Annotated in this window: 210 protein-coding genes, 1 tRNA gene and 1 riboswitch (1 of these 212 only partly in view); of the genes, 122 read left to right on the top strand and 89 right to left on the bottom strand. The window is 63.3% G+C overall.

What is annotated here, in order from left to right; all coding sequences use genetic code 11:
* Positions 1 to 137 precede the first annotated feature (137 nt).
* Positions 138 to 908: a VOC family protein gene (locus ACR9WD_RS14285; protein WP_434922282.1), complete on the top strand. Its 771-nt coding sequence runs from the start codon at positions 138 to 140 to the stop codon at positions 906 to 908.
* Positions 909 to 918: 10 nt separating this feature from the next.
* On the opposite strand, the gene ACR9WD_RS14280 is transcribed toward ACR9WD_RS14285, so the two are convergent.
* Positions 919 to 1,731 (bottom strand): GNAT family N-acetyltransferase, encoded by an 813-nt coding sequence (locus tag ACR9WD_RS14280; protein WP_434922281.1) that lies wholly within the window; start codon positions 1,729 to 1,731, stop codon positions 919 to 921.
* An 86-nt stretch (positions 1,732 to 1,817) separates the two neighbouring features.
* On the opposite strand from ACR9WD_RS14280, the gene fdhD reads away from it, so the two are divergent.
* From fdhD to ACR9WD_RS14265, 3 genes are all read left to right on the top strand, one after another.
* Positions 1,818 to 2,645: a formate dehydrogenase accessory sulfurtransferase FdhD gene (gene fdhD / locus ACR9WD_RS14275; protein ID WP_121867422.1), complete on the top strand. Its 828-nt coding sequence runs from the start codon at positions 1,818 to 1,820 to the stop codon at positions 2,643 to 2,645.
* 58 nt (positions 2,646 to 2,703) lie between these two features.
* On the top strand, positions 2,704 to 5,025 hold the full coding sequence (locus ACR9WD_RS14270) for an FdhF/YdeP family oxidoreductase (protein ID WP_434922280.1): 2,322 nt from the start codon (positions 2,704 to 2,706) through the stop codon (positions 5,023 to 5,025).
* Between the two features lie 157 nt (positions 5,026 to 5,182).
* On the top strand, positions 5,183 to 6,664 hold the full coding sequence (locus ACR9WD_RS14265) for a nucleobase:cation symporter-2 family protein (protein ID WP_434922279.1): 1,482 nt from the start codon (positions 5,183 to 5,185) through the stop codon (positions 6,662 to 6,664).
* A gap of 70 nt (positions 6,665 to 6,734) precedes the next feature.
* On the opposite strand, the gene ACR9WD_RS14260 is transcribed toward ACR9WD_RS14265, so the two are convergent.
* Positions 6,735 to 7,625 (bottom strand): SPFH domain-containing protein, encoded by an 891-nt coding sequence (locus tag ACR9WD_RS14260; protein ID WP_073706866.1) that lies wholly within the window; start codon positions 7,623 to 7,625, stop codon positions 6,735 to 6,737.
* A 134-nt stretch (positions 7,626 to 7,759) separates the two neighbouring features.
* On the opposite strand from ACR9WD_RS14260, the gene ACR9WD_RS14255 reads away from it, so the two are divergent.
* On the top strand, positions 7,760 to 8,749 hold the full coding sequence (locus tag ACR9WD_RS14255; protein WP_434922278.1) for an aldo/keto reductase: 990 nt from the start codon (positions 7,760 to 7,762) through the stop codon (positions 8,747 to 8,749).
* 22 nt (positions 8,750 to 8,771) lie between these two features.
* On the opposite strand, the gene nirB is transcribed toward ACR9WD_RS14255, so the two are convergent.
* Positions 8,772 to 11,387, bottom strand: coding sequence for a nitrite reductase large subunit NirB (gene nirB / locus ACR9WD_RS14250; RefSeq protein ID WP_434922277.1), 2,616 nt, complete (start codon positions 11,385 to 11,387; stop codon positions 8,772 to 8,774).
* 358 nt (positions 11,388 to 11,745) lie between these two features.
* On the opposite strand from nirB, the gene nirD reads away from it, so the two are divergent.
* A complete protein-coding gene (gene nirD / locus ACR9WD_RS14245; RefSeq protein ID WP_038993203.1) occupies positions 11,746 to 12,123 on the top strand; it encodes a nitrite reductase small subunit NirD in 378 nt (125 codons plus the stop codon).
* A 459-nt stretch (positions 12,124 to 12,582) separates the two neighbouring features.
* Entirely contained in the window at positions 12,583 to 13,125 is a 543-nt protein-coding gene (locus ACR9WD_RS14240; RefSeq protein ID WP_190264028.1) for a dihydrofolate reductase family protein, read from the top strand.
* Positions 13,126 to 13,165: 40 nt separating this feature from the next.
* On the opposite strand, the gene ACR9WD_RS14235 is transcribed toward ACR9WD_RS14240, so the two are convergent.
* The 4 genes from ACR9WD_RS14235 to ACR9WD_RS14220 are packed head-to-tail and all read right to left on the bottom strand — an operon-like array spanning position 13,166 to position 18,426.
* Entirely contained in the window at positions 13,166 to 14,656 is a 1,491-nt protein-coding gene (locus tag ACR9WD_RS14235) for an FAD-dependent oxidoreductase (protein ID WP_434922276.1), read from the bottom strand.
* Positions 14,653 to 16,788 carry a molybdopterin oxidoreductase family protein gene (locus ACR9WD_RS14230; protein ID WP_434922275.1) on the bottom strand — a complete coding sequence of 712 codons (2,136 nt, stop codon included), beginning with the start codon at positions 16,786 to 16,788 and terminating at the stop codon, positions 14,653 to 14,655. The genes ACR9WD_RS14235 and ACR9WD_RS14230 overlap by 4 nt, the downstream gene beginning before the upstream one ends.
* A 1-nt stretch (position 16,789) precedes the next feature.
* Positions 16,790 to 18,166: an MFS transporter gene (locus tag ACR9WD_RS14225; RefSeq protein ID WP_423299240.1), complete on the bottom strand. Its 1,377-nt coding sequence runs from the start codon at positions 18,164 to 18,166 to the stop codon at positions 16,790 to 16,792.
* 17 nt (positions 18,167 to 18,183) lie between these two features.
* Positions 18,184 to 18,426 carry a hypothetical protein gene (locus ACR9WD_RS14220; RefSeq protein ID WP_434922274.1) on the bottom strand — a complete coding sequence of 81 codons (243 nt, stop codon included), beginning with the start codon at positions 18,424 to 18,426 and terminating at the stop codon, positions 18,184 to 18,186.
* 330 nt (positions 18,427 to 18,756) lie between these two features.
* On the opposite strand from ACR9WD_RS14220, the gene ACR9WD_RS14215 reads away from it, so the two are divergent.
* The 4 genes from ACR9WD_RS14215 (at position 18,757) to ACR9WD_RS14200 (ending at position 24,305) form a co-directional block, all read left to right on the top strand.
* On the top strand, positions 18,757 to 20,259 hold the full coding sequence (locus ACR9WD_RS14215) for a xanthine dehydrogenase small subunit (RefSeq protein WP_423299239.1): 1,503 nt from the start codon (positions 18,757 to 18,759) through the stop codon (positions 20,257 to 20,259).
* Entirely contained in the window at positions 20,256 to 22,589 is a 2,334-nt protein-coding gene (gene xdhB, locus ACR9WD_RS14210; protein WP_434922273.1) for a xanthine dehydrogenase molybdopterin binding subunit, read from the top strand. The genes ACR9WD_RS14215 and xdhB overlap by 4 nt, the downstream gene beginning before the upstream one ends.
* 2 nt (positions 22,590 to 22,591) lie before the next feature.
* Positions 22,592 to 23,464 carry a xanthine dehydrogenase accessory protein XdhC gene (gene xdhC / locus ACR9WD_RS14205; RefSeq protein ID WP_434922272.1) on the top strand — a complete coding sequence of 291 codons (873 nt, stop codon included), beginning with the start codon at positions 22,592 to 22,594 and terminating at the stop codon, positions 23,462 to 23,464.
* Between the two features lie 91 nt (positions 23,465 to 23,555).
* Positions 23,556 to 24,305, top strand: coding sequence for a hypothetical protein (locus ACR9WD_RS14200; protein ID WP_434922271.1), 750 nt, complete (start codon positions 23,556 to 23,558; stop codon positions 24,303 to 24,305).
* A gap of 54 nt (positions 24,306 to 24,359) precedes the next feature.
* Here the strand turns inward: ACR9WD_RS14200 and ACR9WD_RS14195 are convergent, their stop codons facing one another.
* A complete protein-coding gene (locus ACR9WD_RS14195) occupies positions 24,360 to 28,814 on the bottom strand; it encodes an FtsK/SpoIIIE domain-containing protein (RefSeq protein WP_434922270.1) in 4,455 nt (1,484 codons plus the stop codon).
* Positions 28,811 to 29,857, bottom strand: coding sequence for an RDD family protein (locus tag ACR9WD_RS14190; protein WP_121867406.1), 1,047 nt, complete (start codon positions 29,855 to 29,857; stop codon positions 28,811 to 28,813). The genes ACR9WD_RS14195 and ACR9WD_RS14190 overlap by 4 nt, the downstream gene beginning before the upstream one ends.
* A gap of 144 nt (positions 29,858 to 30,001) precedes the next feature.
* On the opposite strand from ACR9WD_RS14190, the gene ACR9WD_RS14185 reads away from it, so the two are divergent.
* The 7 genes from ACR9WD_RS14185 to ACR9WD_RS14155 all read left to right on the top strand — a co-directional run bounded on the left by ACR9WD_RS14185 (position 30,002) and on the right by ACR9WD_RS14155 (position 34,678).
* Positions 30,002 to 30,289, top strand: a complete 288-nt coding sequence (locus ACR9WD_RS14185) for a WXG100 family type VII secretion target (RefSeq protein ID WP_038993214.1) — start codon at positions 30,002 to 30,004, stop codon at positions 30,287 to 30,289.
* A gap of 118 nt (positions 30,290 to 30,407) precedes the next feature.
* Positions 30,408 to 30,731 (top strand): hypothetical protein, encoded by a 324-nt coding sequence (locus ACR9WD_RS14180; protein WP_073707728.1) that lies wholly within the window; start codon positions 30,408 to 30,410, stop codon positions 30,729 to 30,731.
* A gap of 123 nt (positions 30,732 to 30,854) precedes the next feature.
* Entirely contained in the window at positions 30,855 to 32,195 is a 1,341-nt protein-coding gene (locus ACR9WD_RS14175) for a hypothetical protein (RefSeq protein WP_073707729.1), read from the top strand.
* Positions 32,196 to 32,200: 5 nt separating this feature from the next.
* Entirely contained in the window at positions 32,201 to 32,857 is a 657-nt protein-coding gene (locus ACR9WD_RS14170) for a hypothetical protein (protein ID WP_143181140.1), read from the top strand.
* On the top strand, positions 32,854 to 33,420 hold the full coding sequence (locus tag ACR9WD_RS14165; protein WP_162989353.1) for a hypothetical protein: 567 nt from the start codon (positions 32,854 to 32,856) through the stop codon (positions 33,418 to 33,420). Before ACR9WD_RS14170 ends, ACR9WD_RS14165 begins: the two co-directional genes overlap by 4 nt.
* A gap of 32 nt (positions 33,421 to 33,452) precedes the next feature.
* Positions 33,453 to 34,055: a hypothetical protein gene (locus tag ACR9WD_RS14160; RefSeq protein WP_190264018.1), complete on the top strand. Its 603-nt coding sequence runs from the start codon at positions 33,453 to 33,455 to the stop codon at positions 34,053 to 34,055.
* A gap of 32 nt (positions 34,056 to 34,087) precedes the next feature.
* The gene (locus ACR9WD_RS14155; protein ID WP_434922269.1) at positions 34,088 to 34,678 is read left to right on the top strand and encodes a hypothetical protein; all 591 of its coding nucleotides are present in this window, start codon (positions 34,088 to 34,090) and stop codon (positions 34,676 to 34,678) included.
* Between the two features lie 28 nt (positions 34,679 to 34,706).
* On the opposite strand, the gene ACR9WD_RS14150 is transcribed toward ACR9WD_RS14155, so the two are convergent.
* The gene (locus tag ACR9WD_RS14150; RefSeq protein WP_190264016.1) at positions 34,707 to 36,074 is read right to left on the bottom strand and encodes an FAD-binding oxidoreductase; all 1,368 of its coding nucleotides are present in this window, start codon (positions 36,072 to 36,074) and stop codon (positions 34,707 to 34,709) included.
* 108 nt (positions 36,075 to 36,182) lie between these two features.
* Here ACR9WD_RS14150 and ACR9WD_RS14145 point away from each other — a divergent pair, with 108 nt between their 5' ends.
* On the top strand, positions 36,183 to 36,866 hold the full coding sequence (locus ACR9WD_RS14145) for a GntR family transcriptional regulator (protein ID WP_434922268.1): 684 nt from the start codon (positions 36,183 to 36,185) through the stop codon (positions 36,864 to 36,866).
* Positions 36,867 to 36,953: 87 nt separating this feature from the next.
* Here ACR9WD_RS14145 and purB read toward each other — a convergent pair whose 3' ends face one another.
* A complete protein-coding gene (gene purB, locus ACR9WD_RS14140) occupies positions 36,954 to 38,363 on the bottom strand; it encodes an adenylosuccinate lyase (protein WP_066141859.1) in 1,410 nt (469 codons plus the stop codon).
* Here purB and ACR9WD_RS14135 point away from each other — a divergent pair.
* Positions 38,344 to 38,775, top strand: coding sequence for a hypothetical protein (locus tag ACR9WD_RS14135; protein ID WP_162989351.1), 432 nt, complete (start codon positions 38,344 to 38,346; stop codon positions 38,773 to 38,775). The two genes, purB and ACR9WD_RS14135, sit on opposite strands and share 20 nt — an antisense overlap.
* Positions 38,776 to 38,777: 2 nt before the next feature.
* On the top strand, positions 38,778 to 40,127 hold the full coding sequence (locus ACR9WD_RS14130) for a hypothetical protein (protein WP_434922267.1): 1,350 nt from the start codon (positions 38,778 to 38,780) through the stop codon (positions 40,125 to 40,127).
* Between the two features lie 162 nt (positions 40,128 to 40,289).
* Here ACR9WD_RS14130 and ACR9WD_RS14125 read toward each other — a convergent pair whose 3' ends face one another.
* Positions 40,290 to 40,676 (bottom strand): phage holin family protein, encoded by a 387-nt coding sequence (locus tag ACR9WD_RS14125; RefSeq protein WP_073707738.1) that lies wholly within the window; start codon positions 40,674 to 40,676, stop codon positions 40,290 to 40,292.
* Between the two features lie 82 nt (positions 40,677 to 40,758).
* Here ACR9WD_RS14125 and ACR9WD_RS14120 point away from each other — a divergent pair, with 82 nt between their 5' ends.
* The 8 genes from ACR9WD_RS14120 to ACR9WD_RS14085 all read left to right on the top strand — a co-directional run bounded on the left by ACR9WD_RS14120 (position 40,759) and on the right by ACR9WD_RS14085 (position 51,193).
* Positions 40,759 to 41,868 carry a histidinol-phosphate transaminase gene (locus ACR9WD_RS14120; protein WP_423299228.1) on the top strand — a complete coding sequence of 370 codons (1,110 nt, stop codon included), beginning with the start codon at positions 40,759 to 40,761 and terminating at the stop codon, positions 41,866 to 41,868.
* 127 nt (positions 41,869 to 41,995) lie between these two features.
* Positions 41,996 to 43,138: a pyruvate dehydrogenase (acetyl-transferring) E1 component subunit alpha gene (pdhA, locus tag ACR9WD_RS14115; protein WP_038993236.1), complete on the top strand. Its 1,143-nt coding sequence runs from the start codon at positions 41,996 to 41,998 to the stop codon at positions 43,136 to 43,138.
* Positions 43,139 to 44,116 (top strand): alpha-ketoacid dehydrogenase subunit beta, encoded by a 978-nt coding sequence (locus ACR9WD_RS14110; protein ID WP_038993237.1) that lies wholly within the window; start codon positions 43,139 to 43,141, stop codon positions 44,114 to 44,116. It abuts the gene before it with no gap.
* A 20-nt stretch (positions 44,117 to 44,136) separates the two neighbouring features.
* Positions 44,137 to 45,552 (top strand): dihydrolipoamide acetyltransferase family protein, encoded by a 1,416-nt coding sequence (locus tag ACR9WD_RS14105; protein WP_149597368.1) that lies wholly within the window; start codon positions 44,137 to 44,139, stop codon positions 45,550 to 45,552.
* Positions 45,553 to 45,685: 133 nt separating this feature from the next.
* Positions 45,686 to 46,126, top strand: coding sequence for a carboxymuconolactone decarboxylase family protein (locus ACR9WD_RS14100; protein WP_038993240.1), 441 nt, complete (start codon positions 45,686 to 45,688; stop codon positions 46,124 to 46,126).
* A 29-nt stretch (positions 46,127 to 46,155) separates the two neighbouring features.
* A complete protein-coding gene (locus ACR9WD_RS14095) occupies positions 46,156 to 47,052 on the top strand; it encodes a sigma-70 family RNA polymerase sigma factor (protein ID WP_285674304.1) in 897 nt (298 codons plus the stop codon).
* A 59-nt stretch (positions 47,053 to 47,111) separates the two neighbouring features.
* Positions 47,112 to 48,620 carry a hypothetical protein gene (locus ACR9WD_RS14090; protein WP_434922266.1) on the top strand — a complete coding sequence of 503 codons (1,509 nt, stop codon included), beginning with the start codon at positions 47,112 to 47,114 and terminating at the stop codon, positions 48,618 to 48,620.
* Complete coding sequence (locus ACR9WD_RS14085) at positions 48,620 to 51,193, top strand: hypothetical protein (RefSeq protein ID WP_434922265.1); 2,574 nt, start codon at positions 48,620 to 48,622, stop codon at positions 51,191 to 51,193. Before ACR9WD_RS14090 ends, ACR9WD_RS14085 begins: the two co-directional genes overlap by 1 nt.
* 34 nt (positions 51,194 to 51,227) lie before the next feature.
* On the opposite strand, the gene ACR9WD_RS14080 is transcribed toward ACR9WD_RS14085, so the two are convergent.
* The gene (locus ACR9WD_RS14080; protein ID WP_434922264.1) at positions 51,228 to 53,237 is read right to left on the bottom strand and encodes a S9 family peptidase; all 2,010 of its coding nucleotides are present in this window, start codon (positions 53,235 to 53,237) and stop codon (positions 51,228 to 51,230) included.
* Positions 53,238 to 53,491: 254 nt separating this feature from the next.
* Between ACR9WD_RS14080 and ACR9WD_RS14075 the strand changes: the two genes are divergently transcribed.
* The 3 genes from ACR9WD_RS14075 to ACR9WD_RS14065 all read left to right on the top strand — a co-directional run bounded on the left by ACR9WD_RS14075 (position 53,492) and on the right by ACR9WD_RS14065 (position 56,177).
* The gene (locus ACR9WD_RS14075; protein ID WP_434922263.1) at positions 53,492 to 54,268 is read left to right on the top strand and encodes a hypothetical protein; all 777 of its coding nucleotides are present in this window, start codon (positions 53,492 to 53,494) and stop codon (positions 54,266 to 54,268) included.
* Between the two features lie 325 nt (positions 54,269 to 54,593).
* Positions 54,594 to 55,940 carry a TRAP transporter large permease subunit gene (locus tag ACR9WD_RS14070; RefSeq protein WP_073707747.1) on the top strand — a complete coding sequence of 449 codons (1,347 nt, stop codon included), beginning with the start codon at positions 54,594 to 54,596 and terminating at the stop codon, positions 55,938 to 55,940.
* 9 nt (positions 55,941 to 55,949) lie between these two features.
* Positions 55,950 to 56,177: a hypothetical protein gene (locus ACR9WD_RS14065; RefSeq protein ID WP_066141823.1), complete on the top strand. Its 228-nt coding sequence runs from the start codon at positions 55,950 to 55,952 to the stop codon at positions 56,175 to 56,177.
* On the opposite strand, the gene ACR9WD_RS14060 is transcribed toward ACR9WD_RS14065, so the two are convergent.
* Positions 56,174 to 56,899, bottom strand: coding sequence for a GntR family transcriptional regulator (locus tag ACR9WD_RS14060; RefSeq protein WP_434922262.1), 726 nt, complete (start codon positions 56,897 to 56,899; stop codon positions 56,174 to 56,176). The two genes, ACR9WD_RS14065 and ACR9WD_RS14060, sit on opposite strands and share 4 nt — an antisense overlap.
* A gap of 108 nt (positions 56,900 to 57,007) precedes the next feature.
* On the opposite strand from ACR9WD_RS14060, the gene ACR9WD_RS14055 reads away from it, so the two are divergent.
* Positions 57,008 to 59,920 (top strand): FAD-binding and (Fe-S)-binding domain-containing protein, encoded by a 2,913-nt coding sequence (locus ACR9WD_RS14055; protein ID WP_246857068.1) that lies wholly within the window; start codon positions 57,008 to 57,010, stop codon positions 59,918 to 59,920.
* 71 nt (positions 59,921 to 59,991) lie between these two features.
* Here the strand turns inward: ACR9WD_RS14055 and ACR9WD_RS14050 are convergent, their stop codons facing one another.
* The 8 genes from ACR9WD_RS14050 to ACR9WD_RS14015 form a co-directional block, all read right to left on the bottom strand.
* Positions 59,992 to 61,470, bottom strand: a complete 1,479-nt coding sequence (locus ACR9WD_RS14050) for an amino acid permease (RefSeq protein ID WP_121867388.1) — start codon at positions 61,468 to 61,470, stop codon at positions 59,992 to 59,994.
* A 14-nt stretch (positions 61,471 to 61,484) separates the two neighbouring features.
* Positions 61,485 to 62,900 (bottom strand): aspartate ammonia-lyase, encoded by a 1,416-nt coding sequence (locus ACR9WD_RS14045; RefSeq protein WP_434922261.1) that lies wholly within the window; start codon positions 62,898 to 62,900, stop codon positions 61,485 to 61,487.
* A 47-nt stretch (positions 62,901 to 62,947) separates the two neighbouring features.
* Positions 62,948 to 63,943 carry an asparaginase gene (locus ACR9WD_RS14040; protein WP_246857067.1) on the bottom strand — a complete coding sequence of 332 codons (996 nt, stop codon included), beginning with the start codon at positions 63,941 to 63,943 and terminating at the stop codon, positions 62,948 to 62,950.
* Positions 63,940 to 64,644: a FadR/GntR family transcriptional regulator gene (locus tag ACR9WD_RS14035; RefSeq protein ID WP_285674284.1), complete on the bottom strand. Its 705-nt coding sequence runs from the start codon at positions 64,642 to 64,644 to the stop codon at positions 63,940 to 63,942. The genes ACR9WD_RS14040 and ACR9WD_RS14035 overlap by 4 nt, the downstream gene beginning before the upstream one ends.
* 68 nt (positions 64,645 to 64,712) lie before the next feature.
* Positions 64,713 to 65,741, bottom strand: a complete 1,029-nt coding sequence (locus ACR9WD_RS14030) for a TIGR03086 family metal-binding protein (protein ID WP_434923214.1) — start codon at positions 65,739 to 65,741, stop codon at positions 64,713 to 64,715.
* Positions 65,742 to 65,789: 48 nt separating this feature from the next.
* Positions 65,790 to 66,206 carry an SRPBCC family protein gene (locus ACR9WD_RS14025; protein WP_434922260.1) on the bottom strand — a complete coding sequence of 139 codons (417 nt, stop codon included), beginning with the start codon at positions 66,204 to 66,206 and terminating at the stop codon, positions 65,790 to 65,792.
* Positions 66,203 to 66,550 (bottom strand): ArsR/SmtB family transcription factor, encoded by a 348-nt coding sequence (locus ACR9WD_RS14020; protein WP_174787676.1) that lies wholly within the window; start codon positions 66,548 to 66,550, stop codon positions 66,203 to 66,205. The genes ACR9WD_RS14025 and ACR9WD_RS14020 overlap by 4 nt, the downstream gene beginning before the upstream one ends.
* A 106-nt stretch (positions 66,551 to 66,656) precedes the next feature.
* The gene (locus ACR9WD_RS14015; protein ID WP_141357319.1) at positions 66,657 to 67,607 is read right to left on the bottom strand and encodes a beta-ketoacyl-ACP synthase III; all 951 of its coding nucleotides are present in this window, start codon (positions 67,605 to 67,607) and stop codon (positions 66,657 to 66,659) included.
* Positions 67,608 to 67,857: 250 nt separating this feature from the next.
* Between ACR9WD_RS14015 and ACR9WD_RS14010 the strand changes: the two genes are divergently transcribed.
* Positions 67,858 to 68,688, top strand: a complete 831-nt coding sequence (locus tag ACR9WD_RS14010) for a metallophosphoesterase family protein (protein WP_285674273.1) — start codon at positions 67,858 to 67,860, stop codon at positions 68,686 to 68,688.
* A 64-nt stretch (positions 68,689 to 68,752) separates the two neighbouring features.
* A complete protein-coding gene (locus tag ACR9WD_RS14005; protein ID WP_149597358.1) occupies positions 68,753 to 69,313 on the top strand; it encodes a histidine phosphatase family protein in 561 nt (186 codons plus the stop codon).
* 138 nt (positions 69,314 to 69,451) lie between these two features.
* On the opposite strand, the gene ACR9WD_RS14000 is transcribed toward ACR9WD_RS14005, so the two are convergent.
* The 4 genes from ACR9WD_RS14000 to ACR9WD_RS13985 all read right to left on the bottom strand — a co-directional run bounded on the left by ACR9WD_RS14000 (position 69,452) and on the right by ACR9WD_RS13985 (position 72,594).
* A complete protein-coding gene (locus ACR9WD_RS14000; RefSeq protein ID WP_434922259.1) occupies positions 69,452 to 70,621 on the bottom strand; it encodes an acetyl-CoA C-acyltransferase in 1,170 nt (389 codons plus the stop codon).
* Positions 70,618 to 71,268: a CoA transferase subunit B gene (locus tag ACR9WD_RS13995; protein WP_038993255.1), complete on the bottom strand. Its 651-nt coding sequence runs from the start codon at positions 71,266 to 71,268 to the stop codon at positions 70,618 to 70,620. The genes ACR9WD_RS14000 and ACR9WD_RS13995 overlap by 4 nt, the downstream gene beginning before the upstream one ends.
* 2 nt (positions 71,269 to 71,270) lie before the next feature.
* On the bottom strand, positions 71,271 to 71,975 hold the full coding sequence (locus ACR9WD_RS13990) for a CoA transferase subunit A (protein ID WP_038993256.1): 705 nt from the start codon (positions 71,973 to 71,975) through the stop codon (positions 71,271 to 71,273).
* 163 nt (positions 71,976 to 72,138) lie between these two features.
* Complete coding sequence (locus ACR9WD_RS13985; RefSeq protein WP_121867382.1) at positions 72,139 to 72,594, bottom strand: VOC family protein; 456 nt, start codon at positions 72,592 to 72,594, stop codon at positions 72,139 to 72,141.
* Positions 72,595 to 72,698: 104 nt separating this feature from the next.
* Here ACR9WD_RS13985 and ACR9WD_RS13980 point away from each other — a divergent pair, with 104 nt between their 5' ends.
* Positions 72,699 to 73,487: an IclR family transcriptional regulator gene (locus ACR9WD_RS13980; RefSeq protein ID WP_066141779.1), complete on the top strand. Its 789-nt coding sequence runs from the start codon at positions 72,699 to 72,701 to the stop codon at positions 73,485 to 73,487.
* A 108-nt stretch (positions 73,488 to 73,595) separates the two neighbouring features.
* Entirely contained in the window at positions 73,596 to 74,696 is a 1,101-nt protein-coding gene (locus tag ACR9WD_RS13975) for an alanine racemase (protein ID WP_066141776.1), read from the top strand.
* Here the strand turns inward: ACR9WD_RS13975 and ACR9WD_RS13970 are convergent.
* Positions 74,693 to 76,447 carry an NERD domain-containing protein gene (locus ACR9WD_RS13970; protein ID WP_434922258.1) on the bottom strand — a complete coding sequence of 585 codons (1,755 nt, stop codon included), beginning with the start codon at positions 76,445 to 76,447 and terminating at the stop codon, positions 74,693 to 74,695. The two genes, ACR9WD_RS13975 and ACR9WD_RS13970, sit on opposite strands and share 4 nt — an antisense overlap.
* Before the next feature lie 72 nt (positions 76,448 to 76,519).
* Between ACR9WD_RS13970 and ACR9WD_RS13965 the strand changes: the two genes are divergently transcribed.
* The 3 genes from ACR9WD_RS13965 (at position 76,520) to ACR9WD_RS13955 (ending at position 78,884) form a co-directional block, all read left to right on the top strand.
* Positions 76,520 to 78,208 (top strand): long-chain-fatty-acid--CoA ligase, encoded by a 1,689-nt coding sequence (locus tag ACR9WD_RS13965; protein WP_141357305.1) that lies wholly within the window; start codon positions 76,520 to 76,522, stop codon positions 78,206 to 78,208.
* 105 nt (positions 78,209 to 78,313) lie between these two features.
* Positions 78,314 to 78,595: a type II toxin-antitoxin system RelE/ParE family toxin gene (locus tag ACR9WD_RS13960; RefSeq protein WP_038993261.1), complete on the top strand. Its 282-nt coding sequence runs from the start codon at positions 78,314 to 78,316 to the stop codon at positions 78,593 to 78,595.
* Entirely contained in the window at positions 78,570 to 78,884 is a 315-nt protein-coding gene (locus tag ACR9WD_RS13955) for a HigA family addiction module antitoxin (protein WP_038993262.1), read from the top strand. Before ACR9WD_RS13960 ends, ACR9WD_RS13955 begins: the two co-directional genes overlap by 26 nt.
* A gap of 535 nt (positions 78,885 to 79,419) precedes the next feature.
* Here the strand turns inward: ACR9WD_RS13955 and ACR9WD_RS13950 are convergent.
* Positions 79,420 to 79,689 carry a type II toxin-antitoxin system prevent-host-death family antitoxin gene (locus tag ACR9WD_RS13950; RefSeq protein ID WP_434922257.1) on the bottom strand — a complete coding sequence of 90 codons (270 nt, stop codon included), beginning with the start codon at positions 79,687 to 79,689 and terminating at the stop codon, positions 79,420 to 79,422.
* A 35-nt stretch (positions 79,690 to 79,724) separates the two neighbouring features.
* On the opposite strand from ACR9WD_RS13950, the gene ACR9WD_RS13945 reads away from it, so the two are divergent.
* Positions 79,725 to 80,345 carry a M23 family metallopeptidase gene (locus ACR9WD_RS13945; protein ID WP_434922256.1) on the top strand — a complete coding sequence of 207 codons (621 nt, stop codon included), beginning with the start codon at positions 79,725 to 79,727 and terminating at the stop codon, positions 80,343 to 80,345.
* Between the two features lie 205 nt (positions 80,346 to 80,550).
* On the opposite strand, the gene ACR9WD_RS13940 is transcribed toward ACR9WD_RS13945, so the two are convergent.
* The 5 genes from ACR9WD_RS13940 to ACR9WD_RS13920 all read right to left on the bottom strand — a co-directional run bounded on the left by ACR9WD_RS13940 (position 80,551) and on the right by ACR9WD_RS13920 (position 86,280).
* Complete coding sequence (locus ACR9WD_RS13940) at positions 80,551 to 82,146, bottom strand: dipeptide ABC transporter ATP-binding protein (RefSeq protein WP_434922255.1); 1,596 nt, start codon at positions 82,144 to 82,146, stop codon at positions 80,551 to 80,553.
* The gene (locus ACR9WD_RS13935; protein WP_434922254.1) at positions 82,143 to 82,940 is read right to left on the bottom strand and encodes an ABC transporter permease; all 798 of its coding nucleotides are present in this window, start codon (positions 82,938 to 82,940) and stop codon (positions 82,143 to 82,145) included. The genes ACR9WD_RS13940 and ACR9WD_RS13935 overlap by 4 nt, the downstream gene beginning before the upstream one ends.
* The gene (locus tag ACR9WD_RS13930) at positions 82,937 to 83,869 is read right to left on the bottom strand and encodes an ABC transporter permease (RefSeq protein ID WP_434922253.1); all 933 of its coding nucleotides are present in this window, start codon (positions 83,867 to 83,869) and stop codon (positions 82,937 to 82,939) included. The genes ACR9WD_RS13935 and ACR9WD_RS13930 overlap by 4 nt, the downstream gene beginning before the upstream one ends.
* 6 nt (positions 83,870 to 83,875) lie before the next feature.
* Entirely contained in the window at positions 83,876 to 85,540 is a 1,665-nt protein-coding gene (locus tag ACR9WD_RS13925) for an ABC transporter substrate-binding protein (RefSeq protein WP_434922252.1), read from the bottom strand.
* A gap of 131 nt (positions 85,541 to 85,671) precedes the next feature.
* On the bottom strand, positions 85,672 to 86,280 hold the full coding sequence (locus ACR9WD_RS13920) for an NAD(P)-dependent oxidoreductase (RefSeq protein ID WP_434922251.1): 609 nt from the start codon (positions 86,278 to 86,280) through the stop codon (positions 85,672 to 85,674).
* Positions 86,281 to 86,364: 84 nt separating this feature from the next.
* Between ACR9WD_RS13920 and ACR9WD_RS13915 the strand changes: the two genes are divergently transcribed.
* Positions 86,365 to 86,733 (top strand): winged helix-turn-helix transcriptional regulator, encoded by a 369-nt coding sequence (locus ACR9WD_RS13915; RefSeq protein ID WP_038993270.1) that lies wholly within the window; start codon positions 86,365 to 86,367, stop codon positions 86,731 to 86,733.
* Here ACR9WD_RS13915 and ACR9WD_RS13910 read toward each other — a convergent pair.
* Positions 86,730 to 87,239, bottom strand: coding sequence for a GNAT family N-acetyltransferase (locus tag ACR9WD_RS13910; RefSeq protein ID WP_434922250.1), 510 nt, complete (start codon positions 87,237 to 87,239; stop codon positions 86,730 to 86,732). The two genes, ACR9WD_RS13915 and ACR9WD_RS13910, sit on opposite strands and share 4 nt — an antisense overlap.
* 118 nt (positions 87,240 to 87,357) lie before the next feature.
* On the opposite strand from ACR9WD_RS13910, the gene ACR9WD_RS13905 reads away from it, so the two are divergent.
* Positions 87,358 to 88,494: an acyl-CoA dehydrogenase family protein gene (locus ACR9WD_RS13905; protein WP_073707773.1), complete on the top strand. Its 1,137-nt coding sequence runs from the start codon at positions 87,358 to 87,360 to the stop codon at positions 88,492 to 88,494.
* A 13-nt stretch (positions 88,495 to 88,507) separates the two neighbouring features.
* Here ACR9WD_RS13905 and ACR9WD_RS13900 read toward each other — a convergent pair whose 3' ends face one another.
* A complete protein-coding gene (locus ACR9WD_RS13900) occupies positions 88,508 to 89,212 on the bottom strand; it encodes an NUDIX hydrolase (protein WP_052254047.1) in 705 nt (234 codons plus the stop codon).
* A gap of 248 nt (positions 89,213 to 89,460) precedes the next feature.
* Between ACR9WD_RS13900 and ACR9WD_RS13895 the strand changes: the two genes are divergently transcribed.
* Both ACR9WD_RS13895 and ACR9WD_RS13890 read left to right on the top strand, forming a co-directional pair.
* Entirely contained in the window at positions 89,461 to 90,231 is a 771-nt protein-coding gene (locus tag ACR9WD_RS13895) for a 3-hydroxybutyrate dehydrogenase (protein WP_038993273.1), read from the top strand.
* 64 nt (positions 90,232 to 90,295) lie between these two features.
* Positions 90,296 to 91,228, top strand: a complete 933-nt coding sequence (locus tag ACR9WD_RS13890; RefSeq protein ID WP_434922249.1) for a LysR family transcriptional regulator — start codon at positions 90,296 to 90,298, stop codon at positions 91,226 to 91,228.
* A 70-nt stretch (positions 91,229 to 91,298) separates the two neighbouring features.
* Here ACR9WD_RS13890 and ACR9WD_RS13885 read toward each other — a convergent pair whose 3' ends face one another.
* Positions 91,299 to 92,639 (bottom strand): MFS transporter, encoded by a 1,341-nt coding sequence (locus tag ACR9WD_RS13885; protein ID WP_073707775.1) that lies wholly within the window; start codon positions 92,637 to 92,639, stop codon positions 91,299 to 91,301.
* A 152-nt stretch (positions 92,640 to 92,791) separates the two neighbouring features.
* Here ACR9WD_RS13885 and ACR9WD_RS13880 point away from each other — a divergent pair, with 152 nt between their 5' ends.
* From ACR9WD_RS13880 to ACR9WD_RS13870, 3 genes are read left to right on the top strand one after another with little or no spacing between them, the layout of a single operon-like run.
* Complete coding sequence (locus tag ACR9WD_RS13880; RefSeq protein WP_073707776.1) at positions 92,792 to 93,664, top strand: shikimate dehydrogenase; 873 nt, start codon at positions 92,792 to 92,794, stop codon at positions 93,662 to 93,664.
* Complete coding sequence (locus ACR9WD_RS13875) at positions 93,664 to 95,514, top strand: bifunctional sugar phosphate isomerase/epimerase/4-hydroxyphenylpyruvate dioxygenase family protein (RefSeq protein ID WP_434922248.1); 1,851 nt, start codon at positions 93,664 to 93,666, stop codon at positions 95,512 to 95,514. The genes ACR9WD_RS13880 and ACR9WD_RS13875 overlap by 1 nt, the downstream gene beginning before the upstream one ends.
* A 19-nt stretch (positions 95,515 to 95,533) precedes the next feature.
* Positions 95,534 to 96,304: an IclR family transcriptional regulator domain-containing protein gene (locus ACR9WD_RS13870; RefSeq protein ID WP_073707778.1), complete on the top strand. Its 771-nt coding sequence runs from the start codon at positions 95,534 to 95,536 to the stop codon at positions 96,302 to 96,304.
* Between the two features lie 108 nt (positions 96,305 to 96,412).
* On the opposite strand, the gene ACR9WD_RS13865 is transcribed toward ACR9WD_RS13870, so the two are convergent.
* The 4 genes from ACR9WD_RS13865 to ACR9WD_RS13850 form a co-directional block, all read right to left on the bottom strand.
* Positions 96,413 to 97,363, bottom strand: coding sequence for an intradiol ring-cleavage dioxygenase (locus ACR9WD_RS13865; protein WP_434922247.1), 951 nt, complete (start codon positions 97,361 to 97,363; stop codon positions 96,413 to 96,415).
* A 114-nt stretch (positions 97,364 to 97,477) separates the two neighbouring features.
* Positions 97,478 to 98,719, bottom strand: a complete 1,242-nt coding sequence (locus ACR9WD_RS13860; RefSeq protein WP_434922246.1) for a PLP-dependent aminotransferase family protein — start codon at positions 98,717 to 98,719, stop codon at positions 97,478 to 97,480.
* 152 nt (positions 98,720 to 98,871) lie between these two features.
* Complete coding sequence (locus ACR9WD_RS13855; RefSeq protein WP_434922245.1) at positions 98,872 to 99,729, bottom strand: hypothetical protein; 858 nt, start codon at positions 99,727 to 99,729, stop codon at positions 98,872 to 98,874.
* Positions 99,726 to 100,115, bottom strand: coding sequence for a helix-turn-helix domain-containing protein (locus ACR9WD_RS13850; protein ID WP_066141726.1), 390 nt, complete (start codon positions 100,113 to 100,115; stop codon positions 99,726 to 99,728). Before ACR9WD_RS13850 ends, ACR9WD_RS13855 begins: the two co-directional genes overlap by 4 nt.
* A gap of 380 nt (positions 100,116 to 100,495) precedes the next feature.
* Here ACR9WD_RS13850 and ACR9WD_RS13845 point away from each other — a divergent pair, with 380 nt between their 5' ends.
* Both ACR9WD_RS13845 and ACR9WD_RS13840 read left to right on the top strand, forming a co-directional pair.
* Positions 100,496 to 101,671 (top strand): NAD(P)-dependent malic enzyme, encoded by a 1,176-nt coding sequence (locus tag ACR9WD_RS13845; RefSeq protein ID WP_434922244.1) that lies wholly within the window; start codon positions 100,496 to 100,498, stop codon positions 101,669 to 101,671.
* Positions 101,672 to 101,838: 167 nt separating this feature from the next.
* Positions 101,839 to 102,303, top strand: a complete 465-nt coding sequence (locus ACR9WD_RS13840) for a DUF4262 domain-containing protein (RefSeq protein WP_158024706.1) — start codon at positions 101,839 to 101,841, stop codon at positions 102,301 to 102,303.
* A gap of 217 nt (positions 102,304 to 102,520) precedes the next feature.
* On the opposite strand, the gene ACR9WD_RS13835 is transcribed toward ACR9WD_RS13840, so the two are convergent.
* Positions 102,521 to 104,002 (bottom strand): amino acid permease, encoded by a 1,482-nt coding sequence (locus tag ACR9WD_RS13835; protein WP_434922243.1) that lies wholly within the window; start codon positions 104,000 to 104,002, stop codon positions 102,521 to 102,523.
* A gap of 608 nt (positions 104,003 to 104,610) precedes the next feature.
* Between ACR9WD_RS13835 and ACR9WD_RS13830 the strand changes: the two genes are divergently transcribed.
* On the top strand, positions 104,611 to 105,456 hold the full coding sequence (locus ACR9WD_RS13830) for an HpcH/HpaI aldolase/citrate lyase family protein (protein WP_038993294.1): 846 nt from the start codon (positions 104,611 to 104,613) through the stop codon (positions 105,454 to 105,456).
* 86 nt (positions 105,457 to 105,542) lie between these two features.
* Here the strand turns inward: ACR9WD_RS13830 and ACR9WD_RS13825 are convergent, their stop codons facing one another.
* The 4 genes from ACR9WD_RS13825 to ACR9WD_RS13810 form a co-directional block, all read right to left on the bottom strand.
* A complete protein-coding gene (locus ACR9WD_RS13825; RefSeq protein ID WP_434922242.1) occupies positions 105,543 to 107,033 on the bottom strand; it encodes an alanine/glycine:cation symporter family protein in 1,491 nt (496 codons plus the stop codon).
* A 228-nt stretch (positions 107,034 to 107,261) separates the two neighbouring features.
* A complete protein-coding gene (ykgO, locus tag ACR9WD_RS13820; protein ID WP_073707785.1) occupies positions 107,262 to 107,384 on the bottom strand; it encodes a type B 50S ribosomal protein L36 in 123 nt (40 codons plus the stop codon).
* Positions 107,374 to 108,435, bottom strand: coding sequence for a GTP-binding protein (locus tag ACR9WD_RS13815; RefSeq protein WP_434922241.1), 1,062 nt, complete (start codon positions 108,433 to 108,435; stop codon positions 107,374 to 107,376). The genes ykgO and ACR9WD_RS13815 overlap by 11 nt, the downstream gene beginning before the upstream one ends.
* Positions 108,436 to 108,544: 109 nt before the next feature.
* Positions 108,545 to 109,402: a fumarylacetoacetate hydrolase family protein gene (locus ACR9WD_RS13810; protein WP_434922240.1), complete on the bottom strand. Its 858-nt coding sequence runs from the start codon at positions 109,400 to 109,402 to the stop codon at positions 108,545 to 108,547.
* Positions 109,403 to 109,621: 219 nt separating this feature from the next.
* Here ACR9WD_RS13810 and ACR9WD_RS13805 point away from each other — a divergent pair, with 219 nt between their 5' ends.
* From ACR9WD_RS13805 to ACR9WD_RS13790, 4 genes are read left to right on the top strand one after another with little or no spacing between them, the layout of a single operon-like run.
* The gene (locus tag ACR9WD_RS13805) at positions 109,622 to 110,263 is read left to right on the top strand and encodes an ABC transporter permease (protein WP_434922239.1); all 642 of its coding nucleotides are present in this window, start codon (positions 109,622 to 109,624) and stop codon (positions 110,261 to 110,263) included.
* Between the two features lie 52 nt (positions 110,264 to 110,315).
* Positions 110,316 to 111,518, top strand: coding sequence for an ABC transporter ATP-binding protein (locus ACR9WD_RS13800; RefSeq protein ID WP_052254082.1), 1,203 nt, complete (start codon positions 110,316 to 110,318; stop codon positions 111,516 to 111,518).
* A complete protein-coding gene (locus tag ACR9WD_RS13795; RefSeq protein ID WP_038993301.1) occupies positions 111,515 to 112,243 on the top strand; it encodes an ABC transporter permease in 729 nt (242 codons plus the stop codon). The genes ACR9WD_RS13800 and ACR9WD_RS13795 overlap by 4 nt, the downstream gene beginning before the upstream one ends.
* Complete coding sequence (locus tag ACR9WD_RS13790) at positions 112,240 to 113,217, top strand: glycine betaine ABC transporter substrate-binding protein (RefSeq protein ID WP_038993303.1); 978 nt, start codon at positions 112,240 to 112,242, stop codon at positions 113,215 to 113,217. Before ACR9WD_RS13795 ends, ACR9WD_RS13790 begins: the two co-directional genes overlap by 4 nt.
* Positions 113,218 to 113,366: 149 nt before the next feature.
* On the opposite strand, the gene ACR9WD_RS13785 is transcribed toward ACR9WD_RS13790, so the two are convergent.
* On the bottom strand, positions 113,367 to 113,525 hold the full coding sequence (locus tag ACR9WD_RS13785) for a hypothetical protein (protein ID WP_158024707.1): 159 nt from the start codon (positions 113,523 to 113,525) through the stop codon (positions 113,367 to 113,369).
* Positions 113,526 to 113,747: 222 nt separating this feature from the next.
* On the opposite strand from ACR9WD_RS13785, the gene ACR9WD_RS13780 reads away from it, so the two are divergent.
* Positions 113,748 to 114,296: a YceI family protein gene (locus ACR9WD_RS13780; RefSeq protein WP_121867356.1), complete on the top strand. Its 549-nt coding sequence runs from the start codon at positions 113,748 to 113,750 to the stop codon at positions 114,294 to 114,296.
* A gap of 111 nt (positions 114,297 to 114,407) precedes the next feature.
* Here the strand turns inward: ACR9WD_RS13780 and ACR9WD_RS13775 are convergent, their stop codons facing one another.
* From ACR9WD_RS13775 to ACR9WD_RS13765, 3 genes are all read right to left on the bottom strand, one after another.
* The gene (locus ACR9WD_RS13775; protein WP_141357255.1) at positions 114,408 to 114,851 is read right to left on the bottom strand and encodes a DUF4190 domain-containing protein; all 444 of its coding nucleotides are present in this window, start codon (positions 114,849 to 114,851) and stop codon (positions 114,408 to 114,410) included.
* 125 nt (positions 114,852 to 114,976) lie between these two features.
* The gene (locus tag ACR9WD_RS13770; RefSeq protein ID WP_434922238.1) at positions 114,977 to 116,095 is read right to left on the bottom strand and encodes an MFS transporter; all 1,119 of its coding nucleotides are present in this window, start codon (positions 116,093 to 116,095) and stop codon (positions 114,977 to 114,979) included.
* 162 nt (positions 116,096 to 116,257) lie between these two features.
* Positions 116,258 to 118,171: an FAD-dependent monooxygenase gene (locus ACR9WD_RS13765; protein WP_434922237.1), complete on the bottom strand. Its 1,914-nt coding sequence runs from the start codon at positions 118,169 to 118,171 to the stop codon at positions 116,258 to 116,260.
* A 170-nt stretch (positions 118,172 to 118,341) separates the two neighbouring features.
* Here ACR9WD_RS13765 and ACR9WD_RS13760 point away from each other — a divergent pair, with 170 nt between their 5' ends.
* On the top strand, positions 118,342 to 119,136 hold the full coding sequence (locus ACR9WD_RS13760) for an IclR family transcriptional regulator (RefSeq protein WP_121867353.1): 795 nt from the start codon (positions 118,342 to 118,344) through the stop codon (positions 119,134 to 119,136).
* Positions 119,137 to 119,229: 93 nt separating this feature from the next.
* Here ACR9WD_RS13760 and ACR9WD_RS13755 read toward each other — a convergent pair whose 3' ends face one another.
* From ACR9WD_RS13755 to ACR9WD_RS13745, 3 genes are read right to left on the bottom strand one after another with little or no spacing between them, the layout of a single operon-like run.
* The gene (locus ACR9WD_RS13755; protein WP_285674188.1) at positions 119,230 to 119,862 is read right to left on the bottom strand and encodes a LutC/YkgG family protein; all 633 of its coding nucleotides are present in this window, start codon (positions 119,860 to 119,862) and stop codon (positions 119,230 to 119,232) included.
* Positions 119,859 to 121,310, bottom strand: a complete 1,452-nt coding sequence (locus ACR9WD_RS13750; RefSeq protein WP_434923213.1) for a LutB/LldF family L-lactate oxidation iron-sulfur protein — start codon at positions 121,308 to 121,310, stop codon at positions 119,859 to 119,861. The genes ACR9WD_RS13755 and ACR9WD_RS13750 overlap by 4 nt, the downstream gene beginning before the upstream one ends.
* Before the next feature lie 17 nt (positions 121,311 to 121,327).
* The gene (locus ACR9WD_RS13745; RefSeq protein WP_073707794.1) at positions 121,328 to 122,092 is read right to left on the bottom strand and encodes a (Fe-S)-binding protein; all 765 of its coding nucleotides are present in this window, start codon (positions 122,090 to 122,092) and stop codon (positions 121,328 to 121,330) included.
* Positions 122,093 to 122,238: 146 nt separating this feature from the next.
* Between ACR9WD_RS13745 and ACR9WD_RS13740 the strand changes: the two genes are divergently transcribed.
* Together ACR9WD_RS13740 and ACR9WD_RS13735 are read left to right on the top strand one after the other, a co-directional pair.
* Positions 122,239 to 123,915: an L-lactate permease gene (locus tag ACR9WD_RS13740; protein ID WP_434922236.1), complete on the top strand. Its 1,677-nt coding sequence runs from the start codon at positions 122,239 to 122,241 to the stop codon at positions 123,913 to 123,915.
* Between the two features lie 30 nt (positions 123,916 to 123,945).
* Entirely contained in the window at positions 123,946 to 124,647 is a 702-nt protein-coding gene (locus ACR9WD_RS13735) for a FadR/GntR family transcriptional regulator (protein WP_434922235.1), read from the top strand.
* Positions 124,648 to 124,737: 90 nt separating this feature from the next.
* Here the strand turns inward: ACR9WD_RS13735 and ACR9WD_RS13730 are convergent, their stop codons facing one another.
* Positions 124,738 to 125,283 carry an OsmC family protein gene (locus ACR9WD_RS13730; protein ID WP_434922234.1) on the bottom strand — a complete coding sequence of 182 codons (546 nt, stop codon included), beginning with the start codon at positions 125,281 to 125,283 and terminating at the stop codon, positions 124,738 to 124,740.
* 31 nt (positions 125,284 to 125,314) lie between these two features.
* A riboswitch (SAM riboswitch) is annotated at positions 125,315 to 125,436 on the bottom strand.
* A 140-nt stretch (positions 125,437 to 125,576) separates the two neighbouring features.
* On the opposite strand from ACR9WD_RS13730, the gene ACR9WD_RS13725 reads away from it, so the two are divergent.
* Positions 125,577 to 128,792: a DEAD/DEAH box helicase gene (locus ACR9WD_RS13725; protein ID WP_434922233.1), complete on the top strand. Its 3,216-nt coding sequence runs from the start codon at positions 125,577 to 125,579 to the stop codon at positions 128,790 to 128,792.
* Between the two features lie 63 nt (positions 128,793 to 128,855).
* On the opposite strand, the gene ACR9WD_RS13720 is transcribed toward ACR9WD_RS13725, so the two are convergent.
* Positions 128,856 to 129,299: a MarR family winged helix-turn-helix transcriptional regulator gene (locus ACR9WD_RS13720; protein ID WP_434922232.1), complete on the bottom strand. Its 444-nt coding sequence runs from the start codon at positions 129,297 to 129,299 to the stop codon at positions 128,856 to 128,858.
* 248 nt (positions 129,300 to 129,547) lie between these two features.
* Here ACR9WD_RS13720 and ACR9WD_RS13715 point away from each other — a divergent pair, with 248 nt between their 5' ends.
* Both ACR9WD_RS13715 and ACR9WD_RS13710 read left to right on the top strand, forming a co-directional pair.
* On the top strand, positions 129,548 to 130,345 hold the full coding sequence (locus ACR9WD_RS13715) for a dioxygenase family protein (RefSeq protein WP_434922231.1): 798 nt from the start codon (positions 129,548 to 129,550) through the stop codon (positions 130,343 to 130,345).
* 370 nt (positions 130,346 to 130,715) lie between these two features.
* Entirely contained in the window at positions 130,716 to 132,503 is a 1,788-nt protein-coding gene (locus ACR9WD_RS13710; RefSeq protein ID WP_434922230.1) for an L-lactate permease, read from the top strand.
* A 95-nt stretch (positions 132,504 to 132,598) separates the two neighbouring features.
* Here the strand turns inward: ACR9WD_RS13710 and ACR9WD_RS13705 are convergent, their stop codons facing one another.
* On the bottom strand, positions 132,599 to 134,542 hold the full coding sequence (locus tag ACR9WD_RS13705; RefSeq protein WP_434922229.1) for a S8 family peptidase: 1,944 nt from the start codon (positions 134,540 to 134,542) through the stop codon (positions 132,599 to 132,601).
* Positions 134,543 to 135,161: 619 nt separating this feature from the next.
* On the opposite strand from ACR9WD_RS13705, the gene ACR9WD_RS13700 reads away from it, so the two are divergent.
* The 8 genes from ACR9WD_RS13700 (at position 135,162) to ACR9WD_RS13665 (ending at position 141,061) form a co-directional block, all read left to right on the top strand.
* Positions 135,162 to 136,079 carry an N-acetylglucosamine kinase gene (locus ACR9WD_RS13700; RefSeq protein WP_434922228.1) on the top strand — a complete coding sequence of 306 codons (918 nt, stop codon included), beginning with the start codon at positions 135,162 to 135,164 and terminating at the stop codon, positions 136,077 to 136,079.
* A 96-nt stretch (positions 136,080 to 136,175) separates the two neighbouring features.
* Positions 136,176 to 136,493 carry a bifunctional 3-phenylpropionate/cinnamic acid dioxygenase ferredoxin subunit gene (locus tag ACR9WD_RS13695; RefSeq protein WP_038993327.1) on the top strand — a complete coding sequence of 106 codons (318 nt, stop codon included), beginning with the start codon at positions 136,176 to 136,178 and terminating at the stop codon, positions 136,491 to 136,493.
* Positions 136,494 to 137,627 carry an NAD(P)/FAD-dependent oxidoreductase gene (locus tag ACR9WD_RS13690; protein WP_434922227.1) on the top strand — a complete coding sequence of 378 codons (1,134 nt, stop codon included), beginning with the start codon at positions 136,494 to 136,496 and terminating at the stop codon, positions 137,625 to 137,627.
* A gap of 7 nt (positions 137,628 to 137,634) precedes the next feature.
* Positions 137,635 to 138,891, top strand: coding sequence for an MFS transporter (locus ACR9WD_RS13685; protein WP_073707818.1), 1,257 nt, complete (start codon positions 137,635 to 137,637; stop codon positions 138,889 to 138,891).
* 152 nt (positions 138,892 to 139,043) lie between these two features.
* On the top strand, positions 139,044 to 139,532 hold the full coding sequence (locus ACR9WD_RS13680) for an Lrp/AsnC family transcriptional regulator (protein WP_052254055.1): 489 nt from the start codon (positions 139,044 to 139,046) through the stop codon (positions 139,530 to 139,532).
* A 199-nt stretch (positions 139,533 to 139,731) separates the two neighbouring features.
* Positions 139,732 to 139,977, top strand: coding sequence for a hypothetical protein (locus ACR9WD_RS13675; protein ID WP_073707819.1), 246 nt, complete (start codon positions 139,732 to 139,734; stop codon positions 139,975 to 139,977).
* A gap of 359 nt (positions 139,978 to 140,336) precedes the next feature.
* Entirely contained in the window at positions 140,337 to 140,708 is a 372-nt protein-coding gene (locus tag ACR9WD_RS13670; RefSeq protein ID WP_073707820.1) for a hypothetical protein, read from the top strand.
* A 164-nt stretch (positions 140,709 to 140,872) separates the two neighbouring features.
* Complete coding sequence (locus ACR9WD_RS13665; RefSeq protein WP_038993331.1) at positions 140,873 to 141,061, top strand: hypothetical protein; 189 nt, start codon at positions 140,873 to 140,875, stop codon at positions 141,059 to 141,061.
* Here ACR9WD_RS13665 and ACR9WD_RS13660 read toward each other — a convergent pair.
* Together ACR9WD_RS13660 and ACR9WD_RS13655 are read right to left on the bottom strand one after the other, a co-directional pair.
* The gene (locus ACR9WD_RS13660) at positions 141,058 to 141,267 is read right to left on the bottom strand and encodes a hypothetical protein (RefSeq protein ID WP_083586954.1); all 210 of its coding nucleotides are present in this window, start codon (positions 141,265 to 141,267) and stop codon (positions 141,058 to 141,060) included. The two genes, ACR9WD_RS13665 and ACR9WD_RS13660, sit on opposite strands and share 4 nt — an antisense overlap.
* Before the next feature lie 2 nt (positions 141,268 to 141,269).
* Positions 141,270 to 141,917 (bottom strand): TetR/AcrR family transcriptional regulator, encoded by a 648-nt coding sequence (locus ACR9WD_RS13655; protein ID WP_038993333.1) that lies wholly within the window; start codon positions 141,915 to 141,917, stop codon positions 141,270 to 141,272.
* A gap of 105 nt (positions 141,918 to 142,022) precedes the next feature.
* Here ACR9WD_RS13655 and ACR9WD_RS13650 point away from each other — a divergent pair, with 105 nt between their 5' ends.
* The 3 genes from ACR9WD_RS13650 (at position 142,023) to ACR9WD_RS13640 (ending at position 146,003) form a co-directional block, all read left to right on the top strand.
* Positions 142,023 to 143,450: a flavin monoamine oxidase family protein gene (locus ACR9WD_RS13650; protein ID WP_434922226.1), complete on the top strand. Its 1,428-nt coding sequence runs from the start codon at positions 142,023 to 142,025 to the stop codon at positions 143,448 to 143,450.
* Positions 143,451 to 143,453: 3 nt separating this feature from the next.
* Positions 143,454 to 144,326 (top strand): universal stress protein, encoded by an 873-nt coding sequence (locus ACR9WD_RS13645; RefSeq protein ID WP_073707823.1) that lies wholly within the window; start codon positions 143,454 to 143,456, stop codon positions 144,324 to 144,326.
* 153 nt (positions 144,327 to 144,479) lie between these two features.
* A complete protein-coding gene (locus tag ACR9WD_RS13640; RefSeq protein WP_434922225.1) occupies positions 144,480 to 146,003 on the top strand; it encodes an APC family permease in 1,524 nt (507 codons plus the stop codon).
* A gap of 123 nt (positions 146,004 to 146,126) precedes the next feature.
* Here ACR9WD_RS13640 and ACR9WD_RS13635 read toward each other — a convergent pair whose 3' ends face one another.
* Entirely contained in the window at positions 146,127 to 146,375 is a 249-nt protein-coding gene (locus ACR9WD_RS13635; RefSeq protein WP_073707825.1) for a hypothetical protein, read from the bottom strand.
* 168 nt (positions 146,376 to 146,543) lie between these two features.
* On the opposite strand from ACR9WD_RS13635, the gene ACR9WD_RS13630 reads away from it, so the two are divergent.
* Together ACR9WD_RS13630 and ACR9WD_RS13625 are read left to right on the top strand one after the other, a co-directional pair.
* Complete coding sequence (locus ACR9WD_RS13630) at positions 146,544 to 146,948, top strand: low molecular weight phosphatase family protein (RefSeq protein WP_038993337.1); 405 nt, start codon at positions 146,544 to 146,546, stop codon at positions 146,946 to 146,948.
* Between the two features lie 53 nt (positions 146,949 to 147,001).
* A complete protein-coding gene (locus ACR9WD_RS13625) occupies positions 147,002 to 148,156 on the top strand; it encodes an MFS transporter (protein WP_254589584.1) in 1,155 nt (384 codons plus the stop codon).
* A gap of 74 nt (positions 148,157 to 148,230) precedes the next feature.
* Here the strand turns inward: ACR9WD_RS13625 and ACR9WD_RS13620 are convergent, their stop codons facing one another.
* A complete protein-coding gene (locus ACR9WD_RS13620; protein ID WP_073707827.1) occupies positions 148,231 to 148,713 on the bottom strand; it encodes an Lrp/AsnC family transcriptional regulator in 483 nt (160 codons plus the stop codon).
* Positions 148,714 to 148,940: 227 nt separating this feature from the next.
* Between ACR9WD_RS13620 and ACR9WD_RS13615 the strand changes: the two genes are divergently transcribed.
* Positions 148,941 to 149,147: a helix-turn-helix domain-containing protein gene (locus ACR9WD_RS13615; RefSeq protein WP_038993340.1), complete on the top strand. Its 207-nt coding sequence runs from the start codon at positions 148,941 to 148,943 to the stop codon at positions 149,145 to 149,147.
* A 47-nt stretch (positions 149,148 to 149,194) separates the two neighbouring features.
* Here the strand turns inward: ACR9WD_RS13615 and ACR9WD_RS13610 are convergent, their stop codons facing one another.
* Positions 149,195 to 149,986 (bottom strand): MerR family transcriptional regulator, encoded by a 792-nt coding sequence (locus ACR9WD_RS13610; protein ID WP_285674109.1) that lies wholly within the window; start codon positions 149,984 to 149,986, stop codon positions 149,195 to 149,197.
* A 548-nt stretch (positions 149,987 to 150,534) separates the two neighbouring features.
* Between ACR9WD_RS13610 and ACR9WD_RS13605 the strand changes: the two genes are divergently transcribed.
* The 8 genes from ACR9WD_RS13605 (at position 150,535) to ACR9WD_RS13570 (ending at position 158,721) form a co-directional block, all read left to right on the top strand.
* Positions 150,535 to 151,299, top strand: coding sequence for a hypothetical protein (locus tag ACR9WD_RS13605; RefSeq protein ID WP_434922224.1), 765 nt, complete (start codon positions 150,535 to 150,537; stop codon positions 151,297 to 151,299).
* Positions 151,300 to 151,811: 512 nt separating this feature from the next.
* Complete coding sequence (locus ACR9WD_RS13600) at positions 151,812 to 152,159, top strand: cupin domain-containing protein (protein WP_143181148.1); 348 nt, start codon at positions 151,812 to 151,814, stop codon at positions 152,157 to 152,159.
* Between the two features lie 70 nt (positions 152,160 to 152,229).
* Positions 152,230 to 152,883: a peptidyl-tRNA hydrolase gene (locus tag ACR9WD_RS13595; RefSeq protein WP_073707831.1), complete on the top strand. Its 654-nt coding sequence runs from the start codon at positions 152,230 to 152,232 to the stop codon at positions 152,881 to 152,883.
* A 145-nt stretch (positions 152,884 to 153,028) separates the two neighbouring features.
* A complete protein-coding gene (locus tag ACR9WD_RS13590; RefSeq protein WP_434922223.1) occupies positions 153,029 to 154,984 on the top strand; it encodes an SH3 domain-containing protein in 1,956 nt (651 codons plus the stop codon).
* Between the two features lie 78 nt (positions 154,985 to 155,062).
* Positions 155,063 to 156,028: a formimidoylglutamase gene (hutG, locus tag ACR9WD_RS13585; protein WP_190263941.1), complete on the top strand. Its 966-nt coding sequence runs from the start codon at positions 155,063 to 155,065 to the stop codon at positions 156,026 to 156,028.
* 112 nt (positions 156,029 to 156,140) lie between these two features.
* A complete protein-coding gene (locus ACR9WD_RS13580) occupies positions 156,141 to 157,097 on the top strand; it encodes a metal ABC transporter substrate-binding protein (protein ID WP_073707834.1) in 957 nt (318 codons plus the stop codon).
* Positions 157,094 to 157,849, top strand: a complete 756-nt coding sequence (locus ACR9WD_RS13575) for a metal ABC transporter ATP-binding protein (RefSeq protein ID WP_066141569.1) — start codon at positions 157,094 to 157,096, stop codon at positions 157,847 to 157,849. The genes ACR9WD_RS13580 and ACR9WD_RS13575 overlap by 4 nt, the downstream gene beginning before the upstream one ends.
* Entirely contained in the window at positions 157,846 to 158,721 is an 876-nt protein-coding gene (locus tag ACR9WD_RS13570; protein WP_190263939.1) for a metal ABC transporter permease, read from the top strand. Before ACR9WD_RS13575 ends, ACR9WD_RS13570 begins: the two co-directional genes overlap by 4 nt.
* Positions 158,722 to 158,818: 97 nt before the next feature.
* Here the strand turns inward: ACR9WD_RS13570 and ACR9WD_RS13565 are convergent, their stop codons facing one another.
* Together ACR9WD_RS13565 and ACR9WD_RS13560 are read right to left on the bottom strand one after the other, a co-directional pair.
* A complete protein-coding gene (locus tag ACR9WD_RS13565; RefSeq protein WP_434922222.1) occupies positions 158,819 to 159,781 on the bottom strand; it encodes an HNH endonuclease family protein in 963 nt (320 codons plus the stop codon).
* A gap of 193 nt (positions 159,782 to 159,974) precedes the next feature.
* Complete coding sequence (locus ACR9WD_RS13560; protein WP_149597303.1) at positions 159,975 to 160,655, bottom strand: metal-dependent transcriptional regulator; 681 nt, start codon at positions 160,653 to 160,655, stop codon at positions 159,975 to 159,977.
* Between the two features lie 239 nt (positions 160,656 to 160,894).
* Here ACR9WD_RS13560 and ACR9WD_RS13555 point away from each other — a divergent pair, with 239 nt between their 5' ends.
* The 7 genes from ACR9WD_RS13555 (at position 160,895) to ACR9WD_RS13525 (ending at position 167,743) form a co-directional block, all read left to right on the top strand.
* Positions 160,895 to 161,929 carry a LacI family DNA-binding transcriptional regulator gene (locus tag ACR9WD_RS13555; RefSeq protein ID WP_066141561.1) on the top strand — a complete coding sequence of 345 codons (1,035 nt, stop codon included), beginning with the start codon at positions 160,895 to 160,897 and terminating at the stop codon, positions 161,927 to 161,929.
* A gap of 21 nt (positions 161,930 to 161,950) precedes the next feature.
* Entirely contained in the window at positions 161,951 to 163,465 is a 1,515-nt protein-coding gene (locus ACR9WD_RS13550; RefSeq protein ID WP_434922221.1) for a sugar ABC transporter ATP-binding protein, read from the top strand.
* Complete coding sequence (locus ACR9WD_RS13545; protein WP_038990903.1) at positions 163,465 to 164,433, top strand: ABC transporter permease; 969 nt, start codon at positions 163,465 to 163,467, stop codon at positions 164,431 to 164,433. Before ACR9WD_RS13550 ends, ACR9WD_RS13545 begins: the two co-directional genes overlap by 1 nt.
* A 51-nt stretch (positions 164,434 to 164,484) precedes the next feature.
* Entirely contained in the window at positions 164,485 to 165,420 is a 936-nt protein-coding gene (locus ACR9WD_RS13540) for a substrate-binding domain-containing protein (protein ID WP_066141556.1), read from the top strand.
* A 76-nt stretch (positions 165,421 to 165,496) separates the two neighbouring features.
* Entirely contained in the window at positions 165,497 to 166,420 is a 924-nt protein-coding gene (locus ACR9WD_RS13535) for a ribokinase (RefSeq protein WP_073707839.1), read from the top strand.
* A gap of 36 nt (positions 166,421 to 166,456) precedes the next feature.
* Positions 166,457 to 166,840 (top strand): D-ribose pyranase, encoded by a 384-nt coding sequence (rbsD, locus tag ACR9WD_RS13530; protein WP_038990905.1) that lies wholly within the window; start codon positions 166,457 to 166,459, stop codon positions 166,838 to 166,840.
* A gap of 78 nt (positions 166,841 to 166,918) precedes the next feature.
* Positions 166,919 to 167,743, top strand: a complete 825-nt coding sequence (locus ACR9WD_RS13525; RefSeq protein WP_073707840.1) for an oxygenase MpaB family protein — start codon at positions 166,919 to 166,921, stop codon at positions 167,741 to 167,743.
* On the opposite strand, the gene ACR9WD_RS13520 is transcribed toward ACR9WD_RS13525, so the two are convergent.
* Entirely contained in the window at positions 167,732 to 168,217 is a 486-nt protein-coding gene (locus tag ACR9WD_RS13520) for a DUF6328 family protein (protein ID WP_038990906.1), read from the bottom strand. The two genes, ACR9WD_RS13525 and ACR9WD_RS13520, sit on opposite strands and share 12 nt — an antisense overlap.
* Positions 168,218 to 168,385: 168 nt before the next feature.
* Here ACR9WD_RS13520 and ACR9WD_RS13515 point away from each other — a divergent pair, with 168 nt between their 5' ends.
* Both ACR9WD_RS13515 and ACR9WD_RS13510 read left to right on the top strand, forming a co-directional pair.
* Positions 168,386 to 168,751 carry a hypothetical protein gene (locus ACR9WD_RS13515; protein WP_143181149.1) on the top strand — a complete coding sequence of 122 codons (366 nt, stop codon included), beginning with the start codon at positions 168,386 to 168,388 and terminating at the stop codon, positions 168,749 to 168,751.
* 53 nt (positions 168,752 to 168,804) lie between these two features.
* Entirely contained in the window at positions 168,805 to 171,258 is a 2,454-nt protein-coding gene (locus tag ACR9WD_RS13510; RefSeq protein ID WP_073707842.1) for an excinuclease ABC subunit UvrA, read from the top strand.
* 7 nt (positions 171,259 to 171,265) lie between these two features.
* Here ACR9WD_RS13510 and panD read toward each other — a convergent pair whose 3' ends face one another.
* The 4 genes from panD to ACR9WD_RS13490 form a co-directional block, all read right to left on the bottom strand.
* On the bottom strand, positions 171,266 to 171,688 hold the full coding sequence (gene panD / locus ACR9WD_RS13505; protein ID WP_073707843.1) for an aspartate 1-decarboxylase: 423 nt from the start codon (positions 171,686 to 171,688) through the stop codon (positions 171,266 to 171,268).
* Between the two features lie 110 nt (positions 171,689 to 171,798).
* Complete coding sequence (hutH, locus tag ACR9WD_RS13500) at positions 171,799 to 173,340, bottom strand: histidine ammonia-lyase (protein ID WP_073707844.1); 1,542 nt, start codon at positions 173,338 to 173,340, stop codon at positions 171,799 to 171,801.
* Between the two features lie 179 nt (positions 173,341 to 173,519).
* Complete coding sequence (locus ACR9WD_RS13495; RefSeq protein WP_038990911.1) at positions 173,520 to 174,071, bottom strand: DUF3060 domain-containing protein; 552 nt, start codon at positions 174,069 to 174,071, stop codon at positions 173,520 to 173,522.
* A gap of 419 nt (positions 174,072 to 174,490) precedes the next feature.
* Entirely contained in the window at positions 174,491 to 174,730 is a 240-nt protein-coding gene (locus ACR9WD_RS13490) for a hypothetical protein (protein WP_434922220.1), read from the bottom strand.
* 381 nt (positions 174,731 to 175,111) lie between these two features.
* Between ACR9WD_RS13490 and ACR9WD_RS13485 the strand changes: the two genes are divergently transcribed.
* Positions 175,112 to 175,621 (top strand): Dps family protein, encoded by a 510-nt coding sequence (locus tag ACR9WD_RS13485; RefSeq protein WP_038990915.1) that lies wholly within the window; start codon positions 175,112 to 175,114, stop codon positions 175,619 to 175,621.
* 82 nt (positions 175,622 to 175,703) lie between these two features.
* Here ACR9WD_RS13485 and hutU read toward each other — a convergent pair whose 3' ends face one another.
* Both hutU and ACR9WD_RS13475 read right to left on the bottom strand, forming a co-directional pair.
* Positions 175,704 to 177,380: a urocanate hydratase gene (hutU, locus tag ACR9WD_RS13480; protein ID WP_038990917.1), complete on the bottom strand. Its 1,677-nt coding sequence runs from the start codon at positions 177,378 to 177,380 to the stop codon at positions 175,704 to 175,706.
* A gap of 139 nt (positions 177,381 to 177,519) precedes the next feature.
* Positions 177,520 to 178,725 carry an ROK family transcriptional regulator gene (locus ACR9WD_RS13475; RefSeq protein ID WP_073707846.1) on the bottom strand — a complete coding sequence of 402 codons (1,206 nt, stop codon included), beginning with the start codon at positions 178,723 to 178,725 and terminating at the stop codon, positions 177,520 to 177,522.
* Between the two features lie 158 nt (positions 178,726 to 178,883).
* Between ACR9WD_RS13475 and ACR9WD_RS13470 the strand changes: the two genes are divergently transcribed.
* The 7 genes from ACR9WD_RS13470 to ACR9WD_RS13440 all read left to right on the top strand — a co-directional run bounded on the left by ACR9WD_RS13470 (position 178,884) and on the right by ACR9WD_RS13440 (position 186,209).
* Positions 178,884 to 179,624, top strand: a complete 741-nt coding sequence (locus ACR9WD_RS13470; RefSeq protein WP_073707847.1) for a sugar phosphate isomerase/epimerase family protein — start codon at positions 178,884 to 178,886, stop codon at positions 179,622 to 179,624.
* 5 nt (positions 179,625 to 179,629) lie between these two features.
* Positions 179,630 to 180,742: a Gfo/Idh/MocA family protein gene (locus ACR9WD_RS13465; RefSeq protein ID WP_073707873.1), complete on the top strand. Its 1,113-nt coding sequence runs from the start codon at positions 179,630 to 179,632 to the stop codon at positions 180,740 to 180,742.
* Positions 180,743 to 180,786: 44 nt separating this feature from the next.
* On the top strand, positions 180,787 to 182,139 hold the full coding sequence (locus ACR9WD_RS13460) for an ABC transporter substrate-binding protein (RefSeq protein WP_434922219.1): 1,353 nt from the start codon (positions 180,787 to 180,789) through the stop codon (positions 182,137 to 182,139).
* Positions 182,140 to 182,235: 96 nt separating this feature from the next.
* Positions 182,236 to 183,228 (top strand): carbohydrate ABC transporter permease, encoded by a 993-nt coding sequence (locus tag ACR9WD_RS13455; protein ID WP_121867309.1) that lies wholly within the window; start codon positions 182,236 to 182,238, stop codon positions 183,226 to 183,228.
* A complete protein-coding gene (locus ACR9WD_RS13450; RefSeq protein WP_434922218.1) occupies positions 183,221 to 184,060 on the top strand; it encodes a carbohydrate ABC transporter permease in 840 nt (279 codons plus the stop codon). The genes ACR9WD_RS13455 and ACR9WD_RS13450 overlap by 8 nt, the downstream gene beginning before the upstream one ends.
* Positions 184,061 to 184,078: 18 nt before the next feature.
* Positions 184,079 to 185,185: a Gfo/Idh/MocA family protein gene (locus ACR9WD_RS13445; protein WP_434922217.1), complete on the top strand. Its 1,107-nt coding sequence runs from the start codon at positions 184,079 to 184,081 to the stop codon at positions 185,183 to 185,185.
* 13 nt (positions 185,186 to 185,198) lie between these two features.
* A complete protein-coding gene (locus ACR9WD_RS13440) occupies positions 185,199 to 186,209 on the top strand; it encodes a sugar phosphate isomerase/epimerase family protein (protein WP_121867308.1) in 1,011 nt (336 codons plus the stop codon).
* A gap of 7 nt (positions 186,210 to 186,216) precedes the next feature.
* On the opposite strand, the gene ACR9WD_RS13435 is transcribed toward ACR9WD_RS13440, so the two are convergent.
* The 4 genes from ACR9WD_RS13435 to cobA form a co-directional block, all read right to left on the bottom strand.
* A complete protein-coding gene (locus ACR9WD_RS13435; protein WP_073707852.1) occupies positions 186,217 to 186,990 on the bottom strand; it encodes an IclR family transcriptional regulator in 774 nt (257 codons plus the stop codon).
* A 204-nt stretch (positions 186,991 to 187,194) separates the two neighbouring features.
* The gene (locus ACR9WD_RS13430; protein ID WP_073707853.1) at positions 187,195 to 188,103 is read right to left on the bottom strand and encodes a carbohydrate kinase family protein; all 909 of its coding nucleotides are present in this window, start codon (positions 188,101 to 188,103) and stop codon (positions 187,195 to 187,197) included.
* Between the two features lie 46 nt (positions 188,104 to 188,149).
* Positions 188,150 to 189,250 (bottom strand): uroporphyrinogen-III synthase, encoded by a 1,101-nt coding sequence (locus ACR9WD_RS13425; protein ID WP_073707854.1) that lies wholly within the window; start codon positions 189,248 to 189,250, stop codon positions 188,150 to 188,152.
* The gene (gene cobA / locus ACR9WD_RS13420) at positions 189,250 to 190,236 is read right to left on the bottom strand and encodes a uroporphyrinogen-III C-methyltransferase (RefSeq protein WP_434922216.1); all 987 of its coding nucleotides are present in this window, start codon (positions 190,234 to 190,236) and stop codon (positions 189,250 to 189,252) included. Before cobA ends, ACR9WD_RS13425 begins: the two co-directional genes overlap by 1 nt.
* Before the next feature lie 290 nt (positions 190,237 to 190,526).
* On the opposite strand from cobA, the gene ACR9WD_RS13415 reads away from it, so the two are divergent.
* Complete coding sequence (locus tag ACR9WD_RS13415; protein ID WP_073707855.1) at positions 190,527 to 191,201, top strand: alpha-ketoglutarate-dependent dioxygenase AlkB family protein; 675 nt, start codon at positions 190,527 to 190,529, stop codon at positions 191,199 to 191,201.
* Here the strand turns inward: ACR9WD_RS13415 and ACR9WD_RS13410 are convergent.
* Positions 191,198 to 192,139, bottom strand: a complete 942-nt coding sequence (locus ACR9WD_RS13410; RefSeq protein ID WP_434922215.1) for an endonuclease/exonuclease/phosphatase family protein — start codon at positions 192,137 to 192,139, stop codon at positions 191,198 to 191,200. The two genes, ACR9WD_RS13415 and ACR9WD_RS13410, sit on opposite strands and share 4 nt — an antisense overlap.
* A gap of 145 nt (positions 192,140 to 192,284) precedes the next feature.
* Here ACR9WD_RS13410 and ACR9WD_RS13405 point away from each other — a divergent pair, with 145 nt between their 5' ends.
* A complete protein-coding gene (locus ACR9WD_RS13405; protein ID WP_121867305.1) occupies positions 192,285 to 193,511 on the top strand; it encodes an MFS transporter in 1,227 nt (408 codons plus the stop codon).
* A 9-nt stretch (positions 193,512 to 193,520) separates the two neighbouring features.
* Here the strand turns inward: ACR9WD_RS13405 and ACR9WD_RS13400 are convergent, their stop codons facing one another.
* The gene (locus tag ACR9WD_RS13400) at positions 193,521 to 193,946 is read right to left on the bottom strand and encodes a VOC family protein (protein ID WP_073707876.1); all 426 of its coding nucleotides are present in this window, start codon (positions 193,944 to 193,946) and stop codon (positions 193,521 to 193,523) included.
* Positions 193,947 to 194,135: 189 nt separating this feature from the next.
* Between ACR9WD_RS13400 and ACR9WD_RS13395 the strand changes: the two genes are divergently transcribed.
* Positions 194,136 to 194,211 (top strand) — tRNA-Ala (locus ACR9WD_RS13395).
* Between the two features lie 129 nt (positions 194,212 to 194,340).
* The gene (locus ACR9WD_RS13390; protein WP_038991773.1) at positions 194,341 to 194,913 is read left to right on the top strand and encodes a dihydrofolate reductase family protein; all 573 of its coding nucleotides are present in this window, start codon (positions 194,341 to 194,343) and stop codon (positions 194,911 to 194,913) included.
* A gap of 16 nt (positions 194,914 to 194,929) precedes the next feature.
* On the opposite strand, the gene ACR9WD_RS13385 is transcribed toward ACR9WD_RS13390, so the two are convergent.
* The 9 genes from ACR9WD_RS13385 to ACR9WD_RS13345 all read right to left on the bottom strand — a co-directional run bounded on the left by ACR9WD_RS13385 (position 194,930) and on the right by ACR9WD_RS13345 (position 203,613).
* Entirely contained in the window at positions 194,930 to 195,517 is a 588-nt protein-coding gene (locus tag ACR9WD_RS13385) for an NADPH-dependent FMN reductase (RefSeq protein ID WP_434922214.1), read from the bottom strand.
* A gap of 57 nt (positions 195,518 to 195,574) precedes the next feature.
* The gene (locus tag ACR9WD_RS13380; protein WP_434922213.1) at positions 195,575 to 195,991 is read right to left on the bottom strand and encodes a cupin domain-containing protein; all 417 of its coding nucleotides are present in this window, start codon (positions 195,989 to 195,991) and stop codon (positions 195,575 to 195,577) included.
* 2 nt (positions 195,992 to 195,993) lie between these two features.
* Positions 195,994 to 196,767 (bottom strand): IclR family transcriptional regulator, encoded by a 774-nt coding sequence (locus ACR9WD_RS13375; RefSeq protein ID WP_121867302.1) that lies wholly within the window; start codon positions 196,765 to 196,767, stop codon positions 195,994 to 195,996.
* A gap of 31 nt (positions 196,768 to 196,798) precedes the next feature.
* Positions 196,799 to 198,151 carry an MFS transporter gene (locus ACR9WD_RS13370; protein ID WP_084083831.1) on the bottom strand — a complete coding sequence of 451 codons (1,353 nt, stop codon included), beginning with the start codon at positions 198,149 to 198,151 and terminating at the stop codon, positions 196,799 to 196,801.
* Between the two features lie 194 nt (positions 198,152 to 198,345).
* Complete coding sequence (locus tag ACR9WD_RS13365) at positions 198,346 to 199,599, bottom strand: aminopeptidase P family protein (protein WP_038991777.1); 1,254 nt, start codon at positions 199,597 to 199,599, stop codon at positions 198,346 to 198,348.
* A 295-nt stretch (positions 199,600 to 199,894) separates the two neighbouring features.
* Positions 199,895 to 201,622: a BCCT family transporter gene (locus ACR9WD_RS13360; RefSeq protein ID WP_434922212.1), complete on the bottom strand. Its 1,728-nt coding sequence runs from the start codon at positions 201,620 to 201,622 to the stop codon at positions 199,895 to 199,897.
* Position 201,623: 1 nt separating this feature from the next.
* A complete protein-coding gene (locus ACR9WD_RS13355; protein WP_066141492.1) occupies positions 201,624 to 202,418 on the bottom strand; it encodes a creatininase in 795 nt (264 codons plus the stop codon).
* Positions 202,419 to 202,600: 182 nt separating this feature from the next.
* Positions 202,601 to 203,065: a nucleoside deaminase gene (locus tag ACR9WD_RS13350; protein WP_434922211.1), complete on the bottom strand. Its 465-nt coding sequence runs from the start codon at positions 203,063 to 203,065 to the stop codon at positions 202,601 to 202,603.
* A gap of 83 nt (positions 203,066 to 203,148) precedes the next feature.
* The gene (locus ACR9WD_RS13345) at positions 203,149 to 203,613 is read right to left on the bottom strand and encodes a hypothetical protein (RefSeq protein WP_434922210.1); all 465 of its coding nucleotides are present in this window, start codon (positions 203,611 to 203,613) and stop codon (positions 203,149 to 203,151) included.
* 40 nt (positions 203,614 to 203,653) lie between these two features.
* Here ACR9WD_RS13345 and ACR9WD_RS13340 point away from each other — a divergent pair, with 40 nt between their 5' ends.
* From ACR9WD_RS13340 to ACR9WD_RS13330, 3 genes are all read left to right on the top strand, one after another.
* Complete coding sequence (locus tag ACR9WD_RS13340) at positions 203,654 to 204,079, top strand: PucR family transcriptional regulator ligand-binding domain-containing protein (RefSeq protein WP_158024709.1); 426 nt, start codon at positions 203,654 to 203,656, stop codon at positions 204,077 to 204,079.
* A 596-nt stretch (positions 204,080 to 204,675) separates the two neighbouring features.
* Positions 204,676 to 204,819 (top strand): hypothetical protein, encoded by a 144-nt coding sequence (locus ACR9WD_RS13335; RefSeq protein WP_158024710.1) that lies wholly within the window; start codon positions 204,676 to 204,678, stop codon positions 204,817 to 204,819.
* A 21-nt stretch (positions 204,820 to 204,840) separates the two neighbouring features.
* Positions 204,841 to 205,068: a helix-turn-helix domain-containing protein gene (locus ACR9WD_RS13330; RefSeq protein WP_073707866.1), complete on the top strand. Its 228-nt coding sequence runs from the start codon at positions 204,841 to 204,843 to the stop codon at positions 205,066 to 205,068.
* Here the strand turns inward: ACR9WD_RS13330 and ACR9WD_RS13325 are convergent.
* Positions 205,065 to 205,724, bottom strand: a complete 660-nt coding sequence (locus ACR9WD_RS13325; RefSeq protein ID WP_434922209.1) for a GntR family transcriptional regulator — start codon at positions 205,722 to 205,724, stop codon at positions 205,065 to 205,067. The genes ACR9WD_RS13330 and ACR9WD_RS13325 overlap by 4 nt on opposite strands.
* A gap of 150 nt (positions 205,725 to 205,874) precedes the next feature.
* Here ACR9WD_RS13325 and glyA point away from each other — a divergent pair, with 150 nt between their 5' ends.
* From glyA to purU, 6 genes are all read left to right on the top strand, one after another.
* The gene (gene glyA, locus ACR9WD_RS13320; RefSeq protein ID WP_434922208.1) at positions 205,875 to 207,191 is read left to right on the top strand and encodes a serine hydroxymethyltransferase; all 1,317 of its coding nucleotides are present in this window, start codon (positions 205,875 to 205,877) and stop codon (positions 207,189 to 207,191) included.
* Between the two features lie 2 nt (positions 207,192 to 207,193).
* Positions 207,194 to 208,411 (top strand): sarcosine oxidase subunit beta family protein, encoded by a 1,218-nt coding sequence (locus tag ACR9WD_RS13315; RefSeq protein ID WP_434922207.1) that lies wholly within the window; start codon positions 207,194 to 207,196, stop codon positions 208,409 to 208,411.
* 11 nt (positions 208,412 to 208,422) lie between these two features.
* Entirely contained in the window at positions 208,423 to 208,722 is a 300-nt protein-coding gene (locus ACR9WD_RS13310; RefSeq protein ID WP_434922206.1) for a sarcosine oxidase subunit delta, read from the top strand.
* Positions 208,719 to 211,616: a sarcosine oxidase subunit alpha family protein gene (locus tag ACR9WD_RS13305; RefSeq protein WP_434922205.1), complete on the top strand. Its 2,898-nt coding sequence runs from the start codon at positions 208,719 to 208,721 to the stop codon at positions 211,614 to 211,616. The genes ACR9WD_RS13310 and ACR9WD_RS13305 overlap by 4 nt, the downstream gene beginning before the upstream one ends.
* The gene (locus ACR9WD_RS13300) at positions 211,609 to 212,217 is read left to right on the top strand and encodes a sarcosine oxidase subunit gamma (RefSeq protein ID WP_434922204.1); all 609 of its coding nucleotides are present in this window, start codon (positions 211,609 to 211,611) and stop codon (positions 212,215 to 212,217) included. The genes ACR9WD_RS13305 and ACR9WD_RS13300 overlap by 8 nt, the downstream gene beginning before the upstream one ends.
* 174 nt (positions 212,218 to 212,391) lie before the next feature.
* Positions 212,392 to 213,252 carry a formyltetrahydrofolate deformylase gene (gene purU, locus ACR9WD_RS13295; RefSeq protein WP_434922203.1) on the top strand — a complete coding sequence of 287 codons (861 nt, stop codon included), beginning with the start codon at positions 212,392 to 212,394 and terminating at the stop codon, positions 213,250 to 213,252.
* Here the strand turns inward: purU and ACR9WD_RS13290 are convergent.
* Both ACR9WD_RS13290 and ACR9WD_RS13285 read right to left on the bottom strand, forming a co-directional pair.
* A complete protein-coding gene (locus ACR9WD_RS13290; protein WP_038991591.1) occupies positions 213,249 to 213,482 on the bottom strand; it encodes a hypothetical protein in 234 nt (77 codons plus the stop codon). The two genes, purU and ACR9WD_RS13290, sit on opposite strands and share 4 nt — an antisense overlap.
* Before the next feature lie 4 nt (positions 213,483 to 213,486).
* A complete protein-coding gene (locus ACR9WD_RS13285; RefSeq protein WP_434922202.1) occupies positions 213,487 to 214,668 on the bottom strand; it encodes a S8 family serine peptidase in 1,182 nt (393 codons plus the stop codon).
* Between the two features lie 257 nt (positions 214,669 to 214,925).
* On the opposite strand from ACR9WD_RS13285, the gene ACR9WD_RS13280 reads away from it, so the two are divergent.
* From ACR9WD_RS13280 to ACR9WD_RS13270, 3 genes are all read left to right on the top strand, one after another.
* Entirely contained in the window at positions 214,926 to 216,809 is a 1,884-nt protein-coding gene (locus tag ACR9WD_RS13280) for a BCCT family transporter (protein ID WP_434922201.1), read from the top strand.
* Between the two features lie 120 nt (positions 216,810 to 216,929).
* The gene (locus ACR9WD_RS13275; protein WP_434922200.1) at positions 216,930 to 218,141 is read left to right on the top strand and encodes an NAD(P)/FAD-dependent oxidoreductase; all 1,212 of its coding nucleotides are present in this window, start codon (positions 216,930 to 216,932) and stop codon (positions 218,139 to 218,141) included.
* Between the two features lie 45 nt (positions 218,142 to 218,186).
* Entirely contained in the window at positions 218,187 to 218,636 is a 450-nt protein-coding gene (locus ACR9WD_RS13270; protein WP_204722894.1) for a universal stress protein, read from the top strand.
* Here ACR9WD_RS13270 and ACR9WD_RS13265 read toward each other — a convergent pair.
* Positions 218,633 to 218,986, bottom strand: coding sequence for a CHY zinc finger protein (locus tag ACR9WD_RS13265; protein ID WP_434922199.1), 354 nt, complete (start codon positions 218,984 to 218,986; stop codon positions 218,633 to 218,635). The two genes, ACR9WD_RS13270 and ACR9WD_RS13265, sit on opposite strands and share 4 nt — an antisense overlap.
* A gap of 171 nt (positions 218,987 to 219,157) precedes the next feature.
* Between ACR9WD_RS13265 and ACR9WD_RS13260 the strand changes: the two genes are divergently transcribed.
* A complete protein-coding gene (locus ACR9WD_RS13260) occupies positions 219,158 to 220,537 on the top strand; it encodes an MFS transporter (protein WP_434922198.1) in 1,380 nt (459 codons plus the stop codon).
* 192 nt (positions 220,538 to 220,729) lie between these two features.
* Positions 220,730 to 221,272 (top strand): hypothetical protein, encoded by a 543-nt coding sequence (locus ACR9WD_RS13255; RefSeq protein WP_434922197.1) that lies wholly within the window; start codon positions 220,730 to 220,732, stop codon positions 221,270 to 221,272.
* Here the strand turns inward: ACR9WD_RS13255 and ACR9WD_RS13250 are convergent.
* Positions 221,269 to 222,198: a LysR family transcriptional regulator gene (locus ACR9WD_RS13250; protein WP_434922196.1), complete on the bottom strand. Its 930-nt coding sequence runs from the start codon at positions 222,196 to 222,198 to the stop codon at positions 221,269 to 221,271. The genes ACR9WD_RS13255 and ACR9WD_RS13250 overlap by 4 nt on opposite strands.
* 140 nt (positions 222,199 to 222,338) lie before the next feature.
* On the opposite strand from ACR9WD_RS13250, the gene mmsB reads away from it, so the two are divergent.
* The 3 genes in view from mmsB to ACR9WD_RS13235 are tightly spaced (at most 9 nt apart) and all read left to right on the top strand, a layout consistent with a single transcriptional unit that may run on beyond the window.
* Positions 222,339 to 223,283: a 3-hydroxyisobutyrate dehydrogenase gene (mmsB, locus tag ACR9WD_RS13245; protein ID WP_434922195.1), complete on the top strand. Its 945-nt coding sequence runs from the start codon at positions 222,339 to 222,341 to the stop codon at positions 223,281 to 223,283.
* Positions 223,284 to 223,285: 2 nt separating this feature from the next.
* A complete protein-coding gene (locus tag ACR9WD_RS13240; RefSeq protein ID WP_434922194.1) occupies positions 223,286 to 224,404 on the top strand; it encodes an alcohol dehydrogenase catalytic domain-containing protein in 1,119 nt (372 codons plus the stop codon).
* Between the two features lie 9 nt (positions 224,405 to 224,413).
* Positions 224,414 to 224,550 carry the start of an ROK family transcriptional regulator gene (locus tag ACR9WD_RS13235; protein ID WP_423299146.1) on the top strand. 928 nt of this gene lie beyond the right edge of the window, so only the first 137 of its 1,065 coding nucleotides appear in the window; its start codon is at positions 224,414 to 224,416; its stop codon lies off the right edge, out of view.

Genomic DNA, 224,550 nt, shown 5'->3' with positions numbered 1-224,550 from the left:
CAATGAAACCGCGGTTCATCGCAAGGCATCCAGTTCCGTAATATCTTGGGTGGCAGCAAATTTTCCGTTGCTGATCTGAACGAAAAAGACATAGACTCAGGCCAAGCGAGCTGGATGTATTGTGGAATGGGGAAGCGATGCTGGCACCAAGGGATCCACGAGCCGAACCCTGCTGGGTCGATCTGCTCACCAGCGACATGGAAGGCTCCGCCCAGTTCTATGCGCAGCTATTCGGATGGGAAATGCGCCGGAACGCGCCAGATACGGACGAAGGATATGCCGAGGTCTATCTCAACGGGTCGATGGTCACCGACTTCATTGCCAATGACCCGGACTCCGAGGTTCCGGACTGCTGGACCACCTACCTGAATGTCACCGATGTGCACGCTGCCGCCTACGCCACCAAGCTGCACGGCGGCAAGGTCTATCTCAAGCCCATCGAGGTTCCCGGACAGGGAACCATGGCCATCATCGGGGATCCAGCCGGCACCGGCGTTGGACTCTTCCAAGCCTTCGCGCCAGCGGGAACGGCCACGAGCCGTGCACCGGGCACACGGATCTGGAATGAACTGCACACCAAGCACTTCGAGCCGGTGGCCCGCTTCTACCGCGAGGCCCTGGGCTGGAACTTGTCCCCGGTCTCGGACACGGACGAGTTCCGCTACCACACCTATGGCCAAGGACCCGAGGCGGTGGCGGGCATCTTCGACATTTCCGGCTACCCGGACTCGAAGTCCGGCTGGCGCGCCTACTTCGCGGTGGCGGACACCGATGAAACCGTGGCGCTCGCCGACCGGCTCGGCGGCACGGTTATCCATGAACCGCATGACTCCTACTTCGGCCGCATGGCAGTGCTCGGCGATGTCACCGGAGCCGAATTCGCGGTCATCTGCCCGCCGAAAGGCTAGCTGGAAGCGGCTAGCTTCCGGTTGCCGCGCGCTTCCAAATGTAAGGGGTCGTGGTGGAAACCTTCACCAGGCCCTGGCGTTCAAGGATCGGACGGGAATACTCTGTGCTGTCGCTGTGCACGTACTTGCAGCCCATGGCGATCGCGCTGCGTGCCCGGGCATCAACCAGGGCCCGGTAGACACCTCGTCCGCGGTATTCAGGCAGCACGCCGCCTCCCCAGAGGCCTGCGAATTCGGTGCCGGCCACCGGCTCCAGACGGCCCGCACCCGCCATTCGCCCCTCCAGCCAGGCGACCCATAGCTCCATGCCGTCATTGCGTCCCATGCGTGAAATCAGGGCTTGGACGGTGGCTGGGTCGTAGGGTTCGCCGAAGGCCTGGTCGACCATGCGGCACATTTCCTCAATTTCTTCTGCAGCGCTCACACGCCGCAGTTCCAGCCCAGCCGGACCGGGGTCGCTACTGAGCAATGCCTGCAGCGGTCCGATCATGATTGATTCGCCCTCCTCGGCATTGAATCCCAATGCTTGCAAGCGCTCGGGCAGGCCGGGTGCATGGTCGTGTCCGCGGGTCTTGAATTCCACCTCGGTGATCCGCGGCTGCGCCGCGAAATGCTCCAGTGCTGCTCCAGCCAGCTGGACCAAGGTTTGCGGTTCTTTTCCGCTGAAGTGCGGATAGGTGATGAAACCGCGCCCATTGGCGTAGGTGGCCAAGCGCAGCGGACCGAGCCGGGTAATGGACTGGGCACCTGGCGTCTCGGCCTCGGTGCGCAGCTGCTGATCGTAGAGCCTGAGGAAGCGGTCGCGTTCGGTATCCATCTGCATAGTTTACGGCCAGGGCCCTTCCGCTTTGCCTCCTCTGGCCAAGGGTGCCACACTCAGGGGAGAAGGGCAGCAGGCAGGAGAAGCACATGGGCCGCAAGATCGCGCGCCGCCGCATCGTCAGGGCAACGCTGGAGGGTTCGCGCGTCCGCGAGGAGAAGCTGGCCGGCGAGGAGCCGCTGGAGATCCGCTTCGGCCACACCTCCTACACCACCTCCATGCGCACGCCGGGCCACGACTTCGACATGGTCACCGGCTTCCTGGTGGGCGAGGGCATCATTTCCGCCCCCGAGCACTTGGCCTCCCTGCGCTATTGCGCCGGCACCGACGAAGCGGGCAACCAGACCTACAACGTCATCGAGGTGCAGCTGGGTCCGGGAGCAAAGCATCCCGATCTGCTGGCCGCCCGCAATGTGGTCACCAGTTCCGCCTGCGGGATCTGCGGGACCAATTCCATCGACGAGGTGCGCAAGAAAGCCGCCTTCGCGCCGGCTCCGGACGCCGGGCAGGTGGAGCTGGAAACCCTGCTGGGCCTGCCCGACACCCTGCGCGAATCGCAGCAGCTGTTCTCCGCCACCGGGGGAGTGCACGCGGCCGGGTTGTTCTCCGCCTCCGGGGAGCTGCTGATCCTGCGCGAGGACGTAGGGCGTCATAATGCGGTGGACAAGGTCATCGGGGCTGCCCTGCGCGAGGGGTTGCTGCCGCTGGGTGACGCCGTGCTGCAGGTTTCCGGACGCGCCTCCTTCGAGCTGGTGCAGAAGGCCGCGATGGCCGGAATCCCGGTGCTGGCGGCGGTCAGCGCGCCCTCGTCGCTGGCCGCGGATTTGGCCGAGGAATCAGGCCTGACGCTCGCCGCGTTCTCCCGCGGACGCAGCGTGAATATTTATACACATGCGCATCGGGTGATCACAGCGTAGCCTTGTAATATGTGAGCTGGATATCAGTTCCGCGCGCGCCACCAACCAGGAGGGTCTCATGCATCGCTCGGCACCCAAGAAAGACATCAATGAAGATGAGCTGAAGGTCAGCGAACCAAAGCACGCCGCCGCCGGCCTCAAAGCCGTGATGGTGTCCATGGAGCGCGGCTTCGCCGAAGCCGGCCCGTCGCGCACCCTTCGCTCGATGCTGCGCGTCAACCAGCACGACGGTTTCGACTGCCCGGGCTGCGCCTGGCCCGAATCCATCACCGGCAAGCGCAAGCCCGCCGAATTCTGCGAGAACGGCGCCAAGGCCATCGCCGAGGAAGCCAGCGCCCGCACCGTCACCCCGGAATGGTTCGCGCAGCACTCCATCGAGGACTTGCGCGACAAGACCGAATACTGGCTGGGCTCGCAGGGCCGGATCACCACCCCGATGATCATCCGCGAAGGGGACACCCACTACTCGCCGATCAGCTGGGCCGAGGCCTTCTCGACCATTGGCGCGCACGTCAATGCGACCACCCCGGACAAGTGCGTGTTCTACACCTCCGGGCGCACCGCGAACGAGACCGCGTTCATGTACCAGCTGCTGGCCCGCAGCCTGGGCACCAACAACCTGCCCGACTGCTCGAACATGTGCCACGAGTCCTCCGGAACGGCGCTGAACCCGACCATCGGCATCGGCAAGGGCACCGTGTCGCTGGAAGACTTCGAGCATACGGATCTGATCTTCGTGGTGGGGCAGAACCCCGGCACCAACCACCCGCGCATGCTCTCCGCGCTGGCCGACGCGCGCAAGCGCGGCGCCCGCGTGGTCGCGGTGAACCCGCTGCCGGAAGCCGGCTTCTTCGGCTTCAAGGACCCGCAGACCGTGGGCGGCATGCTGGGCAAGGCGGACCCGATTTCCAGCGACTTCCTGCAGATCAAGGTCGGCGGCGACCTGGCCCTGTTCCAGGCCTTCGGCCACCTGCTGCTGGAAGAAGAGAAGAAGCACCCGGGCACGGTGGTGGACCACGAGTTCATCGCCGCGGTGACCGACGGCTTCGAAGCCTACAAGGACGCGCGCGCCACCTTGGACTGGGACGCCACGGAAAAGGCCACCGGCCTGACCCGCACCCAGATCACCGAGATCGCAATGCTGCTGGCCAAGTCCAAGGCCACCATCATCTGCTGGGCGCTGGGGTTGACCCAGCAGCCGCACTCCGTGCCGACGCTGAAGGAAATCATCAACCTGCTGCTGCTCCAGGGAAACTTCGGCAAGCCCGGCGCCGGCGCCTGCCCGGTGCGCGGTCACTCGAATGTGCAGGGCGACCGCACCATGGGCATCTGGGAAAAGCCCACCGAGCAGCTGCTCACCGCCTTGGACGCCGAATTCGGCATCGAATCCCCGCGCGCCCACGGCTACGATTCCACCGAAGCGCTGCACGCCTTCGAAAAGGACGAGGTGGATGTGTTCGTGTCCATGGGCGGCAATTTCGCCCTGGCCAATTCGGACACCGAAGCCCTGGAAGCCGGCATGCAGCGCGCCAAGCTGACCGTGCACATTTCCACCAAGCCCAACCGCTCGCATGTGGTGCACGGCAAGACCTCGCTGATCCTGCCGACCCTGGGCCGCACCGACAAGGACGACAAGCACCCCACCGGTGCGCAGTTCCTTTCCGTGGAGGACTCCATGTCGGTGATCAAATCCACCCGTGGCCGGCTCACCCCGGTCTCGGAGCACCTGCTGGCCGAACCGGTGATCGTCGCGCGCATGGCCCAGGCCATCCTGGGGGATCACCACCCGGTGAACTGGCGGGCGATGGCCGAGGACTACGACGTGATTCGCGACCACATCGAACGCGTGCTGCCCGGCTTCGAGGACTTCAACCGCCGGGTGCGCGACAAGAACGGTTTCGTGCTGCCCAATCCGCCACGGGATACCCGCTCCTTCGCCACCGACATCGGCAAGGGCCGCTTCACTGTTTCGGAATTCGAAGCCCTGGAAGCGCCCGAGGGCCACCTGATCCTGCAGACCATGCGCAGCCACGACCAGTACAACACCACGTTCTACGGGCTGGACGACCGCTACCGCGGCATCAAGGACGGGCGCCGGGTCATCCTGATCAACCCGGAGGATCTGGCGGCGACCGGCTTCCAGGACCGCGACCTGGTCGATGTCATCTCGGTCTTCCGCGGGACCGAGCGCCGCGCCAACCGCTTCCGCTTGGTGTCCTACCCGACGGCCAAGGGCTGCGTGGCGGCCTACTACCCGGAAGCCAACGCGCTGGTGCACCGCGATCTGGTGGCCCGCGAATCCAATACGCCGGGCTTCAAGGCGATGATGGTGCGCTTCGTCGAGCACACCCAGCAGCCCGGGCGCACGCTGGATAGCTGAACCAGAGGAACGCTAAGCGCTTGACGTAAGGCACCTCGCAGCCATTCGGGCCTTGCCGGTTGTCCATCGGGCGCCCCGGTACGGGAGAATTGACGGCGGGGCGCATCCGAACGCATGGGATGCGCCATTCCGCAGTCCACCGAAGAGGAAATTCCCCATGAGTGCTGCCCGCAGCCAAGCCGCTGAGAGCATCAGACCAGAAGACGAACGCCTGCCTGCCCATAAAACCGTGGCCTACGGTTTCCAGCATGTGCTGACCATGTACGGCGGCATCATCGCACCGCCGCTGGTGATGGGTGGCGCCGCGGGCATGGACACAGCCGAAATGGGTGTGCTCGTTGCCAGCTGCCTGTTCATCGGCGGCCTGGCCACCATCCTGCAAACCCTGGGCGTGCCGTTCTTCGGCGCCCAGCTGCCGCTGGTCCAGGGCACGTCCTTCTCCGGCGTGGCTACCATGATCGCCATCCTCAACGGCGGGGGAGGCATGCCGGCAGTATTCGGCGCGGTGCTTGCCTCTGGCGCCATCGGCATCATCATCGCCCCGTTCTTCGCCAAGCTGCTGCGCTTCTTCCCGCCGGTGGTCACCGGCGTGGTGATCACGATTATCGGCGTCTCGCTCTTCCCGGTCACCGCCGACTGGGCCATGGGCGGTGCCAGTGCCGGGGACTCCTACGGCTCGCTGAAGAATATCGCCCTGGCCGCTATCACCCTGCTGATCCTGCTGGCCTTGTCCAAGTCCGGCGTCCCGGCGCTTTCGCGCCTGTCGATCCTGCTGTCCATCGCGCTGGGCACGCTGGTGGCAGTGTTCCTGGGCATGGCTGATTTCTCCCAGGTGCTCACCGGCGACATCTTCGCGGTTCCCACGCCCTTCGCCTTCGGCGCACCGGTCTTCGAAATCGGTGCCATCATCTCGATGATGATCGTCATCCTGGTGACCTACACCGAAACCACCGCGGACATGCTGGCGGTGGCCGAGGTGACCGGTTCCAAGGTGGATTCGCGGCGTATCGCCAACGGCCTGCGCGCTGACATGCTCTCCTCCACGGTCGCCCCGGTCTTCAACACCTTCACCCAGTCGGCCTTCGCGCAGAATGTGGGCCTGGTGGCGATTACCGGTGTGAAGAGCCGCTTCGTGGTGGCCGCCGGCGGCGGCATCCTGGTGGTCCTTGGCCTGCTGCCGGTGCTCGGCCGCGTGGTCGCCTCGATCCCTGCCCCGGTGCTGGGTGGTGCCGGCGTGGTGCTGTTCGGCTCGGTGGCAGCGGCAGGCATCCGCACCTTGGCCAAGGCCAAGGATGACAACATGAACATGCTGATCATCGCGACCTCGCTGGCCTTCGGCTGCATCCCGATGGTCAAGCCTGATTTCTACGCCGAATTCCCTGCCTGGGTCGGCACCATCTTCCAGTCCAGCATCTCCTCGGCCACCATCATGGCCGTGCTGCTGAACATCATCTTCAATGAGCTGAACTGGGGCAAGCAGGAAACCTCGTTGCGCACCGTCTACAAGTACCAGCTGGCCGGCCTCGAAGACGGCGACCGCCTGATCGATGGGAAGCTGTACGACTCGAAGGGCCTGGAAATCCAGGTCATCTCGGAGCAGCCGGGCCACGCCGGCGACCGGCCGATGCCGCAAGGCTAGCGGCAGCGCCCATCACCAAAAGCCAAACGCCCCTGTTCAATGAACTGAGGCGTATTGGACGTGAGTGGCTTTACTGGCTGGAGTCCTTCTGCTTGTCACCGGTCATGGTGATCGGCTGGACGCCGGAATTGGGGAAGCAGCCGATGGGGCTCTGGCCGGACTCGGCCACGATATCCAGGCATTTGGATGTCAAGGTCTCCGGGGTCAGCGAGCGTTCCAGGATCTTGTTGGCTTCGGCTTCGGCCTCGCTGGTCTGTTTGCGCTGCTGGGCCACGCGGGTCTTGGCGGTTTCCGCCTGCAGCTCGTTAATGCGGTTCTGCGTCGGCTCATCGAAATTGATGATCGGCAAGGTGACCGAGCGAATCTCGATCTGGGTCTTGACCTTGGCCTGCATCTTTTCCTGCACCGACTTCGCCAGTCCTTCCAGATCCTGGCCGCCGCTGGCGGGTTCGCCGTATTCCAGCGGATCGTAGGTGGCCATGACCTCGTTCAGCGCGGCACGGAAGTTGCGGTCGACCAAATTGGACTGGATGCCCTCGAAGGTGCGGTAATCCAGGAAAACATCCATGGCATCATCGGTCTTCAGCTGCCACTGGATGGACGCATCCACATCGGCGCGGCCGTTGTTGCCCAGCCGGACCGGGATGGCACTGTCGGCTGAGTAGACATCGTTCTGCACCGACCCATCCAGCTTTTCGACCTTTTCCCATGGCCACTTCAGATGGAAGCCGTTGCTCACCACGGAGGTCGGCTTGCCCAGCGCGACCTTCACGCCGACGGTGCGTGGCTGCACGATGGTGGTGGACATGATGGCCAGCACGATCAGTGACACGATGAAAACGGTGATTCCGGTGAAGCGGGTGGCGGCACGATTCTTGTTTTCCGGTTTCATGGCATTTCCGGCAAGCAAGACAAGCAATCCTGCGATGGCGCAAAGGACGGTAATGATGGTGGGGAACATGATCTCCTCGATGACGTGATGGTATTCAATATTCTATCGTTTAGATAATTGAGAACCGTTTTGGACACGGCAACGCGGCGAAGGAGATTTTGCCATCCCCAGGAAAACAGGTTGCGGGAACTAGAATCGTAGACATGCAACAACGAGAACTTGGACGTACCCACCGCAACGTATCGGCCATTGGCCTGGGCACCTGGCAGCTTGGCGCCGACTGGGGCTCGGTGGATGAAGCCGACGCGCTGGCCGTGCTCGATGCCGCCTACGAAGCCGGGGTGAACTTCTTCGACACCGCCGATGTCTACGGTGATGGCCGCAGCGAGCAGCTGATCGGCACCTGGCTGAAGGCCAATCCGGATGCGGGCGTCACCGTAGCCACCAAGATGGGCCGCCGTGTCGAGCAGCTGCCTGAGAACTACACCATGGACGCCTTCCGCGCATGGAACGACCGTTCCCGCAAGAACTTGGGCGTGGACACCCTGGACCTGGTCCAGCTGCACTGCCCGCCGACCCCGGTGTACTCGACCGATGCGATCTATGATGCCCTGGACACCATGGTGGACGAGGGACGCATGGCCAACTACGGCGTTTCGGTGGAAACCGTGGACGAGGCGCTCACCGCGATGGCCCGCCCGAACATCGCCACCGTGCAGATCATCATTAATGCCTTCCGGCACAAGCCGCTGGAAACCGTCCTGCCGGCAGCGCGCGAGGCAGGGGTGGGCATCATCGCCCGCGTGCCGCTGGCCAGCGGACTGCTGACCAACCGCTACACGCTGCAGACCGAGTTCGCCAAGGATGACCACCGCAACTTCAACCGCGACGGCTCCTCCTTCGACGTCGGCGAGACCTTCTCCGGCGTGGACTACGCCACCGGGCTTGAAGCCGCTAGCGAGTTCGCCAAGCTGGCGGCTGCCGAGGCGCCCGAGGCAACCAGCGCGCAGGTGGCTTTGGCCTGGCTGGCAGCCCAGGACGGGGTGAGCACCATCATCCCCGGCGCCCGCAACGCGCAGCAGGCCCGCGCCAACGCGGCGGCCGGTTCGCTGCAGATCTCCGAGGGTTTCACCGCCTCGGTCCGCGATCTCTACGACGCCAAGCTGCGCGAGCAGATCCACCCACGCTGGTAGCAGCGCGGGTGGGAAACAGCTCCTAGTTTCGCGGCGCCCCGACGGGAATGCTGGCACCTAGTGCCACCGGCTCGGCGGGGCGCTGCTGCCCCCGCTCCGTAATGTATTCCAGCGCGGTATCCGGAGCCGCGGTGTTCACGAAGGAGCGGAAGCGCTTGAGCTTCACCGGGTCGGCCAGGGTCGCCGCCCACTCGTCCTCGTAGTTTGCCACATGGGCTTCCATGGCAGCTTCCAGCTCTTCGGCCAGGCCCAGCGAATCCTCGATCACCACCTGCTTGGCGCGCTCCAGACCGCCATCCAGGTCCTGGAGCCAATGCGCGGTCCGCTGCAGCTTGTCCGCGGTGCGGATGTAGTACATCAGGTAGCGGTCGATGTACTTGAACAGCGTCTGCTCATCCAGGCCGCCGGCGAGCAGCTGGGCGTGTGCCGGGTTGGCACCGCCATTGCCGCCCACATACAGGTTCCAGCCATCTGTGGTGGCGATGACGCCGATATCCTTGGCGCGGGCCTCGGCGCATTCGCGGGCGCAGCCGGAGACGCCCATCTTCAGCTTGTGCGGTGCGCGCAGGCCGCGGTAGCGCAGCTCCATCTCGATGCCCAGCGCGGTGGAATCGAGCATGCCGTACCGGCACCAGGAGGAACCCACGCAGGTCTTCACATTGCGCAGCGACTTTCCGTAGGCCTGTCCGGATTCGAAACCGGCATCCACCAGCTCGCGCCAGATCTCCGGCAGCTGCTCCAGCCGGGCGCCGAACATGTCGATGCGCAGGCCGCCGGTGAGCTTCGTGTACAAGCCGTACTTCTGCGCCACCGCCGCAATCACGCCTAGCTTTTCCGGGGTGATCTCCCCGCCCGGGATGCGCGGGACCACCGAGTAAGTGCCGTCCTTCTGCATATTTGCCAGCACGCGGTCGTTGGTGTCCTGGGCGCCGGCAAGTCCTGCGTCCATCGGGTGCACGCTGGTCTGCGAGGAGAGAATGTTGGCGATGACCGGCTTGCAGATATCGCAACCCTTGCCGGTGCCGAAACGCTCCATCACCTCGCCGAAGGCCTGCAACCCGGCCACACGGATGGCTTCGTAGAGTTCCGGGCGGGAGAAGGAAATATGCTCGCACAGGGCGGTGGATACTTCCGCACCGTCCTTGAGCATCTGCGCTTCCATGACCTTCTTGAGCATCGGAACGCAGGAGCCGCACTGGGTGCCGGCACGGGTGCACCCCTTCAGCCCGGAAACGGTGGTCACCGGAGCCTCGCCCTCGAAACAGCCGCAACCGGAGACGGCATCGCGGATGGTGCCAGCAGTAACCGAATTGCAGGAGCACAGCGTCGCGTCATCGGGCAGTTCGCCCTCCGGCGCCTCGCCGCCCAGTGCGCTGAGGTATGCGCCTGGTTCGCCGGGCAGTTCCCGGCCGAGCAGCGGACGCAATGACTGGTACGGGGTGGCATCTCCCACGAAGATGCCGCCGAGCAGGGTCTTGGCGTCGGATGACACCACGAGCTTCTGGTACAGGCCACGCGGGGCATCCGCGTAGACCACTTCCAATGCACCCTCGGCTCGGGCGAAGCCGTCGCCGAAGCTGGCAACGTCCACCCCGGAGAGCTTGAGCTTGGTGGCAGTGTCGAAGCCGGCGAATTCGGCCTCGCCGCCGGCCAACTGCTCGGCCACGATTTCAGCCATGGCGTTGGCCGGCGCGACCAGGCCGATGCAGAATCCCTCGTAGTTCGCGACCTCTCCAATGGCCCAGATGTGCTCGATATCCGTGGCGCAATGCGAATCGATGACCACGCCGCCGCGCGGACCCATGCCGAAGCGGGGCGCTTCGCTGCCGGACTCGTCCAGGGCCGCGTTGTAGTTGCGGATCAGCTCATCGCGGGGTCGCACGCCGATCGACACGATGACCATGTCGGCTTCGATCACGCGTTCATCTGCCATCAGCACTCCGGTAACTACTCGGCTGCCGGAGTCCTGGCTGGTCAGGATCTCCTGCGGGAAGACCCCGTTGTGGACGGTGAAACCTGTCTGCTCAATGAGCCGGCCCATGGCTTGGCCAGCACCTTCATCCAGCTGGGTGCCCATCAGCCACTTGCCGCCGTCAATGACGACAGCTTCGGCGCCCAGCGCCTGGGCACCTGCGGCGGCTTCCAATCCAAGCAGCCCGCCGCCGATGGTGGCCACCACCGGGGCGCGGCCGAGCGTGGTTGAAAGCTCCTTGACCTTCTCGGCGATGGACCAGACATCTTCCAGCGTGCGATAGACGAACGTGTGCTCGTTGCCGGCGATGGGCAAGGTGGCAGCGTTGGATCCGGTGGCGAGCACCAATTCGTCATATGCGAAGCTGCGTCCATCGGCGGTGGCGACCGTGCGCTGTGTGCTGTCGATAGCCACGGCCTTGGCGTTGGTTTCCAAGGTGACATGCTCAGCTTCCCAGAGCTTCGGATCGCCGAGGGTGAGATCCACCCCGGGGTTGGTCAACGCTTGGGAGAGGGCCACGCGGTCATAGGGTAGGTGGGTTTCCTCGGTCAGTACCGTGATGTGCAGATCTTGCGGTGCGCGGCTGGCCAAGGCTTCGGTGAAGCGGTGGGCCGCGGGGCCGCCGCCGATGACCAGGATGTTGCGTGCAGTGTGTGTTGTACCCATGATCTATTTCGACTTTCGCTGGGAAACGGTGAGTTTCAGGTTGATGAGACCACTGTAGAAAGCGCGTTTTGCGCGGCAATTACCCTTGTGTTTCGGCCGGCGCAATTCTCTCCACCATGGATCGACGTCCTGGTGAAGGAGCTGAAACATGAACGAATCATTTGGCCGGGAATTCGATTCAGCCAAGGAAAGGGAACAGCGGAAATCGGCGGAATGACGGGAGGATTTTCGATTCACGGCGATTGAAATTGCTGTTAGCGATGCTTTACCGACCAGCAATCGCGTTGGGCATAGGGCGAAACATGCGGATTCTAAGCTCGATTCATCAGCGAAAACCAACCACGAAGGACTGGGAATCATGAGCACGCAAATCGCAGAAGACACCCGTGAAGCTACTCTGAGCTTGGCTCCGCTGTGCCGCAGCGCAGAGCTGGAGCGCGGGTGGGGAGAAGCGCTCTGGCACGAGACCACGCAGCTGGCCCTGTTCCGCACCGAAGAAGACGCCTTCTACGCCACCTCGCATCATTGCCCGACCAGCGGCGCGAAGGTCATGGCCCGTGGAATTCTGGGTGACACAGTCGTCGATGGTGCTTCAGTGGCCACGGTAGCCTGCCCGCTGCACAAGGAAGTGTACAGGCTGGATACGGGCGAATGCCTGAACGCCGACTCGCTGCCGCTGCCGGTGCAACGGCTCATGGAAATCGAGGGACAGCTGTGGATGGAGCAGATCAAATGAGCATCAAATCAGAGTGCATCCTGAACGTCGAGCATTCGGCCTGGCAAGGCTGGTTCGAAATCCTCGACGAGACGGAATCGCTTGCAACCAACTAGCTCCAGCAAATGCAATGTCCAGCAGAGACGCCAAGAAACACGACAACTCGCATCATCAAGACGCAGGGACAAAAGCCAACGGCTTTTGTCCCTGCGTCGTTTTGCGGCGTGCCTCTGGGCATGGAACACCCAGTGCAGGCCTCAATGCCACCGTCATTAACCAAGCGAGGTAACCGCTGATTCCGATGATCGGTGACAGCCGGTTGGGGGACCAGTGTTGGTGGCATCAGGTCTGAGAAGGTCCAGTAAAGGCTAGCCAGCGTGTCAGCGGTTGTTCTAGGGTGGCGCCTGGCATGGTCGTCGGCGTTGGCTTTCTTGACTGCTTTCATTGACAGCCGTACCCCTGGTGAAAAGGAACGAAGCTATGGCCACTGTGATTATCCATGCGACCATCACCCTCGATGGGTTTCTCGCGGATGCTGAGGGTGGGGTGGACTGGATGTTTGGTCGTCCCTCCGCCCCCGAAGATGATGGGGTCGTTGCCTTGGTCATGGAGAAGATCGGAGCCATTGTCGGCGGTGCGAATCGGACGCAAACGATCGAGGAGGGCGAAATCCCTTATGGAGGGATGCTTCAGGTCCCGGTATACCTGATGACTCATACAGCCGCTGAGCCGGTGGTACGCGACGGCATCACCTACACCTTCGTTGTTGATGACGTTGCCGGCGCAGTGGAATCAGCCAAGCAGGATGCCAAAGGCGGTTTTGTCAGCTTGCTGGGCGGGAAAATATCGCGGCAGTGCCTTGCCCTGGGATTGGTCGACGAGCTGCACCTGGATATTGCCCCGGTATTGCTTGGCAGCGGCATATCCCTGTTCGAAGGTTTGGGGCAGCATATCGAGCTGGAACGCATTCAGACCTCGGCCTTCGCCAGTGAAGTGCATCTGGTGTACCGGGTGCTTCACTGAGCGGTTCTGTGCCGCTAGGAGCCGACTGCCATCATTGCTATTACGCCACGGCGGGAGCCTTGGCCAGCAATTCTTCGATCTTCGCTTTGCATCCTCCGCATCCGGTGCCCGCGCGGCAGCTGTCACCCACCTGCGTGACGGTGGTGCATCCGGCGTTCACCGCGTGGGCCACCTGGCCGTAGGTGGCGCCAGAACAACGGCAGAGCTGGTCTTCATCGCTGGGGATTGCAGAGACCTGTTCAGTCGCCGGATCATCCAAGCGCAACAGGGCCGAACGGTCTTCAGGCAACGCGGTGCCCCGTTCATAGGCAAGCACAAGCTCGGCACTGGTTTGCGGTAAACCCATGGCCAGGAACCCGGTGACGGCATCCTTGCGGGTGACGATCTTCAGATAGCGTCCGCGCGCAGGATCCGCATAGACGGTTGCCTGCAGGTCCGGTTCATCCCAATAGCCGGCGCTGATGTCGCCGGCCGCGGTCAGCTCGATGCCCTGGCCCTTGAGCATCAGCACGTCGGAGGCGGAGAAATCCGGCGCAGGAAGCGGTTCGGCAGCTCCCGAACCAACCTGCTGCGAAAAGTACTGGGACAACCATGCGGCCTGGGCCCACCCCGGGGCCAACAACCCGACCGGCGGTTGCCCGGCAACTTCGGCGCAGTCACCCACGGCAAAAATTCGTTGCTCGGTGTCGGCGCAGAGGAATTCGTCGGTCTTGATGCCACGGCCTACGGTCAAACCGCAGCCGGTGGCTAGCTCGGTTCTCGCCCGCACACCGGTGGAAATGAGCAGGGCGTCAGCTTGGACCAGTCCGTGGGTGGAGGTCATCAGCCCGGCGAATTCTTGCTCATCCTTTTGAATGCCAGTGGCCTTCACTCCGGAGATCACCTCGACGCCGGCGTCGCGCAGATTCCGTGCCAGCAGCGCCCCGCCGTCTGCGTCCACGACCCGTCCCAAGGGTGCTGGGCCATGGTGCACCAGCACCGGTTGCGCCCCCGTAGTGGCAATGGCCAAGGCGGCTTCGATACCCAGTACACCGCCACCCAGAACTGCAATGCGCCGGCCGGGACCGAGCGATTCCCGCAGCTGATGGGCATCATCCACCGTGCGCAGGGCGAAGACCCCGGCAGGCAGGGAAGTTTCCGCATGCGGATCGAAGTTCAGGCCGTTGAGCGTCGGGACTACAGCCCGGGCACCGGTGGCGAAGACCAGACGGTCATAGGAAATATGGCCAGCGTCCTGCAGATGGACTCGGCGCCGCGAACGGTCGATGCCGGTGGCCCGCACACCCAAGCGCACCTCGACTCCGGCATCTGCCAGCCGTTGGGGATCCACCATGCCCAGATGCTCGAGCTCGGCGGCGCCCACGGCCAGCTCAGCGAGCAGCACGCGGTTGTAGGCCAGATGTTCTTCGGCGCTGATGATGGTGATGGCGCATTGGCCGGCCGCCGCGGCCGGGAGCAGCCCCTCGACGAGGGATGCGGCGACGGGGCCGAAGCCGATGATGACGATGCGTTGCGGGCGATGCTCGGTCATTGTTCCTCTTCCACAGCGTTCAGCGAAACATGGGCGTGCTTGAATTCAGGCATCCTGCTGTGCGGGTCAACCTTGGCCTCGGTCAGCAGGTTCGCGGTCCCCGCCCCCGGGTAGTGGAACGGCAGGAAGACCGTGTCCAGCCGGGCATCAGCGGTCAGCAGGGCTCGGGCGGTCACCTCACCGCGTTCATTGCTGATCACGACCTTCTGTCCCTGGACAATCCGGTGCGCCAAGGCGGTTGCCGGATGGATTTCAAGCATTGGTTCTGGTGCGGCGTGGGCCAGCTCGAAAACTCGGCGGGTCTGCGCGCCGGACTGGTAGTGCTCCAGCAGCCGGCCAGTCACCAGGGATACGGCAGAGCTGTCCTTCTTCGGTGCAGGCTGGAAAGCCACCGGAAACAGTACCGCACGCCGATCTGCGTGGGCAAAGCCGTCAAGGAACAGGCGCGGGGTGCCATTGCGGATGCCGGGTTCGGCCGTCACCTCGGTGCCTGCAGGGCAGGGCCAATAAATGGCGGCACCGGCATCGAGGTCTTCCCAGCTCACCCCCGAGTAATCCGCCAAGCCGCCGGCTGACGCTTCTTTGAGTTCTTCGAAGACTTCCCGTGGGGCGGGGGAGAAGCGGCCGGGAGCGTCCAGCCGCTGGGCGAGCTGGGATAGGATCCACAGTTCGCTGCGCGCATTTCCCGGTGCTTCCAAGGCGGCGCGGCGGCGCAGGATCCGGCCCTCCAAGTTGGTCATGCTGCCTTCCTCTTCGGCCCATTGCAGCACCGGCAGCACCAGGTCTGCCTGGGCTGCAGTTTCCGATAGGAAGAAGTCGCAGACCACGAGGAAATCGAGGCTGGCCAGTGCCCGGCTCACCTTCGAGGCATCGGGTGCGGAGATCACCGGGTTGGCCCCGTGGATCATCATCATGCGCGGACCGGTTGGGGTGTCCAGCGCTTCGAGCAGCTCAACGGCAGGTAGCCCGGGACCGGGGATGATTTCGGGTTCCACGCCCCAGACTCGGGCCACCTGTGCACGGTGTTCCGGGTCGGTGATCTTGCGGTAGCCGGGAAGCTGGTCGCATTTCTGCCCGTGCTCCCGGCCGCCCTGCCCATTGCCCTGGCCGGTGATGGTGCCGTAGCCGCCGGCCATAGTTCCGGGGAGGCCGAGCAGCAAGGCGAGGTTGATCGCGGCGGTGACCGTATCGGTGCCGTTGGCGTGCTGTTCGATGCCCCGGCCGGTGAGGATGTAGACGGGCTTGCCGCCGGCCTTGGCTTCGCTGGCCGCCTGCGCCAGGGCACGGGCGGTACGCCGGATCTGCTCGGCGGGAACGCCGGTGACCTGGGCCGTCCGCTCCGGCCACCAGCTGGCCAGTGATGCTTTCACTGCGTCGAAACCATTGGTGCGGGCTGCCAGATAACCGGTGTCGGCCAAGGACTCGGCCACCAGCACGTGGGCCAGGCCCAGCAGCAGCGGCAGGTCGGTGGCCGGGGTGGGCTGCAAATGCCAGCCGGCATTTTCTTCGCAGAGCTTGGCGGTTGCCGAACGCCGCGGATCAACCACCACCAGCCCGCCGTTCTCACGCGCCCCGGCCAAATGCCGGACAAAAGGCGGCATCGTGTCGGCGACGTTGGAACCGAGCATCAGGATCATCCCCGCCTCATCCAGATCCGCCAGCGGGAACGGCAAACCGCGGTCCAGGCCAAAGGCGCGGTTGGTGCCCGCGGCAGCCGAGGACATGCAGAACCGGCCGTTATAGTCGATGCGCGACGTGCCCAGGGCCAGCCGCGCGAACTTGCCCAGCTGGTAGGCCTTTTCGTTGGTCAGCGATCCGGAACCGAAAACCGCTAGCGCATCAGCACCGGATTCGGCACGGATGCTCCGCGCTTTGTCGGCCACCAGATCCAATGCCTGCTCCCAGCCGATCGGTGCAAGCCTGCCATCGGCTTGGCGCAGCAGCGGCGTCTGCAGGCGCTCGGGATGATCCAGCAGTGTCGCGGCGCTATATCCCTTCCGGCATAACGCCCCGCCGTTGGTTTCGAAGTCCCGGCCCTTCAAGCTCACTGGTTCCGAGGCCTCGGCCTGCGTGCTGGGTTCTAGGGTGATGCCGCACTGCAGGGCGCAGTAGGGGCAATGCGTGGCGGTCATCCTAGACTCCGTGCTTCGCGAAGCGGGTGCCGGGTCGCGCATAGGTGAACCATGCGGTGGCCATGAGCAGCAGGTAGGCGGCGATGAAGATGATGAATGCCGTCGTGTAGGCTCCCGTCGTGGAAACGGACAGGCCCAAGGCCTGGGGAATCAGGAAACCGCCGTAGGCGCCGATAGCCGAGATCAATCCGAGCGCGGCGGCCGCCTTGCGGGAAGAATCCACTTGTCCGGCCTGCTGTCCCTGGCCGCTCAGGGCAAACACTGCCGGGATCATGCGATAGGTCGAGCCATTGCCGATGCCGCTTGCGGTAAAGAGCAGCAAGAACAAGGCGAGGAAGACCCAGAAGTTCGCCCGGGGCAGGCTGAGCACCAGCGCGGCAGTAATCAGGGCCATGGCCGCAAAGGTGGCCACGGTGATGCGTGCGCCGCCGAGCTTGTCGGCGATCTTGCCGCCGTACGGGCGGGCCAGCGATGCGACCAGCGGGCCGAGGAAGGCCAAGGTGATGGTGGCGGTGCCCAGCGGCAAGGCGGCGTATTCCGGGAAGGTGTCAACGATCAGCTTGGGGAAGACTGCCGAGAATCCAATGAAGGAGCCGAATGTCCCCACATACAGCGCCGAAATGATCCACAGGTGCTTTTCCCTCAGGCAGGCTACCGCGCCACGGATATCCGAGCGTGCCGATGACAGATTGTGCATGTACTTCCAGGCACCCCACGCGGAGAGCAGAATCAGCGGGATCCAGAGCAACCCAGCCAGCGGGAGCTGCAGCGCCCCGGCGGCGAACACCGTGACAATGACCGGCACGAGCAGCTGGGCGACGGCCGCGCCGAGGTTGCCGCCGGCAGCGTTCAGCCCCAGCGCCCAGCCCTTGCGGGCGGCCGGGTAGAAGTAGGTGATATTTGCCATCGAGGAGGCAAAGTTGCCGCCGCCGAAGCCGGTCAGCGCTGCGAGGCTGAGCATGACCCAGAACGGCGTGGACGCATCGGCCAGCGCGAGCGTTATGCCGCCGGCAGGAATCAGCAGGAGCAATGCGGAAATCACTGTCCAATTGCGTCCGCCGAACCGGGCGACCATGAACGTGTAGGGGATGCGCAGGGTCGCTCCGACAAGGCTTGGGATGGAGATCAGCCAGAACAGTTCGGTGGTGCTGTAGTTGAATCCGGCGGCCGGGAGATAGACCACGATGATGGCGAAAAGCTGCCATACGCTGAAACCGAGGAACTCGGCGAAGATGGACCACCTGAGGTTTTGGCTGGCTACCGCTGATCCTGTGTGCTTCCAGAAGGCAGGATCCTCCGGGGTCCAATTGCTGACCCAGCGTCCCGGCTGGATGTCCAGTGCCTGCGATGTGCCAGGTGCTTCTAGCTGTGCGCTCACGCTACCCGATCCCTTCTCTAGCGTTTGATGCTTCTAAGCTTTTCAAATCGGTATTTCACCGAGGTGCTCATGTTGTTGCGCCGAAGGGAACTTAATTTCACCTGGGAGATCGGGGAGTCGATAGGCGGCTGTAACGTGTTGGAAACCAGGCTGTGACCCGAGCAGATCCGCGAGATCAACTCCAAGCGGTTCTCCAGCGCCATGCCGGCGTTACACACATCGAATACGAAGCCGATGGCCAGTTCAGTTGCCACCGACATCGGTGCTGGGCTACCTGGAATACCTCGCCGGAGAGCCCAAGGCACCCCTACTGGCCTGAGCCGATACGGGCTATAGTAAGGATCCATCGAGGTGGGCTGGCTCACTTCGACGGGTTGGATGCATGTAGAAAATCCGAATTCTGGAGGGCAATCATGGGCGGATGCCTCGCCTGGTCCGAGGGCCAGATCGCGCACGGAGACTGATCGCGCCGCAGCATGCGGCGGCACCTTGCCGAGCCTTGAATCCCCGGCAGGGAGCCAGATCCCGACCATCATCCAATTCATACATGGTGCGTCCGGCGATACCCGGGCGCAGGAGGTGTCAGCGGCATGAGCGCCGAGGCAACGCAAGAGACAAAGTGCCTGGTTACCGTCAACGGGACGGTCCGGGAATTCGACGGACCGCCCCATGCCAACGCGCTGGATTTCCTGCGCGGGCAGCGGTTGATCGGATGCAAGGAAGGCTGCGCCGAAGGCGAATGCGGCGCCTGCTCCATCCTGGTCGCCCGCGGCGACGGGGAGGGCAGCAGGTGGACCGCGGTCAACGCCTGCCTGCTGCCGGCCGCCTCGCTTGACGGCCAGGAAGTGATCACCGCCGAGGGGCTGGGCAGCGTCGCGGACCTGCATCCGGTACAAGCAGAGATGGCCAATCGCGGAGGATCCCAGTGCGGATATTGCACTCCAGGATTCATCTGCTCCATGGCCGCGGAATACTACCGCCCCGAGCGCACCGCCAGCCCCGCAGTCAGTGCGGAGGCCAGCGGCGAGCACGAGTGCGGACCCAATGGCTTCGACCTGCACGCACTGTCGGGCAATCTCTGCCGCTGCACCGGATACCGTCCGATCCGCGACGCCGCCTACGCGCTGCGCGAGCCCGGGAGCGATGATCCTCTGGCTGCCCGGGTGCGGCGTGGCGCCCCCGACCCGGTAGCCACCGACATCCAGCGCGCCGACACCCCCACCGGGGAAGTCGGCCGTTACCGCCGGGCCACCGACCTGGACCAGACCCTGCAGATCCTGGCCGCCGAACCTGGCACCGTACTGGTGGCCGGGGCCACGGACTGGGGCGTGGAAGTCAACATCAAGGGTGCTCGCGCCCGGTCGGTGCTGGCCATCGACCGGCTGCCCGAGCTGCGCCAGATCCACTGGGGCGAGCAGTTCCTGGAACTGGGCGCAGCCTGCACGCTCAGCGAGCTGGAACGCCAGCTCGCCGGGCGCGTTCCGCTTTTGGGCAAGCTCTTCGGGCAGTTCGCTTCCCGGCTGATCCGCAATAGCGCCACCCTGGGCGGAAACCTGGGCACCGGCTCGCCCATTGGCGACACCCCGCCGGCGCTGCTGGCCCTGGAAGCGCAACTGGTGCTCTCCAGCATCAGGGGCAACCGGGTAGTGGCGCTCGCCGAGTACTTCACCGGCTATCGGCAGACCGTGCGGGAGCCGGGGGAGATGATCACCGCGATCCGCATACCGCTGCCGCTGGCCGAACTGACCAGCTTCCAGAAGATCTCCAAGCGTCGCTTCGACGACATCTCATCGGTGGCCGTCGGCTACGCGGTCACGGTGGAAGACGGCGTGATCTCCAAGGCGCGGATCGGGTTGGGCGGCGTGGCAGCAACCCCGCTGCGCGCCAAGGCTACCGAAGAGATGCTGGAAGGAAAGGAATGGACCCTGGATACCATCCGGGCTGCCGCAAGCATCATGGGCGAGGAAGGCACCCCGATGGATGACCACCGGGCCAGCGCCAGCTACCGCAAGGCCATGCTGGCCTCTTCGCTGGAACGGTTCTACGCCGAGCAGCTGTCTCGCTCGGGTGCAGGGCAGGAGCAGAACTCATGAGCCAGCTATCCCAACGCCCCGATAACGCAGTGGTCGGCCAGCGCCACCGCCACGAATCCGCCGCCGCGCACGTCACCGGTACCGCACTGTATACCGATGACCTAGCGCAGCGCCTGGCCGGGGTGCTGCATGCCTACCCGGTGCAGTCCACCTGCGCCCACGCGAAAATCCTGGGCCTGGATGCCAGTGCGGCGCTTCAAGTGCCCGGAGTCGTCCGGGTGATTACCGCGGCAGATATTCCCGGAGTCAATGACCAGGGCGCCAAGCATGACGAGCCGCTGCTGCCGGTGGACGAGGTGATGTTCTTCGGGCAACCCGTAGCATGGGTCTTGGGCGAAGACCTGGAAGCGGCGAAGGCCGGAGCCAAGGCGGTGAACGTCGACTATGAGCAGCTGGATTCTCTGATCACCATCAAGGAGGCCATCGCGGCCGGCAGCTTCCACGGCATCCAGCCCGAGATCGCCAAGGGGGACCCGGAGGCAGGCTTCGCGCAGTCGGCCCATGTCTTCGACGGAGAATTCGAATTCTCCGGACAGGAGCACTTCTACCTGGAAACGCAGAACTCGCTGGCCTCGGTGGATGAGAGCGGACAGATCATGATCCATTGCTCCACCCAGCATCCCACCGAAACCCAGGACATTGTCTCGCATGTGCTGGGCATCAGCGCCCATGAGGTGACCGTGCAAGTGCTGCGCATGGGTGGCGGATTCGGCGGCAAGGAAATGCAGCCCCACGGCTATGCCGCGCTGGCGGCCCTGGGTGCGGTGCTCACCGGGCGTCCGGTGCGGGTGCGGCTGGACCGCACCCTGGACATGACCATGACCGGCAAGCGCCACGGTTTCCATGCCACCTGGAAAATAGGCTTCGACGAGCAGGGCAGGATCCTCGCCCTGCAGGCCCAACTGACAGCTGACGGCGGGTGGAGCCTGGATCTGTCCGAACCGGTGCTGACCCGCGCCATGTGCCATATCGACAATTCGTATTGGATCCCGAACATCAAGGTTTCCGGACGCATCGCCAAATGCCATAAGACCTCGCAAACAGCGTTCCGCGGCTTCGGCGGTCCGCAGGGAATGCTGGTCATGGAAGACATCCTCGGCCGGGTGGCTCCGCAGCTGGGATTGGATCCCAAGGAACTGCGCCGGCGCAACTTCTACACAGAAGGGCAGGACACCCCGTATTACCAGCCGGTGAGGCATCCCGATCGGCTTGAAGCCGCCTGGAACCAAGTGCTCGACTCGGCAGGCATCGCCGCACGCGAACAACAAATTGCGCAGTTCAACGCCACCCATGAGCACGCCAAAAGGGGATTGGCCTTGACCCCGGTGAAATTCGGAATCTCCTTCAACCTCACCGCCTTCAACCAGGGCGGGGCCCTCGTTCTGGTGTACAAGGACGGTTCGGTACTGGTCAACCACGGCGGTACCGAGATGGGCCAGGGCCTGCACACCAAGATGCTGCAGGTGGCCGCCACCGCGCTGGGCGTGCCGCTGTCCATGGTGCGCAACGCGCCAACGCGCACCGACAAGGTGCCCAACACCTCGGCCACCGCGGCCAGCTCGGGCAGCGACTTGAACGGCGGGGCGGTCAAGGATGCCTGCGAGCAGATCCGGGACCGGCTGGCGCAGGTGGCCGCCGGCATGCTCGGCGTTCCAGCACAGGACGTCCGCTTCGGCGGCGGCCGGGTCACCGCGCTGGGCAAGGGCGAAACCCTGGAATGGACGGACGTGGTCAAGACCGCGTACTTCCAACGGATCCAGCTCTCAGCTTCCGGTTTCTACCGCACCGAGGGGCTGCATTGGGACCTGTCGCGGATGACCGGCAGCCCGTTCAAGTACTTCGCCTACGGGGTGGCGGCCAGCGAGGTGGAAGTCAGCCGCTTTGACGGCTCCTACGTGCTGCGCCGCGTGGATATCGTCCATGACGTCGGGGACTCCCTGTCGCCGCTGGTGGATCTGGGGCAGATCGAAGGCGGATTCGTGCAGGGCACCGGCTGGCTGACCTTGGAGGACCTGCGCTGGGACACCTCCGATGGGCCGGGCCGGGGTCGGGTCGCCACCCAGGCCGCGAGCACGTACAAGATCCCGAGCTTCTCCGAGATGCCCGAGATCTTCAACGTCAGCCTGCTACAGAAAGCGCATGAGGAAGGCGCGGTCTACGGTTCCAAGGCTGTGGGGGAGCCTCCGCTGATGCTCGCCTTCTCGGTGCGCGAGGCGATCCGGCAGGCAGTGGCCGCATTTGGGCCCGCCGGCCGCTCCGTGCAGCTGGTGTCCCCGGCAACACCGGAAGCGGTGTTCTGGGCGATCGAATCGGTGCGGGAGGGGCAGTAGCCATGCTCTCGTGGATTGAAGCGGTCACCGCGCTGCGCAATGAGCGGCGGCCGGGCGTGCTGGCAACCGTCACCGCGGTGCGCGGGCATGCCCCGCGCGAGCCGGGCGCAAAGATGGTGATCTCCAGCCAGGAAATCTTCGGGACCATTGGCGGGGGCAACCTGGAGATGGCGGTGATGGAACGGGCCCGCCAGATGATCGCCGTGGGCGAGGGCCAGCCGCAGAGCATCAGCATGAAGCTCAGCGACAAGGCTCCAGCCAAGTTCGGCCGCCAATGCTGCGGCGGCGAAGTCACGGTGCTGCTGGAGCCGCTGCCGGTTGTTGCCACGGTGGCGATCTTCGGGGTGGGCAATGTGGGCATGGAATTGGCCCGCATCCTCTCCCGCCATGACCTGGAATTGCATCTGGTGGATTCGCGCCCGGAATTCCTGGAGGAACTTCCCGTGCTTGAACCCAGCGTGGCGCAGATCCAACCGGCGGTGGCGGTGCTCGGGGAGCAGGTGCTCAGCGCCCTGCCCGACGGTGCCCACGTGCTGATCATGACCCATGATCACGCCGAGGATTTCCACCTGTGCGATGCCGCCCTGCGCCACCCGGGCTTGGGGTCGATCGGGCTGATCGGGTCCAGCGCCAAGTGGGCGCGTTTCCAGAAGAATCTGGGCGCCAGCGGCTTCAGCGATCGGCAGATCGCCGCGATCCAGTGCCCCATCGGGATTGAGCAGGTGCGCGGCAAGCAGCCGGCGGTGATTGCCGTGTCCGTGGCTGCCGAGCTGCTGGCGCGCATCACGGATGCCGCGAAGCAGCCGGTGCCCGACGCAGAACCCGCGCAGAACCCAGAGCCTGCGCGGAGCGAAGCGAAGATGAGAATAGTCTAATGCGGGGAACAAGGAGCACTGCTGGGGAGTTTAATGATGTGAGAGCGGTGCCCCAGCGCACCGCGCCCGCAAAGCCTAGGAGGCCGATTTCATGTCCATGTTCGACAAGCTGCTGCGCAAGGGCAAGCAAATGGCTGGCCAGTATGTCCGGGAACAGCTCAGCCAGCGCAGCTCCAGCAGCGATCAGCGCGGTTATGATCGCGACCAGCGCGGCTACCAGCAGAACACTTCCGGCTACCAGAAGCCTTACCAGCAGCAGCGCCAGGACTACGGCAACCGCGGCTACAGCAATCCGCAGGCTTCAGCCCCTTCGCGCGAAGACCAGGCGGCGATCGAGAAGTACCGCTACATGCTGCGCACCGCTCCGCCGCAGGATATGGAACGCGCTCATGCCGAAGCCTTCGCCCGGCTGACCCCGCAGCAGCGAGAACTGCTGCACCACGAGCTGAACGAGCAGCTGCCGCCGGCAGAACGCCCGAGGACCCAGGATCCGCGGGACCTGGCCCGCTCGGCAACCCGAGCGGAAATCTCGCGTCCCGGATTCATGGACAAGCTCCTGGGCTCCGGCGGCAAGGGCCGCGGTCTGGGCATGGCTGCCGGGGCGGCCGGCGGCCTGGGCGTTGGCCTGCTCGGCGGCGTGGCAGGCGCGTTCATCGGCACCGCCATTGCCGGGCCGCTGCTTGACGGCTTTGCCGGCATTGGCGAAGAATTCGGTTCCATGGCCGATGGCCTGGGCGAAACCGTGGCCGGTGCCGGGGAACAGCTCGGCGGCCAGGCCGAGGGCATGTTCGGCGACTTCCTCGGCGGAGCCGGCGGAGACTTCGGCGACTTCGAGTTCTAGCCCCAGCACAGCGAAGCCGGCAGCAACTGCACGTTGCTGCCGGCTTTTTCGCGCCTACTGCTCCACGAGCGGAAGGTGCACCAGGGTGCGTTGTCCGTTTTGCACCATGAAACCGCGGCCCGGCGGGAATTCGTGGCGCTTGACCCGCGGGAACGGCACCTTGAACAGCGAGTCCCCGTCGTAGGCGTCGGGCTTGAGCGCGATGCCGTGGCGGTTGGACTTCAGCTCGCCGAGCAGCCCGAAGCTGGAGGAGAACGAGTTGATATCCCCATCGGCAATCAGGAAATGATCCGAGCGGTTGATGGCCTTGAGCAGTTCCTTCATCGGACGCTCCGCATCCGAATCGGCGAACTCGGTGAAGTTCTCCACGACAAACACCATCTTGCCCGGCATGGAATCATCCGAGACCAGATCCAGCATGTCCTTGGCGAACTGCCGGGTCTCGGCCGGGCCCGAAGCGGTGCCATTCCACTGCCGCCAGCCGCGCAGCTCGGCGCGCCGGCCGCCGAGGTGGAAGAACTGGGTGGCCGGGTTGGCGCGTTCCAGCGCGGTGACCATGGCGCGCATCGCGTTGGTTTTCCCGCTCTGCGGCGGCCCGGCGACGACGAAGGTGCCGATGGGCTCGAAGCCGCACGGACCCAGTGTGGTGTCGGACAGGCCGATGGCCGGCAGCCCGTTGACCGTGTCGGGCAGCGACGCCGCCGCGAATTCCTGGGGCAGGGTTTCGACCCCGGCCGCCTGCGGGGCACCGGAAGCCGTGAGCTCCTGGGCCCAGCTGGTGGTCAGCGCGGTTTGCTCGGCCACGTTGGCGGTGCCGCCAAGCACCGCAATCTGCGCCTCGTGGCCCTTGATGATGGCCCGGCCGGGCACGCTGCGCTCATTGAGCACATCCTTGGCCACGCCCAGCACGTTGTACGCCTGCTCGTCGGCCATGCGCAGCACCACGCGCTGGGTGATGTTCGCGCTGATCGCGGTGGGCACCGCGCCGAAGCGGTCAGCGGTGGCCACCACGTGGATGCCCAGCGGGCGGCCCTCGCCGACGATGCGCATGAACACCTGGTAGAACTCGCCGCGGCCGTGGCCCAGTTCCCAGTCGTTGCGGAACTGGCCGAAACCGTCGATCAGCAGGAAGATGCGCGGTTCGGACAGGTTGCCGGTCACCTGGCGGTACTCGCTCAGCGAAGCGGCATTCGCGTCCGCGTACCGGGCCGAACGCTCATCGAGGTGCTCGGCCAGGATGCGGAAGACGCGCTGGATGCGCTCCACATCATCGCCTCCGATCACCGCGCCGAGATGCGGCAGCGGTTCAAGCGAGCGCAGCGAGCTGGTCCCGAAGTCCAGCGCGTACACCGCCGCAGTGCCGGCCGCCGGGTTGGCTCCCGCGGCGATCGCGATGCTGCGCAGCGCCGCGGACTTGCCGGCGCCGGAGGTGCCGTAGACCAGCAGGTGGCCGTCGGTGTCGGGTTCGAACCAGGCGGTTTCCTGGGCCTGGTGCTCGGGGATGTCGGCCAGCGCCAGCGGGATCCGGCTGTCCGAATCCGGGGCGAGCTCGCGCAAATCCACGGTGGCCGAGAGGTCATCGAGCCATGGCCGGCGCGGGGCCGGGATCCCGGCGCCGTTCGAGGCGGCGATGAAGCTGGAGACCAGGCGCTTCTGGTCGTTCGGGCCGTTGTTCTCCTCGATGTCCGGCGAGCCGGATTCGGGCTGCTCCCAGACGCGCGCCCCGCCGAAGCGCAGGTCCTCCACGCGCACTTCGGCGGCTTCGGGCTCGTCGGTGGTCCAGCCGCCGGCGTACCCGGACTGGAAGGGCACCAGCCGGCCCGGGCCGGTCTTGGCGATGCCGCGCCCGGGCAGCGACGGGTCGAATCCGGCGGCGATCGGGTCCTCCACCACGTCGTTCGAGTCCGCGGCATCGGCCATGCGCAACGCCACGCGCAGGTTGGTGTTGGCGCGCAAATTGTCCTTGATCACGCCCGCAGGGCGCTGGGTGGCCAAGATCAGGTGGATGCCCAGGGAGCGGCCGCGCTGGGCAATGTCCACCACGCCGTCCACGAATTCCGGAACCTCTCCGGCCAGGGCGGCGAACTCGTCGACCACCAGCACCAGGGCCGGCGGGGTTTCCGGGTCCTGGCGCTTTTCCAGTTCCAGCAGGTCCTTGGCCTTCTTGCGGTGGAAGAGCTTCTCGCGGTGGTGCAGCTCGGCGCGCAGGCTGGTCAGCGCGCGGCGGACCAGATGCGGGGAGAGGTCGGTGACCAGCCCGACGCAGTGCGGCAGCTCCACGCAGTCGGCGAAGGCGGAGCCGCCCTTGTAGTCCACGAACAGGAAGGTCACCCGGTCGGGGCTGTATTCGGCGGCCATTGCCAGCACCCAGGCCTGCAGGAATTCGGATTTGCCCGAGCCGGTGGTGCCGCCCACCAGGGCGTGCGGGCCCTGGGTGCGCAGATCCAGGCTCATCGCATCCGGGGTGCCCTGGCCGATGAAGGCGCGCAGCGTCCCGGCGCGCTTCAGCCGCGGCCGGGGGCCGGTGGCGGCGCGGTCGATCACCGAGTTGTTCTGCTTCCAGCGTTCGAGCACCGCATCCGGGGATTCAGCCAGGTCCGGGCCGAGGATGCGCAGCAGCGACACCGAATCCGGGATGTCCGAGGAATCCGGGACCAGCGAGCTGGAGTCCACGATCGGGGCCAGACGGCGGGCGAAGTGCTCGGCATGCTCGCGCGAGACCCCTTCCACCGACACCTTGACCGCTTCCTCGCCGGCACGCACCCAGCCCACGCGGGCATCATCCAGGCCGTCGGTGACGTCCACGAAGGTGCGGCAGGCGGCGGGCAGCGACTGCACGGTGGGGGCCACGAAGATCGTGTAGATGCCCACGGCTGGCCCGCGCTCGATGATCTGCGAAAGCCGGGCGCGGTCCACCGGGGCGTCGTTGGTCACGAAGAGCACCAGCGAAAGGTCCTTGGCGGTCGGCACGCCGGTGGACTGCTCGCCGGCTTCCCTGCCCAGCTCCATGGAGGTGTGCCGGGTGGACAGCGGGCCCAGCCGGTAGGCGGACGGGTCGTTGCGCCGGGCGATGAGCTCTTCGAGCGCGTTGACCAGCACGGTGCCGGAGGTCTGCGTATCGGCCAGCGCCACCTGGGCCAGCGGGGAGCGCGGGCCGGTGGTGTGCGGCAGCCATTTGAACCATTCAAGGTCCTCGGTCCAGGCCGGGTCGATGATCGCGGCGGTGCACAGGTCATTGGGCGCGTGCAGGCCGAATAGCTGCACCGCCAGCGCGCGCAGCGCATCGGCGGATTGCAGCCGCGGCCCGGCAATGCCGATGGCGCCGGCCGAGGGCAGCAGCTCGATGATCGGCACATCCTCGATCATCCGGTATTGCGCGGTGAGCTCGTCGACCCGTTCCACATATTCCTGCATCCCGGTCCGGTCGGCCAGCTCGGCGACGGTGGTGCGGCTGCGCGCGGTTCCCGAGCCCAGCCGCAGCGAGAGGAAGTTCCAGTGCTCCGGGCGACGGGTCCACAGCAGCGGGCCCAGCGATTCGGCCTGCTCGAAGACGGTCGCGGTGGCGGGGGCCTCGCTGCGCCGGTGCGCGCGTTCGGCTTCCTCCCCGGCCAGCAGGCTATCTTCCAGCGCCTCGAATTGCCGTTCGAAGGTCTCGATTTCCAGGCGCAGCTTGTTGTTGCTCTGGGTGCGCTGGCCGATCAGGTTGCCCAGCATCATCAGCGGCGAGATCAGCACCACGATCAGCGACAGCGCGCGTTGGGTGAGCGAGAAAATTGTCAGGCCCATGATCAGCGGAGCGAAGATCATCGGCCAGGGGAAGAGCTTGGGGCTGGCTTCCTGCGGGATCGCCGGGCGCGGCAGTTCCTCGCCGGGGTAGCGGACCTCCACCCGCGGGGAACGGTTGAAGAGGATCGAGCCGCCCTTCTCATAGACCGGGGAATGGCCGGTGGCGGTCCCGGGCAGCAGCTCGAAGAAGACCTCGGTAGCACCCAGGGTGATCAGCTGGCCGGGGATCACCGCGACGCGCTGGGCCAGCCCGCCATCGACCAGGATGCCGTTGGCGGAGTTCAGGTCCACCAGCTCGATCTTGCTTCCCACCTCGATGCGCGCATGCCGGGTGGAGACCATGCGGTCGTTGAGCACCACGGTGGCTTTCTCCGAACGCCCCACATAGGAGGTGCCGGCGGGCAGCGCGAAGGCCATGCCCGCATCCGGGCCGTTGGCCACGCGCAGCACCGCTGCCGCCGAGCCTCCCGAGACGAAGGCATCGGTGGTCGGCACGACCTCGATGCTGAAGCCCGAACCCAGTTCGGCCTCGGCCAGCGGGGTGTGCGGATCGAGCTGCACCGGTGCGGTGCCAGCGGCGGTGGCCAGCAGCGTGGGATGCTCGGGAACCTGCTCCCCGGCCAGGGCGCGGGCTGCATCTCCCACGGTGGCGGTGGCATCGCAGGTCAACACCACGTCGATGGTGCTGGTGTCCGGTCGCCTGAGTGTGGCCTTGATTTTCACTTCGCGGTCTCCTGGAAGGTAATGCGGAAGGTACGGCTGCCTATCTGGACGACATCCCCGTCATTCAGATGCAGGCGGACATTGGGTGGTGCATTGCGCGGGGCGCGGGAGGCGGCGGTGACCTGCGTGCCGTTGCTGGAACCCAGATCCATGATCCAGGCATTCGCCCCGTCGCAGCCGAAGGCCAGGTGCGTTTTGGACAGCAGCCGTTCCGGGTCCTTCAGCGCGACCAGCAGCTCATTGCCGGACTCTTCCGTGGCCTGGGGCGCACGCCCGATCAGCCCGGATTCGGGAACGGGGAGATAGGACCCGTCGTCAAAGGCGAAGGCCGCGCGGCGGACGGTTCCCGTCTGCGGCGCAGCTGGCGAATGCCAATCGCTGTTCTGCGCTCCGATGATGCCCGCGGTGGATCGGGGACGCGCGGGCACTGCGGCGTCATCGTATATGTCGTCTTCGGCGGACGTGCCCAGCGATGGCAGATGCTCGGAAATGTCCCGGTCCGGGCGGGAGAGCAGGTATTCGGTGCGGGCCAGCGCCCGCGAGTTGGTCGGATCCAGGCCCTTGCGGATATCAACCACGTAGGTTTGGGCGATCTTGTCCAGCCAGCTGCGGCGGTGGTCCCGGTCGAAGAGGCAGGAGAGCAGCATCAGCAGCGGGCCGATGACCGGGATCAGATGGCTGAGCAGGAAGACGAACGAGGCAAGGAGGATACGGCCGAAACCCGGGGCGGCGAATGGATCCAGCCGGGTGGCGCGCAGGCGCATCGCGGCCTTGCCGGGCGAGGAGCCCTTCCGGCTGTTCATCATGAGCAGGACCACCAGGTAGACCAGCAGCAGCAGTGCGCTGACCCCGGACAGGACCAGCGGGACCGTGGAGTAGTGCCCGGTCACCAGGAAAATGATGTATCCGATGCCTGCGGGCAGCAGCGCTGCCAGCGAAACGGCGTAGTCGATGAGGTAGGACCAGATCCGCAGGCGTGCTTCGGCTGGATGCATTCCGAGCATGGAGGATCTGGCGAGTGCTGCTGCTGAAACTACGTCCATGGGATCTTTCTACTTCAGTTCGTTGCCGGCTTGCCACGGGGAGTTCTCCCCATTGAGAGCAGGTCGGCTGCCACACTAGTCTAGTCTGTGGACGAAAAAAGTGGCCCGGCAGCCGGGCCAGTCGACAAGTTGAGGAGCATTGTTGTGACTGATTTCAAGGCTAATTATGGCGAAATGGAAGCCATGGCATCGAAGCTTGACACCGGGCGCGAGGACTTGGACGGCGTGCTTGAGCAGCTGCAGTCCGGCGTGGACAAGCTGCTCGGCGAGGACTTCACCACTGAGCACGCTTCGGGCCAGTTCGGCGAAGGCTACAAGGACTTGAACGACGGCTTGAAGACCGCGTTCGATGGCATCAACGACATGGCCACCGCGCTGCGCGACATGATGACCCAGATCCAGGACACCGACCGCGGCATGGCCGGCCAGTAGCCGGACGCAATTTTCCGGCTGATGTGGTCGCCTCGTTATTCACGGGGCGACCACATTTCTGATCATGCTGCGTGCATGAGTCGAAGTGGACGTTTGGATTTTAAGGAGTCGTTGCCCCGTGGCCGATGAGATATACCTGGCTCGCCTTGACGAGATCGTGACCAACCTGCACACCGGCATCCAGGAATTCAAGGATGCCTCCGACATCGCCAAGGGCATCGCCGAATCCGTAGGCTCGCCCATGGGAAAATCCGATCTCAAGGATCGCGTCAGGGACTTCGAGAATGACTGGAACAAGAACCGCGGTGAGCTCGTGGATAATCTCACAACCGTTCATGATCATTTGAAGGACATCAAGGAGGGGTTCGAAAAGTGGGACGAGGACACCATGAAAGCTTTCCTGAACTCCGCAGCTGATGATCAACCCAAACCCAAGAAGTAGACGGGAATTGCATCGAGAATGAGCTTGCAGTCACCATATACCCAGATCACCCTCCAGCTCATTGAGGGGGACGCCGGTAGCCTCCTGACAAGCGGACAATCCCTCATAGAATCGGGCAAACGGATGGACGTCTCCGCCAACCGCCTGGAAGCGATCAGCGAGGGAACTGGCGACCTGAAGTCAGACGCGGTGGACAAGGTTCGCGAGGCTGCGGGTGAGGTGTTCCCGGATCTGCGCAAGGCCGCAGACCGCTACCGCCTCACTGGCACGGCGCTCGAGAAGTATGCCAAGAAACTAGATAATGTCCAGAACTCGATGAATGGCGAATCGACCCCGCGGGGCGGCGCGGACTGGTACCCGTCCATGAGCTCCTTGATCAACGCCATCGAAGAAGCCAACCAAACGGCTGAGAACAAGAGGGACGCCGAGGAGACCGCACAAGATTCCGTGGATGATGCCGACGGAGGGCTCTTCGGCATTGGCGAGGGCACCGATGAGGAAAAAGAGCAGGCAGCCAGTGACCTGACCACGGCTACCACGGCGCGTGAGGAGGCCGAATCCAAACTCAACAAGCTCTGGGGCAAGTTCGATGGCCGAGTTTCCTACTGGGAAGACGCCTTCGACGATGCGGTGTCCGATATCGAGAAAGCGTTCGAGATCGCTGACAACCAGGACAAATGGTACGACCACCTGGCTGATGCGCTGAGCATTGCCGGCTTGGTCCTGTTCGTTGTTGCGATTGTGGCGACCGGGCCGTTGGCCCTTGTAGCAGCCGCTCTGGCCTTGGTTGTCGGGATCGCGGCGCTGGGCATCGAGATATACAAAATGGCTATCGGCGACGGCGATTGGACATCATTGATCATCGCGGCAGTCTCGATTATCCCCTTTGGCAAGGCTGGGGGCGCGCTTTTCAAGTTCGCCAAGACGCCAATCAAGTCACTTGTCAACGGCTTTGGCAAAGCCAAGGGGCTACCCAAGGCCATCAAGAACTTGAGCTTCAAGGATTTGAAGGGCTTCGCCATGCCCTTCTCGAAGGCCAAGGGGATCGTGCGCAACTCGGTCGGCGATGCCCTCCCGGTGGCCTACAAGAAGCCGACGGGAAGCACATGGAACAAGGTCAAGACAAGCTTCTCGAATTCTTGGAGTGAGATGGTGCACCCGTACCGGCAGTGGCAAGCCGGCCGGGAATTCATCGAGGGCTACCAGCACAAATTCCAGAACCGCCAGTTCACCGAACGATTCACGGAAAACATACTTGTGGGTTACAAGGACTCGCGGAACTATGTGCTTGCAGATTACATCGTCGAGAATTCGAAAATTGCCGGTCCGGAAGCTATTGAATGGGCCACGAAAGTCCGCGGAGGTCGCGACGAAGCATTGCTCACCGGTACTGTTGATTTCTTGGGTGGCACCTTCTTCACCGTTTACGGAACAGGCCAAACGGCCAAGAACATGACGGTGTAACGTTCATGAAGCATCCGGAGCAGGCTCGAGGAAAGGACACGATGACTGGACCGACGCCCAAGAACAATCGCGGAATCGGATATGGAATGCTCTATCCCAAAGGCTGGCGTGAGTATCCAGTTACCGTGGAGGGTGAAGCGCAGCTGGCCAAGGTCGCGACTGACAAAGCCAAGAAGCTAGGTCGGGCCGATATCGTCCTGCTCATTCGCCGGAGCGTCCACGACACGTTCGAACGATTGCGCCGGCAGGGGGCGATTTCGACCGTCGTGCCCACTGAGACCATCAGCGAGAATTCGGTCATTCCGTCGTCCTTGATCATCACACCGGTGCGTGCCAATGCAGGCACGAGTCTGGCGGCGGCAGTGGCCAGGGCGGCAATGGGGCAGCACGTCGCTACCGAGGAGATTGACGGAGCGCAATGGTTCCACTGGCTTGGTGCCGAAAAAAGGCATGAAGATGGCCAATTCGTGCAGGCGGAAGTGAATTTTGTTGTGCCGCGGCCTCGACAGGACGGCTCCATTGACCCGGCACCCGAGGTTGGCCTGCGCATCATCTACACCTATGGATTCCTCGAATCCCAACGCGGCTCGGAGGAGATCGAGTTGCTGCGAGACCTTGGCTACGGAATTATCGGCACGTTCAAGTGGGTGGGGCTCGAATGACAAACTACACGGTGGAGCCGAATCTGGCTGATTGGATTCCCCTTCCCGGGGTGTTCCCGAACGAAACGTGGCAAACTCCTGAAGAGTGGGCGTCCTCGATCGCGGAAGCCGCGATCAAGGACGACGAGGAAACCCGAGGGCTGTTCAGGAAGTACGCAATCGATGTTATCCAGCATCGGAATGACCAAGCGGATCATTCATTCTGGTTTGCTCCCGAAGATGGCAGCAACATGGGCGTGGCAACCTTGAATGTCTATGTCGACGAACCCGGCATGACACTTGAAGAGGTCGTCGCACCGCCTTATGAGTCGTTGTCCCGCCAGCAACTCGATTCGGTCGCCTCGGAAACTTTCGGCGAGATCATCCAGTCGTTCACAACTTTCTCCACCGAGCAGATCGTCCCCGGCGAACCGGCGCGGTCGGTGGTGGGGCATATCAGGATGGCAGGACGGGCAGGGCACGGACTCTTCGTGCTCAATGCCTTCGATTCGGACACGGTGACATTGGCATTCATGGTGGATCCAATGGTGGAGTTGCTCGAATCGATCACCATCACCTCATGACCGCAGACCTGCCACCTACCGAAAGCCGATTAGTGAAATTCATCAGTACCCCGCAACTGCATGCCAAACGCCTGAAGCGCGGAATCATCCTGACCGTGCTGGGCCTTGCCTCGGCCGCCGCAGGATTCTGGATCCTGGGCCAGAACATCCGAGTGGGCGAGAGCAGCATTGCCACCAATTGGCTGAACTACGGCCTGATCGTGATCGCCGCGGCGTTGCTGACCTTCGGCATCGTGGGCATTGCCACCGGCCGGCAGGGCACTCGCCGCAGCGCCGGCGATGATTCGATCGACGTAATCGTCACCGAGCAGGGCCTGGTGACCCGTGGCGGCCGGGAGGTGCCGTGGTCGAATATCGGCCGCGCCGAGATCATCCGCTACATCAACGACTCGATGGTGCCGCTGCTTTGGGATTACTCGGTGCTCAACCGTGTGGTGCGGATCAGCCTGCTGGACAACTCCGAGGTCGATCCGACGTCTCCCGGAGTGCGCGGGCGCGCGCCAATGCATTATCTGGAGATCGACCTGCGGCGTTATCCGATGGCCGAATACCAGGAGCACCTCGATGCACTGGTCGCCACGCTCAAGGAGCGCCGCTTCCACACCAAGGAACGGTTCAAGCACAAGCAGTTCTGAATGGGACCCGACGACGTCAGGAACGCACACTCATGGCCCACGGCCGCACTCGGCGCAAACTGCCCAAGCACTTCATCACCGCCAAGGCCCACCATTGGCCGCGGGTGCAACGCAGTTCCCAGCTGCTGATGATGGCCTGGATCCTACTGCCGCTGGGGCTGTATCTCGTGGCCAACGACCTGCCCGAGACCTCCGTCCGGCGTGCGCAACTCATGGCGAGCTGGACGCCGACGTTCTTCGGTGCCATTTTGCTGCTCTTCGGTGCCTGGGGCGTGGGGACCGCGGTGCTGGCCATGCGCCGCAAGGGTGTCGATGCCATCGATGCGAAGATCCGTGCGTCCGGGCTCATCCTGCGCGGCGGGCGAAAGGTGGCCTGGGAAGAAATCGGCTCGGTGACCGCGATCAGCTTCCAGAACGATGCCAAGGTGCAGGTGCTCTGGGACCGGGCCGAACTGCACCGCCGGCTGGAGGTGCAGTTGAAGCAGCCGGAAACCGGGACGCTGCGCATCGACCTGGTGCGCTATCCGGCTGTGGACTACCTCGGGCTCTATGAGTCGCTGCTGGACGAGTTCGAGCGCCAGCGCATCCCGGTGAAGCACCGGAAGAAGTGGATGCAAGCCTAGCCGGAGGGACTGGTCCCCGCCCTGCTCGCTACAGCGAGCGCCCCGGAGTGAGGATTCCTGCCGGATCCAGCGCGGCCTTGACCGCCAGCTGCGCCGCACGGGTCGGCTCGTCCAGCTGCCAGGACAGCTCGTGCTGCTTGACCTTGCCGATGCCGTGCTCCCCGGTGATGGTGCCGCCCAGCGCGAGGGCCAGCCGGGTGATCTCATCGATGACCTTTTCGGCGGCCGCATGGCCTTCGGGGGTGTCCTCCGCGTCTACGGTCGGGTGCAGGTTGCCGTCCCCGGCGTGCGCCACCACGGAGATCATCCGCCCGGTGCGCTGCGCGATCTCGTCGATCCCGCGGAACACCGCGGCCAGCTCGCCCACCGGAACCCCCACATCGCAGGAGACCCGCAGCCCGTGGGCGCTGAGCGCCGGATTGGCCAGCCGCCGCGCTTCCAGCAGCGAATCGCCCTCGCCGATCACGACGTCCGCTGCGCCGAAGCCGCGGCACAGCGCGGCGACCGACTGCGCGGCCTGCAGCGCATGGCGGCCGGTGAACTGGCCGATCAGCAGCGCCTGCCCGTCCACCGGCAGCCCGGAAGGGTGGAAGGCCTCGATGACCTGGACGCTGTGCGCGTCGAGCAGTTCGAGCACCTCCGGAAGGTACTCGCCGTTGACAATTGCCGTGACCGCGCGGCCGGCGTCCTCGACGGTGCGGAATCCTGCGCGGAAGGTCTGCGCGGCGCCCTCGGGCACCGGCTTGAGCCGCACCGTGGCCTCGGTGATGACCCCGAGGGTGCCCTCCGATCCGACGAACAGGCTGGTCAGGTCCAGGCCGACGACGTTCTTCCGGGTGCGTGCCCCGGTGTGCACGACGCGGCCATCGGCCAGCACCACGGTCAGTGCCGCGACCGAGTCGCGGGTGACCCCGTGGTTCAGGCAGCGCAGCCCTCCGGCATTGGTGGCGATGTTGCCGCCCACGGTGGAGATCCGCGCACTGGCAGGATCTGGCGGGAAGAACAGGCCGTGTCCCCGAGCCGCCTCGTCGAGGTCCGAGTTGATGACCCCGGCCTGCACCACGGCCAGGCGGTTCACCGCGTCGATGTCAACGATCCGGTTCAGCCGTTCCAGGCTGATGACCAGCCCGCCCGGGTAGCCCGCCGCACCGCCGGAGAGCCCGGTCCCAGCCCCGCGCACCGAGACCGTCACGCCGTGGCGGTGCGCCCAGGCCAGCGCCTGCGAGACTTCGTCGGTGGATTCGGGGAAGACGGCCGCTGCCGGGCGCCCCTCGGGCTGGTAGCGCGACTGGTCGCGGGCCACGCGGTCCAATTCATCCGCTGCGGTGCTCAGCCGGGGACCGAAGACGGCGGCCAGTTCATCGAGCGGCAGCGTCGGTGCTGCGTGCTGGGTCATGGGTGCTCCTTTGCATGCGCGGTCCGGCAGGGGAGCCGCTGGGTGATTCCCGTTACACACTTTATATTATAAAATCTGAGGGTCAACCCGCGAGTGAAAGCAGGAACCATGACGGCAAGCCAAGCGCAAGCGGAAAGCAAGCGCGGCCGGAGCAAGGCCGATCTGGCCTACGACTATTTGCGCGAACAGGTGCTGGACGGCGCGCTGGCACCGCGCCAGCGGGTGCTGGCCGGGCCTATTGCCGCACACCTTGAGATCAGCGCCGTGCCGGTGCGCGAGGCAATCCACCGGCTGGCCGCCGAGGGCCTGCTGCAGATCGAGCGCAACGTCGGCGCGCGGGTCGCCGAACTCGACGAGCGCGCCTACCGCGAGGGCATGGAGGCGCTGGCGGTGCTCGACGGGTCGGCTACAGCGCTGGCCGCGCTGGCAGTGGGTGGCGCCGCGCTTGATCGGGCGGAACAGATCAATGAGCAGCTCGCAGGTCTGTTGGGGGACTTCGACCCGGCCGAATACACCCGGCTGAACACCAAGTTCCACGCGGTGCTGCATGCCGGGTGCCCGAACGCGCGGCTGCGAGAGCTGGTCGAGGCAGAATGGCGCAAGTTCTCCGCACTGCATGCGGCGGAGCGTGCGGTGGATGCGGAGCGGGCGCACGCCGCTGTGGATGAGCACCGCGAACTGCTGCGGCTGATCCGCGACGGCGCGCCCGCGGCCCGCATCGAACAGGCCGTCCGCGACCACGTGCTGTCCTCGTTGCATGCGCGCACCGGATTCGTCAGCCAGCTGCGCTAACGCCGTAGCCCGGTGGCTGTTCCTTAACTGGAAAGCCGGGCCCGGTACGTCGAACTCGACGTACCGGGCCCGGCTTGTGCCGTACGGCTACTTCTTCAGGTGGTCCACCAGCTGCGAAGCGATGCCATTGTAGGTGCCCGGGGTCAGGGACTGCAGGCGGGCTTCAGCATCGGCCGACAGGCCCAGCTCGCCAACGAATTCCTTCAGGCGGGCTGCATCCACGCGGTGGCCGCGGGTCAGGTCCTTCAGGCGCTCGTACGGGTTGTCCATGCCCTCGACACCGGCGATGGCCTCGGCGCGCATGACCATCTGGATGGCCTCGGCGAGGACCTCCCAGTTGTGGTCCAGATCCTCGGCCAGCACGGCCTCGGCAACATCCAGGCGGTCAAGGCCCTTGGCGACGTTGGAGATCGCCAGCACCGAGTGTCCGATGGCGGTGCCGATGTTGCGCTGCGAGGAGGAGTCGGTGAGGTCGCGCTGCCAGCGGCTGGTGACCAGGGTGGAACCCAGGGTGTTCAGCAGGCCGTTGGAGATCTCCAGGTTCGCTTCTGCATTCTCGAAGCGGATGGGGTTGACCTTGTGCGGCATGGTCGAGGAGCCGGTGGCACCTGCCACTGGGATCTGCGCGAAGTAGCCGATGGAGATGTAGCTCCAGACATCGGTGCACAGGTTGTGCAGGATGCTGTTGAAGCGGGCGATGTCTGCGTAGACCTCTGCCTGCCAGTCGTGGGATTCGATCTGGGTGGTCAGCGGGTTCCAGGTCAGGCCCAGGTGCTCGACGAAGTCCTTGGCAACCTTCTGCCAGTCGGCAGTTGGAACCGAAGCATAGTGGGCCGCGTAGGTGCCGGTGGCACCATTGATCTTGCCCAGGTACTCGGTCTTCTCGACACGGTCCAGCTGGCGGGTCAGGCGCCATGCCAGCACTGCCAGTTCCTTGCCCAGGGTAGTCGGGGTGGCTGGCTGGCCGTGGGTGCGCGAGAGCATCGGCACGTCGCGGGAATCCTCGGCCATCTTGGACAGCTGGGCCACCAGGTCGCGGGCTGCTGGAAGCCATACCTGCTGCACGCCGCCCTGGACGCCCAGCGCGTAGGACAGGTTGTTGATGTCCTCGGAGGTGCAGCCGAAATGCACCAGCGGCTTGAGGTTGCCGATGCCAATTGCTTCCAGGCGGTTGGCGATGTAGTACTCCACTGCCTTAACGTCGTGAACGGTGACAGCTTCGATCTCTGCCAGTTCCTTCACCGAGTCAGCATTGAAATCGGTGACGATCTTGCGCAGTGCCGCCTTCTGGTCCGCAGTAAGCGGGGAGGTGCCTGGAAGAACGGAGTTGTCGGTCAAATGGATCAGCCATTCAACTTCGACGTGAACGCGGTCGCGGTTCAAAGCCGCTTCGGAAAGGTAGTCGACCAGTGGTGCCACGGCGCTGCGGTAGCGTCCGTCGAGGGCAGTCAAAGCCAGTGGTTCATTAGCAAGGGAAGTGCGCGCAATCTCAGCCATGCTCATATTCTTCCATCCCCGGCGCTACATCACATCTTTTACACCGTTCCTGTTTCCACAACTGGGCCCAAATCCTGCTGGCACCGAATCGCGGCTGTCCATGATGGTGGACAAATTCTCAAGGATGCGGAGCAGGAAAATGATGTTTCAAGCGACGCTGCTGACGGTGGCGAGCCAACTCGATGACGCACGGAAAACCACTCAATTCGCCATCGCGCAGTTGGGGTCAATCCATTCATTGACTTGGAATTCCAAGGCAGGCAAGGCGTTTTTGGAGAATGTCGACGAGCTGAGCCGCCGGCTGGAAATGCTCAACAGCGAGCTGGGCGACGCGGAGGAGTACGTAGGGGTAGCCATGCGGGAGATCCAGAACCTCGAAGCACAAATCATGAACCAGCGAATGGCCTCGTAGCCATGGGATATGAAGTCAATTACAACTCGCTGGATTACGCCGAGGCAGGGGAGATCTGCCAGCGGGTTGCCAACGATATCGATGGCATATCCGAGGTACTGCTCAAAGCCGCGCAGGCAGCTGATAGCTGCCAGCGCGACCTGGATCTGCAGTGCATGGTGTCAGGCATCGGTGCCAGGGGGTATAACGTCGGGCTGTTGGGCGACTTGATCAGGGACGCCTATCAGCAGTCCAGAGAGGGGCAAATTACAGCGTTCGATCTGACCGCAAAAGTCTCCGAAGCCATGCGGAACTATGAAGTTGCCGAGTCCGCTGCTGAACGGATGGTGCTAGCCAGCACGGGAGCCGTGCTGGTGGGAGACTTCATTTCCGAGACCCGCGACAACGGCTGGCGTCCGCCTCTGGAAAGCATGGAAATGTTCCTGCGCTTGATGTTTTCGTACCTGCCGCGCTGGCCCTTTGGATCGAACCTGACGCTGACCGAGCAGATCGAAGGTGCAGCCAAGGATCTGTCGGGCTTTATCCGGCGGCTGGGAGCAGATCGCAATACCGAAATACAGCTCACTGGGCAGGATCCAACGCAAACGGTTGAAGTCGATGGAAAGATGCAAAGCTATTTCCAGTTGCACCAAATGCTGGAAGGCGAAGGGACGGAGAATAACGGGAAGATCATGATCGTGAAGGCTGATGAGGATACGTACATTGCGATCTTCCCGGGTACACAGAATGACTCAGAAGTTCCTTCGCCTTTTGGCCCGGAAGGCATCGCCGACGGGTTCGGGGTGGAATCCGAGAACTTCGCGAAACCGCTTGATGAGGCACTGGAGATCAGCGGAGCGAAAGAGGGCGATGAGCTCATCCTCTCCGGGTATTCGCAAGGGGGCATTCATGTGGCCCAGCTGTCGAAGAACAAGTTCTTGAAGCACAAGTACAAGCTGAATAAAGTCCTGACCCTTGGATCGCCCATCGGCACGATTGACCTGCCAGAAGACGTACGCAGCCTGTCGGTTGAAGACCAGAAGGATATGGTGCCGGGTACCGATGGTGGGCCCAACCCCGGCAAGGGGGAGCATTACACGACCACCTTCCCGGGCCCGCGGGAGCACATGGAGGACATCTTGCCCGACGATGGCATCTTTGGCGCTCCGCATAACCTCAAGAATTACGGTGACCACCTTCTGGAACTCGATGAGAATCCGAAGCGGGAAATCAGGGAGCACCTGGAGAAGTACTACCTCCCCGAACCACTGGTGAAAATCCGCATGTTCAAGCTGGAGCGGAAGCCGAAAGAACCTCGGCCCATCACGGAAGAGGAGAAGCGTCGGCTCAAGCATGTGGCGCCGCCCCATTAAGATGCCCAAAGCTGCAGCGCGCTATCCAAGGCCAGTATCTTCCGACGCCACAGTAAAAGGCAGCGGAAACGGGGAGATGGCCGGGCCGGCCAATTGGGAACTAACCAAAGAAGACGGCACCTGCCGGTTGCCGTCTTCTTTTAGCCGTGAGCGGTAGTCCGCTTAGTCGCGATCGCTCTTGACGAATAGTCCGAGGACCGCCGAGACAATGGAGATGATGATCGTGCCGGCGATGGCATCCCACCAGAACTGCTCGATGACCAGTTCGATGGGCGTGAAGGTCGTCAGCCATGACGTCAGCAAGAGCATCAGGGCATTGATCACGATTGTGAACAGGCCCAGGGTGAGGCAGGTGATCGGCAAGGAGAAAAGCTTGACGATTGGACGGACCAAGGCGTTGACCAAGCCGAAGATGACTGCAACGACCAGATAGGCGATGACCGTGCTCATGGTGCCTTCGCCTGCCGCGACGATCTTGAGACCGGGCACCACCCAAACGGCGGCGGCGAGGGCAAGCGCATTGACGATGACTCGAATCAGAAAGCTCATGGCTTAACTTTGGCACAGAAATCTGGGATTCGGATGAACCTCGGATATCGCTAAACCCATAGTGAGGACTACGCTTTGAGGTATGACTGAGAACCCGGTGACCCAAGATCAGGTGCAGCCACGCTCTGTAGTTGCACGTTTGCCAAAATACGCTGCGGGCAAGCCGCCTGCTCCAGTTGAAGGCGTCCAAGCTTACAAGCTGTCATCGAACGAGATTCCCTTTGGCCCGTTGGACGCTGTGCATCAGGCAGTCGTCGAGCAGGACAGCCTGAATCGCTACCCAGACCCGCTATCGACCAAGCTTCGCATGGCCCTCGCCGATTATTTGGACGTGCCGGCTGAAGATATCGTGACCGGCGCCGGTTCCCTCGGCGCGCTGGTGCAAATCCTGAATACCTTCGCGGGCCAGAACGAGGACGGCATCCAGGATGAAGTCATCTATGCGTGGCGTTCCTTCGAGGCCTACCCGATTCTCGTGCAGACCGCCGGTGCGCTGCCGGTGGAGATTCCACTGCTGGAAGATGGGCGCCACGACCTGGAATCCATGATCGCCGCGGTGAACGAGAACACCTCAGTGATCTTGCTGTGCACCCCGAATAACCCGACCGGACCGGTACTCACCCAGGCCGAGGTCGATGATTTCCTGGCACGCGTTCCGAAGAACGTGCTGGTGGTCCTGGATGAGGCCTACATCGAGTTCGTCCGTGATGAGAAATCGGTGGATGGCATTCACACCTACAACGAGAACGAAAATGTCGTTCTGCTGCGCACCTTCTCGAAGGCCCACGGCCTGGCGAATCTCCGGGTCGGCTACTCGGTGGCCCATCCGCAGATCACCGAGAACATCCGCGTGGTCGCCACCCCGTTTGCCGTCTCCAGCGTGGCTGAGGATGCCGCGGTCGCTTCGCTGGCTAATATCGACCTGGTGCTTGAGCGTGTCGAGGGGCTGGTGGCCGAACGCGAACGAGTGGCGACGGCCTTGGCCGAGATGGGCTGGAAGATTCCTTCCACCCAGGCGAACTTCGTCTGGCTGCCGCTGGGAGAAAAGACCGGCCAGTTTGTCGAGCGGGCCAACGCCGTGGCGTTGTCTGTGCGCGGCTTCTCGAACGAGGGAGTGCGGGTCTCCATCGGCGAAGTTGAGGCAAACGATCGCTTTATTGAACTGTGCAAGGAATCACTCGACCTGGCATAGGGGTAACGGGCGCTGATTTCTCGCGTTTTAGCGGTCAAAGCCTATAGGCTTAGGAACTGGACAAGCCGTATATGTCCCATGCGGAATGTATTCCGCGTGGGGCATATTTATGACCGAAGGATGATAAATGACGCGAGCTGCGACCGAGGCGACGGAGCCGGATCTGATTCAGATCCTGACTCCGGACGGCCAGCGTCAGTCCCATGAAACGTACGATGCGTATCTGGGCGACGTTGATGATGACATGCTTCGCGGTTTCTACCGCGACATGGCATTGACGCGTCGATTCGACCAAGAGGCCACAGCTTTGCAGCGCCAGGGGCAGTTGTGCCTCTGGGTCCCGCTGCGCGGGCAGGAAGCGGCGCAGATCGGTTCCGGCCGCGCCACCCGCCGAAGCGACTACATCTTCCCCACCTACCGCGAGCACGGCGTAGCGCTGACCCGTGACGTCTCCTTCTCGGAAATGCTGCGCTTGTTCCGCGGCATCTCCGGCGGCGGCTGGGATCCCCGGGAAAACAACTTCCACATGTACACCATGGTGCTGGCCGCGCAGATGCCGCATGCCGCCGGCTACGGCATGGCGTTGAACATGGAGCAGCGCGGATGGGATGAAGCCCGCCGTGCCAAGGAAGGCAATGCTGTTGTCGCCTACTTCGGCGATGGCTCCTCCACCGAGGGCGAAACCCACGAATCCATGGTCTTCGCCAGCTCCTTCAATGCACCGGTGGTCTACTTCTGCCAGAACAACCAGTGGGCGATCTCCGTGCCTTTCGAGGTCCAGTCCAAGGTGCCTCTGGTCAACCGAGCCGCTGGCTACGGCATGCCCGGAGTCCGCGTCGACGGCAACGACGTGCTGGCAGTCTTGGCCGTCACCCGCTGGGCGCTGGAACACGCACGCAGCGGCAAGGGGCCGGTCCTCATCGAAGCCGTAACCTACCGTCTCGGAGCGCACACCACCGCCGATGATCCGACCAAATACCGCATGAGCGAAGAAGAAGCCCAGTGGGCTCCGAAGGATCCGCTGATTCGCCTGGAAACCTACCTGCGCGATAACAACCTGGTTGATGACACCTTCTTCGAGCAGCTGTCCGCCGACGCCGACGCAATGGCTGCCAAGGTCCGCGAAGACGCCATGGCCTTCCCAGTCCCGCCGCTGGCCAAATCGTTCGAGCAGGTCTACGCCGAAGCGCATCCGCTGATCCAGGAAGAACTGGCCTGGCATCTGGAATACGAAGCAGGATTCGCCGATGCGGCTGAGGGAGAGCACTAAATGACCACCACGATGACCCTGGCCAAGGCCATTACCAGCGGCCTGGACAAGGTGCTGGAAACCAACGACAAGTCCTTGCTGATGGGCGAGGACATCGGACGCCTTGGCGGCGTATACCGGATTACCGACGGGCTGATCGACAAGTACGGCGAGCACCGCGTCATCGACTCGCCGCTGGGCGAGGCAGGCATCGTCGGCACCGCCGTGGGCATGGCCCTGCGCGGCTTCAGCCCGCTGGTGGAAATCCAGTTCGACGGCTTCGTCTTCCCTGCCTTCAGCCAGATCACCACCCAGCTGGCCAAGATGCACGCCCGCTCCGAAGGCCGGCTGACCACTCCGGTGGTCATCCGCATCCCGTACGGCGGCGGCATTGGCTCCATCGAGCACCACTCCGAATCCCCGGAAGCGCTGTTCGCCCACACCGCTGGCCTTCGCATCATCACTCCGTCCAACGCGCATGACGCCTACTGGATGATCCAGCAGGCAGCCAGCTGCCAAGATCCGGTGATCTTCTTCGAGCCCAAGCGCCGCTACTGGCTCAAGGGGGAAGTGGACACTGGGACCCCGGCCCTGGATGCGTTCAAGGCGCAGGTGGTCCGTCCGGGCACCGACGCGACCATCGTGGCCTACGGCCCGCTGGTGCCGATCGCCCTGGCCGCCGCGGATGCCGCGTTGGAAGACGGACGCTCCATCGAGGTCATCGACCTGCGTTCGCTCTCGCCGATCGACTTCGACACCATCACCGAATCGGTGCAGAAGACCGGACGGCTGATTGTCACCCACGAAGCGCCGACCTTCGGCGGCCTGGGTGGCGAAATCGCCGCCCGCATCACCGAGCGCGCCTTCCTCTCGCTGGAAGCCCCGGTGCTGCGCGTGGGCGGATTCCACATGCCGTACCCGATTTCCAAGGTGGAATCCCAGTACCTGCCGGATATCGACAAGTTGCTTGAAGCCCTCGACCGGTCCTTCGCTTACTGAGCGGAATCCAAGGAGTAGAAATGACAGTCTTTAATCTCCCCGATGTGGGCGAAGGGTTGACCGAAGCGGATATCGCTTCCTGGAAGGTCAAAGTAGGGGACACCGTTGAGGTCAACCAGATCTTCGTCGAGATCGAAACCGCCAAGTCGCTGGTCGAGCTGCCCTGCCCCTTCGCCGGGGTGGTCACCGCATTGCACGCGGATGAAGGCGACACCGTGCTGGTGGACAACCCGCTGATCACCATCGACGAGGAAGGCGGCAAGCCGGCCCCGACCGGCACCCCGGAACCAGCCGAGGCGCTGGCCACCGCGGCGCCGCAGGCCAGCGAGGAACCCGGCCCTCTGGTCGGTTCGGGCCCGACCGCTGATTCCTCTGTGCGCCGCAAGCGCACCAGCCGCCCCGCACCTTCGGCAGCCGGTGCCCGCACCGCAGCGGTCCGTGCCTCCGGCTCCGCTTTGGCCGAGACCATCTCGCGCCGCGCGCAGTCCCTGGGTACCGCCGTGACCCGCGAAGTGGATCGCCGCAAGCCGGCGATGGCGAACTTCGTGGACCGCGTGCTGGCCAAGCCGCCGGTACGCCGGCTGGCCAAGGAGCTGGGAATCGACATCAACGATGTGGTGGGCACCGGCACCCAGGGCGAAATTACCCGCGAAGATGTCAACAGCTACCAGGCCCAGCGCGAAGCCGAGCACGCGGCGGCGCCAACCTACTGGGCCCATGGCCAGCTGGCCGACGCCCGCATCGAACGCACTCCGGTGCGCGGCGTGCGCAAAGCCACGGCCAAGGCCATGGTGGACTCCGCGTTCACCGCACCGCATGTCTCGATCTTCGTGGACGTGGATGCCAGCCGCACCATGGAATACGTGGCACGGCTGAAGAAGTCCCGCGACTTCGAAGGCATCAAGGTCTCGCCTCTGCTGGTGCTGGCCCGGGCTGTGATCTGGGCTGCCGCCCGCAACCCTTCGGTAAACGCCAGCTGGGTGGAAACCGAGAACGGCGCGGAGATCCACCAGAAGCGCTTCATGAACCTGGGCATCGCCGCAGCCACCCCGCGCGGCCTGCTGGTGCCGAATATCAAGGACGCGCAGAACCTGAACATGAAGGAACTGGCCATCGCGCTGAACGAGCTGGCCACGACCGCGCGTGCCGGCAAGACCCGACCGGAAGACATGCGCGACGGTTCGCTGAGCATCACCAATATCGGTGCGCTGGGCATCGACACCGGCACCCCGATCATCAACCCGGGCGAGGTGGCCATCGTCGCCTTCGGCACGATCCGCCAGAAGCCGTGGGTTGTCGATGGCGAAGTGGTTCCGCGCTGGATCACCACCCTGGGCGGATCCTTCGACCACCGCGTGGTTGACGGCGATCTCTCGGCCCGCTTCATGGCCGATGTGGCATCAATTCTGCAGGAACCAGCCATGCTGCTGGACTGAGCTGCGGATAACAGCACCCCGGAGAGAACTTCTGAAAAAAGTTCTCTCCGGGGTGTCACAGTTTAAGCTCCGGTTTCGACGTACTTTTGAAGGGCAGGAACCTGCCTGGAAATCGAATGACAGGAGACACGCCATGCGCATGAATTTGAGCAAAACGCACAAGAAGGGGTACGCCGCCGTACTGGGACTGGAAGCCTACGCCAGCCAGTCGGTGCCCAAGGAGCTCTACGAGCTGGTGAAGCTGCGCGCTTCGATCCTCAATGGCTGCTCCTTCTGCACCGATATGCACTCCCACGATGCCATGGAGATGGGCATGTCCACCGCGAAACTCTTTGCCGTGGCCGCCTACAACGATTCCCCGCTGTTCACCGACGCCGAGCGCGCTGCCCTGCGGCTGACCGATGCGGTGACCCGGCTTGATCCTGCCACCGGGGTCAGCGACGAAGTCTGGGACGCGGCCGCTGACGAGTTCAGCGAGGAAGAAATCGGCAACTTGATCCTGGCGATCGCCACCATCAATGTCTGGAACCGCATTGCCATCCCGACCCAGCTCGAACCGCCAGTGCGCGACTAGTGCCGGGAAGCGCAGGTAGAATCTGGCGCGTGGAGCAACCAACGGAATCTGCAGCGCTGGCGCAGTGGGACGCCGAGAAGCGCCGATTGACCGTCCTGGCCTACAACATGCTCGGCGTGTGGGCGCAGGCCGAAGACGTGGTCAGCGAAGTGGCCGAGCAGCTGCTCAAGCTCACCCCGGCAGCCACCGAACAGGTGCGGAACTGGCCGGCGTTCCTCACCTCGCTTGCCACGCGCCGGGCGATTGACGTCCTGCGCTCGGCTCAGCGCCAGCGGACCGAATATGTCGGGGAATGGCTGCCCGAGCCGGTAGGGCAGCTGGCGCTTCCCGAAGATGAGGCCCTGACTGGATCCATGCTTCGCCTCGGCGTGCTCTTCCTTCTCGAAGAGCTCTCGCCCCAGGCGCGGGCCGCCTACGTGTTGCACCATGCCCTGGGCTACAAGGCGGCGGAGATTGCCGAGGTGCTGGAGGCCTCGCCGGCCGCGGTCAGGCAGCTGCTGAGCCGGGCCGGCAAGAAACTGGGGCACGCCGAAGCACCCAGCAGGGAAGCAAGCGAAATATCCTCATTGCTGTCGAAGGTCGTGGCAGCCATACGCCATGGCGACGCCGAGGAACTGGTCCAGTTGCTGGCCAAGGATGCGGTGCTCTACTCCGACGGCGGAGGCAAGGCCCGGGCCGCGTTGAACCCGGTGCTTGGCGCGCAGCGCATTGCCCGCTTCCTGGTTGGCGTTGAGCGGAAAAATCCAGGGCGAAGCGTCTTTTTGGGAGAATTGAATCAGGCGCCTGCACTGCTTTTCAAGCTGGCGGGCCGGCAGGACGTGGTGGCGATCGAGGTGGCCGCAGGACACATTCAAACTATCTTGCTGGTGTCCAACCCGGACAAACTTTCCCACGCCAGCGCGCAGTGGAGCATTCTGGACGGGTAGCGGATGACTGTTCCACGTGGAGCGGAGTTGTTCAAATCCTTGTTGATACAGTAGTTTCCATGAATCGACCCCGCAGCTTCGGTCCGTTGGCACTGGGCAGGATCCAGTGCGCATGCCTGCTGGCTGCCGCCGTTGTGCTCAGCCTCGGCACCGCCACCGTCCCAGCCCACGCGTCTGCCGCGGCCACGGAATCCGATGCACCGGCACCGGTGTACCCCTCGGCGACACCCAGCGATGGCGCCGAAGACGAGGGCACGGTCCTCATCCCGTCGGTGACATCCCAGGAAGGCAACTTCTACCTTGCGGTGACCGACGCGGCGCTCGACGACGTGGATTCGGAAAGAATCATGGACCAGGTCCGGCAGGCCGTGGGCGAGCAGGATGCGAAGATCCTGCTCGGGGTGGACCAGGAACCGAACAACCTCAAGGGAGCCGCGCAGCTGGTGCGCGGGATGCTGATGTTCGGGGACAGCGACGCGCTCAGCGATGACTGGCTGGAGAACGGAAAGACCCTGGGCTACGTGGGCAAAGGGTGGATTGCCGTCGGGGTGATGCTGCCAGAGGACCCCGCCGATGAGGTCGAGGTCTTCGTGGATCCGGGGCGCGATATCAGCGAAACGGACCCCGGGTCCAGCCAGAAGATCATGGCAGCCGGCGACGAGGCATTTAGGGCGGGGGACTACACCGCAGGCATCACCGAGGTCGCGCTGGCCACGACCCAGCAGCTGCAGGCGCCGCCGGACCGGACGCTGTCCAAGGTGATCGCCGTGGTCGTGCTCGCTGTGGCAATCGTCTTCATGCTCGCCTGGGCGTGGCTTGCCAAGCGCCGCAAGGCCAAGAAGGCTGCGGCTGCCGAACGCCTCAAGCAGGCCGAACTGCTCGAATCGCGGATCCAGCAAGCCAACCGCTACCTCGGCCGCAAACCGATGCCCGACTTGGGCCTGCCGGAACAGGGCCGCTTGGCCGAGGCGATGGCGGAACTGGAAAAGCAGCGTTCCGGCACCCAGCATGGTGCCCAGCACGCACAGGACCTGGATCCGGGAATCGCCGTCCAGGAGCAGGTCTCCGAAAAGCAACTGGCAGTTCTGCGCCACCGCGAACGCGAACTCTCGCTGCTGCGCGGCGCGGTCCAGCTGGCCCACGACTTCGCAGGACGGCCACGGGATTCTCGCGAATCCTGGGCATCGATTTTCGAATACCACCGTGAGCGGCTGGAAGACCTGGCGCTGTTCCTCGATCTTCCCGGTGCAGGGCAGCTGGGCTGCGCCCAGGCCGCGCGCACCGTGATCATCACCCATACCGATGAGCTGCAGCTGCTGCGAACCCGGGTGGGCCGGCGGAACACCGGAGCCCAGGATGCTCCGGGCATTCTGGACCGGCTTTGGGAGTTGCGCGACGAGCTCGATGGCGTGCTGCGCGATGCGCTGGCGCAAGCCGGGCAGGCGCGGCTCAAGGTTCCGCAGGGGCTGGGTGAGCGGATGGCAGGCAGGCAACCGGCTGACGCTGCGCTGGAAAATGATCCCATTGCGCTGCTCAGGAATTTCCTGCCGGGAAGCGAGGCCCGCTGATGCCTGCCCGTTTGATGCATGATTCCACCGGACGGCGCTTGCGCCGCCCCTTCCACTGGACCGCCATCGCTGCCATTTTCATGGCTTTGGTGACCACGGCCCTGGGCGTGCGCGCCGTGCTTGCGGTGCAGGCAGCCAACGTCCCTGCACCCTATGAGGTCACGGTAGTGGTCCAGGGGGAGAACGGCTTCAACATCACCCAGCAGACGGTGGACGCCGAGCTGGCCCGGCACCCGGTGCGGGCCACGGCCCCGCTGGAACTGGTCATTGCCGACCGCTGGCTAACGGGCGATGAACTGCTGCGCGGGGAAGTGCACGAAAACCAGATCATCGTTTCGACCAAGATGGACAACCGGGATTCCGGGCAAAGCGAGGCCGAGCAGCGCTTCTCAGGGGTGGGTGTGGACCGGAATCTGGTCGCCTCCGACGACGCGCATGACGACCTGCGCTTCGATATCGAGAATGCCTTCATCAAGAACATCTCGGTAGGCCATGGCCCCAAGGCTGCGGTGGCCGCCGCGCATACCGCCGCCGTGCTGCTGGATGATTCGCCCAGCAACTCGGCGATCTTCTGGTTCGCCGTAGTGGGCGCCAGCGCCATGCTCACCGCCGCGCTGCTGGCCAGCGCCCTACGCTTCCGCTCCCGGTGGGCTTCCCGGCACCGGCGGCTGGCCGCGGCCCAGCGCAAGCTGGCCCGCGTGGTCCTGGATCTCGAAGCGTTGGAAGCCACCTACCAGGCAGCTGATCCGGGGCACCGCCCGGCCGGCTTCACCAAGGCCTGGCGGCAGCTCGAAGCGCTCTCCCTTGATGCCGCCCGGCGCGAGGACCCTCTGGTGCGCCTGATCTTCGACCGCGCCGCCTGCCTGGACAAGAAGACCGGTCAGCAGCTGGCCGCTTTCGAAGCCGATGCGCGCACGCTGACCGAACTGGCAGATTCCCTGATGGGCGCCGGCTCGGTGCATGCCCACCTGGCTGGCACCGGATCCACGTTCGACAAGCTCAGCGCCCCGATCAACGATGCCGCCACGGCGCTGCTGATCCGGCTGGAAACGGCCCCCGGCACCATGGTTGCCGGCAAGGACCTGGAGGATTTCCGCGGCGCCTTGGGCGAACTGCTCAACGCCGCCCACGGCGACACCGGCCAGCGCACGGCCGTAGAGCGCTGGGCCGACGCCGAAAAGCAGCTGGCCAAGCTTGCCGCGAAGATCTCGACCCGGTTGCGCCGTTATCCGCGGGGCCAGAAGCAGGAGGTGCCGCCGATTGGTGCCCAGCACAATGAGCTGCGCGCCAGCCTGGGGCTGCCGCCGGTCACCAAGCAGAGCGCTTTGCAGCAGATCGCCACGGCGAATGCGCTGGCCCGCGGGGTGCTCGGCGACACGCTGCAGACCGACCAGGCTGCCGGAGGGGCATCGGGCGAACCTGCTGGCTGGCAGCGCATGCTGGCCCGGCTCGCCAGCACCCGCAAGGCAGCTGGTGATGAACCGCCGAAGCTGCGCCGGGCGTGGAAGTTTGGACTGCTTGCGGCCCTGCTGGTGGGCAGCCTGATCGCCTCGGGGCTCATTGTCTCCTCGATAGCCAACGAACCCGAACGCACCTATGAGGGGTCCGGCCGGGGAATGGAACTTGAAATCGATGACCAGGGCCAGCTGGTTGACGAGTCAGAGATCCGCCGGTACATGGAGGAAGACTTCGAGACCACACAGCGGATTCTGGTCGCGGTGCGCGATGCGGAGGCCTACCTGGATCTCAACGAGGTCGAAGGCTATGACTTCCGCGAATCGACACCGCAGAGCGTGCGCTCGGCGATCTTGCGGATCAAGGACGAATATTCTGATCGCGCTGATCCTGCCAACGGGGAGCTTCCCGAGGACTTGACGATCATTCCGCTGCTGATCACGGATGAAGGCAAGGGCATCATGCCCGGGCTGATTTCCGGTGCGGTCATTAGCGGTACCGCCTCGTGGGGAACGACCGGCGGGTGGGAGCACGGAAGCATCTACGAGTCGAACTATCCGGCGATGGAAGCGGCCGGTGCGGCCGAGGACTTCGCCGTGGTGCTCAAGCGGGCCGGCTATGAGCAGCCGGACTACAACACCACCTTGCTGTACTGGATGCTCGTGTTCATGCTGTTCTTCACGGTAATCAACGTTCTCCAGGTGATCCAGTACCTGCTCGGGGCCAGCACGCAGCTGACCCGGTTCTCCCGAGGTTCGCGGTCGGTGCAGCAATCACGCCGGCAGCTGGAGCAGCTGGCCATGGGCCTGGAGGATTCGCAGATCAATGCGGTGGCAGTGCTCGGTGCAAGCGAGGCGGGGACTGCCGACGAGGCAGGCCAGCGCTTGTTCGAGCGCGCCCTGATGATGGCGTGGCGCGAGGCCGAGGAATTGTCCTCGATGACCTTGGGACAGCGCCTGCAGGCCGGCTATGCCCAGCGTGCGGCGCATCTGGCCCAGCTGGTGGCGTTGCTGGGCGAACGCGATGCCGATGTGGCGCGGCGGGCCAAGGCGCTGGTGCTGGCCAGCCGCGGTGCCGGCGGGGATGCGCCGGCGGAAGTCCAGCTGCCGGGACGGTAGTGCTTCCGCCCCGGCAGCCGGATCCTGCTCGGACTCAGCCCAGCAGCTCGGGCAGTTCCTGCGCCTCGTTGCCCAGCACCTTCTGGGAGAGGAACTCGGTGACGACCTGGTACCAGATCTTGGCGTGCTGCGGGGTGAGGATCCAGTGGTTCTCATCCGGGAAGTAGAGGAACTGGTGCTCGGTGCTGCCGTCTTCCTTTTGCGGCAGCCCCGAATCGGCCAGCAGCTCGTACCACAGGCGCAGGCCCTCGCCGATGGGCACCCGGTAGTCCTTGTCGCCGTGGATGACCAGCATCGGGGTGACGATGCTGCCCACCGAATGATGCGGCGAGTTCAGCTCGCGCATTTCCGGGCTCATCTCGCGGGTCCAGTAGAACGCTGCGTCGGTGGTCTTGCCGAAGCCTTCCAGTGCCCACAGGCTGGCGTGCGTGACGATGGCCTTGAAGCGGTCGGTGTGCCCTGCCACCCAGTTGGCCATGTAGCCGCCGAAGGAGCCGCCCATCGCGGCGGTGCGGGTTTCATCGATGTCAGCGCGCGCCTCGGCGGCATCGGTGATGGCCAGCAGATCCGTGTACGGCTCCTGGCCCCAGCGGCCCCAGCCGCGCTGGATGAACGCCTGGCCGTAGCCGGTGGACAGGGCGGGATCCGGCAGCAGCACCGCATAGCCTTGGGCTACCAGCAGCCATGGGCTCCAGCGCCAGCTCCAGGCGTTCCACGAGCCAAGCGGTCCGCCGTGGATCCACAGCAGCAGCGGCGCCTTGTTGGTGGCAGAAGCTGATTCCGGCAGGGCCAGCCAGGCGCGGACGCTCGATCCGTCTTCGGCCGTGGTCGTCACCTCGGTGAGCGTGCCCGGCAAGGCCGGGCGGACAACCGGGGAGCGCAGCTCGGTCAAGGCGGCGAATTCGCCCGGCTCCAGGTCGCCGGTGTGCGCCAGGTCGATGGCTACCGGTTCGGCCGGGTGCAGGTAGCTGGAGCGCAACGCGTAGGCGGTGCGCGAGTCGCTGCTGATGACCACGTCGGTGAACGCTCCGTCTTCGGTGAGCCGGGTGATCTTGTCGTTGTACAAGCTCAGGTGGAAGACCGGGGCATGGCCGTTGTCGTCCGCGACCAGCAGCAGCGAGCGTCCATTGGGAACCCACTGCAGGTCGCTGACCCAGCGGTCCCAGCCGGCGGCGATCCGATGGGTGGCGCCGTCGGCCAGGTCCATCAGCCACAGCTCGAAGACCGGGGCGGTTTCGGCGGTGGAACGCTCCCAACGTGCATAGGCCAGCTGGGTGGAGTCCGGGCTGATCTTGCCCAGCGTGTATTCGTACGTGTCGTCGGGGGCGAGCAGCATTTCGTGGGCGCCGGTGTGCAGGTCGATGCGCATCAATCCCGGGGCCGAGGAGGCCCGGCCTTCGGGAACCTGCCATTCGGTGATCAGGAAGGCCCCGTTGGCAGCGACATCGTAGTAGGTATCCTCCAGGTTCGCGCCGATGCCCGGGGTGAGATCGGTGAGCTGGGTGCCGCTGGTGTCCTGGGGGTCCGGCAGGGAGCCGGTGTAGAAGTGCGGGGTGGACGGGCCCAGGTCTTCGTCCCAGAAGCGCACCGGGTAGCCGGTGTGCAGGATTGCCGAGACCTTCTTGTCCTTGCGGCCGGTGCGCAGTGCCGCTTCGGCCTCCAGGTCCTTGGCGCGGCTGAAGGCCGAGGTGCGCAGCACGATGCTCTGCGGTGACTGCTTGCAGATCCGCAAGGACTGCACCCCGGCCGGGTGGGAGATCACCGAGCGGGCTTCGCCTCCTGCCACCGGAAGGATCCATCCTTCGGCCTTGGCGTCTTCCTTGGATGAGCGCTTGGACACGAAGAGCAGGTCGCCGTTGGCGGTGAACTGCGGCTGCGATTCGCCGTGCTCGCCGAAGGTCAGCCGGCGTGCCGGTTCCTGGCCTTTGGGGTCCAGCGACCAGAGGGCGCTTTCGTATTTCGTCTCATCCTCGGACAGGGTGCTGAGGGTGGTGACGAGCTTCGTGCCGTCGGGGGAGAGCGCCAGGCCGCTGAGCCGGCCCATGCCGATAAAAGAATCTAAATTATGAAATGAATGCTTAGAGTGTTCCACTTCACATATCTTGCCACTGTTCGCGGCCGGGCACTACCGAATATCGAAAATTACGCGGCATCGGAACGAAAGGCCGGTGCAACTTGCAACCAAGGAGTTATGGCACAGTTATTGGAAAAACCTGCAAGGCCGTGGAGGATGGGTTCCATGGGGGAGCTCGCGATGTCAGCTGCATGACCGGATAATCGATCAAGGAGTTGGAAAAGATGAACCGTTCCAGAACCCGTCTTGGGGCGCTCCCGATGATGTGCGCGGCAGCGCTGATGCTGGCTGCCTGCCAGGGAGCCGAGCCGGAACCGGCCGAAAGCCAGAGCGCAGGACCAAGCGGAACGTCGCCATCGGCAACTGCCAGCGCGCCGACCGCTTCCAGTCCCGAATCCAGCCCAACGCAAAGCACCGCAAGCCCGGATGCGCCAAGCTCGGCGGCGCCAGAGCTGAGCCAGGTGCATGAAGTGCATGGCATCCGCTTCTTTACCCCGGAACAGTGGACTGCCGCCGGGGATGACTGCGACGGCGAATGCACCGAATGGGACGAATGGGAGATCAAGGACGCGCAAGGCAAGCACGTGCTGACCCTGATCCCCACCACGGCAACCTCTCCGGATGGAGACATGGCGCTGTATGAACGGGAGCTGCTTGATCGCAAGGAACTTGAAAATCCCGGAGCGGATACCGGATTCCGCCCGACGAGCCTGATTGCCGAGTTCTGGGAATCGACGGACCAGGAAGACGGCGAGAAGGATTCAGGATTCGACATTGCCCTGATCGATGACGAAGAGCTCGGCAAGCGCGATGAGAACCCGGACCTGAACTTCTTCAGGATCGGCGAGCAGTCACCGATGATGTGGGTTGAAGAGGATTATCTGGAAGACCATGGTGTTCCTGACGACCCGACGAAGCAGCAAGCGCAGCAGTTCCTGGGCACCGGGCAATACGAGTTGGTGCGCGACATCTTGCTCAGCGTGGAACCTGCCGTCGGCTAGCCAAGCCGGAACATAGGAAAGGCAACAGAAATCAGGCAATCGCCCTGGCTTCTGTTGCCTTTCTTCACGCCTCAAAAAACTGCATTCCGCGCAAGGGCGCGAAAGTGGTGCAGATGCTGAAGGCCGAGGAAACGGGCAGGAGAAATTGCCGCTGAGCAGCGAAGCTGCAGGGTGCACTGGAAGCCTCTTGGCCACGACAAGCAGGCTTGGCTGTGCCGTTCGAGCGATGTAACCAAAGCCCAAAAATACTCCTCTGTCACATTGTGTGGCCTGTAACATGCTACTGTGTGTAGGCACACAAAGTCATAACGTGAAAGGTGCACACATGGGCGTGCTGGCACTGGGCGTATTCATCGCCGTGACAGTCATAGTTAACGTCGTACTGAAACGGCGTATTTCAGAGGCGCTTGTACTAGCGCTGATAGCTTGTTCGCTGGTCGGCGGCGCGGATGCGCTGAACCTGTTGAGCGCAGCCGTAGTTGACGGCTTCCAATCAGACGTGACCTTCGCGGGCATGGCCTTTGTGTTCATGGGAGTGATCGTCTCGGCGACAGGCCTGATCGAGCGCCTGATCCATATCCTGAATTCGATGTTCGGGCGCGTTCGCGGTGGATCGGCCTACGTCTCGACCCTGGGCTCGGCCGCAATCGGGCTGGTGGCAGGATCTACCGCAGGCAACACGGCGACGGTCGGCTCGGTAACCATTCCGTGGATGAAGGAAAACGGCTGGTCGTCCAATCGCGCCGCAACGCTGGTAGCGGGAAACTCCGGCTTGGGCGTCGCGCTCCCGCCGAACAGCACCATGTTCATCCTCTTGGCCATGCCGGCCGCCGCTGGAATTTCTGCTGGCGACGTATATGTTGCACTGGCCATTGGCGGTGCTTATTGCGTGCTCTACCGCATGATCCTGGTGTTCACTTGGGCTCGTGCCGACGGCATTCCCGTAGCGAATCGGGAGGGCATGGCGACGTTAGGGCAAGCGCTGCGCGAAGGATGGCGCTCGCTACTGATCTTCCTTGGCATCGCGATCCCTGTTGCACTGACCTTCGGTCCGCTGTTTGAATTCCTGTCCCGCCCGGAGTTGGTGGGCAAGGACTCGATGGGCTCGATCTCCATCATTGTTTGGGTTCCGATTCTCATCTCGGCGATCGCATTGATCGAGGGCCGAAAGCGGATCTTCGCGCCGGATTCGAAGTTCAAGGTGATCCTGAATCGCGAGCTGCCGCAGTTCGCCACTGTTGGTGTTTCGCTGTTCGCTGCGCTGAGCGCTTCGAACATCATGGAAGCGCTGGGCGTCGGTCCGCAGCTTTCGGATTTCCTGGGTTCGCTGGATATGCCAAAGGCGGCGATTGTCGCAATCGTCTGTGTCATGGCCGTTGTCGTAGCCACCCCGCTGTCCTCGACGGCAACCGCCGCGGCCGTGGGTGCGCCGGCAGTGATGGCGTTGACCAGCGTGGGTATCGATCCAGTCATCGCCGTGGTGACGGTCCTGTTGTGCACCTCGACAGAGGGTTCTTCTCCACCGGTCGGTGCGCCGATCTATCTGGCTGCCGGCTTTGCCGAAACCAATCCAACCAAGATGTTCATGCCATTGCTGGGCTATTTCGTGCTGCCAATGATCGTCATTGCCTGGCTTGTCGGCATGGGCTGGCTGCCGATTCCGATTTCGTAGGAGAAAAACATGCGACTCATGAAAATACTATTCCTGGTCTTCTTGGCGCTGTTCATGATCGGCGGCACTGCAATCGTCGGTACCCAGCTGGCCGGTGTGCTGTCACTGAATGGTGATCTGGTCAGCGGAGCCAAGCAGATCCTGTATCCGTGGACCTTCAGTTTTGCGACCGCGTGCGCACTGTGCGCCTTCGTGCTGCAGTATTCAAAGGAATACAAGGAAGACGAGCAGGACTAGTAGCCAGCTGTCAGTTCAGTCCACAAGTTTTCAGGGTCAAGGTCCAAGCCTTGGCCCTGAACTGCTTGTACAAGCAGTAGCTTTCCTGTCGCGACCAGGTGCTGGCGCATGGCAAGCGCAGCCGCCGGGGCATTGCCGCTGGAGATGGCGGTGATGATCGGTTCATGCTCGGCCATGATGTCACCCAGGGTGCGCTGCTTGCCTGCGGTGGAAACACCAAGCAGCCGCGTTGCGACACGAAGGCGGTTCACGATGTTGCGCCCGCGGTTCGACTGCGCGACCTCAAGGATGAAGTCGTGCAGCTGCTGGTCCAGATCGAAGAACTCTTCGGTCAGATCCGCTTCGGCGCATCGGGCCAAGCCGGCTACGATGTCATTGAGCCGCGCCGCGATCTGCGGGGTGCAGGACTGCGCGGCCCTGAATGCGGCGGGAACCTCCAGCGCCAGCCTGAGCGAGAAAATTTCTGCGACATCCTTTGGCTGGGTTGGAATGATGCGGAAGCCGCGATTACGAGCAAATTCAACCAAGCCGGCTTCCTCCAGGCGCAACAAGCCATCGCGCACCGGTGAGCGGGATATCTTCAGGCGATCAGCCAGCTGGTAGACGCTGTAGAGGGTGTCGGTCTTCAATTCCCCAGAAATGACAGCTGAACGGACGTAGTCCATCACTTGTTCGGTCAATGTGCGCCCATGTTGGGCGGGGACTTGGAGATCGGAGGTCATGAACTGATTCTCTCATTGAAATCTCCTGCGGAGTTTTCACGTAATCAAGAAACTAAACAGTATGTAACATGTTACTCTGGTGGGACGAATCAACGAGAGGCGCTCACCATGTCAGCTCAGTCGAGCATCCAGACCCTGACCCCTGAGGCAATTGAGATGCGGGAACGGCTACGGACCGATCTGACGACTCGGGCTGCATATATTTCCGATGCCTCGATTTTCCGCCGGGTGCCGCAGGCTGTACTTGAAGTGCGCAGTGAGGCCGACATCGCCTTGGGCATCGAGTATGCCAAGGCCGAAGGCCTTTCGATCACGTCGCGAGGTGGAGGCACCTCGGTTGCGGGCAATGCCATCGGCGAAGGTCTGGTGCTGGACACCTCCCGCTATTTCAATAAGATCCTCGACATCGATCCCGAGGCGAAGACCGCGCGCATCCAGCCTGGGGTCATCTGCGACCAGCTGCGTGATGCTGCTGCGCAATACGGGCTGACCTACGGTCCGGATCCGTCGACCCATAGCCGCTGCACCGTAGGCGGCATGGTGGCCAACAACGCCTGCGGATCGCACTCGCTGGCGTGGGGCACCGCCGCGGACAACGTTGTGTCCATGAAGATCATGCTCGGCGACGGATCCGTGGTCGAGGTCAATGCCGACGGAACCAACAGCGATGAGCTTGACGGAAAGCTCAAGGCGCTGCGCGATGCGAACCTCAAGGAACTGCGCACAGAACTGGGCCGCTTCGCGCGCCAGGTCTCGGGCTACGGCATGCACTATCTGCTCCCGGAAAACGGGTTCAATGTCGCCAAGGCGCTGGCTGGGTCCGAAGGCACCCTCGGGGTGATCACCGAGCTGGTGGTGCGCCTTGTCGAGAAGCCGAAGCATACTGCGCTGGCAGTCCTGGCTTTTGAAACTGTTTTCGATGCCGCGGCCGCGGCAGCATCCCTGCGCCGTCCCGGTCTTGCCACTGCGGAAGGCATGGGCGGAGATCTGCTCGATGCGCTGCGCAGCCGCCCCGGTCAGCAGAGTGCCGGATCCAATCTGCCTGGCATGGGTGCCGCCAACCGCGGTGGCGTCGCCAAGGCCGGCGGCTGGCTCTTCTGCGAGACAGCCGGGCAAACCATCGAACAAGCACGAAGCATCGCCGATGAGCTGGTGCAGTCAGCGTATGATGCAGCGGCCGGGGCCGCGATCGATGCCGTGGTCGTTACGGACCATGCCGAGGCCCGCACGCTGTGGAAGATCCGCGAAGCCTCCGCCGGTATTGTCACCCGCCTGCCAGATGGCGGCGAGGCCTGGCCGTCCTGGGAAGATTCAGCCGTACCGCCGGAGAATCTTGCCGGATACCTGCGCGATCTGTACGCGCTCATGGACGCCCATGGACTGCGCGGCATCCCCTTCGGGCACTTCGGCGAGGGTTGCGTCCACGTGCGCATCTCCTTCGACTTGGGCACCAATGAAGGCGTGGCGATCTTCCGCCAGTTCATGGAACAGGCCGCCGACACCGTGGCCAAGCATGGCGGCTCCCTGTCCGGCGAACACGGGGACGGCCGGGCCCGCTCGGAATTGCTCACCCGCATGTACAGCTCGAAGATGATGAAGGCATTCGCCAGCTTCAAGGCGGCCTTTGACCCCGAGGGCCTGTTCAACCCCGGGGTATTGGTCAATCCGGAACGCATCGATGAGTCGCTGCGTCCCGGACCCGGGCAGCGCAGCTTCGAGCTGACGCCGGTTCATGCGCTCTCGCGCGACAAGGGTTCCTTGGTCAACGCGGTCAACCGCTGCGTGGGCGTAGGCCTGTGCCGTTCGGACGAGGGGGCCATGTGCCCGTCCTTCCAGGGCACCCATGACGAGGTCAACTCCACGCGCGGCCGTGCCCGGGTGCTTTCCGAGATGTTCCGCGGCACCACCTTGCCCGATGCCTACAAGTCCGAAGAGGTGAAGGACGCCCTGGACCTCTGTCTGTCCTGCAAGGCCTGCGCTTCCGAATGCCCGGTCAATGTGGATATGGCGACCTACAAGTCGGAGTTCCTGCACAAGTTCTACGAGGGTCGCATCCGCCCGATGGCGCACTACACCATGGGGTGGCTACCCAAGCTAACCCACTGGATGCACAAGGTGCCAGGTGCGGCATCCTTGGCCAACACGGTGCTGCGCATCGACGCGGTGCAACGGCTTGTCAAGAAGGTTGGCGGCATTGAACCGACACGCAAGATGATCACGTTCTCGGGCGAATCGCTGCAGCGCTGGGCGGCCAAGCGGAAGGAAACAGAAGCCGAATCGCCGCAGGGCACCGTGGTGCTCTGGCCAGATTCCTTCAATAACCACCTGGATACCGGGCCGGGCCAGGCGGCAGTCGAAGTGCTCGAAACCCTCGGCTACCGGGTAATCATTCCCGAAGGATTCGTCTGCTGCGGTTTGACCTGGCACTCAACCGGCCAGCTGGATACCGCGCGCAAGGTCATCAAGCACACCTTGGACGTCATGGAACCCCTGGTCAAGGCAGGCTACCCGGTGATCGGCCTAGAACCGTCATGCACGGTTATGCTCGGCCACGAAATCACCGAGCTGGTTCCCGAGGACCCGCGCGCGGCTGCGCTGTCGGCAGCCGTCGTGCCGTTCGCGGATCTGATCGCCAAGCACGTTCCGGCCGATGGCAAGCCCAGCGCCGGCTGGCCCTTCGAACAGCTGAATGTCGGCGCGGTGTCGCAGGTCCACTGCCATGAGCGTTCGCAGGGCGACCATGGCTCGTCCTCGGCCGTGCTGCGCAGCATCGGCATTGACGAGCGCGAAATCGAAACCGGTTGCTGCGGCTTGGCCGGCAACTGGGGATTCGAACCCGGACATGCGGAACTATCCCGCTCGCTGGGCGAACGCGAGCTCTTCCCGGCCATCCGCAATCGTGCGCAGGACGATGTGGTGCTCGCCGACGGATTCTCCTGCCGCACGCAGATCGCCGAGGGCACAGAGGCCCGCGGAATGCACCTGGCGCAGGTGCTGCTCAAGGCCAAGATCACCGGCTAGACAGGCTCGGAACGCAGAAAACCGGCCCGGAAGCAGCGCGATGCTGCATCCAGGCCGGTTCTGCGATCCTGCTACGGCTGGTTGGCCGGCTGCTCGTTGCGCAACCGAGCCTCGGCGATCTCGTTGATCCGTCCGCGGCACAGGTACCAGCCGCCGATGATCAGCGGGATGATGATCACCAGCGAGGCAATGGTCCAGGTGCCCACCGGATTGTCGAAGGCCATCATCACCAGCACCAGGGCAAGGAAGCCCAGGGTGACCCAGCCGGAAACCGGGGCGAATGGCATCCGGAAGCTCGGGCGATCCTGCTCCCCGCGCTTGGCCGACTTCATCAGGGCGATCTGGCACAGCACGATCATCGCCCAGGAGGCAATGATGCCGATGGCAGCGAAGTTCAGCACGATCTCGAAGGCCTTGGCCGGGACCACGGCGTTGAGCACGACGCCGAGCACTGCCACCACGGCGGTGATCACGATGCCGCCATAGGGCACCCCTGCCTTGTTCATCCGTCCGGCGAATTTCGGTGCCGACCCGTTCAACGACATGGAGCGCATGATGCGCCCGGTGGAGTAGAGCCCGGCGTTCAGCGAGGACAGCGCCGCGGTGAGCACCACCAGGTTCATCACCACGTCCATGCCCTGCACGCCGATGGATCCGAAGAAGGTCACGAACGGCGATTCCCCGGCGCTGTAGGCCGAGTAGGGCAGCAGCAGCGAGAGCAGCACCAGCGAGCCGACGTAGAACACGGCGATGCGGATGATCACGGTATTGATCGCCTTCGGCATGACCTTTTCCGGGTTTGCCGTTTCGCCTGCGGCGGTGCCGATCAGCTCGATGGATGCGTAGGAGAAGACCACGCCCTGCATCAGCACCAGCACCGGCAGCAGGCCGTTGGGCAGCAGCCCCCCATTAGCGGCCAGCAGCGAGAAACCGACCTCATGCCCGTCCAGCGGCGTGCCGAAGATGACGAAGTAGCAGCCGACAACCAGGAAGGCCACCAGAGCCACGACCTTGACCAGCGCGAACCAGAATTCCATCTCGCCGAAGGCCTTGACGGAGATCAGGTTCATGGTGAGCACCACGGCCAGCGCCACCAGCGCCCAGAGCCACTGCGGCACCGAGCTGATCCACCCCACGTATTTGCCGAAGAAGCCCATGTACAGGGCGACCGCGGTGATGTCCACGATGGCCGTCATCACCCAGTTCAGCCAGTACAGCCAGCCGGTGGCGAAGGCCGCCTTCTCGCCGTAGAACTCGCGGGCGTAGGAGACGAAGGAGCCGGTCGACGGACGGTGCATGACCAGTTCGCCCAGCGCCCGCAGGATCAGGAAGGCGAAGAAGCCGCAGACCGCGTAGCTGATCACGATGCCCGGGCCAGCCGCCTCCAGGCGCCCTCCGGCGCCCATGAACAAGCCGGTGCCAATCGCTCCGCCAATGGCGATCATCTGCATCTGCCGGGAGGACAGGCCCTTGTGGTAATCGTTGTCGCCGGCAGTCAGCGCGGCATCGGGGACGTGCGCCGCGGTGGCGTGCGGGGTGGAATTATCCATAGGATTCCTTGGATCTAGTCGGTGAGGTTGGCGAGCCGCTCGGGGGAGAGCAGCTCATTGAGGTCTTCGGCTGAAAGCAGGCCGCGTTCGAGCACCAGTTCGGCCACGCCGCGTCCGGTGTGCAGCGCTTCGAGCGCCACCGAGGTGGACGCCGCATAGCCCAGGCGCGGGTTCAACGCGGTGACCAGGCCGATGGAGTTCTCCACTTCGCGGCGCAGCGACTGCTCGTCCACGGTGATCCCGTCGATGCACTTGCGTGCCAGTGTCAGGCAGCCGTTGGCCAGGTGCTTGAGCGAGAGCCCGATCGAGTGGGCGATGACCGGCTCGAAGGCGTTCAGCTGCAGCTGCCCGCCCTCGGCGGCCATGGTCACGGTCAAATCGTGGCCCACCACCTGGTAGGCGATCTGGCTGACCACTTCCGGGATCACCGGGTTGACCTTGCCGGGCATGATCGAGGAGCCGGACTGCACGGCCGGCAGCTGCAGGTCGTTCAGGCCAGCGCGGGGTCCGGAGGAAAGCAGGCGCAGGTCGTTGCAGATCTTGGAGATCTTCAGCGCCACTCGCTTGAGCACGCCCGAGAGGTGCACGAAGGCGCCCACATCGCTGGTGGCCTCGATCAGATCCGGGCTGGTAGTCAGCGGCAGGCCGGTCAGCTCGCGCAGGTGGCGGCAGGCGGCCTCGGCGTAGCCGGCCGGGGCGTTCAGCCCGGTGCCGATGGCTGTGGCGCCGAGGTTGATCTCGGTGACCAGCGACAGCGATTCCTCCAGCCGTGCCCGGTCCTCGCCCAGGGTCACGGCCCAGCCGCGGAACTCCTGGCCTACGGTCATCGGCACGGCATCCTGCAGCTGGGTGCGGCCCATCTTCACCACGGTGCGGAATTCTGCGGCCTTGGCATTGCAGGAATCCTGCAGCACCTCGATGGCCGCCAGCAACGGCTGGGTGGCGAAGTGGGTGGCGATGTTCACTGCGGTCGGGTAGGCGTCGTTGGTGGACTGCGACAGGTTCACATGGTCGTTCGGGTGCAGGCGCTGGTACTCGCCCTTTGCATGGCCGAGGATCTCCAGCGCCAGGTTGGCGATGACCTCATTGGCGTTCATGTTGGTGCTGGTGCCAGCCCCGCCCTGGATCGGGTCGATGATGAACTGGTCATGCAGCTCGCCGGCGGCGATGCGCTCGCAGGCTGAGTCGATGGCCGCGGCGCGCTGGGCGTCGAGCAGGCCGAGCTCGTGGTTGGCCCGGGCGGCAGCCTGCTTCACGCGCGCCAATGCGCGGATCAGGTGCGGGTTGCCGGACAGCGTGGTGCCGGTGATGTCGAAGTTCTCCTTGGCGCGCAGGGTGTGCACGCCCCAATAGGCTTCCGCCGGGATCTCGCGGTCGCCGATCAGGTCATGCTCGGTGCGGTACTCGCCGCTGAGCAAGGTTTCAGGCATGGTGGATTCTTCTCCAGTGTTCATTGAATGGGTGGGAACGGGAAACTTCACAGTGCGGCCAGCAGGCCTACGGGCTGTCCGCCGCCGAGGGCCGGGCTGGTGGCCAGCGGCTCAAGGGCCAGAGCCGCTTCGGAGCCAAGGTGCTCGGCGAGCAGCTTGGCGGTGATCGGCATTCGGGCGCGGTCCGAGCCATCGGCGATCTTCACGGCCAGCGCGCTGCCATCGGGCAGGCCCACGGCCTGGATGCCTTCGAAGCCGTCCTTGGCCACGGCGCCGGGCAGCACGCGCATCAGCTCGGTGACATCGCGGCCCTCGCCTGCCACCAGTTCCGGGTAGCCGGACATGGCCGCGGCCACGCGGTGCTCGGCGGTGCCTTCGGCGGCGCTGGCCAGCTTGCCGAAGGCGCGGGCCAGTCCGGCCAGGCTCATCCGGTATACCGGGGTGCCGCAGCCGTCGGCGCTCACCCCGCTGATCTCTTCGCCGGCCAGCTCCTCGACGATGTCCTGCAGCAGATCCAGCAGGCGCTGGTCATTCAGGTAGTCTGCGGTGTCCCAGCCCTTGAGCTGGCATAGGGCGGCCAGTGCCGCGTGCTTGCCCGAGCAGTTCTGCGCCAGCTGGGTCGCCTTGCCGCCGGCGGCCAGGTGGCGCTGGCGCTCGGCGGCGCCGTAGGGCAGGTCGGTGGAGTTGCGCAGCGCGTGCTCGTCCAGCCCGGCCGCTGCCAGCGTCGAGGCGGCAACCTGCTGGTGGCGTTCTGCTCCGGAGTGGCTGGCCGAGGCCAGGGCCAGCTGCTGGTCATCGAGCTGCAGCCCGGCGCGCAGCATTCCCACGGCGAACAGCGGCTTCAGCGCCGAGCGCGGGTAGAACACGGCCTGGGCATCGCCGCGGCTGGCGGCGATGGAGCCGGAGGCATCCAGCAGCACTGCCGAGCCGTAGTGGATGGACTCGACGGCGTCACCGCGGGTGGCGATGACCAGCGGTTCGTGCTGGGGCAGTGCCTGATTGGCCAGCGATGCGCGCAGGGTCTGGGGATCGGCGGGGGTCACTTCTTGCTCCTGACTATGGTGGATACTGCGTGCTGCACTGCGTTGAGGTGCTTTGCCATGGCAGCGGTTGCGGCTTGCTCATCCTGTGCTGCGATGGCCTGGTAGATCTCCTGGTGCTCCGTGTTCGAGGGCGCGCGGCGGCCGGCGACCAGGTTCACGGTCTCGGACTGGCGGGCCATGGCCTCGCGGATGTCGGCGACCACCTTGGTGAACACCGAATTGCCGCTGGCCTGCGCGATTGCCGCATGGAAGGCGGCATCCAGCTCCACCCAGGCGGCCGGGTCGTCTTCCTGCTCCATGGCCTCGATCAGGCCGCTGATCCGCTCCAGATCCTCGGCGGTGCGCCGGGTGGCGGCGAAGGTGGCGGCCGGGATCTCGATATGCGGGCGGGCCTCGTGCAGGTCATCGGAGGAGAAGCTGCCCAGCTTCAGCTCGCGGGTGGGCCGGTGGGAGACCACGAAGGTGCCGCGGCCGGTTTCGGTGCGGGTCAGCCCCAAGGCCGCGCAGGAGCGCAGGGCTTCGCGGATGACCGAACGGCTCACGCCGTAGTCGGCCGCGAGGGCTGCTTCGGATCCGAGTTTCGCGCCGATGGCGATTTCCCGGGCTTCAATGGCTAGGCGGAGTGCATGGAAGACGCCTTCGGCAGCGGATCGGCGTTCGATCGGCTGTTGTCCGGGTGTCCAGCTGTCTGACAGGTTCACGTGTACCAGTGTGCGACTGTGAGCCACTTAACGTCAAGTCGAGTTTTTGGTGACTGGGAACACTCAAGTCAGCGACGGAGTGCAGGAATGGAGCGCAGGAGAAAAACATCTGCATCCCCGGCCTGGCTGAGCGTTGTCCTGCCTCCAGGACGCGCTTGAGCATCCGCAGATCGGCGGTCTTCGCCCGGCGCATCATCGGGGGCCATCAGCGGTGCCAGCAGCTTGCTGAATCCCGAGGGCCGCCCGTCATTGCGCAGGTGCACCCGGGGGCTGGCGCCATCCACCGCCTTAAAGCGGTAGCTGGTGCGCATCGGGAACGGTCCTTGCGCGGTGGCCATGACCAGCAGCCGGTTGGGCACGTACTCCTTGACCTCGTAGGTGTAGGACAGGATCCGGCCCAGGAAGCGGGCTTCGAAAGCGGCACGCGCTCCGATGCCGAAGCTGCCCTCATCGAGCCGGCGCGCGGTGCTGATGTTCCGGTACCACGCCGGGGCGTTGAGCGGATCCATCGTGGAGCCGGCCACCTCGTGCAGCGGCCGGCGGATCACGATGCTGGTGGCGGCATCAACCATCGGTGCCGCTCGGGCGCCGGCCGGCACGCGGCCGGTGAAGGCGATCAGCCGTTCCAGGCTGCCGGCGGATTCGGCGATGGCAGTCTCGGGACCGAAAGAGCCCGAAGCGCGCTGCTGTTCGCCAACCGTGGCCCGCGCCAGCTCCAGGACGTACTCGGCCAGGCCCGGATCCACGTCGAATTCCTGGCTCGTGGCCTGGGCGAAATCCCAGCCGTGGACCATGGATTCGAGGTTCAGGATGCCGGACAGGACGCTGGCCGGAACCTCTGCGAAGCCCAGATCGAGCGTGCCCTCCAGCCCACGTGCGGAGAAGGACTCCAGGGCCGCCTGCGCGAGCTGGGCAATGCGCGGTTCCGGTGCCAGCGACGGGTCATCTGCTTGTTCAGAGCCCATCGCCTTGCAAGCCAGTGCGAGGTTGCCGGCCAAGTGGTCCACGAGCTGGCTGACGTTGAACTCCGTGCAGGGGGTTGGGCGCTGCAGGTCCTTTTCCTGAAGGTGGTGCAGCACCAGCTGCAGCGCGGCCAGGGAGGCCTCGGCCGCGGTGATGGCATCTGCGGGTTCCGGCGTGGCGTTTCATTCATCGGGGACGGCATGGCCGATTTTCGCGAAGGGCACCAGGCGGTCCAGGAAGTGGTTCCAGCCCTCGGCATGGCCGGAGGGCTGCCCGGCCTCCCGGCCTTCGTGGCGCAGGGTGAGCGCGGTGCCTTCCGCATGCGCTTCCATGGTGATGTAGAGGGCGGAATCACCGGGAGGCACCGCGTCGGAGCATTCCCAGCCCCAGCTGAGCACCAGCCGGCGGCCTGGCTCGATTTCGGTGACTGTGCCTGCGGCATGGAGGCCGGGGCCCATGGTGAATCGGTAGCTGCCACCGACCCTCAGGTCCATGCGGCAGGCGACAGTTTGCCAGTGGCGCAGGCGTTCGGGATCGGTGACCAGGGTGAAGGCGGTGTCCGGGTTGACAGGGAGGATGACGGTTCTCTCGGAGCTCATGGCTGTTCTCCTGGGTGTGCCATCGGGGAAGCGGTGGGCTGCCCGCCGGCGGCCAGCTGGCTGGCCTCGGCTGCAAGCAGATCCAATTCGGTATTCCAGAACGACTCGATTTCTTTCTTGAGCCGGGCGATGCCTGCACGGGTGAGCGAATAGTAGCGCTGGCGCCCGTCCTTCCGGGCGTCGAGCAAACCGGCTTCGATCAACAGCAGCAAGTGTTGGGAGATTGCGGACCTGCTGACCGGAAAATGCCTGGCCAGCTCCGTCACCGTTCGTTCACCGGAGCCGAGCAGCTGTACCAGGCGCTTGCGCGTCGGTTCAGCGGCGACCTCCAGCACTTCGAGCATGTGCAATGCGCTAGCCGTTGCTACGCATTGCATAAGGTCTGCCGGGAAATTAACCGCAAAAGGCGCACGGGCAGATTGCCGGTGCGCCTTTCGCGAAGAAGGAAGCCTAGGGAATGGTGATGATCTGGCCTGCGTAGGCCAGGCCGCCGCCGAAGGCGAACAGCAGCGCCTTGGATCCCGAAGGCAGCGGCTCATCCGAAGCCATCAGCTTGGACAGCGCCAGCGGCACCGAAGCAGCCGAGGTGTTGCCGGAGTAGACCACGTCGGTGGCCACACGCGCATTCGGGGCGCCGATCTTCTCAGCCAGCGGCTCGATAATGCGCAGGTTGGCCTGGTGCAGGACGATGGCATCCAGCTCTTCCGGCTTCATGCCCGCACGCTCGATAATCTGCGAAGCGATCTTCGGCAGCTGGGTCACGGTCCAGCGGTAGACGCTCTGGCCGTTCTGCGCGAACTTCATGTCGTTCTCGGCCTCGATGCGCACGGCATCGGACAGCGACGGGACCGAACCCCAGACGACTGGCGAAATGCCATTGTCTTCCGAAGCGGTGATCACGAAGGCGCCAGCGCCATCGGCGGTGAGCACGCAGGTGGTGCGATCGGTGAAGTCGGTGTAATCGGTGAGCATTTCGGAGCCGATAACCAGAGCGTTGGTGGCGGTGCCTGCCGCGATAGCACCTTGGGCGATGCCCACTGCATGGGCGAAGCCAGAGCAGGCCACATTGACATCCATGGTGGCAGGGCCCTGCTCCATGTTCAGTGCATCGGCAACACGGGCCGCCATATTCGGCGAGCGGTCGGTGGCGGTGCAGGTCGCGACAACAATCAAATCGATATCTGCTGCCTTGATGTCTGCCGAATTGCCGAAAGCCATCTCTGCGGCCTTGATGGCCATGGAGTCGACGGTTTCAACACCGGTGCCCCAGCGGCGTTCCTCGATGCCGACGCGGCGGGTAATCCACTCGTCGCTGGTTTCCACCAGCTTTTCCAGCTCGGTATTCGGGACGATGCGCTCTGGCTGGAAGTGGCCAAAGGCGACGACTTTGCTGCCGGTCATGGATATAGCTCCTCGGTGGATTCAAAACTTCTCTCTTCAAGGTTAGTCGTTTTGAATGCTACTCGCTGTTCATATGCGCCAGAAAGCATGTAATACGGGGTTTTCCCTGTCTTGGATAGCCCATTTGTCCGGTAATCGAGGAACCTTGATTCTTCAGGACTTCATATGGCGTCGGCGCCCTGTTCACCTGCTGGCCAGACCTCCGGCGTTCAATGGGATGAAATGCAGCAGCCGCACGGGAGGGAAGAAGATGGAGCCTCTGACGATCATCCAATTGAGCGACACCCACCTGCAACCCGAAGGGCAGCTGCTTCACGGGACCATTGATTCGTGGCAGCGCACCGAGCAGGCGCTGGAAGCGGTCGCGTACCTGGAGCCGGATGCCATCGTGGTGACCGGCGATATCGCCGACCGCGGTTCGCCCATCCATGAGCGGGCCGCCGAGCTGTTCAACCGGACGCAGCGTGTACTGGATTGCCCGGTCATCAGCGTGCCGGGCAACCATGACCCGTTGGGAACGGTGGGGGAATCCTTCAACACCAGGCGCCTGTCCACCGGTCCCCGTCCAGCCGACACGGTGCACGAGGTCCACGGGCTTCGAATCATCGGCCTGGACAGCGGGGGATTCCAACTGGCCCAGGGGAACCTTGAATGCGAGCAGCTCGATTGGCTTTCCATGCTCCTGGCGGCGCCAGCACCGCGCGGATCCCTGCTGCTGTTGCACCATCCTCCGGTGGAGGCCACCAATGAGGCCCGTGCCGGACGTGGACTGCAGAACCCCATGGAGCTGGCGGCCATTACCGCCGGTAGCGATATCCGTGCAATCCTTTGCGGCCACTACCACCAGGCGTCCACCAGCCAGCTGGTGAACACCCCGGTGTTCATGGCTCCTGCAGTGTCCTACAACATGAATCCATTCGCCCCGACCCAGATCGTTGCCGAGCCAGCGGCGGCATTCAACGTCATCAATGTCGGGGCAAAAACAGTGGACGCGTTCGCTGCGTCCAGCGACCAGTGCTCTGCGCTGAACGAAAGCCCGGCGCTGCCCGCGCCAGTCAAGAGTTCGCAGACCAGCAACTGACTCGGAGAACAGAACTGAGCACCGGGCGCGTGTCGCTGCGGTGCAAGCCAGAAAGAAGAAGACGATGAGTGCACAGAAACTAGTACTGATCCGCCACGGACAGACCGAATGGAACAAAGCAGGACGACTGCATGGACGCAGCGACCTGCCGATGAACGACACGGGCATCCGCCAAGCCCAGCAGCTCGCCGCCGAGCTGGCACCTCAGGGACCGTGGGATGCAGTGTATTCCTCCCCGCTGTTCCGTGCCCGCCAAACCGCGCAGATCATTGCCAACAGCATGGGCATCCGCGCCCTGCACGAGAACCCGGAACTGATGGAGCAGGACTTCGGCAATCTGGAAGGCACCCTGGTTGCCAATGGTGCCGATGAGCAGCGCCAGCTGCTGGTGGGCACCGGCGAAACCGAAGAGCACCTGGTGGGCCGTGCAGTGAACGCGTTGTTCAAGATCTGCCATCAGCATCCGGGACAGAATGTCCTGGTAGTCAGCCACAGCGCCTTGATCTGCTCGGTGATTGCCGCGCTCACCGCAGAAAGCAACCCGCGGATGGCCAATGGAACCTATGTCGAACTGGACCCGCAGCTGCTGATCAACCACGTATCGCGTGAGCCGCTCTGGCATTAGAAACAAAGCGCAAGGCACAGCATCGAAACATCAAGCGGTCAGCTCGAGAATTCTTGCTCTTGATCCACTGGGACAACGAAAAAGCCGGTGCGGCCTGATCCCAGCAGGACCTGGCCGCACCGGCTTGTTAGCAGGTGGCTACAGCGAGCGCAGGACCAATGCGGTGCCCTGGCCGCCGCCGCCGCAGATGCCGATGGCACCCAGCGAACCGGCAGGCAGTTCATGCAGCTGACGGGCCAGGGTGCCTACGATTCGTGCACCGGAAGCACCGATCGGGTGGCCCAGGGCGATGGCACCGCCATGCGGGTTCACGATGGAGGCATCCAGGCCGAGCGCCTTGGTGGACTGCACCGACACGGCAGCGAAGGCCTCGTTGATTTCCACCGCCTTCAGATCCTTCGCTTCGGCACCTGCCTTTCGCAGGGCTGCGCTGATTGCGTTGGATGGCTGCTCGTGCAGGGTACGGTCCGGACCGGCAACAAAAGCATGAGAGAGGATTTCCGCCAGCGGCTTCAGACCCAGTCGCTCAACGGCCGCGTCGCTGGCCAGCACCACTGCCGCGGCGCCATCGGTGATCTGCGAGGAGTTGCCTGCGGTGATGGTGCCTTCCTTGGCGAAGGCAGGGCGCAGCTTGCCCAGGGACTCCACTGTGGTGTCTGCGCGGACGCCGTCATCTTCGCTGATGGTGGTGTCGCCACGACGGCTGGAAAAGGTGAAAGGCGCAATCTCGCCGGCTGCGAAATCGCGGGAAGCGGCAGCGCGCTGGTGGGAAGCGGCCGAAACCGTATCCTGGGCCTCGCGGGTCATCGACAGCTTGGCGTTGTGCTCCTCGGTGGAAGCACCCATCGAACGCTTCTCGGCGGCATCGGTCAGGCCGTCGTATTCCAGGGTGTCGATCATTTCGATGGCACCGTACTTGGCGCCGGCACGGGCGCGCTGCACGTGCGGAGCCAGCGACATCGATTCCTGGCCGATGGCCAGGACGACATCAGCTTCGCCGCTGTTGATCAAGCGGGCACCTGCCACCACTGCTTCGGCACCCGAAAGGCACACCGCATTCACCGCAATGGCCGGAACATCCAGTGGAACACCGGCGCCCACAGCGGACTGGCGGGCCGGATTCTGGCCAGCGCCGCCCTGCAGCACCTGGCCGACGACGACCTGCTGCACCTCGCTGGGTGCTACTCCGGCGCCTTCCAGTGCCGCCTTGGCGGCGTGCGCGCCCAGCTCGGTGGCGGGAACCGCGGCGAAAACGCCATTGAACTTCACGAACGGGGTGCGGGCGTAGCCCACGATCTTTGCGGTCATGCTTTCAGATCCTCCACAATATCCACGGCAAATTCCGCTGCCGTGATTTCCTTGATGCTTTCCACGCTTTCCCCCGGGGCTACTGCACGCAGGGTCAAGCTCGAGTTCTCTATATCAAACACTGCTCGATCGGTGATGATGCGGTTGACCACGCCGACTCCGGTCAGCGGCAGGTCGCATTTCTCCACGATCTTCGATGTTCCGTCCTTGGCCACGTGGTCGGTCAAGACGATCACGCGCGGGGTGCCAGCGACCAGATCCATGGCGCCGCCCATGCCCTTGACCAGCTTGCCCGGGATGGTCCAGTTGGCCAGATCGCCGTTGGCGGCCACCTGCAGGGCTCCGAGGATCGCGGTCTGGACGTGGCCGCCGCGGATCATGCCGAAGGAAGTCGCCGAATCGAAGAAGCTGCCGCCGGGCAGGATCGTCACGGTCTGCTTTCCGGCATTGATCAAATCAGCGTCTTCTTCGCCTTCATAGGGGAAGGGGCCCATGCCCAGCAGGCCGTTCTCGCTCTGCAGCTTGACCGATACGCCGTCCGGCAGGTTATTGGCCACCATGGTGGGGATGCCAATGCCCAGGTTCACGTACTGGCCATCTGTCAGCTCGCTGGCGGCGATGGCCGCCATTTCATCTCGAGTCCACATGTTCAGGCCTCCTCTCGGCTGCGCACGGTGCGCTGTTCAATGTCCTTGACCTCATCGGCCTGGACCAGGGTCTGCACGAAAATTCCCGGGGTTTCCACCAATGACGGGTCCAGGTAGTCATCGAGGATTTCTTCGGCCTCGGCGAAGGTGTGCCGGCCGGACATGGCGGCCAGCGGGTTGAAGTTCTTCGAGGTCATCCGATAGCGCAGGTTGCCTTCCGCATCCGCCTGGTGCGCCTTGACCAGGGCGATGTCGGCGAAGATGCCGCGTTCCAGGATCGCCGGCTTGCCATTGAATTCCATGACTTCCTTGCCTTCGGCAATCGGCGTTCCCACGCCGGTTGGCGTGAAGAACGCGGGGATGCCGACACCGCCAGCACGCAGGCGCTCGGCCAAGGTGCCTTGCGGGCAGAATTCAACTTCCAGATCTCCATCAAGGAACTGCTGGGCGAACAGCTTGTTCTCCCCGACGTAGGAGGCCAGGACCTTGGAAACCTGCTTGTTTTCCAACAGGACGCCCAGCCCCTTGCCATCCACGCCCATGTTGTTTGAAACGATCGTCAGGTTGGTTGCTTTCGAGTCCCGCAACGCGGTGATCAGCCGGTTTGGGATGCCGGATAGGCCGAATCCGCCTACTGCGATGGTCATGCCATCCTTGACGACGGCAGCCAAAGCAGCGGCTGCGTCATCCTGAAACTTCGTTGTCATCGATTCCTCCATGTGTCCACTATGTGGAGCTCGGATCTGCTTAGTCCCTAACGTACGTAGTCGCAGGTGAGCATGCAACAGGCCCGGAGATTTGCCGGTGAATTGGTCGGATGGTGAGGAGAAGTGGACACCCTGTCCATATCATGGACGCGTATGACGGGAGCTAGACGATGTCGAACTCGTTGCCTTCGATATCGAGCATGCAAATGGCGAAATGGCCCATCTCGGGCATGTCGTGAACGGTCTGGACCGTTGCCCCCAAACCGACTAGGCGCTCTGCCTCGTCGGTGATGATCTGCCGGCGCTGCTCGAAGCGGACACCGCGGCCGCCGCTGACCAGCAAATCCAGATGCAGGCGGTTCTTGACGTGCTTGGCTTCCGGCACCTGCTGGAACCAAATCCGGGGACCACCACCGTGCGGATCGACCAGAGACTCCGGAGCGTCGCCGGCGCCGGGCGGCAATTCATCCTCGGGCACACCCATCGACCGCCAGTAGGCGCGCCAGGTCGGATGCCCATCAGGAGCGGGCTCGGGAACGTAGCGCAGCGCCTCGGTCCAGAACCGGACCATCGCTTGCGGCTCAGCGCAGTCGATGACGATCTGCCATGTCTTTTCCATGTGCCAAATTATCCGCCGATCGGCCCCACTGCAACAGGGGTGCGGCGACAAAGTATGAAGCCGAAATTTACCAGGCCCGAACCCCCATCGTCCATAATGTGGTCATGAGCAATTCCCCGGCTGGAACCCAGGTCGTCGGACGGCTGGCCGCCGTGCTGCGCGCCGTGAGCACCTCCATGCCCGAGGGCATCACCACGACGCAGGCCGCCCGGAGCACCGCGTTGGCCCGTCCCACCGTGCACCGGCTGCTCAGTGCGCTGGCCACCGAAGGATTCTGCGACCACGATAACCGCACCGGCCGCTGGCTGCTGGGCCCCGAGCTCTACCTCATGGGCGCGGTGGCAGCCGAACGCTACGACATCAGCGAACTAGCCCGCGAACACGTGGCAGCGCTCGCTGAGGCCACCGGAGAAAGCGCGTTCCTCTCGGCCCGCCGCGGGGACGAAACCGTGTGCCTGCTGCGCCAGGACGGGGCCTTCCCGATCCGCTCCTTCGTCCTGTATGAAGGCCGGCGCTTCCCGCTCGGTGTCGCCTCGGCCGGCATCGCCATTCTTGCGTTCCTGCCCGAGCAGGGGATCGAACGCTACCTGCGCAACGCCGACCTGGAGCCGGAATACGGGCCGGCACATTCGCGCGACGAGCTGCGCAAGAAGGTCGCCGAAACCCGCCAGCTGGGCTATTCGGTCAACCCCGGACTGATCGTCGAGGGGAGCTGGGGCATGGGCGCTGCAGTTTTCGACAACTCCGGGCAGCCCGCCTGGGCGCTGAGCCTGACCGGAATCCACACCCGCTTTGAAGAAGGCCGCCGTCAGGAACTGGGCAACCTCTTGCTGCACCACGCCCATGAGCTGTCCACCAAGCTGTCCAGCCGGCCAGGCACGCTGCCGCGCTAGTTCTTCCTTCCCCTATACAAAGCTTCCTGCGGTAGTCTTTCAGATCGGCGGGAATGCAATTCCACAGGTTCCCAGCGACGCAGTACACGTGCAAGAAGGACAGAAAATTTGGGCATTATCCCGGCCGGCATCAACACCCCGCAGATCATCGTTGACGTAGCGAAGCTCCAGCAGAACATCGACCGGGTGGCCCATCGGGTGGCAAGCCAAGGGCTGAAACTGCGCCCGCATGCCAAGACCCATAAGATGCATGAGATCGCCGAACGCCAGATGAATGCCGGTGCCGCCGGACTCACCGTGGCCACCGTGGGCGAAGCCCTCGCCTTCGCGTTGCACGGGGTCGCCAAGATCTTCATCGCCTACCCGCTGTGGGTCAATGAATCCCAGGCAGAGCGGATCATGGAGCTGATGCGGCGGGCCAAACTGAGCATCGGCACTGACTCGGTCGAAGCCGTCCAGCAGATGGCCAAGATGCTGGGGGAGAAGGCCTCCAAGGTCAAGCTCATCATCGAGATCGACAGCGGCCATCACCGAAGCGGCACCAGCCCGCAAGGCGCAGTCGAGATTGCCGAGGCCGCCCGTGCTTTGGGAATGCGCGTGCACGGGATCTTCACCTTCCCCGGCCACAGCTACTCGCCGGATGGCATTGACGCGGCCTTGAACGATGAGCACAAGGCCTTGGCCGAGGCGGCTTTCCTGCTGCGCGAGGCAGGGCATAAGATCAAGCGGATCAGTGGCGGCTCCACCCCGACGGCGGAACTCAGCGACAACTCGGTGCTGACCGAGGTGCGTCCCGGGGTCTATGTCTTTGGCGATGCGCAGCAGTTCGAGCTGGGGCGCGTGCGCTGGGAGGACATTTCGCTTTCTGTCGCATCTACCGTGATCAGCCGGCATGAAGGCGATGCGCAGATTCCCCGGCGCATTGTGCTGGACGCCGGCAGCAAGATGCTCGGCGCAGACCGCCCGGCTTGGGCTACCGGCTACGGGCGCATCGCCGAATGCCCGGAAGCCCGGATCAGTGCGCTGTCCGAGCACCATGCCACCGTGCTGTGGCCCGAAGACCAGCCGCTGCCGGCCCATGGCCAGCAGCTGCAGGTCATCCCCAACCACGTTTGCGTCGCAGTGAACCTGGTTGATACCGTGCTGGCCGTGCATGAGGACGGCACGAGCGAGGAATGGGATGTAGCGGCCCGCGGGCTGAATTTCTAGCTGCTCACAGTGTCGGCCGACGGCCACCAATCCAGCGCCGCGTCCAGGGAAATTTGCCGATTCGCGCCACTGGCCTCATCGATGAGTTCCTTCTCGCCGACAACCACCAGCAGGCTGCGTGCCCGGGAAAAGCCGACGTAGAGCTGCTCGGTAGCGCGCTGCATGTCCTTGAAGCCGTTGACGCAGAGGATCACCACGCTGCGCTCCAGCCCCTTGAAGCCGAGCACATGGCCATAGAATTCCTCCTCATCCCGGTGGAAGGCAGGCCAGTATTCGCTGTCGATCGTTCCGTTCTCGAAGTGGTCCTGGTGAATGGGGTGGCGCCGGTTCGTGGTCAGCAACGCGATCTGGTTGTTCGCCCACCCCTCGTCGAGCAAGGCGTCAACGCAATCGGAAGCGACATCCACGGCGTCTTCCGTTGCGCAATTGACGTAGCGGACAGCGTAGCCCTCGCCGCCGCGAAGCTTTGAGTGGTTGCCGATGATCTGCTTGAACGTATCGGCGATCCGGCGTGTATTGCGCAGATTGTCGTCGACGTGGATCGGAACCAGCGGCATGCCATCTCCGGAGAACTGCCCATCCCAGCGCTGGTACACATCCTGGCGGTCATCCATGAAGGCGTAGACGTCGCCGTTGGCCGGATCCTTGGTGCAGGCCAGAAGCGCTTCCCACCAGCTGCCGGCGAAGTCCTGGGCTTCGTCAACAATCACCGCATCAAGCTTCTCTTCTTCGGGCAGGGTCCGGCTCAATGCGAGCAGATGCTGCGGCAATTCCACCTCGAAGTATTCTTGGCCGGTCCCATCGGGAACACCGAGCTTCCGGGCGTACTCGTGGAATTCGCCAACGTGCACCGGCTTGTTCTGCCGCCAGGTTCCCACCTCGGACTGCAGGTAGAGCCCCAGGCCCTTGTTGTAGCAGAACAGGCCGACCCGCTTGTCCTCCTTGGCAAGTTCCTTGGCCTTCTTCAACGCCATCCAGGTCTTGCCGCTTCCGGCGCCGCCAAGGAACTGCACACGATTCAAGGAGCGGGTGCAGGAGAGCAGGATGGACTGGCGGGTGGTGAGCGTTTCCTGGATGTCCTCGTTGGACATCGCCTGGGCGTAATCGACCTCGGCCGGTGTCGCCCCCAGCGGACCGGTGTCCCCATTCAAATGCCTGACCATGCGCTCGGCGAACTCCGGAGCGAGCGTGGAGGAACCGGTACCGCGCTCTTCGATGGCTTGGTGCAGGTGCTCGACGAGGTGCTCGACCTGGCCCCGGTCAATCACCAGATCACGTGGAAGGCCCACCGATGAATAGCCGGCCGGCCAATCGGTGTAGGGGAAGCAGACGAGATCAGCGATGCGGCTGGTGAAGCGGCTGCCCATATGCTTGCCCAGCAGTTCGCGCAGCGCATGGGATGCGCTTTGCACCTGGGCCATGGGGCTTTCCTTCAATGGATGCTTGTCCTTGGCCCCGGACTGGTACCAGGTGCCGTTCTCCACGCTGATCAGCCCGCCCTTGACCTCGATGACTGCAACGCCGACTCCGGGCAAGAGCACCAGCAGATCAATTTCGTGTTCTGCCCGCTGATGGCGCAGCTGCACTGAATGGAACAGCAATGCGTCATCCGGCAAGTCGCGGCGCAGAATCTCCCACACCTTCTGCTCGGCGGCAGTTTTGCTGGTGAATTCCGGTTCTTGCGGATAGCAGCGCACCATCATGGCCTCCTCATCTCCTACCGGCAGTCTATCCAGTGACGCAGGCAACATGGGCGCAGCGTTTCTCCGCGTGCCGCCGGTGCGAAATCGCGCCAAGGGAAGCAACAAGGCATGATTGGAGATATGGAAAATAGTGCTGCGCCCGCATGGGTGGCGAATTACCAGCCCGGAGTCCCTGCCGAAATCGAGTTGCCCACCGAACCGCTCAGCCGCATGTTCGAGCGCTCGGTTCGCGAAGCCGGCCAAAGCCCGGCCACCGAGTTCTTCGGCCGCCGCACCAGCTACGCCGATCTGGGGGACCAGGTCGCCAAGGCCGCCGAAGGCCTGCGCAAGCTCGGCGTGCGTGCCGGGGACCGCGTGGCACTGGTCCTGCCCAACTGCCCGCAGCACGTGGTGGCTTTCTACGCGATCCTGCGCCTTGGCGCCGTCGTGGTGGAGCACAACCCGCTGTACACCTCGCGCGAACTGCGCCACCAGTTCGAAGACCACCAGGCGCGCATTGTGATTGCCTGGGACAAGGTCGTGGCCAACCTCCAGGAATTCCCCAAGGACGTGCAGCTCGATTCGATCGTCTCGGTTAACCTGCTCGAAGCCTTCCCTGCCATCAAGCGCCTGGCGCTGAACCTTCCGGTGAAGAAGCTGCGCGAAACCAAGGCCTCGCTCACCGCCCGCACCTCGGGCACCGTGGCTTGGAAGGAGCTGCTCTCCGGGTCGGCACTGGATGAAAGCCACCCGCATCCGGAAGTCAACGACCTGGCGGTCATCCAGTACACCTCGGGCACCACCGGGCACCCCAAGGGCGCCATGCTCACCCACTTCAATCTGTACTCCAACGCCCTGCAGGGCGAGGCCTGGATGCTCGGTGCCAAGGAGCGCGAGGAAATCCTCTATGCGATCCTGCCGATGTTCCATGCCTTCGGCATGACCCTGTACCTGACCTTCGGCGTGAAGAAGCAGGGCCTGCTGGTGCTCTTCCCGAAATTCGACCCGGAGATGATCCTGGACGCGTGGAAGAAATCCCCGGCCACCGTGTACTGCGCGGTGCCGCCCATCTACGAACGCACCGCACTGGCCGCCAAGGAACGCGGGATGTCGCTGAAGAGTGCCAAGTACTGCATCTCCGGGGCAATGAATCTGCCGGACCACGTGGTGGAGCTATGGGAATCGATGTCCGGCGGCCTGCTGGTGGAAGGCTACGGGATGACCGAGTCCTCCCCGGTGGCACTGGGCAACCCGTTCCACCCGAGCCGCCGCACCGGCACCATCGGCGTGCCCTTCCCCTCGACGCTGATGAAGGTCGTCGATGTGGAGGATCCCTCCCGCGAAGTGGCCCAGGGCGAGCCGGGCGAATTGCTGGTCAAGGGCCCGCAGGTGTTCCAGGGCTACTGGAACAACCCGGAGGAGACTGCCAAGGCCATGACCGGGGACGGCTGGTTGCGTTCGGGCGATGTGGTCACCGTGGACGAGGACGGCTTCGCCCAGGTGGTGGACCGCGCCAAGGAACTGATCATCACCGGCGGCTTCAATGTTTCACCGACCGAGGTGGAGATCGCGCTGCGCCAGCATGCCGATGTTGCCGATGCCGCAGTCTTCGGCAAGCCATTGGCCCGTGGCGGCGAAATGGTGGTTGCCGCGGTGCAGCTCGAAGAAGGCGCCGGGCTGAACGAGGACGCGTTGCGCGCCCACTGCCGCGAGCTGCTGGCCGCCTACAAGGTGCCCAAGCGCATCGTGCAGATCGACGAGATGCCGCGTTCGCTGCTGGGCAAGATCCTGCGCAAGCAGGTCAAGGACCAGATGTCGGACCTGGTCTAGGGACTCAGAGCCTACGGGTAGTCGTGAGTGGCGGGAGCGCGGTTGAGTTCTGGTTTAACGTATAGCGTTATTGACGCATCGCGTTAAGCGTGGCATGCTGTAGGTGTGATCAGATCCTTCGCCGACAAGGCGACTGAGCGACTTTGGCATCGCGATAAGGTGCCGTCGGTCGATCCCCGTGTCCAGAAGGCAGCCATTCGAAAGCTGACGCAGATCCATGCCGCTCGATTCCTCGACTCGCTGCGCGTGCCACCTGGCAACCGGTTGGAGTCGCTGAAAGGCGACCGTGTGGGGCAGCACAGCATCCGGGTCAACGATCAGTGGCGAATCTGTTTCAGCTGGACAGAAGGAGGTGCCGAGAATGTCGAACTCGTCGACTACCACTGAGAAGTGGGATCCCGTTCATCCAGGTGAGGTTCTCATGGAGGACTTCATCGAAGGGTTCGGGATCACCCAGAACAAGCTGGCTGTATCTATCGGCGTGCCGCCACGCCGCATCAATGAGATCGTGCACGGCAAGCGTGCGATCACTGCTGACACGGCGTTGCGCCTTGGGCGCTACTTCGGGATCGACCCACAGTTCTGGCTCAACCTGCAGGCGCACTATGAGCTGGAGCTAGCCCGGGACCGGGTGTCTGAGCAGATCGAGGCGATCACACCTCTAGCCGTCGCCTGACCAGTACAGGATTCGTTGTTCGGCGCGACCGGCAGGCGCCTGAGGACGTTGCGAAGTTGCTCGCCACGGTCCCCGAGTGATTCGCGCGGCCGGATTCCAACGAGGATTGCATCGAGGCAGCTCACTCCAAGGAGACGTGGGCTATACGAAGCAGTGAGGGGACGGTCGTCGGCGTCACGCTGATCGATCGCCACTTTCCGCGTGTCGCTGAAGTGCATCTCACTGTCGTCATCGGGGCTGCTGAAGGCGGGTTTTGCCGAGGGCCGAGTGCTTGCCCCTCGCGAATTGAAGTCGTTGGTGCCCACCGTGAAGTGAACTGTCCAAGTCCCGTACTATAAGGTCCCAATCGGTGCCTTTGGCCTCCACGCTGGGGCTCGAGTGCGTGAGATCTACATTGGGATCGAAGAGGAACCATCGCCGCTCATCGATTGACCTTTCGACGGTGCCCGCGCCTGAGGATCAACACAACCAGTTCATCGTCCACGACGTCATGAACGACTCGGTAGTCACCGGTTCCGATGCGATACGCCACGAATCAGTGGCCGACCTCGGCGGCCAGATCCTCGTGGGAGATGGGTTCGGTCTCTTGGCGCGCGGCCGCCGCGACACGAATGTCGGCTTGATCTTCCAACGCCTGGAGCGCGCGATCGCAGAACTCCGGAGATACGACGACTGCGCGTCGACCAGCCCCGCGGGAGGTGATCACGACAGGCTCACGCTGTGCTGTGGCGATGAGATCGGCCTGGCGGTTGCGGACGTCGGCGAGGGCTACGGAAATCATGAACCCATGGTAGATCTTGTACAAGAAGGCAACATGGGTTTTGGCTTACAGGGGTTGTTATGAGCGGCGGCAATGCGGTGCACCTGCACTATCCCTTCACCGGGCTCTGGCTGGTCCAGAACAGCCCGGCGGACCGGGTGCCCAGCCACGGAACAACCCTGTTCGCCTCATCCTACGCCATCGACTTCGTCCAGGTCGATGAGCAGGGAGGGTCCGCGCCAGTGACCGCCAGGACCTGGTTAGGCACAGAGGAGCCAACGAGCTTTTTCGGTTTCGGGGTGCCCATTCTGGCGCCGTGCGCCGGGACCGTGATCGCGGCGGATGCCTCGATGCCCGACCATCGCGCCCGACGCGGGCTGGCATCAGTTGGCTATGCGCTGACACAACGCCAGCGGCTTGCCCACGGGTGGCAGGCGCTCGCCGGGAACCACGTGATGATCCAAACCGGTGCAGCGGTCGTTGCGCTATGCCACCTGGAACAGGGAAGCCTCGAAGTTGGCGTCGGAGACCACGTCGCGCTCGGGGATCTCATTGCCGCATGCGGCAACTCCGGCAACAGCACCGAACCGCATGTTCATGTGCAGGCTATCGACAGGCTGCCTGTGCACGCAGCCGAGGCGGTGCCGATGCTTTTCGACGGCCAGCTGCCGCGCAACGGCAAGATTCTGGAAATTCCTTGACGGCCCAAGGGCCGTCAAGCCAAGTATGGATGCCAGCATACTTAGCACGGGAGTCTAATGTGTGAAACACATTATCCAGTTCCAGAGATGTTTCGATTCGCAGCAGAACAAGCACACAACACATACTCGCACTGATGGTGTTGGTGTGTGACTAGCTCCAGTAACACGAATGACCCAAGCGATACTGGGACGCGGTTAGAGGCGCTCAGCGCAACCGCGGCATCGCCGAGAGCAGCAGCTTCGTGTACTCCTGCTGCGGAGCTGCGAAGACCTGGGCTGTCGCACCCTGCTCGATGATCTTGCCCTGATGCATTACCGCGACGTTATCGCTCATATGCTCGATGACCGATAAATCGTGGCTGATGAACAGGTAGCTGGTCCCGGTCTCGACCTGGATCCTATCCAGCAGATCCAGCACGGTGGCCTGGATGGAAGCATCCAAGGCGGAGACCGGCTCGTCGAGGACCAGCACCGATGGCTTCGGTGCCAGCGCACGGGCAATGGACAGGCGCTGGCGCTGCCCGCCGGAGAGCTCGCGCGGATTGCGGTCCAGCAAACCAGGGGATAATTCAACCTGTTCCAGTAGTTCGGCGACCGGGACCCGGTATTCGGCAGCGCGCTTGGACTTGCCCCGGCTCAGCGCATCGGCCAGCAGCTGGCCCACGGAATAGCGCGGGTCGAAGGATCCCAGCGGGTTCTGGTAGATCGCGCCCATCTGCTCGCGCAGCTTCCGGCGCTGCGGCTCATGGACCGGGGCGAAGCGTTCGCCGAGCAGCTCGACGGTGCCGGCATCCGGTGGCTGCAAGCCCAGGACCATGCGGGCAGTGGTGGTCTTGCCCGATCCGGATTCGCCAACGATGCCCAGGGTCTTGCCGCGGGGCACCTCGAAGCTGGCCGACTCGACAGCCGCATGCTTGCCGAAGCTCTTCGACAGCCCGTTGGCCGACAGCGCGCTGGAAGCCGACGCGGGATCTTTCTGCATCGGTGCGGCCAAAGGCCTGCTGGCTGCCGACAAGGGGGCGAAGCGCGGCACGCCCGAGGGCACGGCGCGCAGCAGCTGCCGGGTGTACTCGTGCTGCGGGTTGCCCAGGATCTGCGCGGCGACTCCGGCCTCGACAATCTCGCCTTGGCGCATCACCGCGATGTCATCGGCCAGGTGGGCGACCTGGGCCAGGTCGTGGCTGATCATCAGCACGCCGCGGCCCTGCTCCTTCAGCTCGCGCAGCTGCGCGAGAACCAAGGCGGTCAGCGCCGAGTCCAGCGCGGTGGTGGCCTCATCGGCGATGACCACCTGCGGGTTGCCGGCCAGGGCCTGGGCAATCAGCGCGCGCTGGCGCATGCCGCCGGAAAGCTCGGTGGAACGCTGCCTGGCGCGGCGTTCAGGTTCGGGCATGCGCACGGACTCAAGCACCTGGATGACCCGCTGCTGCCGCTCGGCCCGGGGCAGCTTGCCGTGGGCCTTGAGCGCGTCGCCGATTTCCCGTCCCACTGGACGCAGCGGATCCAGCGCCATCAGCGCATCCTGCAGGATCATCGAGACGGAATTGCCGCGGATCTGCTGCCAGCTGCGCTCGGACAGCGACAGGGCATCCTGCCCGCAGACTTCCAGCGCGTCCGCGGTCGCGGTGCCGCCGGAGAGTCCCAGCAGGCTGCGTGCGGTCACGGATTTGCCGGAGCCGGATTCGCCCACCAGGGCCAGGCAGCGTCCGGCTCGGACGGTGAAGGAAACGTTCTTCACCGCCACGGTGGAACCGAAGCTGACCGACAGGTTCCTGGTGGTGATCAATGCTTGCCCGTTCATGCGGTCCTGGCCTTTCCGCCCAGCGCGCGGCCGATCAGGGTGGCGCCGGCGGCCACGAAAACAATTGCCAGACCGGGGAACAGGCTCATCCACCAGGCCAGGTGCAGGTAGGTGCGCCCGGCCGAGAGCATGGCGCCCCATTCAGGGGCTGGAGGCGGGGTGCCCAAGCCCAGGAACGACAGCGCCGCGGCCCAGATGACCGCCTGGCCAATCCCGAGGGTCACCAGTGCCAGCAGGGGCTTCAGGGCGTTGGGGACCAGGTGGTTGCGCACGCGCAGCCAGGTGCCGCGGCCCAGCACGGTGGCCGCTTCCAGCATTTCGGAGCTCTTCAGCGTGCGGATCTGGCTGCGCACCAGCCGGGCATAGCCCGGTGCGGTGGACAGGCCCACCGCGACGATGGCCGGTCCGACGCCGGGACCGGTGAAGGCGATGATCAGCAGTGCCATCAGCAGGGAAGGAATCGCATACAGCGCTTCGAGCACGCGCAGGATGATCTCATCGAGCCAGCGCGGGGACAGCGCCGCGACGGTGCCCAAGACTATGGCCAGACCCATGCCCAGCGCGGTGGCGGCCAAGCCGATGGCCAGCGAGTCGCGGGCGCCGTGGATGACGCGGGTATAGATGTCGCGGCCGGATTCGTCGGTGCCGAAGAAGTGCGTGGTGCCGGGTTTCTGGAATGCCTCGGCCGGGTTGACGGCCAACGGGTCGCCCGGGGCCAGCACCGAAGGGGCAAGAGCGATCAGCGCCCACAGGGCGATGAAGGCGATGCTGAGGATCTTCGCGGTGCGGCTCATGAGCTCGCTCCTGCCGGGTCGATGGCCCGTTCAAGGCCTTCGGTGATGGCCATGACCACGATGTACACCAGTGCGGAGAACAAGGCGATGCCGGTGACCATGGGAATGTCGCGCGCCAGCACCGCAGAGAGCAGCGAGCGGCCCAGGCCCGGGCGGGCGAAGACCGCTTCGACCACCACTGCCCCGGAGAGCAGCGAGGAGAATGCCCAGCCGGTCAGGCCCAGTGCTGGCAAGGCGGCATGGCGCAGGCCATGGCGCCAGAAGACTGCCAGCCGGCTCTCGCCGCGGGCCCGGGCGGCCAGCGCGAACTGGCTTGACATGGCGTCGGAAAGCGAATCGCGCATCAGCTGGGTGAGGAATCCGGCCAGCGGCAAGGCCAGGGTCAGCACCGGAAGGACCAGGCCCTGGGTCGTGCCGTTGTCCACCGCCGGCAGCCAGCCGAGCATCGAGGAGAAGAGCATGATCAGCACCGCGCCAAGCCAGAAGTGCGGCACCGCGGCGGCAATGATTTCCACGATATTCCCCACCCAGGCGCCCACCCGGTTGGCGCGCATGGCCAGGGCGGCGAAGCACAGGGACAGCACCCACGCGGCGGCCAGGGCGAGCAGCGCCAGCCAGAGGGTGTTGGGCAGGACCTCGCCCATGATGCCGATCACCGGCTGCTTGAGCGAATAGGAGGTTCCGAAATCGCAGGTGGCCAGCTTGCCCAGGTACATCAGGTACTGGGCGATGAGCGGCCGGTCCAGTCCATACTCGGCGCGGGCAGCGGCCAGCGCTTCGGCCGAGGCCTGGGAGCCGGGGCCGCCCATGATTGCTTCGGCCGGGTCGCCGGGGATCAGCCGGATGGCGATGAAGATGGCGGTGGCGACCAGCCACAGCACCACCAGCGCGCCGCCGATCTTGCGCCCGGCCCAAGCAATCGTGCCCACCGGTTGCTACTCGGTGACAAAGGTGTCGTAGTAGATCGGCGAGGACACGGCGGTGGTGGCGCCGACTCCGTGCACGTTCTTGCCGTAGAGGAAGTGGTTCTGCTGGTCGTAGAGCGGCAGCACGTAGTAACCCTCGAGCACCAGCTTCTGCGCCTGCTCGTACAGCGAAGCGCGTAGCGCCTCGTCATTGGTCTGCTCGGCCTCGGCCAGGATCCCATCCAGCTTCTCGTTCTTCACCTGCGCGTTGTTGGCAAAGTAGCCCGATGGCGCAGGCACGGTCGAATTGGAGTGGTAGAGGATGCGCAGCACCGACGGGCCGACCTTGGTGTACGGAGCGGAGACCAAGTCGTATTCGTGCTTGGCCAGGGCGCCGTACCAGCTGGAGAGGTCCAGCAGCTGGATCTTCACCTCGAAGCCCACGGCCTTGGCCTGGGCCTGGAACTGCTCGAACAGCGACTGCTCGGCGGGAACCGACTGGTTGGTGGAGACCGGGAAGTCCAGGGACAGGCGCTTGCCGTCCTTCACGCGGTAGCCTTCGGCGTCGCGCTCGGTCCAGCCAGCTTCGTCGAGCAGCTCATTGGCCTTGGCCGCATCGGTGCCGAACAGCGACTCGTCGGAGTAGCCCAGCGGCTCCACGGAAGAAAGCAGCGAGTAGCTGCGCTGCGCGGTGCCGAAGTAGAGGGCGCTGATGCCGGAGTTGGCATCCACGGCGCGGATGAACGCTTCGCGCACGCGCTGGTCATCGAATGGCGCCTTGGAGCTGTTCAGCTCGATGCGGTTGGAAGCGCCCGGGCGCGGTGCATCCAGGTGGCCCAGCGAGTTGTCCTTCGTCGCGGTGGCAATGGTGTCCGGCTGCGCGTTGTCGATCACGTCGACCTCGCCGGACTGCAATGCGGCGTAGCGGGTGGCGGCCTCCGGGATGAAGCGCCAGGTGATGCCATCCAGATAGGCCTTGTCATCGGCACGCGCCGTGTCGCCCACCGGCAGCACGTAGTCGTCGTTGCGGACCAGGTTCACTGCCTTCTGGTGCTCCCAGGATTCGACCTTGAACGGGCCGGTGCCTACCGGGGAGGCGCAGTTGGTGGCCTGGTCGCGTTCCAGCGCCTTGGGGGATTCGATGGCGGTCCACGGCATGGACAGCGATTCGAGCAGCGCGTTATCCGGGGAGGAGAGCGTCAGCTTGGCGGTGAGCTCATCAACAATTTCGATGTCCACTACCTTGCCCACAGCCAGGTAGCCGGTGGAGGAGGCGGTATTCGGATCCTTCAGGTGCTGGATATTGGCCTTGATGGCCTCGGCGGTGAGCTTGGTGCCGTCGGTGAAGGTGATGCCGTCGCGCAGGGTGATGGTGCGGGTCAGGCCGTCCTCGGACACTTCGGTGCTTTCGGCAAGCCACGGGATGATCTTCCCGTCCGCATCCTTGGTGAACAGGGATTCGAGGTACTGGCTGGCCACCAGGGCCTGCGGGTAGTTGCCGCCCACATGCGGGTCCAGGCAGGACGGCTCGGCATCCCCCGACGCGTAGACCAGGGTGCCGCCGGCTACCGGCTTCACATTCTCTTCGGTGGAATCGGATCCGGCTCCAGCCGAGCAGCTGGCCAGCAGAGATCCAATGAGCGGGAGCGCGATAGCGCAGCCGAGGATCCGGGATGCGCGCGAGTTTCGTTGCATGGGGAAGTGCTTACCTCGATGAACTAGTGGTGATGACCAAACCAACTCTAGTCATCCGGAACGCATTCGTCAGATCGGAGCGTCCCGCTCCGATCTGGCGAATGGCGGGCAGCGGCAGTCTGCGAAGCGGACTACTTTTCGCTGGCTACGGTCATGCGGCGGTTCTCGTGGACCGGGGTTTCGATCTCATCGAGGATCGCTACGGCGAAGTCCTGGGAGGAAACGAAGTCGCCAGCCGGCGAATCGGTGCCCAGGGTGTAGCTGCCGGTGCGGCGCGCTGGCATGATGACCGGGGCCGGGGCCACGACGGTCCAGGTGATGCCGGACACCGAGGTGAACATGTCGTAGACCTCGGCGCTGGTGGTGGCCTCGGCCTTGTATTCCTCGGGGAATCCCGGGGTGTCGACCAGGCGCACGCCCTCGACTTTGGTGGCGCCGGCGCCGCCGACCACGACCAGGCGGGCCGGAACAAGGGTTTCGGTGATCTGTTCGAAGGCATCCAGGTATTCCTGGTGGTCGCCGCCGGTGCGCGATGGCGGCACGGCGATGACGATTACGTCGTTGCCCTTGCCCAGATCGCGGTAGGCCGCGCCGTCGCCCAGCTCGGCTGCCACTGCGGTGGTGCCCTCGACCTCCTTGCCCGAACGGGTGACCGAGGTGACCTCATGGCCGCGGGAAATGGCTTCGGCAACAACTTCCGAGCCGACCATGCCGGTCGCTCCGTATACTGCAATCTTCATGGTGTTCTCTTTCTTTGAGGGAATTGGCTTCGACACAATGGTATCCTTTAGATACCGACTACTACAACGAAACTAGGTTTCCTCATGGATAGCCATGAACCCTTCGACGTGTTCATGCAGGAATGCCCGTCACGTGAAATTATGCAGCGTCTAGGCGATAAATGGACACCGCTGGTGCTTCTGGCGCTGGCGGGCGGACCGCAACGTTTCTCTGCGTTACGCGAACGCATCGGAGCTGTCACGCCCAAGGTACTCACCAATACCCTGCGCAATCTGGAGCGCGACGGGCTGGTGCAGCGCACCGTGTTCGCCCAGGTGCCGGTGCGGGTGGACTATGAGCTGACCGATTTGGGCCAGGGGATCCTGGAACCCATGGAAATCCTGCGCCTGTGGTCAGAGGAGCATGTGCCTAAGGTGCTCGCCGCCCGCGAGCGGTTTGACGCGCGCGGCTAACGCCCAGGCGACGTGGCCGGTTCCAGGGGCAGGAACATGAAGTGCAGGCCCACCAGCCCCTTGGCTGGATGATTGAAGGCTCCCGGGATGGTGCCCAGGATCGTGAAGCCCAGCGATTGCCACAGGTGCACTGCCGCCTCATTGGTTTCGACAACTGCGTTGAATTGGATGCCGTGGTAGTTTTCCTGCCGGGCCCACTCGATCACGTAGCGGCCCAGCGCTCGCCCCACGCCGCGGCTGCGGGCTTCCGGGTCGACCAGGAATGAAGCGGTGGCGATATGGGATCCAGCTCCGGGCTTGTTCGGGCCCATCTTCGCTGAACCGATGATCCTGCCCTCATCCACGGCGACCGCCGTTTGGCCTGGCGGCTCTTCCATCCACCACGGACGGGCTTCCGCAAGGGACTGGCCCTGCGGGAAAGCGTACGTTTGCCCTTCATCCATGATCTTGCGGTAGAAGCCGTAGATCTCAGGCCAATCCTCGGCGGTGCTAGTGCGGATCTGCATGCGGGTGAGCCCAACTTTTCGAAATGGATGCTTCGGAATTCAACTGATACGCCCCAAGTGTATCTTGCGTCACATAGACTGAGGTCAAAGACGCAAGGTGCAGGCAAAGGAGCCGGTGTTGTTTGAAGTAAGCGATGACCAGAAGTCGTTGATCGAGATGGTTCATGATTTCGCCGAGACCAGGATTGCTCCCAACGCCCTGAAGTGGGACCAGGAACAGCACTTCCCGGTGGATGTGCTGGCCGAGGCCGGCCAGCTGGGCATGGGCGGCATCTATGTTTCGGAAGACCATGGCGGATCGGGCCTGACCCGCAGCGACGCTGTGCTGGTCTTCGAGGAACTGGCCAAGGCCGATCCGACATTGGCCGCCTATATTTCCATCCACAACATGGTGGTGTGGATGGTGGACACCTTCGGCAATGACGAGCAGCGTGCCGCCTGGCTGCCATCGATGACCACGATGGAAGACCTCGGCTCCTACTGCCTGACCGAGCCGGGCGTCGGCTCCGACGCGGCGGCCCTGTCGACCCGGGCCCGCCGGGACGGGGACGAATATGTGCTCAGCGGGGTCAAGCAGTTCATCTCCGGCGCTGGCAGCTCGGCGCTCTACATCGTCATGGCCCGCACCGCCGATACCGGTTCGCGCGGCATCAGCGCCTTCCTGGTCCCTGGAGATGCCGAGGGCCTGAGCTTCGGGCCGAACGAGAAGAAGATGGGCTGGAAGGCGCAGCCCACCCGCCAGGTGATCATGGAAGGCGTGCGCATCCCCGCCGGCAATCTGCTGGGCACCGAAGGGCAGGGATTCTCCATGGCCATGCAGGCGCTGAACGGCGGACGGCTGAACATCGGTGCCTGCTCGCTGGGCGGCGGGCAGAGCGCGCTGGAGAAGTCGGCGCTGTACCTCAAGGAACGCCAGGCCTTCGGCGGGCCGCTGACCAGGCAGGAGGCCCTGGTCTTCAAGCTGGCCGAGATGGACATGGAACTGGAAGCCGCCCGCTCGCTGCTACGCCGTGCCGCGGCCGCCCTGGACGCCAAGAGCCCGGACCGGGTGCGGTTGTGCGCGATGGCCAAGAAGATGGCCTCGGATGCCGGCTTCAATGCCGCCAACAACGCGATCCAGCTGCACGGCGGCTACGGCTACCTGGCTGACTACGGGATGGAGAAGATCGCCCGGGACCTGCGCGTGCACCAGATCCTGGAAGGCACCAACGAGATCATGTCGCTGATCGTCGGGCGCTCGCTGCTGGAATCCTGAGCCAGGGCGGCGGCTAGCCTCTGGGTTGCCGCTCCGAGTCCCGCACCGGGTGTGACGACTGCGAATCCTCGGGATTCGGGTGGACTGGGGAAATCACCGGCTTGCTGGACATGATCTGCTCGATGCTGCCCAGCTCCATCGCATCCAGCAAGGTGCGCTGGGTGGGACGCATCATTTTGACCTCGCCGCGCTCAAGCGCAGCGAACAGCGCTTCGGGGCTGGTCCACTTGGAAATCACCGCTTCGGTGGTCTGGTGGATCGGTTCCTGGCCTGCGCGCAATGCAGCGACGAAGAAATAGGTGTCGAACCGCCGCGGGAATCCGGCTGGGGTGACCCAGTTGGCCCATGGGTGCAGTTGGCCAGGATCCAGCAGCAGGCCGGTTTCCTCGAAGACTTCGCGCCGGGCTGCGAAGAGGACCTCGCCGGCCAGGTGCGGCGCGCGTTCCCGGCCTTCGGCAAGGACCGAGGTGTGCGCCCAACGCTGGACGTGATCGCTGAGCACTGCCGGATCCATTTCGGCCTCGTCTGCCGCCTGTCCGTCCTGGAGATCAACTCGTCCGCCGGGATAGACCACCATGCCTGCCGCGAAGTCCATCGTGTTCACGCGGTGCTGGACGAATACTTCGAATCCGGCGGCTGCCTCGCGCAGCAGCAGAACGCTGGCTGCCTTGCGGATGGGGACCTCAGCGGGGGTCGGAGGTATCGGGGAAGTCGTCATTGCTTACCGTGTCCTTGGCTCGTGGATTGCGAAATAGCCTTTGAATGCCAGCTTAGCTTCTGGCGCACAGCCAACGCAGATCCAACGGTAATCACTGTGCAAGCCTGCACATTTGCCTGCGGAATCTGCACAGCCAATGCCGTTGACCGGTGTCCTTGCCGGAGCTTACGTTGAAACGAAGGGCGGTGCACGCAATTGCGGCCAGCGCACCGGGACGATCCAGTGGAGCTAAGCAGAGGATGGGCCACATGGCTGAAGAGAACAGGCAGGGTCCTGAAGGGCTGGCCGGGCGCCGGGCCTTGGTTACCGGTGGCGCGTCGGGCATCGGCTTGGCCAGCGCGACGGCATTGGCCCGCGCCGGTGCGGATGTGACCATTGCCGATGTGGACGAGCAGGCGGCCGGGCAAGCGGCGAGGGCACTTGGCGGGAAGGCGTGGGCCGTGGATCTCTCGGATACCAAATCCTTGGAAGAGCTCAGCCTGGATATCGACATCCTGGTCAACAATGCCGGCGTGCAGAGGGTGGCCCCGATCCATGAATTTGATCCCGAAGCCTGGAGGCTGATCCACCGGCTCATGCTGGAATCTCCCTTCCTGCTGATCCGTGCGGCATTGCCGGGCATGCGCGAGCGCGGCTTCGGACGCATCATCAATATTTCATCCATCCACGGCCTGCGGGCCAGCGCTTTCAAGAGCGCCTACGTGGCGGCCAAGCACGGGCTGGAAGGGCTGTCGAAGGCCACGGCGCTGGAAGGAGCGGACTTCGGGATCACCAGCAACTCCATCAACCCCGGGTATGTGCGCACGCCGCTGGTCCAGAAGCAGATTGCCGATCAGGCCAAGGTCCACGGCATCGAAGAATCCGAGGTGGTGCAGAAAATCATGCTGACCGAGGCGGCGATCAAGCGGATGGTGGAACCCGAAGAGGTGGCGTCCCTGGTGGCTTGGCTGTGCGCTGATGCGGCGGGCATGGTCACCGGAGCGTCCTACGCCATGGACGGTGGATGGAGCGCGAGGTGACGGCGACGCCATCGGCAGGCGGCCAGTCCGTCCTATCGAGCTGCCGCAGGCATATGATCGTGATATGGAAAGCGATTCGCCCTCATCGACAAGCCTGTCCCATTGGCTGCAGATTTCCTCGCTGGAACTGCTGGTGGGCATTGCCGACCACGGCAGCCTGAGTGCCGGGGCCCGGGCGGCCGGCATGGCGCAGCCCAATGCCTCGCGCGCCTTGAAAACCCTGGAACGCCGCTTGGGATATTCGCTGGTCACCCGTAAGACCACCGGCTCCACGCTGACCGCCGAGGGCGTGCTCACCGTGCAATGGGCCCGGGAAGCGCTGGCCAGCTTGGAAGCCTTGGCCGCCGGCGCCAGGTCGCTGGCCGATGCAGGGGGATCCGAGCTGCAGTTCGGGGCGAGCATGACGGTGGCCGAATACTTGGCCCCGCAGTGGATCGGCCGGCTGCACCAGGTGCTGCCGCAGATCACGCCGCGCATGCTGATCATGAATTCGCAGGATGTCATCCGTGCTGTGCAGCAAGGCGAGGTAGGCCTCGGCTTCGTGGAAACCCCGCATATACCGCTGGGGCTCAAGAGCAAACCGGTGTTCCGCGACGAGATGCTGATTGTGGTCGCGCCCGGGCATGAATGGGCGCTGCGCGAGCAGCCGCTGACCTTGCACGAGCTGCAGAGCACGCCGCTGATCGAGCGCGAGGAAGGCTCGGGCACCCGCGCGTTCCTGGACTATATCGCCCATGCCCAGCGGCCCAAGCCGGTGGCCGAATTCAACAGCAATGCGACCATCTGCCAGTGCGCGGCCGGCGGCATGGGCCCGGCGGTGCTCAGCCAATTGGCCGTGGAAAGCCAGCTGGCGGCCGGAACCCTGGTGGAAATTGCCTTTGACGGCCCCGCCCTGCTGCGCGAGCTGCACGCCATCTGGCCGGCGGCGCAGGTGCTGGGCCGCACCGAGCAGACGCTGCTGCAGATCGCCGCGGATCACGAGTCCCACTCCGCCTGAAGCAGGAAACCGGGCAGCTGCAACTGCAGCTGCCCGGTTTCGGCTGGGGCCTGTGGCTGGGTCTTGCCCCCTAGCTGGAGACCTTTTCGACCTTGCTGCCCAGCTCCGTGGTGGGCACCCGGTAGGTTTCGCGCGCGGTCATTGCCGCCACGGAGGCGATCAGCGAGATCGCCGCGGTGAAGATGCTGATCTGCACCCACCCATTGGCTTCCAGTCCGCCCAGGGCGGCGACGATGGACGGGGCGAACCCTGCCATCAAGAAGCCGATCTGGGTGCCGATGGCCAGGCCGGAGAAGCGGACCTGGGAAGAGAACATCTCGGCGTAGAAGCTCGGCCAGACCGCATTGGCCGCGGCATAGGCGCAGGAGAAGACCAGCACCGAGAGGCCGAACTGCGCCAGCGCGTTATCCGTTTCCATGGAGCGCAGGTAGAACGGCATGAAGGCCGCGGAGCCCAGTGCGCCGTAGATGAATACCGGCTTGCGCCCGATCTTGTCCGCCAGCATGCCGAACAGCGGCTGGGTGAACAGCGCGCCGATGTTGCCGGCTACCACCAGCCATAGGGTGATGGACTCGTCCATGTTGCCGATCGTCTTGCCGTAGGAGATGGCCAGCGTGCCGTAGACGGTGGACACCGCGGCGATGAAGGCGCAGAGGATGACGCGCAGCACGTCCTTCCAGTGGAACTTCAGCAGCACTGCCAGCGGGAGCTTGGCGATCTCGTTGTTCTTCTTGGCTTCCTCGAATTCCGGGGTTTCGTGCAGCGAGCGGCGGATGAAGAAGGTGACGATCACGACGAGGGCAGAGAGCCAGAACGGGATGCGCCAGCCGATGCCGTACTTGATCTCATCGGGCAGGGCGACCACCGGGATGAAGATCAGCGCGGCCAGGATCTGCCCGCCCTGGGTGCCGGTCAGCGTCCAGGAGGTGAAGAAGCTGCGGCGGTGGTCCGGCGCATGCTCCAGCGACATGGAGGAGGCCCCGGCCTGCTCGCCGGCAGCCGACAGGCCCTGGCACAGGCGGGCGAAGACCAGCAGGATCGGGGACAGCCAGCCGACCTGGTCGAAGGTGGGCAGGCAGCCGATCAGGAAGGTGGAGGCGCCCATCAGGATCAGCGTGAACATCAGCACCTTCTGCCGGCCGACGCGGTCGCCGAAGTGCCCGACGAAGATGGCGCCGATGGGGCGTGCCACATAGGCGAAGCCGAAGGTCGCCAGCGACATCACCGCTGCGTTGGTGGAAGTATCCGGGAAGAAGATATGCGGGAAAATGAGCGCGGCGGCGGAGCCGAAGATGAAGAAGTCGTAGTATTCAACGGCGCTTCCCATGAAACTGGCGACGGCCGCCTTGACTGGAGTGCGCTTGGGGCTTCCGGTGCCGTCGGGCGCCGTTGCCTGGTGTGCAGCTTGCATCGGGATACTCCCTGATCGAGTGGTTTGGAGGGGAACTCGTCCTAAGTGTGCGCATTCCGTACACTTGTTCGGAATGTGTTCATTGGTTTACAGTAGATGCAAATCACAAACAGGGCAAGACCTGATGCCAATTTTGAAGGGCAGCGACGAAAATGAGTACACCCAGCGAGTCGTTCCTGGTGGGACTGATCGGCGAGGGCGTGATGCCTTCGCTCACGCCTCCCATGCACGAGCATGAAGCCGACGCGCAATCCCTGCGCTACCTGTACCGGCCGATCGACCTCGCGGTGCTGCAACGGCCCGGGCAGGATGTCGGGACGCTGCTGGCCGCCGGAGCCGAGCTGGGCTACAACGCCTTCAACATCACCCACCCCTGCAAGCAGCTGGTGCTCGAGCACCTCGACGGGATCTCGGACAGCGCGCGGAAGATCGGCGCGGTGAATACCGTTCTCATCGAGGACGGCAAGTTCTACGGGCACAACACCGACGCCTCCGGCTTCGCCCGCGCCCTGGCCACCGGGCTGCCCGGAGCCAACCTGGCCAAAGTGCTGCAGCTGGGAGCCGGCGGCGCCGGAGCCGCCGTGGCCTACGCCCTGCTGGACTCGGGCACCACCGAGCTGCACATCGTGGATTTGGACGCGGAGCGGGTCGAGCACCGCGTGGCCGAGCTGCGCAGCCACTTCCCGCAGGCGCAGATCTTCGCCGCGACCCCGGATGAGGTGCCGGGCCTGCTGCCTGGCAAGGACGGGCTGCTCAACGCCACCCCGATCGGCATGCACCACCACCCGGGCCTGCCGCTGGATATCGCGGCGCTGACTGCGCATCACTGGGTGGCCGACTGCATCTACCGCCCGGTGGACACCGAGCTGATCACCGCCGCCCGCGCGTTGGGCTGCCAGGTCCTGGACGGCGGGCACATGGCCGTGGGCCAGGCGGTGGACGCTTTCGAAATCATTACCGGAATCAAGCCGGATGCCGCGCGGATGCGCGCCCACCTGCTGGCCATGCTGGAAGAAGGACGCTGATGCGCACATCAATCGCCACCGTATGCCTGTCAGGAACACTGGAAGAGAAGATGCTGGCTTGCTCCAAGGCCGGATTCGACGGGATCGAGATCTTTGAGCAGGACCTGCTGGTCAGCCCGATGTCCCCGGAAGAAGTCAGGGCCATGGCCGACCGGCTGGGGCTGGGCCTGGACTTGTTCCAGCCCTTCCGCGACTTCGAGGGCGTCACCGAAGCGCAGCTGCAGGCCAACCTGCATCGCGCCGAAGCCAAGTTCCAGCTGATGAACCAGCTGGGCATGGACCTGGTGCTGCTGTGCTCCAACGTCGCCACCGCCACCATCGATAATGATGAGCTGTTCATCGCGCAGCTGCGCCAGCTGGCCGAGCTGGCCGCCGGCTACGGCGTGCGCATCGCCTACGAGGCGCTGGCCTGGGGCAAGTACGTGAACACCTACCAGCATTCCTGGCGCATCGTGCAGGGTGTGGACCGGCCGAACTTCGGGCTGTGCCTGGACAGCTTCCACATTCTCTCGCGCGGGGATGACCCGGCGCAGATCGCGCAGATCCCCGGCGAGAAGATCTTCTTCGTGCAGCTGGCCGACGCTCCGGTACTGTCCATGGACATCCTCTCCTGGTCGCGGCATTACCGGCTCTTCCCAGGCCAGGGCGGTTTCGCGCTGGATGAGTTCATGCTCCACCTGGTCCGATCCGGCTATGCAGGCATTGTCTCCCTGGAGATCTTCAATGACGTCTTCCGCCAGTCCAATGTCGAGCGGACCGCAATCGACGGACTGCGCTCGCTGAAGTGGCTGCAGTCCCAGACCACCGGGCTGCTGGCCGGCAGCGGGCAGCACTCGGCCCTGGAGCTGGAGGCGCTGCCCGGGGCCCAGGAAGCCACGGCCTTCGACTTCGCCGAGATCCGCACCGAGGACCCGGAGCGCGTGGCAGGGATGCTGGCGCAGCTGGGCTTTGCCTTCAAGGGCCAGCACCGGCGCAAGCCGGTGCAGCTGTGGGCTTCGGGCGAGGCCCGGATCATCATCAACTCCCAGCGCAGCCGCGGCGTCGAAGCGGCGGTCTCCGGCTTCGGCGTGCAGGTTCCTGATCCGGGCGCTGGGGGCGCACGCGGCACGTCGCTGCTGGCCACCAAGGTCCCGCGCCAGCAGACGCACCACGAGCAGGAGCTGCCCGGCTTCCTGGCCCCGGATGAAACCGAGGTCTTCTTCAGCTCCCCAGCTAATACGCGCAACTGGGAACGCGAATTCCTGGACGCCGGCGAGGCCGCGCCGGAAACCGGGACCCCTGCGGTCACCGGTATCGACCACATCAACCTGGCCCAGCCTTGGCAGTGCTTCGATGAATCGGTGCTGTTCTACAGCAGCGTGCTCAACCTGGAAATGATGCCGGGCACCGAGGTGCCCAGCCCCATGGGGCTGGTGCGTTCCCAGGTGCTGCGCACCGCCGACTCCTGCGTCCGGCTGGCCTTGAACATCGTGCCGCAGGGGCTGGAAAAAGCCATCGAGCGCCATCACGAGTACCCGGAGCATGTGGCCCTGCGCACCGGCGACATCGTTCAGCTGGCGCGTTCCGCCCGTGCCCGGGGGATGGAATTCCTGCCGGTGCCGGCCAACTACTACGAGGATCTGGCCGCCCGCTTCGAGCTGGACGGGCAGCTGCTGGCTACGCTCAAGGAGCTGAATCTGCTCTATGACCGGGATGAGCAGGGCGAGTTCCTGCATTTCTACACCAAGACGCTCGGGAACATGTTCTTCGAGGTGGTTGAGCGCCGCGCTGGCTACGATGGGTACGGGGCGCCCAATGCGCCGGTCCGGCTGGCTGCGCAATTCGAGAGCAACCGCTGGAGCAGGAACTAGGAACACGGGGGACCGTCGAGTGGAACAGCGGCCGGATTATTTCGTTAAATCCACCGAAAAGACCTTGGCCGTGCTGCTGGCATTCAATGCCGGCGCCACCGAGCTGACGGTCTCCCAGGTCGCGGCCGCTACGGACCAGACCCGGGCCTCGGCCCGGCGGTTCCTGCTCACCCTGGCAGATCTCGGGTACCTGGAAGCGCAGGGCAGCACCTTCCGGCAGACCCCGCGGGTGCTGGACATCGGAGCTTCCTACCTCTCCGGGCTCACGCTGCCCCAGGCGGCCACCGCCCACCTGCAATCGCTGGCGCACGAACTGGAGGAGACCTCGTCCCTGTGCGTGCTCGAAGGCCAGGACATCCTCTATGTGGAACGCGTCGCCGCGCCGCGCCTGCATTTGATGAACGTGTCCATCGGCAACCGGCTGCCGGCCTGGGCGACCTCGATGGGACGCGTGCTGATCGCGCAGCTGGCCGAGGCCGAGCAGGAATCCTTCCTGGAGCGCGTGCAGCTCCAGCGGTACACCGAGCATACGGTGGCGGACCTGGATGCGTTGCGCAGGGAACTGGACACGGTGCGCGAGCAGGGCTGGTCCCTGGTCAACCAGGAACTCGACGAGGGGTTGCGCGGTCTGGCCGTGCCGGTCTACCGCAAGAACCAGCTGCTAGGGGCGCTGAACATCTCGGTCCAGGCCGGGCGCAACAACCCCGAGGCCATCAAGCAGATCCTGCTGCCCAAGCTGCGCGAAGCCGCCACGGCGATCGCAGACGACTTCGGCGGCCGGCTGGCCTGAGCATCCCTCCGGTTCAGCCGCCGCGGCGACGGGAGCACCGTCACCGCTACGGCCAAGCTGGCAGGCACACCGTGGCGCTGCACCACGATGGGGTGCGGCCCACGACCGCTACGAGCCGGACGGTGCCGGAGCTGTCGGGGCGTTGCCCGGCCGCTGCCCATCAGGCATTGCCGGGGCGTTGCCGGGAGGCATGCCTCCCGGAGCCCCGCCACCGGCAGGTTCGGTGTTCGTATCCACATTGACCGTGAGGCTGACGGTGTAGCCGGAGCCGGTGTTCCCAGCGACGGTTGCCAGTTGGGCGGCTCCCGAATCCTCGCCAAAGACATTGTCCGAGTCCAGGCCCACCCCCTGCATATTCTTCACCGACTGCTCGTAGCCGGTGGTTGCGTACACCGCGGTGCAGGTCTCCTGCGGCAAGGCGACCTGCGAGGTGGCGATCGCTGTGGTGTGATCGGTGATCGAATCGGTATCCGGGTACACCTCGAAGTGGATGTGCGGCCAGCGTCCGGCATAGCATGCCGGGAAGATGCTGGTGTAGCGTACGATGCCGTCGGCATCGGCCACCTGGACCCCGCGCAGGTAGTTCTCATCTTCCAGTCCGCTGGAGTACATGGAGTATTCCCCGGACCGGTCGCAGTGCCACACGTACACTGCCACACCGGCGAAGGGCTGGTTGTTATTGGCCATGTCCACGATCTTCAGCTCAAGGGTCATTTCGATGCCCTCGGCCGTGGTGGTGCTGGTGCCGAAGCTGGAACGGATGTCGCTGCGGACGATTCCGCTTTGCTCCAGCACGTCCGGACCATTGGACCCGTCGCCCGGGTAGGGGCCGGCCGTCTCGTCAGGGATCTCCGCAGCGGTGGAGGACGAAGCGGTGCCCTTGCTGCCGGTGGGGGAGCAGGCGGCCAGGGCGAACGCGAGCGTGCCCACGCCCACACCGGCCAGAACCTTGCGCCGCTCGATCAGGGTGCCGACGTCGAAGGACAGCCCCTGGTCCTCGAGATCTTCTTCGGGCCTCGGCAGCGGCCGGTTTCCGAACCAGCGCGGTGGGGGATTCATGGTGCACTCCTTGAGCCAGGTGAAATGGGGCTGTTTGCCGTGTTCACTACCGTATGCAGACGGATCATGGCCCAGCACAGGAGGCACTGTGGGTATTCTGAGAAGGGTTGGCCGCTAGCCTTGGTTGGAGGCGATGGCCTGCTCAAGCAGCAGCGAAAGCCGGCGCACGCCCTCGGCGATGGTTTCCTCGTCGACCGAGCAGAACGCCAAGCGCAGCTTGTTGCTGGCCTCGCCAGAGGGGCTGAAAGCGGCCCCAGGAATGAAGATGACCCCTGCCTTCACGCCCTGCTGGAGCAGCGCGTAGGTGTCGATGCCTTCGGGCAGGGTCAGCCAGATGAAGAATCCGCCTTCCGGATGGGTGTGGGTGACTCCAGCGGGCAGGTACTTGGCCAAGGCGGCGAGCATCGCATCGCGGCGCGAACGGTACAGGTCGTTGTACTTGGTGATCTGCCCCTTCCAGTCATGCTCGTTGAGGTAGGCGCTGATGATCATCTGGTTCAGGGTCGGCGGGCACAGGGCTACCGCTTCGCCGGCGAGATAGAATCGGCGGAACAGGTGGGTAGGCACCGCGGCCCAGCCGATGCGCAGGCCCGGTGCGAAGATCTTGGAGAAGGAACCCATGTAGATCACGTTCTCCGGATCCAGGCTGCGCAGCGTGGGCGCCGGGGTGCCCTCGTAGCGCAGCATCCCGTACGGATTGTCTTCCAGGATCAGGATGCCTGCCTCGCGGCAAATCTCCACGATTTCCTGGCGGCGCTCGGCAGCCAGCGTGATGCCCGAAGGGTTGTTGAAGTTCGGGATGGTGTAGAGGAACTTGATGCGCTCGCCGGCCGCGCGCAATTCGGCGATGCGCTCGCGCAAAGCGTCAGGAATCAGGCCGTTCTCGTCGGTGCCCACCGGGCGGGCGGTCACCTGGTAGGCCTCGAAGGTGTTCAGCGCGCCGACGTAGGTCGGGTCTTCGCAGAGCACCGTGTCTCCGGGATTGCAGAACACCTTGCATGCCATGTCCTGCGCTGACTGGGAGCCGTTGGTGACCACGACATCCTCGATGCCCACGTTCGTGATGCCCTCGGCCGCCATGACGTCGATGATCTGCGCACGCAGTTCGGGGGTGCCCAGGCCCGAGCCGTACTGCAGTGCTTCGGGGCCCTGCTCGACGATGATGCGCTGGGCCATCTCGCCAATCTTTTCCAGCGGGAGCAGCTGCAGGAAGGGGTTGCCTCCGGCCAGGGATACCAGCGAAGGGTCCAGCGACAGCTCGAACACGTCGCGCACCGCAGACTGCTTGATTCCCGCCGCGCGCTCGGAAAGCAGGGACTCGTGCAAAGTGGTCAGCGATTGTGATGCGGTGGTCATGGTTCTCCTCGGCCGGGGCTCCCGCTGGCGGGGAGCGTGATTCCTGCGCTGGGTGCGGCACAAGAATTGTTTTCAAATAGAATACTTTGGTATTCCAGCAGGAAATTCAGGGCTTGGCAAGACCTGGGCATCCAGCAACGCGATTCCGTGCCTCAGCGCGAGGCATGGCGCTCCTCGATGGCCAGCTGGGCCAGCGCCGCGTTCACACGAGTGCGGAGTTTCTCCGCAAGATTCCGCGGCTTGCTCCCCGCCAGCCAGCACTGCCTGGCCAAGTGGGCCAGCAGCTCGACGCAGTCCGCAGAAGCACGGAAATATCCGGACCGGGACAGGGCGATGGCAGCATCGATGATCAGCAATGACGCATCCAGTGCGCTATCGGCGGCTTGCGTGGCGCGCTGCCCGCTGGGTGCGTGGCGTTCGCGCATCACCAGCTCGCGGATCTCCGTGAGCTTTTCGGGAATGGAAACCACCGCGCGGTGCGCCCGGTTCTGCACCCCCATGAGCTGCAACGGCCTGATGGCGGCCAGCAGCATGCCGACCATGGCGAAGGCCGACAGGCCCGCAACACCGAGCTTGGCCAGCAGAATTCCTGCGGCGATGGCCAACCCTGCCACCCCGAGAACGATGAGGAAGATCGCCAGGCTGCCAAAACGCGGCTTTTTCGGTTCCGGGCGAAGCGCACGGGTCCTGGTGAGCCGGTCGAGGCTCGCGCGGATTTCGGGCAGGTCGGGAACGCCCAACCTGCCTTGTGAGATCCGCTGGGCGTCGCGCCACGCCTGGGTGCGCCGGCGGCTGCGCAGGACCTGGAAGATTTGCCACCCGGCTAGCAGGGGAAGGGCGAGCGTGAAAAAGAGCAGCGCCGCGGTGCCAAGGGTGATGTCGCCGGACTGGTGCATGCCGTAGGCGCCCATCCAGGCGAACAGGGAATACCCGGGAAGGCGGATCAGCAGGCGATCCCACCAGGCGACTTCCTGCGGAGCGCTGGCGGATGAACCGGCCGGCTTGCTCATTTTCCGGTTTCGCCTCGCGAATCCAGCCATGCCTGGATGGCGCTCGGGCGGATGCGGCGATGCGTGCCGCGGTATTCCACCGGGATGATCCCGGAATCGGCCAGCTTGCGCAGGTAGCTGTTGGAGATGCCTGCCATCTGGGCCGCCTGGGAAGTATTGAGCAGCAACTCGGGCGTGCCGATGCTGACCGACTCGCCATCGGCGAAGCGCGACAGCACCTCGATCAGCGCCTGATGGGCTTCCTTGGGCAGCTGCAGGGCAGTGCCGTTGACGAATACTGTCGTGTCATTCGACTCGTCCAACGCACGGCGCAATCGTACCGTGGTCTTCTCATCCAACGCTTCGAAAGTGCGGACCCTGCCTAGTGCTGAAGTCGGTGATGCCATGGCCCCAATTTTGCCCGAGATGCTCCTGAACCGCACCTCATGACGCTGGGTCTCGGCAACGTGCGGCGCTTGAATTGTGACGCGCATACGACGAAAGGGGGTTGAATTGCGCCAAACGGTTCCCGTATGGTGGAAAACGTAGGTCTAAAGAAAGTACTGACCAGCCATCTTCCGGCACACCATGACGGATCCTTCAGCCTCACCCGGCGTAGCCCAATTGGGAATTGTGTACATGGAAGCCTGACGCCCTCCTTAATTGCCTGTGGGTCACGCTCCGTTGCGGTCGGATGAATGGTCATGCGCGTTCCTACGCTCTGCCACCAATTTCGTGGGTACTGCGTTTTCGTCAATCAGAACTTTCTTGAAAGAAGAGCTATTCAATGTCTGTTGAATCCACCAAAGACCTGTCCACCATCACCGATGCAGAAGTTTTCGACGCCCACCTCGGCGGCAAGCTTTCCGTCTCCTCGCAGATGCCGCTGAATACCAAGCGCGACCTGTCCATCGCCTACACCCCGGGTGTCGCAAAGGTGTCCCAAGCCATTGCCGATGATCCAGCCAAGCACGCCACCCACACCTGGGCCTCCCGCCTGGTCGCTGTGGTTTCCGATGGCACCGCGGTGCTGGGCCTGGGCGACATTGGGGCCGCCGCTTCGCTTCCGGTCATGGAAGGCAAGAGCGCGCTGTTCAAGGAATTCGGCGGACTGGATTCCATTCCGCTGGTGCTGGACACCACCGATGTGGACGAAATCGTCGAGACCGTCATCCGCCTGCGTCCGAGCTTCGGCGCAGTGAACCTGGAAGACATCTCCGCTCCGCGCTGCTTCGAAATCGAAAAGCGCCTGATCGAGGCCCTGGACATCCCGGTCATGCATGATGACCAGCACGGCACCGCCGTCGTGGTGCTGGCAGCGCTGATCGGTGCGGCCCGCCAGACCAACCGCGACATCAGCTCGCTGAAGGTTGTCATCTCCGGCGCAGGTTCGGCCGGCGTCGCCGTCACCAACCTGCTGCTTTCGGCCGGCGTGGATGATGTCATCGTGCTCGACTCGCGCGGCACCATCCACCGCGAACGCGACGACCTGAACCCGGTCAAGGCCGACCTGGCGGCGCGCACCAACCGCGAAGATGTCATGGGCGGCTTGGCCGAGGCCCTGGATGGCGCCGACGTCGTGGTAGGCCTTTCCTCGTCGACCTTTGCTGAGTCTGCGGTGACGAAGATGAACAAGGACGCCATCATCTTCGCGCTGTCCAACCCGACCCCGGAGATCATGCCGGATGTCGCCGCGAAGTATGCAGCGGTCGTAGCCACCGGACGCAGCGACTTCCCGAACCAGATCAACAACGTGCTGGCCTTCCCAGGTATCTTCCGCGGAGCCCTCGACTCGGGCGCCAAGAAGATCACCGAAGGCATGAAGGTCGCGGCGGCCCACGCCATTGCCAACCTGGTCGGCGATGACCTGGCTCCGGGCTACATCATTCCTTCGGCAACCGACGATCGCGTAATGCCTGCCGTGGCTGCGGCTGTGGCTGCGGAAGCCGAAAAGAACCAGTAGATATTTCACGCGAAAAGCTGCCTGCAACCTACCGTTGCAGGCAGTTTTTTTGTGCCCGGCACCCCTGGATGCGTTGGGCGAAGTTATCCACAATCGCGAAAGATTCTGCTGCGGGTGATGAATGAGCGCAAAACTGGATGGAACCGAATCATTCCAGGAGGGACACCATGCTAGAACCTACAGACTTCCGCCTCACTGTGCGCAGCTCATTGCCCGACACGGTCCTGCTCAGCCTCGTCGCTGCCTATGAAACAGAGGAGAAAGGCTATGCCATCGTGCTCTGCGGTTCAGCCAAGCACCAGCAGGCAATTGGGTACACGCTGGGCTTGACCACGATTGGGCATCCTGAAATCACCAGTGTTGGGGGAGACGGGGATGATGTTTTCGCCTTGCTCTCCCATGTTGCAGAGCAAGTCGTTGATCACGGGCAGGTCTTTTCGGAAGGCCAGCACAGTACGTCTTTGTTCAGCAAGCTCACCTTCAAGGAGTCTTCGGCCGCATTGCCTGAGCTTCCCATCTCGCGTCTGATTATTGGTAAGGCCCCAGTTTCGAGGCTCCAGTGCATGATGCCGTTGGACTTCGTCAATATCCAGCCGCAGACGCTGTCCGCGGATCTACGCCGCGTCGCTTGATCTGGAGCAAGAGTCCGCGAGGTGCATATCTGGGCGCGAGATGAGCTTTTTGTTGTGCTGGGTCGGACTTGCTAATGCTTGAATTGCACAGAAGGCCTGAATTGGATGGTCCGTCCGGCCCTCATGCGGCGCATGCTGGACGGTACCGGCAGATGCCCGAGGGTTTCGAGCCTCAGTACTGGAGCGCAATTCGTCGTAGGAAATTCTTGCGGAGCATCTAGCTTTCCCGGTAAATCGCCGCTGCCTCGTTTTCAGCGAGAACTTTTGTCTGATGCGCTGCACGCAGCGCCTGGTGGCTATCGGACTTGCGCACCTTGAGGTAGGACAGTCCAACGACGAGGAACCACAGCGGAGTAGCCAGCAACGCGGCGCGCGTATCAGCCTGCGTGGTCAATGCCCACAGGATGAAGACGAAGAAGGCGAGCACCATGTATGGGGCTCCCATCCCGCCGGGAACTTTGAACTTCGAGGCATCATGCAGGTGCGGGCGACGCTTGCGGAAGGCCAAATAGCTGATCAGGATCATTGACCAGACGAACATGAAGCACAACGCAGACACCGTGGTGACCAACGTGAACGCCTGGGCCACCGAGTCGCCCGCGTACAGCAGGACCACGGCGGCAAGCAGGAACATGCAGGAGAACAGCAACGCATTGCGCGGTACCTGCGTGGTCGACAGCTTGCTGAACTTCTTCGGAGCATCTCCATCTTGGGACAGGGCGTACAGCATGCGGGAGGTGGAGTAGATTCCGGAATTGGCGCTGGAAGCCGCCGCCGTCAGGACAACGAAATTAACCAGACCCGCAGCCGCAGCCAAGCCGGCCATCGAGAACATGCCGACGAATGGCGATTCATCAGCGGAGAACTTGTACCAGGGAGTGACGGCCATCAGGACGGTCAACGCACCGACGTAGAACAGGATCACGCGCAGCGGAATGGAGTTGATCGCCTTGGGCAGATTCTTCTCAGGGTCCTTGGTCTCGGCCGCTGCAGTGCCAACCAATTCAATGCCAACGAACGCGAAAACAGCGATCTGGAAGCCAGCGACAAAGCCCATGAAACCGGTGGGGAACATGCCGCCGTGCGCCCAGAGGTGGACGAAGGACGCGGTGTCTCCCTCTGATGAGCTGAAACCGGTGGCGATCATGGCCAGTCCGCAGACAATCAAGGCCAGGATGGCGACGATTTTCACCAACGAGAACCAGAACTCGGTCTCGCCGAAGGCCTTGACAGTTGGCAGATTCAATCCGGCCAATAGCAGGATGCAGCACAGCGCAGGAAGCCACAACGGGATCTCGGACCACCAGTAGGCGACGTACTGGGCGATGGCGACTACGTCGGCAATGCCGGTGACAACCCAGCAGAACCAGTAGGTCCAGCCGGTGAAGAAGGCGGCCCAAGGCCCCAGCAGGTCTCCGGCAAAATCTGCGAAAGTCTTGTAGTTCAAGTTGCTGAGCAGGATTTCGCCCATGGCGCGCATGACGAAGAAGAGCATGAAGCCGATGATCATGTACACGAAGATGACCGATGGTCCGGCTGCCGAGATGGTCTTGCCGGAGCCCATGAACAAGCCGGTGCCAACTGCTCCGGAGATCGCCATGAGCTGGATATGCCTGCTGGACAGGCCGCGCTCAAGTTTCGTTCCGGAGGAATCGGTTTTCAGTTGCGTGGAATCGTTCGCCACGGCTGCACCTTTCATGAGCAGATCCCTTCGGTTTTTCGAAGGAGACGGCCCGCTGGGAGGAAGGACTAGACCGCAGAACGAGGTTATCGCAGATGCATTGACCGACTATATTTGGCCGTCAACGCAGAGCGCGAGCAGGCTTAACAGTTGTGAAATTCGTTATATGCACCTGGGTCAAAGGATGCTGCAAGCTGCTTCGCACAATAGCTGGGGGAGCAGGCCTGGCCCTTGGGAGCGATTAATCGAAGTGGCCAGTCGCAAAGCTGGCAGGAATGGGCAAGGAAGAAAACCAATCGAATATCCATGAAGGAATTTCTCCGGTTCCGGCGAATGGAATTAGCGTGATGCGCTTGATTAGCTGATTCAGAATTATCGGTGATCATTTCCAGCTTTGTGCACGTTGCCGTCGGATATCGGAAACGGCAGATCCAGTAAAAGGGGAACATCAGGATCACCACGAAATCCAGGCGCACTTTTCGCTGCAGAACAGCCAGGCTGGCGCACAGGAGCATCACGAAACCCGGTTGCTCTTGCGTTGTATTTCAAGGCAACCGGTTCACTTGAAGCAAATACTGTACATGGCCAGTGGAAGCTATGCGTGGCAAGTGAGTAGTGTAGGACTTATGGCATTCCGAAATCGTCGAGCTGCGGCTCTTCCTGCAAAATTGTCCCGTTCCTGGCTCTTGGTCAATGCTGCCAAGGAGGAAACTTTCGCCCCTTCACTAGCATGTGAAGCGGACTCGGTGATTTTCGATATGGAAGCTGCCGTTCCTGATGATCAGAAGATCCAGGCTCGCGACAACGTGGTACGCGCCCTGTCCAATGGCATGACTGCCTGGGTGCGCGTCAACGGCATTGACACCGATTTCTGGGCCGACGACCTTGCCGCATTGTCCGGCGCCCCCGGCCTGCGCGGAATCATGCTGGCCATGACCGAGCAGCCTGAACAAGTGACCTACAGCGCGATGCGCCTGCGCGCGGGCACACCGGTACTGGCCTTGATCGAAACCGCCTTGGGCATCGAGAATGCAACGAAGATCGCTTCGGCTCCGGGCACCTTCCGCCTGGCATTCGGCATCAACGACTTCCGCAAGGACACCGGCATCTCCGATGAGCCGATGGCCCTGGCCTACGCACGCGGCCGCCTGGTGATCGCTTCGCGTGTCGGCAAGCTGCCCGGCCCAATCGACGGGCCACCGCCAGCAGGTGCCGACGCGGCCAAGGTGACCGAGGAAACCCGCGTTACCGCTTCCATGGGCATGACCGGCAAGCTGTCCCTGTCCGTTGACCACGTTGATGGCATCAACGCCGCACTGGCACCAAGCGAAGACGAACTGTCCTGGGCCATGGAACTGCTCGAAGCGCATGCCGCGGGAGCATCGGTGGGCGACGGCTCGTACCTGCCTCGCTTGGCCCGTGCCCAGAAGATTGCCGACCTGGCCGACTCCTACGGCTTGTGGAACGCCTAAGGTACTAACCTTCTTCCAACAGCAAAGGACCCGTCCGGCGTCTGGATTCAACCAGATGCCGGACGGGTCCTTTTCGCTAGCTGCGCCTATGCCTCGTGGGCACCGCGGTTGCGCGAGGAGCCCACTACGTCGCCGGCCTTCCACTCGGCCCAGCCGGGACGATCGAGCATGAAGTCCTCGATCTGCGCCTTGCTCGCTTCCAGCTTCGGGTCATGCTTGAGGTACCAGCGGGTTTCGCGTGCCACCATGCCCGACAGGATCAGCAGGCCGATCAGGTTCGGCAGGGCCATCAGGCCGTTCATCATGTCCGAGAAGTTCCACACTGCGGTAAGCTCGGTGGTGCAGCCTACGTAGACGACCAGCGAGAACACGACGCGGAACGGCATGACCAGCTTGCGGCCGAACAGGCGCTCGATGTTGCGCTCGCCGTAGTAGCTCCAGCCCAGGATGGTGGAGAAGGCGAACATGACCAGACCGATGGTCACGATCCAGTGGCCCCACTCGCCTGGCAGGCCGTGGGCGAAGGCCTGTCCGGTCATCAGCGCGGCGGAGATCTGCTCGCCGGTGGCCTCGTCGATCAGGTTCCAGGTGCCGGTGGTGATGATGACCAGGCCGGTGCAGGTGACCACGATGATGGTGTCGATGAAGGTCTGGGTCATGGAGACCAGGCCCTGGCGAACAGGGTGGGTGGTCTGCGCCGACGCAGCGGCGATGGCGGCCGAGCCCATGCCGGACTCGTTGGAGAAGATGCCGCGGGCAACACCGTACTGGATGGCGATGATGATGGCCGAGCCGGTGAAGCCGCCCACAGCGGAGGTGCCGGTGAAGGCATCGGTGAAGATGGTAGCGAAAGCTGCAGGGATGCCACCGACGTTGGCGACCAGGATGTAGATCGCTGCGGCCACGTAGAAGACGATCATCACCGGAACGAAGCCAGCGGTCACACGGCCGATGGACTTGATGCCGCCAACCAGCACCGCGATGGACAGCACGGTCAGGACCACGCCGGTGACCCATGGGGCCACGCTGAAGGAGTTCTCCAGGTTCAGGGCGATGGAGTTGCCCTGGGTCATGTTGCCGATGCCGAAGCAGGCCAGGGTGGCGGCGATGGCGAAGAACAATGCCAGGAACTTGCCGAAGGGTCCCTTGATGCCGCGTTCGAGGTAGTACTGCGGACCGCCGGACTTTTCGCCGGCGGCGTCAGTGCCGCGGTAGCGCACGCCGAGGTAGGCCTCGGTGTACTTCGAGGCCATGCCGAGCAGGCCGGTGACCCACATCCAGAACAGGGCGCCCGGGCCGCCGATGCCGATGGCCGTGGCCACGCCGACAATGTTGCCGGTACCGACGGTAGCGGCCAGCGCGGTGGTCAGTGCCTGGAACTGCGAGATGTCGCCCTCGGCATCAGCGTCCTTGCGCTTGAGCAGGCCAAGGCGCAGTGCGGCGGCGAGCTTGAAGAACTGCAGGCCTCCCAAGCGGATGGTCAGGTACAGGCCGGTGCCCAGAAGCAGCGGGATGAGGACAAACGGTCCCCAAATGACGGAAGAGATATCCCCGAAGAGAGTGCCCAAAGCGTCCATGGATTCAATATCCTTATGTGCGAGTGACTGATGATGAAGAGTCTCAGGCGAGAAGCCGATTCCCTTATGTGAGTGCCATCATATGGCACTCGGGAGAGGTGTGTCACAAAGCGCGCTGGTTCGGGTCATGTCCAGTTCATTAACTTATTTTCACCAATGGATCAGCTGTTTGGGCCGAAAAGGCTCCGCCGGCATCCACTGCGGTGGATGCCGGCAAGCTGCGGGGCTTCAGCCCTGCCGCGCTTTCATGCGCGGATTCTTCTTGTTGATCACGAAGACGCGGCCGCGTCGTCTGACCACTTGCGATCCCGGTGCCTTCTTCAGTGCACGGATGGAATTCCTAACTTTCATGCCATTCACCTCCCTCGTGATTTGCGGAGTTGAACAGCCCCTTGAGCTCTTCCTCGGTGACCTGGCACTGCTCGAAAACCGTTTCAATCTGCGAAGCTTCATGCTCGGATCCGTAGAGCAGCAATTCTGAAACGGCGATATGCGAATGCCAGGCCCCGGTGTTCTCCATCCAGATGCGCGGACCGGCTCCGCCGATGGCAACGCGCTCGCTCAGCGCGCTGGCTACCCAGAGGACGCCGCGGATGCAGGTGCAGGACTCAGCCAAGGACGGCAGGGCTTGGCGGAAGCGCTCGGGGTGGAGCGGACGTTCCGCGTGCAGGCGGATCGGCGCACTGCTGGCATCAAGGGGTGTTCGCGGCAGATGCCCGGCGCTGGTGCGCTGGCGTGCCGCGGCGGGGTGGAAGGATCCGAGTTCCCCTTCGTGCACGCAGATTTGCGCATGCGGCGCCATCTGCCGTGCCAGGCCGAGACCGGCTTCGTAGCGGATGCCGCCAGCACGCCGCGGACCTGCAGCATCCTCCAGCAGCTGGGCTTCCAGGCCTTCAACCGGAATGAGCGTATCTGCCTGCATCAGTTCGGTGAAGAAGAACTCTCCGGCAGTCCGCGCATCGTGCTCCATGGCGTTGAATCCCGATTCCCAGAGGGTATGCCGATCCCACATCTGGTTTTCCAATTCGGCTGGATCCAAGGCCAGCGCGATGCTGCCGATCTGCAGATCCAGTGGTTCGAGTTGTGTTTCGAGCATCTGGAGCACCGAGGCGCTATGCCAGGTGGAAGGCAGCCCCAAGACCATGGTGGTTTCGGAATCCTGGGGTGCCAGGCGCCTGATGGTCGGCAGGATCTCGAATTTCGTGGCACAGCCAATGCAGGGATGCTCAAGCACTGCTTCAGCGCGTTCGGCGGTCGCCGATCCAAAGACATGGCGCACCAGCCGATTGCCATCGACGAAGTCATAGCGCAGGAAGATGGCATCGCGGTGGTGGCGTCGCAGGTGCTCCAAGCCGGTGTCGCGGCTGGAGGTGTCAAGTGCGGAGAGGACAATGAGGTTCACGCATCACAGCTTATATGAGAATGAGACTCAATAACAAAAAGAAAAGCGGTGCTTAACGACCAGTGGCCTGCCCGCCGATGCGGACAGGCCCCGAGAACCAGCGGGAATATCAGTGCTGCGGCGCGTGGAAAACTACCGTCGAGGTACCCAGACCCTCAATCGAGGTCTCCAACGCGTCGCCGTGCTTGAGCCACGGGTGGCGCCCATTCTCGTCCCGGCGACCCAAGGCGACACCGGAGGGCGTGCCAGTGAGGATGACGTCGCCCGGCCGCAATTCATTGAACGTCGAAAGGTAGGAAACCAACTCATCCGCCGAGAAAATCAGGTCATCGATCTGCTCGTCCTGCACCACCGCGCCATTGACCTTGCTGCTGATGCGCGCCGAAGGATTCAGCTCATCAGGGGTCACGAGCCAAGGACCCAGGGGAGTGGAGTGGTCCCAGATTTTGCCCTGCAGCCATTCCTGGGTACGGCCCTGATAGCCGCGCATCGACACGTCGCTGGACACCGCATAGCCAGCAATATGCGCTGGCGCATCTTCTTGGCTGATGCGACGGCCAGGCTTGCCGATAATAATGGCCAGCTCTGCTTCGTAGTCCACTCGATGGTCTTCAACGGGAATTTCAATCGAGTCATTGGCACCGCAGAGGGTGGAGGCGAACTTCGCGAAGACCGTCGGATACTTCGGCAGCTCTTCGCCGACCTCGGCCGCGTGGGTCTTGTAGTTCAAACCGATGCAGTAGATTTTCTCCGGCTTGGGAATCAGCGGAGCGTAGTCGGCTTCGCCTTCGGCAATGGAATCGCCCACCAGGGCCCGGGCAATGACTTCCTGCTGGACGGCTTCCTCAAGCCGCAGGAAACGCTGCACCGAATCGAGGTTGTCCAAATAATAGGCACGGCCATCTTCAATGACAGCCGCGGTGGTATGGCCTGGTTCGCTGGCGAGGCGGAGCGTGGCAAGTTTCATGAATCTATCTCACTACATTTCTCGCTGAAAGTGCACCATATTTCGTACCCGTCAGGAGATTCCCATCCGTGCTGAATACGGCCAAGCCAGAGCTGTGTTATCGAAACGTGGCTTGGTCAGGCTACGGCAACCCGGCTAAACTCAGGGCAAGCTCGGGTCCCAGTGACCAGTCCTGAAACAAAGATCTAGATACAAAACTAAAGTGAAGCAGGTTTTAATGTGGGTGACTTTATTGGCGAGAGATCTCGCCATATCCTCTTCGCCTCCTGGCAGCATTTCTCGCTCGTCGCGCAGTGCCTGATCCTGGCGACAATTATTTCTGTCCTTATTGCCGTACTGGTTTACCGCAATAAGTCCTTATGCGGTTTGGCCAACGGCATTAGCGCCATCGGCCTGACCATTCCATCCTTCGCCTTGATCGGTTTGCTCATTGTTCCCGTTGGCTTCGGCGTCACGCCGGCCGTCATCGTGGTGACGTTCTTCGCGGCCTTGCCGATTCTGCGAAATGCGATCGTAGGCCTGAACAACATCGAGCCAACCATTATCGAATCGGCACGCGGCATCGGCATGAGCCGGCTGAAGACGCTGGTCGCCGTTGAAATACCGATGGCGTGGCCGGTGATCCTCACGGGCATACGCATTTCTGCCCAGATGGTGATGGGCGTTGCCGCAGTGGTCTCCTACGCCCTGGGCCCAGGCCTTGGCGGATTCATCTTCCAGGGACTGTCGCGTCTAGGCGGCGCGAACTCCCTGGAATCCGTGGTTACCGGCGTCGTTGGCGTCGTTATCCTGGCGCTCATTCTTGACTTGATTTTGCTCGGCATCGGCCGACTGACTACCCCGCGAGGTATCCGTGTCTGATAATAAGATTTCCGAAAACGCCGTGGCCCAGAATGTCACCGGCGCTTCGATCATGCTCGAAGAAGTAACCAAGACGTATCCGGGGCAGAAGAAGTCGGCCGTCGGCGGCCTGACCCTCGAGATCCCCGCAGGATCCATCGTGATGTTCGTCGGGCCATCCGGCTGCGGCAAGACGACCACGCTGAAGATGATCAACCGGCTGATCGAGCCGACCAGCGGCAAGATTGTCATTGACGGCGAAGATGTCACCAGCATGAACGGCGACGAGTTGCGCCGCCGCATCGGCTACGTGATCCAGGCCGGCGGCCTGTTCCCGCACATGACCGTGGCCGCAAATATCGCCATGGTGCCGAAGATGCTGGGCTGGCCCAAGGAGAAGATTGCCGCCCGCGTGGACGAGCTGCTGGAGCTGGTCTCGCTGGACCCGGACCTGTACCGGAACCGTTTCCCCAAGGAACTCTCAGGCGGCCAGCAGCAGCGCGTGGGCGTGGCCCGTGCGCTGGCAGCGGATCCTCCGGTGTTGCTGATGGATGAGCCATTTGGTGCGGTCGACCCGATTACCCGCCAGCGCCTGCAGGATGAGCTGCTCAATATCCAGTCCGAGGTCCAGAAGACCATCGTGTGCGTGACCCACGACTTCGATGAAGCGGTGAAGCTCGGCGACTGGATAGCGATCTTCAACGAAGGCGCGCAACTGGAGCAATACGATTCCCCGGAACGGATCCTGGCCAATCCGGCCAGCGAGTTCGTGGAGAACTTCATTGGCTCGGGTGCGGGCCTCAAGCAGCTGACCCTGACGCGGGTGAACGAAGTGGAGCTGGAAGACGCGCTGACCACCACCCCGGGCAAGAACGCTTCGGATGTGCTCTCGCAGCTGCAGGGTGCCGGACGCAAATACGCTGTGGTGCTTGATTCGCGCGGACGTCCGCTGCGCCGGCTTGACCGCAGGCAGCTGTCGCGTGCCCAGATCATCGAGGGGACCTACGACGAGAACATGCCGGTAGTCGGCGAGCAGGCAACCTTGAATGACGCATTGGACACCATGCTGGTGGCCAGTTCCGAGTCGGCCCTGGTGACCGGGCGCCGTGATGTGCTCACCGGTGTCATTACCGTGCAGACCGTCATGGAGGCGATCGCCGCCGCCAACAATGCCGAGGATGCTGACCATGAAGCTCCGGTAGGCCTGAATTCTGGTGCCATCAATGTCGTGGACATCGACGGTGCCGCCGCCGGGCAGGGTGGTGAATCGGCATGAGATCCGAAACCCGCAGCTTGATTTGGCAAATCGCCGGAATCGCAGCTGCTTTTGCCATCCTGATGGGTTGGCTGGTGACAGCCGATCTGACCGAGACCGAACGGCAAACGCTGGATCCGGCAACAATTTGGGGGTATACCCTCGACCACCTGAAGATCACGGTCATCGCGGCGGTCATCGTCCTGCTTATCGCCATCCCGCTGGGCGTGCTGCTGACCCGTCCGGGACTGCGCAAGGCCGCCCCGGCGGTACGCGCCATAGCCAATTTCGGCCAGGCGGCACCCGCCATCGGCGTTATCGTGCTCTTGGCGTTCTGGCTGGGATTCGGCCCGAAAACCGCAATCATCTCGCTGGTGATCTACGCGATCCTCCCGGTGCTCTCAAACACCATTGTCGGCCTGCAGCAAGTTGATGCGCGCCTGGTGGAAGCCGGACGGGGAATCGGCATGAGCCAGATGGCGGTGCTGTTCAAGGTTGAACTGCCGTTGGCCGTCCCGGTGATGCTTTCGGGCATCCGCACCGCACTGGTGCTGCTGGTCGGCACCGCGACGCTGGCCACCTTCATCAACGGCGGCGGGCTGGGCATCCTGATCACCACGGGTGTGAACCTGAATCTGAATGTGGTGCTGATCGCCGGTTCGCTGCTCGTGGCCTTGCTGGCCTTGACGGTTGACTGGCTTGGCCGCGTCGTCGAACAGGTGGCCCGACCGAGAGGACTTTCGTGAACCGCAAACTGAAATTCGCTGTCCTGTCCATGGCCGCGCTGATCGGACTGACCGGCTGCGGGCTGAGCCCCTCGACCGGCACTGTGCCCCCAGCCGGCCCGGCCGAGATCAAGCCGCTGGTCGACAATGCTGCAAGCACGTCCGTGACCGTGACATCCAAGGCGTTTACCGAGCAGCTGCTGCTGGGCAAGATCACCGTGATCGCACTCGAAGCCGCTGGGTATGATGTCACCGACCTGACCAATGTTCCCGGGTCCCAGCCGGCGCGCCAGCTGCTGCTTTCCGGCGACGCGAGCGTGCTCTGGGAGTACACCGGTACCGCCTGGCTGACGTATTTGGGCCATGAGAAGCCTGTCGTGGGCGAGGAGGAGCAGTGGCAGGCGGTGCATGATGAGGATGTTGCCAACGGAATCGTCTGGGGGAACCCGGCTCCGTTGAATAACACCTATGCGTTGGCGATGAACGAGGAAACGACCAAGCGGCTGGGGATTACCAAGCTTTCCGAGCTGCAGAAGCTGGATCCCGACGAACTGACGTTCTGCGTCGACCCGGAATTCAACTCCCGCCGCGACGGTCTGACACCGATGCTGGAGCATTACGGCATCGACCGCGGCTCTGAGGTGAGCGAGGACAATATCGGTTTGTACGATGTTGGTGCCATCTACCAGGCGACCGCTAATGGCGCGTGCAACTTCGGCGAAGTCTTCACCACTGACGGACGCATCAAGGCGTTGAACCTGACCGTCCTGGAAGATGACCGGAAGTATTTCCCGAGCTACAACGCTGCCCCGGCTTTCAACGGAGAATTCCTTGACGAGCACCCGGAGATCCAACAGATCATGGACCAGATCGCTCCATTGCTGACCGATCAGGTCTTGATGGAGCTGAATTACCAGGTCGATGTCGTTGGACGTGAACCAGCCGATGTTGCCTTCGAATGGATGGTTGGAGAGGGCCTGGTCTCCGAACCCTGATCCCGGCAACGCAAATTGCAGGCAATAAATACTGGATCCCCGGCATCTCGATGCCGGGGATCCAGTTTAATGTTGCCGAGGATTCACTGGGGATTGGTTCCGCTCCGATGGTTTTGCTTGCAGGATGGAGATAGGTGGATGCCCTCTGCCTACGGCTGATCACGGGTGCCGAGCTCGCCGTCGACTTCATCGGCGATTTCGGTGCTGGCAGCGGTAGTGATGGATTCTTCCTGCCAAATTTCCTCTAGCTCTGCAGATAGCTCGGCTTCCTCTTGGACATGATTGGGGTCTGGGTTATTTGCGTTCATGGCCTCAGTCTAGCCATCAACGTGCAGGAGTAAAGGGGTGATTGAAAAATAATTTCATCGGAAACTTTCCTAGTCAGATTCGAAAAATGAACCTTACGGCGATCCGGTTTGAACTTTTCTTGCGAAAAGTGGTTGACGCTTCAACTTCATTAGTGTCATACTGGTATCAGCAAAACAAATTGAGGCGTCAACTACTTGGCGGCCCGACGAAAGGATGTAGACATGACTGCAACTGCACTGACCACCGGAACCTGGAACCTCGACGCATCGCACTCCGAGATCGGCTTCTCGGTTCGCCACGCAGGCATCTCCAAGGTGCGCGGCAGCTTCACCGAGTTCGATGCAACCCTGACCACCGGCGAGACCCTGGCCGACTCTTCGGTTGAGGCAACCGTCCAGATCGCATCGGTCAACACCAAGGATGCCAACCGCGACGCTCACCTGAAGGGCGAGGACTTCTTCAACGCTGAGCAGTTCCCAACCATGACCTTCAAGTCCACCGCAGTCAAGGGCGACGCCGGAGAGTTTGTTCTCGTTGGCGACCTGACCATCCGCGGCGTGAGCAAGGAAGTTGAATTCGAAGCTGAGCTCGGCGGCGAAGCTGTTGACGCCTTCGGTGCAACCCGCGTTGGCTTCTTCGCATCGACCACCATTTCCCGCAAGGAATTCGGCATCACCTGGAACGCAGCACTGGAAGCCGGTGGCGTTCTGGTCAGCGACAAGGTCAAGATCGAAATCGACGCTTCGTTCGTACTGCCAACCGCAGAGTAATAGTTTCCCGAAAGCCGTCATGGGGATGACGGCGTAAGGGCCGATACCGGAAAGCCCCGGCTCACGAAAGTGAGACGGGGCTTTGCCGTTAAGAGCGTAATTGCGAGGTGCCTAGAACTCGCTGAATGAAGGTTCCATGGAAAAGGCGAGCAAGCCGAGGAACATGAAAGCGAAATACGCAACCCAAAGGATGCCGAAAATGGTGCCGATCCAGCCGGTCACCTTGCCGACCGTGGCTGCCGTGTTGAATTCCCTCTCGGCTTTGTTGGCTTTGGAAATAGCAATCGGCCCAAGAATCACGCCTGCAACGAAAAGGGACAAGATGCCAAGAATCATCGAAGTCTGCGCCAACTGGGCGCCTTCGAAATGGGCTGCAGGCGGATAGCCGAAGTTGCCCGGGGGATATGGGCCCGGCTGGCCGTGAGCCTGCTGGTTGTAGTACGGCTGCTGAGGCACCCCATTGAGCTCGTAGTAGCCAGGTTGCTGGTACTGCTGGTTCTGCCCCTGCTGTCCCGAAGAATAAGGGTTTCTCGGTTCTTCGCTTGGACTGGTCATGACAACCTGCTTTCCGTTCGTGAAGCTCATGCGCCTAGTTCAAGATTCTCTCATGCAGATGGCCAAAGCGTCTGAGCAATAGGAACTTTCCGCAACGAAATGAAGGCTCGAACCTGCCAGGATGCCTAGCTTGCAGGATGCTTTCGGCGCCAGAGCGCATGGGTGCCGGTCGCCAACGCCACGAGCAGCAGGCTGAATGCCAACCCGAAGCCGAAGATCTGGCCGTAGCCGCCATGCTGCGCCAGATCCGCGGTGAGGTAGGTCGCCGCAGAAGCTCCGGCAAACAGGGCAAAGACGAAGAGCGAAACGGTGGTGGCCCTCGCGTCTGGCGAGATATCGGTTGCCCAGCCCTGCATGGACGAGTGCATGATGGCATTCGTGGCGCCCAGCAGGAATGCCGTGACGGTGTACGAGGCAGGGTATGGTGCGAATGCTGAGGGGAGGAACGCCGCGCAAAGCACCAGTCCGCCAGCGCCGATAAGCCACGTTCGGCTGAAACGTGCCACCAATCGGCGCATCAAGCGCGCGCCCAAGATGACTCCCACAGCGAAAGCGCAGCCCAGCGCTCCGGCCAGGCCGATGGAGACACCTGATTCCTGCAAGGCCGGGACAATATAGGTCAGCAAGCCCATCAGCAGGCCGCCTTCGAGGAAGATGATGCCGTAGAGGGCCAAATTCATTGGACGCAACGCGGCACGGAAATTGAACCCGGACCGGGAACGCTCCGGCTCCGCGGACTTCCGCAGGGAATACAGGGCAGCAATGCAACCGAGTGCAGGCAAGAAGAACACCAGCCGCCAATTGGCATAGGACGCCAATGCTCCCGAAGCCAACGTCGCCAAGGTCGTGCCCAGCGAGGAATAGACCTGCAGATCGGAAAGGCCCCGGGCGCGTTCTACACCGGTGCGGGTATCGCCCAACAGCGTCAAAAGGGTCGGGTACAGCGCTCCGAACATGAGTCCGGAGATGGAGCGGGCAATGAGCAGCGGCAGGTAGTTGGTGAACAGGATGCTTGCGATTGCGGCCAGTGCGGCTCCGATGAGCGCAGCACGCAACACCGCCAAGCGCCCGAAGCGATCACTGAGCATGCCCCAGATCGGCTGGCCAATGGCATAGAACAAGGCATAGGACGCTACCAGTTGGACCGCTTGCGCGAAGCTGAGCGAGGTGCCGACCGACAAAGCGACCAGCATCGGCGGGGTGCCATAGCGGTCGAAGAAGGAGAGGAAGCCTATGAAGCGCAAAGCAGAATCGGGAACGCCATGTGCCCGAGACTGGAGGTCCTGATCTTGCCGCATTCCGGCCTTTCGCATCTATTTCTTCTGCTTACCTACCCATGTAAGCAGAGCGCGCCCTGCACAACTGCCATTCACGACAGTGGTGCAGGGCACAAGACGAGCCGCACGTCAGGCAGTCACCACGGTTCCGGCCATGAATCGGGCGAAGAACTCCGTCAGAGCCGAGGTGCCGTCCAAGGGCAGCACCATGGAGACGTACTGGTCCGGGCGAACGACCACCAGTGCCCCGGTGGCACGGTCGATGCCGCGAACCTCGTAGATTTCCTCCCCGCCGTCAACCAGCTGCGAGGCAAAGGCCTTTTCATAGTCGCGCAGGCCGTACTTGCCCTTGGCCGGAACCAGCAGCGCCGGCAGATCCGCAACGGTGGTCTCGGTGTGCGAACCCTGGTGCACGCTGCGCAGGTCGAACTCCGCGTCGACATCTGCGCCGGCAGGCGTGAACCGCCGCAGCGGCGAGTTCGGGTCCTGCGCCAGGAACTGGATCAGGGCATCGTAGTTCGGCGAGGCACCTTTGGCATCGCGGTCCGCGAAGGCGTACAGGCGCCACCGTCCATCTGCTTGGGCGGTGTGGCCCAAGCCGATGCGCTGCGCATCGGCAATGCGCGTGACATCCGAAGAGTGGAAGCGCTCGCCGACGGGGAAGCCGGCAGCCAGATGCTGGTGCTCGGTGCCTCCAGTGAGCAGCGAGGGCGTGTAGCGGGTGCCGAAGCCGGCGGTGAACTGGCCGCCGCGCTGGAATTGCTCCTGGATCTGGTCTGGATCCAGCCCGCCTGCTTCGGGCTTGCTGGGATCCTTGGGCGCGGTGGACATGGTCTTGGACCAGTGGGTGTCGAAATCGATCAGTTCCTGGGCGATGGCCTGGCGTTCTTCGGAGTAGGTGCGCAGCAGCGGGCTGTGGGCGCGGCCCTGCAGCACGGCTGCCAGTTTCCAGCCGAGATTGAAAGTGTCCTGCATGGAAACATTCATGCCCTGGCCGGCCTTGGCCGAGTGGGTGTGGCAGGCATCCCCGGCGATGAAAATGCGCGGTGACGCATCAGGGGCCGCATTGGCATCCAGGTCATCGAAACGGGCGGCCACGCGCTGGCCGACTTCATAGACTGACCACCATGCGATTTCCTTCACGTCCAGCGAGTAGGGGTGGATGATCCGCTGCGCGGTGGCAATCAGCTGGTCCGAGGTGAAGCGGCTGCGCGCCTCGCGGTCTTCTGGGTCCAGGTCTCCCATGTCCACGTACATGCGGACCATGTATCCGCCCTCGCGTGGGATCAACAGGATGTTACCGCCATCGGCGGACTGGATGGCTGCCTTGAAGCGGATGTCCGGGAAGTCGGTGGTGGCCAGGATATCCATGACGCCCCACGCATGGTTGCGGGCATCGCCTTCGAGCTTGATGCCCAGGGACCGGCGCACAGCGGACCGGGCACCATCGGTGCCCACCACGTACTTGGCCTGGATCTGCTGCTCTTCGCCGTTGCGCCGGACGGTGGCCGCCACAGGATAGTCCCCGTCATTGGTGTTTTCCACGGAGATCAGCTCTACTCCATAGTAGGGAGCTGTACGGCTTGGGCTCTTGGAGGCCTTGTCGAAGAGGAAATCCTGGAGGCGGGCCTGGTTCACGATCAGGTGCGGGTATTCGCTCAGGCCTTCGGCAACGTCCTTGACCCGGCTATTGCGCGTGATCTGCGAACGGTCTTTGGCATCAGGGCCCCAGAAGACGGTCTCGTTCACGCTGTAGCCTTCGCGCAGCAGGCGGTCTGCCAGGCCGAAGGCGTTGAACATTTCCACCGTGCGGCAGGCGACGCCATCGGCGTGGCCCATCGGGAGCGGTTCGCCATTCTTCTCGATGACCAGGGTGTGCAGGTCGCCGAACTCGGCGAGCTGCGCAGTCAAGATGGCCCCGGCCGGACCGGTTCCGGCGATGAGCACATCAACCTGAGTGGGGAGTACCTCCGGGTCGTGCTCGCGCTGCGCTGGCTGGATATCGGGGCTTCCGGTGCGGAAGCCATTGAGGTAGTACTGCATGTTCGGCCTTTGCAGGTTGACAGCGCCGTGATGCCGCTGTGGAAAGGTAAAAGGATTGCCTTGAGGCTATTGCTTTCCCGCGATCTCAGGCCATGTTGTTCTGCAGAGCAGAATCCTGGGCCATGCTGCGCACTTCGGAGCGGGCCGCATGCAGCGCGTAAGCTCGGAGCATGCAGTTCAAGAGATACCGCCGGAAGCGGCCGTCCTATCCCATTGCCTCGGTGGATAATGCCTTGGCACTGCTTGAGTTGCTGCGCGATTTCGGCACCCTGCGCCTGAGTGATGCGGCGCTGGAATTGGGCATCTCGCGCTCCACGGCCCACCGGCTGCTGGCCATGCTGGTGTACCGCGGTTTTGCCGACCAGGATGCCGCTCATCGATACATTCCCGGCCCGGCCTTGGGCGTGGCTCCGGCGGGAATGAGCTGGACGGCAGAGCTGCGTCGCCGCGTGCATCCGCACCTGCAGGCACTGAGCGATGAGCTGGACGAGACCGTGAACCTGATGGTCCGCGCGGGCACGCAAGTGCGCTTCCTGGCCACCGTACAAGGCTCGCGCGCCGTGCGTGTGGGGGACCGGCAAGGCGAGGTGATGCCGGCGCATTCCGCCTCGGCTGGGAAGGCCATGCTCGCCCAGCTGGGTCTCCCAGCGGTCAAGGACCTGTACCTTCTCGAATCGAGGATCAACGGCACCGACTTCCCGCAGTCCTGGTTTGCCGGTTTCGAGCAGGAGCTTATTACGGCCAACCGGCGGGGCTTTGCCGTGAACTTGGAAGAGACCGAAGTCGGCGCCAACGCATTGGGCGTGGCCATCCGGGACGGGGCCGGCGAGGTGGTCGCGGGACTGAGCGTTTCCATCCCGCCGGTGCGCTTCCGCCAGATGTTCGAGGCTGGGCTGCCCTCGGCGGTCTTCGCGGCGCGTGAGCGCATTGAAGCCGGCTTGGAAGATTTCATTGCCGGGCAGTAACCGGCAATGGCAGCTGGAAGGCATTAAAAACTCGCGGCCGGTTCCCTGGAGGTTTAGGAGGGGAACCGGCCGCGATAGCTTGGTGAGCTGGCCTTAGAGGCCGCGGACCATCAGGACGTCCAGCGTACGCGGGCCGTGCACACCCTCGACGCGCTCGAGCTCGATATCACTGGTGGCCGATGGACCGGAGATCCAGGTCTGCGGACGGGTGATCGTCAGCCGAGGCATGGCTTCCGGAAGCAGGCGCACGATCGAGGAAACCGGCACGATGCACACATGGTGATCTGGCACCAGCGAGATCGCGCGGCGTCCCTGGTTCGGCTCGCCATCAAGGATGATGGTGCCCGACTCGGCAACCGACACTGCCGAGGAAGTGACCACGGCGCTGGTTTCATCCAGCTCGGCGATGCCCAGGCGTGCGCCCGGGGCATCCACGCGCTGCGCAATGCTCTCGCCCAGCGCGGAGAGCCAACTGCTGTCCAGTCCGTGCGGGTAGACGACGCTGGAGGCGCCGGCCAGCTTGGCGGCCACGAATTCCGGGATCTGCGCGGCGTCGATGACGTCCACTCCGGCCTTGTAATCCACCAGGCGGTCGACCAGCAGCTCGATGAGCTCGGCTTCGCCCATGTCCGAGGTCTTGCGGTATTCGCGTGGAACTTCGGGCGCGACGGGCGCATCGGCTAGCGCCGAGCGGATCCGCCCGAGGATTTCGTCTTTTGCGCTCACTTGGACTCCTTTTCGTCGCTCCACCAGTCGCGGAAGGACTTGCTTGGCGGGGCTGGAATGTCGCGGCTGGCGGTCCAGCCTGCGGCGATGCCCGGAAGCTTCTTGATCTTCTTGTCCTTGCCGGACACCAGCCGGCCCAGCGGCAGGGCCTTCTCTAGCAGGCCAATGTTCTTGCCCTTGCCCAGTGCCCAGGAGCCGCCCTTCATCAGCAGATCAATTTGGGTAGGGATCTTGTGCTTGTCGCGGTTGGCATCCACATCGTCGCCGCGCAGGTGCACGAGGATTTCAGGGATGTTGATCTTCACCGGGCAGGCGTCGTAGCAGGCGCCGCACAGCGAGGACGCGTACGGCAGGGAGCCGTTTTCCTCGACCTCGATGCCGGTCAGCAGCGGGGAGAGGATCGCGCCGATCGGGCCCGGGTAGGTGGAGCCGTAGGCGTGGCCGCCGGTGCGCTCGTAGACCGGGCACACGTTCATGCAGGCTGAGCAGCGGATGCAGTTCAGTGCGGTGCGGCCGAAACGGTCGGCCAGGGCCCGGGTGCGGCCATTGTCCAGCAGCACGATGTGCACGTTCTGCGGGCCGTCGTCTTCGCTGACCCCGGTCCACAGCGAGGTGTAGGGGTTCATGCGCTCGCCGGTGGAGGAGCGCGGCAGCAGCTGCATGAAGACCTCGATGTCTTCCCAGTGGGGGAGGACTTTCTCGATGCCCATGACGGTGATCAGGGTTTCCGGCAGGGTCAGGCACATTCGGCCGTTGCCCTCGGATTCCACGACGCCCAGGGTTCCGGTGTCGGCCAGCGCGAAGTTCGCGCCGGAGATGGCGACCTTGGCGGCGAGGAACTTCTTGCGCAGGTGCTTGCGCGCGGCCTCGGCCAGTTTGGCCGGCTCATCGGTCAGGTTCGGATCCACCACCGGCATTTGGCTCAGGAAGATGTCGCGCACCTCGGTGCGGTTCTTGTGGATGGCCGGAACCAGGATGTGGCTTGGCTTGTCGTTGCCCAGCTGGACGATCAGCTCGGCGAGGTCGGTTTCGAACGCGTCGATGCCCTCGGTTTCCAGGTGCTCGTTCAGGCCGATTTCCTGGGTGGCCATGGACTTGACCTTGACTACCTCATTCGAGCCGGTGGCCTTGACCAGCTCGGTGACGATCTTGTTGGCTTCGGCCGCGTCACGGGCCCAGTGGACGACGCCGCCGCGGGCGGTGAAGTTCTTCTCGAACTCCTCCAGCCGCTCTTCGAGGTTGGCCATCGTCAGGTTCTTGATGGCGCTGCCGGCGTCGCGCAGCTCTTCCCAATCAGGGAGCTCGCCGACGACGTTCAGCCGCTTGTCGCGAATGGTGTGGGTGGCGTGGCGCAGGTTCTTGCGCATCTGGGTGTTGCCCAGTTCGCGGTGCGCCGCCTTGGGGAATGGCTCGGTCTCGAACAGGTTGCCCTGCCCGCCGGCAGGCATGCCGAGGAATACCTGGGTCACAGTGACACCGTCTCTTCCATGGTGCTGGCCAGGATATCGGCCAGGTGCAGGGTCTTTGGCTTGGCTCCGGTGCGCGAAAGGCCGCCGCCGATGTGCATCAGGCAGGAGGCGTCGCCGCCTGCGCAGGCCGAAGCGCCGGTGGAGCAGATGTTCTTCATCTTGTCTTCGAGCATCGCCGAGGAAACATCGGAGTTCTTGATCGCGAAGGTGCCGCCGAAGCCGCAGCACTGGTCGGCTTCCGGAAGCTCGTTGACGGTGATGCCGCCAACGGTCTTGAGCAGATCCAGCTGGCGGTCGCCGAGCTTCAGCGAACGCATGCCGTGGCAGGAAGGGTGGTAGGTGATGGTCTGCGGGAAGTAGCTGCCCAGCTGCTCTGCCGCGTTGGTGATGCCCAGGACATCCACCAGCAACTGGCTCAGCTCATAGGTGCGCTTGCCGACGGCAACTGCGCGGTCCTTCAGCTCGGGCTTGCCCAGGCGCTCGGCCAGGTACGGGTGCTGGTGCTTGACCGAAGCGACGCAGGAACCCGAGGGGGCGACCGCGACATCATAGTCTTCGGTGTCGAAGGCATTAATGTGGTTTTCGACGACGGGCAGCGCTTCAGGCATATATCCGGAATTCATATGCATTTGCCCACAGCAGGCTTGCGCCTTGGGGAAAATGACTTCATGGCCCAAGCGTTCCAGGATTTTCACGGTCGACTTGGCTGTTTCCGGATACATAGCATCCACAATGCACGTGGCAAAGAGAGCAATTCGCATAATAAATGACTCTTTCAGGGTGTGGTCAGACCATACTATGCGAGGTTCTTCGAAATAGTCAAGACTTGTTGTGATAGCTCTCACCTTGTACTCTAGGTGGTCGGACCACATATGGTCAGACCATCTCGAGTAAGGACGCCCACACCGTGTTTACACCCACGACAGACCCCATTGCGGGGAGCATCGCGCTATCGGCGCTGGTTGCACTCATCCCGCTGCTCACATTCTTCGTGCTCCTCGCGATCATCAAGGTCAAGGCCCACTGGGCCGGCCTGGGGTCGCTGGCTGTAGCGATCATCGTCGCGATCTTCGGCTGGCACATGCCCGTCGGGCTCGCGTTGAACTCCGGGGTCATGGGCATGGTGTTCGGTGCCTTCCCGATTGTCTGGATCGTCGTGATGGCGATCTTCCTCTACCAGGTGACCGTCAAATCCGGCCGCTTCGAGGACCTGCGCAGGGTCTTCGACGTCATCGGCGGCGGCGATGTGCGCATCCAGGCCGTGCTGATTGCTTTCTGCTTCGGCGGCCTGCTTGAGGCGTTGGCAGGCTTCGGCGCACCTGTGGCGATTACCGCCACCATGCTGCTGGCATTGGGCCTGTCCCCGCTGCGCGCTGCCTGCGCCGTGCTGATCGCCAACACCGCCCCGGTAGCCTTCGGCGCCGTGGCCATTCCGATTACCACCGCAGGCGCGCTGACCGGCATCCCGGCTGCCGACATCGGCGCCATCGTCGGCCACCAGTCCCCGCTGTTGGCACTGTTCGTCCCGTCGATCCTGGTGCTGATCCTCGATGGCTGGCGCGGCATGCGCCAGACCCTGCCGGCAACGCTGACCATCGGCATTTCCTTCGGTGTCGCGCAGTGGCTGTGCTCCACCTACTTCTCCTACGAGCTGACCGATATCGTCGCCTCGCTGATCGGCCTGGCCGCGGCAGTGATCCTGCTTCGCTTCTGGACCCCGAAGGGCGCCGACGAAGCACGCCAGCGCGTACTGACCGCTGAAGCCGCTGCGCTTCCGCACGAAGGCAACACCAAGCTGCACGCAGGCAACACCTGGATGGCTCTGTTCCCATACCTGCTGGTCATCGTCATCTTCGGCGTGGCCAAGCTGTGGAAGCTGGGCGTCGACATTCCTGCATGGCTGGCAAGCACCGACATCAAGTTCGGCTGGCCGGGCCTGGATGGCAAGATCCTGAACGCCGAAGGCGAAGCGGTCACCTCCACCGTCTACAACTTCCAGTGGCTGTCTTCCCCGGGCACCCTGCTGCTGATCACCGGCCTGATCGTGGCCCTGGTCTACTCGTTGAATGACGGCAATGGCGAATACAAGATGACCTTCGCCGAGGGTGCTGCCGAAATCGGCAAGACCATCTACAACATGCGCTTCGCGGCACTGACCATCCTGTCGGTCCTCGGCCTGGCCTACGTGATGAACCTGTCCGGCCAGACCATCACCATCGGCACCTGGCTGGCGGGAACCGGCGCGTTCTTCGCCTTCCTCTCGCCAATCCTGGGCTGGATCGGCACCGCAGTGACCGGCTCGGACACCTCGGCCAACGCGCTGTTCGCTAAGCTGCAGCAGACCGCTGGCGTCAATGCCGGCATCGATCCGAGCCTGCTGGTTGCCGCCAACACCTCCGGCGGCGTGGTCGGCAAGCTGATCTCCCCGCAGAACCTGGCCATCGCCGCCACCTCGGTGAAGATGGAAGGCCAGGAATCGGTGATCCTGAAGAAGGTCGCCGGTTGGTCCGTAGGCATGCTGCTGGTGCTGTGCTGCTTGGTTTACCTGCAGTCCACCCCGGTGCTGTCCTGGATGCTGCCATAGTCTTGACCGGCTAAAATAGATCCGATGTCAATGAACCCAGCTCCGCGTGCGTACCAGATCGTTCTCCAGGCAATTGAAGAAGATCTGCGCACAGAGAAGCTATCCGTAGGCGACCAGCTTCCCGGCGAGCGTGCGCTCGCGGAGCGGCATGGGATTTCGCGGGCTTCGGTCCGCGATGCCATCCGCATCCTTGATGTGATGGGCATTATTAAGACGTCTACCGGCTCCGGGCCCAACTCCGGAGCGGTGATCATCTCCAACCCTTCGGCCGGCATTTCGCAGGCCTTGCGGCTGCACTTGGCGGCCAAGGGCATCAACGTCCGCGAGATCGTCGAGTCGCGCATTCTGCTGGAAACCTGGGCCGCGCAAATGAATCCCCGCGACCCGGTCTACGCCCAGCAGGTGATCGACCGCACCGCGGTGCTGATCATGCGCATGGACGACCCGCAGCTTTCCCGCGAGTCCTTCCACCGCATCGATGCCGAGTTCCATGTGCTCCTGGCCTCCATGGCCGGCAACGCCGTGGTGGAATCGATGATGGAATCGCTGCGCAACTCGATCAGCGACTACGTCTCCGACTCAGTGCCCAGCGACGAGGCCTGGCAGCCGGTGGTGCGCGTGCTGCGCCGCCAGCACAAGGCCATCCACCACGCCTTTGCGACGAATCAGCGCGAACGGGCAGCCCAGCTGCTCGAAGAGCACATTAACTGGTTCTACTCGCAGACGCGGTAGGGATAAGCAAGAGTTCAGCATGCGCATGGCGCCCCGGATAACGGTTCGGAATTTTTCCGATCCGGCCCCGGGGCGCCATTGCCGCATCTGCTAGCTGGCGATGCTCACCGCAGTGGTCACCGGTACCGGGTTGGCGAACAGATCCAGTACCGGGCAGTGGGCATCCACTGCCTGGCGCAGTTCTTCATAGCGTTCGGCCGATTCGGGGCCGGTGATCTGGATGTCCAGTTCCACCGACGAGAAGCCCGGGCGGATGGACTTGTCAATGCCGAAGAGGCCACGGACATCGAGGTGGCCGTTGGCCTGGATCTTCACCTCGTCCACCTGGATGCCGAGGTTTTGCGCGTACAAGCGGTAGACCACAACCTGGCAGGAGATCAGCGCGCCGAGCGCATATTCCACCGGGCTTGCCGCGACATCATTGCCACCCAGGGCAGCTGGTTCGTCGACCTGGAAAGTGTGCTTCCCGGAGACAACGTTGCTGGCTACCGAATCGAAACCCTCGCCCTCGACGGTAAAGGTCAATTTGGCGCTTTGCGGGGCCGCCGAGATGCGTTCGCCCCAGCCCTTGCCTGCTTCCTGCAGGCGCTGTGCGCGGTCTTCGGATACGGTCAGGGTAGATGCTGCATTAGACATGAGGAGTTAATCCCCTTTCTGGCGCAAGGGGCGCCATCGCTTACGCACCTTGGCGTTCAAGATGCGTCGAATCTTCACCTGGGGCACCCCGCACAATGACGCAGGAGGGTTGCCATCCACTCAGCCAGGGCTCAAAGAGCGGAACTCGTGATTCTGTGGTTCTTTTCTATCGGTTGCGGTGCCAGCGCGTAAAGGGCAGGGGTAACTTTTCGTCATCGGGCAACTTGTCTGGCTGCTCGCTAAGATGGGATCGAGCTCTCGGGCGCCCACTGCACGAACAATGAACGGCGAGTATGGAATTCCAGCTGACACTTTCTGCGGCCCAGACCTTGGTGACCGAATCCGAATACAATCTGGGCCAGTTCCTGTGCGATTCGGGAAAAGTGGAGATCGTCCACCGGGACATGAAGCCGGGATATTCCCGCATTTCCGCAATGGTGCTGCGCGAATCGGTGATGGCCGAGCTGCAAATCAACCGCGGCAATATCAGTTTCACCAGCTTCTGCAGCAAGCATCCGGGCGTTCAATCCTGCGAGGATGTCGCCGCCTTGCTCATTGAAGTCACTACCGAAGAGGACCAGGGCTTCTTCGTCTCCGACTCCGGGGTGGACCCTTTCGCATGGAAACGCAATAGCAAGCCGCAGTGGGAGCGGACCCTTGACCGCCTGCTTCCGGTAATTTCTGATGAGCCGCCGATCGCCGAGGAGCCGCTGGGGTTGATCCTGAAAGTGGTCAGCGAACCCCGCTACGGCGGCGAGGACGCGCTGACCTTGCAGGCGCGGCCGGCCCGCCGGGGCACCAAGAGCCCCTGGGTCCAGACCGGAGTCAGCTGGCGCAATGTCGCCTTCGATGCGCGCTTCTCCAAGAAGCAGCGCCGAGCGGTCATTGAATTGGACCGGCTGCGCGAACACGTAGAACAGAATACCTACCGGCATTCGTGGGATCCCAAGGACTGGATCTCGCTGATGGATCTGCCGGGCCAGGACTTGATGGACGCCTTCGAGGCCCTGCGCGAAGCCGGAGTGCAGATCGTCAACGGGGGATCCGCTGCCAAACTCCCGGTGGAGTTCAGCGAGCAACCGGCCATGGCCCACGTGGATGTGCGACGCACTGAGCAGGGCCTGCGCATGGAAGGCAAGCTGCGCGGGCCGGGTGCAGAGCGCCACCACCTCCTGCCGATCGGCACGCCGCCGACCCTGCTGGCCTACGCCTCCAGCCCTTTGCCGAAAGCCAAGGAACTCGGCTTGGCGCAGTTCGCTGAACCGGTCACGAAGGAACTGGCGGCATTCATCGACTCCGGTGCGCACATCGTTCCGGATGGAGCCATCGAGCTTTTCGAGACCCAGCATCTGGACCGATTGCGCGTGATGGCGCCGCTGAAGAGCGAAGATGGCAGCTACCGCATCCCGGTTCCCGCGCGCCCCAGCCTCAAGCTGTCCTTGGAAAGCATCCAAACCCCGCTGACCGTGCGCTATTCCTGGGAGTACTCCACCAAGGGACCTCGCCAGCATGCCGTGGAAAAGGAAATTGCCGCTTCGGTGCAGGACAAGCTCGGCGAGCTGGGTTCGCTGGGGCAACTGACCTCATCAGGAATTTTCCCTCCGAAGAAATTCAGCACCTCTGAGTCCATCGACTTCCTGGTCCACGCACTGCCGCTGTTGGAAGAGCATCCCGATGTCATCATCGAGGAGCAGAATCGGCTGCCGAAGTACCGGATCAGCGATGCCCCGGCGACGGTCAGCGTCGAAGCGGGTGAAAGCACGGGGGACTGGTTCGACCTGTCCGTGGAAGTGCTCCTGGGCGAGATCAAAGTGCCGTTCGCGCTGCTGCTCGAAGCCCTGACCAAGCAAGATGAATACCTCATCCTCGATGACCTGACGGTGATACCGATTGATGGTGCGGACTTTGCCCAGCTGCGCCAACTGATCTCCGAAGCCGGGGAGCTGGGCACCGTGCAGGGCGATACGATTCGCATCCACAAGTTGAGCATCGACTGGTGGCAGGAACTGGTGGATCTTGGAATTATCGAAGCCCAGCACAACCAGTGGCTGCAGACCATGAAGGCATTGCAAAGCGGCGAAGAGATAAAGCCGGTTGCGCTATCGGGAAGCTTCAATGCCGAATTGCGCCCCTACCAGAGCCATGGGCTGTCCTGGCTGGACTTCTTGCGCACCCACGGCCTTGGCGGAGTCCTCGCCGACGACATGGGTCTGGGCAAAACTGTCCAGCTGCTGGCTTGCCTGGAACAGGCACGCGTCGAGGATCCTGCACAGAAGTTCCTGGTGCTTGCCCCTACCTCGGTGGTGGGCAACTGGATCAATGAGGCGCAGCGTTTTGCCCCGCACATGAGCGTCACCGGCATCACCTCGACAGCGAAGAAGAACGGCGAGGGCTTGGCCGCGCAGATCGGCGATGCCCAGTTGGTGGTGACCAGCTACACGATCTTCCGCTTGGCCTATGAGGATTTTGAGGCCGCCGGTTTCAACGTGATGATCATGGACGAGGCCCAGCAGCTGAAGAACCATGCCTCCAAAGGCTACAAGCAGGCCCGGCAGCTGCCGGTGCCGTGCAAATTCGTGGTCACGGGCACGCCCATGGAGAACAACCTCATGGAACTGTGGGCGTTGGTCTCGCTGGCAGCCCCTGGCCTGCTGGGTGGTGCGAAGTCCTTCAAGGACAACTACCAGAAGCCAATCGCCGACGGGGACCAAGAGCGGATGGAACGCTTGAAGAACCGTCTGCGACCATTCGTGCTGCGCCGCACCAAGGAGCAGGTCGTTCCCGAGCTGCCGGCAAAGACCGAACAGGTCCTGGAAGTCGAGCTGGAGCCAGGGCACCGGAAAGCCTATGACCGCCGCTTCCAGCGCGTGCGGCAAGAAGTGCTGGGCCTGGTTGGCGATGTCGATTCGAATCGCTTCCGGATTCTCCAGTCGCTGACCTTGCTGCGCCAGCTGGCTTTGGATCCCTCGCTGGTAGGCGAAGGCAATGCGCCCAGCGCGAAGCTGGAAATGCTGCGCGAGCTCATGGGGGATGCGGTTTCCGAAGGACACAAGATCCTGGTCTTCAGCCAATTCACCAGCTTCCTGTCCAGGGCACGCGACGTCGCCGAGGAATTGGGCATTGAGCACGGTTACCTTGACGGCTCCACCAGTGGACCGCGGCGCAAGGAACTGATTGACGGTTTCAGCGAGGGGGATTTCCCGGTCTTCTTCATCTCGCTGAAGTCCGGAGGATTCGGCATCAACCTCACCTCAGCGGACTATTGCATCCTGCTTGACCCGTGGTGGAACCCCCAGGCTGAAGCACAGGCGATTGACCGTGCCCATCGCATCGGGCAGACCCGGCCCGTCTATGTGTATCGTTTGGTAGCCAAGGACACCATCGAATCCAAGGTGCTCGCGCTGCAGGCCAAGAAGACGCAGCTGTTCAACGATGTCTTGGGCGACACTGCCGAGGGCGCTCAGAGCGCCGCGCTGAATGCCGATGATTTCTTGGCACTGATGGATTGATGCGCAAAAAGCTGAAGCTTTGGAAACTAGATGGTTTCCAAAGCTTCAGCTGCTTGTGGGGCATTAGAGTATCTCGTCAAAGCTGTGGTTGAGGCGATGCAGGAGATCTCCGAAGTTCTTCAGTTCGGATGCTTCCCATTCCTTGAGCTGGCGGCGCAGTTCCTCACGCAACGTGTTGCCGCTCGAACGCCATTTTTCCTTGGCAGTATCTGTTGCCGAGACCAGCTGGGCCCGGCCATCGGCAGGATCCTGGGTACGAGTGACGAGGTCCAAGGACTCAAGGTGCTGCACGAGGCGCGAAATGGTTGCCTTGTCCAAGCGCAGCTTCTCTGCGAGCGCCCCCTGCTGCTGCGCCTCATCGCGGATGACCACTGCAAGCAAGCGGTACCCCGGGTCCTGCAGATCCGGGTGGATGATCTTGGCACGACGGATCAGCATTTGGCGGGCACGCAATAAGATGGCGGTGAATTCTTCTTCGACCGTCTGCATCAATTCTTCTTCTTGCATAGAAACCATTCTAAAGTTCAACGGCCAATAAGTCTGATATTGGACTCCGTAGCCGTACTAATCCGAAGCGTGAAACGAAAAGGGACACAGTAGCTGAACGTCATTTAGTGCCCGGAAAAGACTAGGTTGGGAAAATCGTCTGCGATTGTCGTTCTCCTGGGGGCGATCGTGGATTCAGTAACCTTGCCAGTAGCGGGGACCGAAAAATAAAGCTTGACGCTTCAACTAATGATTGCTAGCTTTGAATCATGACTCAGCGATCCGACACCCCTCCCGTCTTGTTCCTTAGCCATGGCGCGCCTCCATTGGCCGACGATCAGCGCTGGACCGGCGAACTAGCCGCATGGTCGGGCGCTTTCGAGAAGCCCAAAGATATTCTGATGATCTCAGCGCACTGGGAAAATGCGCCCGTGACACTGAGCGCCACCCACCAGAAGAATGAGCTGGTCTACGACTTCTGGGGTTTCCCGCAGAACTACTACGACGTGCGTTACGACGCCCCGATGGCACCTGAGCTGGCGAATGAAGTCGAACGTCTCACTTCGGCCTACGGCCACCACGTGGAACGCGATGAGACCCGCGGCTTGGACCATGGAGCCTACGTGCCACTGAAGGAAATGTTCCCGGAAGCCGATATCCCGGTGGTGCAGATGTCCATGCCAACACTGGATCCCTCGGGGCTTTTCGATTTGGGCAAGTCCTTGGCCCCCCTGCGGGATCGGGGTACCCTGATCGTCGGCTCCGGATTCACCACGCACAACCTCAAGTGGTTCAACCCGGCCGGTGGAGCTGATGCGGCCCCTCCTTCGGCCTCCAGCGAGTTCGACCACTGGGCAGAAGAAGCCATGGCCCGCGGCGACGTGGACTCCATCCTCGACTTCCTGCACAAGGCCCCGGCAGCGCGCGAAGCGCATCCGCGTTCGGAGCATTGGGCTCCGCTGTATGTTGCTCTGGGGGCTGCTTACGCCTCGGGCGGCATCGACGCCAAGACCGCAATTGACGGTTTCTGGTATGGCCTGTCCAAGCGCTCCTGGACCTTGAGCTAATCGCTGCATGAAGCTTGACCGGCAGGAAGTGCGGCACCGCAAGGTGCCGCACTTCCTGCATTTAAACAGCTCCATAGAGGTGAAAAGGCATGCGGGCTGGTGGAAATCTTAGAAATTTTCCGGCGCCGGCTCGCGGGGGACCTGGACCAGAAGAACAAGGTCAACCCAAGTCGCTGTCTGGATAAATAGCCCGTGAATATGTTCTGCATCCGCGGTTTTCGTGACGAGGCTCACCAAAGTGACGTGTTTCACGTTATGCTCTTATGGTCAGACCATAGTGGTCTGACCATATATGGGTCATCTTGCTGCAACGATCGAGTCCACGCGTGGGTGGATTTCTGCGCGAGTATGGTCAGAAAGGACCATGGATATGGACAACTTAGGTGTGCTCGCACTGTTGGCACTGGCACCGATCCTTGTGGTGGGCATTCTTCTCGCCGGGCTCCGTTGGCCCGCAAAATACGCCATGCCCGTTGGATACGTCGTTGCGGTAGTAGTCGCGCTTTGGGTGTGGAAAATGGACTTCAACGGGGTGCTCGCAGCGTCCATTGAAGGCCTGGTTATCGCATCAACCATGCTGTATATCGTCTTCGGCGCATTGCTCTTGCTCGCGACCCTGACTGTCGGTGGCGCGATGAACACCATCCGGGCGGGCTTCAATAACATTTCGGCTGACCGACGGGTGCAGGCCATCATCATCGGCTGGCTCTTTGGCAGCTTCATCGAAGGCGCATCCGGATTCGGCACTCCAGCTGCGGTGATTGCACCGCTGCTGCTCGCTTTGGGTTTCCCAGCGATGGCTGCGGTCATGGTTGGCCTGATCATCCAGAGCACCCCGGTCAGCTTCGGTGCTGTGGGCACCCCGATTCTGATCGGTGTGAACCAGGGGCTTGGCGGCGATCCTGCTGTGGCCGAACGCATCAACGTCCTCGGATTGACCATGCCCGAATTCATCAGCAGCATCGGTTTCCAAGTTGCATTCATGCACGGCATTATAGGCCTGCTGATCCCGTTGATCATGGTCTGCATGCTCACTGGATTCTTCGGGCCGGAACGCCGCTTCAGCGACGGCTTGAAAATCTGGCCATTCGCTATCTACGCTTCACTGGCCTTCACCGTGCCTTCGGTTCTGACCGCACGCTTCCTCGGCCCGGAGTTCCCGTCGCTGTTCGGTGCGCTGGTTGGCCTGGCACTGGTGATGTTCACGTCCAGCCGCGGCTTCCTGATGCCGAAGGAGATCTTCGACTTCGGACCACGAGCCAGCTGGAACGAGCGTTGGAACGGCAAGCTCGATCCGGAAAACGCCGTAGACAACACCGTTACCATCAGCATGAAGAGCGCCTGGGCACCGTACATCCTGATGGGCGTGCTGCTAGTGCTGACCCGTGTGATTCCGGAAGTGAAGACCTTCCTGACAGGACTCCAGATTCCGGTTGCCGACATCCTCGGCACGGGAATCACCACTTCGATCCAGCCGTTCTACCTGCCTGGATTCATGCTGATCTTGGCCTCCTGTCTGGCCTTCGCCATGCACAAGATGAACGGCGCGCAGATCGCCCGTGCCTTCAAGGTTTCGGCAGCGCAGTTGTGGGGCACCGCGGTAGCGCTGCTCTTCGCAGTGCCCCTGGTGCGTATCCTGATCCAGTCCGGCCCCGAGCTGAATAACTCTGGTCTGGCCAGTATCCCGGTGACGCTGGCCGAGGGCGCCGCGGCGGTTTCTGGTGGCGTGTGGCCGCTGATCGCGCCGTGGATTGGCGCCTTGGGTGCATTCGTCGCCGGGTCCAACACCATCTCCAACCTGACCTTCTCGCAGTTCCAGTTCTCCACCGGTGCGCAAATCGGTGTTGCTCCAGAATCGATTGTGGCAGCCCAGGCGGTTGGCGGGGCCGGTGGCAACCCCATCTCGATTCACAACATCGTGGCTGCATCGGCAACTGTGGGATTGCTGGGCCGCGAAGGCGACCTGCTGCGCAAGACCATTTTGGTAACCAGCTACTACTGCCTGGCCGGCGGCGTCATCGCGTACCTGTTCGTCTACGGCATTGGCCTGAATCCCGGAACAGTCATGCTGGTGCTCCTCCTGCTGGCGTTGGCCGGCATCGGGGCATGGATGCTCAAGCGTGATTCGGTTGCAAGTCGAGCAGTCGATCTGCGCTAGGCACCGCAAATGAGCTAGAAAGCGAAGAACAGTGGGGCGCCGGATGATTCCGACGCCCCACTGCACTTAATTGGTAACCAGATGGAGATTCAGGGCTAGCTGATGGCTACCGAAGCATCATCGATGCGGAACAGCGTGGCCTGCGAGCTGTCTTCCACGCCCTTGAAGCGCAGGGTGACGGTTTCACCCAGGAAGTTGCTCAGGTCAACGGTCTGCAGTTCGTAGTTTGAGCTGGCATCCAGGTTGGACCAGGTTCCCATGTTGTAGGTTCCGTATCCGTCCAGGACCTGGACGGTCAGCTTGTCATACTGGCTGTACGCAGTGGTTTCGTTGGTCAGCACATGCAGGTAGAACTCCAGCTGCGCAGCGGAAGCATCTGCTGGGATGGTGATCTTCTGGTCCAAGGTGTAGGTGTTGGAATTGCCCCAGCCATTCAGGCCGGCCAATCCGTTGCCGGAGCGGGCTGCCGAGCCGGACTCGAAGGTGTCCGCGCGGTTGGCGGTCCAGTATTCCGAGCCATTCTCGAAGCCGGCGTTCTTCAGCAGGTTGCCGCTAGGCTCCGGATCCGGAGTTGGGTCGGTGCCTTCCATGGCGCTCATGATCTTGGCAGCATCCACCAGGCCGGCACCGCAACCGATGCTGCAACCGCCTGGCATCGCGCGGGTGCCTTGCTTCAATGCGGTTTCCACTGCGGCCGGGGACATCGACGGGTCGACCGACTTCATCAGCGCGACCATGCCCGCTACGTGCGGGGTGGCCATGGACGTGCCCTGGTAGAAGGTGTAGCCCTGGCTGGACGGGGTGGTGGTGCCGGTGTTGATCGTGGACAGCACGCCCTGGCCAGCGTAGCGGGTGTCGCCGCCTGGCGCGGTGACATCAATGGCCGAGCCGTAGTTCGTGTAGTACGACGGAGCGCCCGATGGGTTGCTTGCCGCTACGGTAATGACGTTCTCGCAGTTGGCCGGGCGGGAATTCGAAGCGTTCTGGCTTTCGTTGCCGGCGGCAACAACCACCGACGTGCCACGGGACACCGCCGAGTTGATGGCTGCCTGGTAGGTGGAGCCGCACGCGCCGCCACCGCCAAGCGACATGTTGATGGTGTCAGCCGGAGTCGGGTTATTCGGAACGCCTGGGACCGAACCGCCAGAGGCCCAGATGATGGCATCGGCGATGTCGGAGAGGCTGCCGCCGCACTTGGCCAGGACGCGCACAGGCTGGATCTTGGCATCCGGAGCAACACCAGCCACGCCGCTGGAGTTGTTGGTGACCGCGGCTACGGTGCCGGCCACGTGGGTGCCGTGCCAGGAGGAGCTGCCCGAGTAGCTGCCGCCGCATTCACCGGCGGCGTACCAGTCGCCCTCATCCTGCGGGTTGGCGTCCCGGCCGTTGCCGTCGCGGGCCGACGCGGAGCTGGAGACGAAGTCGTAGCCGGAAATGACGTTGGCATTCAGGTCGGAATGCGAGGTGATGCCGGTATCCAGGACAGCGACGATGCTGCCTTCGCCGGTGGCGACGTCCCACGCCGACGGCAAGCGCATGCCGTTGGTGCCGCTGTAGTGCCACTGCTCGCTGTAGCGGGTGTCGTTGGGAGTCATGGAGATCTTCATGATGGCATCTGGTTCCACCGATTCCACGAGGCCGGACTGCGCGATATCGGCCATGAACTCCTTGGCACTATCGCCCTTGAGTTTCTTGTCGGCCTTCACCACGAAGCTGCCGGTGGCCATGGCGCGCATTTCCTTGACGGACACGCCGGCTGCCTTGGCTGCTTTGCCCCAGGCCTTGGCGCGGGAGGACTTGCCCGCTTCCTTGGCTGATGCCTTGTAGGTGACGATGAACTTGTCGTAGGCTTCGCCTGATTCAACCGAACCGATCTTGACCTTGTTGTCTGCGCTGGCTTTGGGGAGGGACTTTTCAGCGGGAATCGGAACGGGGGAGGCGGTGGCCGGCAAGGCGCCAATGCCGAAGCCGCTCATGCCTATCACTACGGCCGCCGAGACGGCCAGGGTCCTCCGAAGAGGGGTGGAAAAACGTGCCATTGATGTTCTCCTTATTGGGGTTTTTGGGCGCACAAAAGTCGGTGATCAATCGATGTGGTGTGTGCCGGTAGGAGCGTAACTGCTCTCCAACTCCTAAAGGAAGTACTTCTCAAATAAATCTTTTATATTTGCACATGTACTAAAAAGGTGTTTCACATATTTTTAGGGCTTGATCCGGACGAAAACGCGGATCTGCAAAATGAACGGATGTTATTTGGCCAGTGGAGTGGGAAAAATTTTCAGATCCGATCTGACTAAGACATACACGTGATGCGATATCTGGTTCGGAATTATTTATTCATGGCATTCAAAGGCGGTTCCAGATGGATTTCCTCGGTTCGAGAATCATCCGATGATGCTTAAGCGGGTGTGACTAAAAGCCTAATTCATTGAATAATCTGTCTTTAGGGCAGGCGCGGTATAGAACGGGTGCCCTCCAGCTGTTGCCGGCAGGCGATCATGGACTAGTGGAACGTTCAGCCGATGTGGGGTGGAATCCAGACGCCTTGCGTGAAGGCCGCATCATGCGAGCAAAATGATTTGTCGCGGAGCTACGGTGGTTGCAGACGACGTAGGCTGAAGCTGATGGCTAAGGGAGAGGGAATCGATGGTCCAAGGCGTGTTGGCAGTAGACGGCGGGCAGACTGGTATCAAGATCCGCTTCGAACACCGCGGCGAGATCAAAGATCTGCGCTTTCCCGGCGTGCAAACCAGCGAACCGGTCCTGCCGCAACTGGCGCGGGTCATCAACCAGGCGATAGCGGAGAACCCCAGGGCATTCACGACCATCAGTGTCGGCACTACCGGTCTGGTGAAAGCCGAACACGACGCACGGCAGCTCTTCGAACTCATTGGGACTGCAGGTATTACCGAGATTGCGCTGGCGCATGATTCGGTGACCAGCTATCTCGGAGCATTGGGCGACCGCCAAGGCGCGGTCGTTGCGGCCGGAACGGGCGTTGTCACCCTAGCGGTAGGCCCATGCTCGGTAGCGCGCATCGATGGATGGGGCTACATCATGGGGGATGCCGGTAGCGGCTATTGGATTGGCCAGCAGGGCATGAGTGCCGCCATGCGGGGCTTTGACGGCCGTGGCCCAGCCACCGCGCTGACCGAGGAGCTCGCACAGCTCTGGCCGGACCTGACCGAGGCATATATCGACCTGCAGGCCATGCCCGACAAAGTAGCCACCGTAGCCGCCTTTGCGAAGAATGTTGCCCAGCTGGCGGCCACCGATGAAATCGCTGCCGGGATCTGTGCGCGGGCAGGAGAGGAATTGGCAGCCTCAGCCGCAGCGGCATTGCGCCGCGCGGGGTTGGAACAGGACGCCGGATCACTTCCGGTGGCGGCCATCGGGGGAGTGCTCGCCGGGGAATACGTCAGGAACAGCTTCGAGCAGCAGCTGCAGCTGCTCATCCCGGCTGCACGCGTCCAGGACTCGACGGGCAATGGGCTGGATGGGGCCCAAGGTCTGGCGCTCTTGCCGGAGGACCACCCATTGCATCAGCTCGTATCGCGCTTTCGTGCGCAACAGTAAGTCGTGGACAGCGGTGAATACGGGCCATCAAATAGGTGCTGGCAAACAATAAGTGACAAGATTAGCTCAGAACCTAGTGATTATTAAGGAGTCATCGTGAGTTTCCGAGTTGGTCCCGTAGATCTTGTCCCAGAAGGCGAATCGCTGCTGGTTGAAGCCAAAGACAGCGGCGCAAGCGAAGACATCGCGATCTTCCACGCCGAAGACGGCAACTTCTATGCCCTGCAGGATGAATGCACGCACGAAGTCGCGTCGCTCTCCGATGGCTGGATCGAAGACTGCACGGTGGAGTGCCCATTGCACTCATCGAGCTTCGACTTGAAGACCGGCAAGGTGCTGTGCATGCCAGCTACCGTAGATGCCCGGACCTACACGGTGAACGTTGTGGATGGCTTCTTGGAGCTTGAAGTCTAAATGCCTTCCGTGCACATCATCGGGGGCGGGGTCGCAGGATACGCTCTGGCCCGCCACCTGGTGCAGCAGAACTACTCCGGATCCATCAAGATCAGCGATGCCCAGGGCCTGCCGTACGACCGCCCGCCATTGAGCAAGTCCCTGCAGGCAGAACCCTTCGCGCCGGTGTCCTGGTACCAGGACAATAATGTCGGGCTGATCCAGGAAGAGGTGGAGCGCCTGCAGCTGCCTCAGGCGGCCGATGACTGGATGGTGCTGGCGACCGGCACCCGGCCCAAGGCATTGGAGATCCCCGGCGGGCACCACGCGCGCAGCCTGCACAGCGCGGCCGACGCGGCCTGGATCTCCGAGGTCCTGGAATCCGGGATGTTCGGCCAGAGAGTGCTGGTCATCGGAGCGGGACTGGTCGGGGCCGAATTCGCTTCCACCGCCAAGATGCTCGGAGCGCAGGTCACCTTGGTTTCCAACTCCAACGCGCCGCTGGCCCATGTGCTGGGTCAGGAGCTTGCCGAACAGCTGCACGCAGACCATGCCAACCACGGCATCACCACCGTGACCGGTGCGGTCACGGAGCTCGGTCCGAACCATGCCCTGGTCAACGGCCAGCGCCATGAGGCAGAGCTGATCGTGGCGGCCATCGGAGTCGAACCTGAAACCGCGCTCGCCGAGCAGCTGGGCCTGGAGGTGGATGACGGGATCCTGGTGGATGCGCAGCAGCGGTCGCTCAGCTGCCCGCAGGTGCTGGCCATCGGCGACGCCGCCCGGGAAGAAAACCAGCCGCGCACCGTGCATTGGGAAGCCGCGATGGAAGATGCAGCCCAGGCGGCGGCGACGATCATGGGCACTGCCGCTGTGCAGCGATCGGTACCGTGGTTCTGGAGCGACCGCCACGAAATGCACGTGGAAACGGTCGGCGACTTCAGCCAGGCCGCCAGCACCGTGACCCGCCTGAACCGGCGAGGCAAGATCCAGATGGTCTTCGGTCTCGATGCCAATGGCTCATTGGTGTCAGCCTCGATGATCGATGGAGGCCTGATGGCCAAGGCGGTGAAACGGCTGATCGCCAAGTCAGCCACCCCAAGCATTGAACAATTGAAGGACCCAACCGTGGGTCCGCGCGAGTTAGGCCGGTAGGAAACTTATGAGTGCAGCCGAACCGATGGACGTTCCCGCGGCCCTGCGGACGCCCATCAAACGAGTTGGCCCCGGCTGGATCGCCGCGGTGGTCATTGTCCACATCGGCATCAATGTCGGCTTCTTCGCACCGATCCAGGTGCTGCTCGGCTTGCACGCCGAACAGCTGGACGCCAGCCAGAAGAATGCGATTCTTTCGCTGGTCACCGGTGTCGGCGCGGCCGTCTCGCTGGTAGCCAACCCGCTGTTCGGCGCCCTGAGCGACCGCAGCACCTCGAAATTCGGGCGGCGCATTCCGTGGGTGTTCTTCGGAACAATCTGCGCTGCACTGGCCCTGCTGCTGATGTCGACGGCGCACACCGTCAGCACGCTGGTCATCGGCTGGGCGCTGATGCAAGCGGCCGGCAATGCAGCATTGGCAGCCATCTTCGCGGCCATCCCGGACAAGGTGCCGGTGGAGCAGCGCGGCATGGTTGGCGGGCTGGTGGCCCTAGGCCAAACCTGCGGTTCGCTGATCGGTGCAGTGATCGGCATGGTCGCTGCCAGCAATCTGGTCTTCGGCTACGCGATTGTCGCAACCGCCGTGGCGCTTTGCTCCATCCCTTTCGTGCTGATGCGCCAAGACGTCGCGCTGCCCAAGGGCGCGCTGGAGCCGCTGAAGCCGCTGGAATTCCTGCGCAGCTTCTGGATCAACCCGGTCAAGCACAGCGATTTCGGCTGGGCCTGGCTGACCCGCTTCCTGCTGTATCTGGGCTGCCAGCTCTGCCTGGTCTACCTGCTGTTCTTCCTGCAGGACGCCATCAAGCATCCGGAGCCGGCTCAGGGAGTGCTGGTGCTGACGGCGATCTACGCCTTCTGCGTCATCTTCTCCTCGGTGATTTCCGGCAAGCTGTCGGACAAGGATGGCAAGCGCAAGAAATACGTCATCCTCTCCTCGGTGATCGTGGCCGCCGCGGCAGGCGTGCTCACCTTCGCTACCTCGTTCACCACCGCCATCATCGCCGCAGTGCTCCTGGGCATCGGCTTCGGCGCGTATCTGGCGGTGGACTTCGCGCTGCTGACCCAGGTTTTGCCGAATGCCGATTCTCGCGGCAAGGACCTGGGCATGATCAACATTGCCAACTCCCTGCCTCAGGTGGTCGCGCCGCTGATCGCCTGGCTGACGGTGACCTGGTTTGGCGGCTACCCGACCCTGTTCCTGTGCTCGGTGGTGATCAGCCTCCTCGGCGCCGTGCTGGTACGCCAGATCAAGAGCGTTCCGTAAATCCTGGGCCAACCAGCTTGCGGCATCGTGCAGCCCACCGGCAAGGAAGCTGCGCGTCGCCGGGAACTGGTGGGGAAAAGCGCCAAGGGGCGCCATCCGAGGTCGTATGATGAATCCAGCGATCCGCAATAACGAGGAGCAGGTGCGGCCGAATGCCACTGAACGAACCAGGACGGGAAAGCCGTGCGACGCAGCTTGACGGCATTGACCGCAAGTTGCTGGCGCTGCTGGCGAAGAACTCGCGGCGGACCAACAACTCCCTGGCCGAAGAGCTGGGCATCGCGCCGTCGACCTGCCTGGCGCGCTTGAACGCCTTGCGTGATTCGGGAGTCATCTCGCGCTTCACCATTGAAGTGGACCCGGCGGTGCTGGGCCGCGAATTGGAAGCGCTGATCTTCGTGAAGATCCGGCCCGGAGCCCGTCACCTGATGTCGAACTTCGCCAATGACATGCGAAGCAAGCCCGGGGTGCGGCAACTGTTCTTCCTCGGTGGTGCCGACGACTTCGTCCTGCACGTTGCGGTGCGCAACTCCTCGGACGTGCGCCAGTTCGTGCTCGACAACCTTTCTGCGAATCCCGCAGTCGCGACGACGCAGACCTCGCTGGTGTTCGAACACGGACACGGCAGCGGAGAGTTCTGACCCGCATTCTTGCCGTTTCTCGACCGTTCGATGTTCGCAGGAGCGGTCTGCCTCACGGCATTGCTCGAAGAAACATGCTAAACTTGATGTTCTTCTCTTAGCATGGCTGCGGCCCGTTGGCTGCTGGGGACCGGTTCTCCAGCACGGCAGTGGAACCTGCCGCAGCTGCGACTGAATGAATGGGGAGGTTGAGAAGTCCATGAATTTTGACGCAACTCTGATCACCGCAGTGGTGACGTTGATTGTTCTGGCCGTTGCAACTGCTGTGCTGGTCATCCGGTACAAGCGCACTCATCAGGCGGAAATCCGCCAGGCGCTGATTGCCAAGGCCCGCAAGCGCGGCGTTGCCTCGCCGGAAGACCTGTCGAACCACGACCTGGCATTGCAGATCCGCGCAGCGAAGCGCCAGCGCAAGCAGGACGGCAAGGATCTGAAGACCGCATAGGGTTTGGCCCTTTGCGCTGATCGTGCCGAGCCCCAGTCCACTTTTGGACTGGGGCTCTGCCGTGCCGCCAACCATTTCACGCGCTGGTCTGCGCATTTATCGACGACGAATAATCCATGAAATGTCATCAGTCGCAATTCCCTGTGACCTACGAAATACCAGCCAATAACTAACCCGGAACAATTATTGGAAACTATGCTCCCCGTCACCAGAAAAGTCGATTTAGCCCCAGAATCATGCGGATTGCATCACAAGGTCGTGTGGGCTTCTGAACAAACCACTTCTCAATAGATAAATGGTCGGAAATGATGGATATGACTGGAAATGCGCAAAATGATAATTCTTTAGGAGCAGCAGCAATGGCCTCGATCCCACTCGGTGAAGACATCCTCTTGGCACGCCACGGCGCCAACATCGTCAAGCTTCGCCAGGATCGCAAGAACCGCATGACTGTTGCCTATTTGCGCAGCGGGGCAATCGACACTGCCTCGAATCTGCTCACCGCTCCGGTTCCCGCATTGACCCCGGCAGCCAGCTTCACCGAAGGCGCAGCTCGCTACCTGAACGATGAAGCCGAGATCAGCCGCGGCGAGGTCCGTTCGCTGGTCAAGATCTCCCTGGGCTTTTCTGCCCTGATGGGCGTCGTGTTCGGCGGCCTGGTCCTGGCGTTGTACAAGGTCGGCGGCAACGAAGCGCTCCAGTCGCTGAGCTACATGAGCGCTGTACAGTAGCTTTCCCAAGCATTTTCAGAAGACGGGATCCCGGGGCAACTCGGGGTCCCGTTTTTCGTGCGTCCCCGATTGGCATCGGTTCTGCCTTGGGACTTGCGGCAAGTCTCGTATTTCTGGCCTTGCGGGCATAGGATGGCGGCAACCGACAAGGATGGGAGCAGGCCATGCGTTTTGTTTTGGAAGTCAACTTCGATACCGAGAACATGCAGCTCAAACCGTTGGAAGAGCTGCAGAAGATTCTGCGGGACTGGTCGACGAACATCACGATGTATCCGATCGTTGCCGGCGCCCAGGAGGACGTCTACGACTCCGACAACGAGCAAGTAGGGGAGTGGGCCATCCTCGACGACTAGTTCCGTCGCTTGGAGAACCGCCCGATGGCGTAGCCTGCCGCCAAGGTGATCAGCAGGATCAGCCACAACGGCGCGGCGGTGTGGAAGAGGAAGAATTCCACGCGCACATAGGTCAGGTTCTGCAGGATGAAGACCAGTGCAATAGCCACCAGTGCAATGGAAGCCCACTGCTTGCCGGTGATCCGCGGCTTCGGCTCTTTATCCATGATCAGCTTCCGTTGGCCAGCAGGCCGGATACCAGAGCCGCGAGCCCGCGCTGGAACGAATCATCGCTGGTATCGAGCTTCGAGCGGCGTTGCGCCGCCACGGCCCTGGTGAAATGCGGAGTCAGATCCTGGTGGTTGCTGGTATCGAAAATGTCATGGGGCGCGGCGGTGTCCATGGCCGAGCCGAAAATGAACGACTCCAGTGCGACAATCGTCGGCACGATCTCGTTCTCCGCCATGCCGAAGTCCGCCAGTGCTTCGGCCACGCGCTCGTACATGCCCAGGGTGCGCGGTGAATCGGTGACCGGCAGAACCGCAATGACCGGGATCAACGGAATGTGCCGGGCGAAGACGTTGCGGTAGCTCGTAGCCCACTTCAGCAGCGCTTCCTTGATGCCCGCCTCATCGAAGACCGACGTGTCGATATCGGCCATGACCCATTCCTGGATCCACTGCAGCAGGTCGTGCTTCGAATCGACGTGGTTGTAGAGCGCCGAGGGCGAGACGCCGAGGGACTTTGCCAGCCGCTGCATGGTCAGCGACTCGTAGCCGTCCCCGGAAACCAGTTCCAGCGCATGCTCGGTGATGCGCTCCCGGTTCAGCACCGCCTTGCGTGGGCGCCCGGCTCGTCTCGCTTCCGTTTCGCTCATGCGGACCTCTTCCTGACGTGGGGTGCTTCACAACTGGATGTTCGTACCCTATGCTATATGACAGGTAAATGAACCATATTCATTTAATTGTGCAAGGGAGCGATCATGGAACATCTCGAACGCGACGTCGTCGTCATCGGTGCGGGACCCTCGGGGCTGACAGCGGCCTATGAGTTGAGCAAGGCAGGCAAGTCCGTTGCCGTGCTCGAAGCCCGCGACCGCGTGGGCGGCCGCACCTGGACCGAGCAGATGGACGGGGCGACCATCGAAATCGGCGGCCAGTGGATCAGCCCCGACCAGACCGGACTCTACTCGCTGATCAACGAGCTGGGCATCGAGACCTTCGAACGCTACAAGGCCGGCAAGAGCGTCTACCTCACCGAGGACGGCGAACGGATCGCCTACGAAGGGGAGGACTTCCCGGTAGCCGCCAGCACCGTAGCCGAAATGGACAAGCTGGTAGCGCTGATGAACGAACTGGCCGCTGGCATGGATCCGGACAGGCCATGGGAGCACCCGCAGGCCGAAGAACTGGACAAGATCTCCTTCCACCACTTCCTGCGCCAGCACTCCGCCGACGAACTGGCCTGCAACAACGTGGGACTGTTCATCGCCGGGGGCATGCTCACCAAGCCGGCGCACACCTTCTCCGCGCTGCAGGCGGTGCTCATGGCGTCCTCGGCCGGCTCCTTCGACAACCTGGTCGACGAGGACTTCATCCTGGACCGGCGCATCGTGGGCACCATGCAGGGCGTCTCCAAGACCCTGGCCGAAAAGCTGGGCGAGGACATCGTCTTCCTGGGCAACCCGGTGCTCAAGCTCGAATGGTTCGACGGCGGCGTGGTGGCCCACGGAAGCAGCGTAACCGTCTCGGCCAAGAAGGCCGTGCTGGCGGTGCCGCCGAACCTGTACTCGCGCATCTCCTACGTTCCGGCGCTGCCGCGCAAGCAGCAGGTCACCCACCAGCACCAGTCCATGGGCCTGGTGATCAAGGTGCACGCCGTCTACGGCACCCCGTTCTGGCGCGAAGAAGGGCTCTCCGGCACCTGCTTCGGCCCGGCCAACCTGGTCCAGGAAATCTACGACAACACCTACATCGGCGAGGAAACCGGCACCCTGGTCGGCTTCATCTCGGATCTGAAGGCCGACGCCATGTGGGAACTGGACGAGCAGCAGCGCCGCGCGGAGATCCTCAAGTCCATGGCCGGCTACTTGGGGGAGAAGGCCCTGGATCCCAAGGTCTTCTACCTCTCGGACTTCGCCGCCGAGGAATGGACCCGCGGAGCCTACGCCACCAGCTACGATTTGGGCGGCCTGCACCGCTTCGGCCCGGCGCAGAACGAGAATGTCGGACCGATCTACTTCTCCTCCTCCGACCTGGCCGGCGAAGGGTTCCAGCACGTGGACGGCGCGGTGCGCATGGGCCGGCGCTCGGCCGCACGCATCATTGCCGCACTGGACGGCACCGATTACGACCAGAGCTATGACGGGGTGGCCACGCTGACCGCTGCCAAGGAAGAGGCGAACGCCTAAGCCATGAAATTGCTTGTAGGCTACACCGCTGACCAGCGCGGTGCCGAAGCCATCGAACTGGCCAGCGCCCTGGTGGCTGGCACCCGCGATGCATCCTTGAAGATCGCCATCGTGCTGCCAGCCTCCACCCCGTTCAATGCGGTCTACCCCGGCGGGGATCATGGATTCTCCACCATCCTCTCCGCCCAGGTGGACCGCTGGGCGGCCGAAGCCCTGGCCCTGGTGCCGGAGGGCATCGCCGCCTCGGCGGTAGCCCGCTCGGTGCCCTCGGTGGCCGAGGGGCTCATCGCCCTGGGCGAGGAATTCGGGGCTCACGGGATTGTGCTGGGCGGGCGCAAGCGCCACCGCGCCGGCTTCTTCAGCCCCGGGGCGATTGCCAACGCGCTGCTGCATTCATCGCCGATGGCAGTATTCATGTCCTCGCCGGCGTCGTTGGCCACGCTGCGCGCGGCCAACGGGAAGATCACCCGGCTGACCGCCTTCGTCGGGGACCGGCCCGGCGCACGCGAGGTCATCGGCCTCTCGGCGCGGATCGCCGCCGCCTGCGCTTTGCCGCTGCGCGTGGCCACGCTCATCTCCCAGGCGGAGCTGGCCAACTCCGAGCAAGAGCTGGGCGACCACCTGGCCAAGACCCGCAGCTATCTGGAGGAACTGACCGAGTCCCTGGGCCTGGATGCGGCCATCGAGGTGGTCTCCGGGCAGGGACTGGATGAAGCCACGGCCCAGCTGTCCTGGCAGGACGGGGACCTGGCGCTGCTCGGTTCCGCCCGGCTGGCCGCTCCGCGCCGTCTATTCATCGGGCCCAAGGCCCAGCGGATACTCGGCCAGCTCAACGTGCCCATCGGCGTCATCCCGACCCTTGATGCGGCCCGCTAGGAAACACCGCAAAAATCCTGCACCACCCCTTATATTCCCCGGACGCCTGCCGCGAAACTGCGCGGACGGCGCCTCACTGACCCCTGACGGAAGGTGGCTCGGTACTTGTAGCCGACGCACGCACACCCCGCTGAAAGTTTGAAGGTAACCACCATGTCGCAAGACCTGAGGCAGGCATCGCCGCCTGCACGCTCCGAGAGCGGACTGCACGAAAAAGGACTGCCCAAGGGCACCGTGGGCGTTCTGGGACTTGTCGTTATCGGCATCTCCTGCATCGCCCCGGCCTACACCCTCACCGCGGGGCTCGGCGCCACCGTGGCCGAAGTCGGCACCAGCCTGCCGGCGATCCTGCTGGCCGGCTTCCTGCCGATGCTGCTGGTGGCCCTGGGCTACCGCGAGCTGAACAGCGCCATGCCGGATTCGGGCACCTCCTTCACCTGGGCGACACGTGCCTTCGGGCCGATGATCGGCTGGATGGGCGGCTGGGGCCTGATCGCCGCGACGGTGATTGTGCTCTCCAATCTGGCGGCCGTGGCCGTGGACTTCTTCTACATCCTCCTTGCCCAGCTCACCGGGCAGGATTGGATTGCCGAGCTGACCACGAACTTGTGGATCAACATTCCCACCACGCTGGTGTTCATTGCGGTGGCCGCCTGGATTTCCTATCGGGGCATGAACGCCACCAAGGTCTTCCAGTACGTGCTGGTCGGGTTCCAGGTCGCGGTGCTGCTGCTCTTTGCCATCATGGCGCTGACCTCCAGCCAGCCCAATGATCCGACGCCGATTACCTGGCAGATGTTCAACCCCGCCGGCATCGATACCTTCTCGGCCTTCGCCGCGGGCATCTCGCTGTCCATCTTCGTCTTCTGGGGCTGGGATGTCACGCTGACCATGAACGAGGAAACCACCGATCCGAAGAAGGTTCCCGGACGCGGTGCCACCTGGACAGTGCTGGTGATCATCGCGCTATACCTGGCCGTGTCGCTCGGGGTGATCTACTGGGCCGGCGTAGGCACCACCGGTTTGGGCGCGGGCAACCCGGAGAACCAGGAATCGATTTTCGCTGTGCTTTCCGGTCCGGTCATGGGCCCGCTGGCCATGCTGATGTCCCTGGCCATCTTGTCTTCCTCGGCTGCCTCGCTGCAGTCCACCATGGTCTCGCCGGCGCGCACCTTGCTGGCTATGGGCTACTACGAGGCGCTGCCCTCCAGTTTCGCGAAGATCTCCGCGCGCTTCATGTCCCCGTCGGTAGCGACCTTCGCTGCCGCCGCGGCAGCTGCCGGCTTCTATGTGATCACCCGGCTGCTTTCGGAGAACGCGCTATGGGATACCATCACCGCACTGGGCCTGATGATCTGCTTCTACTACGGGCTTACCGCGTTGGCCTGCGTCTGGTACTTCCGCGGTGAGCTGTTCGATAATGCCCGGAATTTCTTCTGCAAGTTCTTGGCGCCGTTGATCGGCGGCATCGTGCTGCTGGTGATGTTCTTTGCCACTGCCATTGAATCCATGAATCCGGAGTACGGCTCGGGCTCCGAAATCGGGGGAGTAGGCATGGTGTTCATCCTCGGGGTTGGCGTGCTGCTGCTCGGCGTGGCCATCATGCTGTGGATGCGCCTGCGCAACCCTGCATTCTTCAGGGGTGAAACCATCAGGACCCGCAAGCTGCTGAAGTAGCACAAGAGCCGCAAACCCAATGGCCCGCCCATGAGCAGATCATGGGCCGGTCATTGGGGTTGCTGCTTGAGGGCAGCAAACTACCGCAGTTCTAGGTTCCGCGAGCTCAGGCCAGCAACGGGACTAGACGTTGGATTTGGCCCCGGCCATGTGCAGGGCTACTCCGATGGCTGCCAGCACGGCGCCAAACGGGGTGAGCGCGTTACTGATCAATGCGTTAATGAAACTCAGCGGGACGCTGGCCAATAGGGTTCCGCCATAGCCGGAATTCAGGCCCCACGACATCAAGGCCGGAATGAAGCTGCTGAGGAGAACACCAATCAGCATCACGACTACGCCGGTGACAATGATCTTCTTATGCGCTGCGAGCACCTTTTCCTCCTGTTGCCGTGGGCTGAGTAGTCATAACCGTAGCCACATCCACAGCTTTTAGCCATAGCGGCAGGACAACGATCTTGCGTAATGGGGCGCGGCACGGCACATTTCGCAACCTTTCCGTTGAAAGGCCACCAACCTGCGGGTCAATGGTTCAATAGGTTCATGGCTAACTCGGTACTTTTCATCTGCTCCCGCAATGCCGGCAAATCGCAAATGGCCGCCGCATTGATGGACTACATTTCTGAGGGGAAGGTGACCAGCTACTCGGCTGGAACCAACCCAGGTTCGGGCATCAACCAGGAAGCGGTTGAATCGCTCTCGCAGGCCGGCGCCGACATGTCCCAGGGCACGCCCAAGGCCATTGATCCGCGCGTTGTCGAGCAAGTCGACCGCGTGGTGATCCTTGGAACCGACGCGAATCCGCAATTCGATCCGTCGATTAAGACCGAACGCTGGGTCACCTATGAACCCAGCGAAGACGGCATCACCGGTGCGGAACGGATGAACATGATCCGCGATGAGATCGCCGACCGCGTGCGTGAACTGTTCCACGAGCTGGAGCGGTAGAAATTACTGTTCTCGATGCTGCCCGTAAGACGACTCCGTGGTGGCTTCCCGGCGTGTGCCTGGTGCTTACCGGATGGTGCGCCAACCAGTACGTTTCGCTGATCAGCTGGTATCAGCAATTCCGCGAACTCAGCGAGTTCGAGGCGATGCTGGTCATGGGCAGCTACCTGGCAGGCATGATCCCTGCCTTGGCATTCGGCGGCCCCTGGGCCGACAAATACGGACGCAAGCCTTTCTCGCTGCTCGCCCTGGCCTGCTCGATTCTGGGATCCTTCGGGCTCATGGTCGGATCGCTTCACGAGTCCGGCCTCTATGCGGGCCGCATCTTCACCGGCTTCGGCATGGGCTTGGCCATGGTCGCCATCACCAGCTGGGTGAAATTGCTCAGTCCCGGCGCCGCCGGTGCAACGCGCGCCGCGCTGTGCACATCGCTTGGATTCGCCCTTGGCCCGGTCATTTCAGGGGCCATCGTCGGAGCCAGCGGCAGCCCGGAACTGGCATATATCGTTCATGCCGCCACTGCTTTTGCCTGGCTGCTGCTGATGTTCACAACCCGTGAAGCTCCTGCGCTTGAACCAGCAGGGCGCAGTTCGCGGGGTGAAGCGACAACCCCGGCAAACCTCCAGCGGTTCTACCGTGTTGTCCTGCCCGCAGCCCCATGGGTCTTCGGCATGGCAGCGACAGGCTTTGCGGTAGTCCCCGCGCTGAGCAGTGGTGCGGGCGAGTCCAGCCTGTTCTACACCACCTTGGCTGTCGCGGTCACCATGGGCATGGGCACAGTGATCCAGCCATTCGTCAAGAGATTCAACGACCTGGGCAAGATCAGGCTGATCATGGCTGGGCTGGCTACCTCGCTGGCGGCGCTGCTGTTGATGATCGCCGTGTCGCTCAGCGGTTCAGAAATCCTGGGAATCATTGCCTTCGCCGTGGCCGGTTCTGCCAATGGCATCTTGCTGGTTGCCGGGCTGAGCCAGGTCCTGGATCTTGCCGGCAGCGCGGACGTTGGCAAGCTCACCGGCAGGTTCTACATGTGCTGTTTCATCGGTTTCACTTTCCCGACATTCTTTGCACTCTGGCGGACGGTCGCGCACCCGGCGTTATTCATCTCGATGCTTGCTGTGCTCTGCGTGCTGTCAATGCTGCAGGTGCTCCGCTCGGCGAAATACCTGCCCGCTGCCAAGCTCCAGGAAGTGCCATCCAGCTCATAAAAACAAACGCCGTTGCCGGCGACCTTTCGGTGCCGGCAACGGGATTGGCGATTCTGCCCGTTACTCGCTTGGATTCAGTCCTTGCTCAGCTTCTTGAGCAGCTCGGTGGTGCGGAACGGGATGACATCGCGCAGGATCATCGAGGTCGAAGTGCGGGTTATGCCCGGGCACAAGCGGATCTCTTCGCTAACACGGTAGAGGTCATCCGGGTCGGTCGCGGCCACGCGAATCAAGAGGTCGGTATCGCCGGCAGGAGCGACGCACTCGAGAACTTCAGGGATCTGGCGCAGCGCGGCGATGGCCTCATTCAAGCTGGCCTGGTTCAACTCGGCGCTCACGAAAGCGCTGACGCCTCGGCCCATGGCCGCTGGAAGGATTCGCGAGGTGTTCGGACGCAGGGCGCCTGAATGGGCCAGACGTTCCAAACGGGTCTGCACGGTGCCGCGGGCAAGTCCCAGCTGCTGGGCCAGCATCATGATGGGCACGCGCGGATCTGCATCGAGTGCCGTAAGGATACGCCGGTCGGTTTCATCGAGCTGATACGTATCCGAATTCATGTGGTGGTCTCCTGGGACAGGTTGTGTTGCGCGTGCATAGGTGCCAACCTAGATTTTAGTCAAAATGACCAGTGGATCCCAAATGTGTTGCGCGGATTGGCTGATATTGTTGCGCGCGACTCGGCTACTGCGGCCACTAGGGCGAATGGCCGGGCGGAATGCCATCCTTTATCCACAAATTCAGCAGGCTGGGATCAAATGGACGCTAATCACAGTAACCTGTTGATATGAGGTTTTTGCGGTTGGAAGACGTGGCAGAGGAACTGAATGTGAAGCTGCCGCAGGTTCGGGCTCTCGTGAAAAGTGGCGAGCTGCCGGCCATCCAAATAGGCGGGCGCGGCATGTGGCGCGTGGAACGCGTCGCCTTGGAGAACTATATCCAGGAGCGGTACGCGCAGGCCCGCGAGGATATTGCGAACGAAACCCATAGCTGACAGCGCTGGCCGCGGCTGTTCCCGAGCGCATCGGAAACAGCCACGGGCTAGTCGAGCTGGATAGTGCGTTCGGCAAAAATCTGCAACGCATCGCGAACGAGTTCGGCATATCCGCCGTAGTTCTTTGCAAACCGCGGATCAGCCACATACATCTCGCCGAGATTGCAGATATATGCCTTGCGCTGGGCCGGATCACCGGAATCCAGCGGGGTGCCCTTGGCGCTCTGAAGCCAGCGCACATGGCGAGCGGCTAGTTCCTGGGCTTCGACGCTGTCTGCTGGGACGGAATTCTTGCCTGCCTCGATCCAGGCCTGGTTTATGATTTTGACCTCTTCCATGAATGCGCTTTGCTCGTCTCCTGATTTGGAGCGCCACCAGCGATTAGATGTTTCGTAGGCGTCGGCGCCCCAGCGTGCGGATACCTCGTGCTTGTACTGCTCGTTGAAGCCGTCAAAGCTCTTTTCCGGTTCCATTGTTCCTCCTGTAATTAGTGTTGAAATGCTGTGATCCAGGGCCGCGATTTGCCGGTCCAGCGCCTCACGTTGCCTGTGGAGCTGTTCCTTGTGGGTGCGCAGCGCGGCTAATTCAGTGCGTTGCTCGTCCAGGATTTCAGCGATGGTTTCCAGCTTCATGCCCAACTGCTTCAGCAAGAGAATCCGCTGGAGCCGCACCAGCTGCCTGTCGGTATAGAAGCGATACCCGTTGGCGGCCACGTGATCAGGTTCCAGCAAGCCGATCTGGTCGTAGTGCCGCAAAGTGCGGCTGCTGACTCCAGCGGATTTCGAGACCTGTGCGATCGAGTGGTGGACTTGTTTCCGACGGCCAGTTGAATCGTTCATGGCTACCACGCTACTGGTTGACGTTACGTCAAGGTCAAGTGCTTTGCTGGCAGGTTCAAACTGATTTTTGTGATTCAGCTCTCACGGCGAATTGGCGAATAATCGCGATATATTTCTTGTCCAGTTGATCATATTGACTAATTGCATTCTTGCCTATTGCACACGGTGATCTATGTGTTGTTCACTGAAAGTAGAGAAAGTTGAACGGGTTACCGCCGAATTCAACGAAGACCGCCTGATGACGTAAACCACCTGCATTTACGCAATCCAGGAGCAGTGGCCACCCACGCCAAGGCACGGTGAAAGCAGTAGTCCAGATGGCTCGTGGGCATTCCAGTTGGGTGGAATGCGCACGGGCCATCTGGCGTTCCCGGCACAGTTCCCGGTGCGGGAGTCTGCTGTCTGGAGCAACTTGGGGGAAACGCCTGCCGGCATTCGCGATGCTCCGCGCTGGCTCTGGAACAATGAGCGCGTAGGAACACTGAGGAGTAAGAGTGGGTTCAATGAGACGCATCTGGCACAACTGGTGGATGCAATTGGTCGCTGGATTGCTGATCACTGCGATCGTTGTGTTGCCGTGGTTGTGGATTGGGGAAGAAGACCGGTCGATTCTCCCGCATGCCAGCGACGACGCCCAAGGGCTGTTGGTAGTTTTCTCCGTCATAACCCTCTGGGGCAGCTGGTTTGCCCGGCGCATTGGGTATGGGCGTACAGCGTTCACTGTCGTGACAGCCGTGGGCATGATCCTGGGGCTTTTGGGTCTCGGATTCCAAGGCCTTCTCGCAGTGGAGCCCGGGCTCTTGGGCGGGAAACTGTCCTCAGCATCCATCCGGCATCTTTGGGTATTCGGGGGCCTGCTGCTGATCAGCCAAGCCTGGTACTTCCTGGCTACTAAATTGCGGCTGCCCGTAGCGGTGCTGTTTTATGCGACGCTAACGGTGGGTGTGAGCTATTGGCTGCAGATCATCGCTTCGCTCGTTGCCGGCGCCCAGTCCTACTATGTCTACCTCTGGTATGCCGGGCCGCTGCTCCTCGGCCTCATTTTGGGCTTCGTCGGATTCTTGAGAATCATGAACCTGCTGATGTGGGTCTTCGCGCTGGCGATCCAATGGGTCATGCCGGCCGTTGTGGAAAGCACCGCTCGAGTTATCGAATCGAAGGCAACAGGCTGGGATTCTATTGGCTCCTTTTGGAAAGAATTCACCGGGAGCGTTCTGGATGTTCCGTGGCAGACTCCTCTTCTGGTCAGTTTGGCCACTGCCATGCTGACCAGCGTCGTGCTGCTGATCGTGCGCAAAGTTCGGCGACGCTAGGAGGCTCCCGGCAAACGACGATGCGGTCGCTGAGTAATTGGGTGTTGCGATCCCTCGGAAGTGGCAAGCATGTGTGTTCTATGACGGGAATACTGAAATACTGACGCTAGCGAAGTCTCGAAATTTGCTACGCATGCCAGGAGCAACGCCGAGGCATGATGCGCGCCTGACACTGCAGTTACCTTGGCAGGAGAGAGCCCGACGGCAGCTTCCAAGGCCAAGACGAGAATCTCTAGACTGCGAACCAAAGTGAGCGACTCTGCAATGCGAGAAGGTGAAGCAGCGTCTTGATTCGAGCGTGGATCTTGGCAGGAACCCGGCACGCCGTGGGCCTTGAATGAGTGTCACTGCGTCGAGATCAATACGTTGCTTCTATTGGCGGCTGTCGACACGACGGGCAGCAACGCAAAGGGCGATAGGAATCAAGCGGCAGTTGGCTCCCGGATCGAAAAAGGAGCATGCTGGTAGTTAATTCGACGTGGATTCAATCACACCGAAAGACGGGAATTGCCTTGACTGAAAATATTATGGGCGGAGAATTCGAGCTGATTTCGTTGTCAGCTGCGGGCAATGCCGAACGCAATCCAATCAAGCCAGGAAAGTATTCGGCCAAGAGAATTTTTGCCGGCGAGAAAGCACAGGTTACGGAAATAGCTTTCGACTCAAATGTTGAGCTGAAAGAGCACGTAGCGCGCACCCCGATCATCGTTTCTGTAATTGAAGGGGAAATCGAGTTCACGGTGGAGGGATGCAATTACCCGTTGGCTGTTGGGGGTAGCATCTTCGTTGAAGCCAACGTCCTTCACGCGGTGTACGCCCAGATCCCGGCGCGCATTACGGTGACCTTCCTCAGCGCATAGTAGTTAGAGTTGCAAGCTGAAGCTTTGCAGTCCGAAAATTCGGTTCTCTCATTCGCCATAGAATAAAACCATGACTGAACTGCGCGATCGTGACCCCGGGGAATTGGTACAGCCCATCATCCTGCGAATCGACAAGGAGGATCCGTCGAGCGAGGATGAGGGCCTCTCGGCGGTGGCCCGCGCAGCCGTGATTGCCTACCTGCAAGATCCGCAGAACCCGGATTGGCAGCAGTGGGCTTCACAGGCATTCGCCAAGTCGGTGCGCCGGGCCAATCCCAAGATGTTCGCCAAGGTGCTGGAGATGTTCCCCGAGCAAATGGTCAGCGAAGTGGGCAAGGCGCAAGCTGTCGGCCTGCCCCCATTGCCGGCCGCCGACTTGCCGAAGCTGATCGCCAAGCTCCAGGTCTCCGGCACGCAGTTGCCAAAGGCCGATGAAGTCCTGGACGCGAAGATCAACATCGTGCTGAACAAGTCCTTGGAGATGTCCACCGGAAAGGCTGCCGCGCAGGCAGCACACGCGCTGTTCGCATGGCTGACCGAGGCCCCCGCCGAATCTGTCGAAGCGTGGCTGCAATCCCATGCACCGGTAGGCATCAGGCACCTGCCACGCAAGGACTTCGAGCAATTGTCTCGGCAGGCTGCCGGGCCTGTCATCCAGGACGCCGGACGAACCGAAATCGAGCCGGGTTCCGTGACTGCTTTCGTCATGTCCAAGGCGAGCTAGCTTCTTCGGATCACGGCAGGGCGAAATCGCCATTGCTGTGTCATTATTTTCTTGGCGATCGCAATATCGCCGCCCACAGCGGAATGCCTTGGACTTCTGCTGACCGCAGGAATCGGCAGTTTGCCCTTGCTCGAAAGCACCCACATTGAAATATACGAATCGCGTCCTGGGCCTGCTGCTGGCCCTGCTCCTGGCCTTTGGCACCGCAGCTGGCGCCAGCGCATCAATGCAGGCTCCAGCCGGTGTCGCCCAGCTTGCTGCGGCTCCGGCGGCAGTCGCCAAGCAGACCACCGCCAACTTGAATCTGCGCAAATCGCCATCGGTCCACTCCGCGTCGCTGCTGGTCATTCCCAAGGGCGCCAAGGTTCTCGTCTCCGGGGGTTCTTCCGGCTGGGTGCAAGCAACCTACAAGAAGAAGTCCGGCTGGGTCTCGGCCAAGTACCTGACCTCGCCCGCAGCGCCGGCCAAGCCCAAGAGCTCAGCCACCCGCTATCTGCTTTCCTTCCAGCCGGTCCGCAAGAAGGCAACGTCCGTCTCTCCGGCCCTGGCCGGAGCCATGCGCAAAGCCAAGGTGCAGCGTCTGGGCGCAACTGGCTCCTGGAGCCGGATCAAGATCGGCAAGGTCACCGGTTTCGTGCCAACAAGCCAGCTGTCCAGCTCACTGCCGGCACCCGTGCACCGGTATTCAAAAAGCGCCCAGGTCCTGCGGAAGTCCACCTCGGCCAAAGCGGCACGCGTGGCAAGTGTTCCGGCGGGAGCCAAAGTCGAGTGGCTGCGCACCTCAGGCTCGTGGAGCTATGTAGTTACCGCCGGGAAACGCGGATGGCTCCCTGCCAAGCAACTGTCTACCCAGCCTGTAGCAACCCAAAAGACGATAGGGAACCGTTGGCTGCTCAGCAGCAGCGTCCTGCGCCGATCGAATCACAGCTCCTCGGCTTCCCTCGGACGCCTCGCGCAGGGCGAGAAAGTCGGCTTGTACACAACCAGAGGTTCCTGGTCCCAGATCAAGTCCACCCGTGGCATCGGCTGGGTGCCAACCGCCATCCTGTCCAGCACCGCCTATAAGCCTGCCGACCCAGCACCACGCTGGATTCTGTCCAGCACCGCCGTGCGCGCCAGCGCTTCGGGAACGTCCAGGTCCTTTGGAACGGTAGCCGCCGGATCCACGCTCACCCTGCACGGAACATCGAACGGCTGGGCTAGGGTGAAAACCTCCAAGACGACTGGGTGGGTTCCATCCAGCGCATTGGTGGCCAAGGCCTACACGCCGCTGAAGGCTGCCAAGCGCTGGACAACTTCCAATGTGCACCTTCGCTCCGGGTACTCCACCGGCTATAAATCGCTGGCGGTTATCTCCAAGGGGCAGCAGGTCAGCATCCTGGGTACGGCCAACGGTTGGGCACGCGTATCCACGACGAAGGGCACCGGATGGATCAGCAATGGCTATCTGGCTACCAGCAAGCCCCAGGCGCCGCGACCGGCACCGGCCCCGACCACCGAATACCGCTGGACCACGGCCAACGTCAATCTGCGGGCCGGCTCGGGAGTCAGCCACCGGAGCAAAGCCGTGCTGCCAGCCGGGCAGAAGGTCACCTTCATGCGCAGCGATGCCGGCTGGGCCGAAGTTTCCGCGCCTCAAGGACGCGGTTGGGTCAGAGAAACCTACCTCTCCAAGAGCCAGCCGGGCGTCTTGCAGCCTGATGCGCAACGGGTCATTGCCGCGCTGAAGGGGAGAACCGGCGATACCGTCAGCGCCATCCACACCATTCGAAGCGGTTCGTCCGGGCATAGCTCCGGAAAGGCCGTGGACCTGATGATCCGCGATTACAAGAACCGGGCGCGCGTCGCCCAAGGCGATAAATTGGCCCAGTTCCTGCTGGATAACCGCATCCAGCTGGGGATCTATTACCTGATCTGGCAGGACCGGATCTGGCTTCCCACCACTGGCTGGACCCCGTATTCCGATTCCGGGAAGTACGGAAACCAGTTCACCGGCAACTGGAATGACACCACCCGGCACATGGATCACATCCATGTTGAGGTCTACGGCAATGCGGCCACGAAAGGGCCGCTGGACTACCGCGCGCTGAGTGCCCGATAAACGTCTTCTGTCCGGTGTTTCAGACGGAGAACCGCAGAAGGCATGGCGCGCTCGGGGTGCATCTGGTCAGCTGGAAGCATGGAGAATTTCGAGCCGCAGCTGGCGGTTGACCGGGCACCTGCTATCTGGATTGGACGCAATGACGGCACCGGCGAGCAGCATTTGAGATGGCACCAGCAGGTGAACCGCCAGCCTGCTGGCACCCCCAATGGGCGGCGGCCTGCTGCGTTGCTCGGTTTCGCATCTGATGCGGGCGTGCTGCGCAACGAGGGCCGGGTTGGTGCCGCTCAGGGTCCGCAGGCGCTGCGCGCCGCCCTGGGCTCGCTGGCCATTCACGAGCCGCGCCCGCTGGTGGATGCTGGCGATATCGAGGTGCTTGGTGACGAGCTCGAATCGGGGCAGGAGCGACTGGCGCAGTCGGTGAGCGCATTGCTCGCTGGAGAAATGCTGCCAGTGGTGCTCGGCGGCGGCCACGAAACGGCCTATGGTTCATTCACCGGTCTGTTCAAGCACTTCAGGGACGAGCCGGAAACCCGGTTGGGCATCTTGAACCTGGACGCGCATTTCGATTTGCGCAGCGCACCGCGCCGGACCAGCGGCACGCCGTTCTTGGACATCGCCCGGGATCTGCAGGCCGAAGGGCGCGATTTCAACTACGCGGTAGTGGGAATCAGCAAGCCGAGCAACACACCGGTGCTCTTCGAACGGGCTCGCAGCTTGGGCGTGCGCTACCTGCTTGACGAGCAGTGCACGGCAGGTCAATTACCTGCCGTCCTGGGATTCGTCGAGGACTTCCTGGCGGGCATCGACAAGCTGTATCTGACCATCGATCTCGATGTGCTGCCTGCGTCGGTGGCTCCGGGGGTCAGTGCCCCTGCCGGTTTCGGGGTGCCCCTGGAAGTGATACACGGGCTTTGCGCAATGCTGGCGGGCAGCGGCAAATTGGCATTGATTGACGTGGTGGAGCTGAACCCGGGATTGGATATTGACGGGCGTACCGCACGCACTGCCGCCCGTCTTGTCAATACCCTGCTGGGGGTCTGAGACAGCACCCACAGCGAAATCTGCCGACGCGAATTTGCAATGTTCGACCCATCAAACATTATGATTGAGGGGGGCGAACTAATCGCCAGTGCGAGAATCGGAATGGTGTGCAATGGTGCAAACGGCGAAACGTCGATCAGGCGCGGGGCAACGTGTGGGGCTGCTGGCCGCCGTCCTAGCCTGCCTGCTCGCCCTCGCTGGTTGCGCGTCCAAGCCCAGCACTGAGCCCGCAGCCAGCCCGGACGACCGGCCGGTGGTGCTGACAACCTTCACGGTCTTGCAGGACATCGCCCAGAACGTCGCGGGCGAGCATTTGCGCGTTGAATCAATTACCCGACTTGGCGCAGAGATCCACGGATACGAGCCGACACCGGATGACTTGCGCCGCGCCTCCCATGCAGACCTCATCCTCGATAACGGCTTGAACCTCGAAGCCTGGTTCCAGCAATTCGTCGAAGACAATGACGCCCCGCACGTAACCGCCAGCCGGGGGATTGAGCCGATCGATATCGTCCAGGAAGAAGGGGCCGGAAAGCCCAACCCGCATGCCTGGATGAGCCCGCTGAACGTCAAGATCTATGTAGAGCGCATCGCTGAGGCCTTCAGCGAACTGGATCCGGCCAATGCATCCAGCTATCGGGAGAACGCCAGGGCCTACCAGGCCAAGCTTCAAGACGTGCATGACGAGCTCGAGGCGGCGCTGGAGGAAATCCCCCAACGCCAGCGTGTGCTGGTGACCTGCGAGGGAGCCTTCAGCTACCTGGCGCGCGATGCCAGCATGGCCGAAAAGTACCTGTGGGCGGTCAACGCGGAATCGCAGGCCACGCCGCGCAAGGTCGCCGCGGCCATCGACTATGTCAGGGGCAACGATGTTCCCGCGGTCTTCTGCGAATCCACGGTCTCCGATGCAGCCATGCAACGAGTCGTGGAATCCACCGATGCCGTCTACGGCGGAACTCTCTATGTTGACTCGCTCTCCGAACCTGGCGGTCCGGTGCCCAGCTACCTGGACCTGATCACGCATGACACCAGAACCATTGCCCGTGCTTTGAAAGGCGAAACACCATGAATGCGAAGCAAAGCACCGCCCTGGCCATCGACGTAACGGGCGCAACCGTCCACTACGGCCCCGTGCTGGCCCTGGACCACGCCTCATTGCAGCTGGGCCGCGGACGGGTCTGCGGACTGGTCGGGATGAACGGCTCGGGCAAGTCGACACTGTTCAAGACCATCATGGGGCAGATCAAGCCAGACACCGGCAGCGTGCGCATCAACGGCACCGACCCGCTGCAGGCACGGAAAAGCGGCCAGTTGGCCTATGTGCCGCAGAGCGAGGCCGTGGATTGGAGCTTCCCGATCTCGGTGCGCGAGGTCGTGATGACCGGACGCTACGGGCAGATGGGATGGACCCGGCGAGCCAAGAAGAAGGACCACGCCGCCGTGGACGAGGCCCTCGAACGGGTGGAGCTGGCCAACTTCGCCGATCGGCAGATCGGCCAGCTCTCCGGAGGCCAGAAGAAACGCGCATTCGTGGCCCGATGCATCGCCCAGGGCGCCAGCATCATGCTGCTCGATGAGCCTTTTGCCGGCGTGGACAAGCGCAGCGAAGCGACCATCACCAAGCTCTTGAGAGAGGTAGCCGATGACGGCGGCAGCGTGCTGATCTCCACCCATGACCTGCATGCGCTGCCGGAACTGGCCGATGAAGCGGTGCTGCTGATGCGCAAGGTCCTGATGCACGGAGATCCGGACGTGGTGCTGCAAGCGGAGAACCTGGCCCTGGCCTTTGGCCTGGATCCCATGAAACGAGGCGGGAAATGAACCTCATTGAATTGCTGGCCGAGCCCTTGGGCTACACCTTCATGGTGCGCGCCCTGCTGGTGACCATCATCGCCGCTGCCCTGTGCGCGGTGCTGTCCTGCTGGCTGGTGCTCATCGGCTGGTCGCTGATGGGCGACGCGGTCTCGCATGCCGTCTTGCCCGGGGTAGTGCTGGCCTACATCGCCGGCGCTCCCTTTGCCCTGGGCGCCCTGGTCTTCGGATTCCTCGCGGTGGCATTGATCGGGGGAGTGCGCGACACGACGAAGCTGAAGGAAGATGCGGCCATCGGCATCGTCTTCACCACGCTCTTCTCCATCGGGCTGGTGCTGATCTCGGTCACCCCGAGCCATGTGGATCTGAACCACATCATCTTCGGCAATCTGCTGGGTGTCTCGGCCAGCGACCTGTGGCAGGTAGTGCTGCTTGGCGCGATCACCTTCGCCATCCTGGTGCTCAAGCGCAAGGACTTCACGCTCTATGCCTTCGACCAGACGCACGCGCATGCCTTGGGAATGAGCCCGCGGCTGATCGGTGCCGTGCTCTTGGGGCTGTTGGCCATGACCTCAGTGGTGGCGCTGCAGGCTGTCGGCGTCATCCTGGTCGTCGCCATGCTGATCATTCCCGGCGCCACAGCCTACCTGCTGACCGACCGCTTCGGGAAGATGCTGGTGATCGCACCGGTCCTGGCAACCTGCGCCGGAATCCTGGGCGTCTACGTGAGCTATTACCTCGATGCATCAACCGGTGGAATGGTGGTGCTGGCCCAGGCAATGATCTTCGCAATCGCCTATCTTTTCAGCCCGAAGCAGGGACTCATCGCCACCCGCCTGGCCCGCAAGGGGCGGCGCAAAGCGCTGGCCGCCCGAGTGTAGGCGAACTGCAGAAGGCCCCACGGGCGGGAAAGGATCCGCCCGTGGGGCCGCACTGGCTGGTGGATCAGCAGACTAGACGAGAACCTGAAATCGGTCGCTAGACTCGCCAGCGCAGCTTGCCGTTGGCATCGGTTTTGCAGGTGTAGTACTTGCCGGCCTTGGACTTGCCGCGCTTACCCTGATCCGCCTTCTTGCAGTAGGCGCCCGGATGCACGGTGCCCTTGACCACCGAAGGCGCCTTCTTCACGTCCTTCTTCGGCGAAGCCTTGGGCTTGGAACCGGCTGGCTTGATCGGGGTGACCTTTGCGGCCTTCTGGTTGCGGCACGTCTTCAGCACCTTGGCCATCGCATTCTTTTCCGCCTTGGTCACCGACAGCGCGTACTTCTTCTTGACGCTGATCTGGGTTGCCACGTACTGGCACCGGAAGGACTTGTTCTTCGGGAGCCACTCGGCGGTGTTCTTGTCGCCCTTCTGGCGATTGGCTGAGGCGCTGGACGCCATCAAGTTCAGCGGGTCATTGGCCAGGGCCTGGCGCTGGGTCTGCGACAGTTTCTGGCCGCCGGAAATCCACGCGTTCTTCAGGGAAACCACATGGTCGATGTCGACGCTGCCTGACTTGACCTTCCAATTGATCTTCTTGCCGGTGTAGCTGTCATGCAACGTGCCCGAAGCTACGGTGCACTTCTTGCGGTCCTTGAACTTCACCTTGGACATGTCCCGGGACAAGGTGTCCTGGCGCTCGTCGCACTTGTCCTTGTCGAAGTCCTTCCAGCCATTGCCGAATTTCTTGTTCCGGTTGTATCCGGTGGCTGCTGCCTTGCCCTTCACCGGCAAGGTCGCCAGCATTGCGGTGGCTTTGGGACCATTGAGCTTCGCCCCGGGCTTGACCTTCTTGCTGCTGGTGGCAACCCGTTCCACCTGCAACGGCTGGTCTGTTGCCAACAGGTTGTCGGCCTGTGCGAGCTGATTGATCTGAAGTGCAGAAGGATCTGCCGGTGCGCTGCATCCAGCAAGCACCAATATTGCAGCGCAGAGCGCAGCGAAAAGTTTTTTAGGCAAGGCGGAGTCTTTCAAATGAAACGCGAAGTGATGGATGGCCAAGGATGCCGCAATGCACCCCCATGTAAAACTTGTACATTGCAGTATCCCGGGCTAGTCAACACTGTAATCCATGAAACGGACAAATTATCTGTTGGCGTTGAAAGGTGACGACGCCGCCAGTTCAATGAGCCGAGGGCATGGAACGGAAAGGCTATTCGGAGGAACGCGAGACCCACACCGCGGCAGCCGCACGCGAGCCCAAGCGCAAGGTTTCCCCAGTCGCGCAGACCTGGACATTCACCGTCTCGGAGAACTGCTCGCCGGGCGTTACCTGCAGCTGCGCGCCGACAACGATCCGGTGATCGGAGAAATACTGCAGCAGCTGCGAATCATCATCGGCAATGCGCTCGACCTCCACCCGGGCGTCATCGACGGCTTCGCCCAAGTTGAAAGCCTGGGGAATGGAAATGCGGCCTTCGGCGGTCGGGATGGGGTCGCCATGCGGATCGCGGGTGGGATGCTCCAGCAGGCTGTCGATGCGTTCGATCATGAAGTCGGATACGGCATGTTCCAGGCTCTCGGCCTCGTCATGCACCTGGTCCCAGCGGTAGCCAAGCATTTGCACCAGGAATGTTTCGATCAGGCGGTGGCGGCGGACCATGGTCAGCGCATACTCGCGTCCCAGCTTGGTGAGCGTCACGGCTCCATAGGGCGCATGGTCGAGCAGGCCTTGCTGGCGCAATTTGCTCAAGGCGCCGGACACCGTGGAGAGCTTCATTCCCGATTTGCTGGCAATGATGCTCGCGGTGACCGGATCACTGGACCACTCGGTGAGGCCGAAAATGATCTTGAGGTAATTCTGCGCGCTATCTGAAAGCTGGTTGACCGACACAAGAACCATCTTAGCGACCGCTGCGCCTGCTGGCTCGACGTGACTTTGGTTATGGGACGTTTGGCCTTGAACTCCCGAGGCAACTTAAAGCAACTAGTCACCAGCCCGAAAAAATATAGTCGCTGGGTAGGGATTATTGATAGGCAAGCGCAGTGTATTGACTTAATTTTCTTTGTGCGGAAAACTGTGTAATCGATTCCATGGAATCGATTACACAATAAGCAAAGGGGCTTATCGCCATGAACGCTGTCACCATCAAAGATGTGGCGCTTGCAGCCGGAGTTTCCTCCGCTACTGCCTCGCGCGTTCTCTCAGGCCACCCCGCCACTTCGGCCGCTTCCCGGGAAAAGGTGGCAGCCGTCGCCAAGGAACTGGGATTCGTTCCCAACGCCCAGGCCCGCTCCCTGCGCTCCACCAAAACCGACACCATCGCGCTGCTGATCTCCGATGTGCGCAACCCCTACTTCTCCGATCTTGCCCACGCTGTCGAGCAGCAGGCGCACGCCGCGGGAATGATGACCTTCATCGGCAACGCCAACGAAGACACCGAGCAGCAGGACCAATTTCTCGCAGCGATGCTCTCGCGCCGCGTCGACGGGCTGATTGTCGTGCCCCAGGGCCTCGACGAAGACGCCGACCGGCCCAGCCCGATGATGCAGCGCATCATCGCCTCGGGAACCCCGCTGGTCTTCGTGGACCGGACCCTTCCAGAGCAGCGCATCCCCTCGATCACCGCCTCCAGCACCGGCGCCCTGGAAGAAGCCATCGCGCAGCTCAAGCTCCTGGGCCACACCAGCATCGCCTTCCTCGGCGGCCCGGACCACGCCTCCACCGCCCGCGAACGCCACAGTGCCTTCGATTCGGCGATGGCGGCCAACGGCCTGAGCATTAATCCCGCCCTGCATTTTGCCGGCGACTTCCGTGCCGCCTCCGGTGCGGACGGCGCCCGCTGGCTGCTGGAGCATGAACTGCAGCCCACCGCGGTGGTCATCGCTGATGCGCCGATGGCGATTGGCGCGCTGACCGTGTGGCGCGAAGCCGGCATCCGGATCGGAAAGCAGCTCTCGGTGATCTCCTTCGACGAGGTGGATGCGATGCTCATGCACGATCCGCCGATTGCCACGATCAGCCACGACCTGACCAGCATGGGCCGCGCCGCGGTCACTGCGCTGCAGGAAGTGATGGCCGGCAAGAGCCCGGAGCCGCAAGAATTCATCAGCCGATTCACCGCGCGTGAGTCGCTGGCCCCAACGCAAGCAGCCACCGGCGCATAGGTGAGGATGGAAGGAACGAGAATGGGTAATGACGCTCTGCTGGTCCTGGACAAGGTCTGCAAGTCCTTCGGCCCGGTACAGGTGATCGACGAGGTCACCGTCGAGGTGCACGCGGGCAAGGTCTCCGTGCTGCTCGGCGAGAACGGCGCAGGCAAGTCCACGCTGATCAAGATGATCGCCGGCGTGCACGAGCCGGATGCCGGCCGGATCCTGATGGACGGCAAGGCCGTGAAGATCCCCAACACCAAGGCCTCCGAAGCCCTGGGCATCGCTACCATCCACCAGGAACTGAATCTGGTGCCGTCGATGACCATTGCCGAGAACATCACCCTGGGCCGCGTGCCGCGCAAGTTCGGCATCATCAACCGCCGCGCCATGCGCCAGATCGCCCGCGACGCGATGGACAAGCTCGGGCTGAAGCTGGATGTGGATACGCCGGTGGGCGAGCTGGGCCTGGCCCAGCAGCAGCTGGTGGAAATCGCCAAGGCCCTGAGCCTGGACGCCCGCGTGCTGATCCTCGACGAGCCCACCGCGGCCTTGACCAAATCTGAAATTGCGCACCTGTTCTCGGTGGTCAACACGTTGAAGGCGCAGGGAGTCGGCATGGTGTTCATCAGCCACCACCTCGATGAGATCGCCGAAATCGGCGACTTCGTGAACGTTTTGCGCGATGGCAAGTTCATCGCCACCGTCCCGGCCGACACCGAGGAGAACGAACTGGTCAGGCTCATGGTCGGCCGCGACATCGACGCCCAGTTCCCGCGCGTGGCCACCGAGCCGGGAGAGCAGCCGCTGCTGAGCGTGAAGAACCTGTCCGACGGCATGCTCAAGGACATCTCGCTGGAGGTCCGCCCCGGCGAAGTAGTGGCCCTGGCCGGCCTGATGGGTGCCGGGCGCACCGAGCTGATCCGCGCGATCGCCGGAGCGGACAAGTACTCCAGCGGCAGCGTGGCGGTGAACGGCAAGAAGCTGGCCAGCTTCGACGTCGCGGCAGCCACCCGCGCCGGCATCGGCCATGTGCCCGAGGACCGCAAGACCCAGGGCCTGGTGCTGGATGCCTCGGTGGCCGAGAACATCGGCTACGCCACGATGGCTTCCACCGCCAAGAGCGGCCTGGTCGACCGCAAGGGCCAGAAAGCCCGCGCGCAGCAGGTCGCCGAACGCCTGCGCATCCGCATGGGCAGCATCGACCAGCCCATCCGCTCGCTCTCGGGCGGCAACCAGCAGAAGGCGGTCTTCGGCCGCTGGTTCACCGCAGGAGCCAAGGTGCTGCTGCTCGACGAGCCGACCCGCGGCGTGGACGTGGGCGCGAAGGTCGAAATCTATGAACTGATCAATGAGATCACCGCCTCCGGAGGCTGCGTCTTGATGGCCTCCAGCGAACTGCCCGAAGTGCTGGGCATGTCCGACCGCGTCCTGGTCATGAGCCAGGGACGCATCGCCGGGGAACTGGCTACCGAAGAAGCCACCCAGGACGCCATCATGTCCCTGGCCGTCAGCAATGTGCACCGCGAAGAAGAAATGGGAACCAAGTAATGAGCAGCGTAGCTACAGCCCCGAAGAAGGGGTTCGACTTCAAGGCATTCCTTGCCAATAACGGAGCCTTGGTGGGCCTGGTCATCCTGTGCCTGGCCCTGTTCATCGCCACCCCGCGCTTCTTGACCGGGCCGAACCTGCTGAACATCGGGATCCAGGTCTCCACCATCGCGGTGATGGCCTTCGGCATGACCTTCGTGATCGTCGCTGCCGGCATCGACCTGTCCGTCGGCTCTGTGGCCGCGCTCTCGGCGATGGGCTCCTCCTACGCGATCACCACCGCCGGGCTGCCCGACGGGCTGTCGATCCCGATCGGCCTGGCCGTGGGCGCGCTGTGCGGCTGGGTCACCGGCGCGATGAGCGCCTACGGCAAGCTGCCCACCTTCATCGCCTCGCTGGCGATGCTCACCGTGGTGCGCGGGCTGACCCTGGTGATCTCCGACGGCCGTCCGATCTCCACCAGCTCCTCGGTATCCTGGTTGGGCGATGACCTCGGCCCGATCCCGATGCCGATCGTGATCCTCGTGGTCTCCGGCCTGCTTGCAGCCTTCGTGCTCAACCGCACCGTCATCGGCAAGAACGCCTTCGCAGTGGGCGGCAACACCGAAGCCGCGCGCCTCTCCGGCATCCCGGTCAAGCGCGTGCTGGTCACCGTATTCGTGATTTCCGGCGTGTTCGCCGCGCTGTCGGGCATGATCCTGGCCGGACGCCTGGACTCGGCCCAGCCGACCCTGGCCTCCGGCTACGAGCTGGATGCCATCGCCGCAGTGGTGATTGGCGGCGCCTCGCTCTCCGGCGGCGTCGGCCGCATCTCCGGCACGCTGATCGGTGCGCTGGTGCTGGCAGTGATCCGCAACGGCCTGAACCTGCTCTCGGTCTCCGCGTTCTGGCAGCAGGTAGTCATCGGCGCCGTGATCGCGATCGCCGTCGGCTTCGACGTGCTGCGCCGCAAGAACGTCAAGCACTAGATTTTCCACCCCGAACCCAATAATCCAACAGCAGTTCAAAGGAGAACCCCCATGAAGAACATCGTGCGCAAGACCGCAGCCGTCACCGTCGGCCTGGCCCTGGTGCTGGGCACCGCCGCCTGCAACCGCGGCGCCGAAGCCGAAGCCGGCTCGGCCACCTTGGCAGTGTCCACCCTGAACAACCCGTTCTTCGTCGACCTGCGCGATGGCGCCGAAGCCGAGGCCGAAGCCCAGGGCATCGACCTGTCGGTGGTCGACGCGCAGAACGACTCCGCAACCCAGGCCAACCAGCTGGCCACCGCCGCAACCAACGGTTCCGCCGGCCTGATCATCAACGCCGTGGACACCGAAACCGCCGAAGCCGGCCTGGCCCCGGTTGTCGAGGCCGGCCTGCCAATCGTTGCCGTGGACCGCGCCGTAGGCGACACCAAGATCGCTTCCTTCGTGGCGTCGGACAACGTGGCCGGCGGCGAGCAGGCAGCCAAGGCGCTGGCCGAGTCGCTGGACGGCAAGGGCAAGATCATCGTGCTCGAAGGCGTTCCCGGCGCTTCGGCAACCAACGAGCGCGGCGAAGGGTTCGACAAGGGCCTGGCCGAGTACAAGGACATCGAGGTCGTCTCCTCGCAGACCGCCAACTTCGACCGTGCCGAAGCCCTGGACGTGGTCACCAACCTGATGCAGGCCAACCCGGATGCCACCGGCATCCTGGCGATGAACGACGAAATGGCTTTGGGCGCCATCCAGGCGCTGGGCGACAAGGCCGGCAAGGACGTCAAGGTAGTCGGGTTCGACGGCACCGAAGATGGCTTCAAGGCCGTCGAGGACGGCACCCTGGTTGCCACCATCGCGCAGAACCCTGCCGAGCTGGGCAAGCAGTCGGTGCAGATCCTGGCCAAGGCCATCAAGGGTGAGGAAGTCGAAGCCAACGTGCAGGTTGCCGTTGACACCGTCGACGAGAAGAACATCGCCGAGTACGCAGGCGAGTAATCTGCTTTCATAGCAGGAATCAAGCAGGACACCGGCACCCATCGGCCGCCGGGCAACGAGAACCAGGGGAATAACCATGCAGCAGCACATCCAGGTCACCATTGTGGGCTCAAGCAACGTGGACATCACCGCGTTGATGGCCCGCCTGCCCGGACCGGGAGAAACCGTGCTGGCAGATTCCTACCAGCTCTCGCCCGGCGGCAAAGGTGCCAACCAGGCGCTGGCCGCGGCCCTGGCCGGCGCCACCACCGAATTCATCGGCGCGGTCGGCAACGACTCGCACGCCGGCATCGCTTTGGGACAGCTTGAGGAAGCCGGCGTCAAGCTGGATCGCGTCACCCGCGCCAGCGAGCCGACCGGCGTCGCCATCATCCAGGTGGACTCCGCTGCGGAGAACTCCATCGCCGTGGTCTCCGGAGCCAACTCGACGGTCACCGGTGAGGCAGTGCAGGCCGCCGGGAGCATCGAGGGCATCCTGGTGCTGCAGGGGGAAATCCCTGCCTCGGGCATCAAGGCAGCCATGGATGCCGCCACCGACCGCATCGTGCTCAACCTGGCGCCGGTGATCGAATTGGACCGCGAGTACCTGCTCAAGGCCAACCCGCTGGTGGTCAACGAGCATGAGGCAGAGGCAGTGCTGCAGCAGCTGAACCCGAACCGGAAGATGAAGTTCGAAAACCATTATGAGCGCCTCGCCGGGATGCTGGTGGACGAGGGCATCGACAGCGTGGTGATCACCCTCGGCGCCAACGGCTGCCTGGTCGCCGACCGCGCCCCCTTGGAAAACGGCGGAGCGCAGGTTCGCGCGCTGCCCGCGGTAAAGGTCAAGGCCGTGGACACCACCGGTGCCGGCGACGCGTTCACCGGTGCGCTGGCCGCCCGCCTGGCCAATGGGGACGACTTGGCGCAGGCAGCGGAATTCGCCGGCAAGTTCGCGGCCCTGACGGTGCAGGCCCACGGAGCCCAGGCTTCCTACCCGCGTTCCCTGCAGAACCTCTAAGCCCCCTTATTCGAGCAAGACCTTAAGGAAGCCTCTGTGCTGAAATCCGAAATTCTCAACGCTCCGCTGCTGGCCGCCTTGGCCACCTGCGGGCACACTGACACCGTGGTGATCGCTGACTGCGGACTGCCGCTTCCACACGGCCCGCAGGTCATCGACCTGGCCCTGGTCCAGGGGGTGCTCAGCTTCGAGCAGGTGCTCGATGTCCTGTCCCGCAACCTGGTGATCGAGAACAGCACCTTGGCATCTGAAGCAGAGAATGGCCCCGTGCAGGAACTGTGCCGCACCAAGGGCCTGGATCCACAGTTCATCTCCCATGAAGAGCTCAAGGCACAGCTGCCCCAGGCCAAGGTCATCGTGCGCACCGGCGAGGCGACCCCGTACGCCAACGTGATCCTGCACTGCGGTGTAGCTTTCTGACCAGCCAGCCGTGAGCCGGTGCCCGCCGCAAGTGCGGGCGCCGGCTTTCGCGTCCCAGCGGCTGCCTAGAATGGGATTATGGAGCACAGGAACCAGTCCGGAGAAAATGGCGAGCTGTTTTCCCGGATCGCGCCGGAAGCCGGGCTGCTGCTCGGAGCCGGCCGCGCCATTCTGCTCCAGCTGGCCCACCCGCAGATCGGACGGGCTATTGCCGAGCACTCGGGCTTCGCGGCCAACCCGCTGAGCCGCCTGGTCCATACCCTCGGGTACATCTATGCGCTGAGCAACGGCACGGCAGCACAGCAGCGAACCATCATCGATTACGTCAACGCGGCGCATCGGCCCGTGCGCGGAACGCGCTCGAACGGCATGCCCGCCTATTCAGCGCTGGATCCCAAGCTGCAATTGTGGGTAGCGGCCACGCTCTATGATTCGGCACGGACCATTGCCGGCCAGATCCTGGAAGAAAGCAAGAACGAGCAGGAAGAGCTCTACTCGCAGTACGCGCGGCTCGGCGATGCCTTGCAGATGCCGGGAGATTACTGGCCCAGGAACCTGAGCCGATTCGATGAATACTTTGCGCAGAACCTCGCCACGCTGCACGTCACCGAGCAGACCCGGGCGCTGGCCCGCGAGCTTTTCGAAGCCCTCAACGCTCCGTGGTGGATCCGGATGGGCATGCCGCTGATGCGGGATGTGACCATCGCGCAGCTGCCGGCCTCGGTGCGCGAGGACTTCGGCTATCGCCTCACCGGTACGGCCGCGAAGCGCAACGCCCGGGTGATCGCTGTTGCCAGGGTGGCCACGCGGATTCTGCCGCGGTTCATCCGGCATGCCCCGATGCGCCTGGTCTTGCGACGGGTCGAGAAAATGGCCCGTGCCGGCGGAAACTCACGTCCCTGACTTGTCCTGTGCATGGTCCGGGATCAGGATTCGTGGCAGCGCCAAGAGCAGGAACAAGGCCACCAGGATCAGCGGCCCGCCGACCCACGCCCCGATCTGCCAGCCGAAAAGAACTTGCAGCACAAACCAGACGCAGCCCGAGACCAGCAGTCCCACGCCAATGCCCACGATCTTGACGATGACATGTCCCAGGTTGACCGTCTGCTGCTTCAGCCGCTGGCCGAAGAAATAGCGGTGCACTGCCACGGGCGTGATCAGCAGCAGAATCAGCAAGGTGGCAGCGACCAGCAGGATGATGTAGACGATTTCGTCGGTGCGGCTGAGCATCTCGAATCGTGCCTGGAACGGCAGCACCACGAGGAAAGCTGCAAGGATCTGCACACCGGTTTGCATTACGCGCATCTCCTGCAGCAGCTCATTCCATTGCCGGTGCGGTGCGCCATCGCTGGTATCGGGGTGGGAACGCCCGGTCATAACTGTTCTCCTTGGCCTCAATCCGTCGGCTGGCTGAACCTGCCGACCCAAAATGACTATGCCAAGCAAAGCCGTTGCGGGCAAGAGGCTTTTAATCCACCGAGCCAAACTGTAGGCCGCGGCCAGTACATTGGGGAGCCCAGCCAGACTTGAACATTGGAGGACAAGATGGAAATCGAGAGCTCCGCTGGGAGCAGTTTCGACGTGTGGTCGATGCCCAGCCGCGGCTTGGCCTGGTGCGATTGCGGCAAAGGCCATGAACTCACGGAAAGCATCGTGTACCGGGCCTTCGGTGAAGCCGGATACGAACCAAGCAGGCCGCTGACGCACGAGCAGCTGGTCGACCTGATTGCCCAGGTGTGGCACTACTCGGAAGTCTGCCGGTTCTTCCACTTGGCAGTCGAGCAGGCGGCAACGCGCATCCATGGCAAAGTCGATGCGTACTACCCGCTGGATCACAGCATCGACATCGTTGGGTTATTCTCGAAAATCTGGCAAGGCTGCCCGGATGCGGCCTGCCAGGCCGAAGGGTGAGCCAGCGGCCGGCGAATTGAGCCGAGCGTGCACGGGCGCATAGTGTGGGGAAGATGAACAGCTTTGCATCCTCCCGGGCCCCTGCCGAGCACGACGGATTCATCCATGTGCGGGGCGCCAATGAGAACAACCTGGACAATGTCGAGGTGCGTATCCCGCGCGATGCCATTGTCGCCTTCACCGGGGTTTCCGGTTCCGGGAAATCCTCCCTGGCCTTCGGCACGATCTTCGCCGAATCCCAGCGCCGGTTCCTGGAGTCCGTGGCGCCCTACGCCCGAAGGCTCATCGCCCAGGGGCACACGCCCAAGGTGGAATTCATCTCCGGACTTCCACCGGCCGTGGCCCTGCAGCAACGGCGTGGCTCCGCCAGTTCGCGGTCCACGGTCGGAACCCTGACCACGCTGTCCAACTCGGTGCGCATGCTGTTCTCGCGCGCCGGCGACTACCCCGACGGGGCAGCACGCCTGGATTCGGACGCCTTTTCCACCAACACCGCAGCGGGTGCCTGCACGCACTGCCACGGTGCGGGGACGGTGCATTCGGTCAGCGAGGCCTCGCTGGTTCCAGATCCCTCACTGAGCATCAGGGACGGGGCAATTGCCGCCTGGCCGGGGGCCTGGCAGGGAAAGAACTTGCGGGACATCACCACGCACCTTGGCTACGACATCGACGTCCCGTTCCAGCAGCTGCCCGCTGAGGCACGGCAGTGGCTGCTGTTCACCGAGGAACAGCCCGTAGTGGAAGTGACCCCGGAACGCGACCGCGTGGCCAAACCCTACAAGGGACGGTTCTGGAGCGCCGAACGCTATGTCCGGCACACGGTCGCAACATCTAAAAGCGAAAACTTGCGCACCAAGGCGCTGGCGTTCATGCATTCGCAGGATTGCCCGGAATGCTCGGGGACGGGCTTCCGCCCCGACGCCCTGCAGGTCACCTTTGGCGGCCTGGATATTGCGCAATTCAACCGCAAGCCGCTCAGTTCGCTGGCGGGGCTCTTGCGCCCCTTCGCAGCCGAGGCCGGGACTGAAGCGCAGGCCGAAGTAGTGAGCACCATCAGCGCCGACCTGCTGGGCAGGGTCGAAGTGCTGGTGGAGCTCGGGCTGGGCTACCTGAGCCTGGACCGTGGCACGCCGACGCTGTCGCCGGGGGAGATGCAGCGCTTGCGTATTGCCACCCAGCTGCGCGCAGGCTTGTTCGGCGTCATCTACGTGCTCGATGAGCCATCCGCAGGGCTGCACCCGGCCGATGTGCAGCCGCTGATCGAGGTGCTCGATGCGCTCAAGGCCGAAGGCAACTCGGTGTTCGTGGTGGAGCACAACATGGATGTGGTCAGCCGTGCGCAGTGGATTGTCGACGTCGGGCCGGGTGCGGGCAGCAACGGCGGGCAGGTGCTCTACAGCGGAGAAGTCGCCGGCCTGTCCGAAATCGAAGCATCCGTGACCCGGCGTTTCCTGGATCCGGGGCCGGCGCCGCGGCGCGAGCAGCGTGAACCCGGTGGATGGGTGCGCCTTCGCGGAGTGGAACTGCACAACCTTGCGGGAGTGGATGCGGCGTTCCCGCTGGGAGTCTTCTGTTCGGTCACCGGTGTGTCCGGCTCCGGAAAGTCCAGCCTGGTCTGCGGGGCCCTGGCCCAGGCTGCGGGCGGCCCAGTGGCCGAAGCGGAAGAGCTTGAGGTGGCAACGGAACGCGCGGTGATCGCCGAGGTGACCGGGGCACAGCAGCTCAGCCGGGTGGTGCTGATGGACCAGAAACCCATCGGACGCACCCCGAGATCCAATGTCGCCACCTACACGGGCCTGTTCGATGCGGTCCGCAAGGCGTTTTCCGAACTGCCGCTGTCCAGGGAACGCGGCTACAGTGCTGGCCGGTTCTCCTTCAATGTCGCCGGCGGACGCTGCGAAACCTGCCAAGGCGAAGGCTATCTGGAAATCGAGTTGCTCTTCCTGCCCGGGACCTATGGGCCATGCCCCGAATGCCACGGAGCCCGGTACAACGAGCAGACCCTTGAGGTCGAGTACCGGGGCAAGAACATTGCCCAGATCCTTGAGCTGGATGTGAGCGAAGCCGAGGAATTCCTCTCCGGGATTCCTGCGGCGGCGCGGGCGCTGGCTACCCTGCGCGAAGTCGGCCTCGGCTACCTGCAGCTAGGCCAGCCAGCTACCGAAATGTCAGGTGGCGAGGCCCAGCGCATCAAGCTGGCCACTGAGCTGCAGCGGCAGCGCCGTGGGCACACGCTCTACCTGCTCGATGAACCGACCACCGGTTTGCACCCTGCCGACGTGCAGCTGCTGGTATCGCAGCTGCAGCAGCTCGTCGACCAAGGCAACACCGTTATCGTGGTGGAGCACCAGATGGATGTGGTGGCCGCCAGCGACTGGGTGATTGACATGGGACCTGCCGGCGGAGATGGCGGCGGGCGCATTGTTGCCGAGGGGACCCCGACGCAGGTGGCGCACAACAAGGCCAGCCGGACTGCGCAATATCTTGCGCGCCGGCTGGCCTTGTGAAGCTGGATTACTTGCTGTTCAGCAGTGCGTGCGGCGGGGTCTGCACCCCGTCGGCCACTGCCGCGGCAGGGTCATCACCCAGGTGGATGATCCGGTTATCGGCATCCACATGCACCACGCTGGGCACGTAGCTGCGCGCCTCGGCATCTTCCATCTGCGCGTAGCTGATCAGGATGACCAGATCCCCTGGGTGCACCAGGTGCGCGGCCGCGCCGTTGATGCCGATAACCCCGCTGCCAGGCTCGCCGGCAATGGTGTAGGTTTCCAGACGTGCGCCGTTGGTGATGTCGACGATGCTGACCAGTTCACCGGGCAGGATATCCGAGGCTTCGAGCAGCTCGGAGTCAACGGTGACCGAGCCTACGTAGTGCAGGTCAGCCTGGGTGACAGTCGCCCGGTGGATCTTGGACTTGAACATGGTGCGTTGCATTAGATGATTCTTTCACGCGAGGTAAGTGGTTTCCCGGTATCCAAGTTTACGCCCCTTGCCCGCAGAAGCCCCAGCAATGTCCGGCACCCCACACAGTTGTCCTCGAACAGCTACTTCGCCAGATGGGTTTCCAGCACGCGATGCACTTCGCCGGTGGCCAGCAATTCGCAGGCCGCTTCCAGCTCGGCAGAGAGGAAACGGTCTTCGCCTGGACCTGCGACCTTGGTGCGCAGCAGCTCCAGCACGGCACCGGTGGCCGGCCCCGGCTGCAATGGCTTGCGCAGGTCCAGCGCACGGCCGGCAATCAGCATTTCAATGGCGAGGATGCGGCGCAGGTTGCCTACCGCGGTGCGCAATTTGCGGGCCGCATGCCAGCCCAGGGAAACATGGTCCTCCTGCATTGCCGATGACGGGATGGAATCCACGCTCGCCGGTACGGCCAAGCGCTTATTCTCGGCAACCAATCCCGCCTGGGTGTACTGGGCGATCATCATGCCCGAGTCCACGCCCGGGTCATCAGCCAGGAAAGCCGGCAGGTCGCGGGACCGGGCAGGGTCGAGCATGCGGTCGGTGCGGCGTTCGGCGATGGAGCCCAGATCGGCAACCGCGATGGCCAAGAAGTCCAGGACATAGGCGACCGGAGCGCCATGGAAGTTGCCGTTGGAGGTGACCTCGCCCGAAGGCAGCACGACTGGGTTGTCGATGGCCGCCGCCAGTTCGCGGGTGGCAACCAGGCGTGCGTGGGCGATGGTGTCGCGCACGGCGCCGGTCACCTGTGGTGAGCAGCGCAGCGAGTAGGCATCCTGCACCCGGCCGTCGCCTTCGCGGTGCGAGGCGACAATGGGGGAACCGGAAAGGAAGTTGTACATGTTCGCCGCGCTGCGGCCCTGTCCCGGGTGCGGGCGCAGCGGCTCGTGCAGTTCGGCGCGGAAGACCTGGTCGGTGCCCATCTGGGCTTCGACGCTCATGGCGGCGGTGGCATCGGCAATGTCTGCGAGCTCTTCCAGATCCGCCAACGCCATCAACAGCTGGCCGAGCATGCCGTCCGTGCCGTTGACCAGCGCCAGGCCTTCCTTCTCCGCCAGTTCCACAGGTTCCAGTCCTGCTTCTGCGAGGAGTTCCGGCACGGGGCGCTGCACGCCCTCGCGGTCGGTGGCTTCGCCTTCGCCCATCAGCACCAGGGCACAGTGGGAGAGCGGGGCAAGGTCGCCCGAGCAGCCCAGCGAACCGTATTCGCGCACTACCGGGGTGATGCCGGCGTTGAGCAGTCCAACCATGGTCTCCAGCACGACCGGGCGTACGCCGGTGCGGCCGGAGGCCAAGGTCTTGGCGCGCAGGAACATCAGCGCACGCACCACTTCTCGCTCCACCGGTTCCCCCATGCCGGCTGCATGCGAGCGGATCAGCGAACGCTGCAGCTTGGCGCGGTCCTCGGGCGCGATATGGCGGGTAGCCAAGGCGCCGAAACCGGTGGAAATGCCATAGACCGGGGTGTCGGCCGAGGCGAGGGCATCGATGTGGGCGCGAACCGTGGCCAGTTCTTCGAGGACCTGTGGCGCGATGCGGATCTGCGCGTTGTGCCGGGCTACCGCAATCACGTCATCGGCGGTTGCTCCAGTAAGGTCCAGGGTGACGAGTGGGGAAGCAGTCATGATGTTCAATCCGTTCTCTGCGCTGCAATGAGGTCTCTAATTTCCATTGTTCGGCAGATCGGGATGGCACGGCATCGATAATCGGGTCATCTGTCCGAAATGCCAGACAGTGCCACGGAGACAGAAGGGAACGGACTGCAATTGGCATGCCAATCGCGGTCCGTTGAAAATTCCGGGATCTAGAAGGTGATGCCTTCGAAGGCGTCCTCGCCGAACTTGTTCGACGAACCGTTGTCAGTGAACTTGGCGTTCTCGTTGAGGGATGCGGCCGAATTGCCGATGCCGCTAAAAGCTACCTGCTTGATGTTCTTGACCGCTGCGATATTTCCGTTGCCGCTTAGCTCGAGGTTCGTGATGTGCGGAGCGACGATCATGTTTCCGTCTCCAGAGACGGTCACGTTTTCACAATCACCGACGAGCTTGAGCATTTGGCCCATGTCGGCGATATCCATGCTGCCCGTGCATCTGACTTCGGTCGCTTGCGCATCGAGGAAATCATAGACGGACTGGAACGTGCTGTCCGCAGGTGATTTCGGAACATTAGGCGTGCCGGTAGCCGCGCCTTCCGAGGCCTTGGCGCTCGGGGTGACGGTACCTTCGATGGGACCAGCATTCTCCGGAGCCTTGGTCTCTTCGCTGGAGGATTCAATGCTCACGCAACCTGACAGCGCTACGGCAAGGAATCCAACCGCCAGCGGGCCAGCGAAGCGATTGGCAATTTTCGAGAACATTTACATCCTGTCAGTCGAACCGGCCAGCACATTCGGATACACGGTGCCTATATCCATTCTGCGTCGAACAGCAATAAATAACCAACGGGAGTGGCAGAGGAACGAACGAATATTCTCTAATGGTTATTGGCAGGTCCGAGACCAAACCCGAGAAGATCTGCTGGCGATTCTGCGTCGCAAAAAGAGTAATCGCTTCACCACTTGCCCGGTGCAAGCAGTGAAGCGATTGCAAGTGCCCAACTGGAGAATGGGCCACAATTCCGCGTGGCAGGAGTGTCTGCCTAGCTGCAAGCTCCCTAGAACCCCTCTTCCTGTTCTTGGGAACCAAACTGGCTTTCATTGTTGCCGTATGCCTGGCCAGACTGGCTATCGCCCAGGGATTCCTGCCCCGGGTCGCTGCCGTAAGGCTGGCCCTCGTTCTATCCGAATGATTCTTGGCCGGACTCTTCATCGTGACCGTAGGATTCTCCTTGGCTTTCGCCGCCGTATGATTCCTGGCCGGATTCGATTCCGCCTCCAAAGGACGGCTGTTCTGACGGCTGTCTTTCAAATCCGCCGTTGCTTCCTGAATCGAAATCTGAATTGGACTGGCTCTCGTAGCCTTCAGATTCGTTGTTGTCGAAGTTCCCGAACTGCTCGTTTGCATCCTGCTCAGACATGTCGTCCTCCGTGGATCGGTGATTCCTGACGTGCCTAGGGCTAGGTGCCCGAAGGTGCCTGCTCAAGCTTTCCGGGAAGCTCTGAGCAGCTGGCAACCTGCAGTTAATGCAATCCCCATGCAACTTGCAGAGACAGGTCAACATCCACCAAGTTTTGCTGCGACTGGAGCTGGCTCCAGCCAATTCCGTGAATCCGAATGGCAGGCAGCATGGCTCGCGCTGGGATTGCAGGAGAATCTCGGCACGAGAGAAGAGAAAGCTGGACGTTGCCCGAAAGAAAGATCCACTCGTTCGGAATCGGGGTGCCAAGTCGATAGTGTCAAAAGCGGGACACCGAGAAAGGTCTTGCCCCAAGCGTCCATGACAACGTAAGGAGAAGCATTGGCTAATTCGAAGAATACTCCAGCGAAGAAAACCGATCGCGAGAACGCAGAGAATGGCTTCGTGGCACCGGAGGTGCTGCGCGATTCCTTGCAGACCGTGCTGGTCCAGCTGCTGGATCTGCAGTTGGTAGGCAAGCAGATCCACTGGAATGTTGTCGGTCCCAACTTCCGCGACCTGCATCAGAACCTTGACGAAATCGTTGATATCGCACGTCGCGGTTCCGACGAAATCGCCGAGCGGATGCGCGCATTGCATGCCACTCCCGATGGACTGGCGGCAACGGTCACAAAGTACACCAAGTTGGAACAACCGGTGAACACCGAAATCCTGACGACTAATGCAGTGGACATGGTTGTCAAGGCGTTGCAGACAACCGTGGGCGTCATGCGCGAGGTCCATGATCCGGTAGACGAGGCGGATCCAACTACGGCCGACATCCTGCACCAATACATTGCGGATCTGGAGCAGCAGGCATGGTTCATCAGTGCCGAAACCCGCAAGCCATAGTGCCGGAAGTGATGACCAGCAATTAGATGACAATAGCTTGAGGCGCCACCTCGGTGGCGCCTCAAGCTGATTTAAAAGGGTGCTACTTCTCCTGCGCTGCCATCGGAATGCGCACTCCGCGCTCGGCGGCGACCTCGGCGGCACGTTCGTATCCGGCATCCACGTGGCGGATGACGCCCATGCCCGGATCATTGGTGAGCAGCGCTTCGAGCTTCGCGGCAGCCAGTTCGCTGCCATCAGCCAAGGAAACCTGGCCGGCGTGGATGGAACGGCCCATGCCGACGCCGCCGCCATGATGGATCGATACCCACGAGGCACCGGAGCTGGTGGCGGTCAGCGCGTTCAGCAGCGGCCAGTCTGCCACGGCATCGCTGCCGTCCTTCATGGCCTCGGTTTCGCGGTATGGCGATGCTACCGAACCTGAATCCAGGTGGTCGCGTCCGATCACGATCGGTGCGGACACTTTGCCTTCGGCCACCAGCTGATTGAACAGCAAGCCCGCCTTGTGGCGCTCGCCGTAGCCCAGCCAGCAGATTCGTGCCGGCAGGCCTTCGAATTCCACATGCTTCTCGGCGGCATCGAGCCAGCGGTGCAGGTGCTCGTTCTCCGGGAACAATTCCTTCAGCGCCTGGTCGGTGACCTTGATGTCTTCCGGATCTCCGGACAGCGCCACCCAGCGGAATGGGCCCAGCCCCTCGCAGAACAGCGGGCGGATGTAGGCCGGGACGAAGCCCGGGAATTCGAAGGCGCGGGTGAAGCCGCCCTTGCGAGCCTCGTCGCGGATCGAGTTGCCGTAGTCGAAGACCTCGGCGCCTGCCTCCTGGAACCCGACCATGGCCTCGACATGCGCGGCCATTGCGGCCTGCGACTTCTTGGTGAAGCCCACCGGATCCGCTTCGGCCTCGGCGTGCCACTGCTCCATGGTGAATTCCACCGGCAGGTAGCTCAGCGGATCGTGGGCGCTGGTCTGGTCGGTGACGATGTCGAAGGCGAATTCACCGGCTTCGTGGCGCTTGAGCAGTGCCGGGAAAACCTCCGCGGCGTTGCCGACGTAGCCAACGGACAGCGGACGTCCTTCGGACTTGGCCGCCAGCACCTTCTCCAGCGCCTTGTCCAGATCCAGCTCGACTTCGTCGAGGTAGCGCTTGGATGCACGGCGGCGCAGGCGGGTTTCATCGACGTCGACAATCAGCACGGCACCGCCATTGAGGGTTACCGCAAGCGGCTGGGCGCCGCCCATTCCGCCGCAACCGCCGGTCAGGGTCAAGGTACCGGCCAGCGTGCCGTTGAAGCGCTTCTTGGCGATCGCGGCGAAGGTCTCGTAGGTGCCCTGCAAGATGCCCTGGGTGCCAATGTAGATCCAGGAGCCGGCGGTCATCTGGCCATACATCATCAGGCCTTCTGCTTCGAGCTTGCGGAAGTGCTCCCAGTCGGCCCAGTCGCCCACGAGGTTGGAGTTGGCAATCAGCACCCGCGGCGCCCACTTGTTGGTCTTGAAGACGCCCACGGGCTTGCCGGACTGCACCAGCAGCGTTTCGTTCTCTTCCAGGTCCTTGAGCGTCTCGACAATGGCGTCGAATGCTTCCCAGGAACGGGCCGCCTTGCCGGTTCCGCCGTAGACCACGAGATCCTCGGGTCGTTCGGCGACTTCCGGATCCAAGTTGTTCATCAGCATGCGCAGTGGGGCCTCGGTGGCCCAGGATTTGGCGGTCAGTTCGGTGCCGCGCGGGGCGCGGACGACACGTGGTTCGTGGCTCATGGCAATTCCTTACGATGTAACGTAGCTAACTGATTCCATCATTGGCCATGAGCCATGGGTTGGACACCGGAGAATCGGCACAGCTGTCCGGTATTTCAGATTCATAGGAATTTACGGGTGCGTCCAGCTGCTAGCTGGCTCAGATCAGCGCCAGCGCGCTACGCTCGATTTCCTGCGGACTCAGCGCCTGGCTGACGGCGATCATGCTGGCTCCACGCAGGGCACCAGCCTCCCAGCTGCGCGATGTGCGGATCTGCAGATGCTGGGTCGATAGCGGGGCTCCGCGCTGGTAAACCACTTCGCGGATGCCTGCCAGCAGGTGCTCTCCGGCGGCAGAGATCCGTCCGCCCACCACGATCAGCGATGGGTTCAGCAGGCTCACGCTAGCAGCCAAAACTTCGCCCAAATCGCGCCCGGCCTGGCGTACCGCGCGGATCGCCTGGATGTTCCCCGAATTCACCAGGCCAACCACATCCATGTTGCTGTTGGCCTCGATGCCTTCTGAGCGCAGCGCGGCGGCAATCATGGGCCCGGAGGCCAGGGCTTCCAGGCAGCCTTCATTGCCGCAGTGGCAGAAGATGCCGTCGCCGCGGCGAATGCGCACGTGCCCGATATCGCCGGCGGTGCCTTGCGCCCCGCGCTGCAGCAGTCCTCCGGAGATGATGCCGGAGCCGATGCCGGTGGCCAGCTTGACGAAGATGAAGTCCTCGCTGCCGGACTCCAGCTGATCTTTCTCGCCAATGGCCATCAGGTTCACGTCATTATCCACGACAACCAGGGCATCCAGATACTGCTGGAACCAGGCAGGGATGTCGAAATCGTCCCATCCGGGCATGATCGGCGGATTGGCCGGCCGGCCGGTCTCGAAATTCACCGGTCCCGGCACGCCCATGCCGACGGCAATGACGTCTTCGCGGTCGCGGTCCAAGGAAACCAGTAATTCCTTGGCCAGATCCATGGCAGTTTGCAAGATCTCTTCAGGTCCATCGGCGAAGGAAATGGGTGTCTGGGATTGCACCAGGGGAGTGCAGGCAAGGTCGGAAAGCGCAACGCGCAGGTGGCTGGCTCCCAAATCGATGGCCAGCACCAATCGGGCGTCGGGGAGCAATGAGAGCCGTTGGGGAGGGCGACCGCCGGTGGAGGCGCCATCGGCGATCGCGCCGATCAGGCCGAGGTGGATGAGCACATCCAGACGTTCTTGAAGGGTGGAACGAGCCATGCCGGTCAGTGCGGCAAGGTCGGTGCGGCTGTGCGGGGCGCCGTCCATGAACAGTTGCAGGACCTCGCCGGCACCACTGGCGCCACGGGCGAACTGCAGGCTTTGGGGGCTCGAAGGATTGGCCATGAACCCAGTAAAACACAGCAGTGGACGAGACAGAGAAACACTTTAAAAGAATGTCGACATACTTCTATTGACTATCGACATAAGTAAAACTAGTCTCAGTGTGTGACGCACGTCATGATCATCCGGATCGCACCCACCACTTCATCCAGGAGACGCCTTTGCCTGCCCACGACCTATCAATCCAGCTGTACACGCTGCGCGAGCACATCGCAGATGACCTTAAAGCGACCCTTCAACGGGTAGCCGGCATCGGCTACACGCAGGTTGAGCCCTACAACTTCGTGGCTCGCTCCGACGAGTATGCCCAGGCGCTGGCCGAGAATCAGCTCAGCGCACCCACTGCCCACGCGCCATTGCTCTCTTCGGACTACGACGAGGTCTTCGTGGCCGCAGGAAAACTCGGCATCACCACCGTTATCGATCCGTTCATCCCGGCCGAGCAGTGGCAGGATGCCAAATCCATTCGCGCCATCGCGGACAAGCTCAACGCAGCCGCCAGGCTGGGTGGCGAATACGGCATCAAGGTCGGGTACCACAACCACGACTGGGAAATCTCCAGCAAGATCAATGGCGCAACAGCACTGGAATACCTCGCCAGCCTGCTGGACCCGGACGTCGCGCTGGAAGTGGACACCTACTGGGCTGCCGTGGGCGGCGCCGATGTGCTCCAGCTGCTTGAATCACTCGCTCCCCGCGTCGTGGCCCTGCATATCAAGGACGGGCCGAAGTCGAAGAATCACAAGGAACAGGTCGCAGTCGGGAGTGGCTCCATGCCGATCGACCAGATCATCGGTGCCACCAGCGGCCTGCTGCATGTGGTGGAACTCGATGACTTCGCCGGTGATATCTTCCAGGCCGTGACCCAAAGTCGAGACTACCTGGTAACCGAAAGGAACTAGTGCAGATGGAATCCCAGAACCAGCCTATGGGCGTGGGCATTGTCGGCGCCGGCACGATCAGCGACCAGTATCTGGAGAATCTCACCGCATTCCCGGATCTCGCGGTACGATTCATCGCCGACCTCGATACCCAACGCGCAGCAAGCCAAGCGCGCAAATGGTCTGTTGAAGCCTCGGGAACCTATGCGGAATTGCTGGCCCGCGACGACATCCAGATCGTCGTGAACCTGACCATCCCGGCGGTCCATGTCGAGGTGGCGTTGCAGGCGGTAGCCGCCGGCAAGCACGTATGGGGCGAGAAGCCCTACGCGCTGGACCGCGAATCCGGGCGGCAGCTGGCTTCAGCAGCCAAGGCGGCAGGCGTCCGGGTTGCCGTGGCTCCAGACACCATCTTGGGTGCGGGCGTCCAGAGCGGCCTGCGGCAGATCGAAAGCGGCGCCATCGGCACCCCGCTCACGGGACTGGCTATCTTCCAAGGCCCGGGACCAGAATCCTGGCACCACAGCCCCGAATTCCTCTTCGCCCACGGCGCTGGACCGCTCTTCGATCTCGGCCCCTACTACCTGACCACCCTGGTGCGGGTTTTCGGCCCGGTCGCCAAGGTCGCCGCCTTGGGTTCCCAGGCCAGGGCGCAACGCGTCATCGGTGCCGGTCCGAAGGCTGGAACCAGTTTCCCGGTCCAAGTTCCAACCCACGTCTCAGCGTTGCTCTCCTTTGAATCCGGGGCCAGTGCTCAGTGCATCTTCAGCTTCGACTCAAAGCTGAAGCGTGCAGGATTCGTGGAGATCTCGGGAACAGAAGGCACCGCGCAGCTTCCGGATCCCAACGAATTCACCGGGGACACCATCCTCCATTTGGCGGACCAGGAACCGAGTGTTGTCGTAGCCCAAGGATCCCGATACGGGCGCGGCACGGGCGTTGCCGAACTGGCCCAAGCCATCCGCGAGGGCCGCAAGGAACGCGTGCCAGGCGAATTGGCGTTCCATGTCCTGGACATCATGGTCAGTGTCGCAGAAGCCATCGAGTCGGGAGCATTCGTCGAGGTGGCCTCGACCGTCGAGCCCATCGAGTTGCTGGACCCGGCCTGGGACCCTTCGGCCCCCAGCATCCTTGCCTGAATCCTGCCCTTCGCAACACCACCCGCATCTGAAAAGGAACCACCATGCCTTCACCCCATTTCACGAATAATCTAGGGCGCATCGTCGCGATCACCTCCATCGCTGCGCTCTCGCTCAGCGGCCTGGCCGGCTGCTCCGGCGCGGCTTCCGGCTCCGGGTCGGCGGAAGCCGGCGGAACCATCACCTACTGGGCTTCGAACCAGGGAAGCTCCGTCACCCAGGATGAAGAGATCCTGGGTGAATCCATCAAGCGGTTCACCGAGGAAACCGGCATCGAGGTCGAGCTGGAGGTCGTCCCCTGGGCAGACCTGTACAACCGCATCCTCACCGCCGTCTCCAGCGGCGAAGGCCCTGATGTGCTGAACATCGGGAACACCTGGGCTACCACCTTGCAGGCCAGCGGTGCCTTCGTCCCCTTTGAAGGCGAGGCGCTTGAAGCCGTGGGAGGCGCAGAAAAGTTCGTGCCCGCGGCCCTGGCTACCGGTGGCGCCGAGGGGCAGGCCCCCACCTCGTTGCCGTTGTACTCCATGGCCTACGGCTTGTACTACAACACCAAGATGTTCGAGGAGGCCGGCATTAAGCAGGCGCCGAAGACCTGGGATGAATTCCTGGCCACCGCCAAGAAGCTGACCAAGGATACCGACGACGACGGCAAGATCGACCAGTACGGCTTCGCCTTGGCCGGACAACGTACCGCCAACAATGCCCACGCTGCATTCATCCTGGGCATGCAGAACGGGGGCGAGCTGTATACGAAAGACGGCAAGCCGGACTTCACCAATGATGGCATCGTCAGTGGCGTCAACGACTGGATCCAGCTGATGGGCGAGAACGGCGTGGTCTCCAAGTCCAACGCCGAGATCAATGACGGTTCGGTGCTCCCAGGGGAAATCATGGACGGCAACGCCGCCATGTTCTTCGACCAGGCCCCCGGGAAGTCGTTCAAGGCCGCTGGCTTCGAGGACTATGCCATGGCGCCCATCCCGCTGAAGGATTCCGGGGCAACCGGGCCGGAAGCCACCCAGTCGCTGGTTGCAGGCATTAATGTCAGCGTCTTTGAGAACTCGGATAACAAGGACGCCGCTCTCGAATTCGTGAACCACTTGCTCAGCGTCGATGAGCAGAAGACGCTGAATGCCAAGTACACCTCCCTGCCATCGGTCACGGAAGCCTTTGACGACCCGGCCTTCGGCACTGATGAGCAGCAGGCCAAGAAGGAAATCCTGGCCAATAACGCGGCCCCGATGCCGCTGTTCCCCACCGAGGGCCAGATGGAATCGCTTGTCGGCGAGGCCATCGCCAAGCAGTTCGCCCGCATCGCCCAGGGCGAGGAAATCACCGAGGCGGATGTCCGCAAGGCGTTGGAAGACGCGCAGCAGCAGATGCCAGCCAGCTAGCGGGCCGACACGTTGCGCTGGCTGCGGGATCGGACTTTTTCGTGCCCCTCGCGGCCAGCTGCAACACTCGCATTCGTTTACATGAAAGGAGGCCAAATGCCGACGATCACCCAGGCACCGCCTGAAACCAGCGAACCGCTCAAGCCCCGCGACGCGTCAAAGGCAATCAAGCGCAGTTCAATCAAGCGCGACCGGTTCTTCCCCTATGCGCTCTCAGCTCCTGCGGCATTCCTGGAACTGCTGATCCATATCGTTCCGATGCTGCTCGGCGTATGGATTGCTTTCCTCTCGCTAACCCAGTTCTCCATCGCCAACTGGGTCAAGGCCCCATTTGTGGGCTTGCAGAACTTCATCACCGCGCTGGACCCCAACGGTCCCATCGGTTCGCAATTCTTCGATGCGCTGGGCCGGACCTTCCTCTTCACCGTCCTGGTCGTGGCGATCGCCTGGAGCCTGGGCATTTTCGCAGCGGTGCTGCTGGCCTCCAAATTCCGCGGCAACGGATTCTTCCGCACCCTCTTCCTCGTGCCTTACGCACTGCCAAGCTATGTCACCACTATCGCTTGGGCGTTCATGTTCAACCAGCGTGATGGCATGGTCAACCGCTTCCTCGTCGAAGACCTCGGGATCCTGGACGAAGGTCCGTTCTGGCTGCTGGGCGGGAATTCCTTTTTCGTGATGGTGGTTGTCGCCGTCTGGCAATTCTGGCCTTTCGCCTTCCTGATGCTGCTTGCCGCCGTGCAATCCATCCCGAACGAAGTCTATGAGGCGGCATCCCTGGATGGGGCCAGCCTGTGGAAGCAGTTCACCAGCATCACCTTGCCGATGATCAAGCACGCCAACGTGGTGCTGTTGCTGATGCTCGGACTGTGGGTCTTCAACCAGTTCGATATCCCTTACCTGCTTTTCGGTCCGGTGTCGCCGGAAGAAGCAACCCTGATTTCCCCGTTGATCTACCAGCAGTCCTTCAACAACTGGAACTTCGGGGTGGGCGGCGCCTTGAGCGTCGTTCTGCTGATCGCGCTGCTGATCGTCTCAGCGTTCTACATCCGACTTGTCATGCCGAAGGAAAAGAGCATCGATGATTGAGACCCGCGGCTTCCGCATCCTGCGAGTATTCGGATTGGCCTTCATCACCCTGATTATCGTCTTGCCGCTCTACGTGGTGATCACGACCTCCATCAAGCCGCTCAAGGATGTCCGCGGCGCTTTCGAATGGATCCCGTCGGAATTCACCCTGGCCCCGTACCTGGATATCTGGACCACGGTCCCGCTGGGCAAGTACTTCGCCAACTCGATGATCGTCACCATCAGTGCGACCATCCTCTCGGTGTCCATCGCTATCCTGGCCGCCTATGCGCTCTCGCGCTTCGACTTCCGTGGCGCGCGGTCCTTCCGGCTGATCGTGCTCTCCACCCAGATGTTCCCCGGAATCCTATTCCTTCTGCCGCTGTTCCTGATCTTCACCCAACTTGAGCGTGCCGAGGGATTGCAGCTCAACGGAAGCTACCTGGGGCTGATCGTCACCTATATGACGTTCTCCCTGCCATTCTCCATCTGGATGCTCACCGGGTTCTTTGCTTCCATGCCCAAGGAATTGGAAGAAGCCGCCATGGTTGACGGACTGGGCCGGCTCGGTGCACTGGTCAAGGTGGTTCTCCCCGTGGCGCGCCCCGGCATCATCGCGGTGTCGGTGTACTGCTTCATCACTTCCTGGAGTGAAGTGCTCTTTGCAAGCGTGCTCACCAACAAGGACACCAGGACGCTGTCCATCGGTTTGCAAGCCTACGCATCGCAGACCGATGTGTACTGGAACCAGATGATGGCCGCTTCGGTGGTTGTTTCGATCCCGGTGCTTGCCGGATTCCTCTTTGCACAACGGCACCTGGTCGCGGGCCTGTCTTCCGGCGCGGTCAAGTAAGAACAGACAAGGAAATACATGCCTCAATTGATCAGCCAACAGGCCGCACCGGCCATGCAGGAACTGAAAGTCGGCGTCATCGGCGGCGGGTTCATGGCCCGGACCCACGCCGACGCGATCCGCAGGGCAGGAGCCCAGCTCATCGGGGTGCGGTCCAACGGTGAGCAGTCCACCGCACGGGCAGCGGCGGTCCTGGGCGTTCCCGGGTTCGGCAGCGTGGAAGAGCTGCTCGAGCAGTGCGACGCCGTCCATGTCACCTCGCCCAATGCCCTGCACGCCGGACAGGCAGCCGCCGCACTGGCAGCTGGACTGTCCGTGGTCTGCGAGAAGCCGCTGGCCACCAGCGCCCGGGACGCCGGCCAGCTGGCCTTGCTGGCTTCCCGTTCCGACGCCGTGGCGTCGGTGCCGTTCGTCTACCGCTACCACCCGATGGTGCGCCAGGCCCGCGCCCATGTGCGCGAAGGCAAGCTGGGAAGGCTGCTGACCGTGCGGGGCCAGTACCTGCAGGATTGGATGCATGATGCCAGCCACAAGAGCTGGCGGGTCGACCCAGCCTCCGGCGGTCCTTCTCGGGCCTTTGCGGATATCGGTTCGCATCTGGTGGATTTGCTGGAATTCATTGCCGGGGAGCGGATCGTCCGGCTGAACGCTGCCACCTCGGTGGCCCACCAGCGGCGAGGCACTGTGGAAGTCGCTACCGAAGATGCCGCCGCCCTGGTCGTGCAGATGGCATCGGGTGCCATCGGCACGCTGCTGGTTTCGCAGGTCAACGCCGGCCGGAAGAACGCCCTGGCCATCGAGCTGTCCGGAGACCGGTCGGCGGTGGAATTCCAGCAGGAGAAGCCGGACGAACTGTGGATCGGCGGCACCGGCATGTCCTCGACGCTCTCGCGCCAGGCGGACGGCCTGAGCCCCGATGCGGCACGCTTGTCGGTGGTGCCAGCCGGGCATCCGATGGGCTACCTCGACGCTTTCGCCGCGTTCGTGGCCGACACCTATGCAGCGATCCGCGGCGAAGCGCCCGAAGGGCTGCCGACCTTTGCCGATGGCGCCCGAGCCTGCCGGCTGACTGAAGCCGTGCTGGAATCAGCGGCAACCGGCGAATGGATCGCCACCAATGACTAGAGGAGAACCAACCATGAACACTGCGCATCCAGTTACGCTCTTCACCGGGCAGTGGGCCGATATGCCCTTCGAGGATGTTGCCCGGCTCGCCGCCGAATGGGGCTATGACGGTTTGGAAATCGCGGCCAGCGGCGACCACCTGGATCTCAAGCGGGCCGACGAGGACCCGGCCTACCTCCAATCACGGCTGGAGATCCTGGACAGGTACGGGCTGAAAGCCTGGGCGATCTCCAATCACCTGGCCGGCCAGGCCGTCTGCGATGACCCCATAGACTTCCGCCACCAGGGAATCCTGCGCGACTATGTCTGGGGCGACGGCGAGGGGGAAGGCGTGCGCCAACGGGCAGCCGAGGACATGAAGCGCTCGGCACGCGTCGCACGCAAACTCGGTGCCGACGTGGTGGTCGGCTTCACCGGCTCGAAAATCTGGCAGTACGTCGCGATGTTCCCGCCGGTTCCGGGCGAAGTCATCGACGCAGGCTACGAGGACTTCGCCAAGCGCTGGCATCCGATCATGGACGAATTCGATGAGCAGGGCGTGAAATTCGCGCTGGAGGTGCACCCGTCCGAGATCGCCTACGACCACTGGACCACCGTGCGCACGTTGGAAGCCATCGGCCGACGCGAGGCGTTCGGGCTGAACTGGGACCCGAGCCACATGTTCTGGCAGGGCATCGATCCGGTCGCATTCATCACCGACTTCGCCGATCGCATCTACCATGTGGATTGCAAGGACACCCGGATGCATCGGCCCAACGGGCGCAACGGCATCCTGGGCTCCCATCTGCCGTGGGGCGATCCCCGCCGGCGTTGGGATTTCGTCTCCACCGGCCATGGAGACATCAACTGGGACGATGCGTTCCGCGCCCTGGATTTCCATGGGTACACCGGCCCAATCTCCATCGAGTGGGAAGATGCGGGCATGGACCGCTTGCATGGAGCGGGCCAGGCCGTGGTCTACATCCGCAACCTGCTGTACCAGCGCCCCGAATCGTCCTTCGACGCGGCATTCTCAAACCAGTAGCACAGGACTAGGCAGGACGCTTGCCCTGCACCCGCGAGGTGATCGCCGCCGCGGTGGCGCGGATCTGCACGAGCAGGGCCTCCCGCTGCTCTTCGGGGACCCGGTCAGCCAGGAAGGTGACGGCCACAGCAGCCACCGGCCAATCATTGGAGTCCCGGATTGCCACCGCCAGCGAGTGGAAATCCGGGGTGACATCCCCGCGCTCCACTGCGTAGCCGCGCTGCGTGCTCTGCTCCAGTTCGCGGCGCAATTGCGAGTAGCTGGAGATTGATGATTCGGCCACGCGCTCAGAGAAGGTGGCGGCGCTGGGGTAGAGCGCACGCACCTGCGATTTGGGCAGCGCTGCGAGAATGGCCCTGCCTGAGGCGGTCAGATGCGACGGCAGGCGGACACCCACATCGGTGACCAGCGATGGGCGGCCCTTGGCGCGTTCCTCGACGATGTAGAGCACATCCGAACCGTGCAGCACTGCCAGGTGCGCGCTTTCGCCGACCTTGTCGACCAGCTGGGCAATCAGCGGAGCACCCAGCCGGGCCAGCGGCTCCTGGCGGGTGTAGGCGCTGGACAGCTCGAACGCGGACACCCCCAAACCGTAGGACTTGTCCTCTGGATAGTGGCTGATGAATCCGTGTTCCAGCATTACGTTCAGCAGCTGGTAGACGCTGGAGCGGGGAAGCTCCAGCAGTGTGGCGATCATCGCCGCCGGGGTAGGGGTCTTCCGGCTGGCCAGCAGCCTGAGGATCCGCAAGGTATTGTCGGCGGCTGGAACCTTGCTCCCCATGGGGCCTCCTCGGTGAATTGGGCACAATGCTCTGCTAGGGAACTCTAGCAACCTGATCTGCAGTTTTCGCCCTGCATTCAAGTCGCTCTGGGAGAATGCGCCAGCGAAACACCTTCATCCACAACGAATGAAATAAAAAGCCGCTGGGATCAGCGCCTTTTCCAGGTGCAGATCCCAGCGGTGATTTGCCAGAACCGGAAGGTGCTAGCGCGTCGTGGTGCTGAGGAACTGGTTGAGCTCGTCTAGCGTTGGCGGGTTGGCGCCGGCACGCGAAACGGTGATTCCCGCGCACACCGAAGCGATCTGCATGATCTTCTCCAGCTCCACGCTGTCCAATTCCGTGCCATCGCGCAGCGACTGGGCCAGCGAGCTGTCCAAGATGGCGTGCAGCAGCCCGGCCATGAACGCATCGCCCGCGCCAACCGTATCTTCGGTGCGCACCGAGATCGAGGGGACCATGACTTCGGTGTGCTTGGTCCGGGCCTCCGCGCCGCGGGCACCGAAGGTGATGACCGCCAGGGATGCCCCGCGATCCAGGAAGTGTGCCAGGATGCGGTCGGTATCCCAGCCCGGGTAGAGCCAGAGGGCGTCCTCGTCGCTGAGCTTGACGATATCGGCCAGTCCGGCCAGCTTCTCGATCTGCTTGACCGATTCCGCCCGGTCCTCAACCAGTTCCGGTCGCAGATTCGGATCGAAGCTCAGGATCTGGCCCGCAGGCGACGCCTCGAATGCCTCATGGATCCGGGCGGCGCTGGGGCCCTGGAACGCTGCCACGGAGCCTGAGTGGAACAATGCGGCCTGGGTTGATGCCATGCTCTGCAAGGTGCAGTTGAGTTGGAACTCGTAGTTGGCGTCTCCGGACTCGTCGAGCACCACGGTGGCGCTGGATGTCTGCGCATCGGTGTGCGATCCGGCTGCGAGCTGAACGCCAGAGGCCGCCACATGCTCGGCGATCAGCCGGCCATGCTCGTCATCGCCAATGTCCGTTTGGAGCAGGACGTCGTGGCCCAGCCGGCCCAGTCCAACAGCAACATTCATCGGAGAACCGCCGGGATGCGCCACGCCATCGACAATGTCGACCAGAGCTTCACCGGCAACCTGAATAGTAACCATGACTCCGATCCTACGTAACCCGACGGGAAAAAGCCCATTCGGGCGATCAAACATTCAGCCGGTACCCGCGTTTGATGACCGTGGCGATGATTTCCGGCTGCGGCAGCGCCTTGCGCAGGCGGCTCAGGGTCATGTCCAGTGCATGCTTGGAACTGGCTTCGGGCAGGGCCGCCCCCAGCTCCTCGCGGGAGAGGACGCTGCCGCCAGCCTCGATCAGCGCCCGCACCAGCTCGGCTTGCCCGGGAGTCAGCTCGCAGTCCTCGTCGTGGACCGTCAGGGTGCGACCGCGCAGCTGCACCTGGCCGTGGATTGTCTGCGCCTGCAAGGTGCCCAGCGAATCCAGATGCTCCACGAGCTGCCCGATCATGGCACCCATGCGATAGCGCTCGGGCACGAGCGGGCTGATGCCAGCATCGATCAGCGGGGCTGCGGTCACCGGTCCAACGGTGGCCACCACGACGCGATCGGCCAGGGAGCGCAGCAGCGCGGGCAGGCGGTTGCGGGCCTTGGCGGCAGCGAACAGCGCGTGCACGCTCGGTGCGCTGGTGAAGGTCACCGCGTCGAAGCGGGCAGTGCACAGCCCTTCGACCAGGGCGGAGATCCCGCTGTCGCTGCTGGTGTCCTGCCAGCGGTAGGGCTCCACCGCCAGCACCCGGCGAGCGCCGAGCTCGCGCAGGCTTTGCGGCAGGCCGTGATCGGAATCGGCATGCAGCTGCAAGGCGACGGTGGCCCCGTCGAGCTTGCCTTCAAGCAGCTGGAGCATGGAGGCGCTGCGCCCGTCCGCGGCGACGGCCGCCGGTTCCAGGCCCAGTGCCTTGACGGCGCCGTGGGCCTTGGCGCCGCGGACGTAGAGCTGCGCCTGGCCGAGCACGGCCAGCAGCTCGTCGCCGACGCCGGCGGCTTCGGAGGTTTCGACCCAGCGGCGCAAGCCGTAGGCGGTGGTGACGACCACTGCCTGCGGACGCAGCTCGATCAGCTTGCGGGTTTGCGCGATCAGCTGCTGCTCATCGTCCAGCGGTGCCAGCTGCAGCAGCGGGGTATGGGTGACTTCTGCGCCGCGGCGCTCGAAGGCCTCGATGAGTTCGGCCGAACGCCGGTCGCTGGTCACTGCCAGCCGGAAGCCGGCCAGGGGCTTGGGGGTGCCCATCAGGCCACCTCCAATTGCTGTGCCAGCAGGCTGGCCGGCAGCCCGGCAACCTCGCCGATGACGATGACCGCAGGGTTTGCATGGCCGCGGGCGGTGTCGGCCAGTTCGGCCAGCCGGGTGCAGCTGGTGCGCTGGATGTCGGTGGTGCCGGATTCGATGATGGCGCAGGGCATGCGCGGGTCCATGCCGACCCGGCGCAAGCCAGCGGCGGTCTGCTCGACGGTGCCCATGCCCATGAGGATCACGATGCTGCCGCCTAGCTTGGACAGGTGCTCCAGCTGCGCATCGCTGAGCGGGTCGTGGGCCGAGACGACCGTGAACATGGTGTTCACGCCGCGGGCGGTCACCGGGATGCCGGCCGCTGCCGGAACGGTGATGCAGGAGCTCAGCCCGGGGATGACGCTGACCGGGATGCCGGCTGCGGTCGCGGCGGCGACTTCCTCGAAGCCGCGGCCGAAGACGAAGGGATCTCCGCCCTTGAGCCTCACGACTCGTGATCCGCCGCGGGCGGCATCGATCATCTTGGCTTCGATGTCGCGCTGGGTGAGCTTGTGGTGCCCGGGGCGTTTGCCGACGTCGATGATGTCAGCTTGGGGCGCGAGCTCCGGCAGGTGCGCTGCGGGGCCGAGCCGGTCGGCGAAGACAATCTCGGCTTCGGCGAGCGCCCGGACCCCGCGCAGGGTCAGCAGATCCAGTGCGCCGGGCCCGCCGCCGAGCAGCGTGATGGATCCGGATTCGGGTGTGGGGCGCAGGCGGATCACTGGGATGCACGCTGCTTGCACCAGGGAGGTGAAGCGCAGCGGGTCGGCATCGCAGATCACCAGCAGGCTTGCCTGTTCCAGCAGCTGTATTGCCTCGAAGGGCTCCTCGGCGGCGAGCACCGTGGCTCCCTCTGCTTCGAAGCGTTTCGCGGTATTCTTGCTCCCGGATCTACTTCCGGCGAGCAGTATCGTGCATTCGTGCAGTTCGAGGTCGATGCCAATCATGGTGTCCTTGATTCTGCTTGAGTTTCGCGGGGTGACATGGGGTTCTCCTTGAACTAGTGGATGCACTCAGCTTAGGTGCCCAGGTTTTCCCGGAGGTATCGCAATTGTTTCAAGCGCAATAAATCGAATAAAGGTTAACCTTTTCGAAATCTTTGCGGGGGCAAGACGAAACACAAAGTCACTATCGTCAATATTGTTGCAAGGCACCGTGCCGGCTGATCCTGCAAAGTTCAGTGAGCGAATACGCAGGAGACTTGCCGAGCCCTGCCCGCAACGGGCACGCTGGAAGCATGGAGTCGCTTTTCGATGACAGTGCATTGCCCCGCACCGGGGGAGCGGTGCGCCCAGGCGCCTGGCACTTGCCGGGATGGCTGGACGCGGCTGCGCAGCAGTGGATCGTGCGGCGTTTCTTCGAGTGGGGCAGCGGGCCGGTTCCGCCGCACCGTACACGCATCAACGGGCATCCGATGAGCGTGCAAAGCCTGTGCCTGGGCTGGCATTGGAGCCCGGGCAGCTATTCAAGGACCGCTGGCGACCTGGGTGGCCAAACCGTGGCGCCCATGGAAGAGTGGCTGGTCCGCTTGGGCAAGCAGGCGGTAGCCGAGGCTACCGGGGATCCGCAGCGCGCGCAGGAATACCAGCCTGATGCCGCCATCGTGAACTACTACGATGCGCACGCGGTGATGGGCATGCACCAGGACGCCGAAGAGCGGATCAACGCACCGGTGGTTTCATTGTCCATTGGCGATTCGGCCACGTTCCGCTTGGGCAATACGGAGAACCGCAACCGGCCATGGCAAGAGATCCGGCTGGCCTCGGGAGACCTGTTTGTCTTCGACGGACCGTCACGCTTCGCCTATCACGGGGTGACGAAGATCCACGCCGGGACCGCGCCGGCAGGCCTCGGCCTTGGCGGCGGGCGGATCAACATCACGCTGCGCCAGACCGGGCTGGAAGCGGTCTAGTTTCCCAGATCGATGGTGGCCGCTAGCGCGTAGTGGTCGGAATCGGCGATCTCCAGCCGCTCCAAGCTGGCTGATTCGACTCCGCGCAGCATCACATGGTCTATGCCGAGCATCGGGAACAGCGTCCGCGGCCAGGTCAGGGCCAGTCCCCAGTCGCTGTAGTGGGCTTCCTCCAGCTGGTTGGCGACCGGTGCGAAGTGGCGGTCGGAACTGGTGGCGTTGAAATCGCCGGCCGCTACGATCTTCGAAGAATCGTCTTCGGCCAAGTAACCGGCCAGCGAACTGAGCATCATGTCCCGCTCGTGGTGCCCTGTGGGCCTGGCCGACGCCGCATGCACCGCATATAACCGCACATCCCCGCTGCCGCTGGCCACGTCAACCCGCAACGCGCGGTCCCAGCCCAGGCCCAGGTCCAGGGGTTCCGGGTTTTTCAGCGGATAGGCGCTCCACACCCCGACGGTGCTGACCATGTAGCGGTAGGGGTGGGTTTCGGCCAGCTCGGCGGTGATCTCAGGTTCTTGGCCCTCGCCGATTTCCTGCAGGGTGATGACCTGCGCTCCGTGCGCGGCCAGCTCGCGGGCGGCTTGCACACCGGCGGACTCCTGGACGTTTTGCGTGCCGACCTGCAGCGAAGCTTCCGGGACGCGCTGATCCGAGGGCAGGAACGCCGGTCCGAAGAGGACCGCCCAGACGACCATGGGCACGAGCAGCGCGATGAAGCTGATGCGCCCGCGCACAACCAAGGCCATCAGCAGGAGCACTGGAATACCCAGTCCCATCCACGGGGCCAGATTGTCGACGATCAATCCAAGGCCCATGACATCGGGTATCTGCTGGTGGAACACCATCAGCCCGGCCAGCGCGAGGCAGAGCAGGGCAAAGAAGAACCTCGCGATAATTCGCGAGGCAGACAGGCGTTGATGCGATGAATGAGCCATAGGACTTAATAGAGTGGCACAAAATACTGTGGGAATCGTAATTTTCGGCTTGGGGATTGCCGGTCTCGCCCGATGCAGTCACTACGATGGGTAGGAGCGCCGAGGGAGCCGCGTCCCAAGACCCTGCCACGAATTGAGAACTTGAATGACTGCCTACTTATCTGGCGGAAAACTGCTGCTGGCAATCCTCGCCTTGGCCATGGGCGGCGTCGGCATCGGCGTTACGGAGTTCGCCATGATGGGCCTGCTCCAAGAAGGCGCTGCCGATCTTGAGGTGAGCTATGCGCAGATGGGCCTGATGATCAGCGCCTACGCAATTGGCGTGGTGGTGGGCGCCCCGGTGCTCACCGCGCTGGCCGCCAAGATTCCGCGCAAGCGTGCGGTGCAGCTGCTGATGCTCTTCTTCACGCTCGCCAATCTCTCCTCGTTCTTCGCCCCTGACTACAACACCATGCTGGCGACCCGTTTCCTCGCGGGCCTGCCGCACGGGGCCTACTTCGGGTTGGCTGGTGTGCTAGCCGGCAGCCTGGTTCCTGCCACAATGCGCGGACGCGCCATCGCCTGGGTGATGCTCGGGCTCTCGGTGGCCAATGTTGCCGGTGTCCCGCTGGTGACCCGCCTGGGCCAGGAATACGGCTGGCGTTCGATGTTCCTGGTCGTCACCGTGATTGGCGTGTTGACCGCCGTGCTGATCAGCGTGTTCGTGCCATGGCGCAAGACCGATGCCGGGGCAAGTATCCGCCGCGAGCTGACCGCCTTGCGCAGCGCCCAGGTCTGGTTGGCGATGCTCACCGGAATCGTCGGGTTCGGTGGCTTCTTCGCGGTGTACTCGTACATTTCGCCGACGCTGACCGAAGAGGCCGGCCTGCCGATCGAGCTGGTACCGCTGGCCTTGGCGCTCTATGGCGTGGGCATGGTTGTCGGCTCGCTGGCCGGTGGCAGGCTGGCCGACTGGTCGATCTTCGGCGCGATCAAGCTGTCATCGGTCTTCATGATCGCGACCATGCTGATTTTCGCTGCCGTGACCAGCTGGGTGGTGCCGACGATGATCATGGTCTTCGTGATGGGCGCGGTGGGTTCCCTGCTGATCCCTGCCTTGCAGACCCTGCTGATGGATTCGGCCCCGCATGCGCAGTCGCTGGCCGCCTCGCTGAACCACTCGGCGCTGAACGTCGCCAACGCGCTGGGCGCCGCGCTGGGTGCCGCGGTGATCGCTGCCGGCTTTGGCTTCCGCGCCCCGTCGGTGGTCGGCGCCGGCCTCGCTGCATTGGGCTTGCTGATTGCGTGGATCACCCAGATCCGCGCCAAGAAGGTGGGCCTGCTCGTGGGCCGCGAAGCCTTGGAAGCCCGCGAGCAGGCACGCACCCACTAGCTGCTTTGGCTAGCTCGCTACCGCGGTGATGTTGAACATCCAGATCACGCCGAACTTGTCGCGCAGCTCGCCGAAGGAGTCGCCCCACGGAGCCTGCTCCAATGGCATATTGATCTGGCCCCCCTCGGCCAACCCTTCCCACCACTTGGTGAGGGTTTCCGCGTCGGCTCCTGAAGTACCGTCGCTGCTAAGCGCCATCACGCCGTTGCCCCGGACATCCATGCCAGGCGGGGTGTCCGAGGCCATGAGGTGCAGGCCACGCTCGACGAATAGCGAGGAGTGCATGATCAGGTCGGCGAAGGCGGGATTGCCTTCATTCGCGCCTTCCCGGAAGGTCATCATGGAAAGCTCGCCACCTAGCACCTGGTGGTAGAACTCCATTGCTTCTTTGGCGTCTCCGGCGAAACGCAGGTATGGGGTCAGTCCGATGGTCATGGGATTGCGCCTTTCGAAGGAAGTGGCGGGGCCGGTAGGTCCCGCCCACATTCTTCCATTGCCAGGCCATCGTGTGAATAGCCGAATGTGATCAGCGTCTCGAGTTCCCGATTTGGTGTTTTCGATAATGCTCCGGTAGAGTTTTATCTCGGTTCAGGAGTTGTTCAAGCTGCTGAAACCGCCTCATTTGGGGGTATGGCGCAGTTGGTAGCGCGTCTGCATGGCATGCAGAAGGTCAGGGGTTCGAATCCCCTTACCTCCACCAAATGAAAAAACCGGGAAGCATCCAAAAGATGCTTTCCGGTTTTTTGCATTCTCCCCAGCTCGCGCTCGCCAGTGCTGTAGGGTTAGCCCAGAATTCACCTGGCCTCCGGCCATGCGCCAAGGGAGAAGAATGCGGGAACTGACCTACTTCGTTGCAATGAGCCTGGACGGATATATTGCCGGTCCGAACGGCGAATTCGATGCTTTCGCAGTGGAGGGCGAGCACGCAGCGCCCATCTGGGAGCGCTATCGCGGCACGGCGCCGACCCAACTGGCGGAGGCAGCCGGACTGCCCATCGACGGGTGCCCCTTCGACACGGTGCTGATGGGTTGGAATACCTACGCCGTCGGCTTGCCGGCACTGCCCAACCCCTATGCGCATCTGAAGCAGATAGTCTTCACGAGAGAGCACTCGTCACCCGAGGGGAGCGAAGCGGTGCAGTTCACCAACGCGGATCCGAGGGAGGTCATCCGCGATCTCAAGGCCCAGCCAGGGGAGCGCATCTGGCTGTGCGGCGGCGGGCAACTGGCGGCCAGGCTGCGCACAGACATCGACCGGCTGGCGTTGAAAATCCAGCCGGTGATGTTCGGGTCGGGAGTCAGGCTCTTCGGGGACACCGGATATGCCCCGGAGAGCTGGAAGCTGGAAAGCATGCAGTCCTTTGCCTCTGGTGTTTCCCTTGCCGAGTATTCGCGGGCCTAGCGGCCGTTAGCGGCGACTACATACCTTCGTCGCCGATGTGGCCCGCTGCGGTTGAGTCGAGCACGCGCTCTACGAACGCCGCATACTCGCCCATGTAGTGGGCCAGGAACTTCTCCGTGTCAGGGTTGTTGATGCTCCCGTCCTCGCCGAAGTCCTCGGGGCGGTATTGCAGATAGACCTCGGGGGAGTTCAGCTGCGGGGCATCCAGGAAGCTGAGCACGCTGCGCATGCTGGACTGCATGACCGCGGTGCCGATGGCTCCGGGTGAGGCGCCGAGCAGGCCGGTGGGTTTGCGGGCGAAGGAATTGGTGCCCCAGGGCCGGGAACCCCAGTCGATGGCATTCTTCAGCGCACCGGGAATCGACCGGTTGAACTCCGGGCTGATGAACAGCAGCCCGTCCGAGGCTTCGATGGCCTTCTTCAATGCGGTTCCTGCTTCCGGGTAGTCGGCATCGTAGTCAGCACTGTACAAGGGCAGGTTGCTGATCTGGATTTCCGTGAAGCTGAGGTTTTCGGGTGCCAAGGCAATCAACGCCTTGGACACGACGCGGTTGATGGAGTTCGAGGCGAGCGAACCAACGAAATAGCCGATGTTGTAACTCATGGCACCACTTCAGCACCGGGCATGCACCCGGCAAAAGAGCCTTGGGCAAACTCCCAGTTAAGCCACGCCGCCGGCCCGGACCTGCTGCGCCAGCTGGTGCGAACCGAAGGCCGAGAAGTCGGCATCGCCCGGAGGACCCCAAACGACCAGGACTCGCAGGGCATCCGTGCCGGTATTGCGCAGGTCGTGGTCCACCCCTGCATAGGCCAAGATGCTGTCGCCCGGGCTCAGCTTGTATTCGCGCTCGCCGACCCGCATCGTCGCCTGGCCCTCGATCACCTGGTAGAACTCCTGCAACGCCGCCTGTCCCTCGTGGCGGTGGAAGCCCTCGAAGCCGCCTGGTTCAATCAGCCAGGTCTGGATGGCCACCGGCATCCCGGTGTGCCCGGCGAAATGGTGGCTGACTTTCATGGCCGAGCCTTCGTGCATCCGATAGTCGAAGGCGTAGGCATCACGTGCTTCGAACGGGTCCATGGCTATCCTTCCGTGTGGTATCCGAGCCTCGTGCTGATGCGCCGTGCCGCGATCCGGGTATTGGAGCACAGCTGCTCCAGTTCGTCGGCGCCGATGCGGTAGTACGGGGCGGCGGTCATGGCGCAGGCGACAAGCTCACCCCGGTGATCGAGAATTCCAGCGGCCACCCCGACTTCTTCTGCGGAGGTCTCTCCGTAGTTGACCGCATAGCCGCGTTCGCGCACCAGATCCAGGCGTGCCTCGTATTCAACGGGGGGGATGCCGGCCAGATCGATCTCGCCGCTGGAGATCAGCTCCGCGCGGCGCGTTGGTTCCTCGTTGGCGAGGAATACCTGAACGGTGGCGCTCAGCCCCGAACGGTACCGGGATCCCATGACCGAGGTGTGCTTGACCGGATGGGTGGATGACAGCTGTTCCACGGAAATCGACTCGCTGCCGTCCCAGATATTCAGCACTGCGGTCTCGCCGGTCGCTTCGCGCAGGTCTTCCAGTAGGGGGTAGGCCACCTGGCGCACGTCCAGATTGGCCAGCAATGGGCCAGCGATGGCAATCAGTCCTACTCCCAAACGGTACTTGCGGGTTTCCTCTTCCCTATCCACCACGCGTTCCTGCTCGAGCGTGTTAAGGATCCGCGAGACGCTTGACTTGTGAAGGCCTACCTGTTCAGCGATTTCGGTGACGCCGACTACCGGATGCTCAACGGTGAAGCATCGAAGCACATCGAGCACGTTGACGATTACCGAGGCACCTCGTGTCTCGCTACGGGTTTCAGTCATTTTCCCTCCTGAGTTGCTACTATCCTACGGCTCATGCCAACGGTTTGCGGCTGGTTTCCACTGAGCAGGCTACCGCCACGAGCGAAACAACGGCTGCAGCCATCAAGTACCAACCTGGAGCCAGGACATTGCCGCTGGTGGCAATCAGCAAGGTTGCGACGAATGGCGCGGTTCCGCCAAAGAGCGCATTCGAGAGATTGAACGAGACCGCGAAGCCCGAGTAGCGGACCTTGGTGGGGAACATTTCGGCAAGGTAGCTCGGAAGGGTACCATCGTTCAGCGTGAGCATTGCGCCGAGCAGAATCTGGACCAGCACGATGACCAGGAAGTTTCCCGATTCCAAGGCCATGAAGGCTGGCACGGTGAAGAGGACGAACAGGACTGATGCGCTGATCAATACCCGCCTGCGGCCAAAGCGATCCGAAAGCATGCCGGTGAGGAAGATGAAACCGACGTAGGTCAGCAGTGCAACGGTGGTGGCCAGGTAGGAACGGGTGGCGTCCAGTCCGAGTTCCTCGGACAGGTAGGTCGGCATGTAGGACAGGATGACGTAGAAGCCGACGGCGTTCAGCAAGACCGCACCAGCAGCCTGGACCAGCTGGCGCCAATGGTTCTTCAGCAAAGACCCGACGGGGGAGCTCTCGGGTGCACTGGACTCGGATGCTTCAACGAAGGCCGGCGAGTCTTCCAGCTTGGTGCGGATATAGCGGCCGATCAGCCCCAGGGGAGCCGCCAGCAGGAACGGGATGCGCCAGCCCCAGGACTCCAGGTCCCCGCTCGACAGCAACCCGGTTAGCCCGGCGGCCATCAGCGAACCGAAGAGCAGGCCGGTGGCGGTGCTCGCCGGAACGACTGCGGCATACAGACCGCGCCGGTTGGCGGGCGCATACTCGACCAGGAAGGCGGAGGCGCCGGCATACTCGCCGGCGGCGGAGAAGCCCTGGACCAGCCGCAAGGCCAGGAGCAGCAGCGGTGCTCCGAAGCCGATGGACGCGTACCCGGGAAGCAGCGCGATGCAGAAGGTGGCGCCGGTCATCAGCAGAATCGACCACGACAGGGCCTCGCGCCGACCGATCTTGTCGCCCAGATGCCCCCAGATGAACCCGCCCACGGGGCGGACCAGGAAGGAAATGGCGAAGACTCCGAAGGTCATCAGCAGACCTGCCTGCGGATCGTCGCTGGGGAAGAATACAGCGGCGATGGTGACAGCCAGATAGCCGTAGGCCGCGTAATCGAACCATTCCACGAAGTTGCCAATGAAGCTGGCAGCGATCACCTTGCGGCGCGTCTTCGAATCAATGGTACGGGACGTAGCTGTGCCGGTTGCCGGCGCGGCCGCGGTTGCGTCAGTGGCTTGCAGTGGGGAGTTGCTGGAATGGTTCATGGTGTGAAACCGCCTCTGGAGGGTAGCGGCTTGGGCCAGTCCTGGCTTCTTTGCCGCTGGAATGATGAAGTGTTCCTATGGACCAGGTAGGTGGTCCTCGGTTCTTGGCGCAGCCCCCGTGCATGCCGCGCATCAGTTGGTTAAGGCAACCGTGGGGCGGGGTTCGGGCCCCGCCCCACGGTTATCGCTCGCCTTTAGGCGTCGATGATGTTGTTCTCCGGACCGAAACCGAACTTGGTGATGTTCTCAACGGTGTTATCCTCGCCGATGACCAGGATGTCGTGCTCGCGGTAGCCGCCGGCACCTGGCTCGCCGTCCATGACGGTGATCATCGGTTCCATCGAGACGACCATGCCTGGCTCCAGGACAGTCTCAATGTCCTCGCGCAGCTCCAGACCGGCTTCGCGTCCGTAGTAGTGCGAGAGCACGCCGAAGGAGTGGCCGTAGCCGAAGGTGCGGTTCGGCAGCAGGCCGTGGGCGATGTAGATCTCGTTCAGCTCGGCGGCGATGTCCTTGCAGACGGCACCTGGCTTGATCAGCTCCAGGCCGCGCTTGTGCACCTCGACGTTGATGTTCCACAGTTCCAGGCTGCGGGCATCCGGCTCGCCCAGGAACAGGGTGCGCTCCAGTGCGGTGTAGTAGCCGGAAGTCATCGGGAAGCAGTTCAGCGACAGGATGTCGCCGCGCTGAAGCTTGCGGGTGGTGGCCCAGTTGTGGGCGCCGTCGGTGTTGATGCCGGACTGGAACCAGACCCAGGTGTCGCGCACTTCGCGGTGCGGGAAGGTCTTGGCGATCTCGTGCACCATGGCCTCGGTGCCGATCAGTGCGACCTCGTATTCGCTGATGCCTTCGCGGATCGCTGCCTTGATGGCTTCGCCGCCCAGGTCGCCGATGCGTGCACCGTGCTTGATGACCTCGATTTCCTCGGCGGACTTGATCATGCGCTGGCGCATGGCGTCCTGCGAGACATCCACCAGGGTTGCGCCGTCGAAGGTGTCGGCGATCTGCTGGCGGGTGCGGCCCGGCAGGAAGTCGTCTTCCACGCCGATCCGGGTTGCCTTCACGCCGTCGCGCTTAAGTGCTTCCTGCAGGCCGTAGAAGAAGTTGTCGCGCTTCCAGTCGGTGTACACGATGTTGTCGCCGTAGCTGGTGCGCCATGGCATGCCGGCATCGATGTTCGCGGTGACGGTGGTGGAGTTGCTGGCGGTGACCACCAGCGCGTAGTTGCGGCCGAAGGTGGTGTACAGGAAGTCCGAGTAGTACTTGATGCCGTGGTAGCTGGTCAGGATGACCGCGTCCAGCGACTTCGCGGCCATGATCTGGCGCAGGCCGGCCAGGCGGCGCTCGAACTCGGCATCCGAGAAGGTCAGCTGCTCCTTGGCGCCGTTGTGCAGGGTCTTCAGTCGGGCCAGTTCGGAAACATTGGTGGCGATATTGGCGGTAGTCATGGTTTTGGCTCCTTGTGGGAAATCAACTGTCAAGGGAGGCCGGCCCAATCAGATGGATTGCGAGGATTCATGGGAATCGCCGGAGAAGAAGTACGTGTTGCGCTCACTGCAACGCCGTTGCATTTAGATTATGTGTGCCCCGCGTCACTGTCAAGCGCGATTGTGAAAACTTTTTCTGCAGAGCGGTAAATCTGGAATGATCTGCATGAATCCCGGAAGTGACCGGAAAATGCGAAGGCCGCGGAACTCAATATGACGAGTTCCGCGGCCTTCGTTCCGATGCCGGATCCACTGCCTAGGTGTGCCGTTCCTGTCCTGGGAGCTCCTTGAGGATCGCACCATCGCCGTCGGGGTCAGCGACGAAAACAAGGTTCGGGTCGGGATTGTTGATGTCCTTCTCCAGCTGCTTGATTGCCTTGTCGCGCTTGATCAATCGCCGAATCAGGTTGATGATCATCAAGATGATCACGAAGGAGAACGGGAAGGCTCCGATGATGGTGCCCGTCTGGACCGTATCGACCACCGCCGTGCCGCCCAGGGTGAGCAGCACCGTGGCGACGGTGGCGATGCTCAGCACCAGCACCACGCGGAAGACCGGTCCGGACTTGTTTGGCGCCGAGACGAACTCGCTGAGCGCATAGATCCCGGAATCCAGCGAGGTGACATAGTAGGTCGCGACCAGGATGGTGGAGACCACCAGCAGGATCGTGCCGACCAGCGGAAGGTGCTCCAGCATCGCGAACAGGCCGGCCGAGGTGTCCGCGGACACGGCATCGCTGATGCTCCGGTTGCTCGCATCGTCATAGTAGATCGCGCTCGCCCCGATGACTCCGACCCAGATCATCACGATGAGCGTGGGGATGATGGTCACGCCGATGACGAATTCGCGGATGGTGCGGCCGCGCGAAATCCGGGCGATGAATCCGGCCACGAAAGGGGAGAAGGCGATGACCCAGCACCAGATGAATACCGTCCACCAGCCATTCCAGCTGTCCTGCCAGCTGGCCAGGGGACTGGAAGTGATGCTGGCATCGGTCCAGAGGCTCATATTCACGAAATTGGCCATGAAGCTGCCAAAGGTCTGCGAGAGCATCGAGACGATATACAGCGTCGGGCCGAAGACCAGCACCGCACCGACCAGCACGATGCTCAGAATGGAGTTCAGGCTGGAAATGCGCGCCATGCCCTTGCTGATGCCCACGATGGCGGAGATGCAGGTGATACCGGCGAAGATCGCGATGACGACCAGCCACAGGGCAGGACTGGACGACAGGCCGGTGAACGAGGAAAGCCCGGAAGTGAACTGCAAAGCGGCGAATCCGAACGAGGTCGCCAGGCCCAGCACGGTGGCGATGATGGCCAGCAGCTCGATGATCACGCCCGCACCGCGCCGCGACCAGCGGGGCAGGAGGTCCACGGTGGCTTCGCGGAAGGTCAGCGTCTTGCCCAGGTTGTGGTGCGAATAGGCCAGGCAGACCGCCACCACGCAGTACATGGCCCAGGCGGTCAGTCCCCAGTGGAAGTAGGTCCACACGATCCCGCCTTCGGCTGCGCCGGCAGGCGTGGTGGATGGGATGACAGGGTTCTCGTCGCGCAGCATGATCGGTTCTGCGACGGACCAGAAGATCAGGCCGATGCCCTGGCCGCATGCGAAGAGCATGGAGTACCAGGCGAACTTGCTGTGCTCGGGCTTGGCCTTGGGCCCGCCCAGGCGGACTCTGCCGACCTTGCTCATCGACAGCCAGAGGCACATCACCACGGTGAAGACCGAGTACAGGATGAACAGCCAAGTGAATTTCCCGGTGACAAAGGTGCGCATCTCGGAGATGACCGCCGATGCCTGCTCGGGGGAAAGCAGTACCCAGAGCAACACCGCGACGATCAATGCGGGCGGGATAATCCGGATGAGCAGGCGATCCAAGGGCGGGATCACGCGTCCCATGAAACGGGGCACTTCGACGGGCGCCTGGCTTGAGCCCTCGCCCTTCCGGGCGTTCTTCCGTTCGGTTTCGTTGAGGGACATGCTACTCGACCTCCACCTGGATGGATCCCAGGAGCAGCTCGCCCTGGAGCGAATCGGCTACGGCAGCCGTGACCGCATCCAGCAGCAGTTGGCCCTTTTCGGCGCTGGCGCCGGCGGCGCTGGAGAGGCAGCCGGTAGGCGGGGTGCGCGCGGGATCCTCGGGGAAGATGTCGTACGGGGTCAATTTGGCCGGCGGGTGGTCCACCACGCGGGTCATGTCCACTTTCTGCGGATGCAACAGGAGCATCAGCGAGGTCTCAAGTACCCCTCCGTGCTCGATATCCCATCCCAGGAAGCCGTCAGGGAATACCTTTTCCAACGTTGCCTCGTCGACGAAGTCCCAATAGGACAGCAGTACGGCACGGGATTCGGACCCCGTGGCGCGGGCGCGGGCGACGGCGTTGTCAAGGCCCTCGTAGATGAACTGGTAGTTCTCGAAATGGCCGTTGAGCACGACTACGTTCGTGAAGCCCTGGGCGATTAAGGACGTGACCACGTCGTCGACCATGCCAGTCAGGGCCGCGGCGCCCAGGCTCGTGGTGCCGACCCGGTGGTTGCCGCCGCCGGAACGCGGCTGCGACTTGTATCCGTAGGAGAAGACCGGTGCTACCAAGGCTCCGATCTTCTCGGCCACGATGCCGGCGATGGCCCTGGACAGCATGGCGTCCACGCCTAGTGGCATGTGCGGGCCGTGCTGCTCGGTGGCACCGGTCGGGATGATGATGGTCGAGCCTTCGCGGGCCACCATTGTGGCGTAGGATTCGGCGTCGAGTTCTTCGATGAACACAGAGGGCATCGTTGCCTCCTAGGTAGTGACAGCAGTTGGGGCGAAAGAATTATCGCCATGCGAGATTCTGGATCATTTAGTTGCGATGCATGCAACACTGTTGCACTGAATCATTCCAGTGGTGCATGTCACAGTCAAGAGTGTTAACTGCCAATAACTGCTGAATTCCTTTCGCGGGCCGCGGCAAGCGCTCAGCTGCCAGCCGGCTCCTCGGCAATGTCCTCGTTCCAGATCTCGGGGTGCTCGGAGATGAAGCGCTCCATCAGCGCTTCGGCGCGCTGGTCCTGAAGGACCTCGACCTGCACGCCGCGCTCGCGCAGCCAGGCGATCTCCCCGCCGAAGGTCCGGTCCTCGCCGACGATCACCCGCGGGATCTTGAACAGGACAATGGCCCCGGAGCATAGGGCGCAGGGAGCCAGCGTGGTGTACAGGGTCAGGTCGCGGTAGCTGCTGCGCCGCCCGGCCGCGCGCAGGGCGTCGATCTCGGCATGCGCGGTCGGGTCGCCCTGCTGCACCCGCCGGTTGTGCCCGGCCGCGATGACTCCTTCCGCTCCGGCCAGGCTGGAGCCGATCGGCACGCCGCCTTCGGCAGCGCCGGCGCGCGCAGCCTGCAGGGCCGCCTCGTAGCCGGCCTTGTCAATCATTTCCTGGGTCATCGGGTCGTCCTTTCTTTCAACGTGCCTGGCGCCGCTTCCGGGATTCCGGAAGCGGCGCCAGGCGATTATTCTATTCCAGCAGGTTAGCTGCCGACCGGGGCTTTATCCGGCGCGGCATCTGGTTCGGGACGGGCAGCCGGCCTGCTGGCCGGGAGCTGCTCGCCGGCCACGCGCTGCTCCTTGCGCAAGTCCTCGGCGCTGCCAAACCCCTTGATGAATTCACCCTCGGACAGGTCCATCTTGAGCCCCAGCGGGACCCCGGCGTTGATCCGGGCGCGGAAGCGCGGGTAGCCCAGGGCGAAGTAGACCGCGGCGCTGGTGAGCGTACCGCCCAGCCAGGAGAAGTCGATGCCTCCCACGGCGCTGGCGATCGGGCCCTGCAGCGCCGGGACCGAGCCGTACATGCGCATCCAAATCGTCATGAGGCCGGCGGCGAAGGCGATGAACGCCGACCAGTTGACCGACTTCAGGAGCGAGGACTTCGGATCGAGGAATAGGTAGGAGAAGTCCTTGTGCTTGCGCTCGAAAATGAAGTAGGGCACTGCCATGATGCCGCCCCGGGTGGCGACCCGGGCCGAGATGGAGGCAATGAAGTTGTGCAGAAGTTCGGCATTGCCGGCCTGCTGCACTGCAACGAGCTGCCGCTCACGACAGGGGGAAGCCGTTTTCCACCTGAAGCCCGAGGCGCAGCTGGCCTATCTGGATTCGCTGTCCGGGCGCGGCGTGGCGGCCTTGTTGCTCGAGGCGCTGGTTCCGGAAACCAGGATTCCGGCGCGGTTCATCGAGCATGCCCAGCAGATCGGGCTGCCGGTTTTCCGGCTGGAAGTCACCGTGCCCTTTGTGGAACTGGCCGAGAGAACCAACCGCCGCATCGTCTCCGAGCACGCCTCGCCCCTGCAGCAGGCCGACGAGATTGCCCAGCTGCTGGCCAGGCACATGGCCTCGGCTGGACCCAACTTGCGGAAGCTGCTGGAAATGATCGAGCAGGCACTGGGATCGTGTGTGGTGCTGTAGGATTTGGGCGGCCGGATGATTGCCGAATCCAGTCCGGCGGCCGAGGCTGGCGTGGCGCAGGCCGAAGCGTTGGAAGTGGCCACGGACCTGTTCATCGGCAGCGATACTGCAGCCCGACTGGTGCTCCTCGGCTCCGAGTCGGTGTCCGCCGAGCGGCTGGAGCTGGTGGCCGAACAGTTGGGCAGCATCGTCGGCCTGGCCTATGCCCAGCATTACCGGCCGAGTGCGGTGCAGGTGGCCAATACGTCGCTGCTGCAGGCCATTGCCATCGGCGCCGACGGGCTCTTCGCGGCTGACTTGGCGCGGCAGGCGCAGATCGGCAGCGACGGGCCGGTGATGATGCTGGTATTCCAAAGCTACGACATGGCCAGGATCCGCGCCAGCTGCACCTGGCGCTGCCCTCAATCCGCACCTAGCTGGAGAGCGGGCGGTTCCAGGCGCTGCTCGCGCTCGCCTCGGGTGATCCGCGCGGGGCCCGGCGGGAAGCGATCGCCAGCCTGCACCGCGGCCTGGCGGGACTGTCGGTTGAATGCTGCGCCGGCCCTTCGGCCGAGGGGATCTGGCGCGCGCAGTGGTCCCTGGCCGAGGCACTGGTCTTGGAATCATTTCCCGAGTCCACCCTGGACCAGGGCAGGGTGCGCGATGCGTCGGACCATGCGCTGGAGAGGCTGGCGGCGAAGTTCGGGCACCGGGAGGATCTGGATCATTTCATTACAGAGCAGCTGGGGAACTTGCTGTAGTACGAGGACCAGCGCGGCAACGTGCGGCTGGCCACGCTGCTGGTGTGGCTGGATGCCGGATGCAATACGACGAATGCAGCCCATCAGCTCTATCTGGAGCGCCAGAGTCTTCATAAGCGCCTGGCGAGGATCTTCGCGCTGCTCGGCGGCGACCTGCATGAAGGCGGCCGGCTGCTGCGGGTGTATTTGGCCCGCTGGCTGGCCATGGGCAGGCCGCAACACGTGCGCACGCCGCGTGTAGGGACCTAGAGAACGGACCGAACCGACTTCTCGAAATGGACGATATGCTCCAGGGCCAGTTCCTGCGCGCGTTGCGCTTGGCCATCGAGAATCGCCTGGAGCAATGCCACGTGCTCGCCGATGTGCTCGTCGATGCTGGGCAGGCGATCCAGCGCCATGCACCAGATACGAGTGGCCAGATTATCCAAGCGGATCAGCGTCTGCTCCAGATGGTGGTTGCCGGCTGCTTGGTAGATCAGCCGGTGCACTTCGAGGTCGTTCTCCATGAGCGTGCGTCGCAGATTTTCGCCCGAGAGCTGCTGGACCGCCTCCAGGGTGGCCTGGATGCCAGCCCGCGCGCTGCCTCCCTGGAGCGTGGCGGCTTTGGCCGCGGCCAAAGGCTCGAGGGCCTGCCGGACTTCGGTGATATCAGCTAGTTCGGTGATATCCACGCGGCTAGCGAAGGTGCCGCGGCGCGGGTAGGACTGCACCAGGTGGTCGACCTCCAGGCGCTTGAGCGCTTCGCGTAGGGGAGTGCGGCCGATTCCGAGCTCGGCGACCAGCTGGGCTTCGTTGATCGGGTCACCGGGGGCGATGTCCATCATGATGAGCCGGTCGCGCAAGACCTGGTAGGCGCGCTCAGCCATCGATTCGGCACCCAGGGGGAGCTGCGTGGTGATTGTCATCCTGACTCCGATTTCTTTGCTCTGTTCCGCAGGGTTACTGCGTGCTGAAATATTTTCGGTTACCCATTGACCGGGGTGTGAGTTCCATCATACAGTGAATTGCAGATTGATATATCAGTTGTCGGCAATTCATACATTTAGGAATGGGCAATGGCACAAGCTTCAACACTCGCGGCAGATTCCCTGACCGCAGACCTAGCGCATCTCGACCCGGAGGTGGCGCAGCGCATTGACGCTGAGCTGGCTCGCCAGCAGCGCGGCCTGGAAATGATCGCCTCGGAGAACCACACCGCGCAGGCCATTATGCAGGCGCAGGGTTCGGTGCTGACCAACAAGTACGCCGAGGGCTATCCGGGCCGCCGCTACTACGGCGGCTGCGAGGAAGTCGACGTCATCGAGACGTTGGCGATTGAGCGCCTCAAGGAGTTGTTCGGGGCGAAGTTCGCGAACGTGCAGCCGCATTCCGGTGCGCAGGCTAATGCGTCGGTGTACCACGCGCTGGTGCGCCCGGGCGATACCGTCCTCGGGTTGAACCTGAACCACGGTGGGCATTTGACCCACGGGATGAAGCTGAACTTCTCGGGCCGCCTGTTCAACATCGTGCCTTACGGTGTGGATGAGGAAACCTACCAGGTGGACATGGATGAGGTGGAGCGCCTTGCGGTCGAGCACCAGCCGAAGATGATTGTTGCCGGCTGGTCGGCGTACCCTCGCCAGCTGGATTTCAAGCGTTTCCGCGAGATTGCCGACAAGGTGGGCGCGTACCTGTTCGTGGACATGGCGCACTTCGCTGGCCTGGTGGCCGCCGGGCTGCACCCGTCGCCGGTTCCGCATGCCCACGTGGTGACCTCCACGACGCACAAGACGTTGGCTGGTCCGCGTGGCGGCATCATTCTCTCGAATGATGCGGAGATCGCGAAGAAGCTGAATTCGGCCGTGTTCCCTGGCCAGCAGGGTGGTCCGTTGGAGCATGTGATTGCTGGCAAGGCTGTGGCGTTCAAGATTGCTGGGTCGCCGGAGTTCAAGGAGCGCCAGGAGCGTACCTTGGCTGGGTCGAAGATCTTGGCTGAGCGTTTGACCCGGGAAGACGTTGTTGCCAAGGGCATCAGCGTGCTGACCGGTGGCACCGATGTGCATCTGGTGCTGGTGGATCTGCGTGACAGCGAGTTGGACGGCCAGCAGGCTGAAGACCTTTTGGCGCAGGTGGAGATCACGGTGAATCGTAATTCGGTTCCGTTTGATCCGCGTCCGCCGATGGTGACTTCGGGCCTGCGCATTGGTACTCCGGCATTGGCGACGCGTGGTTTCTCCGAAGCTGCTTTCACCGAAGTTGCCGAGATCATTGCACAGACCCTGATCGCTGGTGCCGACGGCAATACGGCTGCACTGCCAGAGCTGAAGGAACGTGTTCTGGCGTTGGCTGAAGCCCACCCACTCTACCCAAATCTCAAGAAAGTAGCGGAATAATCATGGCTGATTTGCTCCCAGAACACCCGGAATTCCTCTGGAACAATCCGGAACCGAAGAAGTCCTACGACGTAGTCATCGTCGGCGGCGGCGGGCACGGCCTGGCCACCGCCTACTTCCTAGCCAAGAACCATGGCATCACCAATGTGGCGGTACTGGAAAAGGGCTGGCTGGCCGGCGGGAACATGGCCCGCAACACCACCATCATCCGTTCCAACTACCTCTGGGACGAGTCGGCAGGCATCTACGAGAAGTCGCTGAAGCTGTGGGAACAGCTGCCCGAGGACCTGGAATACGACTTCCTGTTCTCCCAGCGCGGCGTGATGAACCTGGCCCACACCCTCGGGGATGTGCGCGAATCAGTGCGCCGCGTGGAAGCCAACAAGCTCAACGGCGTGGACGCCGAATGGCTGGACCCATCGCAGGTCAAGGAAGCCTGCCCGATCATCAACGTGAGCGACAACATCCGCTACCCGGTCATGGGCGCGACCTGGCAGCCGCGCGCCGGCATCGCCAAGCACGATCACGTGGCCTGGGCGTTCGCCCGCAAGGCCAACGAAATGGGCGTTGACATCATCCAGAACTGCGAAGTCACCGGATTCATCAAGGATGGCGAGAAGGTCACCGGCGTGAAGACCACCCGTGGCGCCATCAATGCCGGCAAGGTCGCTCTCGCCGGTGCCGGGCACTCCTCGGTGCTGGCCGAAATGGCAGGCTTCGAGCTGCCCATCCAGTCCCACCCGCTGCAGGCCCTGGTCTCCGAGCTGTTCGAGCCGGTGCACCCGACGGTGGTCATGTCCAACCACATCCACGTCTACGTCTCCCAGGCGCACAAGGGCGAATTGGTCATGGGCGCGGGCATCGACAGCTACAACGGCTACGGCCAGCGCGGCGCGTTCCACGTGATCGAGGAGCAGATGGCCGCCGCGGTGGAGCTGTTCCCGATCTTCGCCCGGGCGCACGTGCTGCGCACCTGGGGCGGCATCGTGGACACCACCATGGACGCCTCGCCAATCGTCTCCAAGACCCCGATCCAGAACCTGTACGTGAACTGCGGCTGGGGCACCGGCGGGTTCAAGGGCACCCCGGGCGCCGGCTTCACCATGGCGCACACCATCGCCCACGACGAGCCGCATGAGCTGAACAAGCCGTTCAGCCTGGAGCGCTTCGAAACCGGCCACCTCATCGACGAGCACGGCGCAGCAGCCGTCGCACACTAGGAGCAACCGCCATGATGCTGATTGATTGCCCGAACTGCGGGCCACGCAACGAGAACGAATTCAAATACGGGGGAGAAGCCCACGTTGCCTACCCGGAGGATCCGAACGCGCTGAGCGACAAGGAATGGTCGCGCTACTTGTTCTACCGGCAGAACAAGAAGGGCATCTTCGCCGAACGCTGGGTCCACTCCGGCGGCTGCCGCAAGTGGTTCAACGCCCTGCGCGACACCGTCACCTATGAATTCAAAGCCGTCTACCGTGCCGGCGACGCACGTCCAGAAATCCAGGCCACCGAAGGAGGCACCCGATGAGCAAGTCCCAGCGCCTTGCCGCCGCGCACAGCGCCGGCGCCCGCATTAACCGCGAGGAAGCACTGGCCCTGAGAGTGAACGGGCAGCAGCTTTCCGCCTTCCGCGGCGACACCGTGGCCAGCGCAATGCTGGCCAACGGGATGCGTTCATGCGGCACCTCGCTGTACCTGGACCGCCCGCGCGGCATCTTCGCCGCCGGCGTCGAGGAACCCAACGCGCTGATCACCGTCGACGCCCGGCACAGCCAGGACATCGCCGAGTCGATGCTGCCTGCCACCACCGTCCCGGTCACCGAATCGCTGAACGCCACCCTGCTCTCCGGACTGGGCGTGCTGGATCCGAACGAGGACCCCGCCTACTACGACCACGTCCACGTGCATACCGACGTGCTGGTGGTCGGCGCCGGGCCTGCAGGCCTGGCCGCTGCCCGCGAGGCCTCGCGCTCCGGCGCCCGGGTAATGCTGCTCGACGAGCGTGCCGAAGCCGGTGGCACCCTGCGCGATGCGGCCGGCGAGCAGATCGACGGCGTGGACGCCGCGGCGTGGATCGACACGGTCGCCGCCGAATTGGCAGCCGCCGAGGAGACCACCCACCTGCAGCGCACCACCGTCTTCGGCTCCTACGATGCCAACTACCTGATCGCCGCGCAGCGCCGCACCGTGCATCTGGACGGGCCGGCCGGCGACGGCATTTCCCGCGAACGCATCTGGCACATCCGCGCCCAGCAGGTCGTGCTGGCCACCGGCGCCCACGAGCGCCCGATCGTGTTCGAGAACAACGACCGCCCGGGCATCATGCTCGCCGGCGCGGTGCGCAGCTACCTGAACCGCTATGGCGTGCGCGCCGGTCAGCAGATCGTGGTGGCCACCACCAACGACTCGGTCTACCCGCTGGTCTCCGAGCTGGCAGCCACCGGCGGGGTGGTTGCAGTGATCGACGCACGCACCACCGTCTCTGCGGCCGCCGCGGAAGCAGTGGCCGACGGGGTCACAGTGCTGACCGGCTCCGTGGTGGTGGACACCGAAGCGGATGCCTCCGGCGAGCTGTCGGCAGTGATCGTCGCCGAGCTGGACGAGCAGCGCAACCTGGGCGCGCCGCAGCGCTTCGAGGCCGACGTGCTGGCCGTGGGCGGCGGCTTCAACCCGGTGGTGCACCTGCACTCCCAGCGCCAGGGCAAGCTGGACTGGGACACTGCGATCCACGCCTTCGTCCCGGCCGCCGCAGTGGCCAACCAGCACCTGGCCGGCGCTGTCACTGGCCGCTTCGACACCGCCAGTGCGCTGAGCACCGGGGCCGCCACCGGCGCCGCGGCAGCCAGCGCAGCAGGCTTCCAGCGCATCGCAGAGGTACCGCAGGCGGTAGCCGTCCCGGCCGGGGAAACCCGTCCGGTCTGGCTGGTGCCGTCGCTGAACGGCGACGACGCCGCGAACTACAAGACCCACTTCGTGGATCTGCAGCGCGACCAGTCCGTGGCCGACGTGCTGCGCGCCACTGGCGCCGGCATGCAGTCCGTGGAGCACATCAAGCGGTACACCTCGATCTCCACGGCCAACGACCAGGGCAAGACCTCGGGCGTCGCGGCAATCGGCGTGATCGCCGCGGTGCTGGGCATCGAGAACCCGGCACAGATCGGCACTACCACCTTCCGCGCGCCGTACACCCCGGTGGCCTTCGCGGCGCTGGCCGGACGCACCCGCGGGCAGCTGCTGGATCCGGCACGCATCACCCCGATGCACTCCTGGCATGTGGAGCACGGCGCCGAATTCGAGGACGTCGGGCAGTGGAAGCGCGCCTGGTACTACCCGCAGCCGGGCGAGAGCATGGACGAGGCGGTCTACCGCGAATCCGCCGCGGTGCGCGCTTCGGTGGGCATGCTCGATGCCACCACGCTGGGCAAGATCGAGATCCGCGGCAAGGACGCCGCCGAATTCCTCAACCGCATCTACACCAACGGCTACACCAAGCTGAAGGTCGGCATGGGACGCTACGGCGTGATGTGCAAGGCCGACGGCATGATCTTCGACGACGGCGTGACCCTGCGCCTGGCCGAGGACCGCTTCCTGATGCATACCACCACCGGCGGCGCCGCCGACGTGCTGGACTGGCTGGAAGAATGGCTGCAGACCGAATGGCCTGAACTGGACGTCACCTGCACCTCGGTGACCGAGCAGCTGGCCACCGTCGCGGTGGTCGGGCCGAAGTCCCGGGAGGTCATCGCGAAGCTGGCCAGCTCGGTGGACGTGTCCAACGAGGGCTTCAAGTTCATGGCCTTCAAGGACGTGGTGCTGGACTCCGGGATCGAGGCGCGGATCAGCCGCATCTCCTTCTCCGGCGAACTGGCCTTCGAGATCGCCATCCCTGCCTGGCACGGGCTGCGCGTCTGGGAAGATGTGTACGCCGCCGGCGAGGAATTCAACATCACCCCGTACGGCACCGAAACCATGCACGTGCTGCGCGCCGAGAAGGGATTCATCATCGTCGGCCAGGATACCGACGGCACGGTGACCCCGCAGGATGCAGGCATGGAATGGGTGGTCTCCAAGCTCAAGGACTTCGTCGGCAAGCGCTCCTACAGCCGCGAGGACAATGTGCGCGAGGACCGCAAGCACCTGGTTTCGGTGCTGCCGGTGGACAGCTCGCTGCGCCTGCCCGAAGGCGCCGCGCTGGTGGCCGCAGACGCGCTGGCCACCGATGGCATCACCCCGATGGAAGGCTGGGTCACCAGCTCGTACAATTCGCCGGCCCTTGGGCGCACCTTCGGCCTGGCGCTGATCAAGAATGGGCGCAACCGCATCGGCGAAGTGCTCAAGACCCCGGTCGGCGGCCAGCTGGTCGACGTCCAGGTCTCCGAACTCGTTCTCTTCGACCCGGAAGGAAGCCGCCGTGATGGCTAACGACACCCTGATTGACACCGACGTGCGCCGCTCGCCGGCGCAGCACCTGGCAGCCCAGATGGAGGCGGCCAGCGTCACTGGCCGCGTGTCCCTGCGCGAAATCGCGTTCACGACCCAGATCTCGCTGCGCAGCGCACCGGGCGGGGCAGCCCACGCGGCGCTGTCCGCGGCCACCGGCGTGGGCCTGCCCGCCACGGTGGGCGAGGTGGCCGGCGACGTGTCGGGCACTGCGGTGCTCTGGCTGGGCCCGGACGAGTTCCTGGCCACCAGCCCGGAGAACATCGAGCTGGCAGGTGCGCTTGCCGCCGCCCTGGGCGATGAGCCCGGGCAGGTGGTCGACCTCTCGGCCAACCGCTCGGTGCTGGAACTGGAAGGCCCGGATGCGCCGCTGGTGCTGCGCAAGAGCTGCCCGGCGGACCTGCACCCGCGCGCTTTCGGCGTGAACCAGGCGATCACCACCTCGCTGGCGAACATTCCGGTGCTGCTGTGGCGCACCGGCGAAACCAGCTGGCGGATCTTCCCGCGCGCCTCCTTCACCGAGCACACCGTGCACTGGCTGATCGACGCCATGGCGGAGTTCGCCGTACCACCGGTGGCCTAGCCGCACCGGCTGATCCGGCCCCGTCCCGACGCCGGGGCGGGGCCGGACTGGCCTGTATCAGCAAACACGCAAGCACAAGCATGCACAGCAACAATCCGGCCAGTTCGTGGCGTTCGGACACCGGCTCTGGCACAGTGCTGTCTAACCCGCTAGCCGAAAGGACCTGAAGCAATCATGAGCGAGCAAATCCGCCACGTGCTGACCCTGCAATGCCCCGAGGGAATGGGGATCGTCAACGCGGTCACCGGATTCCTGCTGAAGCACGAACGCACCATCGTCGAGCTCAAGCAATTCGACGACATGGCGGCCGGCCGGCTCTACCTGCGCGTGGACTTCGCCGGCGAGGGGCAGGCCGACCTGCTGGAGCAGATGCGTGCAGAATTCGCCGAGGTCGCCCAGCAGTTCGAGATGGACTGGCAGCTGCGCGAACGCGGTGAGAAGACCAAGGTGCTGATCATGGTCTCGAAGTTCGACCACTGCCTCAACGACCTGCTCTTCCGTGCCCGCACCGGCGAATTGCCGATCGAGATCGTCGCGGTGGTCTCCAACCACCCGGACAGCCGGTCGCTGGTCGAGTGGCACGGCATCCCGTACTACCATGTGCCGATCTCCAAGGAGACCAAGCCGCAGGCCGAGGCGGAGCTGCTCTCGCTGATCGCCAAGCACGAAGCGGAGCTGGTGGTCCTGGCCCGCTACATGCAGGTGCTCTCCGACGAGCTCTCGCGCGAGTTGACCGGCAAGACGATCAACATCCACCACTCCTTCCTGCCTTCCTTCAAGGGCGCCAAGCCATACCACCAGGCCTGGGAGCGCGGCGTGAAGACCGTGGGCGCCACCGCCCACTACGTGAACTCCGAGCTGGATGAGGGCCCGATCATCGCCCAGCAGGTCGTCGAGGTGGACCATACCTTCGGCCCGCAGGACCTGGTGGCCGCCGGCCGCGACACCGAGTGCAAGGCGCTGTCCAATGCAGTGCGCTGGCACTGCGAGGGCCGGCTCTTCCTCTACGGAAACCGCACGGTCATCCTGCGCTAGGCATCATCATCCAAGGCCCGGTACTGCTGCTGGGCATCAACCGATTCCACCGCCGATATGCCGCGCAACTTCTCGGCAACATCCTCGCTGCCCTCGCCAATTACCTGGCCGAGGGCGGCGAGCACCTGCTTAACTTGCAATCCGCGGGACTGCAGTTCGCTGACCACCGGTTCCAGCGGATGCTGGGTGGAAATGGTGATGACATAGACGTGCACTTCGGCGCCGGACATGCCGCTACGCTTCCTGTGAGGCCGGGGCCTGGACCAGCCCGGCTCCGGCATCCTCGGCCGGCAGCGGGATATCGCGGGAGGTGGACAGCAGCTTGTCCCACAGCTCCTGGGCACGCAGCCCGGTGGATTCGGCCAGCAGCGCTGCCACGCCGGCCACATGCGGGGTGGCCATCGAGGTGCCGCTGATGGTGTTGTACCGCTTGGCGCCGGGCCACGAAGAGTAGATAGCAACGCCGGGGCCTGCAATATCCACCTCGCCGCCGTCGGTGTCCAACGCCTGGGCCGAGAAGTCCGCCACGGCCAGCTTCGAGTCCAAAGCCGCTACGGCCATGATGTACGGGCTGTTGGCCGGTGCGCCGACGAATCCCGGGTTCCCGGCAGAGCGCTGTGCATTATTTCCGGCGGCCGCCACGATCAAGGAGCCCAGCTCCAAGGCGCGGCGTCCGGCAGTGACATAGGGTGGGTGCACAGTTCTCACATCAGCACCCAGCGACATGGAGATGAGCTCGCACTTGTTTTCCAGTGCCCAGTTGATGCCGGCCAGGATCGTGGAGTCCGAACCTGAGCCATCGGCGCCCAGCACCTTTCCAGCGAATATATTGGCTTCCGAGGCGACCCCGTAGCCCGGACCCTGCTGCGGTTCGCGCGGACCGCAGGCGCTGCCGATGCAGTGGGTGCCATGTCCATGGCCGTCAGTGGCGTCCTCGCCTGCGACAAAGGACATGGCGGTCACCGTGCGGCCTGCGAAGTCCGGATGCGCACTGTCAAAACCGGTATCCAAGACGGCCACGTTGATGCCCTTGCCGGTGTAGCCCGAAAGCGAAGCGCCTACGGCCTGCAGGCCCCAGGTGAGTTGGCCGGTGTCCGCATAGGAGTCCGTAGCGGCCGGGGCGTCGGGCAGGATCCGGTAGACCAGCTCGGGTACCACCGAGGCTGGCAGCTTGTGCCCTGCGCAGCGCTGGCGGAAGTCCTCAAGCTGGTCAGCCGAGCTGGTGACTACAGCGATGCCCAGCATCGGGAAGTACTCGGTACTGGAATAGCCCTGTTCAGCCAGCAGCTGCGGAAGTTCTGATTCGCGCTGGGCTGCTGCGATGCCCGGGGCTCCGGATTCCTGCCGGTCGAAGACCAAGACGTAGCGGTTGGGAATTTCGGCGACGGTCGCTTGACGGATCTGGTTGCTGTACATGACGGGGCTCCTTACTGGTTCCGAGAGGCTTTCATGCCAAGGCCTACGAGGTACCTCGCACTGTACCCGGCGGCATGGACAAACTGCCATGCTTGGCAACAAGCACCTATGCAGCGCACAGCAACCGCGGCGCACGGCCCGGCGATGCCCGACGGGCAGAAAGAAGTCACTATTCTTCGCTGGCCACTTGAATCTTCGCGGCGAAAGAACAAGGGTGGAAGTCCTAGGGCATTTCTCTGAGTGAAGGAGCCTGGACCATGACGAAGAACATTGACGAAGTTGAACCTCCCGAAGCAGATAATGGGCAGCACGCAAATGCTGTGCTGGAAGCATCCCCGCATACCGCGCCGATCCCGGTGCACATGCACATTGCCGAGGACGACACCGACGAGCAGATCACCGCGAAGCTGCGCCGGCAGGGCGTGCGCCTAGGCAAGGGCGGGATCGCCCCTGCGGTCTTCTGGCCGGCGCTGCTGGTGATCCTGGCTGTGGCGGTCTTCGCGATCCTCGCGCCCAATGCGGCGGACACGACTTTCAACGCCGTGCAGAACTGGATCGTAGCCAACCTGGGCTGGTACTACATGCTGATCATCGGCGGCTTTGTGGCGCTGGTGATCGCCATCGGCTTCTCCAAGCTCGGGCGGATCACCCTGGGCAATGACGGAGAGAAACCCGAATTCGGCTTGTTCAGCTGGTTCGCGATGCTCTTCGCCGCCGGCATGGGCATTGGTCTGGTCTTCTACGGGGTCGGCGAACCTCTGATGTACGCCACCGTGGATCCGAAGCCGGGTTGGGAAGGCAGCGAATCGGAGCTGGCCGGACTGGCCATGGCGCAGACCTTCATCCACTGGGGCCTGCATCCGTGGGCCATCTACGCGGTGATCGGCTTGGCTTTGGCCTACGCGATCCACCGCCGCGGGCGCCCGGTGTCCATCCGTTGGGCGCTGGAACCGATCCTGGGAGATCGGGTCAAGGGCTGGCTGGGAGATGTGATTGATGTACTGGCCATCTTCGGCACGGTGTTCGGCGTGGCCACCTCGCTGGGCCTGGGCGTGCAGCAGATCAGCTCGGGCATGAAGGCGATCGGACTGGTCGGTTCGGTGGATAACACGCTGCTGGTCATCCTGATCGTGGTCATCACGTTCCTAGCCACCATGAGCGTGGTCAGCGGCCTGGGCGCCGGGATCAAGTGGCTGTCGAACATCAACCTGTCCATGGCAGGCCTGCTGATGATCAGCGTGCTGCTGCTGGGCCCGACGCTGTTCCTGTTCCAGAATTTCGTGCAGTCCCTGGGCGTGTACCTGGCCAACTTCATGAACATGACCTTCGACGTGGGTGCCTTCCAGCAGGGTGAGGAATCGGCCACCTGGTTCTCCAGCTGGACGGTCTTCTACTGGGGCTGGTGGATCGCCTGGGCACCGTTCGTGGGCATCTTCATCGCCCGCATTTCGCGCGGGCGTACCGTGCGCCAGTTCGTCACCGGCGTGCTGCTGGTGCCGACCATAGTCGGTTTCCTCTGGTTCTCGGTCATGGGCGGCTCGGGGCTGTACCGCCAGTTCTTCGGCGCCGGGGATATGGTCGAGGATGGCGCGGTCTCCGCGGAGGGGTCGCTGTTCCAGGTGCTTGAAGCCTTGCCGCTGGGTTCGATCCTGTCGGTGGTGGCGATCTTGCTGGTCGCGATCTTCTTCATCACCTCTTCGGACTCCGGCTCGCTGGTGGTCGACATGCTCGCCTCCGGCGGGCACCCGAACCCGCCGACCTGGTCCAGGGTGCTGTGGGCGGTGCTCGAAGGCGTGCTGGCCGCTGCCTTGCTGGTGGCCGGCGGGCTGCAGGCGCTGCAGGCCGGTTCGCTGGCCACGGCCTTGCCATTCAGTATCATCATGATCATGATGTCGGTGGCCACGATCAAGGGGTTGCGCCATGAAAGCCGGGCCTTGGAAGTCATCGAGCAGAAGCGCCGGCTGGCGCGGGTCACCGAGCACGTCTCCGATGAGCTGTGGGGCGCCTTGGACGAGCAGCCCGAACTGCGCCGCTACGTCGATGACCGTATCGACTACCGGGTCTCGCGCACGCGCGGGATCTTCGGCAAGCGCGTGGAATCAGAAGCAAAATCCCGGCACGTGAAGCCAAGTGACGGCTAGGTCCGTGGCCTGGCCCCCGATGCCTTGCCAAGCAGGGCATCGGGGTGTGAGGATCAAGGTGACAAGCACTATCCACTGGCCGCGGGCCGTCACCGCGGCGGGAAGCAGAGGGGTTATTCCATGGACCAGGAGTCGATAGTCATCGTTGGTGCCGGGCTTGCCGCCGCCAGTACGGTGGCAGCACTACGCGAGCGGGGACATGCCGGCCCGATCACCCTGATTGGCGAGGAATCGCACCTGCCCTATGAGCGTCCGCCCCTGTCCAAGGGCTTCTTGCAGGGCAATGACGAGCCAGAAGACTTCACCGTGCATGACGCGCAGTGGTACGCAGCGCAGGAGGTCGCCCTCCGGCTGGGAACCGCCGCAATCAGCGTGGAGACCGGCAAGCAGCAGGTGCTGCTGGCCGATGGCAGCGCGGTGGACTACGATCAGCTGGTTTTGGCGACCGGTTCGCGGGCCAGTGTGGGCGGCGAGAATCCGATGCCCGGCTATGACCTGCCAGGCGTGCACGTGCTGCGCACCCTGGCAGATGCGAAGTCGCTGCGCGCAGAACTGACCGAGGGCGCGCAGGTGGCGGTCATCGGTTCGGGCTGGATCGGCATGGAAGTCGCTGCCACCGCACGCCAGCGCGGTGCGCGCGTCACCGTTTATTCTCCCTCCGAGGTGCCACTGGCCAAGGTCTTCGGCGAACGCTTCGGGCACTACCTGCTGGAACTGCACCAACGCCATGGCGTGGATGTGCGCACCGCGCGGGCCCAGGGCATCGAGCAGGTTGACGGGCACCTGCAGGTGCTCTCCGATGCCGGGTCTTCGCGTGCCGACGTGGTGCTGCTGGCCATCGGTGCCCGCCCCAACCTGCAACTGGCCGAGACTGCCGGGCTGGACGTGGATTCGGGAGTCATCGTTGATGCGTCGCTGCGCACCAGCAACTCCAAGATTCTCGCGGTGGGGGATATCGCCCAGGCTTTCAATACCAGGCTGCGCCGGCAGCTGCGCGTGGAGCACTGGGACAATGCCATCCGCCAGGGTAAGCTCGCGGCCGCGACGCTGATGGGCGAGGAAGAATCCTACGACTGGCTCCCGTATTTCTTCACCGACCAGTTCGATCTGGGGATGGAATACGTGGGGCACAATTCGCCGGATGACACTTCGGTAGTCCGCGGCTCTGTGGAGAGCGGGGAATTTTTGCTGTTCTGGCAGGACGGCCAACGGATCACGGCGGCAGCCAACGTGAACATCTGGGATGTCAACGATCAGCTGCGCGAATTGGTGGGCCGCGAGATTCCAGCCGAACGCCTGGCGGATACGGGCATTGAGCTTGGCGACCTCTAGGATTTTCAGCAAGGAATGGACCGACTAGGAAAGCAGGAATAGCTGATGAGCACCATGGTCGTGGGCGTGGAAAAAGGCATGTCGCCGGCGGTATTGGCGGCGGCCGCCTCGCTGGCTCGCGGGCTGGATGCACGATTGGTGTGCATCCATGCAGATTACGGACGACTGGTGACCGACAAGCTGTCCGAAGGCGACTTGCTGGCCTCGGCAGATTCGGTCTCCGAGGAGCTCGCCTGGGAAATCGCTTCGGTGGTGACCGGCGTGGAGTTCGAGAGCTATACGGTGCCCGGTGAACCGGCCAAGGTGCTGGCGGCGGTGGCGGAGCAGCTGGATGCGCAGATGATCGTCATCGGCACCCGCCGTCCGGGGATCCGCAGCAAGATGGCCCAGCTGCTCGACGGCTCGATTGCCGTGGCGCTGGCCCACAAGCAGCATCGGCCGGTGCTGGTGGTTCCGCAACAGCCTGCAGAGGAGAACGACCTGCCGTGGGACTAGGCTCCTGATTCCACCTCGAAGTACAGGCGTTGATGCGCCTTGCAGCCGGGATTGAATAGCGCCTGGCAGTTGGGGCAGGAATCGGCTTCCAGATACTGGGCGGGGCTCAGCTGCGTGCTGCAGACCCCGCAGAGCACCGCAGGCTCATCGAATTTGTCCGCCGGCCACGGCGTTGCTTCGTGGCCGGCCAGTTCGCCATGGCATAGGTGGCAGGGATAGTAGATGCCGCAGCAGTGGTGCTTCAGCGCAATCACATCGATCAGCGAGTGGTAGTGGGCGCAACGGGTGTGCACGTCCATGCGCACGCCGCGCAACGCGACCTGGTGCCCTGCGTTTTCCCAAGCTGTCATCGTCAACCCTTCCGCGAGTGGCCATGCCATGTGCAAAAATGCACGCTGAATGTGCAGAAACTGCCTCCAACTATGCCTCTTTCCGCCTATCTTTCGCCATGTGATCTAGGCCATACTCGCTGATGAAGCTGGTCCCGCAGGGGGTACCGGCGAAGGCGGAAGGAACGCACAGTGGCAAGCGAAACGTCATCGAAGGCCGAGCGCAAGGGATTGCGCCGGGTCGTAGCAGCCTCCATGGCTGGCACCGTCGTCGAATGGTATGAATTCTTCCTCTACGCGACTGCGGCCACCTTGGTCTTCAACAAGATCTTCTTCCCGGATACCGGCAACGACCTGGACAACATCATCAAGGCCTTCCTGACCTACGCGGTCGGCTTCATTGCCCGCCCGATCGGCGGCATCGTCTTCGGCCACTTCGGCGACAAGTTCGGACGCAAGCACCTGCTGCAGGTGGCGATCGTGCTGGTCGGCGCAACCACCTTCCTGATGGGCTGCCTGCCCACCTTCGATTCCATCGGCTACGCCGCACCGATCCTGCTGATCGTGCTGCGCTTCGCCCAGGGCTTCGCCGTTGGCGGGGAATGGGGCGGCGCGGTGCTGCTGGTGGCCGAGCATGCGCCGAACAAGGAACGCGGCTTCTGGTCATCCTGGCCGCAGGCGGCAGTGCCGGTGGGCAACCTGCTGGCCACGGTGGTGCTGCTGGTGCTCTCGGCAACGCTCAGCGAGGCTGCCTTCCTGGCATGGGGTTGGCGCATCGGCTTCTGGCTTTCGGTGGTCATCGTGGTAGTGGGCTATTACATCCGCACCCGTGTTTCCGATGCCCCGATTTTCAAGGAAGCCAAGGCGGAGCTGGAACAGAACGCGGCCCCCGGCTATGGCGTGGGCGAAGTATTCAAGCGCTACCCGCGCGGGGTGTTCACCGCCATGGGGCTGCGCTTCGGCGAGAACATCATGTACTACATGGTGGTCACCTTCTCCATCACCTACATGGCCACCCAGCTGAAGATGGACACCTCCACAATTCTGGGCCTGATGCTTGTGGCACACGTCTTCCACGCCATCCTGGTGCCAATTGTTGGACGCTTCACCGACAGCCGCGGACGTCGACCGGTCTATGCCACCGGCGTGGTGCTCATGGCAGTGTGGGGCGTGGCAGCCTTCCCGTTGTTCAACACTGGAAACGATGCGGTCATCCTGGCCACCATCATGCTGGGACTGTTCGTGCATGGCCTGATGTATGCCGGGCAGCCTGCCATCATGGCGGAAATGTTCCCGACCCGCATGCGCTACTCGGGCGTCTCGCTGGGCTACCAGGTCACCTCGATTGTTGCCGGTTCGATGGCACCGGTCATCGCAACCTTCCTGCTGAAGGTCTACGGATCCTGGGTACCGGTCGCCGGGTACATTGTCTTCGCCGCAGCAGTCACCATGGTGGCGGTGTACTTCATGAAGGAAACCAAGGGGCTGGATCTCGGCGAGATCGACGAGGCTGACCGCTTGGCGGTCAACGGCGGGGCCGCTTCGAGCGCCGAAATGAAGATGCAGAAGTAAGTCGAAGGAGCGAACATCAAGCCGGAGGCCAGTTCCGTTGCAGGGACTGGCCTCCGGCGTGCCCGCATCCAACGGGCAGAGAGATTGTTTGCCGGGACTGGTTCGATCTGCAATTCTGGTAGCCACATGCTGCTGGTGGCATCGGAGCCATCGGGAGAACAATGAGAAAGCAGCCAGGCAGGGGAGCTCCAGATGAAGCAGTGCAGGCTGAATATCTTCGGTGCCAGCGGCAGTGGTACGACGACACTTGCCCGTGCCGTGGCGAACGCCTGGTCAGTTCCGCATGCCGATAGCGACGACTATTTCTGGGTACCCACCGACCCGCCGTACTCCCAGCAGCGAGCGCCAGCTGAACGCTCCAAGCTCATGCATGAGATCTTCGTGCCGCGCAGCGCATGGGTGCTTTCAGGATCCACGCAGGGGTGGGGGAATGATGTGCTGGCCGAATGCGATGCCTTCGTGTTCTTGACGCTGGATCCCAGCGTGCGCCTGCGACGGCTTGCCGAACGCGAGCAGCTTCGGCAGTCCGGGCAAGCCCTGGATCCAAAGGCTGTGGAGCGATTTATGTTGTGGGCGGCTGGCTACGATGACCCGGACTTCACCGGACGCAGCCGCGCGCACCACGAGGCATGGTTGCAGAACGAGTCCCGTCCGGTGCTCCGACTGGACAGCGCGCAATCAACGGCACAGATGTGCCAAGTCATCATGGATTGGGAACCAGTCCGAACACCTTAGCTTCCGGAGGCGCTCGGCATGGGGAACGGCGGAATGAACCAGTCGCCGGCGGCGGCCGCATCATTCAGCGCGCGAACCGTTTCCTGGACCGCACGGCTGCGCAAAGCCTCGTCGCGTCCCACCAGCCAATATTCGGAGTGGAAGGTGAACTCCTCGTGGAGCACCGGAATCATGTTGGGATAGTGCCGGGAGAGGAATGTTGGCAGCAGCCCGATGCCGGCATGGTTCATGGTGGCCGCGTATTGCACCGCGATGCTCGTGGAAGAAATGGAGCGGCGCATCGGTGGCAGGGCGCTGGTGGCGTCATCGAGCTTGTCCACCGTCAGAGCGGTATCGATGTAGTAGTTCAAGCTATGCCCTGCCAGATCCTCGATGGATCTTGGCGTGCCATGGCTTTCCAGGTATTCGGCAGTGGCGTAGAGCCGCAACTCGTAATCCAGGAGCTTCATCGAGGCGGCCTTGCGGACATGGGGTTCGCCGATGACAATCTCCAAGTCCATGCCGGTACGCGTCTGCCGTGCACGGGTGGTTTCGGAGACGATCTCGAAGACCAGCTGCGGATGCTTTACCTGGAGCTTGGCCAGTGCCGGGGCAGCGAGGTGCGCGCTGAATGCATCGGGAGCAGCGACGCGCACATGGCCTGCCAGCGCTCCGGAGTCCTTCTCGGCGCCGATGGCCTCCACTGCCTGCTCGATGGTTTCCGCGCTGGCCATCGCCCGGCGTCCCAGATCGGTCAGTTCCCAGCCGTTGGGGGTGCGCGTGAGCAGGTGGCCGCCCATCGCCTTTTGCAGTGCGTCGATGCGGCGGGAAATCGTCGAGTGGTTTACCCCGAGGACGTTCGCGGCGGCGGTGTAGCGGCCCAGTCGTGCAACGGTCAGCAGGGCAATGAGTGATTCAAGATGGCGGTAATCGATCTGACGGTCCATAGTCCACAGTCTGCCATGGACGGTGTGCGCTAGCGCACACCGGGCTTGCGCAATTGCCGTGCCGGGGTGCATTGAGTCCGGCGCGACCGGCATCCTACGCTGGCCTGAAAGGACGGTACGCAACGACGAGGGGTGTGCAGATGAGCACGTACGCATGGATTGGCCTGGGCAACATGGGCGGACCGATGACAGCGAATCTGGTGGCCGCCGGGCACCAGGTGCGCGGCTACGACCTGGACGCGGAGGCCTGTGCCGCCGCGGCGGGAGGCGGCGTGCAGATCTCCGGCTCGGTGGCCGAAACCATGGAGCATGCCGATGCGGTATTCACCATGCTGCCCAAGGGCGCGCACGTGCGCTCGGTCTACGAGGGCGAGGCAGGCATCTGGGCCAACGCCACCAAGGACATGCTCCTGCTGGATTCCTCCACGGTGGACATTGAAACTTCCCGCTACATCCACGCAGGCTCCACGGAGCGTGGACTGCACTTCGTTGATGCCCCGGTATCCGGCGGCATCTCCGGCGCAGCGGCGGGGACCCTGGCCTTCATGCTCGGCGGTGAGCCGGAAGTGATGGACCGGGCCAGCGGATTCATCGCCCCGATGAGCGGCAGGACCATCGTCGCAGGCGGGCCCTCCATGGGCATTGCCGCCAAGATCTGCAATAACATGATGCTGTTCATCGACCTGATGGCCAGCGCCGAGGGTTCCCAGCTGGCCGAGGCATTGGGCCTGGATCCCGAGGTCTTCTGGCAGATCGCCTCGGTCTCCTCGGGCCGGTCCTGGGCGCAGCAGACTTGGTACCCGGTGCCCGGCATCATCGATACCGCTGCGGCAAACAACAACTTCGAAGCGACCTTCCGCACCGACCTGGCCCGCAAGGATATCGGGCTGGCCTTGGACGCTGGCGAGAGCACCGGGGTGCGGCTGCCGGCAGCCAGCTTGGCCCGCGAGCACTTCGACGAACTGATCAAGCAGGGGCTGGGGGACAAGGACTGCTCGCTGATCGTGAAGAACCTGCTGCCAGACGGTGCCGTGCGCGGTTGGAACCCGGAAACGGCCGAGGCCAGCACGGCAGCTGCGGGCTGATCATGCGCCAGATCCATGCCGCGGTGCTGGAGCATCCGGAGAACCAGCGGCCCTATGCCAAGCATCGGCCGCTGGCGATCCGCCAGATGCACCTTGGCGAGCCCGGCCCCGGGGAAGTGCTGGTGCGCATCACCGCGGCCGGACTCTGCCATTCGGACTTGTCGGTGATCGACGGGAACAGGCCGCGTCCTCTCCCGATGGTGCTGGGGCACGAATCAGCAGGCATCGTCGAGCAGGTTGGCGAAGGGGTTCAGCTGGACATCGGCCAGCAGGTGATCTCGGTCTTCCTGCCACGCTGCGAGAACTGCGCAGCCTGCGCCACCGGAGGCAAGCTGCCGTGCAGCGCCGGCACCGCGTCCAACACCGCTGGAACCCTGCTGACTGGCGCTCGCCGGCTGATGCTCGATGGCAAGCCGGTCCACCACCACCTGGGCGTCTCGGCATTTGCCGATTATGCGGTGATGGATGCGCGCAGCCTGGTACCGGTGGGCGCGGATGTGCCGGCCGAGGTGGCCGCGGTGCTGGGGTGCGCGGTGCTCACCGGCGGCGGCGCGCTGCGCAATGCCGCCAAGGCAACAGGTGCCGAGGATGTGGCCATCATTGGATTGGGCGGAGTGGGCATGGCCGCCTTGCTGGTGGCCGCCGGGCAGCGGACTACCGGCAGGATCTTGGCCATTGACGCCAATGATCAGAAGCTGGCGACCGCGCTGGCCTTGGGTGCCGATGAAGCCTGCACGCCGCAGGAGCTGGGGCAGCGCAGTGCGCAGATCGTGGTTGAGGCCGCCGGTCATCCGCGGGCCTTCGAATCCGCATTGCAGGCCACAGGCGTGGGCGGAACCCTGGTGACCGTGGGGCTGCCGGCCCCGGGCGCGATGAGCAGCATCGAGCCATTGGCCCTGACCGCCGGCGCCCGCACGATTATCGGCAGCTATATGGGCTCTGCGCTCCCAAAGCAGGATATCGGCTACTACGAGCAGCTTTGGCGCGCAGGCAGGCTCCCGGTAGAGAAGCTGGTGGAGACCAGGCCGCTGGCGCAGATCAACGAAGCCCTCGACGATCTGGCTGACGGGCGCTCGGTACGCCAAGTTCTGCTGCCCGGAATCGGGGCGGAAGCCCAGTAGGATTGGTGGGTGACTGATTCCACTGCGGGGCCCCGTGCCCTGGCAACGCTGACCGACATCCGGGTCTTCGACTACCTCTGCAAGGCCCCGGCGACACGGACCCGGATCGCCGCGGATCTGGGCATCTCCAAGCCCACCGCATCGCA

This window comes from Glutamicibacter sp. PAEs-4, from assembly GCF_051161755.1.
Taxonomy (GTDB): Bacteria; Actinomycetota; Actinomycetes; order Actinomycetales; family Micrococcaceae; genus Glutamicibacter; species Glutamicibacter nicotianae.
Note: the sequence above shows the minus strand (reverse complement) of the source record. Positions and strands in the feature narration are given on the sequence as shown.

Bases quoted from the DNA above. Each gene is read 5' to 3' on its own strand.
- ACR9WD_RS14285 (WP_434922282.1), top strand. From the start codon at position 138: ATGCTGGCACCAAGGGATCCACGAGCCGAACCCTGCTGGGTCGATCTG.
- ACR9WD_RS14280 (WP_434922281.1), bottom strand. From the start codon at position 1,731: ATGCAGATGGATACCGAACGCGACCGCTTCCTCAGGCTCTACGATCAG.
- fdhD (WP_121867422.1), top strand. From the start codon at position 1,818: ATGGGCCGCAAGATCGCGCGCCGCCGCATCGTCAGGGCAACGCTGGAG.
- ACR9WD_RS14270 (WP_434922280.1), top strand. From the start codon at position 2,704: ATGCATCGCTCGGCACCCAAGAAAGACATCAATGAAGATGAGCTGAAG.
- ACR9WD_RS14265 (WP_434922279.1), top strand. From the start codon at position 5,183: ATGAGTGCTGCCCGCAGCCAAGCCGCTGAGAGCATCAGACCAGAAGAC.
- ACR9WD_RS14260 (WP_073706866.1), bottom strand. From the start codon at position 7,625: ATGTTCCCCACCATCATTACCGTCCTTTGCGCCATCGCAGGATTGCTT.
- ACR9WD_RS14255 (WP_434922278.1), top strand. From the start codon at position 7,760: ATGCAACAACGAGAACTTGGACGTACCCACCGCAACGTATCGGCCATT.
- nirB (WP_434922277.1), bottom strand. From the start codon at position 11,387: ATGGGTACAACACACACTGCACGCAACATCCTGGTCATCGGCGGCGGC.
- nirD (WP_038993203.1), top strand. From the start codon at position 11,746: ATGAGCACGCAAATCGCAGAAGACACCCGTGAAGCTACTCTGAGCTTG.
- ACR9WD_RS14240 (WP_190264028.1), top strand. From the start codon at position 12,583: ATGGCCACTGTGATTATCCATGCGACCATCACCCTCGATGGGTTTCTC.
- ACR9WD_RS14235 (WP_434922276.1), bottom strand. From the start codon at position 14,656: ATGACCGAGCATCGCCCGCAACGCATCGTCATCATCGGCTTCGGCCCC.
- ACR9WD_RS14230 (WP_434922275.1), bottom strand. From the start codon at position 16,788: ATGACCGCCACGCATTGCCCCTACTGCGCCCTGCAGTGCGGCATCACC.
- ACR9WD_RS14220 (WP_434922274.1), bottom strand. From the start codon at position 18,426: ATGTCGGTGGCAACTGAACTGGCCATCGGCTTCGTATTCGATGTGTGT.
- ACR9WD_RS14215 (WP_423299239.1), top strand. From the start codon at position 18,757: ATGAGCGCCGAGGCAACGCAAGAGACAAAGTGCCTGGTTACCGTCAAC.
- xdhB (WP_434922273.1), top strand. From the start codon at position 20,256: ATGAGCCAGCTATCCCAACGCCCCGATAACGCAGTGGTCGGCCAGCGC.
- xdhC (WP_434922272.1), top strand. From the start codon at position 22,592: ATGCTCTCGTGGATTGAAGCGGTCACCGCGCTGCGCAATGAGCGGCGG.
- ACR9WD_RS14200 (WP_434922271.1), top strand. From the start codon at position 23,556: ATGTCCATGTTCGACAAGCTGCTGCGCAAGGGCAAGCAAATGGCTGGC.
- ACR9WD_RS14190 (WP_121867406.1), bottom strand. From the start codon at position 29,857: ATGGACGTAGTTTCAGCAGCAGCACTCGCCAGATCCTCCATGCTCGGA.
- ACR9WD_RS14175 (WP_073707729.1), top strand. From the start codon at position 30,855: ATGGACGTCTCCGCCAACCGCCTGGAAGCGATCAGCGAGGGAACTGGC.
- ACR9WD_RS14170 (WP_143181140.1), top strand. From the start codon at position 32,201: ATGAAGCATCCGGAGCAGGCTCGAGGAAAGGACACGATGACTGGACCG.
- ACR9WD_RS14165 (WP_162989353.1), top strand. From the start codon at position 32,854: ATGACAAACTACACGGTGGAGCCGAATCTGGCTGATTGGATTCCCCTT.
- ACR9WD_RS14155 (WP_434922269.1), top strand. From the start codon at position 34,088: ATGGCCCACGGCCGCACTCGGCGCAAACTGCCCAAGCACTTCATCACC.
- ACR9WD_RS14150 (WP_190264016.1), bottom strand. From the start codon at position 36,074: ATGACCCAGCACGCAGCACCGACGCTGCCGCTCGATGAACTGGCCGCC.
- ACR9WD_RS14145 (WP_434922268.1), top strand. From the start codon at position 36,183: ATGACGGCAAGCCAAGCGCAAGCGGAAAGCAAGCGCGGCCGGAGCAAG.
- purB (WP_066141859.1), bottom strand. From the start codon at position 38,363: ATGGCTGAGATTGCGCGCACTTCCCTTGCTAATGAACCACTGGCTTTG.
- ACR9WD_RS14130 (WP_434922267.1), top strand. From the start codon at position 38,778: ATGGGATATGAAGTCAATTACAACTCGCTGGATTACGCCGAGGCAGGG.
- ACR9WD_RS14125 (WP_073707738.1), bottom strand. From the start codon at position 40,676: ATGAGCTTTCTGATTCGAGTCATCGTCAATGCGCTTGCCCTCGCCGCC.
- ACR9WD_RS14120 (WP_423299228.1), top strand. From the start codon at position 40,759: ATGACTGAGAACCCGGTGACCCAAGATCAGGTGCAGCCACGCTCTGTA.
- pdhA (WP_038993236.1), top strand. From the start codon at position 41,996: ATGACGCGAGCTGCGACCGAGGCGACGGAGCCGGATCTGATTCAGATC.
- ACR9WD_RS14110 (WP_038993237.1), top strand. From the start codon at position 43,139: ATGACCACCACGATGACCCTGGCCAAGGCCATTACCAGCGGCCTGGAC.
- ACR9WD_RS14105 (WP_149597368.1), top strand. From the start codon at position 44,137: ATGACAGTCTTTAATCTCCCCGATGTGGGCGAAGGGTTGACCGAAGCG.
- ACR9WD_RS14100 (WP_038993240.1), top strand. From the start codon at position 45,686: ATGCGCATGAATTTGAGCAAAACGCACAAGAAGGGGTACGCCGCCGTA.
- ACR9WD_RS14090 (WP_434922266.1), top strand. From the start codon at position 47,112: ATGAATCGACCCCGCAGCTTCGGTCCGTTGGCACTGGGCAGGATCCAG.
- ACR9WD_RS14085 (WP_434922265.1), top strand. From the start codon at position 48,620: ATGCCTGCCCGTTTGATGCATGATTCCACCGGACGGCGCTTGCGCCGC.
- ACR9WD_RS14080 (WP_434922264.1), bottom strand. From the start codon at position 53,237: ATGGGCCGGCTCAGCGGCCTGGCGCTCTCCCCCGACGGCACGAAGCTC.
- ACR9WD_RS14075 (WP_434922263.1), top strand. From the start codon at position 53,492: ATGAACCGTTCCAGAACCCGTCTTGGGGCGCTCCCGATGATGTGCGCG.
- ACR9WD_RS14070 (WP_073707747.1), top strand. From the start codon at position 54,594: ATGGGCGTGCTGGCACTGGGCGTATTCATCGCCGTGACAGTCATAGTT.
- ACR9WD_RS14065 (WP_066141823.1), top strand. From the start codon at position 55,950: ATGCGACTCATGAAAATACTATTCCTGGTCTTCTTGGCGCTGTTCATG.
- ACR9WD_RS14060 (WP_434922262.1), bottom strand. From the start codon at position 56,899: ATGACCTCCGATCTCCAAGTCCCCGCCCAACATGGGCGCACATTGACC.
- ACR9WD_RS14055 (WP_246857068.1), top strand. From the start codon at position 57,008: ATGTCAGCTCAGTCGAGCATCCAGACCCTGACCCCTGAGGCAATTGAG.
- ACR9WD_RS14050 (WP_121867388.1), bottom strand. From the start codon at position 61,470: ATGGATAATTCCACCCCGCACGCCACCGCGGCGCACGTCCCCGATGCC.
- ACR9WD_RS14045 (WP_434922261.1), bottom strand. From the start codon at position 62,900: ATGCCTGAAACCTTGCTCAGCGGCGAGTACCGCACCGAGCATGACCTG.
- ACR9WD_RS14025 (WP_434922260.1), bottom strand. From the start codon at position 66,206: ATGAGCTCCGAGAGAACCGTCATCCTCCCTGTCAACCCGGACACCGCC.
- ACR9WD_RS14020 (WP_174787676.1), bottom strand. From the start codon at position 66,550: ATGCTCGAAGTGCTGGAGGTCGCCGCTGAACCGACGCGCAAGCGCCTG.
- ACR9WD_RS14015 (WP_141357319.1), bottom strand. From the start codon at position 67,607: ATGACCGGCAGCAAAGTCGTCGCCTTTGGCCACTTCCAGCCAGAGCGC.
- ACR9WD_RS14010 (WP_285674273.1), top strand. From the start codon at position 67,858: ATGGAGCCTCTGACGATCATCCAATTGAGCGACACCCACCTGCAACCC.
- ACR9WD_RS14005 (WP_149597358.1), top strand. From the start codon at position 68,753: ATGAGTGCACAGAAACTAGTACTGATCCGCCACGGACAGACCGAATGG.
- ACR9WD_RS14000 (WP_434922259.1), bottom strand. From the start codon at position 70,621: ATGACCGCAAAGATCGTGGGCTACGCCCGCACCCCGTTCGTGAAGTTC.
- ACR9WD_RS13995 (WP_038993255.1), bottom strand. From the start codon at position 71,268: ATGTGGACTCGAGATGAAATGGCGGCCATCGCCGCCAGCGAGCTGACA.
- ACR9WD_RS13990 (WP_038993256.1), bottom strand. From the start codon at position 71,975: ATGACAACGAAGTTTCAGGATGACGCAGCCGCTGCTTTGGCTGCCGTC.
- ACR9WD_RS13985 (WP_121867382.1), bottom strand. From the start codon at position 72,594: ATGGAAAAGACATGGCAGATCGTCATCGACTGCGCTGAGCCGCAAGCG.
- ACR9WD_RS13980 (WP_066141779.1), top strand. From the start codon at position 72,699: ATGAGCAATTCCCCGGCTGGAACCCAGGTCGTCGGACGGCTGGCCGCC.
- ACR9WD_RS13970 (WP_434922258.1), bottom strand. From the start codon at position 76,447: ATGTTGCCTGCGTCACTGGATAGACTGCCGGTAGGAGATGAGGAGGCC.
- ACR9WD_RS13965 (WP_141357305.1), top strand. From the start codon at position 76,520: ATGGAAAATAGTGCTGCGCCCGCATGGGTGGCGAATTACCAGCCCGGA.
- ACR9WD_RS13955 (WP_038993262.1), top strand. From the start codon at position 78,570: ATGTCGAACTCGTCGACTACCACTGAGAAGTGGGATCCCGTTCATCCA.
- ACR9WD_RS13945 (WP_434922256.1), top strand. From the start codon at position 79,725: ATGAGCGGCGGCAATGCGGTGCACCTGCACTATCCCTTCACCGGGCTC.
- ACR9WD_RS13940 (WP_434922255.1), bottom strand. From the start codon at position 82,146: ATGAACGGGCAAGCATTGATCACCACCAGGAACCTGTCGGTCAGCTTC.
- ACR9WD_RS13935 (WP_434922254.1), bottom strand. From the start codon at position 82,940: ATGAGCCGCACCGCGAAGATCCTCAGCATCGCCTTCATCGCCCTGTGG.
- ACR9WD_RS13925 (WP_434922252.1), bottom strand. From the start codon at position 85,540: ATGCAACGAAACTCGCGCGCATCCCGGATCCTCGGCTGCGCTATCGCG.
- ACR9WD_RS13920 (WP_434922251.1), bottom strand. From the start codon at position 86,280: ATGAAGATTGCAGTATACGGAGCGACCGGCATGGTCGGCTCGGAAGTT.
- ACR9WD_RS13915 (WP_038993270.1), top strand. From the start codon at position 86,365: ATGGATAGCCATGAACCCTTCGACGTGTTCATGCAGGAATGCCCGTCA.
- ACR9WD_RS13910 (WP_434922250.1), bottom strand. From the start codon at position 87,239: ATGCAGATCCGCACTAGCACCGCCGAGGATTGGCCTGAGATCTACGGC.
- ACR9WD_RS13900 (WP_052254047.1), bottom strand. From the start codon at position 89,212: ATGACGACTTCCCCGATACCTCCGACCCCCGCTGAGGTCCCCATCCGC.
- ACR9WD_RS13895 (WP_038993273.1), top strand. From the start codon at position 89,461: ATGGCTGAAGAGAACAGGCAGGGTCCTGAAGGGCTGGCCGGGCGCCGG.
- ACR9WD_RS13890 (WP_434922249.1), top strand. From the start codon at position 90,296: ATGGAAAGCGATTCGCCCTCATCGACAAGCCTGTCCCATTGGCTGCAG.
- ACR9WD_RS13885 (WP_073707775.1), bottom strand. From the start codon at position 92,639: ATGCAAGCTGCACACCAGGCAACGGCGCCCGACGGCACCGGAAGCCCC.
- ACR9WD_RS13880 (WP_073707776.1), top strand. From the start codon at position 92,792: ATGAGTACACCCAGCGAGTCGTTCCTGGTGGGACTGATCGGCGAGGGC.
- ACR9WD_RS13875 (WP_434922248.1), top strand. From the start codon at position 93,664: ATGCGCACATCAATCGCCACCGTATGCCTGTCAGGAACACTGGAAGAG.
- ACR9WD_RS13865 (WP_434922247.1), bottom strand. From the start codon at position 97,363: ATGAATCCCCCACCGCGCTGGTTCGGAAACCGGCCGCTGCCGAGGCCC.
- ACR9WD_RS13860 (WP_434922246.1), bottom strand. From the start codon at position 98,719: ATGACCACCGCATCACAATCGCTGACCACTTTGCACGAGTCCCTGCTT.
- ACR9WD_RS13855 (WP_434922245.1), bottom strand. From the start codon at position 99,729: ATGAGCAAGCCGGCCGGTTCATCCGCCAGCGCTCCGCAGGAAGTCGCC.
- ACR9WD_RS13850 (WP_066141726.1), bottom strand. From the start codon at position 100,115: ATGGCATCACCGACTTCAGCACTAGGCAGGGTCCGCACTTTCGAAGCG.
- ACR9WD_RS13845 (WP_434922244.1), top strand. From the start codon at position 100,496: ATGTCTGTTGAATCCACCAAAGACCTGTCCACCATCACCGATGCAGAA.
- ACR9WD_RS13840 (WP_158024706.1), top strand. From the start codon at position 101,839: ATGCTAGAACCTACAGACTTCCGCCTCACTGTGCGCAGCTCATTGCCC.
- ACR9WD_RS13835 (WP_434922243.1), bottom strand. From the start codon at position 104,002: ATGAAAGGTGCAGCCGTGGCGAACGATTCCACGCAACTGAAAACCGAT.
- ACR9WD_RS13830 (WP_038993294.1), top strand. From the start codon at position 104,611: ATGGCATTCCGAAATCGTCGAGCTGCGGCTCTTCCTGCAAAATTGTCC.
- ACR9WD_RS13825 (WP_434922242.1), bottom strand. From the start codon at position 107,033: ATGGACGCTTTGGGCACTCTCTTCGGGGATATCTCTTCCGTCATTTGG.
- ykgO (WP_073707785.1), bottom strand. From the start codon at position 107,384: ATGAAAGTTAGGAATTCCATCCGTGCACTGAAGAAGGCACCGGGATCG.
- ACR9WD_RS13810 (WP_434922240.1), bottom strand. From the start codon at position 109,402: ATGAAACTTGCCACGCTCCGCCTCGCCAGCGAACCAGGCCATACCACC.
- ACR9WD_RS13800 (WP_052254082.1), top strand. From the start codon at position 110,316: ATGCTCGAAGAAGTAACCAAGACGTATCCGGGGCAGAAGAAGTCGGCC.
- ACR9WD_RS13795 (WP_038993301.1), top strand. From the start codon at position 111,515: ATGAGATCCGAAACCCGCAGCTTGATTTGGCAAATCGCCGGAATCGCA.
- ACR9WD_RS13785 (WP_158024707.1), bottom strand. From the start codon at position 113,525: ATGAACGCAAATAACCCAGACCCCAATCATGTCCAAGAGGAAGCCGAG.
- ACR9WD_RS13780 (WP_121867356.1), top strand. From the start codon at position 113,748: ATGACTGCAACTGCACTGACCACCGGAACCTGGAACCTCGACGCATCG.
- ACR9WD_RS13775 (WP_141357255.1), bottom strand. From the start codon at position 114,851: ATGACCAGTCCAAGCGAAGAACCGAGAAACCCTTATTCTTCGGGACAG.
- ACR9WD_RS13765 (WP_434922237.1), bottom strand. From the start codon at position 118,171: ATGCAGTACTACCTCAATGGCTTCCGCACCGGAAGCCCCGATATCCAG.
- ACR9WD_RS13760 (WP_121867353.1), top strand. From the start codon at position 118,342: ATGCAGTTCAAGAGATACCGCCGGAAGCGGCCGTCCTATCCCATTGCC.
- ACR9WD_RS13750 (WP_434923213.1), bottom strand. From the start codon at position 121,310: ATGCCTGCCGGCGGGCAGGGCAACCTGTTCGAGACCGAGCCATTCCCC.
- ACR9WD_RS13745 (WP_073707794.1), bottom strand. From the start codon at position 122,092: ATGCGAATTGCTCTCTTTGCCACGTGCATTGTGGATGCTATGTATCCG.
- ACR9WD_RS13735 (WP_434922235.1), top strand. From the start codon at position 123,946: ATGAACCCAGCTCCGCGTGCGTACCAGATCGTTCTCCAGGCAATTGAA.
- ACR9WD_RS13730 (WP_434922234.1), bottom strand. From the start codon at position 125,283: ATGTCTAATGCAGCATCTACCCTGACCGTATCCGAAGACCGCGCACAG.
- ACR9WD_RS13725 (WP_434922233.1), top strand. From the start codon at position 125,577: ATGGAATTCCAGCTGACACTTTCTGCGGCCCAGACCTTGGTGACCGAA.
- ACR9WD_RS13720 (WP_434922232.1), bottom strand. From the start codon at position 129,299: ATGCAAGAAGAAGAATTGATGCAGACGGTCGAAGAAGAATTCACCGCC.
- ACR9WD_RS13715 (WP_434922231.1), top strand. From the start codon at position 129,548: ATGACTCAGCGATCCGACACCCCTCCCGTCTTGTTCCTTAGCCATGGC.
- ACR9WD_RS13710 (WP_434922230.1), top strand. From the start codon at position 130,716: ATGGACAACTTAGGTGTGCTCGCACTGTTGGCACTGGCACCGATCCTT.
- ACR9WD_RS13705 (WP_434922229.1), bottom strand. From the start codon at position 134,542: ATGGCACGTTTTTCCACCCCTCTTCGGAGGACCCTGGCCGTCTCGGCG.
- ACR9WD_RS13690 (WP_434922227.1), top strand. From the start codon at position 136,494: ATGCCTTCCGTGCACATCATCGGGGGCGGGGTCGCAGGATACGCTCTG.
- ACR9WD_RS13685 (WP_073707818.1), top strand. From the start codon at position 137,635: ATGAGTGCAGCCGAACCGATGGACGTTCCCGCGGCCCTGCGGACGCCC.
- ACR9WD_RS13680 (WP_052254055.1), top strand. From the start codon at position 139,044: ATGCCACTGAACGAACCAGGACGGGAAAGCCGTGCGACGCAGCTTGAC.
- ACR9WD_RS13675 (WP_073707819.1), top strand. From the start codon at position 139,732: ATGAATTTTGACGCAACTCTGATCACCGCAGTGGTGACGTTGATTGTT.
- ACR9WD_RS13670 (WP_073707820.1), top strand. From the start codon at position 140,337: ATGGCCTCGATCCCACTCGGTGAAGACATCCTCTTGGCACGCCACGGC.
- ACR9WD_RS13665 (WP_038993331.1), top strand. From the start codon at position 140,873: ATGCGTTTTGTTTTGGAAGTCAACTTCGATACCGAGAACATGCAGCTC.
- ACR9WD_RS13660 (WP_083586954.1), bottom strand. From the start codon at position 141,267: ATGGATAAAGAGCCGAAGCCGCGGATCACCGGCAAGCAGTGGGCTTCC.
- ACR9WD_RS13655 (WP_038993333.1), bottom strand. From the start codon at position 141,917: ATGAGCGAAACGGAAGCGAGACGAGCCGGGCGCCCACGCAAGGCGGTG.
- ACR9WD_RS13650 (WP_434922226.1), top strand. From the start codon at position 142,023: ATGGAACATCTCGAACGCGACGTCGTCGTCATCGGTGCGGGACCCTCG.
- ACR9WD_RS13645 (WP_073707823.1), top strand. From the start codon at position 143,454: ATGAAATTGCTTGTAGGCTACACCGCTGACCAGCGCGGTGCCGAAGCC.
- ACR9WD_RS13640 (WP_434922225.1), top strand. From the start codon at position 144,480: ATGTCGCAAGACCTGAGGCAGGCATCGCCGCCTGCACGCTCCGAGAGC.
- ACR9WD_RS13630 (WP_038993337.1), top strand. From the start codon at position 146,544: ATGGCTAACTCGGTACTTTTCATCTGCTCCCGCAATGCCGGCAAATCG.
- ACR9WD_RS13620 (WP_073707827.1), bottom strand. From the start codon at position 148,713: ATGAATTCGGATACGTATCAGCTCGATGAAACCGACCGGCGTATCCTT.
- ACR9WD_RS13615 (WP_038993340.1), top strand. From the start codon at position 148,941: ATGAGGTTTTTGCGGTTGGAAGACGTGGCAGAGGAACTGAATGTGAAG.
- ACR9WD_RS13610 (WP_285674109.1), bottom strand. From the start codon at position 149,986: ATGAACGATTCAACTGGCCGTCGGAAACAAGTCCACCACTCGATCGCA.
- ACR9WD_RS13595 (WP_073707831.1), top strand. From the start codon at position 152,230: ATGACTGAACTGCGCGATCGTGACCCCGGGGAATTGGTACAGCCCATC.
- hutG (WP_190263941.1), top strand. From the start codon at position 155,063: ATGGAGAATTTCGAGCCGCAGCTGGCGGTTGACCGGGCACCTGCTATC.
- ACR9WD_RS13580 (WP_073707834.1), top strand. From the start codon at position 156,141: ATGGTGCAAACGGCGAAACGTCGATCAGGCGCGGGGCAACGTGTGGGG.
- ACR9WD_RS13575 (WP_066141569.1), top strand. From the start codon at position 157,094: ATGAATGCGAAGCAAAGCACCGCCCTGGCCATCGACGTAACGGGCGCA.
- ACR9WD_RS13570 (WP_190263939.1), top strand. From the start codon at position 157,846: ATGAACCTCATTGAATTGCTGGCCGAGCCCTTGGGCTACACCTTCATG.
- ACR9WD_RS13555 (WP_066141561.1), top strand. From the start codon at position 160,895: ATGAACGCTGTCACCATCAAAGATGTGGCGCTTGCAGCCGGAGTTTCC.
- ACR9WD_RS13550 (WP_434922221.1), top strand. From the start codon at position 161,951: ATGGGTAATGACGCTCTGCTGGTCCTGGACAAGGTCTGCAAGTCCTTC.
- ACR9WD_RS13545 (WP_038990903.1), top strand. From the start codon at position 163,465: ATGAGCAGCGTAGCTACAGCCCCGAAGAAGGGGTTCGACTTCAAGGCA.
- ACR9WD_RS13540 (WP_066141556.1), top strand. From the start codon at position 164,485: ATGAAGAACATCGTGCGCAAGACCGCAGCCGTCACCGTCGGCCTGGCC.
- ACR9WD_RS13535 (WP_073707839.1), top strand. From the start codon at position 165,497: ATGCAGCAGCACATCCAGGTCACCATTGTGGGCTCAAGCAACGTGGAC.
- ACR9WD_RS13525 (WP_073707840.1), top strand. From the start codon at position 166,919: ATGGAGCACAGGAACCAGTCCGGAGAAAATGGCGAGCTGTTTTCCCGG.
- ACR9WD_RS13520 (WP_038990906.1), bottom strand. From the start codon at position 168,217: ATGACCGGGCGTTCCCACCCCGATACCAGCGATGGCGCACCGCACCGG.
- ACR9WD_RS13515 (WP_143181149.1), top strand. From the start codon at position 168,386: ATGGAAATCGAGAGCTCCGCTGGGAGCAGTTTCGACGTGTGGTCGATG.
- ACR9WD_RS13510 (WP_073707842.1), top strand. From the start codon at position 168,805: ATGAACAGCTTTGCATCCTCCCGGGCCCCTGCCGAGCACGACGGATTC.
- panD (WP_073707843.1), bottom strand. From the start codon at position 171,688: ATGCAACGCACCATGTTCAAGTCCAAGATCCACCGGGCGACTGTCACC.
- hutH (WP_073707844.1), bottom strand. From the start codon at position 173,340: ATGACTGCTTCCCCACTCGTCACCCTGGACCTTACTGGAGCAACCGCC.
- ACR9WD_RS13495 (WP_038990911.1), bottom strand. From the start codon at position 174,071: ATGTTCTCGAAAATTGCCAATCGCTTCGCTGGCCCGCTGGCGGTTGGA.
- ACR9WD_RS13490 (WP_434922220.1), bottom strand. From the start codon at position 174,730: ATGTCTGAGCAGGATGCAAACGAGCAGTTCGGGAACTTCGACAACAAC.
- hutU (WP_038990917.1), bottom strand. From the start codon at position 177,380: ATGAGCCACGAACCACGTGTCGTCCGCGCCCCGCGCGGCACCGAACTG.
- ACR9WD_RS13475 (WP_073707846.1), bottom strand. From the start codon at position 178,725: ATGGCCAATCCTTCGAGCCCCCAAAGCCTGCAGTTCGCCCGTGGCGCC.
- ACR9WD_RS13465 (WP_073707873.1), top strand. From the start codon at position 179,630: ATGGAATCCCAGAACCAGCCTATGGGCGTGGGCATTGTCGGCGCCGGC.
- ACR9WD_RS13460 (WP_434922219.1), top strand. From the start codon at position 180,787: ATGCCTTCACCCCATTTCACGAATAATCTAGGGCGCATCGTCGCGATC.
- ACR9WD_RS13455 (WP_121867309.1), top strand. From the start codon at position 182,236: ATGCCGACGATCACCCAGGCACCGCCTGAAACCAGCGAACCGCTCAAG.
- ACR9WD_RS13450 (WP_434922218.1), top strand. From the start codon at position 183,221: ATGATTGAGACCCGCGGCTTCCGCATCCTGCGAGTATTCGGATTGGCC.
- ACR9WD_RS13445 (WP_434922217.1), top strand. From the start codon at position 184,079: ATGCCTCAATTGATCAGCCAACAGGCCGCACCGGCCATGCAGGAACTG.
- ACR9WD_RS13440 (WP_121867308.1), top strand. From the start codon at position 185,199: ATGAACACTGCGCATCCAGTTACGCTCTTCACCGGGCAGTGGGCCGAT.
- ACR9WD_RS13435 (WP_073707852.1), bottom strand. From the start codon at position 186,990: ATGGGGAGCAAGGTTCCAGCCGCCGACAATACCTTGCGGATCCTCAGG.
- ACR9WD_RS13430 (WP_073707853.1), bottom strand. From the start codon at position 188,103: ATGGTTACTATTCAGGTTGCCGGTGAAGCTCTGGTCGACATTGTCGAT.
- ACR9WD_RS13425 (WP_073707854.1), bottom strand. From the start codon at position 189,250: ATGGGCACCCCCAAGCCCCTGGCCGGCTTCCGGCTGGCAGTGACCAGC.
- cobA (WP_434922216.1), bottom strand. From the start codon at position 190,236: ATGATTGGCATCGACCTCGAACTGCACGAATGCACGATACTGCTCGCC.
- ACR9WD_RS13415 (WP_073707855.1), top strand. From the start codon at position 190,527: ATGGAGTCGCTTTTCGATGACAGTGCATTGCCCCGCACCGGGGGAGCG.
- ACR9WD_RS13410 (WP_434922215.1), bottom strand. From the start codon at position 192,139: ATGGCTCATTCATCGCATCAACGCCTGTCTGCCTCGCGAATTATCGCG.
- ACR9WD_RS13405 (WP_121867305.1), top strand. From the start codon at position 192,285: ATGACTGCCTACTTATCTGGCGGAAAACTGCTGCTGGCAATCCTCGCC.
- ACR9WD_RS13400 (WP_073707876.1), bottom strand. From the start codon at position 193,946: ATGACCATCGGACTGACCCCATACCTGCGTTTCGCCGGAGACGCCAAA.
- ACR9WD_RS13390 (WP_038991773.1), top strand. From the start codon at position 194,341: ATGCGGGAACTGACCTACTTCGTTGCAATGAGCCTGGACGGATATATT.
- ACR9WD_RS13385 (WP_434922214.1), bottom strand. From the start codon at position 195,517: ATGAGTTACAACATCGGCTATTTCGTTGGTTCGCTCGCCTCGAACTCC.
- ACR9WD_RS13380 (WP_434922213.1), bottom strand. From the start codon at position 195,991: ATGGACCCGTTCGAAGCACGTGATGCCTACGCCTTCGACTATCGGATG.
- ACR9WD_RS13375 (WP_121867302.1), bottom strand. From the start codon at position 196,767: ATGACTGAAACCCGTAGCGAGACACGAGGTGCCTCGGTAATCGTCAAC.
- ACR9WD_RS13370 (WP_084083831.1), bottom strand. From the start codon at position 198,151: ATGAACCATTCCAGCAACTCCCCACTGCAAGCCACTGACGCAACCGCG.
- ACR9WD_RS13365 (WP_038991777.1), bottom strand. From the start codon at position 199,599: ATGACTACCGCCAATATCGCCACCAATGTTTCCGAACTGGCCCGACTG.
- ACR9WD_RS13360 (WP_434922212.1), bottom strand. From the start codon at position 201,622: ATGTCCCTCAACGAAACCGAACGGAAGAACGCCCGGAAGGGCGAGGGC.
- ACR9WD_RS13355 (WP_066141492.1), bottom strand. From the start codon at position 202,418: ATGCCCTCTGTGTTCATCGAAGAACTCGACGCCGAATCCTACGCCACA.
- ACR9WD_RS13350 (WP_434922211.1), bottom strand. From the start codon at position 203,065: ATGACCCAGGAAATGATTGACAAGGCCGGCTACGAGGCGGCCCTGCAG.
- ACR9WD_RS13345 (WP_434922210.1), bottom strand. From the start codon at position 203,613: ATGGCAGTGCCCTACTTCATTTTCGAGCGCAAGCACAAGGACTTCTCC.
- ACR9WD_RS13340 (WP_158024709.1), top strand. From the start codon at position 203,654: ATGAAGTTGTGCAGAAGTTCGGCATTGCCGGCCTGCTGCACTGCAACG.
- ACR9WD_RS13325 (WP_434922209.1), bottom strand. From the start codon at position 205,724: ATGACAATCACCACGCAGCTCCCCCTGGGTGCCGAATCGATGGCTGAG.
- glyA (WP_434922208.1), top strand. From the start codon at position 205,875: ATGGCACAAGCTTCAACACTCGCGGCAGATTCCCTGACCGCAGACCTA.
- ACR9WD_RS13315 (WP_434922207.1), top strand. From the start codon at position 207,194: ATGGCTGATTTGCTCCCAGAACACCCGGAATTCCTCTGGAACAATCCG.
- ACR9WD_RS13310 (WP_434922206.1), top strand. From the start codon at position 208,423: ATGATGCTGATTGATTGCCCGAACTGCGGGCCACGCAACGAGAACGAA.
- ACR9WD_RS13305 (WP_434922205.1), top strand. From the start codon at position 208,719: ATGAGCAAGTCCCAGCGCCTTGCCGCCGCGCACAGCGCCGGCGCCCGC.
- ACR9WD_RS13300 (WP_434922204.1), top strand. From the start codon at position 211,609: ATGGCTAACGACACCCTGATTGACACCGACGTGCGCCGCTCGCCGGCG.
- purU (WP_434922203.1), top strand. From the start codon at position 212,392: ATGAGCGAGCAAATCCGCCACGTGCTGACCCTGCAATGCCCCGAGGGA.
- ACR9WD_RS13290 (WP_038991591.1), bottom strand. From the start codon at position 213,482: ATGTCCGGCGCCGAAGTGCACGTCTATGTCATCACCATTTCCACCCAG.
- ACR9WD_RS13285 (WP_434922202.1), bottom strand. From the start codon at position 214,668: ATGTACAGCAACCAGATCCGTCAAGCGACCGTCGCCGAAATTCCCAAC.
- ACR9WD_RS13280 (WP_434922201.1), top strand. From the start codon at position 214,926: ATGACGAAGAACATTGACGAAGTTGAACCTCCCGAAGCAGATAATGGG.
- ACR9WD_RS13275 (WP_434922200.1), top strand. From the start codon at position 216,930: ATGGACCAGGAGTCGATAGTCATCGTTGGTGCCGGGCTTGCCGCCGCC.
- ACR9WD_RS13270 (WP_204722894.1), top strand. From the start codon at position 218,187: ATGAGCACCATGGTCGTGGGCGTGGAAAAAGGCATGTCGCCGGCGGTA.
- ACR9WD_RS13265 (WP_434922199.1), bottom strand. From the start codon at position 218,986: ATGACAGCTTGGGAAAACGCAGGGCACCAGGTCGCGTTGCGCGGCGTG.
- ACR9WD_RS13255 (WP_434922197.1), top strand. From the start codon at position 220,730: ATGAAGCAGTGCAGGCTGAATATCTTCGGTGCCAGCGGCAGTGGTACG.
- ACR9WD_RS13250 (WP_434922196.1), bottom strand. From the start codon at position 222,198: ATGGACCGTCAGATCGATTACCGCCATCTTGAATCACTCATTGCCCTG.
- mmsB (WP_434922195.1), top strand. From the start codon at position 222,339: ATGAGCACGTACGCATGGATTGGCCTGGGCAACATGGGCGGACCGATG.
- ACR9WD_RS13240 (WP_434922194.1), top strand. From the start codon at position 223,286: ATGCGCCAGATCCATGCCGCGGTGCTGGAGCATCCGGAGAACCAGCGG.